This window comes from Nostoc sp., assembly GCF_036919615.1.
Classification (GTDB): Bacteria; Cyanobacteriota; Cyanobacteriia; order Cyanobacteriales; family Nostocaceae; genus Nostoc.
On record NZ_JBALCN010000088.1, the window covers coordinates 1 to 210,928 of the forward strand.

187 protein-coding genes, 1 other RNA gene and 6 pseudogenes are annotated in these 210,928 nt (G+C 42.1%); 81 read left to right on the forward strand and 113 right to left on the reverse strand.

Annotation, left to right across the window (positions count from 1 at the left end; all coding sequences use genetic code 11):
- Window positions 1–138: 138 nt before the first annotated feature.
- Window positions 139–936, forward strand: a complete 798-nt coding sequence (locus V7K48_RS24135) for a hypothetical protein (protein ID WP_335076091.1) — start codon at window positions 139–141, stop codon at window positions 934–936.
- 243 nt (window positions 937–1,179) lie between these two features.
- On the opposite strand, the gene V7K48_RS24140 is transcribed toward V7K48_RS24135, so the two are convergent.
- From V7K48_RS24140 to V7K48_RS24160, 5 genes are all read right to left on the reverse strand, one after another.
- Window positions 1,180–3,594: a single-stranded-DNA-specific exonuclease RecJ gene (locus V7K48_RS24140; protein ID WP_335076093.1), complete on the reverse strand. Its 2,415-nt coding sequence runs from the start codon at window positions 3,592–3,594 to the stop codon at window positions 1,180–1,182.
- A 277-nt stretch (window positions 3,595–3,871) separates the two neighbouring features.
- The gene (locus V7K48_RS24145) at window positions 3,872–4,513 is read right to left on the reverse strand and encodes a GNAT family N-acetyltransferase (protein WP_100899687.1); all 642 of its coding nucleotides are present in this window, start codon (window positions 4,511–4,513) and stop codon (window positions 3,872–3,874) included.
- Between the two features lie 53 nt (window positions 4,514–4,566).
- Window positions 4,567–5,379 (reverse strand): PD-(D/E)XK nuclease family protein, encoded by an 813-nt coding sequence (locus tag V7K48_RS24150; RefSeq protein ID WP_335076096.1) that lies wholly within the window; start codon window positions 5,377–5,379, stop codon window positions 4,567–4,569.
- 133 nt (window positions 5,380–5,512) lie between these two features.
- Complete coding sequence (locus V7K48_RS24155) at window positions 5,513–5,707, reverse strand: hypothetical protein (RefSeq protein WP_335076098.1); 195 nt, start codon at window positions 5,705–5,707, stop codon at window positions 5,513–5,515.
- A gap of 115 nt (window positions 5,708–5,822) precedes the next feature.
- Entirely contained in the window at window positions 5,823–6,062 is a 240-nt protein-coding gene (locus tag V7K48_RS24160) for a hypothetical protein (protein ID WP_335076100.1), read from the reverse strand.
- 599 nt (window positions 6,063–6,661) lie between these two features.
- On the opposite strand from V7K48_RS24160, the gene V7K48_RS24165 reads away from it, so the two are divergent.
- Window positions 6,662–10,231: an NB-ARC domain-containing protein gene (locus tag V7K48_RS24165; protein WP_335076103.1), complete on the forward strand. Its 3,570-nt coding sequence runs from the start codon at window positions 6,662–6,664 to the stop codon at window positions 10,229–10,231.
- A 63-nt stretch (window positions 10,232–10,294) separates the two neighbouring features.
- Here V7K48_RS24165 and V7K48_RS24170 read toward each other — a convergent pair whose 3' ends face one another.
- Window positions 10,295–10,498: a hypothetical protein gene (locus V7K48_RS24170; RefSeq protein ID WP_334975088.1), complete on the reverse strand. Its 204-nt coding sequence runs from the start codon at window positions 10,496–10,498 to the stop codon at window positions 10,295–10,297.
- Between the two features lie 10 nt (window positions 10,499–10,508).
- Window positions 10,509–11,072, reverse strand: a complete 564-nt coding sequence (gene def, locus V7K48_RS24175) for a peptide deformylase (protein ID WP_335076105.1) — start codon at window positions 11,070–11,072, stop codon at window positions 10,509–10,511.
- 461 nt (window positions 11,073–11,533) lie between these two features.
- Here def and V7K48_RS24180 point away from each other — a divergent pair, with 461 nt between their 5' ends.
- Both V7K48_RS24180 and V7K48_RS24185 read left to right on the forward strand, forming a co-directional pair.
- The gene (locus V7K48_RS24180) at window positions 11,534–12,436 is read left to right on the forward strand and encodes a cell division protein FtsX (protein ID WP_335076106.1); all 903 of its coding nucleotides are present in this window, start codon (window positions 11,534–11,536) and stop codon (window positions 12,434–12,436) included.
- Between the two features lie 46 nt (window positions 12,437–12,482).
- A complete protein-coding gene (locus V7K48_RS24185) occupies window positions 12,483–13,292 on the forward strand; it encodes a DUF3598 family protein (RefSeq protein ID WP_335076108.1) in 810 nt (269 codons plus the stop codon).
- Between the two features lie 64 nt (window positions 13,293–13,356).
- Here the strand turns inward: V7K48_RS24185 and V7K48_RS24190 are convergent, their stop codons facing one another.
- Window positions 13,357–13,575 carry a type II toxin-antitoxin system HicB family antitoxin gene (locus V7K48_RS24190; RefSeq protein ID WP_335076110.1) on the reverse strand — a complete coding sequence of 73 codons (219 nt, stop codon included), beginning with the start codon at window positions 13,573–13,575 and terminating at the stop codon, window positions 13,357–13,359.
- Window positions 13,572–13,724: a hypothetical protein gene (locus V7K48_RS24195; protein WP_335076112.1), complete on the reverse strand. Its 153-nt coding sequence runs from the start codon at window positions 13,722–13,724 to the stop codon at window positions 13,572–13,574. The genes V7K48_RS24190 and V7K48_RS24195 overlap by 4 nt, the downstream gene beginning before the upstream one ends.
- Window positions 13,725–13,908: 184 nt before the next feature.
- Here V7K48_RS24195 and V7K48_RS24200 point away from each other — a divergent pair, with 184 nt between their 5' ends.
- The gene (locus tag V7K48_RS24200; protein ID WP_335076114.1) at window positions 13,909–14,460 is read left to right on the forward strand and encodes a Uma2 family endonuclease; all 552 of its coding nucleotides are present in this window, start codon (window positions 13,909–13,911) and stop codon (window positions 14,458–14,460) included.
- An 81-nt stretch (window positions 14,461–14,541) separates the two neighbouring features.
- On the opposite strand, the gene V7K48_RS24205 is transcribed toward V7K48_RS24200, so the two are convergent.
- The 4 genes from V7K48_RS24205 to aat all read right to left on the reverse strand — a co-directional run bounded on the left by V7K48_RS24205 (window position 14,542) and on the right by aat (window position 17,355).
- Entirely contained in the window at window positions 14,542–14,880 is a 339-nt protein-coding gene (locus V7K48_RS24205) for a DUF5615 family PIN-like protein (protein ID WP_335076116.1), read from the reverse strand.
- Window positions 14,877–15,101 carry a DUF433 domain-containing protein gene (locus tag V7K48_RS24210; RefSeq protein ID WP_335076118.1) on the reverse strand — a complete coding sequence of 75 codons (225 nt, stop codon included), beginning with the start codon at window positions 15,099–15,101 and terminating at the stop codon, window positions 14,877–14,879. The genes V7K48_RS24205 and V7K48_RS24210 overlap by 4 nt, the downstream gene beginning before the upstream one ends.
- A gap of 438 nt (window positions 15,102–15,539) precedes the next feature.
- On the reverse strand, window positions 15,540–16,709 hold the full coding sequence (locus V7K48_RS24215) for a toll/interleukin-1 receptor domain-containing protein (RefSeq protein WP_335076120.1): 1,170 nt from the start codon (window positions 16,707–16,709) through the stop codon (window positions 15,540–15,542).
- Window positions 16,710–16,779: 70 nt separating this feature from the next.
- Window positions 16,780–17,355 carry a leucyl/phenylalanyl-tRNA--protein transferase gene (aat, locus tag V7K48_RS24220; protein WP_335076122.1) on the reverse strand — a complete coding sequence of 192 codons (576 nt, stop codon included), beginning with the start codon at window positions 17,353–17,355 and terminating at the stop codon, window positions 16,780–16,782.
- A 108-nt stretch (window positions 17,356–17,463) separates the two neighbouring features.
- Here aat and V7K48_RS24225 point away from each other — a divergent pair, with 108 nt between their 5' ends.
- Both V7K48_RS24225 and V7K48_RS24230 read left to right on the forward strand, forming a co-directional pair.
- Complete coding sequence (locus V7K48_RS24225) at window positions 17,464–17,793, forward strand: hypothetical protein (protein WP_335076124.1); 330 nt, start codon at window positions 17,464–17,466, stop codon at window positions 17,791–17,793.
- A gap of 16 nt (window positions 17,794–17,809) precedes the next feature.
- Window positions 17,810–17,947: a hypothetical protein gene (locus tag V7K48_RS24230; protein WP_335076126.1), complete on the forward strand. Its 138-nt coding sequence runs from the start codon at window positions 17,810–17,812 to the stop codon at window positions 17,945–17,947.
- Between the two features lie 5 nt (window positions 17,948–17,952).
- Here V7K48_RS24230 and rpsN read toward each other — a convergent pair whose 3' ends face one another.
- The 5 genes from rpsN to V7K48_RS24255 all read right to left on the reverse strand — a co-directional run bounded on the left by rpsN (window position 17,953) and on the right by V7K48_RS24255 (window position 22,485).
- Window positions 17,953–18,255, reverse strand: a complete 303-nt coding sequence (gene rpsN / locus V7K48_RS24235; RefSeq protein ID WP_335025020.1) for a 30S ribosomal protein S14 — start codon at window positions 18,253–18,255, stop codon at window positions 17,953–17,955.
- A 76-nt stretch (window positions 18,256–18,331) separates the two neighbouring features.
- A complete protein-coding gene (gene nth, locus V7K48_RS24240) occupies window positions 18,332–19,003 on the reverse strand; it encodes an endonuclease III (RefSeq protein WP_335076128.1) in 672 nt (223 codons plus the stop codon).
- A gap of 34 nt (window positions 19,004–19,037) precedes the next feature.
- A complete protein-coding gene (gene rseP, locus V7K48_RS24245; RefSeq protein ID WP_335076130.1) occupies window positions 19,038–20,138 on the reverse strand; it encodes an RIP metalloprotease RseP in 1,101 nt (366 codons plus the stop codon).
- 103 nt (window positions 20,139–20,241) lie between these two features.
- Window positions 20,242–21,522 carry a serine--tRNA ligase gene (serS, locus tag V7K48_RS24250; RefSeq protein WP_335076132.1) on the reverse strand — a complete coding sequence of 427 codons (1,281 nt, stop codon included), beginning with the start codon at window positions 21,520–21,522 and terminating at the stop codon, window positions 20,242–20,244.
- A 384-nt stretch (window positions 21,523–21,906) separates the two neighbouring features.
- Window positions 21,907–22,485, reverse strand: coding sequence for a DUF3611 family protein (locus V7K48_RS24255; RefSeq protein ID WP_335076408.1), 579 nt, complete (start codon window positions 22,483–22,485; stop codon window positions 21,907–21,909).
- Between the two features lie 737 nt (window positions 22,486–23,222).
- Here V7K48_RS24255 and V7K48_RS24260 point away from each other — a divergent pair.
- Together V7K48_RS24260 and V7K48_RS24265 are read left to right on the forward strand one after the other, a co-directional pair.
- Window positions 23,223–23,570, forward strand: coding sequence for a PadR family transcriptional regulator (locus tag V7K48_RS24260; RefSeq protein ID WP_335076134.1), 348 nt, complete (start codon window positions 23,223–23,225; stop codon window positions 23,568–23,570).
- 52 nt (window positions 23,571–23,622) lie between these two features.
- The gene (locus V7K48_RS24265; RefSeq protein WP_335076136.1) at window positions 23,623–24,153 is read left to right on the forward strand and encodes a cofactor assembly of complex C subunit B; all 531 of its coding nucleotides are present in this window, start codon (window positions 23,623–23,625) and stop codon (window positions 24,151–24,153) included.
- 452 nt (window positions 24,154–24,605) lie between these two features.
- Here V7K48_RS24265 and V7K48_RS24270 read toward each other — a convergent pair whose 3' ends face one another.
- Window positions 24,606–24,923, reverse strand: a complete 318-nt coding sequence (locus tag V7K48_RS24270; RefSeq protein ID WP_041566316.1) for a DUF3155 domain-containing protein — start codon at window positions 24,921–24,923, stop codon at window positions 24,606–24,608.
- Between the two features lie 284 nt (window positions 24,924–25,207).
- Between V7K48_RS24270 and V7K48_RS24275 the strand changes: the two genes are divergently transcribed.
- Window positions 25,208–26,557 (forward strand): GAF domain-containing sensor histidine kinase, encoded by a 1,350-nt coding sequence (locus V7K48_RS24275; protein WP_335076139.1) that lies wholly within the window; start codon window positions 25,208–25,210, stop codon window positions 26,555–26,557.
- A gap of 117 nt (window positions 26,558–26,674) precedes the next feature.
- Here the strand turns inward: V7K48_RS24275 and V7K48_RS24280 are convergent, their stop codons facing one another.
- From V7K48_RS24280 to V7K48_RS24330, 11 genes and pseudogenes are all read right to left on the reverse strand, one after another.
- Window positions 26,675–27,919: an S-layer homology domain-containing protein gene (locus tag V7K48_RS24280; protein ID WP_335076141.1), complete on the reverse strand. Its 1,245-nt coding sequence runs from the start codon at window positions 27,917–27,919 to the stop codon at window positions 26,675–26,677.
- Window positions 27,920–28,511: 592 nt separating this feature from the next.
- A pseudogene (locus tag V7K48_RS24285) lies at window positions 28,512–29,144 on the reverse strand (S-layer homology domain-containing protein); the annotation flags it as partial.
- Window positions 29,145–29,858: 714 nt separating this feature from the next.
- A pseudogene (locus V7K48_RS24290) lies at window positions 29,859–30,392 on the reverse strand (right-handed parallel beta-helix repeat-containing protein); the annotation flags it as partial.
- A gap of 421 nt (window positions 30,393–30,813) precedes the next feature.
- The gene (locus V7K48_RS24295; protein WP_335076143.1) at window positions 30,814–31,521 is read right to left on the reverse strand and encodes a conjugal transfer protein TrbI; all 708 of its coding nucleotides are present in this window, start codon (window positions 31,519–31,521) and stop codon (window positions 30,814–30,816) included.
- 447 nt (window positions 31,522–31,968) lie between these two features.
- A complete protein-coding gene (locus V7K48_RS24300) occupies window positions 31,969–34,239 on the reverse strand; it encodes an NACHT domain-containing NTPase (protein WP_335076145.1) in 2,271 nt (756 codons plus the stop codon).
- Between the two features lie 781 nt (window positions 34,240–35,020).
- Entirely contained in the window at window positions 35,021–35,758 is a 738-nt protein-coding gene (locus V7K48_RS24305) for a choice-of-anchor K domain-containing protein (protein WP_335076147.1), read from the reverse strand.
- Between the two features lie 654 nt (window positions 35,759–36,412).
- Window positions 36,413–38,626, reverse strand: a complete 2,214-nt coding sequence (locus V7K48_RS24310) for a tetratricopeptide repeat protein (protein WP_335076149.1) — start codon at window positions 38,624–38,626, stop codon at window positions 36,413–36,415.
- 563 nt (window positions 38,627–39,189) lie between these two features.
- Window positions 39,190–39,369 (reverse strand): photosystem II assembly protein Psb34, encoded by a 180-nt coding sequence (psb34, locus tag V7K48_RS24315; protein ID WP_334975131.1) that lies wholly within the window; start codon window positions 39,367–39,369, stop codon window positions 39,190–39,192.
- 137 nt (window positions 39,370–39,506) lie between these two features.
- Entirely contained in the window at window positions 39,507–41,507 is a 2,001-nt protein-coding gene (gene thiO / locus V7K48_RS24320; protein ID WP_335076151.1) for a glycine oxidase ThiO, read from the reverse strand.
- 119 nt (window positions 41,508–41,626) lie between these two features.
- Complete coding sequence (locus tag V7K48_RS24325) at window positions 41,627–42,025, reverse strand: hypothetical protein (RefSeq protein ID WP_335076153.1); 399 nt, start codon at window positions 42,023–42,025, stop codon at window positions 41,627–41,629.
- A 32-nt stretch (window positions 42,026–42,057) separates the two neighbouring features.
- A pseudogene (locus tag V7K48_RS24330) lies at window positions 42,058–42,382 on the reverse strand (2Fe-2S iron-sulfur cluster-binding protein).
- 75 nt (window positions 42,383–42,457) lie between these two features.
- On the opposite strand from V7K48_RS24330, the gene cimA reads away from it, so the two are divergent.
- Window positions 42,458–44,113 carry a citramalate synthase gene (gene cimA, locus V7K48_RS24335; RefSeq protein ID WP_335076155.1) on the forward strand — a complete coding sequence of 552 codons (1,656 nt, stop codon included), beginning with the start codon at window positions 42,458–42,460 and terminating at the stop codon, window positions 44,111–44,113.
- A 64-nt stretch (window positions 44,114–44,177) separates the two neighbouring features.
- Here the strand turns inward: cimA and V7K48_RS24340 are convergent, their stop codons facing one another.
- Both V7K48_RS24340 and V7K48_RS24345 read right to left on the reverse strand, forming a co-directional pair.
- Window positions 44,178–44,489, reverse strand: a complete 312-nt coding sequence (locus tag V7K48_RS24340; protein WP_335076157.1) for a hypothetical protein — start codon at window positions 44,487–44,489, stop codon at window positions 44,178–44,180.
- Between the two features lie 117 nt (window positions 44,490–44,606).
- Window positions 44,607–44,840, reverse strand: coding sequence for a hypothetical protein (locus V7K48_RS24345; RefSeq protein ID WP_292824491.1), 234 nt, complete (start codon window positions 44,838–44,840; stop codon window positions 44,607–44,609).
- 160 nt (window positions 44,841–45,000) lie between these two features.
- Between V7K48_RS24345 and V7K48_RS24350 the strand changes: the two genes are divergently transcribed.
- Complete coding sequence (locus tag V7K48_RS24350) at window positions 45,001–47,166, forward strand: NAD(P)/FAD-dependent oxidoreductase (RefSeq protein WP_335076159.1); 2,166 nt, start codon at window positions 45,001–45,003, stop codon at window positions 47,164–47,166.
- A gap of 151 nt (window positions 47,167–47,317) precedes the next feature.
- Here the strand turns inward: V7K48_RS24350 and V7K48_RS24355 are convergent, their stop codons facing one another.
- Complete coding sequence (locus V7K48_RS24355) at window positions 47,318–48,859, reverse strand: hypothetical protein (protein WP_335076161.1); 1,542 nt, start codon at window positions 48,857–48,859, stop codon at window positions 47,318–47,320.
- A gap of 1,009 nt (window positions 48,860–49,868) precedes the next feature.
- On the opposite strand from V7K48_RS24355, the gene V7K48_RS24360 reads away from it, so the two are divergent.
- The 4 genes from V7K48_RS24360 (at window position 49,869) to V7K48_RS24375 (ending at window position 54,788) form a co-directional block, all read left to right on the forward strand.
- On the forward strand, window positions 49,869–51,323 hold the full coding sequence (locus V7K48_RS24360; RefSeq protein ID WP_335076164.1) for an aminotransferase class V-fold PLP-dependent enzyme: 1,455 nt from the start codon (window positions 49,869–49,871) through the stop codon (window positions 51,321–51,323).
- A 156-nt stretch (window positions 51,324–51,479) separates the two neighbouring features.
- Window positions 51,480–52,766, forward strand: a complete 1,287-nt coding sequence (locus tag V7K48_RS24365) for a sulfite oxidase (protein WP_335076166.1) — start codon at window positions 51,480–51,482, stop codon at window positions 52,764–52,766.
- 37 nt (window positions 52,767–52,803) lie between these two features.
- The gene (locus V7K48_RS24370) at window positions 52,804–53,595 is read left to right on the forward strand and encodes a sulfite exporter TauE/SafE family protein (protein ID WP_335076168.1); all 792 of its coding nucleotides are present in this window, start codon (window positions 52,804–52,806) and stop codon (window positions 53,593–53,595) included.
- A 200-nt stretch (window positions 53,596–53,795) separates the two neighbouring features.
- Window positions 53,796–54,788, forward strand: coding sequence for an RNA ligase family protein (locus V7K48_RS24375; protein ID WP_335076170.1), 993 nt, complete (start codon window positions 53,796–53,798; stop codon window positions 54,786–54,788).
- 66 nt (window positions 54,789–54,854) lie between these two features.
- Here the strand turns inward: V7K48_RS24375 and V7K48_RS24380 are convergent, their stop codons facing one another.
- From V7K48_RS24380 to V7K48_RS24420, 9 genes are all read right to left on the reverse strand, one after another.
- The gene (locus tag V7K48_RS24380; RefSeq protein ID WP_335076172.1) at window positions 54,855–56,354 is read right to left on the reverse strand and encodes an Ig-like domain-containing protein; all 1,500 of its coding nucleotides are present in this window, start codon (window positions 56,352–56,354) and stop codon (window positions 54,855–54,857) included.
- A 32-nt stretch (window positions 56,355–56,386) separates the two neighbouring features.
- Entirely contained in the window at window positions 56,387–57,160 is a 774-nt protein-coding gene (locus tag V7K48_RS24385; protein ID WP_335076174.1) for a TIGR03943 family putative permease subunit, read from the reverse strand.
- Window positions 57,161–57,216: 56 nt separating this feature from the next.
- A complete protein-coding gene (locus V7K48_RS24390) occupies window positions 57,217–58,272 on the reverse strand; it encodes a permease (protein ID WP_335076176.1) in 1,056 nt (351 codons plus the stop codon).
- A gap of 242 nt (window positions 58,273–58,514) precedes the next feature.
- A complete protein-coding gene (locus V7K48_RS24395) occupies window positions 58,515–58,685 on the reverse strand; it encodes a hypothetical protein (RefSeq protein ID WP_335076178.1) in 171 nt (56 codons plus the stop codon).
- 248 nt (window positions 58,686–58,933) lie between these two features.
- Window positions 58,934–59,347, reverse strand: a complete 414-nt coding sequence (locus tag V7K48_RS24400) for a type II toxin-antitoxin system VapC family toxin (protein ID WP_335076180.1) — start codon at window positions 59,345–59,347, stop codon at window positions 58,934–58,936.
- Window positions 59,347–59,571 carry a DUF2281 domain-containing protein gene (locus tag V7K48_RS24405; RefSeq protein ID WP_335076410.1) on the reverse strand — a complete coding sequence of 75 codons (225 nt, stop codon included), beginning with the start codon at window positions 59,569–59,571 and terminating at the stop codon, window positions 59,347–59,349. The genes V7K48_RS24400 and V7K48_RS24405 overlap by 1 nt, the downstream gene beginning before the upstream one ends.
- 72 nt (window positions 59,572–59,643) lie before the next feature.
- The gene (locus V7K48_RS24410; protein ID WP_335076182.1) at window positions 59,644–60,711 is read right to left on the reverse strand and encodes a WD40 repeat domain-containing protein; all 1,068 of its coding nucleotides are present in this window, start codon (window positions 60,709–60,711) and stop codon (window positions 59,644–59,646) included.
- 75 nt (window positions 60,712–60,786) lie between these two features.
- Window positions 60,787–61,080, reverse strand: coding sequence for a hypothetical protein (locus V7K48_RS24415; protein ID WP_335076184.1), 294 nt, complete (start codon window positions 61,078–61,080; stop codon window positions 60,787–60,789).
- A gap of 365 nt (window positions 61,081–61,445) precedes the next feature.
- On the reverse strand, window positions 61,446–61,616 hold the full coding sequence (locus V7K48_RS24420; protein WP_334975163.1) for a chlorophyll a/b-binding protein: 171 nt from the start codon (window positions 61,614–61,616) through the stop codon (window positions 61,446–61,448).
- 417 nt (window positions 61,617–62,033) lie between these two features.
- On the opposite strand from V7K48_RS24420, the gene ald reads away from it, so the two are divergent.
- On the forward strand, window positions 62,034–63,125 hold the full coding sequence (gene ald / locus V7K48_RS24425; RefSeq protein ID WP_335076186.1) for an alanine dehydrogenase: 1,092 nt from the start codon (window positions 62,034–62,036) through the stop codon (window positions 63,123–63,125).
- Here the strand turns inward: ald and V7K48_RS24430 are convergent.
- The 3 genes from V7K48_RS24430 to V7K48_RS24440 form a co-directional block, all read right to left on the reverse strand.
- The gene (locus V7K48_RS24430) at window positions 63,122–63,256 is read right to left on the reverse strand and encodes a hypothetical protein (protein ID WP_335076188.1); all 135 of its coding nucleotides are present in this window, start codon (window positions 63,254–63,256) and stop codon (window positions 63,122–63,124) included. The two genes, ald and V7K48_RS24430, sit on opposite strands and share 4 nt — an antisense overlap.
- A 486-nt stretch (window positions 63,257–63,742) precedes the next feature.
- Complete coding sequence (locus V7K48_RS24435; RefSeq protein WP_335076190.1) at window positions 63,743–64,540, reverse strand: peptidylprolyl isomerase; 798 nt, start codon at window positions 64,538–64,540, stop codon at window positions 63,743–63,745.
- Window positions 64,541–65,121: 581 nt separating this feature from the next.
- Complete coding sequence (locus tag V7K48_RS24440; RefSeq protein ID WP_335076192.1) at window positions 65,122–65,496, reverse strand: cytochrome c; 375 nt, start codon at window positions 65,494–65,496, stop codon at window positions 65,122–65,124.
- A 210-nt stretch (window positions 65,497–65,706) separates the two neighbouring features.
- Between V7K48_RS24440 and petG the strand changes: the two genes are divergently transcribed.
- The gene (gene petG, locus V7K48_RS24445) at window positions 65,707–65,820 is read left to right on the forward strand and encodes a cytochrome b6-f complex subunit V (protein ID WP_300414119.1); all 114 of its coding nucleotides are present in this window, start codon (window positions 65,707–65,709) and stop codon (window positions 65,818–65,820) included.
- A gap of 84 nt (window positions 65,821–65,904) precedes the next feature.
- On the opposite strand, the gene rsmD is transcribed toward petG, so the two are convergent.
- Both rsmD and hisH read right to left on the reverse strand, forming a co-directional pair.
- Window positions 65,905–66,450, reverse strand: coding sequence for a 16S rRNA (guanine(966)-N(2))-methyltransferase RsmD (rsmD, locus tag V7K48_RS24450; RefSeq protein WP_335076194.1), 546 nt, complete (start codon window positions 66,448–66,450; stop codon window positions 65,905–65,907).
- Window positions 66,451–66,543: 93 nt separating this feature from the next.
- Window positions 66,544–67,179: an imidazole glycerol phosphate synthase subunit HisH gene (gene hisH, locus V7K48_RS24455; RefSeq protein WP_335076196.1), complete on the reverse strand. Its 636-nt coding sequence runs from the start codon at window positions 67,177–67,179 to the stop codon at window positions 66,544–66,546.
- A 778-nt stretch (window positions 67,180–67,957) separates the two neighbouring features.
- Here hisH and V7K48_RS24465 point away from each other — a divergent pair.
- On the forward strand, window positions 67,958–69,325 hold the full coding sequence (locus V7K48_RS24465; protein WP_335076412.1) for a DUF3370 domain-containing protein: 1,368 nt from the start codon (window positions 67,958–67,960) through the stop codon (window positions 69,323–69,325).
- A gap of 265 nt (window positions 69,326–69,590) precedes the next feature.
- Here V7K48_RS24465 and V7K48_RS24470 read toward each other — a convergent pair whose 3' ends face one another.
- Entirely contained in the window at window positions 69,591–69,836 is a 246-nt protein-coding gene (locus V7K48_RS24470; RefSeq protein WP_335076198.1) for a hypothetical protein, read from the reverse strand.
- Window positions 69,837–70,415: 579 nt separating this feature from the next.
- Between V7K48_RS24470 and V7K48_RS24475 the strand changes: the two genes are divergently transcribed.
- The 4 genes from V7K48_RS24475 to V7K48_RS24490 all read left to right on the forward strand — a co-directional run bounded on the left by V7K48_RS24475 (window position 70,416) and on the right by V7K48_RS24490 (window position 72,177).
- Window positions 70,416–70,850, forward strand: a complete 435-nt coding sequence (locus V7K48_RS24475) for a response regulator (RefSeq protein ID WP_335076200.1) — start codon at window positions 70,416–70,418, stop codon at window positions 70,848–70,850.
- 102 nt (window positions 70,851–70,952) lie between these two features.
- A complete protein-coding gene (locus V7K48_RS24480) occupies window positions 70,953–71,390 on the forward strand; it encodes a response regulator (RefSeq protein WP_334975179.1) in 438 nt (145 codons plus the stop codon).
- A gap of 272 nt (window positions 71,391–71,662) precedes the next feature.
- Window positions 71,663–71,866: an AMP-binding protein gene (locus V7K48_RS24485; RefSeq protein WP_335076201.1), complete on the forward strand. Its 204-nt coding sequence runs from the start codon at window positions 71,663–71,665 to the stop codon at window positions 71,864–71,866.
- A 44-nt stretch (window positions 71,867–71,910) separates the two neighbouring features.
- Entirely contained in the window at window positions 71,911–72,177 is a 267-nt protein-coding gene (locus tag V7K48_RS24490) for an AMP-binding protein (RefSeq protein WP_335076414.1), read from the forward strand.
- Window positions 72,178–72,360: 183 nt separating this feature from the next.
- On the opposite strand, the gene V7K48_RS24495 is transcribed toward V7K48_RS24490, so the two are convergent.
- On the reverse strand, window positions 72,361–73,317 hold the full coding sequence (locus tag V7K48_RS24495; protein ID WP_335076203.1) for a putative 2-dehydropantoate 2-reductase: 957 nt from the start codon (window positions 73,315–73,317) through the stop codon (window positions 72,361–72,363).
- A 213-nt stretch (window positions 73,318–73,530) separates the two neighbouring features.
- A complete protein-coding gene (locus V7K48_RS24500) occupies window positions 73,531–74,856 on the reverse strand; it encodes a hypothetical protein (protein ID WP_335076205.1) in 1,326 nt (441 codons plus the stop codon).
- 154 nt (window positions 74,857–75,010) lie between these two features.
- Here V7K48_RS24500 and V7K48_RS24505 point away from each other — a divergent pair, with 154 nt between their 5' ends.
- A complete protein-coding gene (locus V7K48_RS24505) occupies window positions 75,011–75,583 on the forward strand; it encodes a Uma2 family endonuclease (protein WP_335076207.1) in 573 nt (190 codons plus the stop codon).
- Between the two features lie 425 nt (window positions 75,584–76,008).
- Here the strand turns inward: V7K48_RS24505 and V7K48_RS24510 are convergent, their stop codons facing one another.
- The 5 genes from V7K48_RS24510 to rpsT form a co-directional block, all read right to left on the reverse strand.
- A complete protein-coding gene (locus V7K48_RS24510; protein WP_335076209.1) occupies window positions 76,009–80,076 on the reverse strand; it encodes a DNA-directed RNA polymerase subunit beta'' in 4,068 nt (1,355 codons plus the stop codon).
- Between the two features lie 165 nt (window positions 80,077–80,241).
- The gene (locus tag V7K48_RS24515) at window positions 80,242–82,119 is read right to left on the reverse strand and encodes a DNA-directed RNA polymerase subunit gamma (protein WP_334975190.1); all 1,878 of its coding nucleotides are present in this window, start codon (window positions 82,117–82,119) and stop codon (window positions 80,242–80,244) included.
- 97 nt (window positions 82,120–82,216) lie between these two features.
- Window positions 82,217–85,516: a DNA-directed RNA polymerase subunit beta gene (rpoB, locus tag V7K48_RS24520; protein ID WP_334976333.1), complete on the reverse strand. Its 3,300-nt coding sequence runs from the start codon at window positions 85,514–85,516 to the stop codon at window positions 82,217–82,219.
- A 749-nt stretch (window positions 85,517–86,265) separates the two neighbouring features.
- On the reverse strand, window positions 86,266–87,051 hold the full coding sequence (locus V7K48_RS24525; RefSeq protein ID WP_335076416.1) for a TatD family hydrolase: 786 nt from the start codon (window positions 87,049–87,051) through the stop codon (window positions 86,266–86,268).
- Between the two features lie 516 nt (window positions 87,052–87,567).
- A complete protein-coding gene (rpsT, locus tag V7K48_RS24530) occupies window positions 87,568–87,867 on the reverse strand; it encodes a 30S ribosomal protein S20 (protein ID WP_335076211.1) in 300 nt (99 codons plus the stop codon).
- A gap of 858 nt (window positions 87,868–88,725) precedes the next feature.
- On the opposite strand from rpsT, the gene hisD reads away from it, so the two are divergent.
- Window positions 88,726–90,027, forward strand: coding sequence for a histidinol dehydrogenase (gene hisD / locus V7K48_RS24535; RefSeq protein WP_335076213.1), 1,302 nt, complete (start codon window positions 88,726–88,728; stop codon window positions 90,025–90,027).
- A gap of 111 nt (window positions 90,028–90,138) precedes the next feature.
- On the opposite strand, the gene V7K48_RS24540 is transcribed toward hisD, so the two are convergent.
- Complete coding sequence (locus V7K48_RS24540; RefSeq protein WP_335076215.1) at window positions 90,139–90,285, reverse strand: hypothetical protein; 147 nt, start codon at window positions 90,283–90,285, stop codon at window positions 90,139–90,141.
- 518 nt (window positions 90,286–90,803) lie between these two features.
- On the opposite strand from V7K48_RS24540, the gene V7K48_RS24545 reads away from it, so the two are divergent.
- Window positions 90,804–91,229 carry a universal stress protein gene (locus tag V7K48_RS24545; RefSeq protein ID WP_335076217.1) on the forward strand — a complete coding sequence of 142 codons (426 nt, stop codon included), beginning with the start codon at window positions 90,804–90,806 and terminating at the stop codon, window positions 91,227–91,229.
- 834 nt (window positions 91,230–92,063) lie between these two features.
- Here V7K48_RS24545 and V7K48_RS24550 read toward each other — a convergent pair.
- Both V7K48_RS24550 and V7K48_RS24555 read right to left on the reverse strand, forming a co-directional pair.
- A complete protein-coding gene (locus tag V7K48_RS24550; RefSeq protein WP_335076219.1) occupies window positions 92,064–92,312 on the reverse strand; it encodes a hypothetical protein in 249 nt (82 codons plus the stop codon).
- A 941-nt stretch (window positions 92,313–93,253) separates the two neighbouring features.
- The gene (locus V7K48_RS24555) at window positions 93,254–93,640 is read right to left on the reverse strand and encodes a hypothetical protein (protein WP_335076221.1); all 387 of its coding nucleotides are present in this window, start codon (window positions 93,638–93,640) and stop codon (window positions 93,254–93,256) included.
- Between the two features lie 140 nt (window positions 93,641–93,780).
- On the opposite strand from V7K48_RS24555, the gene hslO reads away from it, so the two are divergent.
- Both hslO and V7K48_RS24565 read left to right on the forward strand, forming a co-directional pair.
- On the forward strand, window positions 93,781–94,686 hold the full coding sequence (gene hslO, locus V7K48_RS24560; RefSeq protein ID WP_335076223.1) for an Hsp33 family molecular chaperone HslO: 906 nt from the start codon (window positions 93,781–93,783) through the stop codon (window positions 94,684–94,686).
- A gap of 154 nt (window positions 94,687–94,840) precedes the next feature.
- The gene (locus V7K48_RS24565; protein ID WP_335076225.1) at window positions 94,841–96,961 is read left to right on the forward strand and encodes a chromosome segregation ATPase; all 2,121 of its coding nucleotides are present in this window, start codon (window positions 94,841–94,843) and stop codon (window positions 96,959–96,961) included.
- 424 nt (window positions 96,962–97,385) lie between these two features.
- Here the strand turns inward: V7K48_RS24565 and V7K48_RS24570 are convergent, their stop codons facing one another.
- From V7K48_RS24570 to V7K48_RS24620, 11 genes are all read right to left on the reverse strand, one after another.
- Window positions 97,386–98,912: a hypothetical protein gene (locus tag V7K48_RS24570; RefSeq protein ID WP_335076227.1), complete on the reverse strand. Its 1,527-nt coding sequence runs from the start codon at window positions 98,910–98,912 to the stop codon at window positions 97,386–97,388.
- 321 nt (window positions 98,913–99,233) lie between these two features.
- The gene (locus V7K48_RS24575; protein WP_335076229.1) at window positions 99,234–100,112 is read right to left on the reverse strand and encodes an NAD(P)-dependent oxidoreductase; all 879 of its coding nucleotides are present in this window, start codon (window positions 100,110–100,112) and stop codon (window positions 99,234–99,236) included.
- Window positions 100,113–100,474: 362 nt separating this feature from the next.
- On the reverse strand, window positions 100,475–101,662 hold the full coding sequence (locus tag V7K48_RS24580) for a class I SAM-dependent methyltransferase (RefSeq protein WP_335076231.1): 1,188 nt from the start codon (window positions 101,660–101,662) through the stop codon (window positions 100,475–100,477).
- Window positions 101,663–101,895: 233 nt separating this feature from the next.
- Window positions 101,896–103,635 (reverse strand): Dyp-type peroxidase, encoded by a 1,740-nt coding sequence (locus V7K48_RS24585; RefSeq protein WP_335076233.1) that lies wholly within the window; start codon window positions 103,633–103,635, stop codon window positions 101,896–101,898.
- Between the two features lie 790 nt (window positions 103,636–104,425).
- Window positions 104,426–104,815: a VOC family protein gene (locus tag V7K48_RS24590; RefSeq protein ID WP_335076236.1), complete on the reverse strand. Its 390-nt coding sequence runs from the start codon at window positions 104,813–104,815 to the stop codon at window positions 104,426–104,428.
- 166 nt (window positions 104,816–104,981) lie between these two features.
- Window positions 104,982–105,140, reverse strand: coding sequence for a GAF domain-containing protein (locus tag V7K48_RS24595; RefSeq protein ID WP_335076238.1), 159 nt, complete (start codon window positions 105,138–105,140; stop codon window positions 104,982–104,984).
- Window positions 105,141–105,295: 155 nt separating this feature from the next.
- Window positions 105,296–106,570, reverse strand: a complete 1,275-nt coding sequence (locus V7K48_RS24600; protein ID WP_335076240.1) for an Eco57I restriction-modification methylase domain-containing protein — start codon at window positions 106,568–106,570, stop codon at window positions 105,296–105,298.
- A 60-nt stretch (window positions 106,571–106,630) separates the two neighbouring features.
- Window positions 106,631–108,787, reverse strand: coding sequence for an Eco57I restriction-modification methylase domain-containing protein (locus V7K48_RS24605; RefSeq protein ID WP_335076242.1), 2,157 nt, complete (start codon window positions 108,785–108,787; stop codon window positions 106,631–106,633).
- Between the two features lie 842 nt (window positions 108,788–109,629).
- Complete coding sequence (locus V7K48_RS24610; RefSeq protein ID WP_335076244.1) at window positions 109,630–110,190, reverse strand: Uma2 family endonuclease; 561 nt, start codon at window positions 110,188–110,190, stop codon at window positions 109,630–109,632.
- Window positions 110,191–110,484: 294 nt separating this feature from the next.
- The gene (locus V7K48_RS24615; protein WP_335076246.1) at window positions 110,485–113,913 is read right to left on the reverse strand and encodes a helicase-related protein; all 3,429 of its coding nucleotides are present in this window, start codon (window positions 113,911–113,913) and stop codon (window positions 110,485–110,487) included.
- Between the two features lie 220 nt (window positions 113,914–114,133).
- On the reverse strand, window positions 114,134–115,318 hold the full coding sequence (locus V7K48_RS24620; protein WP_335076248.1) for an NAD(P)H-quinone oxidoreductase subunit H: 1,185 nt from the start codon (window positions 115,316–115,318) through the stop codon (window positions 114,134–114,136).
- Between the two features lie 253 nt (window positions 115,319–115,571).
- Between V7K48_RS24620 and rsmH the strand changes: the two genes are divergently transcribed.
- On the forward strand, window positions 115,572–116,459 hold the full coding sequence (gene rsmH, locus V7K48_RS24625) for a 16S rRNA (cytosine(1402)-N(4))-methyltransferase RsmH (RefSeq protein WP_335076250.1): 888 nt from the start codon (window positions 115,572–115,574) through the stop codon (window positions 116,457–116,459).
- Window positions 116,460–116,578: 119 nt separating this feature from the next.
- On the opposite strand, the gene V7K48_RS35145 is transcribed toward rsmH, so the two are convergent.
- The 3 genes from V7K48_RS35145 to V7K48_RS24635 form a co-directional block, all read right to left on the reverse strand.
- A complete protein-coding gene (locus V7K48_RS35145) occupies window positions 116,579–116,701 on the reverse strand; it encodes a DUF6887 family protein (RefSeq protein WP_442949467.1) in 123 nt (40 codons plus the stop codon).
- 95 nt (window positions 116,702–116,796) lie between these two features.
- Complete coding sequence (locus tag V7K48_RS24630; RefSeq protein WP_335076252.1) at window positions 116,797–117,384, reverse strand: hypothetical protein; 588 nt, start codon at window positions 117,382–117,384, stop codon at window positions 116,797–116,799.
- Window positions 117,269–117,622, reverse strand: a complete 354-nt coding sequence (locus V7K48_RS24635; protein ID WP_335076254.1) for a PadR family transcriptional regulator — start codon at window positions 117,620–117,622, stop codon at window positions 117,269–117,271. Before V7K48_RS24635 ends, V7K48_RS24630 begins: the two co-directional genes overlap by 116 nt.
- 651 nt (window positions 117,623–118,273) lie before the next feature.
- On the opposite strand from V7K48_RS24635, the gene V7K48_RS24645 reads away from it, so the two are divergent.
- Window positions 118,274–118,480 carry a glycogen debranching protein gene (locus tag V7K48_RS24645; RefSeq protein ID WP_335076256.1) on the forward strand — a complete coding sequence of 69 codons (207 nt, stop codon included), beginning with the start codon at window positions 118,274–118,276 and terminating at the stop codon, window positions 118,478–118,480.
- Window positions 118,481–118,956: 476 nt separating this feature from the next.
- On the forward strand, window positions 118,957–119,514 hold the full coding sequence (locus tag V7K48_RS24650) for a methylmalonic aciduria and homocystinuria type D protein (protein WP_335076258.1): 558 nt from the start codon (window positions 118,957–118,959) through the stop codon (window positions 119,512–119,514).
- Between the two features lie 74 nt (window positions 119,515–119,588).
- Here V7K48_RS24650 and V7K48_RS24655 read toward each other — a convergent pair whose 3' ends face one another.
- Together V7K48_RS24655 and V7K48_RS24660 are read right to left on the reverse strand one after the other, a co-directional pair.
- A complete protein-coding gene (locus V7K48_RS24655) occupies window positions 119,589–120,812 on the reverse strand; it encodes a leucine-rich repeat domain-containing protein (protein ID WP_335076260.1) in 1,224 nt (407 codons plus the stop codon).
- 90 nt (window positions 120,813–120,902) lie between these two features.
- Window positions 120,903–121,919, reverse strand: coding sequence for a potassium channel family protein (locus V7K48_RS24660; RefSeq protein ID WP_335076262.1), 1,017 nt, complete (start codon window positions 121,917–121,919; stop codon window positions 120,903–120,905).
- A 537-nt stretch (window positions 121,920–122,456) separates the two neighbouring features.
- Here V7K48_RS24660 and V7K48_RS24665 point away from each other — a divergent pair.
- The 4 genes from V7K48_RS24665 to V7K48_RS24680 all read left to right on the forward strand — a co-directional run bounded on the left by V7K48_RS24665 (window position 122,457) and on the right by V7K48_RS24680 (window position 126,353).
- Complete coding sequence (locus V7K48_RS24665) at window positions 122,457–124,244, forward strand: ABC transporter substrate-binding protein (protein ID WP_442949468.1); 1,788 nt, start codon at window positions 122,457–122,459, stop codon at window positions 124,242–124,244.
- Window positions 124,245–124,651: 407 nt separating this feature from the next.
- A complete protein-coding gene (locus tag V7K48_RS24670; RefSeq protein ID WP_335076266.1) occupies window positions 124,652–124,780 on the forward strand; it encodes a hypothetical protein in 129 nt (42 codons plus the stop codon).
- A gap of 45 nt (window positions 124,781–124,825) precedes the next feature.
- Entirely contained in the window at window positions 124,826–124,969 is a 144-nt protein-coding gene (locus tag V7K48_RS24675) for a hypothetical protein (RefSeq protein ID WP_335076268.1), read from the forward strand.
- A gap of 103 nt (window positions 124,970–125,072) precedes the next feature.
- On the forward strand, window positions 125,073–126,353 hold the full coding sequence (locus V7K48_RS24680) for an aspartate aminotransferase family protein (RefSeq protein ID WP_335076270.1): 1,281 nt from the start codon (window positions 125,073–125,075) through the stop codon (window positions 126,351–126,353).
- Between the two features lie 64 nt (window positions 126,354–126,417).
- Here the strand turns inward: V7K48_RS24680 and V7K48_RS24685 are convergent, their stop codons facing one another.
- The 6 genes from V7K48_RS24685 to thrB form a co-directional block, all read right to left on the reverse strand.
- Window positions 126,418–127,026, reverse strand: a complete 609-nt coding sequence (locus V7K48_RS24685; protein WP_335076272.1) for a DUF4129 domain-containing protein — start codon at window positions 127,024–127,026, stop codon at window positions 126,418–126,420.
- Window positions 127,027–127,248: 222 nt separating this feature from the next.
- Window positions 127,249–127,737 carry a DUF2243 domain-containing protein gene (locus tag V7K48_RS24690; protein WP_335076418.1) on the reverse strand — a complete coding sequence of 163 codons (489 nt, stop codon included), beginning with the start codon at window positions 127,735–127,737 and terminating at the stop codon, window positions 127,249–127,251.
- Window positions 127,738–127,831: 94 nt separating this feature from the next.
- Window positions 127,832–128,227 carry a pentapeptide repeat-containing protein gene (locus V7K48_RS24695; protein WP_335076274.1) on the reverse strand — a complete coding sequence of 132 codons (396 nt, stop codon included), beginning with the start codon at window positions 128,225–128,227 and terminating at the stop codon, window positions 127,832–127,834.
- A 70-nt stretch (window positions 128,228–128,297) separates the two neighbouring features.
- Entirely contained in the window at window positions 128,298–128,735 is a 438-nt protein-coding gene (locus V7K48_RS24700) for an RrF2 family transcriptional regulator (protein ID WP_335076276.1), read from the reverse strand.
- 380 nt (window positions 128,736–129,115) lie between these two features.
- The gene (locus V7K48_RS24705) at window positions 129,116–129,625 is read right to left on the reverse strand and encodes a hypothetical protein (protein ID WP_335076278.1); all 510 of its coding nucleotides are present in this window, start codon (window positions 129,623–129,625) and stop codon (window positions 129,116–129,118) included.
- 42 nt (window positions 129,626–129,667) lie between these two features.
- Window positions 129,668–130,582 carry a homoserine kinase gene (gene thrB, locus V7K48_RS24710; protein WP_335076280.1) on the reverse strand — a complete coding sequence of 305 codons (915 nt, stop codon included), beginning with the start codon at window positions 130,580–130,582 and terminating at the stop codon, window positions 129,668–129,670.
- A 188-nt stretch (window positions 130,583–130,770) separates the two neighbouring features.
- Between thrB and V7K48_RS24715 the strand changes: the two genes are divergently transcribed.
- Together V7K48_RS24715 and V7K48_RS24720 are read left to right on the forward strand one after the other, a co-directional pair.
- Complete coding sequence (locus V7K48_RS24715; RefSeq protein WP_335076282.1) at window positions 130,771–131,142, forward strand: hypothetical protein; 372 nt, start codon at window positions 130,771–130,773, stop codon at window positions 131,140–131,142.
- 60 nt (window positions 131,143–131,202) lie between these two features.
- Complete coding sequence (locus tag V7K48_RS24720; RefSeq protein WP_335076284.1) at window positions 131,203–131,442, forward strand: hypothetical protein; 240 nt, start codon at window positions 131,203–131,205, stop codon at window positions 131,440–131,442.
- 112 nt (window positions 131,443–131,554) lie between these two features.
- On the opposite strand, the gene V7K48_RS24725 is transcribed toward V7K48_RS24720, so the two are convergent.
- Both V7K48_RS24725 and V7K48_RS24730 read right to left on the reverse strand, forming a co-directional pair.
- Window positions 131,555–133,243: an NAD(P)H-quinone oxidoreductase subunit 4 gene (locus V7K48_RS24725; protein WP_335076286.1), complete on the reverse strand. Its 1,689-nt coding sequence runs from the start codon at window positions 133,241–133,243 to the stop codon at window positions 131,555–131,557.
- 126 nt (window positions 133,244–133,369) lie between these two features.
- Window positions 133,370–134,089: a response regulator transcription factor gene (locus V7K48_RS24730; protein WP_335076288.1), complete on the reverse strand. Its 720-nt coding sequence runs from the start codon at window positions 134,087–134,089 to the stop codon at window positions 133,370–133,372.
- Window positions 134,090–134,667: 578 nt separating this feature from the next.
- On the opposite strand from V7K48_RS24730, the gene V7K48_RS24735 reads away from it, so the two are divergent.
- Window positions 134,668–135,762, forward strand: coding sequence for a hybrid sensor histidine kinase/response regulator (locus V7K48_RS24735; RefSeq protein WP_335076290.1), 1,095 nt, complete (start codon window positions 134,668–134,670; stop codon window positions 135,760–135,762).
- Between the two features lie 27 nt (window positions 135,763–135,789).
- Here V7K48_RS24735 and psb35 read toward each other — a convergent pair.
- Window positions 135,790–135,879 (reverse strand): annotated as a pseudogene (gene psb35 / locus V7K48_RS35150) (photosystem II assembly protein Psb35); the annotation flags it as partial.
- A 1,081-nt stretch (window positions 135,880–136,960) separates the two neighbouring features.
- Between psb35 and V7K48_RS24740 the strand changes: the two are divergent.
- The 5 genes from V7K48_RS24740 to V7K48_RS24760 all read left to right on the forward strand — a co-directional run bounded on the left by V7K48_RS24740 (window position 136,961) and on the right by V7K48_RS24760 (window position 141,975).
- Window positions 136,961–137,281, forward strand: coding sequence for an RNA recognition motif domain-containing protein (locus V7K48_RS24740; RefSeq protein ID WP_273762368.1), 321 nt, complete (start codon window positions 136,961–136,963; stop codon window positions 137,279–137,281).
- Window positions 137,282–137,396: 115 nt separating this feature from the next.
- Entirely contained in the window at window positions 137,397–137,585 is a 189-nt protein-coding gene (gene rpsU / locus V7K48_RS24745) for a 30S ribosomal protein S21 (RefSeq protein WP_012407716.1), read from the forward strand.
- Between the two features lie 142 nt (window positions 137,586–137,727).
- Window positions 137,728–139,488 carry a serine/threonine protein kinase gene (locus tag V7K48_RS24750; RefSeq protein WP_335076292.1) on the forward strand — a complete coding sequence of 587 codons (1,761 nt, stop codon included), beginning with the start codon at window positions 137,728–137,730 and terminating at the stop codon, window positions 139,486–139,488.
- Window positions 139,489–139,948: 460 nt separating this feature from the next.
- Window positions 139,949–140,512 carry a pentapeptide repeat-containing protein gene (locus V7K48_RS24755; RefSeq protein ID WP_335076294.1) on the forward strand — a complete coding sequence of 188 codons (564 nt, stop codon included), beginning with the start codon at window positions 139,949–139,951 and terminating at the stop codon, window positions 140,510–140,512.
- A 278-nt stretch (window positions 140,513–140,790) separates the two neighbouring features.
- Window positions 140,791–141,975, forward strand: a complete 1,185-nt coding sequence (locus V7K48_RS24760) for a M20 family metallopeptidase (protein ID WP_335076296.1) — start codon at window positions 140,791–140,793, stop codon at window positions 141,973–141,975.
- A gap of 81 nt (window positions 141,976–142,056) precedes the next feature.
- Here V7K48_RS24760 and V7K48_RS24765 read toward each other — a convergent pair whose 3' ends face one another.
- From V7K48_RS24765 to V7K48_RS24785, 5 genes are all read right to left on the reverse strand, one after another.
- Window positions 142,057–143,109, reverse strand: coding sequence for a hemerythrin domain-containing protein (locus V7K48_RS24765; protein WP_335076298.1), 1,053 nt, complete (start codon window positions 143,107–143,109; stop codon window positions 142,057–142,059).
- 437 nt (window positions 143,110–143,546) lie between these two features.
- Entirely contained in the window at window positions 143,547–143,780 is a 234-nt protein-coding gene (locus V7K48_RS24770) for a hypothetical protein (RefSeq protein WP_335076300.1), read from the reverse strand.
- A 46-nt stretch (window positions 143,781–143,826) separates the two neighbouring features.
- A complete protein-coding gene (locus tag V7K48_RS24775; protein WP_335076302.1) occupies window positions 143,827–144,165 on the reverse strand; it encodes a Panacea domain-containing protein in 339 nt (112 codons plus the stop codon).
- 15 nt (window positions 144,166–144,180) lie between these two features.
- On the reverse strand, window positions 144,181–144,426 hold the full coding sequence (locus V7K48_RS24780) for a Panacea domain-containing protein (protein WP_335076304.1): 246 nt from the start codon (window positions 144,424–144,426) through the stop codon (window positions 144,181–144,183).
- A gap of 190 nt (window positions 144,427–144,616) precedes the next feature.
- On the reverse strand, window positions 144,617–144,820 hold the full coding sequence (locus tag V7K48_RS24785; protein ID WP_335076306.1) for a hypothetical protein: 204 nt from the start codon (window positions 144,818–144,820) through the stop codon (window positions 144,617–144,619).
- Between the two features lie 142 nt (window positions 144,821–144,962).
- On the opposite strand from V7K48_RS24785, the gene typA reads away from it, so the two are divergent.
- The 3 genes from typA (at window position 144,963) to V7K48_RS24800 (ending at window position 148,887) form a co-directional block, all read left to right on the forward strand.
- Window positions 144,963–146,753 carry a translational GTPase TypA gene (gene typA / locus V7K48_RS24790; RefSeq protein ID WP_298909155.1) on the forward strand — a complete coding sequence of 597 codons (1,791 nt, stop codon included), beginning with the start codon at window positions 144,963–144,965 and terminating at the stop codon, window positions 146,751–146,753.
- Between the two features lie 338 nt (window positions 146,754–147,091).
- The gene (locus tag V7K48_RS24795) at window positions 147,092–148,117 is read left to right on the forward strand and encodes a hypothetical protein (protein WP_335076309.1); all 1,026 of its coding nucleotides are present in this window, start codon (window positions 147,092–147,094) and stop codon (window positions 148,115–148,117) included.
- Complete coding sequence (locus V7K48_RS24800; protein ID WP_335076311.1) at window positions 148,114–148,887, forward strand: hypothetical protein; 774 nt, start codon at window positions 148,114–148,116, stop codon at window positions 148,885–148,887. The genes V7K48_RS24795 and V7K48_RS24800 overlap by 4 nt, the downstream gene beginning before the upstream one ends.
- A 225-nt stretch (window positions 148,888–149,112) precedes the next feature.
- Here V7K48_RS24800 and V7K48_RS24805 read toward each other — a convergent pair whose 3' ends face one another.
- Genes V7K48_RS24805 through V7K48_RS24815 form a run of 3 tightly spaced genes read right to left on the reverse strand, consistent with a single transcriptional unit; the run spans window position 149,113 to window position 149,942 of the window.
- Entirely contained in the window at window positions 149,113–149,448 is a 336-nt protein-coding gene (locus V7K48_RS24805; protein WP_335076313.1) for a DUF5615 family PIN-like protein, read from the reverse strand.
- Window positions 149,441–149,773, reverse strand: a complete 333-nt coding sequence (locus tag V7K48_RS24810) for a DUF433 domain-containing protein (protein WP_335076315.1) — start codon at window positions 149,771–149,773, stop codon at window positions 149,441–149,443. The genes V7K48_RS24805 and V7K48_RS24810 overlap by 8 nt, the downstream gene beginning before the upstream one ends.
- Before the next feature lie 34 nt (window positions 149,774–149,807).
- Entirely contained in the window at window positions 149,808–149,942 is a 135-nt protein-coding gene (locus tag V7K48_RS24815; RefSeq protein WP_335076318.1) for a hypothetical protein, read from the reverse strand.
- A gap of 361 nt (window positions 149,943–150,303) precedes the next feature.
- Here V7K48_RS24815 and V7K48_RS24820 point away from each other — a divergent pair, with 361 nt between their 5' ends.
- The 3 genes from V7K48_RS24820 to V7K48_RS24830 all read left to right on the forward strand — a co-directional run bounded on the left by V7K48_RS24820 (window position 150,304) and on the right by V7K48_RS24830 (window position 152,571).
- The gene (locus V7K48_RS24820; RefSeq protein WP_335076320.1) at window positions 150,304–151,467 is read left to right on the forward strand and encodes a DUF58 domain-containing protein; all 1,164 of its coding nucleotides are present in this window, start codon (window positions 150,304–150,306) and stop codon (window positions 151,465–151,467) included.
- A 349-nt stretch (window positions 151,468–151,816) separates the two neighbouring features.
- Complete coding sequence (locus tag V7K48_RS24825; RefSeq protein WP_334691180.1) at window positions 151,817–152,182, forward strand: ferredoxin thioredoxin reductase catalytic beta subunit; 366 nt, start codon at window positions 151,817–151,819, stop codon at window positions 152,180–152,182.
- On the forward strand, window positions 152,179–152,571 hold the full coding sequence (locus V7K48_RS24830) for a DUF309 domain-containing protein (RefSeq protein ID WP_335076322.1): 393 nt from the start codon (window positions 152,179–152,181) through the stop codon (window positions 152,569–152,571). Before V7K48_RS24825 ends, V7K48_RS24830 begins: the two co-directional genes overlap by 4 nt.
- Window positions 152,572–152,959: 388 nt before the next feature.
- Here the strand turns inward: V7K48_RS24830 and V7K48_RS24835 are convergent, their stop codons facing one another.
- On the reverse strand, window positions 152,960–153,136 hold the full coding sequence (locus tag V7K48_RS24835; RefSeq protein ID WP_335076324.1) for a hypothetical protein: 177 nt from the start codon (window positions 153,134–153,136) through the stop codon (window positions 152,960–152,962).
- 164 nt (window positions 153,137–153,300) lie between these two features.
- Between V7K48_RS24835 and V7K48_RS24840 the strand changes: the two genes are divergently transcribed.
- From V7K48_RS24840 to V7K48_RS24850, 3 genes are all read left to right on the forward strand, one after another.
- A complete protein-coding gene (locus V7K48_RS24840) occupies window positions 153,301–153,798 on the forward strand; it encodes an LptA/OstA family protein (RefSeq protein WP_335076326.1) in 498 nt (165 codons plus the stop codon).
- 28 nt (window positions 153,799–153,826) lie between these two features.
- A complete protein-coding gene (lptB, locus tag V7K48_RS24845) occupies window positions 153,827–154,555 on the forward strand; it encodes an LPS export ABC transporter ATP-binding protein (RefSeq protein WP_335076328.1) in 729 nt (242 codons plus the stop codon).
- Window positions 154,556–154,966: 411 nt separating this feature from the next.
- A complete protein-coding gene (locus V7K48_RS24850) occupies window positions 154,967–156,082 on the forward strand; it encodes an LptF/LptG family permease (RefSeq protein ID WP_335076330.1) in 1,116 nt (371 codons plus the stop codon).
- Window positions 156,083–156,336: 254 nt separating this feature from the next.
- Here V7K48_RS24850 and V7K48_RS24855 read toward each other — a convergent pair whose 3' ends face one another.
- Window positions 156,337–156,957: a CP12 domain-containing protein gene (locus tag V7K48_RS24855; protein WP_335076420.1), complete on the reverse strand. Its 621-nt coding sequence runs from the start codon at window positions 156,955–156,957 to the stop codon at window positions 156,337–156,339.
- A 427-nt stretch (window positions 156,958–157,384) separates the two neighbouring features.
- On the opposite strand from V7K48_RS24855, the gene V7K48_RS24860 reads away from it, so the two are divergent.
- Window positions 157,385–158,632, forward strand: a complete 1,248-nt coding sequence (locus V7K48_RS24860; RefSeq protein WP_335076332.1) for a hypothetical protein — start codon at window positions 157,385–157,387, stop codon at window positions 158,630–158,632.
- Window positions 158,633–158,666: 34 nt separating this feature from the next.
- Here the strand turns inward: V7K48_RS24860 and V7K48_RS24865 are convergent, their stop codons facing one another.
- The 3 genes from V7K48_RS24865 to V7K48_RS24875 form a co-directional block, all read right to left on the reverse strand.
- Window positions 158,667–159,347, reverse strand: coding sequence for an S-layer homology domain-containing protein (locus V7K48_RS24865; RefSeq protein WP_335076334.1), 681 nt, complete (start codon window positions 159,345–159,347; stop codon window positions 158,667–158,669).
- A gap of 289 nt (window positions 159,348–159,636) precedes the next feature.
- The gene (locus V7K48_RS24870) at window positions 159,637–161,103 is read right to left on the reverse strand and encodes an N-6 DNA methylase (RefSeq protein ID WP_335076336.1); all 1,467 of its coding nucleotides are present in this window, start codon (window positions 161,101–161,103) and stop codon (window positions 159,637–159,639) included.
- Window positions 161,100–161,690, reverse strand: a complete 591-nt coding sequence (locus V7K48_RS24875) for a restriction endonuclease subunit S (protein WP_335076338.1) — start codon at window positions 161,688–161,690, stop codon at window positions 161,100–161,102. Before V7K48_RS24875 ends, V7K48_RS24870 begins: the two co-directional genes overlap by 4 nt.
- Before the next feature lie 255 nt (window positions 161,691–161,945).
- Here V7K48_RS24875 and V7K48_RS24880 point away from each other — a divergent pair, with 255 nt between their 5' ends.
- The 4 genes from V7K48_RS24880 to V7K48_RS24895 all read left to right on the forward strand — a co-directional run bounded on the left by V7K48_RS24880 (window position 161,946) and on the right by V7K48_RS24895 (window position 165,268).
- Window positions 161,946–162,338 (forward strand): hypothetical protein, encoded by a 393-nt coding sequence (locus V7K48_RS24880; protein ID WP_335076340.1) that lies wholly within the window; start codon window positions 161,946–161,948, stop codon window positions 162,336–162,338.
- Window positions 162,339–162,639: 301 nt separating this feature from the next.
- Window positions 162,640–163,347 carry a ribose-5-phosphate isomerase RpiA gene (gene rpiA, locus V7K48_RS24885; RefSeq protein ID WP_335076342.1) on the forward strand — a complete coding sequence of 236 codons (708 nt, stop codon included), beginning with the start codon at window positions 162,640–162,642 and terminating at the stop codon, window positions 163,345–163,347.
- Window positions 163,348–164,294: 947 nt separating this feature from the next.
- Window positions 164,295–164,921: a DUF1003 domain-containing protein gene (locus tag V7K48_RS24890; protein WP_335076344.1), complete on the forward strand. Its 627-nt coding sequence runs from the start codon at window positions 164,295–164,297 to the stop codon at window positions 164,919–164,921.
- A gap of 131 nt (window positions 164,922–165,052) precedes the next feature.
- On the forward strand, window positions 165,053–165,268 hold the full coding sequence (locus V7K48_RS24895; protein WP_335076346.1) for a hypothetical protein: 216 nt from the start codon (window positions 165,053–165,055) through the stop codon (window positions 165,266–165,268).
- Between the two features lies 1 nt (window position 165,269).
- Here the strand turns inward: V7K48_RS24895 and V7K48_RS24900 are convergent, their stop codons facing one another.
- Window positions 165,270–166,472, reverse strand: a complete 1,203-nt coding sequence (locus V7K48_RS24900) for an FtsW/RodA/SpoVE family cell cycle protein (RefSeq protein WP_335076348.1) — start codon at window positions 166,470–166,472, stop codon at window positions 165,270–165,272.
- 405 nt (window positions 166,473–166,877) lie between these two features.
- Here V7K48_RS24900 and V7K48_RS24905 point away from each other — a divergent pair, with 405 nt between their 5' ends.
- Both V7K48_RS24905 and V7K48_RS24910 read left to right on the forward strand, forming a co-directional pair.
- Entirely contained in the window at window positions 166,878–167,588 is a 711-nt protein-coding gene (locus tag V7K48_RS24905) for a hypothetical protein (protein ID WP_335076350.1), read from the forward strand.
- Window positions 167,589–167,896: 308 nt separating this feature from the next.
- The gene (locus V7K48_RS24910; RefSeq protein ID WP_335076352.1) at window positions 167,897–170,284 is read left to right on the forward strand and encodes a putative bifunctional diguanylate cyclase/phosphodiesterase; all 2,388 of its coding nucleotides are present in this window, start codon (window positions 167,897–167,899) and stop codon (window positions 170,282–170,284) included.
- A gap of 198 nt (window positions 170,285–170,482) precedes the next feature.
- Here the strand turns inward: V7K48_RS24910 and V7K48_RS24915 are convergent, their stop codons facing one another.
- The 4 genes and pseudogenes from V7K48_RS24915 to V7K48_RS24930 all read right to left on the reverse strand — a co-directional run.
- Window positions 170,483–170,689 (reverse strand): phycobilisome linker polypeptide, encoded by a 207-nt coding sequence (locus V7K48_RS24915; RefSeq protein ID WP_335076354.1) that lies wholly within the window; start codon window positions 170,687–170,689, stop codon window positions 170,483–170,485.
- A gap of 223 nt (window positions 170,690–170,912) precedes the next feature.
- Window positions 170,913–171,401: an allophycocyanin subunit beta gene (apcB, locus tag V7K48_RS24920; RefSeq protein WP_334691195.1), complete on the reverse strand. Its 489-nt coding sequence runs from the start codon at window positions 171,399–171,401 to the stop codon at window positions 170,913–170,915.
- A 65-nt stretch (window positions 171,402–171,466) separates the two neighbouring features.
- Window positions 171,467–171,952 (reverse strand): allophycocyanin subunit alpha, encoded by a 486-nt coding sequence (gene apcA, locus V7K48_RS24925; protein ID WP_334813416.1) that lies wholly within the window; start codon window positions 171,950–171,952, stop codon window positions 171,467–171,469.
- A 376-nt stretch (window positions 171,953–172,328) separates the two neighbouring features.
- Window positions 172,329–175,631, reverse strand: a pseudogene (locus tag V7K48_RS24930) (phycobilisome rod-core linker polypeptide); the annotation flags it as partial.
- Between the two features lie 598 nt (window positions 175,632–176,229).
- Here V7K48_RS24930 and V7K48_RS24935 point away from each other — a divergent pair.
- A complete protein-coding gene (locus V7K48_RS24935; protein ID WP_335076356.1) occupies window positions 176,230–176,697 on the forward strand; it encodes a hypothetical protein in 468 nt (155 codons plus the stop codon).
- Here the strand turns inward: V7K48_RS24935 and V7K48_RS24940 are convergent, their stop codons facing one another.
- Entirely contained in the window at window positions 176,698–177,291 is a 594-nt protein-coding gene (locus V7K48_RS24940) for a 2-phosphosulfolactate phosphatase (protein WP_335076358.1), read from the reverse strand.
- Between the two features lie 30 nt (window positions 177,292–177,321).
- Here V7K48_RS24940 and tnpC point away from each other — a divergent pair, with 30 nt between their 5' ends.
- Window positions 177,322–178,794: an IS66 family transposase gene (gene tnpC / locus V7K48_RS24945; protein WP_335076360.1), complete on the forward strand. Its 1,473-nt coding sequence runs from the start codon at window positions 177,322–177,324 to the stop codon at window positions 178,792–178,794.
- A gap of 10 nt (window positions 178,795–178,804) precedes the next feature.
- Here the strand turns inward: tnpC and V7K48_RS24950 are convergent, their stop codons facing one another.
- From V7K48_RS24950 to V7K48_RS24975, 6 genes are all read right to left on the reverse strand, one after another.
- Window positions 178,805–179,083 (reverse strand): hypothetical protein, encoded by a 279-nt coding sequence (locus V7K48_RS24950; RefSeq protein ID WP_335076362.1) that lies wholly within the window; start codon window positions 179,081–179,083, stop codon window positions 178,805–178,807.
- 11 nt (window positions 179,084–179,094) lie between these two features.
- On the reverse strand, window positions 179,095–179,610 hold the full coding sequence (locus V7K48_RS24955) for a hypothetical protein (RefSeq protein ID WP_335076364.1): 516 nt from the start codon (window positions 179,608–179,610) through the stop codon (window positions 179,095–179,097).
- Window positions 179,607–180,701, reverse strand: coding sequence for a hypothetical protein (locus V7K48_RS24960; RefSeq protein WP_335076366.1), 1,095 nt, complete (start codon window positions 180,699–180,701; stop codon window positions 179,607–179,609). Before V7K48_RS24960 ends, V7K48_RS24955 begins: the two co-directional genes overlap by 4 nt.
- Window positions 180,702–180,854: 153 nt before the next feature.
- Window positions 180,855–181,202, reverse strand: coding sequence for a hypothetical protein (locus V7K48_RS24965; RefSeq protein ID WP_335076368.1), 348 nt, complete (start codon window positions 181,200–181,202; stop codon window positions 180,855–180,857).
- A 34-nt stretch (window positions 181,203–181,236) separates the two neighbouring features.
- The gene (locus V7K48_RS24970) at window positions 181,237–181,785 is read right to left on the reverse strand and encodes a hypothetical protein (RefSeq protein WP_335076370.1); all 549 of its coding nucleotides are present in this window, start codon (window positions 181,783–181,785) and stop codon (window positions 181,237–181,239) included.
- A 12-nt stretch (window positions 181,786–181,797) separates the two neighbouring features.
- Window positions 181,798–182,271: a hypothetical protein gene (locus tag V7K48_RS24975; RefSeq protein WP_335076372.1), complete on the reverse strand. Its 474-nt coding sequence runs from the start codon at window positions 182,269–182,271 to the stop codon at window positions 181,798–181,800.
- A 132-nt stretch (window positions 182,272–182,403) separates the two neighbouring features.
- On the opposite strand from V7K48_RS24975, the gene V7K48_RS24980 reads away from it, so the two are divergent.
- From V7K48_RS24980 to ssrA, 12 genes are all read left to right on the forward strand, one after another.
- Window positions 182,404–183,585 (forward strand): class I SAM-dependent methyltransferase, encoded by a 1,182-nt coding sequence (locus V7K48_RS24980; protein ID WP_335076374.1) that lies wholly within the window; start codon window positions 182,404–182,406, stop codon window positions 183,583–183,585.
- Between the two features lie 551 nt (window positions 183,586–184,136).
- Window positions 184,137–184,577: an ATP synthase subunit I gene (locus V7K48_RS24985; RefSeq protein WP_334979845.1), complete on the forward strand. Its 441-nt coding sequence runs from the start codon at window positions 184,137–184,139 to the stop codon at window positions 184,575–184,577.
- Between the two features lie 60 nt (window positions 184,578–184,637).
- Entirely contained in the window at window positions 184,638–185,399 is a 762-nt protein-coding gene (gene atpB, locus V7K48_RS24990; RefSeq protein WP_335076376.1) for a F0F1 ATP synthase subunit A, read from the forward strand.
- A gap of 150 nt (window positions 185,400–185,549) precedes the next feature.
- On the forward strand, window positions 185,550–185,795 hold the full coding sequence (atpE, locus tag V7K48_RS24995) for an ATP synthase F0 subunit C (RefSeq protein ID WP_012411162.1): 246 nt from the start codon (window positions 185,550–185,552) through the stop codon (window positions 185,793–185,795).
- A gap of 306 nt (window positions 185,796–186,101) precedes the next feature.
- Window positions 186,102–186,533 (forward strand): F0F1 ATP synthase subunit B', encoded by a 432-nt coding sequence (locus V7K48_RS25000; RefSeq protein ID WP_334979843.1) that lies wholly within the window; start codon window positions 186,102–186,104, stop codon window positions 186,531–186,533.
- A gap of 163 nt (window positions 186,534–186,696) precedes the next feature.
- Window positions 186,697–187,269, forward strand: coding sequence for a F0F1 ATP synthase subunit B (locus tag V7K48_RS25005; protein WP_335076378.1), 573 nt, complete (start codon window positions 186,697–186,699; stop codon window positions 187,267–187,269).
- Window positions 187,266–187,820 carry an ATP synthase F1 subunit delta gene (gene atpH / locus V7K48_RS25010; RefSeq protein WP_334979839.1) on the forward strand — a complete coding sequence of 185 codons (555 nt, stop codon included), beginning with the start codon at window positions 187,266–187,268 and terminating at the stop codon, window positions 187,818–187,820. The genes V7K48_RS25005 and atpH overlap by 4 nt, the downstream gene beginning before the upstream one ends.
- Before the next feature lie 156 nt (window positions 187,821–187,976).
- On the forward strand, window positions 187,977–189,497 hold the full coding sequence (gene atpA / locus V7K48_RS25015; RefSeq protein ID WP_335076380.1) for a F0F1 ATP synthase subunit alpha: 1,521 nt from the start codon (window positions 187,977–187,979) through the stop codon (window positions 189,495–189,497).
- Window positions 189,498–189,619: 122 nt separating this feature from the next.
- Window positions 189,620–190,567, forward strand: a complete 948-nt coding sequence (locus V7K48_RS25020) for a F0F1 ATP synthase subunit gamma (protein WP_335076382.1) — start codon at window positions 189,620–189,622, stop codon at window positions 190,565–190,567.
- A gap of 225 nt (window positions 190,568–190,792) precedes the next feature.
- Window positions 190,793–191,005, forward strand: a complete 213-nt coding sequence (locus tag V7K48_RS25025) for a class I SAM-dependent methyltransferase (protein ID WP_335076422.1) — start codon at window positions 190,793–190,795, stop codon at window positions 191,003–191,005.
- Window positions 190,996–191,424 (forward strand): hypothetical protein, encoded by a 429-nt coding sequence (locus V7K48_RS25030; RefSeq protein ID WP_335076384.1) that lies wholly within the window; start codon window positions 190,996–190,998, stop codon window positions 191,422–191,424. Before V7K48_RS25025 ends, V7K48_RS25030 begins: the two co-directional genes overlap by 10 nt.
- 65 nt (window positions 191,425–191,489) lie before the next feature.
- Window positions 191,490–191,879, forward strand: a transfer-messenger RNA (tmRNA) gene (ssrA, locus tag V7K48_RS25035).
- Window positions 191,880–191,948: 69 nt separating this feature from the next.
- Here ssrA and V7K48_RS25040 read toward each other — a convergent pair.
- Entirely contained in the window at window positions 191,949–192,404 is a 456-nt protein-coding gene (locus V7K48_RS25040; protein ID WP_335076386.1) for a helix-turn-helix domain-containing protein, read from the reverse strand.
- A gap of 1,170 nt (window positions 192,405–193,574) precedes the next feature.
- Here V7K48_RS25040 and V7K48_RS25045 point away from each other — a divergent pair.
- Together V7K48_RS25045 and V7K48_RS25050 are read left to right on the forward strand one after the other, a co-directional pair.
- Window positions 193,575–195,293, forward strand: coding sequence for a diflavin flavoprotein (locus V7K48_RS25045; protein WP_335076388.1), 1,719 nt, complete (start codon window positions 193,575–193,577; stop codon window positions 195,291–195,293).
- 121 nt (window positions 195,294–195,414) lie between these two features.
- Entirely contained in the window at window positions 195,415–197,127 is a 1,713-nt protein-coding gene (locus V7K48_RS25050; RefSeq protein WP_335076390.1) for a diflavin flavoprotein, read from the forward strand.
- Between the two features lie 995 nt (window positions 197,128–198,122).
- Here V7K48_RS25050 and V7K48_RS25055 read toward each other — a convergent pair.
- Window positions 198,123–198,476 (reverse strand): STAS domain-containing protein, encoded by a 354-nt coding sequence (locus V7K48_RS25055; RefSeq protein WP_335076392.1) that lies wholly within the window; start codon window positions 198,474–198,476, stop codon window positions 198,123–198,125.
- 487 nt (window positions 198,477–198,963) lie between these two features.
- Here V7K48_RS25055 and V7K48_RS25060 point away from each other — a divergent pair, with 487 nt between their 5' ends.
- A complete protein-coding gene (locus tag V7K48_RS25060) occupies window positions 198,964–199,596 on the forward strand; it encodes a DedA family protein (protein WP_335076394.1) in 633 nt (210 codons plus the stop codon).
- 180 nt (window positions 199,597–199,776) lie between these two features.
- Here the strand turns inward: V7K48_RS25060 and V7K48_RS25065 are convergent, their stop codons facing one another.
- The 3 genes and pseudogenes from V7K48_RS25065 to V7K48_RS25075 form a co-directional block, all read right to left on the reverse strand.
- Window positions 199,777–200,979, reverse strand: a complete 1,203-nt coding sequence (locus V7K48_RS25065; protein ID WP_335076396.1) for an argininosuccinate synthase — start codon at window positions 200,977–200,979, stop codon at window positions 199,777–199,779.
- Between the two features lie 262 nt (window positions 200,980–201,241).
- A complete protein-coding gene (locus tag V7K48_RS25070; protein ID WP_335076398.1) occupies window positions 201,242–202,708 on the reverse strand; it encodes an APC family permease in 1,467 nt (488 codons plus the stop codon).
- A 746-nt stretch (window positions 202,709–203,454) separates the two neighbouring features.
- Window positions 203,455–205,772, reverse strand: a pseudogene (locus V7K48_RS25075) (PhoX family protein).
- 481 nt (window positions 205,773–206,253) lie between these two features.
- Between V7K48_RS25075 and V7K48_RS25080 the strand changes: the two are divergent.
- From V7K48_RS25080 to V7K48_RS25100, 5 genes are all read left to right on the forward strand, one after another.
- Entirely contained in the window at window positions 206,254–207,216 is a 963-nt protein-coding gene (locus V7K48_RS25080) for a glycosyltransferase family 2 protein (protein ID WP_335076400.1), read from the forward strand.
- A 177-nt stretch (window positions 207,217–207,393) separates the two neighbouring features.
- Window positions 207,394–208,149 carry a toll/interleukin-1 receptor domain-containing protein gene (locus V7K48_RS25085; protein WP_335076402.1) on the forward strand — a complete coding sequence of 252 codons (756 nt, stop codon included), beginning with the start codon at window positions 207,394–207,396 and terminating at the stop codon, window positions 208,147–208,149.
- Between the two features lie 45 nt (window positions 208,150–208,194).
- Window positions 208,195–209,190: a hypothetical protein gene (locus tag V7K48_RS25090; protein ID WP_335076404.1), complete on the forward strand. Its 996-nt coding sequence runs from the start codon at window positions 208,195–208,197 to the stop codon at window positions 209,188–209,190.
- Window positions 209,175–210,116, forward strand: a complete 942-nt coding sequence (locus V7K48_RS25095) for an AAA family ATPase (RefSeq protein WP_335076406.1) — start codon at window positions 209,175–209,177, stop codon at window positions 210,114–210,116. Before V7K48_RS25090 ends, V7K48_RS25095 begins: the two co-directional genes overlap by 16 nt.
- Window positions 210,113–210,928, forward strand: an 816-nt coding sequence (locus V7K48_RS25100) for a WD40 repeat domain-containing protein (protein ID WP_442949469.1), incomplete at its 3' end; no start/stop codon positions are given. The genes V7K48_RS25095 and V7K48_RS25100, both read left to right, overlap by 4 nt.

Consider the following 210,928-nt stretch of genomic DNA (forward strand, 5'->3'; position numbering starts at 1 on the left):
AAAACGCTCTAAATTGGTTTAATCATTGTGGTCTATTTTTTGAGCCTATTCGATAGTTATTTTTGTGGTTTTTTTGATCGCAAACTGCTGTAATATATAATTATACGGCATTCCAGACTTATTTAATCCTGTTAAATGATGTCAAATACTCCTTTTCCTCAATATCCTGTTGCTCGCTTGAATAGAGAGGATATCATTGCATACTTAACCCCATATTTGGAAAAAGGATGGGAGATATATCAGGGAAACCAAGAGAACCAGTTCATTGTTCGTCTTTTAGACAACCTAAAGCTTTTCATTGAGCTTCGAGAGGGCAAATGGCGTGTTTCTACGGGTTTGGATGTTGATAAATCTCTGGCAATTTGGGCTTATCCCGATAACCTGGGTGAGCTAGATAGTGCAATAAGAACGGCAGTATCAATAGGTTCTGGAGGAAGTCCCAGTGGAACACGAATTGAATGGTCTTCGGCACCAACGGCTGTAAGACTTAATGAGCAAGAACCCGCCTCAAATCTCGCTAAGTTAGTTGCTCTTATTGGTAGCTCTAGCATTGAAGCAATATTTGACGCATACCTTGACAATAGAGGTTTAGAAACAATTCTAAACATGGCGACTCTAGGTATAAACATCTCAACAAATATTCGTCTATTAACATCAACAAAAATGGTGCAACTCTCCAGTGGAATGCCCCGTATGACAACTTCATACGTCCGAAATTGGCTAAATCAATTGGGTTGTAATGGTGCTAAAATTCGTCATAATCCATACACAGGACATCAACGACGCTTCATGCTCTTGAGTAGAAGCCAGAGTCTAATTGTAGGACCATCCTTAAATAATTTGTCAGTAAACGAAGCTTCACATCTGGAACCTGACACGGCTGATATATATTTTTTTAATAGTGAGTGGCAATCTGCACAGGAATTAAGTGTATAAATTTCCAAAATGCTATAGCTCTCGTGAGTACCGTATAACACTTAGATGTTAGTGTCCACCAATTGAGCAATTGTGATAATTGGGTTAATTGATAAGGATTATACGTAAGCCGTTGTTTTTTGTCCGATTGTTGTCGCAACGCCTTATCTAGTCCCAAAATTGAGATTCCTTTGGACAATCTCCGTGCGATCGCATTCCTCTCAAGGTGCTTTTCACTCAGAGTCTGATAACCCGCAACTTGGGTTAATAATTGTCGGATCTGGCGATCGCAACAATAGTAGATAAAGGTACTTCAGCAAAATACTGTCGCTGAAATTGTTCTTCCCGCACAGCAGCTAAAAATCGTGCAACTGCTGCCTCAGCAAAGTTTTCTGCACTATCGCTTGGATGCCAGGTGATTTGCAAATAACGGTCTTGTAGTTTGACTGTGAATCCTAAATATTTTAAAGCTTTGATTCCTACAAGTAAGGTTTGGTCGCTGATGCCAATTTTCTCTAAAAGTTGGACGCGGGTAACTAGCTGATTTGTGCGACTGAGATATTTGGCAATTCCGACAAGAGTCAGCCAAATTTGATTTGGTGGTTGGAGGTTGGGTTTTGACCAAGCGATCGCTAGTTGTTGCTGATTGTCAAGCATAGATGCAGAGCGGCTTGTCGTTAGACATCGCCGCAACCATGCGCGTAAATCATCCCAATTCGTAGGACAATCTTCAATAATCAGTGCTAAATCCTGAGTCCTAACTCCTGAGTGTTCCTGATTCCGTAAGTCTAAGATGAGTGGTGAATGCTGAGTGTTGAGTGCTGAGTTAACACAGGGACGCACGGCAATTAATCTAATTTCATAACGTTTTTTGAAAGTGTTGTAATCTAGTTCTGCTATGCAATCACACCTTCCTACAGGCAATTCATCTTTGTAGTGTCCCCACCATATACCAGGAAAAGCACTTCTGCTGGAATCATCCCGAATGTCAAACTCGGCTTTAATATACTGTACCTTTTTCCCTTGCCAATCCTGCTGATTGCGATGCCAAGAATTTTCAAAATAGCAGTTTTGAATTAGCAATTTCGGAACAGGATTACCCATTCCACAAGGTTCTAGTAGTTTCAGTTCCAAAAATAACTCTTTCCCCAAGTCTGCTACTGTTACCGTCAAGTCTGCTTGCACAGTTGGCGTTAGGGTTGTAGTACCTAAAGATTGCCGCAACTGCTGATTAATCGCCGCTGTAAATAAAGGAATGTTCTCCACTAACAAACTCAAACCTGCTGCAAAGGGATGTCCCCCAAAGCGATGTAACAAATGTGCTTGGTCTTTCACCAGTTGGTATAAATCGACAGAATTCACTGAACGAGCAGAACCACGAGCTAATGTGAGTGCTGGGTGCTGAATTCTAAGTTCTGAGTTAGAAGATAAAAGAGTGATTTCTCCCCCTGCTTCCCCTGCTTCCCCTGCTCCTTCGGTACTTAATAAAATAGTCGGGCGACCTGTTTCTTGTGCTACCTGTCCGGCAACTAAACCCAATACACCCGCAGGCCATTGGGTATCTTCGAGGACTATGACGCTGGTGGTTGATAAGTCTAATTGAGTAAGCTTTTGCGCTACTTGCGCTTGCACATCTTTTTGTAAAGATTTGCGGCGGGCATTTGCGAGTTCTGTAACTTCGGCTAGTTCGTTACAACGTTTGGCATCGCGACTAGTTAATAATTCAACGCAAAAACTGGCATCACCTTGAATGCGGCTGACAGCGTTAATTCTTGGGCCCAAACCAAAGGAAATATCTGTGGGGCGATCGCCACTTTTTTGGCACAATTCTAATAATCGCCCCACCCCCGGACGCCGACGCGCTGTAGCTGGCTGTTGAAAATCTGCTTGCAGTCGTTGAATTCCCAACTGTGCTAAGTAGCGACAATCTCCACTTAATTGCACTAAGTCGGCAATTAATCCTACTGCTACTAAATCTAATAAATCCTCTAATGGATGTTTTGCAACATTGGGCAGGGTTTGATATAGTGCTTCCACCAACTTATAAGCTACCGCCACCCCAGAAAGATGAAACAGCTGATGTTCTCTTGGCAAATAGCGGGGATTGATAATTGCTGCAACGGGTAGGCGTTCGGCGGGTAAGGTGTGATGGTCTGTAACTATTACATCTATATCTAGCTGTCTGGCGTAAGTAATTTCATCAATGTTTGTGCTACCTGTGTCACAAGTAACTATTAATTTACAACCTTGCTTTGCTAAGTTATCAATCCCTTGCTCATTAAGTCCGTGGGATTCTTTCAGGCGATTGGGAATGTAGTAAATTAACTGGGTATTTTGTTGGAAAAACTGCCCCAATCCATCCCAAAGTACAGATGTGGCGGTAATACCATCAGCATCGAAGTCTCCCCAAATGGCAATTTTTTCTTTGGCGTTATATGCTTGTTGCAACCGGGCGATCGCTAAATGCATTTCTTGCCCAAACTCAAAGGGACTTGCTGGTTGATAAGCTTTATGGTTGATAAAAGCTGTTAATTGTTGATCATCTTTAATTCCCCGTTGCCACAACAATTTCGCTGCATATATTCCACTTGATGCGGGTGTATGTTGTTTCACCGCTTGGATGAACCACTCCGTGGGTTGTTCGGTTGCTGCTATAGACCACTGCTGTTGTTCTGGCATATAAACTTAAGTTAGGAGTTAAGAGTTAGGAGTGGAAGTTAAAAATTGGAAACTAAAAAGTTAGAGGCTATTTATAAATAAAATATTAAGTAGGGTGTGTTACAGCAAAAGGTGACTATAGATATAGATATATACGGATCAGTTTAAGCTTGATCCTCCCTAACCCTCCTTAAAAAGGAGGGAATTAGAGCATTTTATAAATGGTCTCTTAAGAATTTTAACTCCATACTGTACAGACGCGATTAATCGCGTCTCTACGCCTAACTCCTAACTTTTCTCAAATTGGAGATTGATCCTCAGTCGTTTGAGATTCATTGACTAGAGGATTGAGGACTACTTCATTGGCGACGCTATCGGGTTTCCGGGCACGAATGGCAGGACGTGATCGCTTGTAACCTGCTCTTTCAGCTTTTTGGTGTTCGTAATCAATTAATCTGCCATAATATTCGTGCTTGCTTAAATTCATCGACAAGAAAATATGCTGGCGAATATTACCAAAACCTTTGCGGTTAAAAAACTTTAATGCTGAAGTATTGGTGGGGTCAGTGTCTACCAGCATAAACCGCGCCCCATCTTCAATCATCCGGGCGACGACTTTATCAACCAACTTGTCTGCTACTCCTCGACGCTGATACTTCGGACTAACTCCTAGCCATAAAATGTATCCGTAAGTCCAGGATGCTTTGGTGATGATGGTTCCCAAAATGAATCCTGCTAATTCTCCGTCTGTTTCGGCCACAAGACAATATTCGGGATCGGTGTTGTAAAGTCCAATCACCTCCCATTCGTCCCAGGTGCGGTATAAATAAGGATATAAATCGCTGGTAAATAACCCTTCTCCCAAGTGGTAAATGGGAGCAATGTCATCAATTCCTAATTCGCGGACATAAATTGCTTCAGTTTCGTCAAAACTTGACATAAATTTAGAAGTTGTGATTTATTTATACTCCTATTGGATTTTACAAACATCCTCTAATGTATAGGGTTGAGTGAGACTTCTTGAATGCTGTCAAAATTTGGCAATGAGTCTTTCACTGCTTCTTCAGTAACTTGTGTGCGATCGCACCGTTTGGCAAACAGACAATAATCACAGGTTTTGCTACCATCCACCACTTGAGGAAACTGCTGGTTATTTTGGTAATTCTCCAGCCAATTAGTTAACTGGCTTAACAGTTGATTAAGTTTCTTTGCTGTTTGTGTGTGTTGAGCAGTATTGTAATTAAACTTAATATTTTGTGGTTTGCCCTCAGATTGGACAAACCAGTAAGTCATTGAAATATTTTTTGGCAAATAGTCGCTAGTTTCTGCCAATACATACAGATAAAGCCGTGTTTGCCAGTTGGATTCTAACTTGCGTTTATTGGGTGGTTTAGGATAAGTTTTCCAGTCGAGAATTTGTGCTTGTTGGTTATCTGCAATCAATAAATCATAGACAACTGTTAGCAAATAGTCCTGAACTTGCAGAGTGCGGAAGTGTTCACTTTCACGGAAGGTTTGATTATCAGATGCAGCTGTTAAAATTTCTGGGGCTGCATCAGCAAAAGCTAGCATCCAGCTTTGCAGTTTAGCATCTGCTTGCAGGAAACTATCAATTGGCAAACCCATTTCTCTCTGCTGCATTAGCAAGTGAAAACGACTACCCAAAGTTTGCCGTTCTTCTTGTTCGGGATTTGAGGGCGAATTGAGTTGTTCTAGGTAGGTATGTTGAAATTTACGCGGACAAGCTTCTAGTAAGTTCAGTTGTCCTTGAGACAGTCGCAGTAGTTGAGTAGGAGTTGACAGCATTCTTCTATTTTAGAAGTAAATTATAATCTGTAACTCACCTTTTGCAGGCTATCTGTGAAAAACAGGTATTTTTTACTGCCTTCACAGATAGTTCTTATGTCTGCTATTTCAACTCGTCCTTATCTATATCATCCTAGTCATTGGAATGTTTAATTTTTCCGTGGGACTTGATTGAGCCAAAGCTGTAGGCCATAGCTATTTTAACTATGTCAAAATATGCTGGGTGATTAGCTTTGTTAACGATTGCCAAAGAGATTGACCCTGCCACTAAGATGACTAAAAGCGGCGAAAGTATTTCTCCCCCAGAGCCGTTGCTGTTGTTTGACATGATATAATCTCCTAGTGAAAAGTATTGGGCTAACTTGCACTTAACCCAAGAAAGTTGATTAAACTTCACTACGAACCTAAAATTGCCATCTTGTTGCTGATAATTGAGTGAGGAATCAACTCCAAGACTCAACAATCATGGCGATCGCAAATAGACAAAATAGAGATACTGCTATCCTCACAAACCATATCCATAGACTTGTGGATAACAGCATCCCAACTATTGAGACAGCGCCAAAAACGTGAGACAAAACAAGAGCGATCGCCAAACCAAGCAGAGTTAGCAGAAAATACTTGAGTCCCTGACAAAACCACTTGAATAGTAGATTTTCATCATCTTTGAGATTAATTTTCATAGTTTTTGTCCTGTTTTGAGAGTGAAATCTAAGCAGCAGCTACGGCTACCTCGACTGTCCTAAAAAAGGAGCCAATATTTGCGTTGCTTTTAGCTAGTCAAGGCACGCAGCAGTCCTATTAAACCTGAACCAAGTTTGAACACCAACAACAGTGGCTTTGGTATTTACAAATGGTGAAAGTAAACTTTTAAATGAATTGCAAAGATAATTTTGAAATTGAAGTTAGGTGCTCAATGGCTCGTGATGATGCAGAACGCACACCACGCGCATCAACCCCTAAAATGCAATACTTACAGACAACAGACTTTGAATGCTTACCTTTTCAAAATCGATTAAAGGTTCTAGCGTTTGCCTTTACCTCCTACTCACTAAGTTTGGGTAATTCAACCGCAAACTTACTAAGTTATCTGAGTTGCCTGTGTTAAACTCACTATAAGGTAACTTAGTTACCTAGTCAAGTAAAACTGAGAAAATTATTTAAAAAGTACTGACTCAACAATGTATTTTCATTATCAGACAGTAGTTCAAGCGTCACTCTGAGCAGATTAAATTCTCACCTAGTGAGCTAACATTGGAGTGTAGTTTGTCTTGGTGTGAGTATGAGTGAGATTCCTGAAGACTTTCTTTTGACTTTAGCCCAGGAACGGAGTGTGTCTAGCAGTGAGCTAGAGGTGTTATTATATGCCGTTCAAGATCAATCGCCAAATGCGATCGCCAAAGAATTGGGTATCAGTGCCGAAGCGGTACGCAAAAGATTAAGCGAGGTTTATAAGAAATTCCAAGTCAGCGGCAGTGGTCCGGGCAAGCTCACTAAGTTACTACAAGTTATCAGAAGTGAATATCAAACATCTTCACAGATTATGGAACGGATTGCCAGTAAGCGCCAAGATTGGGGCGAAGCTCCTAGTATCTGTGGTATCTTCTACGGACGGGGAGCAGAACTGTCTAAGCTCAAGGAGTGGATTGTTGATGATAACTGCCGATTAGTAGCATTATTAGGCATGGGAGGAATTGGCAAAACTGCTTTGTCTGTGAAACTAGCAAAGAAAGTTCAGGAGAATTTTGAGTACCTGATTTGGCGGAGTCTCCGCAATGCTCCACCGATAAAAGAACTCTTGGCGAATCTGATCAAAGCTTTATCTGATGAGCAAGAAATGGAGTTACCAGAAACCGTAGACGGTAGAGTAACGTTGCTAATTAATTATTTAAGAGAACACCGGAGTCTTTTGGTACTGGATAACGCAGAGACAATTATGCAAGGAGGCGATGGCAAAAACATTGTGTTGCGCGCCGGACATTACAAAGAAGGATATGAGGGTTATGGCGAGTTGCTCAGACGAATAGGAGAAGAACCTCATATTAGTTGTTTGGTGCTAACTTCTCGTGAAAAGCCGAAAGAATTTGCACCTTTAGAGGGCGAAGCCTCACCAGTTAGAACGCTATCACTAATAGGCTTAGGACAAATCGAAGGGCAAGAAATTCTCAAGGATAAAGGTTTGTCTGGCTCAGAGCAGGAATGGGCAACACTGGTTAAGAAATATTCAGGTAATCCTTTAGCATTAAAGCTAGTTTCTGAGTCAATTCGGGAGTTATTTGGTGGTGATATTGCTGCCTTTCTTAACGAAGGAGAGATAATTTTTGGTGACACTCGTAGTTTATTACACCAGCAGTTTGAGCGCACCTCAAAGCTAGAAAAAGAACTCATGTACTGGCTGGCAATTAAGCGAGAATTAGTTTCTCTAGAAGAGTTGTTGGAAGGAATTGTGCGTCCATTACCAAAGAGGGAATTGCTGGAGGCTTTGGAATTTTTACGACGACGTTCTCTCATTGAAACAGGTGGAGACGCAACTAATTACGTCCCAACTTTTACACTCCAATCTGTAGTCATGGAATATATGACAGACCTACTGATTGAAGCAGTTTCTCAAGAAGTTTCCACTGGTGAGATTGTAATCTTCATGAGTCATGCACTCATGGAAGCGACAGCAAAAGATTATGTGAGGAATACTCAAATAAACCTCATACTCAGACCAGTTATAGATAGGTTTAAAAGTATATTTATTCGTGTCAAATATCTTGAAGAGCAGCTAAAAAAAATCTTATTTCGTTTACAGAAACAATCACCATCAGCAGTAGGATACTCAGCTGGTAATATTTTGAACCTACTTTATCACCTCAAGGTTGATTTAACTGGCTATGACTTTTCCTATCTGGTAATTTGGCAAGCTTACTTACAGGGTGTGAATTTACATCGTGTCAATTTTGCTAATTCCGATTTAGCCAAGTCTGTCTTCACCGCAACTTTTGGTAGTATTTTTACCGCAGCATTTAGCCCAGATGGCGCTATTTTAGCTACAGGTGATGCGAGTGGTCGAATTAATTTATGGCAAGTTACAGATGGTGAACTACTCTCTACCTGCAAAGGACATACCAATTGGGTAAGATCCGTGGCTTTTAGTCCTCAAGGTAATATCTTAGCAAGTGGTAGTGACGACCAAACTGTGAGAGTTTGGAATATCAACACTGGTGAATGCTTGAAAACCTTGGATGGGCACACGGATTGGGTCCGATCAGTTGCTTTTAATCCTCAAGGTACAATCTTAGCAAGTGGCAGCAATGACCAAACTGTTAAAGTCTGGGATGTCCTCAGTGGTGATTGCTTAAGCACCTTGCAAGGACATAGCGGCCGGATACGGTCAGTAGATTTGAGTGTAAATGGTTATACGTTAGCGAGTGGTAGTGAAGACGAGACAGTGAGAGTTTGGGATATTCGTAGCGGTGAGTGCGTCAACATCTTGCGTGAACACAGTAGTAGAGTCGGGTCTGTAGCTTTTAGTCTTGATGGTTACACCTTAGCGATTGGCTGTGACGACCCAATCATCAAACTGTGCAATGTTCATGACGGTAAATACTTCAAAACCTTGCATGGACATAGTAGTCGGATACGAACAGTGGCTTTTAGTCCAGATGATCGCACCTTGGCGAGTGGTAGTGAAGACGAAACAGTAAGACTTTGGGATGTCAACACTGGTTTGTGCATCAGAACTTTACAAGGACACACAGATTGGATACGGTCAGTAGCTTTTCATCCCCAAGGTACAACCCTAGCGACTGGCAGTGATGACCAAACATTGAGATTATGGGATGTTCGTGATGGTAAGTGTTTCAAAACTGTACAAGGCTATAGTGGACGGGTGCGGTCAGTGACTTTCAGTACCGATGGTCATACCTTAGCTAGTGGCAGCGAAGATCATAAGGTGAGAATCTGGGATATCCGTGACGGTAAATGTCTCCAAACCTTTCAGGAACATAGCAGTGGGGTATGGTCAGTAGCTTTCAGTCCAGATGGTCACACCTTGGCGAGTGGTAGTGAAGACCAAACGATAAGACTTTGGGATATCCGTAATAGCAAATGTCTTAAAGTCTTTCAGGGACACACCGATTGGGTAAGGTCAGTAACATTCTGTCCTAAAGGTAAGACTTTGGCAACTGGTAGTGATGACCAAACGGTACGACTGTGGAATGTTCGTGACGGGAAGTGCTTGAAAATATTAGAGGGACACACCAATTGGATACGGTTAGTAGCTTTCAGTCCAGATGGTAGCACCTTAGCAAGTGGCAGTGATGACCAAACAGTGAGGCTGTGGAACGTTCGTGATGGTAGGTGTCTGAAAATATTACATGGGCATAGCGGTAGAGTCCGGTCGGTTGTTTTTCATCCCAATGGTAAAACCTTGGCGAGTGGCGATGACCAGACCATAAGATTATGGGATGTTCAGACAGATGAATGCCTCCAAACCTTTCAAGGGCATACCGATTCAATCAGGTCAGTCACTTTCAGTCCAGATGGTAGTATCTTGGCAAGTGGCAGTGATGACCAAACAGTGCGACTGTGGAACGTTCGTGATGGTAGGTGTCTGAAAATATTACATGGGCATAGCGGTAGAGTCTGGTGTGTGGTTTTCCATCCTGATGGTCAAGTTTTAGCAAGTGGCGGTGAAGATGAGACGATTAAACTTTGGCATGTTAAAAATGGTGAGTGCCTCAAAACTTTGAGCGCTGAGAGACCCTACGAAGGAATGAATATCACTGGGGTGACAGGGTTAACCACAGCGCAGTTGTTGACGTTAAAAGCTTTAGGAGCAGTGGAAGATACAGAGCAAAAATAAAAGGTAAAAGAATGAATTTTGCCTTTTTCCTTCATCCTTTTACCTTTTTTATGTACCTGATGCTTATTTCATGTTAGCCCTTGCGTCCTTCACTGCGGCAAAGAAAAATAATCCTGTGAGTGGAATGCTCAATGCCAGGATAATCGCCGTGACTTGGACACCCAAATCTGGTTGTCCGTAACTGAGTTCAAAAATCGAGCCGACGGCTGCGATCGCACTTACACAAGAACCACCCAGAAATAAACCGCTTTTTGGAGTTAAATACACTACTAGCCCCCTATACTATTGGTTTCACCGCTTGATACGAGAAGCCATTCTTAGATAGCTCCTGGACTAAAGTCAAGGAGTTTTCCACACGGTCTACAAATACCACGCCGTTAAGGTGATCCATCTCGTGCTGAATGCAGCGTCCCAGGAGGTCATTAGCCTTTAATGTCCGGGGACGTCCGTACTCGTCTTTATAAGCAATTTCTACGACTTCGGGGCGCTTCACGTCTAGGTATACATTGGGAATACTCAAGCATCCTTCTTGAGCAACAGAGATATCGCGGCTTACTTGTTTAATAGTGGGGTTAATTAACACTAAGGGTGAATTAGCTGCGTTCTCTGGTTCCAGATCGATGACAATTAGTTGTTTGTGAATTCCCACTTGGGGTGCAGCCAAACCAATGCCATCTTTGCTGTACATGGTTTGCAGCATTTCGCGCACCAGTTGGCGGAGTTCGTCATCTACTTTAGGAACTCGCTTTGCAGCTTGACGCAGCACGCGATTGCCTAAATAATGAAGCTCCAAAGGTGGATTTTTTAACTTTTTTTTCTCTACAGCAATTTCAGAGGGCATGAGTCTCGATGGCTAGATGGTGAAAATTCCTACTACTTTAATTCTATCAAGCTCGTCATGTCGCTTCGTTACTGAATTCAAAATTCACGCCTTAACAATCCTCATAAATAAATTTAGTTGCCCAATCCCTTTTTTTTTTTCAGTCACTAGTACATCACAGCGGAAATAGAGCAACCATTTAAAATCCCTAAAAAGCCCATTCCATAATACTTTTGACTTCTGTGCAGTGGTACTAGTCAGTTGTGCTCACTACTGATGATGTTTTTGGCGCTTGACCCACCCAAAGTTTGCACTGTCGAGTATAAATGGTGGTGTGATCTCACGCACAGAAGCCAGTGCGTTGCGAACTTTCCCAAAGTTGTAGCAGCGGGCGTGGTGCAGAGCTAATTTCCAATAAACTGCTGTGATTACGTTCTTTGATTTTGAATGCGTGAATTTTGAATTACTTATTGGGGTGATGTGTGTTTAAATCTCTCACGAAACTTGACTACCTGCTCAAAGAAACTTTCCTCAGTTTATTGCGGGGAGGTTGGATGAATTGGGCAGCTGTAAGTACTGTTACAGTCTTACTGTTTTTATTTGGCTTGAGTTTGCAAACCTCTTGGCAAGTCGAAAAACTCCTCTACCAGTTCGGTAGCCAGTTAGAAGTATCAGTTTTTCTCAAACCGGATACGCAAGTCGAAAGCATTCAGCCACTAGTAGCAAAAATGCCAGAGGTAGCGGTGATGCAAACCATTACCAAAGAGGAAGCTTGGACTAAGTTAGTTAAGGAAATGAGAATTTCTGATATTGAGGGTGCTACCCAGCAGCTAGGTGAGAATCCTCTGGTTGACGAGATGAAGGTAAAAGCCCGTAATTCTCAAGTTGTACCAACTTTGGCAACGCAGTTGGCTAAGTTGCCAGGAGTTGAGGCGGTGCAGTATGTCGATGAAGCAGTCAAACGTATTGCCCAGTTGCACCAAGGTCTGAACTGGATTACTTTAACAATTACGATTATTCTGACTTTAACAGCGATCGCAGTGACTACCACGACAATTCGCCTGATTGTCATGGCGCGACGCCAGGAAATTGAAATTATGCAATTAGTGGGAGCAACCAGAGCTTGGATTTACCTCCCGTTTATTTTACAAGGAATTACCTTTGGTTTAGTTGGTGGTGCGATCGCTTGGAGTTTCATTTCTGTGATTCAACAGTTTCTCGGTAAGTTGCTAGTCAATCAACCTGAATTTATCCAAGTTATCACCAACGGAGTACAACTCACTCCAGCCCAAATTTTATTATTGCCCCTAATTCTCTTGAGTTTCGGTGCAGCTGTAGGATTAATGGGGAGTTTATTTGCTGTCCGACGTTTTGCTAAAGGATAGTCATTGGGCACTGGGTATAGGGGAAATAACAAAGGACGAAATCGCTATGAAATCGCAATGGGAATGTTTTTTGCAGAATCTCGGTGTTTGGGAAGGTTCATTTACGAATTTTTCTCCCCAAGGCACACTTCTGAACGATACTCCTAGCCGTCTTTCCCTAGAAGGTTTGAACAATAACCAGACAGTGCGCTTAACTCTGTGCCGTTCGGGACGAGATGATTTAGTCAAAGAATATAGTTCTCTGGGGCAGAGTGTGCTGTTTTTTGAAAAAGGTTCATTTTCGGAAGGTTTAATTCAGCTAGGGCCATTTTCCGAATTTGGGGCAGAACTTGCTTTTGTTCATGAAAATCGGTGCTTGCGTCTGGTGCAACTGTTTGATAAGACTGGTCAGTTAAATGAACTAGTTCTAATTCGAGAACATCTAGCTGGAACCCCAGCAGCAGAACGTCCACCCTTGCAAATAGATGACTTGTGGGGAGAATGGCAAGGCCAAGCAGTGACAATATATCGAGATTTGCGATCGCCTGATATTTACTCTACAACTCTGAAAATACAACTTGAGGATACTGGGCGATTAATTCAAAGTACCTCTTTTGGCGATCGTACAATTACCTCAACTGCTACGATCAAAGGTTCTATCGTTCTCTTTGACCAAGATCCCCAAAAGCAGGTACAAGTATTATTGTTACCTGATGGTGCTTCTGCAACTTCACCACTCAAGGTGCAGTTACGTCAACCCTTATTCTTAGAAGCGGGTTGGTTAATCCAGCCAAACCGACGCCAGAGGATGATTCGCAGCTATAACGAGAAAGGCGAATGGGTTAGTCTGACATTAGTTACTGAAGAAAAAGTGTAAGGGATTTGTTAGCCTGCGATCGCTTATCCCCGGTAATTTCGACCAACCGGTATTGGAATGGTAATCAGGCAATTTGAAGCGTGCTGGGTTCAGGGATAGATTCATCTTCTGCTTGCCAAGCTGACAAATACATTTCAATCACTTCTTCGCCATTATGAATAGCTTCTTCACGAGTTTTGCCGTGAGTGCAAGGCATGATAACACGATCAGCAAACTCTGGGATCGTGACTAGGAAAAGCTGATCTTCATCAGACCATTGAACAATCATGGTGTATCGACTCATGAATCCTCGTCCTCCCTTAATTCTTCGAGTTCAGTTAATAACTTTGCTAACTGCTTTTCTAAGTAAACTGGCACATCATTTTCATCCTTGCCTGAAATTGTCAGTGTTTTTATTGAGCAAAGGATGTCGCCAACGTCGCCAACGCTCATGACTACCTTTGCCACGCTTAGACAAATTAAACGAACCCTTCACGCCCAATCTGAGCTTTTAACTCTCGAATTTTCCGGGGCATCGATTTTGTCTATTTCTCTACCCTATTTTCTTAACTGATTGATCCATCTGTAGAATAACAAATAGCAGTAGTACAACTTACCCCTAGTAAGGAAACCTTAAATGGTACAGACCCCTGCTAAACCCCTGACTCTAAGTGAATTTCTGGATCTGCCAGAGACAGAACCTGCTAGTGAATACATTGATGGACGTATCATCCAAAAACCGATGCCGCAAGGAGAACACAGTGCAATTCAGACTGAGTTAGCACCTGCAATTAACTTGGTCGTCAAACCCAAACAGATTGCGCGGGCTTTCTGTGAGCTGCGCTGTAGCTTTGGCGATCGCTCAATTGTACCTGACATTTCTGTGTTTATGTGGGACAGAATTCCTCGCAAAGAAAATGGTGGGGTTGCTAACGTCTTCTCAATTGCCCCAGATTGGACAATTGAAATTTTGTCTCCTGATCAAAGTCAAACTAAAGTTACCAAGAATATTCTGCATTGCCTGAAGTATGGAACTCAGATGGGATGGCTGATTGATCCTGAAGAACAATCTGTGTTTGTCTACTTGCCAGATCAACCAACCACTTTTTACGAAGAACTAGGAACACAGCTGCCAGTGCCAGAATTTGTTAAAGATTTCACCCTTACAGTAGAAGGTTTATTTAGCTGATTGCGGGAGTGACTGTTTTTGAATGTGGAAGAAAATATTGGGTTGATGCTAGGAAACCTAATCTACGGCGAACCTGTACCCTTAATTCCCTCTAATTTCGACTAACGCTTCGCCAGATTGCAAAAGCTCTAATGCTTCTGGCAATATTGAATTCAGAATCTCTTTCAATCGGTCATTTGACGTATTGCCACACGTCAACCAGATAACTTGTGGCGGTGTTCCAAAACGATCAACTAAGTCAGCAAAGTCGCTATCTTTGGTTATGAAGATGACTCCTATAGCCCTCGCTGCCTCGAAAATCTCAGTATCTTCGGCATCTCTCAACCCAACATCACGCAAAGCTAATGCCGTTATGCCGAATGTAATGGTGATCCAAGTTGCAATTGCAGGTGACAGATGTGCATCTATCCAGATCGTCATGCGACCAAAACGGGATGATTGAGCTTGCGTGAAGCGTACACAAGCGCTGCTTTAAGATCATCCGCTTCCAAATCAGGCATTTCTTCTAGGATTTGTTCGGCAGTCAGTCCTGCTGCAAACAAGTCGAGTACATCTGATACCCGAATTCTCATGCCTCGGATACAGGGACGACCACCACACTGTTTGGGATTAACTGTAATTCTTCCAAGTAAGTCTAACATAAGGTTTCACTCGGAGATAGTCTTTAACCCAGTATATGTAAAGTAGGCCCTCCTTACATCACTTCTGACAAATTAACGTGATCCTTCTCCACATTGTAAGTATCAATAAAAAAATGGAGCGATAGTACTTCTATCATGAAAAGTGTTTAAGATTGTGAGTGCAAAAAGATGTTGTGTTTTATAGTGTCAAACTAACCTACAAGATTAGCGATCGCACTTTTGCAATACAACCAGGAAGTGCAGAAACCTCTGCCCAGAAGCTTCGTTCCTCTGCTGGATGAATGACTACTATGATTTTCATGTGTTTATCGAATTCGTCACGAGCCTATATTAGCAGCTATATCTGCTTGTTCTCAAGTTGTGATCGCCACAATCATCGACTGACACTGGTAACCTCACAGAATAAACAGCCAGACAGCCCTATATAATTCTCTATAATTAGCCTGCATCTAGGACAGAATCACTAGGTTGACCTGATAGTTTTTCTCGAAAGGATACTCGGATTTCGTCAAGGATTTGCTCATACTCCCATTTATAGTTTTGGTTTCGCTCAATTTGCTCAGTAATTTCCTCTAAATGAATAGAACCTTCACGCAAAAACTTCTTAAAATCCTCTTTGGAACGAATTTCGATCAAACGTCGCTTTCCTAATCTAAAATTTTCAAATTTCTGTAAGATTGAAAACAACTGTGTACGATCTAATTCTTCAAAGAAAATTTCATTTTCATGCGTTACTTGTTTAGTTACTTTTAGTTGTTCAGCAAAATTAATAAGGGTATCCTCACTCACTCTGTCCCATAGGTCATTTCCTATCAATCGCAAACCTTGTAGGCTTTTCCAAGTATTGCAATAAGCCTCAAATTGGGATCTAGTATAATCTTGCCTTGGGCTTTGAAAGCCAATCTGCTGACCGAAAAAGGCAAGCTGATCGACAATATTAGCCTGATTGCTAACAAATTGTTGGTCTGTAATTCTGCCACTTGTACTTAACGTCTTCGCAGTTAAGCCATTTGAGTTTGAAGAAACCGCCTTGTGAGTTGGATCTGAATCTGATAACTTGTGCTCAACTGCCTCAAATAATGCCTCAAAATTTGACTGGCTATGAATATCTGGAGTTAATGTATTCATATTTTGAAGCATATCACTGATGAGATCAAATGTTGCTCTGAACTCTGTATATTGAGTTACTGCCTGTTGAAAGCTAGCCAAATTAGCATATGAAGGCAACATTCTGAGTTTGGAGTCTAGTTTGTTAATTTCACTATCCCAATGAATCATATAATCTACTCGATCAACAGGATCATAAATCTTGGCATCTGGGAAGATAATTGGGAAAATGCGATCGTAAAATTGACCGTTTTTTGAGACTTCTACGAGTTCAAGCATACAGTTGGGTGACTTCAAATATTTATCGCTGATTACCGCAATTACACATTTACCGGAACCAATACGCTTCATAAATTCTTTGATCAGCCCTTTGTAACCTAAGTCGCGTTTATCACGGACAATAGTAATGCCCTTTCCCTGAAATGTTTGATCCAATCGATTGACAAATTCCTCACTATCACCGCCCCAAGCATAAGAAAGAAAAACTTCTTTAGATTTCACTCGCATATCTGCTAAAAGGTGTATTGCTTTTGATTCAGTTATATCAAGTTAAAAGTTTTGTATCTACCTTTTATACTAAATAACAACGACGTTGCAATGCTTGTTTAAGTAAAGTTTGATATTCTTCATCCTCAACCCGATAAGCACCAAACCTCTCCAAATGAGGATTCATCATTTGGCCATCAAAAAACACAAATTTCCTCTGACGCAATCTTTCCACCAACTTTACCATCGCTACCTTCGAGCCTTCAGGAATGCGGTAAAACATCGACTCTCCAATGAAAGCACCGCCAATGACAATCCCTAAAATTCCCCCAGCTAATTCATCACCCTGCCAAGTTTCAAAACTATAAGCATAACCCTTCTGGTAAAGTAGCCAGTAAATCTTCTGCAATTCCGGTGAAATCCAAGTTGTTTCGCGGTTAGCACACCCAGCCACCACAGCTTGGAAGTCCCGATTAATAGCCAGACTAAAACGCTCTTGATTGAGAACACGCTGCAAAGACTTAGGGTAGCGAAACCGCTCATCCAAGGGAATGAAAGTCCGATCGCGACTTCCGTACCAACTCAGGCGATCGCGCTCGTCAGCCATGAGAAAATAGCCTTGTGCATAGCCTTCAACAATAGCAGCGAGATCATATTGCATAAATAAATATAAAAAAACACTCTTAGAAACGCAATTTGATGCTAATTAGTCATTCTTTGCGTTACTCTGCGTTTCCCTCCGCGTCCCTCTGCGTTTAAGATAAAAAAGATGACTCAACCAATTCCACCCATCACCCTACCATCACCTGAAAACCCCCTACTCGAAGGTGAATGGTTACGAGAGCGCTTACAACGGTGGCTAGATACAGAATTTATCCCCGAAGCAGTCAACCAAAATATTGCCCAACGAGCCGCACAGATTTTTGTGCGTCAACGGATGGAAGGAGAAAACGACCTTGGTTCTCTGGTAATTGCCATTGTCACAGAGATGCAGTCGTATGATTTTTCCAATAGCTTCTATGGAGAGTTTGCGATCGCCAACGCCGTTAGCGATCTACTCTTAGAAAGTCTGGGAATTGATAAGTGTTGTGGTCAATAGAGGTTAGGAGTTAGGTTTGTCTCAATTCATAACTCATAAACGCCACTTGCTACAACAGGGGGAACCCCCCTTCGGGTTCACCAGTCGCCTACGGCGGGAAACCCGCCTACAGCGCTGGGTTCACCGCAACGCAGTGGCTCCTGATCACTCATAACTTTTCTACCAACTAGACTTAACAACTCCAGGCAAAAGACCTTCATGCGCCCATTCCCGCAGCACGTTCCGAGACAACCCAAAATCGCGGTAAACACCTCTAGAACGACCAGTCAACCAGCAACGGTTGCGGTGGCGGGTGGGCGCACTATTGCGGGGTAGCTGTTGAATCTTCCGGTGGATTTCTAGCTTATCCAGAGGAGATTCTGCACTTCTAAACTCATCCAGAAGAGCTTCCCGCTTGTCAGCATACTTTTCTATCAACTTGGTGCGTTTTTTCTCGCGCTCAATCAAGCTCTTTTTTGCCATACATTTTTTAATTTATTTAAAGACAGCATTTTCCATTCTACAGTCTCTCTATCAATTCTGGGGTTACTCGTGTCACTTACCCTATAACCACTGGCTTATTTGCAGCAGGGCACAAATCGGCAAGCTCACAAGCGACGCAGACGGGAGAGCGGGCTTTACAAATAGCACGACCATGATAAATCAGCCGAATTGACCAATTTTCCCAATCAGCCTGCGGCAATAAACCCATTAAATCTTGCTCAATCCGAACAGGGTCTTTTGCTTGAGTTAAACCCAAACGTTCGCTAAGGCGCTTGACGTGAGTATCTACCGTCACCCCAGCATTAATGCCATAAGCATGAGCCAAGACTACATTTGCTGTCTTCCGCGCCACACCTGGAAGCTTTAACAACTGTTCCATTTGGTTGGGGACAACAGAGTTAAACTCAGTGACAATCATCCGACAGGCGGCTTGAATATTCTTGGCTTTATTGTGATAAAACCCAGTTGAACGCACCAAGCTTTCTAATTCTACCAAGTCCGCGATCGCTAAACTAGCAGCATCAGGGAACTGACTAAATAAAGCTGGTGTAACCTTATTCACCCGCTCATCAGTACATTGAGCAGATAGAATCGTTGCCACCAACAGTTGCACTGGTGTTGAATAGTTTAAAGAGCAAGTAGCATCTGGATAAAGACGCTTCAGACGAGCTAAAATTTCTAGCGATCGTTGCCTTAAAGGTGAAAGTTTCTCTTTCCTACTCCTCACTCCCTACTCCCTACTCCCTATTTTCAGTTAACGCTCACTGGAACAATCTTTGCACCCATTGCAATTCGCTAGTTAATTGGGTGGTTTCTTTAACTATCAGAAAAATTCCTAACCCTAAGAGTAATACCAAACCGGTTTGCATGACACCTTCTTGAATACGGGCAGGCACAGGCTTACCACGCAAACCTTCAATCAGCAGAAAAGCGAGTTGTCCGCCATCCAAAGCTGGTAAAGGCAAAATGTTGATCACAGCCAAATTAATGCTGATAATTGCGGCAAAAGACAACAGGTTTGCACTATTATCAGCAGCTAATTTTGCACCTATTTTGACAATATTAACTGGCCCAGAAACTTGTCCAGCAGTTTGTTGAAAATTGGTAATCAACTGCCCAAAACCGCTGAGTGTTCCAACAAATAATTGTTGAAACCTGTTAGCAGCAATGCCGAAAATTTCAAAAGGACTATTAGGACGGCGATAAACTGCTGTAGCATTTGGACTAAGTGCCACACCAACTACACCTTTGCCATCGGCTCCCAGTTTTGGGGTTAATTTCAGAGATTGTTGTTGGTTTTCACGCTGAATTTTCAGTTCAATTTGCTGATTAGGATGAGTTTGAATTTCTTTTGTCAGCAAAGCCGTTGACTTTTCAGAAGCAGGGAGTTCCTGACCATTCACAGCCAGAATAATATCTCCTTCCCGAATTCCTGCTTGATAGGCAACAGATTCTTGATTAACAGGCTGTACAAGGACACCAGCTTGAAAGTTTAATTCCTTGGGAATCCCGACAATACCTAATTGCAGAGCCAAGACTAAGTAGGCAAATATTAAATTTGCGATTACTCCGGCACTGATGACGATCGCCCGGTCTAAAATTGGACGATTACGCAGTAGATTCGGGTCATTGGGTGGAATATCGCTATCGGGATCATCATCGGGAAAGCCGACAAAGCCGCCCAAGGGAAAGGCACGGACAGCATATTCGGTTTGTGAACCTTGGTACTTAAAAAGAACTGGGCCAAAACCCAAAGAAAAACGGTTAACCAGAATGCCTTGAGAACGTGCTGCAACAAAATGTCCCAACTCGTGTACCAAGATCAGAACAGCCAAGACTGCGATCGCTGCTAAAACTGACATAGAGTAAATTAGTGAAGATATTAAGCCATAGTTATCTCCATTCTAATTGGGCATTGAGTATTGGGCATTGGGCATTATTAAAAGACAAAAGACTAATGACTAATTACAAAACTTCACGTCCCAAATAAGGTTGCAGCGCTTCTGGTATCCTCACCGTCCCATCAGGTTGTTGATAATTCTCCAAAATTGCTGCCATAGTCCTTCCCACCGCCAAACCCGAACCATTGAGAGTATGTACGAATTGAGTACCTTTCTTCCCCGCCTCTTTGAAGCGAATATCAGCTCGTCGCGCCTGGAAATCTATAGTATTGGAACAGCTAGAAATTTCGCGGTATTTGCCAGAAGAGGGCAACCAAACCTCTAAATCATAAGTTTTGGTAGAAGCAAATCCCAAATCTCCAGTACTTAAATTTACGACTCGGTAAGGCAACTGCAACGCTTGTAAAATTGCTTCTGCATTCCCCACCAATTTCTCCAGTTCATCAAAAGACGCACTGGGTTCGACAAATTTCACCATTTCCACCTTGTTAAATTGATGCAGGCGAATTAATCCCCGCATATCGCGCCCATAACTACCAGCTTCGCGGCGAAAACAGGGAGTAAAAGCACAGTGGTAGATAGGCAAGTCTTCAGCAGCGAGAATTTCACCCCGATAGAGATTTGTAACTGGAACCTCTGCCGTGGGAATCAGCCACAAGTCGTCATCAGCGCATTTAAAGCTTTCTTCAGCAAACTTGGGTAACTGACCGGTCGCCGTCAAGGACTCAGTATTAACTAACAGCGGCGGACTGACTTCCACATACCCAGCTTGAGTATGCAGAGTCAGCATAAATTGAATTAATGCCCTCTCCAATGCCGCACCAGCGCCTATCAATGTCACAAAGCGACTTTGGGCCACTTTTACAGCTCGCTCAACATTCAGAATACCTAGCTTTTCGCCTATTTCCCAGTGAGGGAGAATATTCGGGTTTTGGGGAATGTACTTATCACCCCAGCGGCGCACTTCTACGTTATCTTCCTCATTCTTACCAAGGGGTGTAGAGTCGCTTGGTAAGTTGGGAAGTGCCAACACAAGTTGGGCAATTTCAGCTTTGAGGTCTTTTTCCTGGGGTTCCAATTGGCTCAACGTAGCTTTGACAGAGTTACCTTCATCGCGCAAAACTTGAATTTCTGGGTCTTGAGGATTGATCCCAGATTTAATCTTTTGCCCGACAATTTTACCGATTTCGTTGCTACGAGCTTGGAGTTGACTGCGCGTCCCCTCTAATTCCCGTTGTTGCCGATCTAACTGTAATATCGGTTCAATATCGTATTTGCCACTACGACTATTCAATCGTTCTTGAACTAATTGCGGATTTTCCCGTATTTGCTTAATATCCAGCACAGATTTTCTTAGTTTTTAGCTTAGAATCTTCCTGTAAATACAGTTAACACATAAGCATCCAGCATATAGTAATTTTGGTTTGCTGTGACTGAAAAAACAAAGTTTTTTCAAAAAATCAGTCTTAATCTATTATCAAAATTTTACCCTAGCATCACTGCCAGGGCTACGAAAGCAGATAATACATTTCACGAATCATGATCTGGTATCTTGAGTCACTGTCGTTTCAGTAACCTGAGCTAGACTCCGAGAGTTACCATTACTGTTAAGCTGTTCTACATTTATGTTGCAATTTGTTACGGAAAAGTAGGATAGAATTATGCAATTAACTTGTTAAATAAAAAAGATAAAAGAAAATTATTTACTCTCCCTGACTCTGCGCTTAGATTAAGGTTTGTTGATGCGATTGAGCAACCAAAGTGACGCCACAAGCCCAGCAAAGTGCGCTGAAACAGTGTTGGTATTTGCCTGTACTACAAGCATATCTAGACCACTAATAATCCGGGTGGGATCAAAAAATTGGGTAGTTATAGCTTGGGGAGATATAGATCTTCCTACCAGCGTCCCAACAATTGCTTGCGCCCCCAAAAGAGTCACCAGCGTTCCCCCTAAATTCACCCATAGTCCTAAGCGTAATACTTGCACAGTCTCACTTTTGCGAGGGCGGTTGCTGGGATTGGAGGATTCCAATTGCTTACCAATTCTAGTGTAACGGTAAGCTAAATAAATGCCTCCACCCAAAACAACCAGTCCACAAACTGCTAAAAATACGCCAAAGCCAGTCCCAGGATTATTACTAGGGCTGCCAGTTCTTTGATTAAAGAAGGCGAACAGCAGCACAATTATGCTAGAAACAACGCCTAGTACTAGCTGAATCCAGAAGCTAATCCAACCTGTAAGGCGAAAAGTTTGGGCAATTGCTCTAAGAGTTGAGGAAGATGATGGGGCATCGGGAGTTTGTGACATACTGATCACCAATGTGCTGGGCGCTTTCAAAGGACACAAAGACATAATAGAGTTGTCTGAGCAGCGGCTGACGCCGAACAGAACTTCTCCAAAAGGAGACGCTACGCGTAGCTGGCTTTTGAGTAGGGGTACGGGGGACATAGAAAGCCTTGTTGAGAAGTATCGCACTTTGCGTCTCTCCCTTTCTTAGTCTTTGCGTCTTCTTTGATAAATTTACTATCACACTTGCCAAATAGGACAAGAGATTTTCAAGTCGAGGAAATCAGAAATGGTTACTGCTTAGGTGTTTCCACAGCCGTAGCAGCTTTAACCCAGACACATGCCTTCTTCTTAAGCTCTTAGAATCTGCATTGGGAAAATCACTGTAAAACAAAGTGTTTCTAAAGTTTTACAGACAAAATTGTATTTTACCTGTAAAATTTCTTCGATGGCATTTTATTGCTTAAGCAGTTCTAACTAGCTCGGCATCACTTAACACCAAGATAGTGACTTCGCCACTGTCTGTTCGCTCCTCACCACACCGTATCGAGCTTGGGTAGGGGTACATTATTTTGTGTCCCTAAAACTCGCAAACTCGTCCCACAACTTCACAGGCGTGGGTAATTATTTGGTGTTTACGCTTTGGAAATTTAATCTAAGTAGCTTTATATACATTACTCCTTTAGCGGTAGCACTATATACTGACTACAAGGATTGTAGACCTTAACCTAAGGCATTTTTTTAGCCATTCACTAACCATGAAACTTGAGGATATATATCAATTCTTTGAGAATCCTCCGCCAACTTACCTTTGTCAGGAACTAGCAGTTTGTTACATACTGGCTGTTTTGTTACAAGGTGAATCCTACGGAACCGAATTGATTGAGCAATTAGAAACTGACTATTCCACCTATAGGCTTTCGGATACCGTACTTTATAGTGCAATCAAATTTCTGGAAGACCAAAAGGCAATCACTGGATATTGGAAGAAACTCGAAGGACGGGGACGCCCCAGGCGGATGTACCAAGTTTCTCCAGAATGGCAAGTTCAAGGACAGGATTTAGCTTTTCTTTGGCAAGACTACATTAACCGGAGGAGAAAGTAACAAATAATTGATAATGAATAAGTCTCTTGGAGTCAAACACTAACAATTAGTTATGGATACTGCTATTCTGCCATCTACGTTCCTGCTAACCTTGTTGTTATCGGTTGGGCTGTTTTTCTTTATTCGTGCCTCGACTAAAGACCGCACAGAAACAGCAAAATTGGTATCTGAGCAAGAAGAAGCTGCTTTAATGTCTCAATTAAAAGAGTATTTTTGCTCGCGGTCTTACCGAGTGGCAGCGGTAGACCGAGAACAAAACCAGGTGACTTTTGAAGGTAATGTTCGCCCCAGCTGGTTCTTAGCTATATTTCTAACTTTACTAGCAGCTACTGGTATTGTTTGTCTATCACTAGTCGTGTCCCTGCTTTTTCCTAGCCTCAGCACCCTTGTTCTGGCTATGGTACTGCTGTCGCCTTTAAGTGGTCTATTTTATTGGAAAAAATCTGGAAGACTTGAGAAGGTGTCGCTCAAAGTAGAAACAACTCAGAGCGAACAAACCTCCTTAAGTAAGATCACTGTAGTCGCCCATCGAGATGAACTCAGTGAGTTACAGAGGACTCTACAGCTCAAGCCTGGTGAATAATTGTTGGTTTTTGTGACCATCTTTTAACTATGATATGCAGACTTCTCACCTGACCTACTCTTTAGGCAATGGACATTAGGAAGGAGGAAATCAAGACTTCTGCTTTGTCAGTTTTCCCCACGACACAAGTCGTGGGGAAAAAATTTAAATTTATTAACTTAAATTTGTTGACAGAGCTTGATTAACCATTTACGGCATAAGAGCACAACTTCACTAGCGCTTTTGGACGCGCTTGGCTTTATACCCACTCCCTTCTGCATCATCAAAATAGTATCAACCCATGCAATAAGAGCGTGGTTTGAGACAAGTTTATTTTCCAACTACCTGGACTAGCCTTAAAAACCAAATCAACTCCAAACTAAAAAAAAATTAAATTTTGCATAAACTTAGCAATTTTGCCAGTTAATGATAGTTAGGAGCCACATTCAATGCGTAAGATGACCATTTCTGGTTCAACGACTAGCTAAAGCAAGAGGTTCTTGACCTGGGGAAGGTTCTAACACCCTCAAGCTGGGAAATAAGAAATGGTTTTCTTCTACGTATTGAGCACCAAACAGCCCCTTTTCTGCCCAGAAATAACGGTCTGTGGTGTGTTCATTTCGCTTTACGAGTAGCAACGCCGGTGGCAAAATACCTTCAGCTTGAATGAATCTTCTCGCTGCTGTCACAGGTTTTTCTTCGCCACTTTCGATGCTATATTGAGGCACATGTTCCAGAATCCGCCGTCCTTCCTGACGACGACGACTTTTCCTTTTGCGTCTCCTTGCCAATTTATTGTCCTCCTCTTTCAAGCTATAGATTGTAGTGATAGCTACAAAATCCGTCGTCATTATATAAGTTCTAGTTCAAAATATCAATAGTTTTTTACCTTTTAATGCAAGAAAATTAATATCTTTGGAGATAAATGAAACAAAAGCAGCTAAAAATATAATCCCTTAGTACAAACCATGACTAAGAAGATTTTAGTTAAGCTTTATAAAATGAGTGAGGTAAAAACTAAGTATCCTCTCTTAATCATGCCTTAAAATCTGTAATCTTGAGCAAGAGCTAAAAAATGTTAATGTCTGCCAGTTCCGATTTTCTGGCTCTGTGTCGAGAGCAAATAGCGCTACTAACCCAAGGGCTGGGAGCAACTTTAAGTATTGTGTACCTAACACAAGAATTGGTAGAGACTCCTTCAGGTGAGGCCAAACTGATTCCTGTGGTGATTTACCCGGAAACAGCATTATTAGCGCCAGGGGAGGAGATTGCTGAAGCGACAGTACACAAGCAACTTCAAGTTGGAAATGTGTTTGTATTACCCAATCATCAGAGAAGGTTATTGACAGCAGGGGCAGAATCTTCAACCTCTTCACGGGAGTCTGAGATCCCAGATGCGTCTCAACCCCATCTAAAAGAGGAATACCTACTTAGTGGGAACCAAATTGTTTTACCTCTGATTTATGAGGGTGTGATGATGGGGTTACTGGTGACAGGCAGGGAAGACCGCGCATGGAATGAACACGAGGAAAGTCAGATTCAACGGATAGCCCAAACACTGGCGATCGCTTGTATTCTAGATCAGCGGCGAGCATGGTTTGAGCAACAGTTGCGTGAGCAACAAATTCTCCAAGAAAAACAGCGGGATTTGCTGGATAACTTGTTGCATCAGTTTCGTAACCCATTAACGGCGTTGCGGACTTTTGGCAAACTGCTATTGAAGCGATTACGACCAGCAGACCCTAACCGAGATGTGGCAAATAGTATTGTGCGGGAAAGCGATCGCCTCCAAGAATTGCTGCAACAATTTGATCAAGTAATTGATTTGACAGAGGCAGATTTAGCACCACTACATCTAGCAGAAAATGAAGTATTTGTAGAAGCAACTATCCAAAAATCTGCTAAACCACCGTTATTATTGCCGGGAACGGGAGATAAAGCAGTTGACTGCTCGCTAGCAGATATATTAGAACCATTATTAATATCAGTTAAAGCAATTGCTCAAGAGCGAAAGCTAAAATTAATAACTGAAATTCAACAGAATTCACCCTTAGTACGTGCTAACGTCAAAGCATTACGAGAGGTATTAACTAACATCCTCGATAATGCATTAAAATACACTCCTAATGGTGGCAAAATTTTGATTCAGGCTGGGCAAGAAAAAGCTAATTTTCAAGGAATTGTGATTAGTGACAATGGGCCGGGCATTCCAACCCAGGATTTAGAGCATCTTGGAGAACGGCATTATCGGGGTGTACAAGCGCAAACAGAAATCCCCGGTACAGGTTTGGGGTTAGCGATCGCTAAACAATTAATAGAGCAAATGCAGGGCGAAATCGAGGTTTTCAGTCCTGCAATCAACTCTAAGCTAACTTCACCCGATGCGCCGGGGACTACGTTTATTATTTGGTTGCCGGAAGTTTAAAACTAAAAGTTAGGAGTTGGGAGTGAGGAGTTAGGAATTAGGAGTTTTCAATTAAAAACTCGCTTCAATTCACCACTCATCGCTCATAACTTATTATTCATCACTCATAACTCCTGACTATCTAAGTGAAACCAGCAAATTCTGATTGATCGTCATTTGTAAATCGGTATTTGGATCAATGGCGATTAAGTCAACACTCTTCTTACCAAAGAACAGACCAACCAACGCACCGATACCAGCACCACCCAAGACTTCTTCTGTGGCAATGGCGCGATCGCCAGTGACAGCAGATATCGCAGTTGCTGCACCTGCGCCCAATACAGTATTCTTGATAATTGAACCAGTACTAATGCCCTTTTTGACGGTTTCAGTTTTGGTAATCACTTCAGAAGTAGCGTTAAGCTGATACTCTTGACCACTGGCCAAAACTAGTTTCTCGGCAACGAATTGAGAACCGCCTGTAGCAGGTTTGAGTTGACCAATAACCTGACTACCAGCAGGAATCACTACAGATCCGTCTTGCGTAACCACGTTTTGGGATACTGTCAATGTCAAAGGTGCTGTTTCATCCTTTGTAACCAGAATTTTTTGTGCCTTGTCATATTTCACAGCAATAGCAGTCCCTTGGGGAATTGTGACTGATCCAGGCGTTGGGGTAGTAGACCCGATAGCCGCCACGACATAGGGCGAGTTAATTGCTGAGGCTTGATTTGAACTAACCAATGCTTGGTAAATAAAAGCTGCTACCTGGGCGCGAGTGGCCGTTGTGGTTGGATTCAGGAACTTCACATTCGGATAGTTCACCACAATTTTCTTCTCAGTTGCTGCTGCGATCGGGCTACGGGCATAGCTAGCGATGCTAGAGGCATCGTTGAAGTATTGCAGAGTGCTTTCGGTATTGCCGATGGGACTATATGCCAGACCGTTAGCGAGGGAAACCAAAACCTGCTCGCGGGGAATAGCTTGGTTAGGCTCAAAGCGATTTCCAGGATAACCTGATAAGAAACCAATGGTATAAGCTTGCTCAATAGCACTAGATGCCCAATAGTTGCTGGGCACATCAGTAAAATTGATTGCCTGCCGTTGCTGTGCTTTTTGGAAAGCTTTGTTGACCATAGCCGCAAATTGAGCGCGTGTCACCGGTTCTTCAGGGCGGAAGCTACCATCAGGAAATCCGGCAATTACACCTCGCTGTGACAATTGCTGAATAAATTGTGCTGCCCAATAGTTAGATGAAACATCAGAAAAAGTAGTTTGAGCTAAAGATGGTGAAGCTGTAATCAAAGGCGCTACAGTACCGACTGTGATGCTCAAAGCCATGAGTGCAGCTGTTCGAGATTGCCAACGATTTAAAGTAAGCATTATTTTTACTCCAGTATAATTAGTGTTTTTACTGTTAACTAATTAGACATTTGGTGAAGTTTTAGGTTCCCAATTATTTCTGTTCTTTGTAAAAACAATTACCTTTGATATATAGTGAGCAGCAAAAAATATCTGTCAAAAGAAGTAGGTAAGTAGGTGAGAATAAAACAAAGTAGGTTAAGTAATGTAAAAAATATTAAGATTGTTTTGTAGTAGGGGCTTCAGCCCTCAAATCAGGACTTTAGTATTTTCTACAAGACGCTGTTTGCATAGCTTGTTTCCCCAAAGGGGTACACTACAAACCTTTAATTATTTACGCCGATCTACTTAGGTAGTAGAATTGATCTAATCACCGTATTATCTTTTAGTACAATTAAAGAAATAAGTAAGTCGGCAAGAAAATTTCAATGTATTAAACATGGATACTGAGTCAGACGATACAGAGATAGAATAGTTGCTGTTAAATAGATTTTTTAGGGTTAAAAATGAAGGCGATCGCCCACTAGAGTTAAAGTGGCGATCGCCGATCAGGGGTGATTAAAGTCACAACTTGAATTGAGTTACGACATAGGGCGAGTTAATTGCTGGGGCTTGAGACTACATAGGGCGAGTTAATTGCTGAGGCTTGATTAGAGCTAACCAATGCTTGGTAGATAAAAGCTGCTACCTGGGCGCGAGTAGCAGTTGCGGTTGGATTCAGGGACTTCACATTTGGATAGTTCACCACAATTTGCTTTTTAGTTGCTGCTGCGATCGGGCTACGGGCATAGCTAGCGATGTTAGAGGCATCATTGAAGTATTGCAGAGTGCTTTCGGTATTGCCGCCAGGACTATATTCCAGACCGTTAGCGAGGGAAACCAAAACCTGCTGGCGGGGAATAGCTTGGTTAGGCTCAAAGTGATTTCCAGGATAACCTGATAAGAAACCAATGGTATAAGCTTGCTGAATGGCACTGGATGCCCAATAGTTGCTGGGCACATCAGTAAAATTGATTGCCCGCCGTTGCTGTGCTTTTTGGAAAGCTTTATCGACCATAGCCGCAAATTGAGCACGTGTCACAGGTTCTTCAGGGCGGAAGCTACCATCAGGAAATCCAGCAATTACACCTAGTTGAGATAATTGTTGAATAAATTGTGCCGCCCAATAGTTAGATGAAACATCAGAAAAAGTAGCTTGAGCCAAAGATAGCGGAGAGCATCCCACTTGGATGAGTTTGCTTTGCAAACGATAAGTCACTTGCCCACAAACAAAACCTGCGGACTTAGACTCTACATAAGTCCGTGTGGGCGGATTTTGTTTATCTAACCGCGATTTCCAATCACCGGATACTTTTTTTAGAGTGGGATGCTTACTTAAAAACTCTGAGTTTGCAATAATATCGTCAGTACCCTTAACACTTATCTTAGAACTATTGATGTAGATATTATGATCATAAATAACATTTTTATTTCTATTGTTACTGTTAATATCTTTGTCAGGAAAAGCATAGAGAATGTTTTTAGAAATTCTGACATCAGATGACAGGTTAGCAAATATTTGTCCGTCGTTAATTTCTGGACTCTGATTATTTAAAACAGCTGTGTTATTTACAATATCAACATGGTCACTTGCAAATGTATGAATGCCTGATCCACCATTATTAAATGTCAGATTATTTTTAACTAAAGTACGTCCTGTATATGCACTCAATTTTGAGTTACTCTGATCATTTCTTGAACTATCGATAATAATGCCATTACCGTCTGTAATCTTTCCGACTGCAATCCAGGGAATGTACATGCGATTGTTGTAGGTCTTGTTGTTGGTCACAAACATTTTGTATCCCCGGTTAGTGTCTGAATTCCAATTATTCAACATTGAAATACCACTAGCACCATAAACGCTGTACCAGGCATTATTAAACACCACGTTATTATCTACTGTCACATAGTCAGATTGCAGCACTGAAATACCTGCTCCTCCACAGTCATGCACTTTGTTGTTCAGAATACGGATATGATGAACATGACCATTGGTTCGTCCATCAACGTTGATACAGTTTCCACTCGTCAGGGGGTTTTGTTTGTTAGTCTTCTCACTCATTGCATAATCAAGGGTTATATTGGCATTGTTTCCTATAACCTCCAGCCCGTTGATCTCGATATATGAAGCTCCACTTGAAATCAGGATACCGTTCCATGTATTATGCTGAATTTTTGGGAAATGCCCAGGATATGCTTTATACCTAATCGATGCATTTGCAGTTCCAGAACGTTTAATGCTTACTACACTCACATCTTTGGGCGAATTTGTATATACTCCGTTCATAATCAATACTGTATCGCCAGGGTTGGTAAGGTCTGCTGCCTTTTGAATTGTCCTAAAGGCGGATGAAGTAGAGATTCCGCTATTTTTGTCGTTTCCAGTACCACTAACATAGTATATTTTCGGTTTTGAATTCGCGCTGATTAGCTTGCGGCTGGATAGACTCATTTCCTTGTTAGTGGATACCTGATGAACGTTTTCAGCTAAAGATACTTTTATCCTTTCTCCCTGAGCCAAAAGACTTAATATTACAGGAATTGCAAGATATGTGCTTAAACCGAAACCTTTAATTACCACAAGAAAATGCTCCTTTATCGCCACTACTTAATAAAAATATCAGGATATTCCGTAATTTGGAATACTCTTTTGAATAGAGAATACAGTGGAGCCGATTTTCTTAGCTCTTCCCATAGCGCAATTAAATAAGTATTCCAATAAATATCGATACTGATTAAGACGATATAGAGGTAGAAGAGTTGCTGTTAAATATAATTTTCTCCTGTTAAAAATGAAGGCGATCGCCCACTATAGTTAAAGTGGCGATCACCTATCAGGGGTGATTAAAGTCACGACTTGAATTGAGTTAAATTTAGTAGCGGGATTGTGGTACTAAATTCAAGTTAGAATTCAGTGTGAGTCTTAAATCTTGTGCAGGTCTGAGGACAAAAGCATTTCCTTGTTTTTTCCGCAACAGTACACTCGCACCCGCACCCGCAGCCGCACCGAGAACAGGTTTTAAATCGTCAATTCTGCGGTTCCCAGTAACTAGTGAACCTAAAACACCAGCACCCCCACCAATAGCTGCGTCAGTTAAAACCTGATTCGTGCTGGGTCCCCGTGAAACTCTTTCAGTTGTAGTATATGTTCGAGAACTTGCATTAATCGACTGACGCTGACCATTGGAAAATTCTAATTCTTGAGCTATAAACTGCACGCCTTTTCCTTGGTTATCATTTGTATCTCTTGTATCTCTTGAATAATTATCTAAGTCAACAGGTTCTAGCCGTCCATGTACTTTGGTACCAGCCGGAATTAAGACATTTCTATTTCTGTCGAGAATATTATTAGCTATTCTCAAAGTTAGAGATTTACTTTCCCCAGGAGCAATAGTAATTGTCTCTTTTTCGTAGGTAACAGGAAAAGTAGCTCCAGAAGCAATGGTAACGTTTCCATATTGCCCAGTTCTATATTGTGCATTAGCAGGAGCAAAGCCCAATAGGGGGCTAATGACGCTTGTTGTAACTGCTATTGCCATAAGTGCAGCAGTTCCAGATTTCCATTGATGTAGGCGAGTCATAAGAGGGTTGTCCTTTGTGTATGTGATGTATGTAATGACGGTGATTCACTGAGTTTGTTTCTGACTGTTTTTAAACCTGTCTATAGGCGTATTCCGAAGATAAAAGTACTTATTATGATCAGGAGTCTGTGCGATCGCGACGTCGAATAGCCCATCGTAGACATCGCTCCTCAGAATTTGTATCCTGCTAATGTGCGTCACTAAAATCACAGGCTAGACATTCATAGGACGCAAAATGAGTATCATTTTGTTCCCAAATGCTGCTTTATTCCTTATGTCCACATATCTAAGCCATTGAATAGAGGCGAATGTGGCTAACTGCGAACTCTTACTTTTATTCTAGATTGATTTGCTAGGACTTGGAAAATATTTTCGTTTTCTTAACGAATGATTTACCTGTGGGACTGAGAGATCAACTATCTGCTATATGTGTATTTAAGATTGCTGCTAACGCTGTTTAATCTCTGCGATCGGTAATAGTAATGTATCTTCTATTTGCTGTCGAACTTCACGGCTAACATAACAATCACTATTTAGGCAATCTACCAATAATTTATTGGCATCATAATACTGCTGAAGCAATTCCTTTTGCTCGTTACTGAACTGCCAATCATGACCAATATTACGATATTTAATCATTACTTCTCTTAATTCTTTACACCAAGCCTTTCCATTAGCTAACCACCATTTCTGAGATTCTTCCGAGTCTTGTCTGCTTGGTAGTTGATCTCGAAGTTTTTGCAGCAAATTCTTGAGTTCTGGGTCGAGGGATCGGGATCGGGAGAGGTCAAGGGATCGGGGGAGGTCGAGAGATTGGGAGAGGTCGAGGGATTGGGAGAGGTAAAGGTCGAGGGAGAGGTCGAGGGATTGGGAGAGGTAAAGGTCGAGGGAGCGGTCGAGCGAGAGGGAGAGGTCGAGGGATTGGAAGAGGGAGCGGGAGAGGGAGCGGTCGAGCGAGAGGGAGCGGGAGAGGGAGCGGGAGAGGGAGAGGTAATAGGCTCTAAGTGCAGCTGGTTTGTAAGAAACCTTAACAGAAAGAGATTTTTCTTTTACCCACAGAAGAAACTTTTGCAACCTATGATCATCAGCCACTATAAAATCAATTTTTTCTTTGATCAACAGCAATAACCGATCTGCATTTGGCGACATTACAACCGCAAGTAAAAAGACTTCCCGCCAGCGTTTCTCAATGATGTGGCTAACAATATTTTGCAACGCTTCCTCTGATGATTGTCTCACAACCACAAATTCTCTAGCTGTGAAATACTCATGAAATGTGAGGTGAGAAAATGAGTAAATACCTTTTGCCCTTGCTACAACTAGTCCATGATGATGCTCAATTGAACGCAAAACTTGCTCACTGTCAAGTTGCAATGCTTCTTCGTCAGTATTAGCATCGGTTAAATTGCGGATGTATTCTGTAATGTATTGTTCTGCTACTTTCTGTTTGAAGAAATATTCACTTCCCTCAAAGGTAGTCAAGGCTATTTTGCTGAGTAAATCTTCTTTGCGTTGGACTGATAGCTTTTTGTAAATCTGATCGCGTTGAATTCCCCGCTTGGCATCCCATTTTTTCAATAACGCATCTAGTCCTTCTTTATATAACTCAGAACGATTTGCAGGAAAATCCCCTGACTCTTCAAATGCTAAACAAAGCAACGTCAGCAGTAGTGGACTAGCGGCAAGTTCTTTGATGCGTTTATTTTCTTTGAGACGTTTGATAAAAGTTTCTAATTTTACTGCTTTATCCTTAAACCATTTATTGGTAAACTTTAAAATCTGTTCATCGTCAAAATCAGCAACTTCCACCTCTGTAAACTTCTCAAAGGTATACTCCTTTGCTGCAATCCGGCAAGTCATGACAAACTTATTTTTTAATAAACGATCAGAAAACTCACGAATTTCCTTTAATACACGGTTAGTATCCTCTTCTTTAACTTCATCCAACCCATCGAGTAAAACTAATGCCTTGCCATAGATTAGTACATCTCGAATAGAAGAAATAGGATTTATCGCCTCTTCAGTGATGTGTTGCAATAATCCAGGTTTGTTTGCAGCTTCGGCAAAGTTTTTGAGGGTGACAAAAATAGGTACATGTTCAGCCTGAAACTCACCTGCAATACACTGAATCGCTAAATACTTTAGAAACGTCGTTTTACCTGCACCTGGCTTACCCAATATCATCAACTTGGGATATTCTTCTACAGCCTTTAGTCCTGGTAATCGTTTTTCAGTAATTCTGTTAAGTCCAAAGAGGTCAAAATCCTGACTGCTACAGTGTTGTAATAATTCATCAATTCCTAACCGCCGCTGTCCAGTGATTTTCTCCAATATATTGACGCTGGTGTAAATGTCATTCAACCCAACGGGCTGAGTCATATCTAGCACTCGCATTGTGCCGCAGCGTTCTTGAATGAGGGGTTTTATCTTTTCGCGCACTTTTTGGACGATCGCATCAATATCAATGCTGTTATCTTGATTTATCTCTGGTTCACTAGCTGGTTCAGCAATTATTTCTTCCCACTCTAGATCTAGTCTGTCGCAAATCTGGACAAAAAGATTGCGATCAACAGGTTTACCTGTAAAGAATTTTCCGATTGGCTGGCGAGTTACTTCTAACTCTTCAGCTAATGCCTTTTGAGTTAAAGAACAGCGGATCAAAGCTCTTTTTGCTTTTTGGATATCTTCTGGAGAACAGGAAAGCGATCGCCCGGACATAAGCTAGCCACTACACTTTTGCTGATTCTAACTGCCAATTTGGCAATTCATCCTCATCGCATACACAAGTTATTCATATCTCAAGCCTGTATTTAAGCCTACAACAACCACCCGCCTGTAAAGCTAGGGATGTAGTGATTCAAAGGATTTGGGAGTAGATCAATGTTATCCAAGAAATTTCCTCTCAGGGATGAAGTATTAGCTACTGTAATGCTGATTACGGTGATTGGTTCTCTAACTCTTGCAGTTATCGACGAGAAGAGTCGCCCTCAATTTCTAGATTTAACAAAATTCGCTATCTATAGATACATATATTGAACTGTTGATACCTCGGTCAAGGTCAAATGATGTCTAGGACGGGCTACGCCTACGCAACTAGCCAAACTCGAATTATATCTTGGCGATTAGAAGTCGCACAACCATAAAAACGAAACCCGCCAGTGCGGGTTTTAATTTTCAAGGGATTTTACGAGTCACCTTGAAAGGGTTAGTCCGATAAATTTTTGATGCGATCGCAGCAATTCTTATGCTGAGTTAAAATTTATTCAATTGCCATCAACAAGTATGAAATATGGAGGTATGTAGCGGTTCTCAATTGCGTGGGATACTGGAGCCAGTTGTGTAGACGGGTTAACAGACTTGAGTGAACTGGCGTACTGTTCGTAAGACTTCCTGCAGGGTACAAAAACCGCTATAAACCTCATATTGGAGTTGGAAAATTCTCTAGTGTAATTACATCCTTAAGGGCGAACAGCAACAGCTATTTTAACCGCCAAAGCTTTTAGTATTTCTTCTCCAAGAATTTTTTCCGAGACATCAGGTATATCCCTATTAAGGATACACCTGCGACTGTTGCAGGTTCGGGTATGGTTTTGATTTTGCCATAAATAGCTGTTCTAATTGTAGCTCCTTCAAGGCCCTTAATACTTAGCTGGCGAACATCTGGATTAAAGCCAGTTAGCTCAAGCGTGTATTTATTTCCTTCAAAAGTGAAACTACGATTACTCAAATTTCTGTCTATAAATACAAGGTCTGCATTCTTTTCAGCATCTGTTCCTTCGTTAGGTGTATTTACTAGACGCAAGTTGAAGTCAAAAACTTGGTTGATTCCAACGGCCGGGCTGAAGGATACATTCAGATTGAAAGGTATAAATTCAACGCTTGTACCTTCAACTACCGTTCCATTAAAATAAGTTAAATCACCTATTTTAAATGCAGAATTAATGTCAGTTGAAAAGGAATTCCCATTAAAGGTAAGTTTATTTGAGCCTGTTATTGTACACCCACTAGGAGTATTTGGAATTGGACATACATTAGGATCACCCCAAGTAAATGTGTTGCTTCCCACACCCGTATATAGGGGATTGGTATCTATACTTCCTGGAGTAGGTTCTCCCCATGTAGCATTAGAGTCACCAGAAAAAGTTAGAGCATCTGCTTGACTAGAGAAACCAAATACTGTGGTCGCACTCACAAAAAAACTAGAGATCGCAGTAACGAAAACAAAACTTAATTTCATAAACTTAGGTTTTAACTATCATTTGGGAACTTTATCAAGTAGGTTTACAGTCTACCGTAGTAAGTTTCCAGTCTACCGTAGTAAATTTACGGAAAATATGCAAATATCAAGTTGCGATTTTTATGAAGTATTTATTTACTTAGCGATATTTTATTGAAAAATTTATATTTATTAAGCTTACTTTATGGATTGTTAAAATGTTTTACTATTTTGTAATTAGTAAAACTGTTTGCGACGCCGATAGCGAGTCTTCAAGCGTCATAGCCCATTATAAACATCGCTATCTTACTTACTTCCCTCATGATTGTCAAGTTGATATCAAGCTACTTTTTTTGACACTCTCCACCCGATTAGGACGAATGTTAATACTGCATAGGTTTTGAATATTCGTAGGTTGAGTTAAGTCTTTACGAAACCCAACAAATCTAGCAAGATGTTGGGGTTCGTGACTCAACCTAACCTACATATTTTTATTTTTTGGGCAAAACCTACGCACTATTAGAATGAATGTGATTCGTTGGTTGAATTCAAAGATAATCACAAGGGATTAAAAAAGGGTGGAATCCCAACTGAACCTTGACAACCATGAGGGTGATTCAATTTATTTGAGAAGTCCCTAATCAGGTTCATCTTCAAAAGCTTTTGGCTTATGCTTTATAACTTTGACAAAATCTCTGGCAACAACTGACTAGGAACTTTAGATAAAGCCAGATTTTGTCCTTGTATCCCTAATTCGTTATGAAAAGCACGAATAGTTTTCACTACATAAGTGAAGGTTGTTTGATAAGCCTCTGGTTGTTTACTTAATCCGTTTAAGGCTTGCAAATGGTTGTTTAATGCTACTTCTAAGTGTTGAGAACGTGTTACTTTGTCGTCATTAAAAGACTTATCTATTACTAGCTGATAATGGGCCAGTCCCAGGTTATTGTGAGAGGCAAGCAAATCAAAACTTAAAGAAGTACCGCTAAGTGAGTAAGCCAAGGCTATGGCCTCTTCATAAGCGCTGATGCATAGTTGCAAATACTTTTGTCGTGCCTCTTTAGTTGTCTGAGATAGGTTTGCTAGATGCCAATAGGCACTACCCAGATTATTTTGTGTAGCGGCGCAGGCGCTGGGAACATTAGCTGGAGTGCGATACTTGAGAGCTTCGCTGTAGACATCTATTGCTAGCTGGAGATTTTGGGTAGGTTGTTCGTATTGTGCCAGATTCCAACAGGCAGTACCGATGTTGTTTTGAATCATGCCATACTTGAGCGGTTCCTCTTCGGGGTTGTAGTGTACAAGTGCTTCGTTGTAAGCTGCGATCGCTTTCTTTAAATGCACAATCGGTTGATTGTATTGCCCTAGATGCCAGTAAGCAGTACCCAAATTGTTCTGGCAAGCCGCATACTTTAATGAGTCCATGTCGGCTGTACGGTAGCTGAGTGCTTCACTGTAAGCTAATATTGCTTGCTGCCAATTTTCAGATGGGTGAGCAAAACGAGCTAAATCACCATAAGCTGTCCCCAAATTATTTTGCACACGAGCGTAAGTTTCCGGATGTGTCTGGGGTGAGATCATCTTTAACGCCAACTGATAAAATTCTATTGCCTGCTCTATATAAGTTTGTCCCTCCTCAGAATTGGGTGGTGTGCGGTATAGCATCCAATAGAGTGTACCCAAATCATTCAACATATCTGGGAGTTGCGGTGAGGCTTCGTCATAGCTAATTGCCTCTTGATAGGCAATAATCCCCACCATCAGATTTTCTAGGGTTGACTCTCCTTGCTCAATGCGAAGGCGGTATAAGATGCCCAAGCGATGATAAGCTTCTGCCAGTACCTCCCCTGGAACTTGCTTTTCGTGTAATTTTTCAATCTCCAACAAAATCTGCTGCGGTTGTAAGTAATCCTCTGTATCTTGAGTAATATTTGTGTTGATTGTTGCTATTACTAGCTCCGTTAACTCGCTGCTAATATAAGATAAAGACGACAGCGATTGATTATTATTCCCACTACCACACCTATTAGTAGATTCCTGCTGTTGTGGCACAGTCTTCAATAAATTCGCTGTTGACGGCGAAACTTCCTGGGTTTTGTGTACGCCATTCTCTTGTGTTTCTGCCGGAAAATCGGAATTATTCTGAAAGTTTAACTCGGTGGCTGCGGTTGGGAGTTCTGCTTGGGTAACTGATTCATTTAGAATCGACTGCTCAATATTCCCTAAATCCCAACTTCTAGAACGTGAAAAACGTTTTGGATAGCCCGAATTCTGAGTTGCTGGTGTGGGTTCTCCGGCAAACACAAATACGCCAGTCCGGCAACGCCAAAATTGTGGTGCTGATTGCTTGATAGAAGATAACCAAGGACGCGGTATCCACAGCAGCAAGTTAGATTCTGGAAATCGGCTGGATTCTTGTGTAGAGAAATATTGTTCGCTTAAGCGGAGATAGTGCAAAAATAGCCGTTGTGTTGCTACTGCTTGCTTGGTTAGCTGCTCCACGCCTACAATCTGAAATGCTGGTATTGGAAAAGGTCTTCCTGGGGTATCTTTTGATGCCCCAATGATTGGCGGTGGATAATTTGCCAACCATTGATTGATTTGAACTATGGGATTGGGATCGTTTAAATTCAAACGTAACGTAACTAATCGCGGATAAGCTGGAGTACTATTTTGCTGGGCATTTGATGGCTGATATAGCACTTGTCCAACAGGATAAGCCAATGTAGAATGCAGACGGGCCGCTACTTGATTTCTTAAGTGTAAATCATCACATACTGCTAAAAAAAGTTGTCGTCGTAAGCCAAGACTGAGGGCAAGTTTCAGGCGGTGGTATACTTGCCGATTCCAAGCAAAATTATCGTTGTGTGCAGTATCATTCACGCTCATGGCGGCTAAATAGCCAGAACACAGTATATATCACCGAATTTACGATGTTCAAATTTTGGAAAATGGAATTGAAGATTTAAAATCCAAAAATTAATGTATGTTTGAGACTTGCGAATTTAAACGCGAGAATAATTCTTTTTTCCATTATCCTTGCATTAATTGACTTTTCAAGTGACTTGATTGCTATGCTTCAATTCTTTAATCTCAAATCGTTCGACTGAGCGTAGCCGTACTCCTTCTCTACGTTCGCGCAGCGTGTCGCAGACAGACGCTCCGCGAACGGAGAAGCAAGCTACACCTAGCGTTCCGCAGGAAAGTCCAAAATCCAAAATTGCTTGATCTTTATAGGCGCATCCAAGTGGGTTAAACTCATAATGAAAATGATTTTTAAGTGGGTTGTTATCCGACTGAAGATAAACTGAGTCTTCAGGTCTAGAAGAAAACAGTATATAATTATACTTTAATTGCTAACTCAATTTTAACAAAAAAGAAAAAAGCAGGCCCCTCTTCAAATCGGAACCTGAAAAACTATAAAGATGAAATTTTGGTAAAATGTTTTATGCTTAACTGATCTGGGAAACAAAGAAGGCGACTGTAATCAAACCGCCAACCAAAGTTGTAGCGGCAATTCCTAATAAGATATAAGTTCGCTTTTGCCCTTCTGTGGCAGGTTCTGCTTGATAAATCTTTGGTTCCCGGGCAAAATTATTCAGAAGGCCGCCTTCTTCATTTGTATAGGGCATGAATTAATTCCTTTATCTTTATTGTTCATTTAATGTTACATAAATGCTATATCTGCTCTCAAACTGCTAGACAAATCGTTACATTGCGTATTGGGGACCAGGTATAAAATATTTAAAATTCCCCTAGTCCCCAATTCCTAGCTAGTAATCGTCCCAGTCAGAGGAGAACTAGGACTGGCGTAATCTTTGATGGGCATCCTGCCAGCAAGGTATGCTAGACGGCCGGCGACTGTTGCTAAATTCATGGCACGAGCCATTGCTGCTGGGTTTGGAGAAAGAGCGATCGCACTATTAATCAATAAGGCATCTGCTCCCAATTCCATTGCCTGGGCAGCTTCTGAGGGTGAACCAATACCAGCATCTACGACCACTGGCACACCTGCATTCTCGATAATGATTTGGATATTGGCAGTTGTTTTCAGCCCTTGTCCAGATCCAATTGGTGATGCCAAAGGCATTACTGTAGCACAGCCTACATCTTCTAAGCGCTTGGCTAACATTGGGTCAGCGTTGATATAAGGCAATACTGCAAAGCCTTCTTTAACTAATTGTTCTGCTGCTTGCAGCGTCCCAATTGGGTCTGGGAGTAAATACTTAAGGTCAGGTATTACTTCTAACTTGACAAAGTTGTTATCTTCCTGTCCTAACAATTTCGCCATTTCTCGCCCCAAACGCGCCACCCGAATCGCCTCTTCAGCAGTTTGACAACCTGCGGTATTGGGCAACATCCAAATTTTCGTCCAATCTAAGGCTTCAGCTAAACCTTCGTGTCCGGGAGCTTTGGTTTGTACCCGTCGGACTGCCACGGTGACAATATGGCAATCGCTAGCGACAACACTTTGCTGCATTTCCTCAATGCTGCGATACTTACCAGTTCCCGTCATCAAGCGGGATTGGAAGGTTTTGCCAGCAATAATTAGTGGGGAGTCTTGAGTCGGGAGTGGTGCGTGCTGTGGAGATATGGCAGGGTGATGCCCGTTGGAGAAATTCGCAGAGTGAGTCAACATTGGGGTAGAGGTAGATGGCTTGGATTGGAAGCGTGAATAGTGAAAATCAGCAAGTAGGGGGTCAGACTTTTGTTCCAAGATTAAATCGGCAATCAATGCGGCTGTTACAGGCGCAAGTAGAATCCCGTTGCGGTAATGACCAGTAGCAAGGGTTAAATTTTGACAGTGGCTGGTACCAAGGATAGGCAACTCATCAGGGGTGGCTGGGCGAAATCCCCACCAGAATTCTTGGATGGGATAATGCTTTAATTGGGGATACAGCCGGATGGCAGCTTGTAATAATTTTTGAATACCGTCTGGGGTGTTATCAGGGATAAAGCCAACGTCTTCGCTTGTTGCCCCAATAATCAGCCGATCGCGCCTCGGTACGATGTAAATATCCTGCCCAAATAAAACTCGCTTTAAAGGTAATTCTGGCACAAATTCCGGTATCCGCACACTCAGCATTTGTCCTTTTCTGGGTAGCACAGGTAGTGGTAACAATTCATTTGACCAAGCACCTGAAGCTAAAACATAGTGCGCGGCGCGAATTACTCCAGCATTGGTTTGCACGCCAACCACTTGTCCCTGCTGCTGTAAAAATGCTTCTACTGTAATGCCGTCTTTGAGCTCAACACCAACAGACTCAGCCGCCGTCCACAATACGTGAGCTAGAGCCTTATTATCAACTTGTGCGTCTTCAGGATACCACCAGCCACCAACTACCTCTGCTCCCAATCCTGACTGATATTGATGAATTACCTGTTTGTCTAACCAGTAAGCGGGGGATGAGGGGGATGGGAGAGAATTTTCTTCTCTTACTCTGGGATCTTTCCCTACTCCCTGCCCCCCTGCCTCCTCAAAGACGGGTGCGAGGATACCGCAGGGCCAGTAGCTGGTATTTAAGCCAGTCAGTTCTTCTAGTTTGCGTGTCCAGTCGGGATATAAAGCACGCGATCGCCAACATAAGGAATGCATTGCCCCATTTGGGATGTTTTCCGCGTCTGGTGCCAACATTCCAGCGGCAGCGTGGGTAGCGGCAGCCTGGAAGTCACGACAAAGCACGGTGACACTTGCCCCGCGCAGTTTTAGTTCAATGGCGATCGCTAAACCAATAACGCCGCCACCAATAATTACAGTCTCACTAGTCATTGGTCATTAGTCATTAGTCATTTATCATTAGCCATTTATCATTAGTACATAACTAATAACTCATAACTAATAACTCATAACTTATAACTTATAACTCGTAACTAAAGACGGATCTATCGTTACCACAAGGCGCGAATTGGTTCGTTGCCTTGATTTGTATTGCTGGATGGCGTGTCTGTTCCGGAATTATCTGTATTGCTGTCTGTTGTATTGTCAGCAGGTGATGTTGAATTATCACCAGGATTCTGGGCAACGTTACTCCTGTTGTCAGGTCTTGGGGCTACAACACCGCGCCTGGTTTGGTTTGTTTGAGTTGTTTCATTTCCTTCAGTTGCAGTTTCATCATTCTTGCTGCCAGCACTGCTATTAACATTGATATTAGCTGGCAGGACTTTTGCTGCTTTGCCACCAGGATTGTTAGCGCTTTGTACGCCCATCGGAAAGTTGATGCCTAGTAATGTACCAAGCAGAATGGCCAAACCTCCAGCCATTAAAATTAAGGGTGTCCATCTACCCATCTTGTCTTAACTCCTTTTTAACCTTTTGGTGTTCACACTATTCGAGAACCTTGTCCCCAAAATCCATCAAACTTTGTCACTTTCACATCGCCTAAAACCTGAGTTTGACTGTTTCTTACGCAAGTCTGTTGTAGGAGAATGGGGAGGAAGCGAACGCCGTGCTCGATCACGCCAATTCGCTGCTGAGACTTCGCCCTCTACCTTAACCGCGCAGGTTCCACAACTGCCAATGCCCCGACAGTTTATTACCTTAGCACCGTCATTGTAGAGGTGAATACTATTTTGCCGCAAAATTTTTCGGAGATTGCTTCCCTGCTCACACTCAATTGTTTTACCTTCAGCTAGTACCTTAGGCATTTTTAAATTGCCAAACTGGCTTTTTGTTGTATATTGACACATTGCCTCGAAAGTTGTCTCGTCAGTCCCAGTTTTATGACCACAAATTCCTCACCTCAACTTTGGCTCTATGACACTACATTACGGGATGGCACTCAGCGCGAGGGGCTATCAGTATCGATAGAAGATAAGTTACGCATTGCCAAGAGACTCGATCAACTGGGAATTCCCTTCATTGAAGGTGGTTGGCCTGGTGCTAATCCCAAAGATGTACAATTTTTTTGGCAACTCCAAGAAGATCCGCTAAAACAAGCTGAAATTGTAGCTTTTTGTTCGACTCGACGCCCTAACTCCACTGCCGCAACCGAACCGATGCTACAGGATATTTTGGCTGCGGGAACTCGCTGGGTAACGATTTTTGGCAAGTCTTGGGATTTACATGTCACAACCAGCCTGAAGACGACATTAGAAGAAAATTTGGCGATGATTCGGGACACAATTGAGTACCTCCGTTCTCAAGGGCGTCGCATTATCTACGATGCTGAACATTGGTTTGATGGTTACAAGCACAATCCAGATTATGCTTTACAGACATTAAAGGCTGCGATCGCATCTGGTGCTGAATGGCTAGTCCTCTGTGATACCAATGGCGGTACTTTACCCCACGAAATTAGCCAAATTGTTCAAGATGTGGTCAGGGTGACTGGGGACTGGGGACTGGGAACTAGGAAAGAATCTTCCCAATCCCCAATTCCTCAAATTGGAATTCACACTCATAATGATTCAGAAATGGCGGTTGCTAACGCAATAGCTGCCGTGATGGCAGGGGCAAAAATGGTACAGGGGACAATTAACGGTTACGGTGAACGTTGCGGCAATGCTAACCTCTGTTCGTTAATTCCCAATTTACAACTGAAGGCGGGTTACAGTTGTATCACAGAAGACCAGCTCACACAACTTACAGAAGCTAGTCGTTTTGTGAGTGAGGTGGTGAACCTCGCGCCAGACGAACACGCTCCCTTTGTGGGACGTTCGGCTTTTGCCCACAAGGGGGGTATTCATGTATCAGCGGTGGAACGTAATCCCCTGACTTACGAACACATTCAACCGGAACAAGTCGGAAATCGTCGTCGCATTGTGATTTCCGAACAGTCAGGACTGAGCAATGTTTTAGCCAAAGCCCGCAGTTTTGGGATTGAACTCGATCAGCAAAAGGCAGAGGCCAGGGAAATTCTCCAGCGCCTCAAAGATTTGGAGAGTGAAGGATTTCAATTTGAAGCAGCAGAGGCAAGTTTTGTACTGTTGATGCACGAAGCTTTGGGAGGTCGCCAGAAGTTTTTTGAAGTCAAAGGTTTTCAAGTCCACTGTGACTTGATTGAGGGGAAAGAAACTAGCAATGCCCTAGCTACAGTCAAAATCGCTGTTGACGGGAAAAATATTTTGGAGGCAGCCGAAGGTAACGGGCCCGTGGCAGCTTTGGATGCAGCTTTACGTAAAGCTTTGATGAACTTTTATCCCCAAATAGCAACCTTTGATTTGACAGATTACAAAGTGCGGATTCTCAACGGACATGCAGGCACTGCGGCGAAAACCCGTGTGTTGGTAGAATCAGGCAATGGTCGTCAACGCTGGACGACGGTGGGGGTTTCCACCAACATTTTGGAGGCTTCCTATCAAGCGGTAGTGGAGGGATTGGAATACGGTTTGTTGCTGCACTCCCAAGCAGAAGCGACGTTGAAAGCCCCTAGTTGACAAAAACCGCATGTAGTGTATTAGGATTTTACGCTTTTTGCTCAGAAGGAGAGGCGATCGCACTTCAGAACGATTCTATTACTGGTATCGGCAAGGGTAGTAATGCAAATATAGAACCATCAAAGCGGCTATCAAGGGTTGGTTGCAGCCAGGTAGTCAAGTGCGATCGCATAATCCCTGAACTGTCTTTTCGGCATCTCTCCTTCTCCCAAAGAAAGAGGCTAGTCCTAAGGGAAAAGTCATAGTTCCTCTTCAAGCTCCCGCCAAATTTCTTGTAAAATTCATTAGCAAGGTAAAACGCTGATATGGTTAATTTAGTGGCTTCTGTGCCATGAATGCCAAAATAGCAACCCAATTGCCAATCCCATACTGACAATAATTGTTACTCATATACCTAAAATGCGTAGGCGTAGCCCGCCGTAGGCATTGCCAATATTTAGGTACAAACCTAGAAATCTAATGCTGTGACAAAAACTTCATCCTATGCAAGGTTTTAGGAGAACTTTTCCCAGGATTGGGCAACTAATTGGCTCAACCAGCGACGTTGTTGCTGATCCAGCAGTGGATCGTCTGCTAGCAACTGAGCGGTTAATTCTTCCAAAGATTGACCTTGAGCGCGGACAATTTTAATTACTCCAGCGATCGCACTAGCAACTAGTTCTTCATCAATCGGTTTTTGTCGCAGGGCAACAATTTCCTGGGGACTGTCTGGAATGGGATAATTCATGGCGTGGGTTTACAGAAATACAAAATGAACAATAACTTTGACAAACTCTTAAAATTTCTTCACTGAATCTTTACGAAACTAATAGGGCGGAGTTTATCTTACTTTGTGCCTTCATAAAATCTGTCTTAGTGAGTAGATTGCTCGGAGATGTCAGCAAAAGATGAGAGAAATCCTTTATTTAGAAGTTCCAACTCCAGATATAGCAACTGTGCGTAGCTGGTTACAAACAGATTTTGAACCCGGAAATGGAGAAAAAGTGCTTACCTCGGAAGGCTTTCGCCTCAAAATCCCCATCGCAACTACAACTGCTACCGGGGCTATTTCCGAAAACTTGCCTGCGGAACTTTCGGTATTTGTCTGGCCGGTGCAACGAACTACCTATCTAAAAGTGTTTCGTTGGGCAGAACAGCCTTTTCCCAAAGAGGGGCAAATTCTGCAACGCCTAACCAAAGAAATCAGAAGCCGTTTTGGGCATCATTACCCAGAACCGCCAGCGATTGATTTATCACAGCAATCGATTTTTGCAGCGCTAGCCTCTGTTTACCCCCTCACCGTCAAGTATTTTCAGAAAATGCCTAACGGTGAATATGACCTAACGCGTGCCTATTGGTGGGAACAACGATGGCGCGAAGGGGTACGTAATCCGCAGCAGCCCCGGCAGGTCGTGTTTTCCCACTTAGGAACAAGAGTAGAAAGAGGTGAGGGAGTAGGGGGAGATCAGGGAGATAGAAAAATAATATCTGCCTTATCCCCCTCATCCTCCTCATCCCCTACTTACGACCTGATTTATATCGGTGGCGCACTAGGCGCGATTCATGCAGCACTGATGGCAAAACTCGGATATAAAGTCTTGCTGGTGGAACGAATGCCCTTTGGGCGGATGAACCGAGAATGGAATATTTCCCGCGATGAGATTCAAAGCTTAGTTAACCTGGGTTTAGTCACCCCCGCTGAGTTAGAAACGATCATTGCCAGGGAATACAAAGACGGATTCAATAAGTTTTTTGATGCCAATAATCCATCCAAGCTACAATCGCCCGTCCTCCACACACCCACAGTCCTAAATTTAGGCTTAGATTCCGAAAAATGGCTCCAAATGTGTGGGCAAAAACTGCAAGCGGCAGGCGGTGATATCTGGGATGAAACAGAGTTTATCCGTGCAGATATTGATATATCACAAGTACTTCTGAAAGTCAAGCATTTACCCAGTCAGATTGAGAAGCAAGTAAGTGGACGACTATTAATAGATGCAATGGGAACTGCATCCCCCATCGCTTGGCAATTAAATGGTGGTCGGGCTTTTGATAGTGTATGTCCGACAGTGGGAGCGGCAATTGAGAGCGGATTTGAGCCAGGGGTGTGGGATTCCCAATATGGGGACGTTCTTTATAGTCATGGGGATATTTCGCGAGGAAGGCAGTTAATTTGGGAATTGTTTCCTGGAGCAGATGAAGAACTGACGATTTATTTATTTCATTACCATGAAGTGAATGCTGAAAATCCCGGTTCCTTGCTGGAGATGTACGAGGACTTTTTCACGATTTTGCCAGAGTATCGCAGGTGCGATATGGACAAGTTGGTGTGGAAGAAGCCGACATTTGGGTATATACCGGGGCATTTTAGTGTCGGAAGTAGCGATCGCACAGTTGCCTTTGATCGATTGATTGCGATCGGTGATGCCGCATCACTCCAATCTCCCCTTGTTTTCACCGGTTTTGGTTCCTTAGTTCGCAACTTAGAGCGCTTAACAACGCTGTTGGATACTGCTCTCAAACATGACTTGTTGAGTTTGGGACACTTGAACCGAATTCGCGCCTACCAAAGCAACGTTTCAGTGACTTGGCTATTTTCCAAAGGGATGATGGTGCCCACAGGGAAATTTTTACCACCGCAACGGATTAACTCCATGCTCAATACCTTTTTTGGGCTGTTAGTAGACGAACCTCTAGAGGTGGCAGATAATTTCATTAAAGATCGGTGTGATTGGTTAACCTTTAACCGCCTAGCACTGAAAGCAGCTAGAAAAAATCCTGCCTTACTTTTATGGATTTGGGAACTTGCTGGGCCAAGGGATTTGCTCAGATGGCTTGGTAGTTATTTTAACTTTGGTCGTCATGCGCTGGTTAGTGCTTTGCTGAGTCCGTGGTTTTCGCGTTTCTTGAGTCGGATAGGTTTTTGGCTGGAACCCCGGAATCCGGGATTGTGGCTGTGGCTGTTAGCGATTAATTATGCGATCGCCACAGGCAAACCGCGATCGCGCGCTCAAGTAGCAAAAATTAGCCCAGAAGCCATAATTCAGAAATCAGAAGCAAGGATTCTGAATTAGTTATTCGCCAAACAGGGCATTAATGATTAAATATTAATCATCAATCACTTTACTCCTAACCCTGCCAATTTTAGATTTTGAATTTTGGATTGAAAGAAAAATCTAAAATCTAAAATCTAAAATCTAAAATCTAAAATCGAATGACTTCTAACTATTGACTCTTAGGACGAAAATTCGGCAGTTCCACAGATGCCAATGACTTACGCCCCTTGGGTGGACGCTGGGGATAAAGCACCGGTGAGGGTGAATTGGCATCATTGGTGTTATCAGCTGATGATTGTGGGGACAAATCAGTTGCCGACAATTCTAACTGCGTCAATTGTGAAACTTCTGACCAGTAGTCTTCAGTTTCTCCAAGAGGTGTTTCGGTCTGAGCTGGAGTGGAGGAAACTAGTAAGTTATTGGCTGGTGAAATTACAGAATCTGTCGTCCAAGAAGTGGAGGTAGTTGCAGGAGGATTAATTTCTGCCTCCAACTGCTCCTCCTGTGGATTTTCTAATTCTTCATCGTTTTCTAGGATTGTTGCTAAAGTCTCCCAGATGGGCGCATCACTTACATCCATTTTCGCAGGAGGCGGCGGTGATCCAGATGCAGGCTGGGAGGTGAAAAACATTTGGATTAAACTATCTAATTGCTGATCTAAATTTGATGAACCCGAAGTTGAAACAGCTTCCGGTGTATCTGAGGAATCCTCAATTTTTGGAGAGGGGACAGGTTCTGCTGGTGTTGGGGTATTTTGCTTAACTGACCAGTTCCAAGAAGAAGATGGCGGCGGAGTCGATTCATTTTTTTGGAATGGGATTGGTGCTGACGGTTCGCCCCAAGAATTATCTACATTCTCAGTCAAGGATTCTGGTTCTGCTGACCAAGGTTGAATTGGTTGGGCGTTAGGAAACAAAGACCGAGCTTTTCTAGAAAATCTTCCTTGTCCGCTAGTTATGTCTTTAGGATGTTTTGCAGTATCTTCTAAGGAGTCATAGCTAGGAACCGATGTATCTAAACATTTTTCCAGAGCTGCTTTAAATTGCAACGTCTGGCGTTGTTGTCGCATCAGTCTAGTACGTAACTCCCGACAAACAGTTTCTGATTGCAATAACTGCTGAGACTGTTCGTTGTTGTTAGTATGTAGCAACGTACATTCTCGCTCTAATTGGGCAAGGCGTTGTTGGCTAATTTGTAGCTGTGCTTTATAAGTGTCAGTGAAAATTTCCTGGTGTTGAACAGTTTGTACAGCAGTTTCTAATTGTTGAAATAGGGACTTTATCTGTTCTTGAGCCGCAGCCAATTCCTGAGTATGTTGGTTAAGCATCGACTCAGTAACGCTGGAACGCGTTTTCTGCCACTGCAAAACCTTTTCTGACTCAGCTAGGTTGTCTTTTAGCTGCTCCACTTGTTCATACAACTTATTGTTAGCTGCACGCAATTCTTCGTTCAATGCCAGTAGGTTCTGAAATTCCGAGTCAATAAGTGCTTGCTTGCCGCTTTCAGGCTCTGCAACCCAGTCCTGCTGCGTAATATTTTTTGAAAATTGTGTATCTTCAGCTGGCATGAGGAGTGGCAGTTGTTTAACTGCCATATTGTCATTAGGCACAACTGAGTAAAAGGGACAACTCGCCTGTTCCGATAGTGGCGAATTAGCAGAATTTAGGGATTCCATCACAGCCCCCTTGTTTGAGGTGTCAGCTTCATTCATCACTCTTGACCCACCTGCTTAAAAATATTTAGCAGTGCTGGCATTAGCATTGCTTATCAACTGTGTCTAATCAGGGTTTGCTCTAGAAGCTAAGTTTAACTCTCTCCAAGCACCAGCAATTAATCATCAATTGGTGTTCCCCATTTTGTATCTAGACTGATGCCGTTATAACACTATGATGCTCTTCCCCGTCAAGAAGAGGCGGAAGGGGAACTCAGGCCGCCTTTGGGGATAGGCAAGAGAGAGGAGAAACCCGATACTTAAAAACTAAACTGTATTGGCTGATGAAGTTTTTCTACATAAAAAAATTGACCTATTATATACTTTATTGTCTATAATCGCATCTGTCTAAAAATGTAAGTAAGTAATGTCTCCTTCAATACATTTTCTACCGACTTATTTATTACTTAGGATAGATGTAAGTACAAGTATCTACTATTGAATGATAATTCTCTAATCCTGAGCGATCGCTATTTAATGTCAGCAAACAACTAAGAGCTTCTGCCAGAACTACAATGTTAGTAAATTTTGCAAATTACGAATAAATACGTATATTTTTATCTTGAAGAAGCAACAAATTTGCTAAGTAAAATAATAAAACTTTCTTAAAGAGTAATCTCTACTTAGTACGAGCTTTTTTCTTAGTAAATACAGTCCAGTAAGTAATTCCAGGCTTAGTTAATCAGAAGCTCCTTTGATTAACTTGCCTTGAATGCGTGAAGTTTATTTAATGACCGCAAAAAAATTGTTTAAAGTATACTTGACTACTTATCAGTATTTTTTACACTGTATATTAAAATACTAAAAAATATTTTATTTAAGTATTAATACTGCTATACTTTTAATTATTTTATTAAAGAATAATAGATATAGCCGAGTTTACTACTAGGAAGAAAGTAATTATAAAGACCATGATTACTGGCAATTGATCAGATTATGGCGCGAAATAAAGCCCTGTGGCAGTTAGGCTTGTCCAAAAAATCCAAATTTAAAATAGGGGTGCTTAAAAATGACTGACGTACTTGCAATGGGTGCAAAAATCAAGCAAGAAGCTGCTCAATTACAGCTGTTTACAGAAAATTGTGACAGCTTTTGGGATAAAGAAATTAGACCTGTATTTACAGATGAGTCTCTATCTTTCAAGGTGAGAACTCTTAACGGAAACTATATCAAGTACGTCAATTTGGATAATGGAGCTACAACCACTCCCTTTGCAAGCCTCAAGCAGCATGTGGACAAGATGCTTGACACTTATGGCAGTGTGCATCGAGGTTCTGGGCAAAAGTCGATCATCACTACACGAGAATATGACGTCAGCCGGAACATCATTCGGGACTTTGTGAGGTCATCTTCAGACAACTATGTAATCTTTGCGAAAAATACGACAGAAGCAATTAATGGAGCTGCCACCCTTTGGGCAAAAAAACCTGGGAAAATCTTAGTTTCTGATATCGAGCATTCATCAAACCTGCTGCCTTGGGTTACTAGAGACAAAGTTGTGCAGTACAGAACCCAGCCGGATGGAAGTGTAAGTGTTGCAGAAATTGAAGATATCTTCAAAGCACACCAAAATCTCCCCAAAGCCGAGCAAATTAAGTTAGTCACTATTACAGGTGCTTCGACAATAACAGGTTATAGACCCCCGATTTACGAAATTGCAGCTTTAGCACATCGGTATGGTGCAAAGATATTTGCCGACGTGTGTCAGCTAATTCAGCATGAACGAGTAGATATGGGTGCAGATGATCACCCATGTCATTTAGATTTTGTGGCTTTCTCAGGACACAAGATGTATGCCCCTTATGGAACTGGGGTTTTGCTGGGGCCGAAGGAATTTTTTGATAGTTCCTACCCTTATCAAATTGGGGGTGGAAACCTGCCTTATATCACCAGAAATCTAGAGATCAAGCGTTTTTATACAGAACGGGCCCATGACCCTGGAACGCCAAATGCAATGGGTGCGATCGCCATTGCCAAGGCGATTGAAATTATCGAAGCACTAGGGCGCTCGCGCATTGCTGAGTATGAACACTCGCTAGTTGAATTCACATTTACACGGCTAGGGCTGATTCCTGGGGTCAAATTACATATTCCAGGAGATAATTTAGCCCATGTTATTCCCTTTGATATTGATGGGTTTGATGGACGCTTAGTAGCAGAAATTCTGGCACAAGAATACGGCATTGGGGTTCGGGCTGGGGCTTTCTGCACTTATGAATACATTCGCAAACTAAAAAATGTTTCAGACGAGCAAGACTGCGAAATTGCCAAAGAAGTAGACAGGGGAATTACGCGCAACATTCCTAGTATTATCCGAGCCAGCTTTGCTGTATATAATACATTAGAAGATTGCGATCGCTTTATAGATGCGATCGCCCAAATAGCTAGAAACGGATTTACTCACTATTTGCCCAATTACACACAAAATGAGATCACTGGTGTTTGGACAGTCATAGAGAGCTAGTTTTTTCAGACATGGGGCATTGGGATTAAGGGAGATGTGACAGGTGATAGGGAATAATCTGTACCCTGTTCCCTTCTTCTTTACCCATTCCCCAGATGCTTCATCTCTGTATCTTAATTACGAATTACGAATTACAAATTACAAGGGGGTAATAGCTTGAGCGATGAAAACCTCTTTGACCAGGAGGATTATCTACATGCACGGGTTGATCAGTACATCTGGCAAAAAAGTACAGATGCTGGTATTTCGCGCCAGCGCTTTCTAAAGATACTAGCCACTATGGTTGGTGCAACAGCGATTGGAGGGTTAGCTAAACCTGCGCCTGCTCACAGTCAGGCAGCGATTAAAACTAAGGGCAGTAAAATACTTAAGCCATTACCACCAGGGTATATCTCTCATAGCAAAGGCACATTAGAGATGAACTGGGAAGCAATGTATGGGCGTGGTTATTTAGTACCAAATGATTGGTTCTATGTTCATAACCGTAGTACACCTCCCCTGTTTGATCCATCTACATGGCGTTTGCAAATTCATGGAACTGGGATTTCTACACCTTGCGAGTTCACTTATGATGAAATCGTCGCTATGCCGTCTATTTCAGTCACTTGTGCCATTGAGTGTGCTGCTAATGGTCGGCGCTTCTTTGAAGAGGCTTACAATACTCCACTCCCTGGAACCCGGTGGAGGCTTGGGGCTATTGGTGTGGCTGAGTGGACTGGTGTACCACTTGGCATGTTATTAGAGCGAGCTGGACTGAAATCCACAGCAAAAGACGTGCTCGTTGAAGGCGCAGATGTGGATTCGCTGGACTCAAAGGGGACGAATAAATCCAAGTTTAATAATGTAGTTCCGATTGCCAAGGCATTGGCAGATAACTCGCTCCTTGTCTATGCAATGAATGGAGAACCATTACCTCCAGATCACGGTCAGCCATGCCGTGCCTTATTCCCTGGTTGGGGAGGAAACGCCAACGTTAAATGGATTGAGCGGATTGAAGTTTCCGAAACACCGATATATACCCAGTGGGTGACGGAGCAGATGGTGCTGGTTGGTGCAGACTACCCAGCGATCGCACCCTATAAAGGTAAGCTGATTACCTATCAAAATGTTAAGAGCGCCTTTGAGTTAGCTTGGCCAGCGACGCTTTCTGCTAGAACCCACTTACTACGTGGACGTTCTTGGTCTGGGAAAGGAAAGATTGTCCGTGTGGAAATCAGCCTGGATGGGGGCAAAACTTGGCAATTTGCACGATTGAGAGAACCAAATTTTCCATTTGCATGGACACGGTGGGACATTGAATGGAACCCAGTTCCTGGGGAATATTTTCTCCAAGCTCGTGCTACTGACAATTTAGGTAATACACAACCGAGTACAGTTCCGTGGAATGATTCTGGATTGCTCTACGGAGGCGTTGTTAGTCATCCAGTGACAGTACAAGGTTAATCATAACCAAATCAGTTCTCTAGAAAAAGACCTATTTATGATTGATTTTAGTTGGTTGATTTTAGTGATTGGGGGTCTAATAGCTGGAGTCATAGCTGGACTTTTAGGAATAGGTGGCGGTATTATCACAATTCCTCTTTTAGTCACATTAGGTTATACTCCCGTTCAGGCGATCGCTACTAGTAGCCTTGCGATTGTGATTACTTCAATTTCTGGAAGTTTGCAGAATTGGTGGATGGGCTACTTTGACTTTAAACGAGTAATTTATTTAGGAATTCCAGCTTTTCTAACTACTGGAATAGGTGTATATTTCGCCAATAAAATTCCCTCCTATATAATACTCTTTACATTTGGCATCATACTACTTGCTAATATCTATTTGATTGAGCTTCGCAAGCAACTAGCCTTCAATGAAATAGAGAATACAGCACCATTATTTAACCCATTAGTTTCTAAAATTGGCACTGGTGGAGCAGCAGGAATTTTAGCAGGTTTATTTGGCTTAGGTGGCGGTACGATTATGGTACCACTGCAAATGTTGCTACTAGGAGAAGAAATTAAAGTCGCAATTCAAACTAGTTTGGGTGTGATTGTGATCACTGCTTTAGCTGCTTGTACAGGGCATACACTAGAGGGAAATATTCTATTTGTTCAAGGTATAGTTTTGGGATGCGGCGGTCTTTTAGGCGTTCAAATGAGTACTCGCACATTGCCAAAACTACCAGATTATACTGTGAGTTTAGTACTTCGGATTTTCTTAGGAATACTATCAATTTATATTTTTTGGGAAGCTTGGATAAATTATCAACAAATAATTACTAATTCGTAATATAGCGTTTCCTAATCAAATGAGGTACATCTTAGCCCCCTCCTCACTTGCTCTTAGTGGGTTGGGGGTGGGGTTCTTGTACCTCACAAAGGCCGATAACCGCTATATCATGTCTGCTTGATTACTTATAACTGTGTGCCCATACTATGTACTAAAAATAGATTTTTTCTAAAATCTATTTTTTTTTAAAGAGGTGATCTATGAGTATTTTTAAAGTTGAAGTTGTCAAAATAAACAGCATTATTTCTCATCCCAATGCTGATAGGCTAGATATTGCCTCTATTGAAGATATGGGGTATCAAGTAATTATAGCTAAAGGTAACTTTCACCCTGGAGATTTAGCTTTTTATTTTCCTATTGATAGTATTATTCCAGAAAACTTTTTAGATAAGTTTGGTATTCGTAACTACTACTCGAAAAAACTGCGTGCTGCCAAACTTCGCGGAATTTTTTCTGAGGGTTTGCTTATTCCCGTTGGTAATAACTTTATAGGAAATGTCGGAGACGACTACACGGAGTATTTTGGTGTAACAAAGTACGAATATCCAATTCCCCAAGGGATGAGCGGGGAAGTAGAAGGTTTTATTGGATATTACAAATTCCCCAGTCCAGAAAACCTGAAACGTTATAAAAACATCCTAATTGAAGGTGAAGAAGTTGTTGTAACAGAGAAGTTGCACGGAACTAACTTCACTGTCTTAGTTGATGCTGATGGCACAACTAAAATTGGCAGCCATAATTACTTCTGGAAAAACAGCGAAGTAAACAAAACATTAGTTTATATTCGTGCTTACAACGAAAACGAAGCTTTCCAGAAACTTCCGCCAGCAACTCAGATTTTTGGGGAAATCTACGGCGTACAAGATATCAAATATGGCTTAAATAATGGCAATATTGGAATTGCTATATTTGCTGTGCGTCGCAGCAGTTATTTTCTCAATTACAGCGATTTTGTGGCTTTTTGTGAGGAATTTGCTTTGCCGAGAGTACCTGTGCTTTATATCGGTGCTTACACTTGGGAAGCGGTGTCTCAGTTCAATAATGCCAATAGTGTACTCAGTCCTAATTGCATCATGGAAGGCGTTATTGTGCAACCGGTCATTGAGAAAACGCATCCAGAAATAGGTAGAGTAGTCTTAAAGTTGATTAGCGATCGCTATCTGCTCCGTAAGGATGGAACTGAACTCCATTAGGTTTAACTCGAGTTTTGGTGGCGACACCTTAACTTACCTTCCAAAATCGACTTAGGAATTATTCTCTCAAGGTAGCCACCGGGGATGAAATCCGGCTAAGGGGAGTTTTTCTGGTCTAATTTCAACAGTCGCAGCATCAGCGATGGGTAACAGAGGCATTAACCACAAGCTACTGGTAGCGATCGTATCTCCATCATCAGTTTTCAAAGTGTTTGTGGGTGATGATGCTGTCGGGTTTGTCTGCGGTACTACTTGGTCAAATAACAAGCCCAAACCGTCGGCAGATAAACTCATTTGCACATTCCGTTGAGCAGGAGGCAGTACTAGCAGTGGTTTCTGTTGCCCGGTTTTCAGATCAATTGCCACCACATAAGGCTGTTCTATGTATTGTTCCTTGGATACTAGCTGTGTCAGCAAGCAGTAGAGGGTGGGTGAGGCGATATCAAATTGGCAGATGAGAATTGAGCCTGTTGTTTTTAATAGTTGTTTCTGCACACCTTGGTTTGTCACTAAAAACAAATCTCGCGTGTAATCTGTATTAAACTTTACCATCGCAGCTTGAGAGCCATCTTTGGAGAAAGCCTGTACCAAACCAAACTGTGGCAGAAAATCTAAGGGTTTACTGGCATCACCTTGCAGTGGTAAGATCGCTGCTCCTTGTCCTTGGGCAACTGCAACGGCTTTACTATCTGGTGTGATCATAAAGTCTCCCCCAGGTTGACTTTTTAGGCGTTTCGGGGTGGGTTTTTCTCCTGAACCGTCACTGGTTGCTGGCATAAACCATAGCCCAAAGTCGCCGGGATTAGTTTTGTTTCCGCGCTGGATCACAATAGTTTGCCCATCAGGTGATAAGTCAAATTTCAGGTTTTGATAATCTTTACTATCTAAAACTAGGTCAACTTTGCCTCCTGGTTCTGCTTCTTGTCCAGATTTACCAGAAACGCCTGTTGTCACTGTGTATAGTTGATCTGAGAGTAAGTCTTGGTTCTTGGTGGTGCGAGCCGAAAATAAAATTTTCTCCCCATCAGGAAACGACTCAAAGTCCATTACTATCAGGTCTTTGGGGGTAAGTACCCTTTTTTGCTCTTGGGTCAAGTTGTAAAGAACTAACTGTCCCTGTTCTTCTTGATCGGTTCCGATGTAAAGGATGACGCGATCGCGTGTGCGAAAACTCCCTGCAAAAGGCTGGATTATCCGATTTTTGCCTTCTTGTTCCGCAAACTTATCTTTAGCTCCCTGTAACTGCACTTTATAATTTGTGCCATAGGGTGCTGGTGTCACCAGTGTATAAACCATCCGCCGCCCTGCCCAACTGAATTTACCTGCTAGAGGTGGCTCAATTTTCAAGTTATCCTCTACGCTTTTTATTTCCATTGGGCGGCTGAAGGTGAGGGTGAAGGAGTTATCTTCTGCTCCAATTTGTTGATTTTGCCAGGTAAATTCTCGGACACGAGCAGTCACCACATCACCTTGCAATATGATTAACCCAATCAGCACACTCAGCAGTAACATCAGTGCGATCGCTATCCGATCCAGTGGTTGGATAAATGCTTTAGATTTAATCATTTGTCGTTAAGCATTGGGCATTGGAGAAATAACTAATAACTATAAGGATTCTCCGGTTGAGGAATCTTTTTGAGAGAGGTAGCGGCAATAGTAAGTTGGCGTTTACCTGACAAATTTTCCGTCACCATTTGTCCTTCGACTTCTAGCCAGATATCAGGCGAATAAGCTTCTTGATTGTTTGGGAGTTTGACAGGTAATCCCACAGGGTAAGCATCTGCTGCACAACAAGTTAAGACAAATCGGGCTAAGAACAAATATTCTTTTCCTAGATCGGGCGGGTGGATGACAAATCCCTGCACCTTGACTTTTTGCCCTGCATACGTATCTGGTTCTGGATAAACATTGACGGTGCGTACCCAGTCTACAAGCGATCGCTCTTCTGGACGAACAGTAGCGCGAAAGGCTTGGGGTTTAACACGTGTGCTTCCCAATAAATCAGACGTCACACCCCTTTGGAGTGCTTTGTCACTAGCAAAAACTTGCGGTGTAATGAGAAAACCTAGAATCGCTGTAGTCAACAACAAAGCACTGCCCCAACCAGGGGGAAATAAACTAATATGCTGGGTGTTTGGCGTCATCTCACGGCGATGCCGCAGCCAAAGTTCCTGCATCTTTAAAAAACCAATAATGATCAAGCTGATACCAGTCACAACCACAAACCAAATGTAATTTGGGTGAATCAACAGGTTCAGCTTGTTAGTTAGCCAATATCTCAACATCAAAATGCCCCAAGCTGTAATTGCTAGAGCATCCAGCCAAGGGAGTAACAGATTTGGGATTTTAGATTTGGGATTTTTGTTATTCATTAGGCATGATGCATTAACAAAGGACAAATGACTAATTGGACATAATGACTCATTTTTTAAAGGACGTGCAAGTTAAGGAAAAGAGTGAACACAAATGTTAATTGTGCTGCTAAGGCAAATAAGTAAAAAACTGTTTTTGGTTTAAAAATGGATAACATCAAACCAATGCCTTTGATGTCAATCATCGGCCCAAACACCAGAAATGCCAACAATGAACCGCTGCTAAAAGTTGAGGCAAAAGATAGGGCAAAGAAAGAATCGACTGTAGAACAAATTGACACCACTACTGCCAATATCAGCATGACCACAATTGAGGTAATGGGGCCAGCACCCAAACTGAGAATTAATTCACGGGGAGCTAGGACTTGAATAGAAGCAGCGATCGCACTTCCGACAACCATGATTCCGCCCAATTCCCGGAATTCTTGGATGCTATTATCCACAACTAGGCGCAGTTTATCTGCAAGGGGTTTATTAGTATTAGAAATTGGAGTAGTCGCCTGTGCCAAATTAGAATCTATCCGCAGAGGTATACCTGCTTTTCCTCCTAAGATATAAGTCCCAGATTGTAAGATATTCGGTACTGTTGCTTCCTGTTGTACTTCGTAACGCTTACCACGGCGTTTGGTTTCAGGCTGTGCGGGTGGATTAAACTTCATATAACGAGCGATCGCAGGTTGGACTATGGGATTTAAGTCCTTTTGAAAACTGAAAACATAGCCGATAATTGTGGCGATTGCTAACGAAAATACGACTCGTAAGACCACTATTTCTGGCTGATCTCGAAATGCTGTCCAAGTTGACCAAATTACAACTGGGTTAATTGTTGGTGCTGCTAGCAAAAAGCCAATTGCGACTGGTGTGGGTACTCCTTGAATTAGGAACCGCCGCGCTACCGGTATATTCCCACACTCACACACCGGAAATAAAAAGCCGATCATGCTGCCAACTAAAGCACCCAGCAGCGGATTTTTGGGCATTCTTTCTACTAATTTGCGCTCATCAACAAAAAACAGCAGCAAACTGGAGAATAAAACCCCAAGAAGCAAAAAAGGCATCGCCTCGACTAGCAGACTTAGAAATAGCGTAAAACCATTGTTCAGTTGATTCATGGGCGTCGCAGTCAAAAGCGGTTTTGAGTTTTAGGGTTCTGCCTAGTCATTCATTCTATCGAAATGGGGATCAAAAGCAGTTCGGGAAAATTAAACATATTTAAGTAGCAAGTTGTCTGACGTTTCAAATAGCGCTTAAGCGCTGGAAACCTTTGATTCAGCCGAGATAGTCATTTTTAGCTGGTGCATTTACTGATGATGACTATTTCTAAGATTGTCTGAGTTCAGAAATTGTTCCGATTCTAAAGGGCAAGTAGCTGCATAGATGATTTTAAATTACCTATGTTTATACTTACAGTAATTTGCTGGATTGCTATATTAGCTCGGCTGTATTTCATCAAGTATTCACAGTTATTCAACATTTGGAGTAGGCGTAGCCCGTCGTAGACATCACTCTTGGTTGCTACCATCATTGATTTTGGCTAGTTCTGGCAAAATTTCATCTAAGCTTTGGTTGATTTTTTACTATAAAAACTCTAAAAATGCAAGACCAAAGTTTAGCAAACACGGTAAATGCTTGCAATACCTTGTCCTGATAATTCTTTTGTCTAAAAATCGTCATTAGGCTAGAAACCTGGACGGTAGTCACTACAACACAGAGGTCGCGCGGTGAGCCAGCACGGTTTTGGAAAAATTCCATGAGCGACTAGCGTCGAGTTTTTTAATTTATTACCAAATAGTTTGAATAGTTGTTAATGTCTGAAGAAAGCAAATTACGGGTAACTAGGGAAAGACCTAAACAAAAAGCAGTAGCTGCGATGATCCTATCTGGCATGTTAGGAACAGTTGCTCTGTCAATTTGTCTCGTTGCGCCCGAAATATTACGATCTAAAAGTGCTAATACAATACCCACATTAGAGTCATCCAGAGCATTTAAAATTCGTGTTAATACCTCTTCTGTAAAGCGTCTCTTCTCAACCAAATAAGCAATTTCAAACACTGAAATAGCTGAAATATAAATAGGATTACCATCGTTGACTGCTTGTTCTAAAGCTGTTAAGACAGTTTTTGATAGTCTTTCTAGGTCAAAAATATACCAAATTAAAGCGTGTGTATCAGCAACTACTGATGTCATCAGACAATATCTCTGGGAAAATTAACCCACATTTCTTGACGAGCTTCAGTAATGTCTTCTTCAGTAATATCCATTGCTAAATCAGCACATAACCCTCTGACGCTACGTAAGGGAGTTTTAGGAGTATTTTTTTGATATAAAAATTCTGCAAAATTCAATAACTCTTGCTGCTTATCTATAGGTAGCTGGCGCAATTTCTCCAAGACTGCTTGCTCAATATTTATATACTCATCACCTTGTCTACACGTCATTCACAACCCCAACTTATTTAAGAAGTCGGGTTCTGGTGTTCGCTGTTAATTACGTTTTCGTGGAGTTCCCCAAATCTTGACTTGTTGATCAAATCCACCACTGGCAAGAATTTTACCATTTGGACTAAAAGCGATCGCACTTACCCAATCTGTATTTCCATTCAGTGTATTTATTAACTCACCTGTAGTTAAATTCCACAATTTAATCCCATCTCTGCCGGCACTAGCAAGGGTTTGTCCATCAGGATTAATAGCGATCGCATTTACCCAGTTATTATGTCCTGTAAGGGTGCGGACTAATTCTCCAGTATTAATATTCCACAGTTTTACTGTGCGATCGTGGCTAGCAGTAACTAATGTTTCCCCATCTGGTGTAAAGACGACAGCGCTAACAGCATTAGAATGAGCTACAAATTCACTGATTAATTTACCAGTGCTCAAATTCCACAGCTTGATTACACCCTTATTGTCACCACTAGCCAAGGTCTGTCCATCAGGACTAATGGATAGGGTATAAATCGAATTATCAAAACTTACTAGAGTCCCTAGAGGGCGTTGCTGTAGCAAATCCCATAGACGAATCCCATCCAAAGCTCCACTGATTAGAACTTTGCTATCAGGAGACACCGCTAAAGATAATACGTTACTGGTATGTCCGACAAAAGAGCGGCTAAATTTTAAATTTTTCAGGCTCCAGAGGTTAATCGTATTGTCATCACTACAGCTAGCAAGGGTTTGCCCATCTGGCGAAATCACTAAAGATTCTACAGCTGTTTGGTGTGCCCTGCTAATATTCCCCAACTTTTTGCCGTTTGCTGGATTCCACAAGCGAATTACACCCTCGTTTTCTCCACCTCCACTCACAAGAATTCTGCTATCTGGACTGAAAGCGAGGGATTTAACGGTTCCCTTATGTCCTCTGAGTGTGTAAAGTAGTTGGGCATTAGCAAAGCTACTGGTAGCTTGGAAGTTTGGCGTTACTTCAACGGCAGCATGAGCTTGATGAATATAAAACCCTTCCCAGATAGTCACTGGAAGGGCAACAGCTGTCACAAATGCCAGGATAATAGACGGATGCAGAAAATTACCCCCATCTCTTCCCTCACTACTCACACTTTTTCCTCACTTTTATAGATACGGTTACCCAAATCAATTTTGCAGAGTTATTAAGTAATAACTCTGCACTTCTTAAAGAGGCGGTTTTTTCTTAGAAACACTTAACATTGGCAAAGGCGGACTAGAAGAACGAGAGGGCAAATAATGTTGCACTACAGGCTCTTCTGGTAAAGAACGACGCTGCTGGAGACGCCACAACTTAAAGGCTAGCGCTATCCCTGTCGTTCCCAAACCAAAAGCGAACAACGACCAGCTATCATTCAATCCGCCAATTAGGGCATCCATAACGCCCATCGTAATCAATATACTGATTAGTGGCTCTTTTCGGTAGGTTAACTTTAAAAAACGAGGTAATACAGCATTCATCACAGCTTGGTTGGTTCCAGTTCACCTTTCGTGTATCTTTACCAAGAATACCTCACCCGTAATTTGCCTTTCTCATCTAAGGCAGAAACTAATTATGATTTTCTTTAGTAGGGGAGGAAATGTACTCATTAATCGCCTTGCATGTAGTAGTTGCAAGTCTATGATATTTCAATCACTAAATAGGTATTTTAATTCCTCTCTTACTTACATTCTAAGGCAATAATTTACGAATAAGTCTAATTAAACTATCTAGGGCGAAGTACTTCGCTATCAATTATTAAAGTCAAAACCAACTGGTTGTTCCAGCTGGTTGAAACTCTTTTAACTACTAGCTTACAACTTCTACCTTGTGCTTGTTGTTGGCACTACTTCAGACCCAGCCATGATAGCACCCCTTGATTGGTGACATATTCAATCACCAGCATCATAGCGAAGCCAATCATTGCAGCTCGACCATTTAAGCGTTCAGCATATTCATTAAAGCCAAACTTAGGCTCCTCTAGTCTAGGTGTAATTGTTGGTTGTGTTTGTGTCATTTTTCAGAAACCTTTTTTTCAGCAAACGGGAATTGATATAAGACTTCCAGCAGAAGTTGCGGATCAGGGGTAAAGGTTAAAGGCATTGACTAGTTATTTTACCCTTAACCTTTACCCTACATTTGGCAACTCATGAACTGATTGCAGTGCTTGAATGTCAAGATGACTTGAGAAATTCGGCAAAAGCCTCCTAGTAAGGAGCTATACAATCGCTCTTTTAATAAATTGTTACTATTCTTTATATATTGTATAAATACTGGGGTAATAGTCAAGGGTAAGAGTTTGGGGCCACTCAGATTAAATTGAGAAACTTAGGACAAAGATTAGCTATCTCTAATACAGCTATCTCCTAGATGAAAATAGCAAGCTTGAGATTAGCAGGCTACAGTTAAACAAAAAAATTATCAGAGGCGGTATATGGAAATCGGCGTTCCCAAGGAAAATAAGGATCAAGAGTTTCGGGTAGGGTTAAGTCCTTCTAGTGTGCGGGTGCTGCGAGAAAATGGTCATAGCATCTTCGTCGAGACACAAGCAGGTACTGGTGCTGGATTCTCAGATGACGACTACAGAAGTGCTGGAGCCGAGATTGTCCCCACATCAGAAACGGCTTGGAATCGAGAATTGGTTGTTAAAGTCAAAGAGCCGCTGACTTCTGAGTATAAATTTTTGCAGAAAGGGCAGATATTATTTACTTATTTACATTTAGCAGCCGATCGCAAATTGACAGAGCATTTAATTGATTGTGGCACAAGTGCTATCGCCTACGAAACTGTAGAACAACCTGGTGCTAACAGACTTCCTTTGCTTACCCCCATGAGCATTATTGCCGGTCGGCTAGCAGTACAATTTGGGGCGAGATTCCTAGAACGTCAGCAAGGTGGCAGAGGAGTGCTTTTGGGGGGTGTACCTGGAGTTAAACCAGGCAAAGTAGTAATTTTAGGTGGCGGCGTTGTCGGCACAGAAGCAGCTAAAATCGCTGTAGGCGTGGGTGCTAGCGTACAGATTTTAGATGTGAGTGTCGAGCGCTTGTCTTACCTAGAAACCCTATTTGGCTCTAGAGTCGAATTGCTTTATAGCAACTCAGCCCATATTGAAGCCGCAGTCAAAGAAGCGGATTTGCTTATCGGTGCAGTTTTAGTACTGGGACGTAGGGCACCAATACTAGTATCCCGCGAATTGGTCAAACAAATGCATCCTGGTTCTGTAATAGTTGATGTAGCCGTTGACCAAGGCGGTTGCATAGAAACATTACATCCTACATCCCACACAAATCCGGTATATCTTGAAGAAGGTGTGGTGCATTATGGCGTTCCCAATATGCCAGGAGCAGTACCTTGGACAGCAACTCAGGCATTAAACAACAGTACATTGCCTTATGTTGTCCAGTTGGCGAATTTGGGAATTTTGGCACTGGAAGTTAACCTAGCATTAGCTAAGGGTGTGAATGTGCAGAATCATCGCTTAGTGCATCCTGCTGTGCAACTGGTATTCCCTGATTTGGTAAATTAAGGTATGCAAGTGCCAGGCGATCGCTTTTTTTGATAGAGATAGCGATCGGCAATTAGACTAATTTTCTTGCCAAATGCGCGGATGGGTAGGTGTACAAAATCAGAATGGGCAAAAAATGGTTGCATCTCCATCTATATAAGATTTTAGAGGCTATGGTACTTTTAAACCATCCGCGCACCTTATGGGGACTGGTTTTCAGTGATTTGTATTTTGCGCTATGACTATTCCCTATGTTATGATTCACTCATTCGCGCAACTCAACCTTGAAAACCAAATACAACACGGCTTTCAGACGCCAGCGATTGCAATTAACTAAAATCCCTATTAGGGATTAAAACTGAAAAACACATAAGACTGTCATACTATTATCATTAGATTATTACAATTAACCAAAATCCCTATTAAGGATTAAAAGGGGAAAAAGGTAAGGCAGGTAAAGATGGCGATAAATTGCAATTCTTCGCTTACCTTCAGAATCTAGGTTTAATAATTAATGAGGTGGGATTCCGCCTACAATATGAACAACATCAAAAGCGATCGCTCGTCCAGCCTGGAAAACTAACAGAGCGATCGCTAACTTCAGTTCTAAAGTCAAGCATGGAAGGTGACTCTCATGCTTAGGTTAAAGGTTTATCGCCCTCTCCCTGTCGTTTTGTACCCTCCTCCCCTTGTGGTGCAGACATAATTTGGTTTTGCTGTTCTCGTAGCCAAGCTTCAAAGAGTTCATTCAGCAGGCGCACTTTCATAAACTCATCCAGTTGTGCTGAAATAAATTTTTCCAGCCGCAAAATCACGAACCAGTCAGCGATGCGGGTAGGGGGTAATATTTGACCTGGTTGACTGCTAGAGAGCATTTGCACCATTACCGGATGTAGTGCATTCAGTTCAATTGGACCTACTAAACCGCCAGTTTGGGCTTCTGGTCCAAGTGAATATTCCCGTGCCAAGTCAGCAAAAGAGTTTTCTTTTGCCTGAATCCGGAAGTAAAGTTCTTGGGCAATTCCCACATCTTGGGTTCGCAGCAGGGAATAAATTGCTTTATCTAGTTTTGCCTTAGACTGAAAAAAGTAAGATTCCAGTTTATTACCCCAAGTGGCTTGCTTGAATTTTTCAATTTTCAGCTTCCGAGTGGTAATAACTTCTAATTGTTCTGGAGTCAGCCCTTGATGTGCCATCCAAGCCTGGATGTCTTGTTCATTTTTTAACTGTTTTTCAGCATAAAACTGCTGTTTAGCTTGGGCTACTTCCTCAGGTGTAGACTCTATTGCTACCTTTGCGGAGCGTGAGTTTTGCTCTATTGCTTCATCAATGAGCAATTCGCGCTGCAACTGTGGCAGCATTTGATAACTTGCCAGTAAAGAAATCAGTTCACTAGCTGTGATTGTACGATTACCGATTTGGATCGCTTCAGTCATTAGCTTTCGGCCATCTCAAGAATATCTAGTTTGTAAAAGAAACTAAACCGTAACCGATTCACTGGGAGCTTTTGTCTTAATTTTACTGAGTTAGGTACGCTAACTTCACTTTTGCAATAATTAAATAGTGACTTGCTAGCATACTTTAAAATATACAGTTTATATGAGTTTTTATCAAAGATTCTACGTAAATACGACCAGATGTGAATGAAGATAAGGACAAATGACTAATGACAGTTCTCGCCACTGCAACTTAGAAAACGAAGTTATCAGACTGAGCTAGGGTAGGGTGTTTTGAGATAACCATCTCCTAACAAAGGTGTTTTTAGTTAAGCAAAAATACTCATTTGAAGCCAATACGCTTGGGTTAAGGGTTATTGGTCTAAATAATCGGTCTCTTGAAGACGCGATAATCGTGTCTCTAAATCAGGGTTTTGGGCTTATCTGAACTGTATTGCACTTCAAGCATAACTACTCATGCAGAATCTGGGTTAATTATCAGAGATAGAAAAAGGCAGCATTGGATGTGCTGTCTTTTTCTATGAGGTATCTATGTATCCCGCAACCAAAAACTCTAACGTCTACAACGACTCTAAATAGTTCAAAAGATCCGCCATTTCTTTGGCACTAGGTTGGAATTTTGGCATTGGCGGTGTTTTGCCACTGATTACTTGGTGAATCAGCCCATACCGAGACTTATGCTTTGAAACAGCTTGCAAACTTGGTCCCACTCGCCCGTCTGCTTCCAAGCCATGACAACCAGCACAGTTAATTTGAAAAATCGCGTGTCCTTGAACTGGATCTCCTGTTAGGGATAAAACACTCTTGACGTATGGATCGGAGGCTTGAACCAACTGAACACCCAAAAAGCCCAAAGGGACTGCTAGCAGTATAGCCAGCGTCAATAAAACGATTCGCTGAATCAAAATTTCAGGTTTGCTAATCTGGTTATCCAAAAGGTTTGTTGTGAAAGTCTAGGTGTGCTAAAAAGTTTTCATTTCCTACACATAGCTTAAAAGTTCTTGATTGTGTCTGCAAGCACAGAAGACTATTTTCTTGTGGGCAGTTGCTCTCTAAAAAGGCTGTAGGGCGCAGGATTCATACTAAATTTGGTAAAATCAAAAATAGGCAACGAATATTTAATAATTACAAAGAGGAGATTTACAGTGGTTGAACCCCTGCTATCAGGTATTGTCCTTGGTCTAGTTTTCGTCACCCTCGCCGGACTGTTTTACGCTGCCTATAAGCAATATAAGCGCTTCAATGAGTTAGGGGGATGAGGAATTTTGAGTGCTGAGTGCTGAGGCAGGAGGCAGGAGTCAGAGTTATTTCTCTCCCTGCTTCCCCTGATCCAAAAGCTACTCTCATTCCAAAATTGTGTAAAAAGTAAGTGATGTGTTGCCGTAAACTTTCTCGCGGCAAATTTCCCAAGCGGGAATCTCTAGCGGTGTCCAACCTTGTGAGGCGTGTTCAACTGCGATTTCGCCGCTAGGATCTAAAAGTTGATAGTGAGCGATCGCTTTTAATACTGGCTCATATAATCCACTTGCATAAGGTGGATCAAAGTAAATTCTATCAAATTGCTTACCTGATAAAATCTTTAACTGCTGGGTAATATCTCCCCGCAATATCTGAAGTTCTTGCTCGGCATTAGCTACCTGCTGCCAATTTTGTTGGATGGTGGCACAGGCTTGGCTCGATTGTTCAATTCCCACTACTAGGCTGGCTCCTCTACACAAAGCCTCTGCGCCCATTGAACCAGTACCGGCGCACAAATCTAGCCAGCGACAACCTGTAATTTCTCCCTGCCAAATATTAAAGACTGCCTCCCTTACCCGCGCACTGGTGGGTCTAGTTGCTTTTCCTGGTAAAGTTTTTAGCTGGCGATTACCGTAAATTCTCAGGCTCATGATCGATTAGTCGTTAGTCATTAGTGATTAGCCATTTTCATTTATTAACAAATCAAAAGGACAAACAACGAAGGACAAATCACAAAAATAGTATTAGGCAGGAATTTTTTCGCGGACTTGAGCAACAAAATTAGACAGGATTTGCAATCCGATATTAGAAGATTTTTCGGGGTGAAATTGAACTGCCATCAGGTTTTCATAGGCGATCGCAGCTGTTACGGTTTGAGTACAGTGGGTGACAGTTGCTGCACGGATTAGCGGGTCTATTGGGTCAACATAGTAGGAATGGACAAAATATACCCAAGGAGCGGCTGGTAAATGCTCCCATAAAATGCTTTTTGGCTGAGTCATTTCCAGCTGATTCCAACCCATGTGAGGAATAGTGATGTCAGGTTCAGGACGAAACCGCCGCACTTTTCCTTTGATAATTCCCAGTCCTGGTTGGATACCTTCTGCACTTGATTCAAAGAGAATTTGCAATCCTAAACAAATTCCTAAAAAAGGTTTACCAGATGCGATCGCTTCTTTTATAGGTTGTTCCAAACCACGCGCTCGCAGGTGTTGCACTGCTGGATCAAATGCTCCCACTCCTGGTAGGACTATTGCATCTGCCTGCTCTAATTCCTTTGGAGAATAAGTAACATTAGGAGTTGCCCCAGCTTTTTCCAAGCCTTTACAGACTGAGTGCAAATTTCCCATCTCATAGTCTACGACCGCAATAACTGGCATTTACCTGCTCCTTGTAAATTTATTATGGAGGGTTTTTCTATTCTAAATAATATTTGTTACGAAGAAAAGAATTCTATTAATTTATTTTGATATTTGTCTAAAGGATCAACAGTCAAATTTTTCTGATGATTTATTATTAGAAGTTACCAAACTTGAGTTGCTCCCCCATGACTTAACTTTTTTGCACCAGTTACCCGTAGATGTGCAACTTGCCAGTGATCAGGTAATTGCAAAAATCAATGCAATCCAACCTGATTAGATCATCTGTTGTGGCATGGCTGCAAGCCGTACACAATTAAGTGTGGAAGCAGGTGCTAGCTAGAAAGAAATTGTTTTGCAGACAAAAGTTGATTTAGAGGAATTAGTGGTATAAGCAGCAGCAATTGAGATTAGCCAGACTGCTGTAAATTTGTCTGCGAACGCGAGTGCGTCCGCACCAGAGGGTCTTTACTACTCAGTGTTGGACTACTTAAGCGACAACCAACTCACAGCACGTTGGATCTTTGTCCCAATACGGTTCGGTTAAGCTGCACAGTTTTTAAAGATCCCCCTTAGTCCCCCTTAAAAAGGGGGAAATAGAGCCATTTTGAGTAAGCCAATTTATCGGGGGGTTGGGGGGGATCGAGTCTTATCCGAACTGTATTGATCTTTGTCCACGTTCCGATTCTCAATCAAAAAAATTTGATGAGGATTCTTGGAGATTTCGTATTAATTATTAACAAACTGGCACTTTCGTAAAGTTGTTAGTGTCTGTATGGTGGAAGAAATATCTAAGTATATGTTGCCATTGTTACTAATTTTTCCAATTGCCCAATTAACTCCTGCCATACCACCACCTGAAGAAGTGGTACAACCGCAAGAAGTGCGACCCTTACCAGGTAAGTTGGATACAGTCCCAACGTTTAATAGCAATAGTCCAGAATTGGTTTTGAAAGAAGGAATTTTACTTTCGACTTTTCCACCAGATGGTAAAAAAGTGCCAACGGCGCATTTGAATTTTCCCTTTCGGGGGCGATTTGATATTTTTGCCCACCATATTACTAAGGCAGAACCACCAGAAAATTTACGTTCTCTTTATTTGGGAATAATTCTGCATAATCCTGGTTCTCAAACAGTGAAGGTAAATATTTGGCAGGCGGCGAGTTATTTAAGTCAACCGGATGCACCATTTATTCAGTTACCATCTTTTAGTCAAAATCTTTTAGGTATAGTTTTTGCTGGGCCAGGCGATCGCGTCATGTCTGATGTGCTTAGAGGAAAACGACAAGAGATTTTCCCTGCCCAAATTGAAATTCCACCAGCGCAAAGTCGAATGTTACTAAATTTACCAATTCCTGTGCAAGGATTGACACCTCCCCTAAATGGTCGATCTACATTGATCCGACTGTGGAGTAATGGGACTGTTTATGCAGCTAGCCTGGCGATGTTTGCGCGGGTAAATCCCGATGGCAGTGAGCGATCGCCTACCTTAGAAGAGTGGCAAAATTTATTAGATAATGGTGATTTGGCGGGCCCACGGGATAAACCCCCCACTCCCCTTGAGGAAACTGGTAAGCCTATAGTTTATGGGCGTGTAGCCGGAGTCGCTGGTGGTTCTCAATGGAGAGCCTTATTAGTAGATAATCCTAAAAAAAGCTATCTAACTATTCCCCAGCCTGGTCAAGTGTTTTCCTACGCTCTAAGTACCCTGCATGGTGGTACGTTAGGAACTGGTCAAATTCAAAGTGCTACTATGCTGGTGCGTTATCCTGACACCGCGTATCGCGCTCATGGCAACTACGGAGTTCAATATAGTCTCAAGTTGCCGCTATACAATAATACTCAGAGTCCTCAAACTGTTATTGTATCCATGCAAACGCCACTCAAAGAGGATCAGTTAGGAAAACCGGGGTTGCGCTTTTTGAGTACACCAGCGCGTCAAGTATTCTTTAGAGGAACGGTGCGGGTACATTACAAAGATGACCAAGGTCAGCCGCAAACTCAGTTTGTGCATTTAGTGCAAAAAAGAGGTCAACCAGGGGAGGCGTTAGTTTTATTAAATATGAAGGCAGGCGATCGCTCTTTAGTAGAAGTAGACTTTCTCTATCCCCCAGATGCTACACCACCGCAAGTATTAACAGTCTCAACCCAAGCTGAACCTCGGTAATGAGTCAGCCCCTTTGGAGAAGTCAAAAGTCAAAAGTCAAAAGTCAAAAGTCAAAATTAATAATCCCCATAAATAAATTTAGGGGCTTGTATCATGAGTCTTTTTCGGTAATATCAAGTTCCGATAATTAGTTATGATTCCTATAGTCATTCCACCCCACCCCGCCAAAGCTACGCTTTGTCTTTTCTCCCCTTGTTAAGCTAGGGTGTACACACAAGTATGACCAGCATAGGTTTCAACTCTTCTACTAGTTTCGTAGGGTGTGTTATGGACACACCGAAATAACAAATGAGTCCGCCGAAATAACTTTTGCGTTGGCGTAGCCCGCCGCAGGCGTCACCGAAATAACAAATGAGTCCGCCGAAATAACAAATGAGTTCGCCGAAATAACTTTTGCGTTGGCGTAGCCCGCCGCAGGCATTGCCGAAATAACAAATGAGTCTGCCGAAATAACAAATGAGTGCGCTGAAATAATAAATGAGTCCGCCGAAATAACAAATGAGTCCGCCATGATTGTAACAATTTAGCTTTGTCACGCCAGCGTAACGCACTGCAAATCTTTGGTAGATGAAGTTTTTCTGACTTGTGTGTACACTGTAGCCTTGCTAAGGTGAGGGGATTAAGGGGTGAGGTTTTCCAAGTTTAATAAGTAATCAAGCGAACATGATATAAGAGCTTTTCTCCAATTACCTATTACTAAAAAATATTAGTCAACTTTGTAAATAATACGAAAAACACCATCACCAAAACCTAAAAATATTAGAGGAAATATTAAGAAATTTAAATATATAAAAGTTATTTTAAGTTTTTTGTCATTTGACAATAACGAGAAATCAGGTCAGACAAACACTTATAATTACGATTGTAAAGCCCTGGACTTTAACTATTACCGAAGACAGCACTTTACTTGTAAAAACCATACGTATATTCTTCTGGATTCTTACGCCATCTGTTCAAGCAGCTAAACTCTGAGAATTGCTTTGCATAATGTTAAGTAATATTATGTAAATCTTATTTTTCTATGAAAAATGCACTAATTATTAAATTTTCATTAGATACTGTGACATTCACTTAGAGTGAGGCTCCTGGTATGCCCATTCCTAACACTTCTACACTGGACGGATTGCGAGTACTAGTGGTCGATGATGACCTCGATTCCTGTGTCTGGATTACTTGTTTGCTTGAGTTTTATGGGATTGAAGTTCATTCAACTTTCACGGTACATCAAGCGTTAACAGTGTTTGTCGAATTTCGCCCAGATTTAGTACTTAGTGATATTGTCATGCCCGATGAAGATGGTTATTCGTTGCTACGTCAGATCCGGCAAATCGAAGATAGACTTGACAAATCAACTCCCGTGATCGCAGTCACGGCACTCGAAGAGTTAGAAACGAGATTTCTGGAGTCAGAAGCAAGGTTTGACCAATGGTTATTAAAGCCTGTGGACATAGATGAGTTAGTCGGGGCGATCGCTTACTTAACAGGGCGGTCAATGTTAATCGGTGAATTAACTTCTTTATATTGATAAAGCTTTTCACCCTAAGTTTGTGTATTTAGGGTGAATACTTATTCCGCTCCATGCGTTGCAATAGAAACAGCAGACTATCGCAGGCAATAAAAGGACGGTATGGCAACAGATCAAAAAATCAATCAAGAAACTGAGTTCAATCCGCTCCAGCACCTTATTGGAATCATGATCTTACTGGTAGAGGATGAGCCAGATATTGCAGATTTGCTCATCTTCATTTTGGAAGCAGCAGGTGCAGAGGTGATGGCTTTAACCGATGCAGAAGCAGCCCTTGCTTTGGTCGAATCGCTTCATCCTGATATTCTGCTGTGCAATGTGAAGTTGCCCGATCATGATGGAAATTGGTTAATTGAGCAAATTCGAGTGCATTCTTGCCCATCCCTAAGACAGTTGCCTGCGATCGCTATCACTTCTTATACACGAGAGGTCTCAAGTCATAAGGCTTTGAATGCTGGCTTTAATCGATTTCTAGTCAAGCTTGAGAGTCCAGAGGAAATCGTAGATGAGATTGTTCACCTGCTATCTAGCGATCTTTAGATATAAATACTCGGTCTTCATCCATTCGTGAGAGGTTAAGACAAGATTACCTTTGTCAATTAGTAACTCTACTTAAAATATGTTGATAAATGGGATATTAAATTAATGTAAGTTCGACGGGTTGAAAAAGGTAGAAAAAATATCTCAAAGTAAAAACCTGCAAAAACACTGCTGAGTAAAGCTAACTTTTCTCTATCTAAGGAAACCCTCTAATTTTTCGCAGTACAGAACCGAATATCTCCATCCCTGAACAGTCCTTAACGGAAATTGTCTTGCAACGAGCGATAGAATTCGCTGACAAACCAGCGATGATTGACGGGCTAACTGGTCGAACGATAACTTATAGAGAACTAGCAGATTTAATTAGCATAGCTGCTGGTTTTGCTGCGAGGGGTTTTTCTAAGGGGGATGTAGTTGCTATTTATAGTCCTAACTGTCTGGAATATCCAATCGCATTTGGGGCGATCGCTAGTTAAGTGGAGTTAGCAGTACGGCGAATCCATCTTATACCGCTAGCGAACTGGCATATCAATTAAATGATGCTGGTGCTAAATATTTGCTGACAGTACCGGAACTACTAGAACGCGCCTTAGAGTCCGCTAGTCAGTCAAAAGTTGAATCAGTACTTGTGTTTGGTCATGCTGAGGGTGCAATCCCATTTTCTGCACTTTTAGAAGATTGTGACTCAGTACCAAAAGTACAAATTAATCCCAAAGAAGACGCGGTTGCTTTGCCCTATTCTAGCAGCACAACTGGTTTGCCTAAAGGTGTCACACTGACACACTAGAATTTAGCAGCCAATGTCTACCAACTTTCAAACCGCGAACTGATAAGTTCAGCAGACACAATTATTGGCATTCTCCCATTTTTTCATAGCTACGGACTGCAAACGATACTTTCGTAGGAGGCAAGCCTCACGCTAGATGGTTAAGCCTGTTCTATCAAATTTGGTGAAAAATAGCAGAAGGAATTAAGCGTTTTCCCGATCTTCCACTCTTATTTTCTCATCCAAAAACTTTAGCTGCTGGTATATACAGCTAATCTGCGGTAAATCCACACCTGCTGCTTGCGCTTTCCGTAATGGGTTGCCAAAAATTGCTTCTACTTCCAAAGGCCGCCTTTGGTCATAGTCAATTTTCATGCTGGTACGATAAGGCTTCATCTTCACAGTGTAATCCAGCATTGTTTGAATGAAGCTATCAGGAATGATGCGTCCGCAACTAAAGGAACCTGCTGCAACTTCATACATCAACTGTTCAACTAATTTGCGGGTGTGAACATAGGACATTAATTCATCTGTTCTAGCGTTGAGAATTACAGACAGTCCATTATAGGGAATATTCCACACCAATTTTTTCCATCGCCCTAGTAATAAGTCATCAGCTAATTCCATTGAGATACCAGCACTCTTCAAGTCATTGGCAATTTGCTGCATCTGATCTGTAATCCCAGTAGGATCATAGCCAGAAGCATATCCTCCTAGTGTAATTTGTCCATAGTCGAGGTGGCGGATATGTCCTGCTTCGACTTTATTGGAACAAAGAAAACACAACCCACCAATAATGCTGACATTGCCAACTATTTTGGCAACTTCTTCTTCTACCGCCAGTCCATTTTGCAATACCAACACTACCCCATCATCCCTGATTAGTGGCGGTAACATCTGCGGCAATAAATGGTTTTGTGTCGTCTTTAGTGCTACCACCACCACATCGCATTGTGGCATTTTTTCTACATCATTGTAGGCATTGACTTGAGTCAGGGTGAAATCACCATCTTTTGACTCAATAACCAAACCAGATTTACTGACATATTCATAATCACTCTTCAGCAAAAAGTGGACATCTAAACCAGCTTTTTGCAGTTTGGCACCATAAAAGCCACCTAATGCACCAGTTCCTAGAATGGCGTAACTACGCTCGGACATTTTGCTAACAATGAAATTTTTCTATGATGATCATAAGGCAAATGCGCCGCACACATACAGCCAAAAACTCTTAGTGTGGTATTAGGTAGTGAACCACGCTCGGAAAAGTTTCTTTCCCCAGCTAAGAGCCGCAGCAAGAACTGCGGTCTAAATGATAAGTCTTTAGCCGGACATGATATGACTAGGGTGAGATGTTGGATATATTTGTTAACTTTATTGAAAACCCTTTGCTGGCTTTTTTTGCCCCTTACCCTTGGGCTTAGATTTATTAACTTCTCCTAAAGCTTCTTGAAATAAGTTGTGTAGATGTATAGGAACGCTAGCAATTTCTGGTAACTCTGGCTCAATAGGTTTGTTGAATTCTTGCAAAAGTGCGTCCAAGTCACTTTCAAGGTGAAATGGACGTTGCAGATATTTCTGCAACACATTTTCTAATTGAGTTGGATACTGTTGCGCTAATCGATCCCAGATAAAAGCGTTAATACTTTTATCTTCGAGATAGTAGCGAATTAATTTTTCAGCCCCTTGAACACTTAGCCAATCCTCTGCTGATAAAATTGCTTGTATTTTACTATATGTTGGTAAAAACATTTGTCCCCAACGAGGATGAGAAAGAGCCGTTACCTGTTCTGCTTTCTTGAGTTCGGCAGGTAAATCAACTTTTGGCATAACCATTTTGCTATTGCCGTTTTTGCTATTAAACATCTGAGAAACTGCATTTGAGTCAGCACCAAATTCTTCTGCTGCTGCTTTGATTTCTTCATCTGTAATGCCAGCAGTTTCTGCCATTTCAGCCAATGACTTGGATGTATCAATTCCTGCTGCTGCAAAGCGTTGCTCAGTGATTAATTCTTGAAATTCAGCTATTTTTTTATTAAGCTGATATCCTGGTAATGTAATTTCATCAGTGCCAAAAAAGTCCACAAATTGCTGATGATATTGTGCTACTGACTGCCAAGCTTCCTCTAGCAAGTCTGGGGCATCGCTGTAAAGATTACTTTTATAGTTTTCTTTAAAATTACCAATTGCTACAGCAAGTTTTGGTTTACCCAATTTACCCATTATTGTATAGGACCCAGAAAACATCCAGTAGCTATCGGTAACAGGCGAAATGCGAGTTAGCAAGATTTCTCCAACTTTCAACCGAGAAATTGCCTGTAGCGTTTGGACATTATTTGGCTTGACAATGTAGCGTTTATCTGTCAGCCAGTTCGTTAACTCAAAACCATCAGGTAGGATGTTAGTGATGGCAAATAAGCCGATAAAACTATGATGCCAGCTGTTGATCAGGTTGCGATCGCTCTGGTCTAAATTTGGATGGCTTTCGATAAACAACTCTAATGGTGACTTATCACCGACTTTCCCGGCTGTCAGAAAGCTATCGATAGTTAAGTCCTGCTGGGTACTATCCCCACTTCCACGGCGCAACTGTTCTGCTGCATAAGTTTCCAGTGCTTGTGCAAGTTCACCTTCAGCATCAAGGACAAAATCAACTAAGGCTTGTTTTAATTGGTGCGATCGTTCTAATATGACATCCACAAGTTAATCTCTCGGTGCAACAGATGTAAATTATAGCTTTTGAGAGAATTGCAGCATCTAGCTATTGCTAGATATATGAAGATGCACACTTAGCGGATTTAGGCGTCAAGCTTCTCCTAAACTAGATACAAGGCATCACACAAGGTTATTGCAGATGGTTGCAACTCCAAATTCTAGCTATATTTCTCCAGAAGACTATTTTAAAGGAGAAGAAACCAGTCCTATCAAGCATGAATATAGACAAGGACAGGTTTACGCAATGGCAGGAGCAAGTAATGCTCATGTGATTATTTCTCTTAATATTGCTTCAATGTTGAGAAATCATTTGCGCGGGAGTAATTGTCAGGCTTATATCTCAGACACCAAAGCACATATTGAGTCGATTAATATCTATTACTACCCCGATGTGATCGTAAGTTGTGACCAACGAGATAAAGCTTTTAACAACTTTCTGCGTTACCCCTGTTTAATTGTAGAAGTGCTATCTTCGACAACAGAAGCTTTTGATCGAGGTGATAAATTTGCTGACTACCGACAGATGGAGTCACTTCAGGAATATGTACTTGTGAGTCAAACTCGGTTAAATGTTGAGTGTTTTCGCCGCAACTCAGAGAGACAATGGGTACTTTATCCCTATGGACAAGAAGATATCATTCATTTGGCAAGTGTAGATTTTCGGTGTGCTGTTGCAGATGTCTATGAAGATGTTACTTTTGAATTGCCATAATTGACTGAGTGAAATTGAAGCGATTTGAACAAGCTACACTTTAACAATTTAAAATTCAAAAAGAAAATATATATGCTTCTTAACTTATTTGATAATTTAGTAACTTCGCTATAGAAACGCTATTTACGCTGCTGATTAAATAAGTTTGTTGTTAGGCACTGAAATGCTTACTATGTAACAGATAAAGTGAGTTTGACAGACCGTTAGTACTGCAATGAGTAAGTTAAAAGTATTATGGAATAAGCTCTTTAGGACTTTTCAATGGTCTGCTTATTTACACCGTGCTGTACTAGGTTGAAAGCCCGAAACTAGAATCTTAAGGATTTAAAAATGCGTTTTTAGAGAGCAAAATAAAAAGGCAAAAGAAGATTTTCTTTTGCCTTTTCATTTTTTACCTTTTAATAAAGACGCAAAATTTCAAGTCTCTACTCCTCGTCAAAATCATCTTCCTCGTCTTCTTCTTCTTCCTCGAAATCGTCGTCGTCTGCTACTTCATCGGCGATTAATTCATCTTCATCATCTAGAATTGACCTTTCTGCACGTCTGCTACCAAAACCAGATTCCCCAAGAGTCGGAGAATCTAAATTATAGGTACGAGCTGTGCGGTCATCTAAGACCATATCCAGGGGGTCATCAACTTCATCCAAGACACTACTGCTAATCTCAGCAGTATAATCATCGATCGCACCGGGTTCATCATAGGTATTGTACCCGGTACCAGCCGGAATCAATCGCCCGATAATCACGTTTTCCTTTAATCCGCGCAGCCAGTCGGATTTGCCTTCGATAGCTGCTTCGGTAAGGACTCGTGTTGTTTCTTGGAAGGATGCGGCGGAAATAAAGCTGTCGGTGTTCAACGATGCTTTGGTGATACCCAACAATACTGGGGTATATTGTGCTCTAGCACCGCCTGTAATTGCCATAGCTTCGTTTACTTGCTCAACTTGGCGGAGTTCCACCAATTCACCAGGAAGCATGGTGGTGTCACCACCATCATCAATCCGGACTTTGTTGGTCATCTGGCGAACAATTACTTCAATGTGCTTATCTGAAATATCAATCCCCTGAGATTGATACACCATTTGCACTTCATTCACCAAGAATGTCTGTACCTTCTGCAAAGCATAGCTAGCACAAGCATAAACTCCGTCTTCGGAACCCAGGCTAAAGAAGATTTCCAAAATTTCGTGGGGGTTGGATGGGCCATCGGTCAACGGCTGTCCTGCTAAGACAGTCGCTCCATCTGGCACAATCAAATTTTGTCCTGGGCCTAAAGGATAATCTGTAACCACACCATTTGATTCTACGACCTTGATGGCGATCGCTTCATCACCATCGCCATAAACTACCTTAACTTCACCCGCCCGGCGACATAAAATGCACGCTTCTTTTGGTTTGCGAGCTTCAAGCAGTTCTTCAATCCGGGGCAAACCTTGAATGATATCTCCGGTTTTGGCGCGTTCAAACACCAACAACACCAAGTTATCACCCCGTTGTACCAAATCCCCATCTTCTATCTGCAACACAGCACCAGGGCTGACTCGATAAGGGCGACCGACACGGGTAGTAATAGCGTAGTTCTGAGTTTGGAGTGAGGAGTTAGAAGTTTCAGAATTAACTCCTAACTCTTCACTCTTAACTCCTAACTTTTTAACGTCTACTACTTGTCCTGATTCTTGGGCAAAAACTCCAGGAGCAACTTCTGTACCTTCTACTAACAAGTCACCCACCTTTACTTTAGGCTGAGTACTAGTATTGACCGTAAGCATGTCAGTGTGACGCAACACCAAACAGCGACGCACGTTTTCGGTCCCTTTTTGAACGCCCCGGACTATCCCCCCTTCTTTACCCAAGATTTGGGTCCGTGCAACCACAGAGCCGGGAGCGATGCTTAACCCATCTTGTACCTCAAGTGTGGTCTGGGTGCTACCTTGGGTGGCATCGGCGGTAATGTCTCGACGAATTACCAAGGACTCCAAAATCACCAACTGCAAGCGTTGAACTTCTGAGTCTTCGGCATCCTGTACCAATTCAATATCTGCTGCTAAAGGCGAAGCATTGTGGTCTTGTTCTCCTTCTTGCTCAATTTCCAGTACTAGCTGGGTTCGCAGCAGTTCCACACCTTCAACGGACTTGACGCGTTCCGAATCTTTGTAAGGTAGTCGTTGCACAGCCCGCAACTGAATTGAGCGCCCAGTTTGTTGACTTACCGATGTAGTTGATGGCACATCAGGATTATCCGGTACGGCAAACTCGACTACCGGACGACTCAACAGGGCAGGCCCTTCTGGTGTCTCCACATACTGGATATAACGTAATTCCGTGGCCACACTGCCTTGAAACTCCTCACCTGGTTGGATGAAGGTGTTATCTCGCCCGATAACTGATTCTGGATCGTCCACCATCAGCAGTTCGCCTGGCTTCACCACAACTTCCCGCAGAATGTCGTTTTTCTGGGTGACTTCTACCACACCGCTGTTTTGGCAGAAAATATCTTTCACTACTTCGGTGCCAGCTTCCACAAACTGACCGTCTTCTACCAACAGCAAGGAGATATCTTTATTGACTTCGTGGCTTTCTTCGGGAATCCACAAAAGGGTACCGCCCTGCACGACTTCATAACCGAGCTTGGCTTTGCCTTTTTTCTGGACTTCTACACCCGCGAATTTCAGGAATCCACCAGTGGTCGTGCGATAACGGTCATCAATTAACTCGGCCACTACTTGACCATTTTGCACTTTTGTGCCTGGTGTAGCTCGGAGGTTAAATACCTGGTTGTTGCCAGTGGAGACTAAGTAGTTATTGCGGCCTTGGGAACTTTGGACTGTTACCGTTGCCTGGTCTAATACCACAGAAGCGGTGATAATCTCAATTTCCCTGGTACTTTTACCTGGAGTTGCTTCGGGCAAGCGCACCACACCACCGTGCAAAGTGGTTAACTTGGTTTCTGCTAAGACTCCATTTGAGGCGATCGCATCACCATTTTTGACAATCAATTCTGCGCCAGGCGGCAAGTTATAAACTTCCCCAGACAAAATCCAAATCAAACCACCGCGTGCGGCTGTGGTTGTAGTATTGCCCTGACGGTCAGTTTTTTGTTCTGGAACTACTTCGGCAAATTGCACTTCCCCTGCCAAGTCAGAGGCGACATCTTTAACTGCTTTTTCTGTATTAGTCCGAGTTGTGCGTCCACCGAGGGCAACCTCTGCCAACAACTGACCTTGTTTTACCTTGTTTCCATCAAATACATATAGTGTTGAACCTTGAGTCAGATGAACCTCTTGGTTGTCTGGGGTAACATCACCTACTTTTGTTGGCTCCAAAAGCAGGATGCCATTAGCCTCAACATACAGGGCATCTTCCCCGTGGCGGGTACGATATGTTCTGGTTTTCAGTTTGCGGGGAAGCTTGACAGTCCCATCAATTTTAGAACGAACTTGTTGCGCCACTTCCCCTGTAAACACACCACCTGTGTGGAATGTCCGCATGGTTAACTGAGTACCAGGTTCACCGATACTTTGGGCGGCAATAATCCCCACAGCTTCACCCAAGTCCACCATCTTGGCGTGGGCTAAACTCCAGCCGTAGCAGTGTTGACACACTGAACGTGCGGCTTCACAAGTTAGGGGCGATCGCACCACAACTTCTCCCACCCCAGATTTTTCAATTTTCTTCGCCAAGTCCTCAGAAATTGGGGAATTGCGTGGTGCAATCACTTCTTTTGTCACTGGATGCACCACATCTTCGCCAATTACCCGTCCCATCAAGCGGGTTGCTAGAGGAATCAAGGTTTTGGCACCTTCTGTCATTGGTCCAATGGTAAGACCTCTGGTGGTGCCGCAGTCAAATTCCCGAATAATTACATCCTGCGATACATCTACCAACCGCCGGGTGAGATAACCAGAGTCAGCCGTTCGTAAGGCAGTATCCACCAATCCTTTTCTGGCACCGTAAGACGAAATGATGTATTCCGTCACAGTTAATCCTTCACGGAAATTGGTTTTGATGGGCAAATCGATAATTTCCCCTTGAGGATCTGCCATCAGTCCCCGCATCCCCACCAATTGCCGGACTTGGGAGATGTTACCCCGGGCCCCAGAGAATGCCATCATGTATACGGAGTTCAGGGGATCAGTCTTCTTGAAGTGGACGACTACTTCATCTTTCAAGGCTTCACTGGTACCATTCCAGGTATCAATTACCTTTTGAAAGCGTTCTACTTCAGTGATTTCTCCCCGTTGGTAACGAGTTTCAGTGGCGCGAATTTCTTCTTCGGCTGCTTCTAAGAGCAATCGCTTAGTTGGTGGCACCATCAAGTCATCTACACTGATGGAAACCCCTGCTTTGGTAGCGTAGCGAAATCCCAAATCTTTGAGCTTGTCCGCCATCACTGCGGTTCGCGCCGTACCATAATTCGTAAAGGCCCAAGAAATTAATTTTTGCAGTTGACTTTTGTTAACTACGCGATTGCGAAAAATCATTTTTTCAGTCATTGATCATTAGTCCTGAGTCTTGAATCAATAGTTAGGAGCCATTCAATTTTGGATTTTAGATTTTAGATTTTAGATTTCTCCTTCAATCCAAAATCTAAAATTGGCAGAGTTAAGAGTTGGGAGTTATTAATTCAAAACTCATCACTCATCACTCATAACTCATCACTAACTAGCAAGTGCTTCCTGAATGGCATTATTGTAAATAACACGACCAGGAGTTGTGTATATATACTGTGAAACTACATTGCCTTTAGCGTCTTGTCTGACTCGGCGGAACTTATAGAGTAATGTCCGGCTACCATCCTCGTTTTCTGTCACTTTCACGGGTTCTGTATCCGGTTGGTCTGATTCTATTTCACCGTCAAACCGCACATAGATATAAGAGTGCAAGTCAATTTGCTCTTGTTGAAAAGCCATAATTACATCCTCTAGCGAAGAAAAGTACTTTCCTGCACCTTTTGTCGCACCGGGATTTTCTGCTGTTAAGTAATACGCTCCCAACACCATATCTTGGCTGGGCGTGATGATCGGTTTACCCGTGGCTGGTGACAAAATATTGTTAGAAGCCAACATCAGCAACCGCGCTTCAGCCTGACTTTCTAACGACAGCGGGACGTGTACCGCCATTTGGTCGCCGTCAAAGTCGGCGTTAAATGCCGGACACACCAGAGGATGCAGTTGAATCGCTCTACCTTCTACCAAAATCGGTTCAAAAGACTGAATACCCAAACGGTGCAACGTTGGTGCCCGATTTAGCATCACAGGGTGTCCTTCAATCACCTCTTCCAGCACATCCCAAACACTGGGGTCATTGCGGGATATCAGCTTTTTCGCAGCTTTGATATTATTTACCATACCGCTACGAATGAGGCGGTTAATCACAAATGGTTGAAATAGCTCAATCGCCATTTCTCTAGGCAAACCGCACTGGTGAATTTTCAGCTTTGGCCCAACAACAATAACAGAACGTCCAGAGTAATCAACCCGTTTACCTAACAAGTTTTGTCGGAAACGTCCTTGCTTACCCTCAATAATGTCGGACAAAGATTTCAGAGGTCGGTTATTTGCCCCTACCACAGTGCGTCCCCGACGACCATTGTCAATCAAAGCATCAACCGCTTCTTGCAGCATCCGCTTTTCGTTCCGCACAATAATCTCTGGTGCCAAAATTTCTTGCAAGCGTGCCAAACGATTGTTGCGGTTAATTACCCGCCGATACAAATCATTTAAATCGCTGGTTGCAAACCGGCCGCCATCTAGCTGCACCATTGGGCGCAAGTCTGGGGGAATCACGGGAATAACTGCCATTACCATCCACTCTGGTTTGGAACCAGTAGCGATGAAGTTGTCAATTACCCGCAGTCGCTTAATTAGCTTGGCTCTCTTTTGTCCCTTGGCGTTGCCAATTTCTTCGCGTAGGCTTTCGGCTTCTTGCTCTAAATTGATATCGGCAAGCAAACGCAACAGTGCTTCAGCACCAATACCTACCTCTACGCCTTGCAGTTGAGAATCTTCGCTATAAATTTGGTCTTCTATTTCCAACCACTGGTCTTCACTCAGTAGCTGTTTGTAAGTTAAAGTTTCGGCATTACCTGGACTCAGGACAACATAAGAGTTGAAATAAACAATCTGCTCGACATCCCGTAAGGGCATATCCAACAGGATGGAAATGTAGCTAGGAATGCCTTTGAGATACCAGACGTGAGCTACTGGTGCAGCGAGTTTAATATAGCCCATGCGGTGGCGACGCACGCGTGACTCGGTGACTTCTACTCCACAGCGCTCACAGACAATACCTCTGTGACGAACTCTTTTATACTTGCCACAATGGCATTCCCAATCTTTCGCGGGGCCAAAGATGCGCTCACAAAATAAGCCATCCATCTCTGGCTTGAGAGTTCGGTAGTTAATCGTTTCTGGCTTGGTAACTTCACCGACTACCTGACCATTGGGCAATGTTCTCTCGCCCCACTGGCGAATGCGTTCAGGGGAAGCCAAGCCGATTTTTACGTAGTCAAACTGATTAGTTTGGGCAGGTCTCATACTTAAGTGCTGAGTTATGAGTTATGAGTGTTGAGTATATTTAGTTTTAAGTTAGGAGTTAGGAGTTAGGAATTGTTAACTCCTCGCTCCTCACTATCTATTCGTCATCTTCCAGCGATTCGCGGGAAAGAGATTCGTATGTTGGTCGAGGAGGTGTGCGACGGGCTGATTGGTCTGCCATCAAATCGACTTCCACATCTAGGGAACTGCCATCTGCTTGGGTTTCTACCTTGTGTACGGCAATGTCTAACCCTAATGATTGCAACTCGCGCATTAGCACCTTAAAGGACTCTGGGGTTCCAGGTCGGGGAATTGCCTTACCTTTAACGATCGCATTTAACGCTTCATTCCGTCCTTGCATATCGTCAGATTTAACTGTGAGCAATTCCTGTAAGGTATAAGCTGCACCAAAGGCTTCCAATGCCCACACTTCCATTTCTCCAAACCGCTGACCACCTTGTTGGGCTTTACCACCCAAGGGTTGCTGAGTCACCAGTGAGTATGGGCCTGTGGAACGAGCGTGGATCTTATCATCCACCAAATGCACCAGCTTCAGCATGTAAGCCACACCGATAGTGATTGCTCGGTCAAAGGGTTCGCCTGTACGACCGTCATACACCATGATTTTGCCTGGATTATCTGGGTTATATACCCAGTCTTTGCCTGTTTCGTCTCGTGCTTCTTGCAATTTGCCATGCACAATTCGGCGGGATGACTCTTCACCGTACATTTCGTCAAAGGGAGTAATCTTAAATCGCACTCCCAAGGTCTGACCAGCCCAACCCAAGAGGCACTCAAATACTTGTCCGACGTTCATCCGACTGGGTACACCCAAGGGGTTAAGTACAATGTCCACTGGTGAACCATCGGGCAAATAAGGCATATCTTCCGCTGGTAATATCCGAGAAATAATCCCTTTATTCCCGTGGCGTCCTGCCATTTTGTCACCAACTTGGATTTTGCGTTTTTGGGCAACATATACTCGGACTACCATATTGGCTCCTGGTGGCAGTTCATCACCTTGTTCACGAGTAAACAAGCGCACATCAACTACGCGACCTTTTTCACCGTTTGGTACTCGCAGAGAATTGTCCCGCACATCCCGGGCTTTTTCACCGAAAATAGCCCGCAACAGTTTTTCTTCTGGTGGTTGGTCAGATTCACCTTTTGGTGTGACTTTTCCTACCAAGATATCACCAGCTTCTACCCATGCTCCAATGCGAATGATTCCCTGTTCATCCAACTGACGCAAGGCATCTTCGCCGACGTTGGGAATTTCTCTAGTGATTTCTTCTGGCCCCAGTTTCGTCTGTCTAGCTTCAATTTCATATTTTTCAATGTGAATTGAGGTGTAGACATCATCCTGCACCAGTCTTTCAGAAATTAATATTGCATCTTCGTAGTTGTAGCCTTCCCAAGGCATATAGGCAACTACAATATTTTGTCCTAGCGCCAATTCACCGCCTTCAGTGGAGGAGCCATCAGCCAGCACCTGACCAGCAACAACACGTTCACCAATACGGACGAGAGGTTTCTGATTTAAACAGGTATCTTGGTTTGAGCGTTGGTACTTGGAAAGGGTGTACTTAATTTCTGGAGTGCTAGGTTTAGGACGAACGCGAATTTCTGTGGCATCCACATAGGTGACATCGCCATCGGTGCGCGATACAACTACCATCCCAGAGTCTCTTGCTCCTTGTGCTTCCAAACCTGTACCCACCAGAGGACGCTCTGGCTTCAGCAGGGGTACTGCTTGCCGTTGCATGTTTGACCCCATCAGCGCTCGGTTAGCGTCATCATGCTCCAAGAAGGGAATCATGCTGGTCGCTACTGACACAATCTGTACTGGAGATACTGCTACGTAGTCCACCTGTTCTGGTGTTGTGGTGGAGAACTCTTGGCGATAACGGACTGGCACTTGTGGCCCAATAATGTGCCCGGTTTCATCTACAGGAATATCTCCCGGAGCAACCCGCAGGTCGTCTTCTTCATCAGCTGTCATGTAGGCTGGAGGCAGATCAAATCTGACTCGCCCATTTTCCACAGGTCTAAATGGCGTTTCTAAGAAGCCGTACAGGTTCACCCGCGCATGGGTTGCTAAGGAGCCAATCAATCCGGCGTTGGGGCCTTCTGGTGTCTCAATCGGGCAAATACGTCCATAGTGACTAGGATGAATATCCCGCACAGCAAACCCAGCCCGTTCGCGGGTTAAACCGCCAGGGCCAAGGGCACTCAGACGGCGTTTGTGGGTCAATTCTGCCAGAGGATTGGTTTGATCCATGAACTGACTTAACTGGCTGGAACCAAAGAATTCTTTAATTGCTGCTACCAATGGTTTGGGGTTCACCAAGGAAGCGGGAGTTAGCACTTCGGCATCCGATACGGTCATCCGTTCCCGAATTATTCTTTCTAGGCGATTTAAGCCCACCCGCACTTGGTTTTGCAGCAATTCACCGACGCTTCTCACCCGCCGATTTCCTAAGTGGTCAATGTCATCGATATTACCAATATCATATTCTAGGTTAATCAGGTAATCCACGGCTGCCAAAATATCCCCAGCAGTCAGCACGCGCATTGTGTCGGGAACAGAAAGGCGCAATTTCTTGTTGAGCTTGTACCGTCCAACACGACCAAGGTCATAACGTTTCGGGTCAAAGAAACGAGAGTCTAAGAGCTGTTGTCCACCTAAGACTGTGGGTGGTTCACCAGGACGCAGTTTGCGATATAACTCCATCAGGGCTTCTTCTTCAGAGAATTGCCCTTCTTTTTCGATGGTTTTTTGGAAATATTCTGGATGGCGTAAGGCGTCAAAGATTTCGTTGTCTGATAACCCTAAAGCTTTTAGGAGTACCTGCGCTGAGAGTTTGCGGGTTTTGTCAATGCGTACCCACACCAAATCGTTACGGTCTGTTTCAAATTTCAGCCATGCTCCCCGGTTGGGAATTAAGCTAGCTGAATAAGTGCGTCGCCCGTTTTTGTCTATTTCTGATTTGTAATAAACCCCTGGCGATCGCACTATTTGATTGACAATTACCCGCTCGGCTCCGTTAATAATAAACGTGCCGCGATCGGTCATCAAAGGCAAATCCCCAATAAATACCTCTTGCTCTTTGATTTCCCCGGTTTCTTTGTTAATCAAGCGTGTGGGAACATACATTTGAACGGCATAGGTACTGTCCCGGCGTTTGGCTTCTTCGACGCTGTACTTTGGCTCCTTGAGTTTATAGTTATGACCCAAAAAGTGTAGTTCTAGTTTGCCCGTATAATCTGTGATCGGACTAAAGGAGTTAAGTTCTTCTATCAGCCCTTCTTCCAAAAACCAGCGAAAGCTTGACCGCTGGATTTCAATCAAGTCGGGCAACAGAAAGGCGGGTTCCATATACGTTTCTTTAGTCATGCCTTTTCCTTTGTCAACCTGGTAAAATTTTCCCGTGGACACTGCTGTTTGACGCTTCCCACTGCTAGCCAGTGTCCTTAGCTGTCTGGGAACTTTTTCTTACACACTTGTTATTTACAGGTGTGGGCAAACGCAGCGATTAAAGCTGGAATGAGCAATTTGGACTAGGGGATAATCGCCCCTAATCGGGTACTCAGACGCCAAAAACCCACTATAGTCTTGATTTAAGAAGAATATACAGTTGAGATATTCCTGAGTTTTATCTACTTTCTTCATTTCCCCTCCAAAAAGCGCGTTAATTTGCTGACGCAGCTCTAGACGGTGTGTTTTAAATCCACCCGCCTATTTATACTCTCAGTGATATCCTAGATATCCTAAGACTGAGGGAATGATCCGTACCTTGTCGGCTTTTAATCAGAATCACTTCGTTTTGCTCGATTGTACTCACAAGGCAATTTCGTTTAACGATTTTGTATAGGTTAAATACACACCAAGCCGATGTTGTGCAAAAGTCTAGCTCAATTTGGGTTGGCACGTTTAGTCATGTGTGGAGAGCATCCGCTTGTAGAGATTTGGAGGATGGCCAAGCCGATAACATTACGGAAAATTAGGCTCAGAAATTTTAGGTTCCTTCCTTTATCATTATGGCGCAAGCAAAATGTTTTTGAGGGAATAATATTAACATATTTTTGTCCCCCTAGAGGTTTATTTTTTTTAGCACAACTGAATAAAAGAGATTAAAGCCCACTTTATATTGACAGACCGAATAATTCACAGGCATTCTGAGTGGTTTGATGGGCGATCGCTTCTACCGTTTCCTGACGTAATTTAGCTACTTGCTCGGCGACATAAAGCACGTAGGCAGGCTCGTTACGCCTCTGGCCGCGTTTAGGAACTGGAGCCAGAAATGGGCAGTCTGTTTCAATCAGTAGGCGATCGCTACTCACCATCGCTGCGGAGGATTGGATCGCTTTGGCGTTTTTGAACGTCACCGTCCCACTAAAGCTGATGTAGAAGCCTAAATCGAGAAACCATTGAGTTTCTTCTGGCGTTCCTCCCCAGCAATGCATGACACCGCGCACTCTTTCTCCTTTGAATTTTCGCCATTTTTGCAACACTTCTCTAGTTTGGACAGCAGCATCGCGGCAGTGGATAATCACTGGTAAGTTAAGTTCCGATGCGATCGCTAACTGCGATTCAAACACCATAAGCTGATGCTCATAGTTATCAGCTTTGTAAAAATCCAGCCCCATTTCCCCAATTGCTACCACATGAGAGTCAGAACTCGCCAAAGTTTTGATTTTTTCGGCTGTCTCGCTATTCCATTTATCAGCATCTAAAGGATGTAATCCCACGGCAAAGCTGATTTCAGGAAACTCTTGTACTATGGATTGAATACTGGAAAACTCCTCAGGGTGAACACAGGAATGTACTAAATGCACTACACCTGCTTCTTGCCATCGCGATCGCACTGTTGCTAAATCCGGCTGGAAACTATCAAAGTTGAGATGGACGTGCGTATCTATTAGTTGCATTTTTTTGTCCTTTGTCATTTGTCATAAATTGTTAGCGCTGATCACAACTAATGACAAATGACCCTCCGGGTAGAATCCTTCTGTTGTCAAAGAAGCTACGCGAGCACCTATGCTTTGCGATTCCCAGCTGATCAAGAGAGAAATCACGCCTGCCACTTGTTTGAATTTGGCAGAGCCTACGCCAGTCGCTCATGGGGAGCAACTACGGTGAGTCCAGCACTGCGGGAGGGTTTCCCTCCGTAGGTGACTGGCGAACCCGTAAGGGTGGACGGGTTAAGAGGCATAGAGCAAGTGGTATGGAAACCCTCAACATTGCACTGGCTTCTCAGATGCTTTCTACGAGATGCTACACGTAGCTTGCTTCAACCTAGATGTACGCATACTCTTTGCCACAGTCTCTCCAAGAGTTGAGGCTGCGCTATGCGCTGAAGCGTTTTACACCACTTGCTACAACTTTGCGAAACTTCATAGCACAGTGGCTCCTTGAGTTACAAGAGCGCACTGGCTTACCAATGACTATTCAGCTGCTGTTTGAGTTAAAGGTTTTAGTTTATGAGCTAATCTCGACTTTTTCCTTGCTCCATTGTTGGGGTGAAGGACACCCCGTTTGATCGCTTTATCGATTTTGCCGTAAGCCTCGGATAACCGAGCCTGTGCTTCTTGTTTTAATTCTGGGGTAGGATTAGCCGCATAGACAGCTATAGCATTAAAGTATTTCTTCATCAGCGTCTTGACTGCTGATTTGTAAGCTTTATTACGCAGTCGGTTACGTTCTGCGATTTCGGCACGCTTGAGAGCAGACTTTGTATTCGCCACAGTCAATTCCAAAAATACTATTTATATGTACACACACTACTAGACTTACTAATATAGCATCTAAATTGCCAATGTTATAATTTCCGAAAAAAATTCTCCCATTGGGGATTAGGTACCGGAGATTGGGGAAAAATTTAGTCCCTAGTAGATTACGGCGTAAATAAACATACCATACCCTCCGGGAAGCCGCTCTGCGTCTACAAAATGGCGCAAGAGCAAGGAATACAACTCTTTTGACTTTTGACTTTTGCCTTGCGGTACTAGTCTTTGCTGCCTAATCTCCAGTTCTTAATTTGGTTTGCCGTCAATTTGGCAAATGCGTTAAAATAAGGTACATCAAATAAAATAGTAACCCTAACTCATCACCTGGTTAAGCAATGTGATTGCCAATATAATAATCTGTCCCTAAAACGGATATATTGTCAAAGGCAAGGAACTGTAAACAGCTAAATTTCAGGGGTTCCAAAGTATAAAACCGATATATCGTGTCTGTACACATGTTAACTACTAAAAGTTAGGAAAATAAGTACAAATTATACTCAGACCCTATCCCCTGTAAATCCGGGGGGCTGGATGTGTAAACACACAACCTGCACCAGAGCAAGGAGTCAGGGTAAGGGCATAAGGGTAGTGGAAAATGGCACGCCCACTTCCTGCCGCTAGCCTGCCGAGGCTTTGTCGGACTGAGCAATTAAGTCGCCTTCTCAAGTAAATTATCTGCTGGCAGCCTTGAGAGTATCAAAAAAATCCAGGTTAAGCTAGAGAAGAGAATTAGAGTCAGCTTCCACACCCCAGTTGGTCAAGAGCAATACTAAATCTCAGGTGGGAATATTATAATTTTGGCATTGTCCTTACTCCATGCTGCGAATCATTACTCAGCAGGCAGACGTCAGAGCAGAACTACAACGGATCTGCGATCGCACCCATGACGAACAGGTACTTCACAAAGAAGCAACGGTGCGGGAAGTTTTGCAAGCAGTGAAGCGCCAAGGCGACAAAGCTGTATTGCATTACACAGCCGAATTTGACAAACAAACCCTGAAAGCAGAAGAACTCCGAGTTACAGGCTCAGAACTAGATGCAGCCTATCAGCAGGTGTCAAAGGAGTTGCTTGATGCAGTTCGGCTAGCTTGCCGCAATATTGAAGCGTTTCATCGTCAGCGAGTACCGAAAAGCTGGGTACACTTTGGTTACGATGAAGTAGTACTGGGCAAACGCTACACACCCGTAGACCGAGCCGGGTTGTATGTGCCTGGCGGCCGTGCCGCCTATCCCAGTACAGTGCTGATGAATGCAATTCCGGCTCATGTTGCTGCTGTACCCCACGTGGTGATGGTAACACCACCAGGCCCAGGGGGTGCGATTAACCCAGCAGTCTTGGTAGCTGCCCAAGAAGCAGGGGTGCAAGAAATTTATCGTATTGGAGGCGCACAAGCGATCGCCGCTTTAGCCTATGGCACAGAAACGATTCCGAAAGTGAATGTAATTACTGGGCCTGGTAACATTTATGTCACCCTAGCGAAAAAACTTGTTTACGGCACTGTCGGCATTGATTCTTTGGCAGGCCCCAGCGAAGTGCTGGTGATTGCCGATGAAACTGCAAATCCGGTGCATGTCGCTGCTGACTTGCTGGCCCAAGCGGAACACGATCCAATGGCGGCAGCAATTTTGCTGACGACAGATGCTGCTTTGGCGAAAAACGTGCAATTAGCCTTGGAAAGACAGCTAGTGGATCACCCACGGCGAATAGACACAGAAAAAGCGATCGCTCATTATGGGTTGATTGTCCTTGTGGAATCGCTCCAAGCAGCAGCAGAACTCTCAAATGAATTTGCCCCCGAACACCTGGAATTAGAAATCAAAGACCCTTGGGCGCTCTTACCACAGATTCGCCACGCTGGGGCAATCTTTTTGGGTTACTCAACACCTGAAGCTGTAGGAGACTATTTGGCAGGCCCTAACCATACCTTGCCAACTTCTGGTGCTGCCCGCTATGCTTCGGCATTAGGGGTTGAAACTTTCCTCAAACACTCCAGTATTATTCAATACTCCCAAACTGCACTGCAAAATGTCGCTAGTGCCATTGATGTGCTAGCAACAGCAGAGGGCTTACCTTCCCATGCTGATTCAGTCCGACGCCGAATTCAGCAAGAAGAGTGATTTGGAATGCTTAATTTTTTGCCGTACTGTTGGCAAAAGTCACTCTATAGCTTCAGACTAAAAATTTGGATGGCGATACCTACGGTAAGCTACGCTAACGCACACCATTTGCTATCCTGCCTTCAGCCGCCCTTTAAGCGTCCACAAGTTGGGCATTGCCGACGGCACAGTTGCTTCAAAAGTCGGGGATTGATTGCCGGATGGCAGTTCCTTGGGTAGGGTTTCTTTATCTAAGGAACTGGTGAAAAACTTCTCCACACCAGTTGCTAAAACCCACCAGCGTGAAAGTCGTGTAAAACGAACCTATGGCGCAGCCTCGAATATAGGATTTATAATTTGATTTTTGAAATGTAGGCTGTGTTAGACGAAAGTACGGCATCGTCTGAACGTACCCTACATAATATTTAGATTTATCTCAAAAATCAAATCGGATTGCTATATACAGCGTATTGCAGGTAAATGAAGTACACGGGTAGGGGCGCAACATGTTGTGCCCCTACGATGATCTGTACCTCACCTTGGCGTAGCCTAAGAAGAGAAGTTGCAATCTGCTGTATAAACTAACGCGATGTGCGATTTAATATTCTGATCTCTCTCCTAAAAGGCTTTGATTTTTGCTCCCCAAGGCCAGTAGGGAAGGGGTTGGGGATTAGGTTTGAGAGAAAGTCGCACATGGCGTAAACTAAATAGTCAGATGGAAAATTAATTTAGTGTAGCTGCCAACAAATTTTGCTAGATACTTATATAAGGGGTCTACTCTTTAGGAGACGAGAGCAGTGCTAAAGAATATTTTGGTAGCTCTAGACGGTTCGGAAGTTGCAGAACGAGTAATTCAGACTTTAGATGATTTGGCGTTGTTAAAAGATGCAAAAATTATTCTCTGTCATGTGTTTCCCACCCCAGAGTCAGAGATGGAACTACCTGCTGATTGTCCTCAGCCAGAGTCCCCAACATTTTCTTATTTTCATATTGAAAAACAGCTGCGATCATATCAGGAAAAGTTATCAGTCACTTGTGAGTTAGAACTGGTAACTGGTGATCCTGCTGATGAAATTATTCGCCTTGCCAATATTTACAAAACTGACTTGATTCTAATTGGTAGCCGGGGGTTGATGGGGATGAAGCGAATTGTCCAAGGTTCTGTTAGCAGTCAAGTTGTGGAAGAGGCTAATTGTTCAGTGTTAGTCGTCAAACCAAAATAAAAATTTGCAACGGGAAGCAATGACTATAACTACCCCAAAACTAGCCTTTGAGGAATATCTGAAATATGATGATCGCACTGATACCTGCTATGAATTTGACAAAACCCAAAAAAATAAGAGGTTTTATTCCTGCGTGGTTAAAAATTTGACCTTTTACAAAGCTGTTTTCACTTAAGATAACGAGAGCAAACGCCTACCAAAATGCTTGTATTCCATATCTCATATTAATTCTGTATGAAGATGCACAGAATAATCCGCCTGAAATCCTTGCTAGATAAAGGGACTATTCTATGTAGGCTCACATAGAATTGGTATCAACAGAGAAAATATCAGGAATTATGGTATGTTCACCTTACTTACTCCAAACGAATAGACAGACTTGCTTATTCGTTTGGAGTAAGTTCCTTAAAAAGAGTTTCGTTATCGTTCACAAATTACTAGATTGTGATGAATCTGGTTGATTTATCAAATAGCAATGCTTACTTCCCTACTCAAGGTAAGCAGCATCTTTAGCTAAAAGTACCATTTAAGTTTATCAACAGTTGCCTACTAGCAACCGTTGATAGACTTTGTTAAGTTTCTCGAAGAAAAATATGTGGGTGACAATAAACGTATGCTAAGATAACTGCTATCAAGCAAATAGCTAATAACTTGCCAGGATGTAAGTAGATTAGCAATTAAGACAGGCGCAAAAGTAACTTAACCTGCTCGAACAGGATAGTTTATTTAAGAGCCTTTAGCCGAGTAAAGACGCTGTTAATAGTGTCTTTACTTACATTTATTGTTTCCCTTCTACTAAACTTCATAAGTTTGGCTATTGCACTGACAGGATAGTTAAACAGCTGGCACACCAACAGCACTAGATCCACCATTACCACCAGTAATAGTGCCTCCATTAACAATAACAGTCCCAGAGCCGCTATTTATAATGCCAGCGCCGCCAGCGCCGCCAGCACCGCCAATAAATTTAAGTATTAACTTAAGGAGAAAGAATTTACTAGCTTCCTTATTGTGCTTTTTCTGGCCTCCAGAGAGATTGCCCTCTTCGTTGGCAGTTAGTGTGGTGAACAATGTGCTTTCCATAATCTTAGTTCTGGGTTGATTGTGGTGATTAAAGTCACGTCACTCCAAATTAATAGATATAAACGTGAAAGAGTATATTTAGTAACTTGTTTGTGCTGTTAGAAGTATTATACGGCTCTTGCCAGTCAGATCAAATAATTATTCTTTGAAGAAAGAAAAATATATTGTACCTATTTTTCTTCAACAAAGATATTACATAGTTAATATTTATACAAATTTCATTAAAAATAACTTTTTATCTATCAAAAAATCGCAGGTGTCAATCTATATATAGATATAAATATGGCGCTCTAAAAGCTTAATTTCGTTTTTCAAAAAATATAATGAAGCTTGTTACGTATTAATACTGATAAATTCATGAAAATACCGAGAATTCAAGATTTAGTCAATCTCAACAAACAACATTTTTTATACGAGTTGTACTTAAATAAATTTCTCAAACTCAAAACGGAATTTTTCATTTTTGAATAAGTATTTTTATGTAAAAAATGTTTTTTTACAATTATTTTATACAGCACTCGTCTAAATTAGTATAATTTATTTTAATATAAAACCTTTAATTTTGCTTAATTGTTGATTAAGTTAATTATACAAATTTTTCTTCTTAGTCCGGAGAATAGACTTGCCAAAACGGAGCTCAATAGATTTACACATCTTCGCCCGGATGCTCCCTTTATTGTGATTGCAGATGCTCCGTTTCCTCCTGCTCCTCCAAGTGCTCCGTTTTTTCCGGGTCTCCGTTGGTATCCCCTCAATACTTCGGGGTATATACATTTTGACTTTTCAAACAACTGAAAATCAATGCGGAAAATAGAGAAACGCTAGACTAAACGGAAAGCAAGTCGGGCTTTATCCCCTCCTTAAAAGACAGGGCTTCTCGCCCTTCGGTATTGTTTTGATAGAGACAAGGGAGATTTTCCTTGTCTCTACCTTCAGTCGAATCAACGTCTTTGAGTTACCAAAAACTGACGCAAGCTCAACAAACTCAAGGTTTGACCCAAATTCAAGGGCAAAATTGAAATTCCTTCCAAGCGAGACTGCACCCAACCTTCTCCCCAGTACCATTCGTGGAACCCGTCAATGCCTCCGCTGAGTACTAAGCGGAGACAGTTGGATTTTACAACATCTACTTGATGATGAATCGAGACTGGCCCAGTCCAGGTCGTAAACTGGAATCCTGGAAGCAGTTCTTCTGGCATTCCTGGCGCAAAGCGTTGCCCTAAGAGCCATTTTTCTAGTTGTACCGGATGCAGCAGACTGTCACGAATTGCATCTGTTGAGGCTTCGATTTCGATCCGCAGTTGGCTTTGTTGAAAATTACCCAGCATTTTTCTAGAATTACCTAAAGGTGAGACATCGCTATTTCTAATATTGCAAATACAATCACTGATTATTACGGCATCACTTTTCTACCAGCCGAGAACTTAGAATAGAAAAAGTGAACTTGTTAAGAAATGTAAGGTTATTCATGGCGGATCAGTTAATTCGTGCAACAGCAGCCGAAGGTGGAATTCGTGCCATAGGTGTGATCACCACACGTTTAACAGAAGAAGCACGGGGGCGCCACAAGCTTTCTTATGTGGCAACGGCAGCACTAGGTCGGACTATGGCAGCAGGCTTGTTAATGGCTTCTAGCATGAAGCGAACTGGGTCGAGGGTCAATGTCCGGGTGAAGGGTGATGGGCCTTTAGGTGGCATATTGGTAGATGCAGGCTTAGATGGTACGGTACGCGGATATGTAGGAAATCCATCTGTGGAATTGCCTCCCAATGCCAAAGGTAAACTAGACGTTGGTGGTGCAGTGGGTGGCGGCTACCTCTACGTTGTGCGGGATATCGGTTATGGTTATCCTTACTCTAGTACGGTAGAATTAGTTTCTGGCGAAATTGGCGATGATGTGGCTCATTATTTAGTAAATTCCGAACAAACACCTTCAGCTTTAGTTTTAGGTGTGTTTGTGGGAGCAGGTGGAGTGACGGCTGCTGGAGGATTACTAGTACAAGTATTGCCTAAAGCTGCCAGAGACGAAGCCCTAGTAGAAACTTTGGAATCACGGGTAGCTGGTCTAGCAGGATTTACGCCATTGTTGCAAGCTGGGAAGACTTTGACTGAAATCTTTGGCGACTTGTTGGGAGACATGGGGCTGGCAATCTTTCCCGAACGGCAAATGCTGCGCTTCCACTGTGGTTGTTCTTTTGATCGCGTTTTGGGGGCACTGAAGATTTTAGGAGAAGCCGAACTGCAAGATATGATTATTAAAGATGATGGTGCTGAGGCAACTTGCGAATTTTGTGGCAACGTTTACCAGGCAAGTAGTGATCAGTTAGCTCAACTAATTGCCGATTTGCAAGCTGAATCTTCCGTTTCAGGATAAAGTATAAAATAACACTGATTTTTGAGATTGAGAATGGTACTCTGTGGAGAGAGATAATCAAAAAAGTAGCTTTTTAATCATGAGAAAGTTACTATGTCAACAATGGAATTATCGACCTAAAGCAGAGCGCTATTCAATTATTTTGGTGTGAGAGATGACAGAGCGGGATATTCCAGACAGTTGGTCAAGAGCCAGTGGAAGAGAGCCAGATCAAAACACAAGATTATCCCGAACAGAAGAATTCGGTGAAACTCAGCCATTTGATGTCCCAGCTACTGGTTCTGCCTCCAAGTCAGTGAAGCGGCGAAAAAAAAACGATACCGTACTACAGGGAAGCAAGCTACGCAAAGCATCTCGTAGAGAAGGATTACCTATAAATAGTCATTTAGAAGAAACTGCCCAACTCAGTAGAAGTCCTGGAAAATGGCCGCGCTGGATGAAAAGCTGGATATTGTGGCTAACACTGCTAATGTTGATTCCTGGCAGTGTTGGATTATTGGCAATGGCAATGCTGCTAAAGTTGCCCTCTGCCCCTAATTGCCCATCGATTTTCTGGCCCCTAGCTAGTGCTTCTGTGCGGCTACACTGCGCTCAGTTAGCGGCTTCTAAGCAGACAGTGAACGACCTATTGCAAGCGATCGCTCTGGTAAAGCAACTACCACAAAATCACCCGTTGCATGGAGAAATTGATCGTTTCATAGAAGAATGGTCGCGGGATATTTTGAAGCTAGCTGATCAAAGTTTCCAAACAGGGAATTTAGATGAAGCGATCGCTACTGCTCAGAAAATACCCCAAGACGTGGCGGCTTATAAATTAGTTGATGAGCAAGTTAGCAAATGGCAGTCAATTTGGTCAAAGGCAGAAGCCACATACAACGGTGCGATCGCCGAAGTTCGGGAACGGCGCTGGCAATCAGCATTCATGTTATCCGCCAAAATGCTGCGCGTAGACAATCAATACTGGGCGGGTACTAAATACGACCAATTGAATCGTCTAATTGCCACAGCGCGGGAAGATAGCGATAAGTTAGGAAAAGCCGAAAGTTTAGCAAGTAGCAAAGTAGTCGATAATTTACTAGAAGCTATTAAGCTAGCCGAGTCAATTGGACAGGAAAGTTACATTTACCAAAAAGCTCAGGAAGCGATTCCCACATTTGGACGCAAAATGCTGGAACTGGCACAGGCAAAACTAGACAAGCGGGATGCTGATGAAGCACTGAATATTGCCAGACAAATTCCAGAAAGTGCGAAACTACAGGGCGAAACAGATGACTTTATGGCCATAGCTGACGCCAAAAGGAGTGCTTGGATCGGTAATGTTTCTGGTTTAGAAGCAGCGATCGCTCAAGCGCAACAAATTGATCCTTCCAGACCAGCGTATAACGAAGCACAAGAACTGATTGCTCGTTGGCAGTTGGAAATTGAAGATGTTGCCCATTTGGAAAAAGCGAGAATATTGGCTAGCCAAGGAACAGTCCCTAATTTAACAGCAGCGATCGCTCAAGTGCAGCTGATCCCTACTAGTAACCCCAGAGCCACAGAAGCTAGGCAAGAGATCGGTCGCTGGAGTGCCCAAGTTGAGACCATTGAAGACCAACCTTACTTAGAACGCGCCGAACAGATAGCAATATTCGACGATATTAACTCTTTGCAAGCTGCGATCGCCCAAGCCAGCGAAATTCGTAGAGGTCGTGCATTATATCCAGAAGCACGGAAAAAAATTCGTACTTGGGTAGGAAAGATTCAGCGAATTCAAGACCAACCCTACTTGGATCAAGCACAAGAACTGGCTCAGAGTGGAAATCTCATCGGTGCCATTAGCACGGCTCAACAAATTGCATCCTCGGGAAGGGCGCTTTCTGGAGAAGCACAAGCTGCGATCAATGACTGGGAAGGGCAAATCCGCACCACAGAAAACTGGAAAAAAGCCCAAGAAGTGGGTGCGGCTGGCACGCCAGAAGCCTTAGTTGAGGCAATACGACTGGCGGATCGGGTTTCAAGCAATAGCATCTTACGTATGGATGCGAATCTGGCTATTGACCAGTGGAGTAAGCAATTGTTAGAAATAGCACGCTCTCAAGGTCAGTCTGATATTGCCAAAGGGATTGAGATTGCTAAATCGATTCCACGCACTAGTGCTGCTTACAGTGCGGCGCAAGAGCAAATTAGGACTTGGCAGGAATTTCTTAATCCTCAACCGAAGCCTCAACTGGAGCCTCAGCCTCAGCTTGAATCTCCACAATTGCTACCATCAACGACTACTAATGGGCAGTGATTATCTAGAGCGATCTTCAAGTCAATAGACCATAGTGTGGCTACTTACTAAGCATCTCAATATTGCCGATAGTCGGCATAATTACTAATCTTTATTCTCAGGTAAGACTTGGCAAGTTTTTAAGTTTCAAAAATTTTCTTCTTCTAATGCTTCTTTCATCTAATTTCGGAGGCAATTATGATTTTATCAGGACTTACGCAAAAATTGCCAAAAAGCTTAATTTATCGAACCGCCAACGCGCAGCATTTCCAAGAGTTGACGCCAAGGACACCTCGCGCAGCGTCTCGTAGAGAAGAATTCGTAGAGTGTGCGTAAGTCCTATTTATGAGACATTCCCATAGGCCGCAAAATCTCGACTTTTCAAAGCGAGGATGTAGCGCCAACGGCGAATTTTATCAGGCAATGTAGGATTAAGCTTCTTAGCTTAACCAAATCTTCTTGTCATAGCTGGGTTTCTGGCGAGTGGATTTCTGCCGAACAGCTTGATGATGGTTTGAGCAAATTCTCTATTATCGTAAAACTCATGCATCAAAGTAATAGGTTGGGAATAAAGTTGATCGCTGGAAAAGATCGACTTCCAATCTAGTTCGGTGCTATTAGCAACTCCAACTTCTTTCATCTTTTTGAGAAATTCATAAGCAATTAGCCCTTGACCGATGGCAGACGGATGAATGCCATCCAAACTAAATAGTCCACCTTGTCGTAGTCGTCCAGTAGTGTCTGCGTGATAGTATTTAGTGTTGACTTGGGGATAGACAAACTTGAAGTATTCTGGGAATTCATACTGCACCTGTCCAGCATTTCGCTTGAAGGCGATTTGTTGTAAGGCATTGGCAAGATCAACAATGTGATAGCGTGGTTGCGGATACTGATTGTTCTTACTATCGACCAGTTTTCTGATTACTTTGTTGTATGTGCGAATACAGTCATCAATGTAGAGGGTATCTTGTAGCGTCAGATATAGGGTTCCGGTTTCTCTAACTGTATCTTCTTCAAAGGGAAAATAAGTGTAGTATTTGTAGTAAACTGAAGGTTTCTCTTCTCCCGGCACATCAATTTCAGTAGTTGAACCTACGCCTTTTGCCAATGGCGCAATAGTTACAAGCGGTATTGTTCCAATGAAGACATTCCAATCAGGGTTGCTGTTACTTTGCATGATTGTATCAACCCGATCAAGCAATTGTTGATATTCAGCCTCGAAATCCTTAGGATGCCACAGATTCCATTTTTCTCTGACCTCACGGAATGATTCGGGCTTTTGACTTGGGTTTATGAGAATCTGATCTAGGTCATTGGGAGTTTGATTAATTTCTAAACTGATTACAGTTCCAAGCGCATTGTTTGCTCCTAACCAGAGAATTAAATTCTCAACTCCCTCTGGAGCATTTGTATGATGGTGCTTCAACCAATCAAGTTGGCTATAGTTGTCATAAATAGGATTTAAAGACGGGTTGAGAACTTTAAGTGCAGTTCGATAGAAGGCAGCATTGGGCAGAGCCAAAAAACCAGGCTTACCCTCTCCTTTGTCGTTACTAAGTTTAATTTGATACTTGCAAACATTAGGTGTGATCATCCAAGAATCAGCAATATCAAAGCCCTGAATTGCTACATTGTGAAAGAAGTCAATTCCTCCTGGATAACGCTCCTCAGCACTACCTCCTAGCCGTTCATAGTAATCTTCAGCTTCATCAAGTACACCCTCAAGAGTTGGCAATATGGTCAGCCAATCTAAAGCGTTGATATCTGAGCCATATTTTTTTTCCAAACGCCGTAAAATCTTCTCAATATTGGCTGGTAATCCGCCCATTAACCATTCCGGATACAGATATTCAGCACCAACTTTTAGCCCCATTGACTTAGCAATCAAAGTTGAAAAACAAAGGTCTGTCCGGGCGGCTGCCAAAGACATAAAGCCTTGAGAAATACTATCACCAATTGTAAAGAGTTTCATTTACTGCCTTTATAGTTATAGTTTTTTGCGTGGAAGTACCAAGGCGGAAATCCTGATTTTTAAACTATATGATACTAACCTATCACCCACAATCCATCTTAATTTCTTTAATTTCAGTGAATTTTAACGCACAGGAGCTATTAATCTGCAATTTATTGCAGGGCGAGAAAGCAACGCTCTTACCGAGGTTTTAGGGATGGGGGGTTTAACCCATCGTATTGAGCAACAGGATCAATATATTCAGAACTTCCCAATCGTAAGTTCACACTTGGTGAAATGCAAAATCCTACTGCCTTCAGGCCTAGGATGAGCTTAAACTCTTTATTCGCCGATCGCTTCTCCCCATTCCTTAATTACAGAAAATAGTGATGAGTAATCATCATCAGCAAACGACATTTTCACGGCTGTTTGCAAGATTTGCCGTACACCTTTAATACTGCTGAGATCCAAACTCTGAGATTTCGCTTCAGAGATAAACAATTCTGTATCTTTGAGCAAGTGTTTTGTGGGGAAATTCGGATCAGCATAATTGCTATCCAACATCCGTTGTAGCTTTGTGTCAAAAGTAGGTGCGTAGAGTGAACTGTCGCGCAATATTTGCATAAACACATCCACATCGACACCCTGACGCTGGACAAAAGCTAGACTCAGAGCAAAGCTAGTTGTTAGGGAAGCTATTAATTGATTTAGTGCCAATTTGAGCGCCGCCGCAGATCCCACAGGGCCTATAAGTAAAGGTTCTGTCCCAAAATTTTGGAGTAACTTTAAATGGCGTTGATATTGTTCTGCCTCTGCCCCTACCATAACACTCAACTTGCCAGCTTTTGCTTCCGGGATACTCCCTAATACGGGTGCTTCTAAATATTCACCACCACCCGCAACAACTGCATCTCTAATTTCCTGGCTTTCTGTGGGAGTAATTGTTCCCATTTGGATGATAGTGCGCCCTTCCAGAGTTTGCCAAGCAGTGTCAGAAAGCAACACATTATAAATCGCTGGGGCATTAGTAAGCATGAGGATTATGCACTCAGCAGCACGAATGGCGTGGCGGGGATGTGTGACAATTTCAGCCCCAGATGCTTGTAGTGGCGCTAATTTTTCTGGGGTGCGATTGTAGGCAACTAGCTGTATATCTGCGGCTAATAACCTTTGAGCCATTGGTAGTCCCATCAGTCCAGTTCCCAGAAATGCCACCTTCATTTTTCACGTTCCTTTAATACAGCGTCACAGCCCATCGTGGACATCGCCTTTGCATTGTTTGATTCAAATTAGTTGGGAAGTAGTTACATGAGAATTAAGATACAATCCCAAATCCCAGTTTCCTACTCCCCACTCCCTATTTCCTAACTCTGGCAATCAACCACCAGCGGCAAAAGTCACCATAATTATCACTGAAAGTAAAATACCAGGGGTAAGTAGTGTTGCTAACATTAGCAGGTCATGAGTGGACATAATTATTACTTTGAGAGTGTGTTTAACTTTACAGTAATCACTGTTATGCTAGTCTAAATCAGACTGACAATGCATTCTTAAATAGAGTTTTAACTTTTCTTTCTTTACATTTACTCAGGCAGCGTCAATCCTTTTAGTGGTTGAGAAATTTCTGTCTTGTCTAGACCTTTGCTCTGAACTAAGACTCCAAAGCCGCCCAGTCCTGTGGGATCTATAAGCTGGTGTAGTGCGTCCCGCCGCTGTAGTAACTGTGAGAGGGGTTGCTGTTGATCAGAAAGGGTAGCAATGCGATCGCCTAACCCCAACGTCATCAAAAATAATCCTTGTTGGATAAAACCAACATTTTTTAAATTACACTTCTCACCCCAGCGTTCCAAAGCCGTAAAGTCAACATGGGCAGTGATATCTTGTCGCCCAATATTAATATAAGGGTTGTCATGGAAACGGTGATGATAATAGCACTGTAGCGTTCCTTGCGATCGCCTGGGATTGTAGTAACGACTGGCGGGGTAGCCATAATCAATTGTTAACACATAGCCGCGCTGCAAGCGGTCTGCTACTATACTCAACCAGTCTAAAGCAGCTAAATTAATTTCACTGCGGTAGCCATCTGGATATCCACTTTGGGTAAAGTCGATTTCCACTAAGTCTAAATATTCAGCCAGTTGGGGCGTTGAAGGTTCTCCTGTGACTTCTACAAATGATGGGCATGAGGCATTGGTTTGTTTCTCATTCTTGTCTGTTGTCACATAAATTTCTCGCAGTTCTCCTGTCTCCAGGATGAATTGATGCACGGGGAAGGCATCTACTAACTCATTAGAAAAAAAGCAGCCAGCGATCGCATTAGATGGTATCTCCTCTAAATTGCACCAACGCACGGGTAAATCTTGCAAGCGTTGCTGCTGTTCTTGTCTTAAAGTTGGCGACTTTTCAACAATGATGTACTCCAGTGCAGTAAAAAAATCTGGGTAGCGTAGCTGATGATATTCAAGGATATACAATGCCAGCAGTCCTTGACCTGCTCCCATTTCTACCAGAGAAAAGGGTACAGGTTGCCCTAAAATTTCCCACATTTGGAAAAATTGTTCTGCTAGTAACTCACCAAAGTCAGCACAGAGGTTACCAGAGGTGAAAAAATCACCACCTTTAAAGCCAATTTTGACTGCATCGCTGGAATAGTAGCCGTATTCGGGATGGTATAATACCATATCCATGAATTGGGCAAAAGTAATTCGCTGCTGAGGACTGGTAGTAATGTGATTTGCGATCGCTGCACACAATGCTGGATTTGAATCCATAAAATTTAAGGTTTGAGATTAGGGTGTTGAGAAAATAAATGAATTATGAATGATGCAAAACAAAATTCATAATTCATAATTTCCCTAACGGTCTACAAACCCCATAATATCGACCACTGTGGCATAAGCGCTGGCATTCATTGACAGACAAAACTTGGGAAGTTTGCAGTTCCATGTCATCGCCGCTCAATGCAACGCCACAAAATGGTTCAGCATCTATCTACCTTATATCCTTACTTTATTAGTACTTCTTTCAAAGCAGAAATCGATGGTGCAAAGAAGTAGCCGCCACCAGTAGGAATCACCCAATCTTCAGGTGCAGTCAACTCCTTATTTACAGGTTGACCTTGGTCATCCTCAAGGTGGATAAAGAACTTGCGTGTGCGATCGCCATTTGGTTTGTTATTTTCACTTTGACCAATAATTGGATCGTGACCAAGGGGTAGTTTGCCGTCAACCTTGTGATTGGTAGCAGCCGGTTCACTGAAGGTTGGATTGTTAGCCCAGAATCTGGTTACAAACTCAAACTGGTCTTCAATCGAGGTCTGATAAGCCAAAAAGTGGAGACCACGATCAACAAAGTTCGGATCTTGTAGCGGATTGTTTGGCGTCGAAGGAGACACTGGGCCATAAGGAATGCCGCGACGGAGCAAGCGGTGTGTTTGAGTGGTTACTTCACTGCGGTCAATCTCTTTGGGCCCTGGGCCTCCACCTCCTGGTGTTTTGTCGTTGCGTGGATAAGTCTTGCGCGTGTGGGCAATAAACGGGCAGCGCAGACCTGTTGCATCGGCAGAAGGTGGAACTACGTCATTTTTAAAGAATTTTCCATCGGGTGGATCGTCACCGTTAAATTCAAAATCATTGTTGGCATTGTCATCATTACCTAAACTTGGGGCATCTTTTTCGGGCGTGCGGACAGTGGGAGCGCCACTAGGCCAGCGACCAATCAGCTTTGCGCTCACCTTTTGAGGGTCGGTGTCTAGGTTAGCAGCAGTATTGTTCAAAAATTTGTGAAACTTGTACACATCTTGACGCAATCGCCGGAATACAAGGTAAGAGCCATCATTAGCCCAGTGTAGTCCTGCTGAAACAACCTTACCTTTGCTATCTTCCAACTTCAGAGCATCATTGTTCTGCTCCTCATAGCCAAAAACAAACTCTCCTGGCCACAGAAGATCCTGTCCTGGTTTGCCCTGGTTTGGATTCTCTGGGTTCTGCCTGGGGGTGAGAAGTTCTTTGGGATTCTCAGAAACCCTGCCACGAATACCAGGTTGTGATACTCCATCCAGGTTGCCGAAATGCTCATGTCCAGACAGGGGTGGGGGTAAGTCGGCTCCCTCTTCAAAGAAAGTAATTCTGGCTCCGCTGCTTTTTGCGTTGCCTTTCCCGTCTGTAAATGCCACAACGCTTTCTAAGATCCGCGAAACTTCTTCCAGCAAGTCCGTGCGATCGTCGCTGGCAATGATGAAAAGCACATCAACTTTGCCATTATTCGGTCCACCCACAACCCAGCCAATAGGCTTGCCATCCTTGTCCACCGGGTCGTTCAGATCAACAGCCCGTGCTGCTAGCCCAGCTTTAAAGGATGCATCTGTAAATGAGTCAGCATCTTTGGTTAGTTTCTTCAGTCCCTCAAAAGAGAAAGCTATATTCACCCAGGTTGCCTTAACAGTGCCTTCGCGGCCTTGTCGTTGTTTGCTGGACTTGAATAGGCGGTTGAAGGCAATCACTTCTGAGGCGGTGGCAATGAAGTTGATCTGTGACTCAAGCCACTGCTTGAAAGCATTTGGATTTTCAATTTCAAGGAACAAGAGCGCCTGGTAGTCTTTATTGAACCCACCTAGAATATTGCCTTGAATGTTATTGACATTGAGAATAGGCTCATCAGGCGCTGGGACGGCGGAGAATGCCTTTGTCTGTTGACCTTCTAACGGCTCAGGAGCAGGTGCTTCACGAATTATTTGTTGTGTCATAATCAAAGTCCTGTTTATAAGAAAGCCTATTGGCTATTCCAGAATGGAAAGATGAAATCAGGTATCCCTGATGGGAACCTGTATTAACTTATCGGAGGCAGGTAAAAGAATTATGCAGCAAGTCTACCTATACTTCATGGTTAGGAAGATTGCGTTGCATAAATAAATTATACATATTTTAAATCTGGTCACAAATGGTAGGCGCGGTATCCAGCAAGGGTTTTGTATATCTGCCCAGCCCTGTGACAAGCAAAATTAAAGAAAAATAATTTGAATTTAATAAGTAAGTTTAACAATATAGTAGTTTGTAATTGCCAGCATTCGGCTCTCAGTTGTATAAATTAAATTTTGATAAAAGCTTTAGTCTTAGGACTTACGCAAAAAACCTCTCAAACTCTTATTCCTCCATGTACTCTGTGTCTCTGTGGTAGCCTGCGGCAAGCCCCTTCTCTACGAGACACTACGCGAATGCGTCTACGTTCTTCCATGACCCGTGCGTAAGTCCTGAGTCTGTAAGAAAATCAGGGGTTATTTATCAAGTAAAAATAAAATTCCTGTAGGTTGTGTTAGACGCATATTTAAATATGATTTGTCACAAAAATCATAATTAAAGCGCCTAACACACCGCTACAAAACACAGTGCGTTAGGTTAAAGCCGTAACACACCCTAACTTTTGATTTACTTTATAAATAGTTTCTTAGGTATTGATTTTCGCCCAAGTGATCGCGATGTCTACGACGGGCTACGCCAACGTCAGCCCAATTAATCGCGTCCAAGGAAATTTGTTACCTAGCCACTCACCAAAGATACAAGTACGCCATTGGGATCGCGGACACGAGCAATAGTTTGTCCCCCAGACTGGGTTTTAGGAGCATCTAATGTTTTTGCGCCTGCCCCGATTGCTCTCATATAGGCGCTGCCAACATCAGGTGTGATAAATGATATCTGAATTAATGGCGGTGGTTGTGTGGCATCGTTGGGATGGAAGCCGCCAGGAAATAACTTCTGTGCCTCGCTACTGGAGGAGAAAGCTAGTGTAGTGTTTCCGGTTTCAATTTCAGCCCAGATAGATTGCCCCTTATCCTGGAGAGTGCGACGAACTAGACCAAAGGCTTTTTCGTAAAACTCAACGGTTTTAACTACATCGTCTACCCAGATGAGCGTGTAACCAAATTTCACAGTTTTTTCTCCTTCTTAGAAAAATCAGTGCTGGCGAGGATCTTTGCTACTTCACTGTATTCGATTTGAATACACAGTAGCTTAATCCAAAATGTTACGAACTGTTGCTATTTGTGCCCCTATTTGCATTATTTCCATATCTGATGACGACCTAATAATCAGGCCCTTAACAGTGATGCGCTACTAGCAATCCCCATAGTTCTCTAAATATCAAAATTGGTACAACAAAGTTGGTGCGAATCTGCAAATTGCGGAGAAAATCTTGATGATAAAGCTGGATTGGCTTTAATTCAATATTAGCGATCGCTTTTACCCGTTCTGCCAATCAGCTAATATGGTTAAAAACCTTCATGCTTGGCCATTAGTATTCAAAAAGGCAGCAATGGTTTTTACGATTTCATGTTCCATTGCTTTATCTTGTTTGTTTTACTGCAAATTTCCAGGTGCAGTAGATATCAATTTGAGTTTATCACTCTCGCCTTACTGAATTAATGCTAATTTTTCTGAGTCTGCAAACATTGGGGCAAAGATACGGTAAGCTGATAATGCTGCTTCTTTAAGGGTTGCATTAACAATCGGAAATGTCGTGAGGATGTAGCTAAATTCATCTTCGGTTAAGCCGTAAAGGTGTGCTACCATTCCATCGAGTTCGGCACGGAGTGTGGCGCGTTCCGTTTCGTCGGTAACGCCTTGTTGATGGGAACCTAGACCAACTTCTTGCGCGAGTTCGTCAAACTCTGGTGTGGTGCAGATGAGTTTGGCGGCGCGTTGTACAATATCGTTGAAGTAGCGATCGTTTTTTGTTAGTCGTGGGATAGGTAGTTGGTAGACAATAAACATTGAAATTGATGTGGTGACTCGTTGTCGAGCCATAAAGTCAAATACAAAAGAGTTTAATAATCCACAAGTATATAAAAGTTCCTGATAATTAATAAGACTAATATTATTCAAATTACTTAAAAATAACTTATGATTAGCAAAAACGTTTGGAGGAAGTAAAGTAGTAATCACTGTACGAATATCAGTATTTCTAGCTATTTCTCGAAAAGCAAGTCTATATTTTTGATAATTTAATCTTTGCCCAGTATCTCCTTGTTTTTTAGATAATGCTTTCCGGGCTTCTGCTTCATCTATCCAATAGTGAGGTTTACCCCATTGATGCGTGAATTGATGAATCATTTTGCCTTCAAATAATGGTAGCCTCCCAGCATCTTGGTTTATATAGAATAAATTGCTATCATTTGTCATGTGAAATTCGTTGCATAATACTAAGTTCCACTTATTTTCAATCTTTTCACCCAGTAAGGGAAACTTACCCATTTTCTCAGCTATACGGATATCTACCCCATTCTTAAACTCCATCACAGATAGTGAGTCAGGCGAAAGTTGACGCACCATATCCACGCTAATCTGCAAGCTATCCTCACTAGGAAACATTTGAAGTTCTTGTAGATCCAAACGCATAAAAGCAGATGGAAATTCTGTTGTTGTACTATCTTTTTCAAAGGTAAGGACAACAAACTTAAAACGGCTATCAACCTCTTCAAAAATTATTTTACGATTCTCAAGACAGAATAAACCAGTCACTTTAGTTTGACTAAACAACATCTCTCGCAGTTGCTTAGTTCCCAAATCAGTGTAAATCCCACTAGGAATTACAATTCCGCATTCACCGCCTGAACGCAAAAGATTAAAACATTGTTCTGTAAACAGCTTATACAGATTAATATCTGTACCTGCTTTTTTACCATTCACTACAGAAATTTGATTTTTATACTGTTCAGATGAGCGATAATAAGCGCTGACATAAGGATATTAACTTTGATATTCTAACCAAGTACTTGCAATTATTGGATTTTGTAATAGTTTAGTCTGCTCTTTCTCAAAATCCTTGATATCCATCTTGTTCTTCGTCACAAGTTCATTATGCTGTGCAAAGAACTCTTTAGCTTGTGGCTTAAATATTTCCCAAGGTGGATTAGTGATAATTGCATCAAAACCGCCACGTTCTAAAACTTTGTCAAAATGATAACCCCAGTGAAACGGCTTCAAGGCTGCAATATCTTCAACCTTCAATACACGCTTCTGTGATTTTCCAGTTAACTGAACTTCCTCGTATTTTATGCCCAGCTTTTGACTAAACTCATCCAATAATAAAAGATTTAACTTTTTTTGTGATTCTTTATTAAGGTTGTCAATAGATTTACGTAAGTTCAACAACCTTGCATCTTGATGTGTTCCCAGTTCTCCACCAGGAAGTTTTTCATCACCAGGAATAAAAGCGTGTTTTTTATAAAGTTCAATAGATTTATTCTTTTCTTCTAAAATAGCCTTGTAATTATCTGCTGTGAGACGCTGTAATAAATTACCTTGTTTAGTATTTCCTACAGTATCAAAAGCGGTGTCATCTACCTTAATCAGTCCAATCAACGAATTTCCCGCCATAATATTAAAATCAATATTAGGCAATGGCTCTAATTCTTCAACATTATGAGCAGAAGAAACCAACGCTAAGAAAAGACGCAGTTTAGCAATTTCCGTTGCTTCCTCCATGATATCTATACCATAGAGGTTATCCCTAATAATGCGCTTTCTGATAAAATATTCTATGGAAAGATGCTCAGTTTTTTCAGTTTTTAACCAGTCCTTTAATTTTTGATCTCCCTGTAATTCAATTGTCCCAATAACAGCAGCATATATAAAAATCAACGTTTTCATCGCTGCCACAAGAAAAGCACCCGAACCGCAAGCTGGGTCAAGAATTGATAAATTAGGAAGAATATCTTCCATTAGTAGACGACAAACGTTTGTATCTAGTTTGATGAGAAGTTCGTTGATATCCTCAAATGGCTTATACTTATCAGATAGCGCATCATTTACGCGGTCTACAATTAACTTGTGGATAGTTCTGTCACAGAGATATTCTGTAATCTGTGGTCTTGTATAATAGGCTCCAAAAGCTTTTTGATTAATGTATTTTTCAAAAATATAACCCAAAACATCAGGGTTAATTTCATCATCTTTACCTTCCGGCGTATCATCAAGATTCCAAGAATAACGCCCAAATAAATCTAGAACTTGCTCAAACGCCTCGTCAACTATAGAAATCTCATATTTATCTTCAATGTGATGCTTGAGAAATAGTCCACCATTCAAGTATTTAACTTTTCCTACCAATTCTTGTACTGATGAATCGCGTTCAAACTCAGGTTTTGCAAAGCTTTCAAAAAATAAAGCCTTGAGAAACTCATCATAAAAATGATTTTCAGCTTTTTGTTTGCTTTGTTCTAGCTTATTTTGAAGATAATTTAAATCTTTGTTATCAATAAAATCCTTACGCTGGAGAAAATAAACAAACATCAGGCGATTGAGAATTACCGATGTGTACCAACGTCTATCTGTCTCATTATCAATTCCTTTAACAAACAGTAAAAACTTCTGGTGTTGCTCTTGAAATTCCTTGTAAAACTTTTTAGTTACTGGCTCAACATCAAACCCGTGTTTTAGTTTATAGGCAATTTCGACAACAGTCGGTTCCCCATGTTCTAATTCAGTAATATCAATAACTAAAGAACCAAGCTTACTTAAAAATAAGTCTCCTGGTTGACCTTTCACATATAAATGGTCACGGACGTAGCTTTTACTTCCTTCTCGTTTAACCCAATACCAAAGACTACGTGTGCGTTCTTGGGTAATAAAAATTAGGAGATTTTCATTTATTAATTTAGTAATTTCTTGATGAATAGCAACTCTAACTTTAGCCTCTGGTATTTTCCCATCTGTTGCGGTGATTTCAAAGATTGCAACTCCGGAAAGTTCAGTAATTCTCTGGTATTGATACGTTTTATTCTCAATCTTTAAAGTTACAGGTTTTTGTCTTGTAGGTTTAGACCAACCTAATTCTTCTATAAATAAATCACTGAATTGGAAATTAGAGAGTAAATCGCGTGTTCGTTGAAAATTAAGTGGCATAATTTACCATACTTAAAGAGTAAAAAAAAGCATGGTAAACTTGCCACTCAGAAAATAAATCTGTGGCTCTAAAAATTAAGTCCGTCAGCGCAGACTTTAAGAAACCCTATTTATACGAGTTAAATTTTTAACCATGCTTTTGATCCTTTATAAATCCTTTATCTTTCTTTGTGCTTGGGAGATTATACCGAAAATTTTTTGAGTTATTTGAGCGTCGGCTTTGTTTGTGCAACCGTGATTTTTAATTGTCAGGTATATTTGCTGATTACTTTATCAAAATACCTAATTGCTTTATAAAAATGCCTGTTTACTTTCTCAAAATACTGAAATGCTTTCTCAAAATGACCTTTGACTTACTCAAAATGCCATTTGACTTACTCATTCTGGTGTTTTCCGCAAGCAAAATGACGTTTGACTTATTCAAACTCCAGTTTGCTTACTCATTTTGGTGTTTTCCGCAAGCAAAATGACGTTTGACTTATTTAAACTCCAGTTTGCTTATTCATTTTGGTGTTTTCCGCAAGCAAAATGACGTTTGACTTATTCAAACCCCAGTTTACTTACTAATTTCGGTGTTTTCCGCAAGCGAAGGTCATTCGCGGTTCAGTTAAAACTAAAAACCTTAACCTGCGTAAATTGGATTGAGAGACGAAACCCAACATTTTGTGGAGTTTGTTGAGTTTTGCAAAACCTCAACCCGACCTACGAATATGCTTAACTAATTTAATGTTCAGTATGCGTTATCCATAACCCTTGTAAAAACTTAGCAGCGCTATGTCTCTAGATTCATTTTTGGAGATGTCTATTGTAGGATGCGTTACGCTACGCGATAACACACCTTACTATTTAACCTTTAACCAACTAAATATATCTGCTGGCGTAATTTGCCAATCTGCTAATACATTAAGAACAGTCAATTTATCATTATTATATTTTACTTCTGGCAATTTATTAGGTTGAAATACCATCACTGATTTATCATTAGAGTCAATAAACCAGCCTAATTTTGTACCATGATTAATACAAAAAATAATTTTATCAATTACACGGTTAGGAAATTGATCAGGTGATAGAATTTCAATTATCCAATCTGGAGAGATTTCAAATTTATTGACAATTTCCCCATTTTCATCAACAAGAAGCCGTGACCACTCAAATACAGCAATATCTGGAACTAAAGAACGTCCCCCAAATGTGCAGCGTAATTCAGTTAATGCTAAAGCTTTTTGCTCAGATTCACTTACCTGATTAATCTCGGTTGATAAACGAGTTTGGATTCTGCTATGTTTTCCCTGCGGCATTGGTTTTTGGTAGATTTTTTCATTAATATATTCACTAGCTGGTTTAGTTTCTGGTAATTGCAGAAACTCTGTTAAAGAAAGATTAGATGATAATACAACCATAAAAATTACTCCTAAAACAATTCCATTATATCTTGAAAGCAAATAGGCATAATTAAATATATAGCGGTTCTAAGTTGAGTCTAATACAGACTTAACCCCCAGCCCCTTCCCTACAAGGGAAGGGGAGTAAGATTCAAACCTTTCTGCTTTTAGGAGAGAGGTTTGGAGAAAGGTTAGAGTGTATTGCATACAAACGAAAGACGCTATACAATCTTAATTCGTAGTAAGTGATTCATCGCTAAAAACAAAGATTATCAGGACTAAAGTCCTTACTACAAACTTTAAAAGATACTTTTACGAACCTTGAAATAATCCTAAAGAACAAATAATTTGAGGTTCTCGCTTCTCCAGTTCTTCTGTGACAATACACAAACGGTCATCCATCCGTAGCGCCACTACTAATTCAGCCAACTGCTGATTATTAATGCCGCTTCTCAGTTGGCGGTTCAGAGTATCAATGGCTGACTGTTGCAAAGGATAACGGTAAATCTCATCAATTGCTTTTAAAAGTTCTTCACTGACAAACAGTGTTCCCTTCATCTGTTGAACATAACTCTTCAGTCGTTCATAGGTGCGGAATCTTGCACCTGATGGTCGCCCCAATTGACCGCCGGCATTTTTCTCTTCTTCAGCAATCAATTCGGCACCCTTTTTTACTAACTCGTGATGCTGTTTGTCTCTAGATATTGCTGGGGTAGATTCTTCACACGCCGCCACCCGAAGAACTGCTAATTGTGATTGAGTAACGCTATTTCCATCGCGGTCAACATAAATTAAAGAATCATTTCCCTCAGTGGTTTTCATATAAAGCAATACCCCCTCCGGTTGCACAGGTTGCGGAGTATGGGTGCGGGTAGAATAAACCACATTTTGCATTTCTTCAATCGTTTTTTTCAAGCCCGGATTACCATCAGTGGCTTTTTTCCAAATTTGAAATGCTTCTGAGGTCAAGTCAACTTCTGTATCTTCTTCACCATCTAAAACTCCAGATTTTTCGTTGTAGAGGTCGAGAATTACTCGTGCATCATCATCTTCAAAAAATGCTTCATCAGTTCCTACCACTTCAGCATTTTCTTGCAGTCGTTTGCGGAGTCGTCCCCGTAAATTAATAATCCGTTCTACTCCCTCGGCTGGTAAAAAAGAATAACAGAGAATTTGGTCAGCATTTTGTCCAATACGGTCTACTCGTCCGGCGCGTTGAATTAAGCGAATAATTGCCCAAGGTAAATCCCAATTGACGATAATTGCACAGTCTTGCAAATTATGACCTTCACTCAAAACATCGGTAGCTATTAAAACCCGCAACTCATTTGATGATGAAATTTGCTCCCGTTTTCCATTACTTACAGGGCTAAATCTTCCTGTCATTACTGTAGGGTCTTTAGATTGACCTGTCACCCCTGCCACATTAGTAATATGACTCGACTGCAAATTGTCTGCAAGGTAGCGGACTGTATCGGCAAACTGGGTGAAAATTAGTACTTTATCCTGGGGGTGAGTTATTGTTAACAGTTTAATTAAAGCAGCAAGTTTTTCATCCTTTTGAGGATTCCACTCGCCACACTGTTGCAGGACATTAATCAGTGCTTTGACATCTTCTAATAAATCCCGTTTCAGTTTTTTAATATCAAAAAGTGTAGAACGCAACCACTTAAATCGTCGTTGATATCGAGTTATATATTCTTGGTAAATTGACTCTGCTCTTTGACGAAAAACTTTTTCTGTTTTAGATACCTTCTCTTCTGCATTATAAAAATGAGTTACTTCTTCTCTTTCTACTTGCAGCGAAGTAGTAGAATCATCTTCTTCAATTTCTGTATCAAACAAGGCTGCTGCTACAGAATCGGCATCTTCATCATTATTGCTTGTATCTAATAACTCAGCATCCTGAGTTCCAATCGGAATATCAAGCCCTTGCTCTAGAGCATATAAATAAATGAAGTTCCGTAAAATGTGACGTTCAATTGATTGAATGAAAACAACGCCACTACTTTCTAAACGTTTAAACAAATTAGTGCGAGAAAAACCCATTAACCTCCTACCACCACGAAATAAACTATTAATAAAGCGTTGTTCAGTATCTGTGGGCGGCTGTATGGATTTAGCAATAACATAATTTCCTAGCCCATAACGAGGTAAATTCAGTTGATTGATTATTTCTACTACCGATTCAGAGTAAAGACGAGAATAAAAGTCAGTGTCCGTACCTTCTAGAGGAAACTTGAGACTCCGAGGTATACGCTGGGGAAAATAAGAATGTCTGCCATCAGAAAATTCTAAATATTTACGCCCTGTTTCATCTGTGTAGGCATAATTATCTTTAATAAAAGAGCGAGTGCGTCGCACCATGTAGCGCTTCATCAATTCTCGCCAGTCATCAGGATGTTCGCTTTTCTCAAAGGCAGCTAAAGAACGTACAGAACATTGATGCTTTCTAATAAACTCTAATTCTCCTACCGAACTGCCACCAAGTTCATTAATTAAAGCTTCTGGTCTTAATCCCAAATCTTCGTCTTCTGGCACAAATAGCCGCAGTTGGGCAGAAAGGTCAAGATAACTCTTATTATAAGGAGTAGCTGATAATAAAATACATTTACTTTCGTTAGCTGCAATATATTCTGTAATTGCTCGATAACGTTTACCTTCGCGGTTACGTAAGTTATGACTTTCATCAATTAACACAACTCGGTAACGGCGGAGTTTTGGTAATTTATTTTGTACTTGACTAATTGGCATAACTTCGGCAAGTAACCGATAGTTATTTACATATTCTTGCCACATTTGCACCAAGTTTTTTGGGCAAATAATCAGTGTTTCTAAAAAACAATCTTCTTGTAATATCTTGGCAAGGGCGGTTCCAACTAAAGTTTTGCCCAAACCAACCACATCGCCCACTAACACGCCGCCACGCCTAGTTACATGACGTGCTGCTAGTTGCACAGCGGCTTTTTGAAAGTCAAATAAGTTATTAAATTCGCGCGGGATACGAAATTCTGAAAGTCCGGCGATCGCTTCATGGGATAAGTGGTAAGCTATCTTTAAATAGATGTAGTAAGGTGAGATTAACTCTTGCCTCGCCCAACTCTGATCAATAATTTCTGCTAGTTCTTGGGAAATATCTACACAACCGTAATCTTGCCAGCGATCGCTAAACCACTTTTGCAGCTTATTGCAAGCATCGTGATCTAAAATATCAACATTTAACTCCCCTTGTTTCGCCAGTCCTGGAAGGGTTAAATTACTACTACCCAAGAATCCCACTGTGGGAGTGTTGGGGTCATTCCGATGCACAAGATATAACTTGGCGTGGAGAGGATGACGCAGAAACAGTTTAATAATTAGTTTCTGAGTTTTTAGCTGATGACTTAACCGCCGCAACCCCGCTTCATCCTGATTAGTTGGCGCACCGATAGTCAACTGCTTGCGAAATTCTGATGCCATGCGTTTTTTAAACCGCATGATGGTACTGTTGTCAATCCGTCCATCACCACTAACAAGGGTAAATGCCGCATGAACTTCATCACTGGGCAAGCTTTGCATCCCAATTAGCAAACGGCAACAAGCCTTTTCACTACCAATATACTGTTCAATCAAATCATCAATTCTTCGCCAACCTCTGAGGTTGAAGTAGCCAACGCAAAAATCTGCCCGATAAGAGACTTTGAGAGTTTCTCGCAAAATCAGTAGCAGTTGTAAATCAATGTTGTCAAAAATCCGGGGCATTACTCAAAAATCTATAAATATTTCGTACCTATGTTATATGAGTAAAAAATTTTTCCAGCCAGATTAGTGAAGAGTGCAAGACAAGAGACGTGATAAATCGCCGTCTGTACAATAATCAGTCCCTCGTAGAGACGGCGATTTATTGCGTCTTCAAAAATTATAAAAAAAAGAGCAGTTGCATAATACAACTGCTCTAAAAATCTACTTAAATAGATATTTTCTACCTATCTACAGACCCCATGATTACGTCAACACTGCCGAGAATCACCACGATATCTGCAACCTTCATTCCGCGCAATAAATGTGGGACAATTTGGAGGTTGTTGAAATCTGCGGCGCGAATCTTCCACCGTAAGGGGAAGACGTTATCATCGCCAACCAAATAAATTCCCAATTCACCTTTGCCACTTTCTACACGAGAGTAGATTTCACCCTTGGGAATCTTAAAAGTAGGAGAAACTTTTTTGCCGATGAATTGATAATCAAATGCGTCCCACTCTGATTTTTTACCTGCGGCTAAACGCTTGGCTTCCAGATTTTCGTAAGGGCCGCCAGGAAGTCCTTTAATTGCTTGGCGAATAATCTTCACAGATTCGCGCATTTCCCGCATCCGCACCACGTAACGGGCAAAGCAATCACCGGCGGTTTCCCACTGCACGTCCCAGTCAAAGTCATCGTAGCATTCGTAATGGTCAACTTTCCGCAAATCCCATTTCACGCCAGATGCGCGTAACATTGGACCAGAAAGTCCCCAGTTAATTGCTTCTTCACGGGTGACAGTACCAATACCCTCAACACGTCGCCGGAAGATGGGGTTATCGGTTACTAAGCGTTCGTACTCGTCAACTTTGGGTACTAAGTGGTCACAGAATTCCAAACACTTATCTACCCAACCATAGGGCAAATCGGCTGCTACTCCACCAATGCGGAAGTAGTTGTTATTTACCATCCGATAACCTGTAGCGGCTTCCCACAAATCATAAATCATCTCCCGTTCTCGGAACTGGTAGAAGAAGGGAGTTTGAGCGCCCACGTCAGCGAGGAAGGGGCCAAACCACAGCAAGTGGTTAGCGATGCGGTTCAACTCCAGCATGATGACGCGGATGTAGCTAGCACGTTTGGGGACAGCGACACCTGCAAGCTTTTCTGGGGCGTTGACAGTGACGGCTTCGTTGAACATTCCCGCAGCGTAGTCCCACCGACTAACGTAAGGGACGTACATTACATTAGTGCGGTTCTCAGCAATTTTTTCCATTCCCCGGTGCAGGTAGCCGATGACCGGTTCACAGTCAACGACATCCTCGCCATCCAGAGTCATGATTAGCCGCAGAACCCCGTGCATTGAGGGGTGGTGTGGCCCCATGTTTAGCACCATCGGTTCAGTGCGGGTTTCTAGTCTGGTCATAGATTTCGTGTTCTCCTGTTGTGTTCGTGTAGCGTGCTGAAGGCAAAATTTTGAATTGAACCGCCAAAATGCCAACCAGGCCTGATTAATCTAGTCTGCCAAGCCAAAATTAAGCTTGCAGGAGCAATACTTTTAGGAAAACTACCTTTAGGGCGTCTAGATGTATTGCCCATACAGAGATATGTTGGAGAGGGAGTGACAGAGGAGGGATTTTACTTGATGTTTCATTTTGTTGCACTTCTTCAATTATTATATGGAAGCTCGATATCAGGGACTTGAGGTGCAAGATTTTTCTCACATTCCCGTTTTGGGTCGGGAGGTAATTGAAGGTTTGGCGATGCATCCGGGTGGGCATTATTTAGATGTGACGGTAGGCGGTGGTGGTCACAGTCGCCTGATCTTAGAAGCTGCGGCGGATGTGCGAATAACGGCAGTTGACCAGGATGAGGAGGCTTTAGCAGCGGCTAGGAAAGAATTGGCAGAGTTTGGCGATCGCATACAATTTATTTATAACAATTTTGCAAACTACGAGTTTACCCCTAACACTTTCGATGGTATCTTAGCCGATTTGGGGGTGAGTTCTTACCATTTAGATCAGCCGGAACGGGGTTTCAGCTTTCGCCAAGCTGCGAATTTGGATATGCGAATGGATCGAGGGCGATCGCTAACTGCTGCTGATGTGATCAATAATTGGGATGAAGCGGAATTAGCAGATATTTTCTTTAAGTACGGTGAAGAGAGATTATCGCGGCGCATTGCTAGACGCATTGTCGAACGGCGGCCGTTGCACACGACTGTTGAATTGGCTGAAGCGATCGCTTCTTCTGTTCCTCCAAAATACCGTTATGGGAGAATTCATCCCGCTACCCGTGTTTTTCAAGCTCTGCGAATTGTCGTCAACGATGAGTTAAAATCCCTAGAAACCTTTTTGGATAAAGCACCAAATGCGCTTGTCCCTGGTGGCAGAATTGCGATTATCAGTTTTCACAGTCTGGAAGACCGCCCGGTGAAGCATGGTTTAAGAAATTCACCTCTGTTAAAGGTCTTGACAAAAAAGCCGATTATTGCACAAGAAGAGGAAATTCAGAGGAATCCGCGATCGCGATCGGCCAAACTGAGGATAGCCCAAAAGCTGCTGTAACTGCAATGAATGCAGCCTTAAACTGCTCCATCTCGTGGCTCAGAACTGCTGCGAATATGCTCAATGAACTTAGGATAATTTTCTAAATCCTGTTCTGACTGTAACAGTGGCATTTCAATTCAATGACCTTCAACATGCAGCTTATCCACATAAGCGTAGAAGGCTTCCTGATCTTCCCGATGAGTAAGAACGTAATTATGTAACTCTTTCTGACTCATTGCATGAAAATTAGGCTTGCTCATCCTATGTATCTCTATTTACCGTTAGGGTATATCTGATAAAAGGGAAATGGTGTTGTGGTACATTACTCTACCCATCCTTGAGAATGCATTTTCCTCTACTCGCTCTTGACTTTACCTAGTGAAAAGAAATCTGACAGCCTGATTTTTAAAGCAGAAATTACCAGGATGACAGTTTTCCAAACATTATTAAGGTTAACCAGCAAACGAGGATAGTCTTTGTGTAGCATCTCCCAATTCACTTCATACAAATCCCCTAGCCATTCTTCACGTCGTTCTGGGGGGAAGAGGTAAGCAATTGGGGAAGCTATCCACCTACTAGCCCAAGTTTCAGCAGGATCAGATTTTTTATACTTACGTAATCTTTTCTTTAATTTGGAGAGCTTCTCTAAATTTTCTACTGAGTCTTCTAAATCGTTCAGCACTTTCTGAACTATCAACTCTTCCACAACTTTGATAACTTCCTCTGATTTTAAAGATGTTATGGCCTCCAAGTGTTGTGTCTTGAGTTGAATTTCTTTTATAGTAAATTCCCAATCGTTATTTTCAATTTCTGTACCTGCTGTTCCACTAACTGGGCTGCCAAGTAAGTAGGTTAGAGCGGAAAGATTGGACGGCTTCGAGAGTCGCAACGCCGCTACCTGTAAGTTTGTAATAGCGCCGTCTTGCTCCACCTCGTTCTTCACGCCCTTCATCTCCCCAGCGGGATTCGACAAGCCCTTTCTTTTCCAGAGAATGGAGAACGGGGTAAAGGGTGCCAATCCCCATTTTAGTATTACCGCCGCTAGCCTCTTCCATAGCCTGCGGAATTTGCAGACCATAGAGTTCTTTGTTGTAGAGTGCAAGCAATACGATTTCTTCTCGTGGTGAAACTTGGGCATTGGTTGAACCTTTATTAAATATTTGGGTATGTTTGTGTATCATGTTGTAGCAAATCTCCTAGATATATTTAGACATTTCTCGTTGTTACGACCCCTGTTATGGGGCAACAAGCCTACTCGCTGTTACGACTCCTGTAACGGGGCAGCGGGACTTTTATCTTAAATTAAGTATATCTTATAAATTTGATAATTGCTGTCAAACATCTATGCAGCTTGGGCAAGCCGTACTTGCTGCCAACACTTTAAAACTTGCAGAGCAATTCCTTTTGAGAAATGATATCAACTCCGCTCAAACAACGATCTGTTAACCTAGCGCTGTTGAAAAGTTAAAACAGAGTAGATGGAAATTAGCAATCTGTTTACAGCAGGTGGCGTGGTCATCTGACCTCTGCTGGGGTTCTCCTTGTTAGCGGTGGCGCTGATTCTCAAACGTATCAGCTTTTAGGCAAGGATAAATAATCGCCAAAACAAGCTGGTGCAAGAGGTGTTACAGCTTTATCACCTTAATAATGTAGTTGGTGCTTTAGATAAATTGCAGAAAAATGATGAAGCGGAAGTGGGTAATTGTAAATTAGTAATCAGTAATTGGGATTAGTTTACTAGTTGTTACCGATTTTGCTCATGATTTTCGACTTTAATAGTATTCTAAAATGACGAATAGCCTTTTTCGCTAAAGTTTTTAAGGGAATACTCTATGACTATTTGGGTAAATGAGCAAATTGATCCGTCTGGAATGATTCATGCCTGTATTGCTACTTATAATGAATCTCAAGCCAAAGATTGTCATGATTCCTTTGAGAATAATTTGACCGAGACGCAAAAGGCAGCAGGTTGGGTAGCGCAATTGCGGACAGTCGATTCTTGGGATGAAGTGCCAGTGAATTCTTTAAAACTTAATTAATTGGGTGCTATGAAAAGTAGGCTGTATAGCTTAACCATTTCCAAGCAAACACGATTACCTTTGTTTTTTCTGCTTGCCTTTGGCGAAAGTCCGAGGCGCTTTACCTCACCAGATGGCTGTTTAGTCCTGCTTTACTGACAGTTTGACCATTTTGGTTTGAGATGCAAATCGTCTGAGATGGAGGTCATTTTTTGAGATTTTGATCGAACATATTTCAAGAGTGTAGGCGTAGCCCGCCATAGGCATCGCTTGTCTACCACACGCTGCACCTATGCCAATACCTACAGCGATCGCAGCAAATCCCATTAGAACAGGTTAATGAAGGATAAAATTCGGATTAAAATTATCAAATTATTAACAACTGCTTTCAAAAAAAGTAATATATTAGAGAAAATTGATAATTTTTTGGAACTTTTAAGAGTTATCATCTATACCGTAGATTAAATTAAAAAACTTGCCAAAACCGAATCAATTTAGTGAACTATCCCAGAGTTTACACTTCGGAGCAAGCCTGTCCCATTAATTTAGTTGACGAAAGGGGACAAGCGGTTCAAATTTCAATTCACGCTCCCAGTCAATATATCTGTGCCAATTGCGAACGGATATTACCAGATTGGAAACAGCAGCCATTTTTACGAGTAGTGATTGTCTTACAGCAATCGCGTTATCAACTAGTCGAAAAGACAGCAGAAGTAGAGACAGAAAAAGAACGCCTACGAGAAAAGTTTATGAGATTTGGCTGCGATTTGGCATTTAAACTGCGCGATTGCGGCTATTTAACAGACCTAATCGACCCTCGTACAGGCTATCCTTTACTGTCTCATCCTGGAGCAATTCCCCACGACGACACAGCAGCAGTCAAAGCTTTACTCAACTATCCAGTCATTAAAAATAGCTGCCGTGTGCTAGTGCATCCCGACTGGGGTGCAGCAGTTTATCCTAGCATCTTGATATCAGAAGCTCCCCCAATTGCGATCGAATGGGTTACAAAAGGTATAGCAGCCATGCATGGGTGGAAAGAAATTGATTATTAATTGGGCGTTGGATCGCTCTCCTTTCTATTTGCGTTATTCTTTCAGAATTAATCTGACGGTTGTCAGTTTTGAAGCTAATCAAATTTACAAGTAGATTCTGGTTTTACAGGACATATTTTGGAAGCGATCGGGTTATTTTTAATATTAAGAATATCCAGTTTTTTCAGAGCAGATAAAAGCTTGATATTGCTGACTTCATTTGAGTAGAGGTAGAGAGAAGTCAAATTAGTTAGAGAAGACAAAGGCTTGATATCGCTGATTTTATTTGAGTAGAGGTAGAGAGAAGTCAAATTAGTCAGAGAAGACAAAGGCTTGATATCGCCGATTTTATTTGAGCCGAGGGAGAGATAAGTCAAATTATTTAGATTGAATAAAGGCTTGATATCGCTGATTTTATTTAAGTCGAGGTAGAGAGCAGTCAAATTAGCCAGAGCAGACAAATACTTAATATCGCTGATTTCATTTGAGCTAAGGTCGAGAAAATTCAAATTAGTCAGAGAAGACAAAGGCTTGATATCACTGATTTTATTTGAGTTGAGCAAGAGTTGAGTCAAATTAGTCAGATTGGACAAAGGCTTGATATCCCTGATTTCATTTGCAAAAAGGTCGAGTTCAGTCAAATTAGTCAAATTGAAAAAAGGCTCGATATCCTTGATTTCATTTGATTTCAGGTAAAGAGAAGTCAAATTAGTCAGATTGGACAAAGGCTTGATATCCCTGATTTTATTTGAGTTAAGGTCGAGAATAGTCAAATTAGTTAGAGTGGACAAAGGCTTAATATCGCTGATTTTATTTGCGGCGAGGTTGAAAATAGTCAAATTAGTCAGATTAGACAAAGGCTTGATATCCGTGATTTCATTTGCGTATAAGGAGAATTTAGTCAAATTAGTTAGAGTGGACAAAGGCTTGATATCACTAATTTTATTTGCGGCGATGGAGAGACAAGTCAAATTAGTCAGATTGGACAAAGGCTTGATATCGCTGATTTTATTGAAATTGAGGGAGAGATAAATCAAATTAGTTAGAGTGGATAAGGGCTTGATATCACTGATTTCATTTAAGTCGAGGTTGAGAAAAGTCAAATTAGTCAGCTTTTGGTTAGCCTGCTTGCAATTTTGAGTATGGGCTTTTTCTAACAGTACCTCAATAGTATGTTTTGTCTCTGGAGGTAAAGTTGATTTCTGCTTACACCAATCTGTAAAGCTTTTGAGAGTTGCCAGAGGAGCAGCAATGGTCTGTGTGGTGTAAAATTCCAAAGTAAAAGTAAATATTGTTGCGATGCTTGATGTAAATTTCATTGCATAATATTATACTATTTAATTATGCAATTATACTAAACAAAAATTATCCAAAATTGGTATAAAAAATTAATTTAAATAAAAATAAAATCAGCTATTTTTCGGTTTACGCAATTTCTGAGAACCAATTGGGCCGAGAATTTGGTTAAGGTCACGCAACTGTTCAGCTGTACCCATCCCAATTAGCCGATCGCCCGGCATTAAAACCGTATCGCCAGTGGGGCCACCGATTAAAGTCCCATCAAGGCGGCGAATTGCCAGAACTAATGCCCCAGATTGCGATCGCAATCTCGCCTTTTGTAAAGTTTGACCGACAAAAGGACAAAAAGCTGGGTCGAGTAAAAATTCTTCCATATACAATTGACGGTCTGCACCTGTCAAAATACCGTCTACAAAGTCCAATACTTGGGGTCTGAGAGCCGCAGCAGCCATGCGCTTGCCCCCAGTAATATAGGGGGATATCACTTCATCTGCACCACCGCGTTGTAACTTCTGCAAAGCTTCTTCTGTACTTGCGCGGGCGATCGCTCGAATTCCCGTATTCAGTGTTTTTGCTGATAAAACAACATATAAATTTTCGGCATCTGAAGGAAGTGCTGCAACGATACAAGTCGCTCTTTCAATACCAACTTTTAGGAGTGTATCATCTAATGTAGCGTCACCTTGGTATGCCGTGTAACCTTCCATCTGCGCCCTTTGTATAGATTCCATCTCCGAATCAATCACCACAAAAAGTACACCTTCTGCCTGAAATTCCTTGGCAATTTGACGACCAGTCCGACTAAATCCACAGATGATGTAATGTTCTGATAGAGATTCCATTAACCGCCTCTGCTGCTGTAGCCGAATTCCTTCTTGAAAGTAGCCTTGAATGATCGCTTCTGTAAATCTATTGACAATGTAACCGATATTCACTACACCCAACAAAATCAGGGCAATTGTAAACAATCGTCCTCGGCTACCCATTGGGTGGATCTCTCCATATCCCACAGTCGCTAAAGTGATGACTGTCATGTAAGCCGCGTCTTCCCATGACCAGCCCTCCACTAACCAGTACCACAAAGTGCCAATGACGAAAACACCGCCGAGAGCGATCGCCCCAGCCATTAACTCTTTTTGGATACGTTGATATTTTTGCTCAAGTGTTGAAAATGACGTAAAAATAATATTTTTAGCCTACTTTTTTGAGTTTTCTACTAACTTTATACCATTCGTCCTCTTTAGTACATTTAAACTACAAGTTATCTAAACTAATAGTCCAAACTCAGTACTCCTAAGACTTAAAAATATTCATCTTTAACTTTACATGAGGCTCTAATGTCCAGAAGCATATTTTGGAGAGAGTGTTGGTATTGCTTCTTCCATTAATTTATTAATTTTACTGATCATACAAGTCTAAGGGAATTATCAAAAAAACTGTATTAAAAAATACGGTTTTTTTGGTAACAATCAGCTATCAAAGGTCACCAGAGCGATAGCGCGGAGCACGCACCGTAGGTGATATCTCTACAAGACGCTTTGCGTAGTAAGATCCCCGTAGGGGTACGCTAACGCAGAATTTTTCGGGCTACTGGCATTGTTCTAGTACTGATGAATCACCATACTGTACTGTGTAGATAGTAGCTGCAAGGTAGATAACTGGAGATGATTGCTGCTGTTGTTCGACCTCTGAATTTGGTAATTGGTTTGCTGCTATGTTGTTGTTTCTTGCTTACAAGCTGTCACCCGACACAGATGAAAAGCAAAGCATCTCAGGTAGCTCAATTAGTTCTAGTTTCGCTAAATGACCCGACTACTTTTAACTTTGCGATTAATGATTCTCCATACAGTGTTTTTTCTTTAATTTACAAGGGATTGATCGATGAGAATGTTATAACTACTAAGTTGGAGCCGGCACTGGCAGAATCTTGGTCAATATCTGCTGATCAAAAGCGAATTATTTTTACCTTAAAAACAGGGTTGAAATGGTCAGATGGTGAACCTCTCACAGCAGATGATGTAGTCTTTACCTATCGAGACATTTATCTGAATAAAAAAATTCCCACTTTATATAGAGATTTTTTGCGTATTGGCAACACAGAAACTTTCCCGTCAGTGCAGAAACTAGATGATCTGCGAGTTGAGTTTACTTTTGTGGAACCTTTTGCCCCTTTTTTGAGATACGCTGAAAAACTAGCAATTTTGCCAGCTCATGCCTTGCGTGCTTCTGTACTATCCAATGATGCCAATGGTAATCCTCAGTTTCTCTCAATGTGGGGAACCAATACCGATCCGCAAAAAATCATCTGCAATGGGCCTTACCAAATAGAAAGCTATACTCCTGCTGAACGGGTAATTTTACGACGCAACCCCTATTACTGGCGCAAAGATGTTCAAAGAAATCCTCAGCCTTATATTCAACGAATTGTCTGGCAAATTATTTCTTCTACAGAAAATCAGTTAGTGAGATTTCGCTCAGGGGAACTGGATACTTTGAATGTGACACCAGCAGTATTTGGGTTACTCAAGAAAGAGGAAAAGCGAGGAAAATTCATTATTTACAATGGTGGGCCGACTGAGGGTTTTAGCCTTATGGGTTTTAATCTCAACCGAGCTATTAATTCCAAAGGTAAGCCTTTTATAGACCCGATCAAATCTCGGTGGTTTAATAACTTAGTTTTTAGGCAAGCAGTTGCCTATGCCATTGATCGCAACCGAATTAAAACTAATATCTATCGCGGTTTAGGTGAAATACAACATTCGCCAATTGCTGTTCAAAGTCCCTATTACTTGTCCCCAGCAGCAGGGTTAAAAGTTTATGATTATAATCCCCAGAGAGCTAGGCAGATGTTGTTAGAGGCTGGTTTTAAGTACAACTCCCAAAAAGAACTGTTAGACCAAGATGGAAATCGGGTACAATTCAATCTTTTAGTGAAATCAGAAGAGCAATCAAGAATCGATGCCGCAGTTCAAATCCAACAAGACCTCAGTCAAATTGGTATCAAAGCAGATATGCAGGTAGTCAGTTTTAACATAGTATTGCAAAAGCTACTCTCTCGTCGAGATTGGGATTGTTATGTCGGTGCGTTTGGTGTTCCCGGTGCAGATGTTGAACCTAATCTTCTATCTTTATTTTGGACTAGTCAAGGCTCATTTCATCAGTTTAACCAAGGTGCTCTACCAGGAAAACCCCCATTGCAAGGATGGGTAGTTTCTGAATGGGAGAAAGAAATTGACAGTCTTTTCCGCGCCGGATTTAAAGAACTAGATCAGAGCAAGCGTAAGGCGATTTATGACAGATTTCAGCAAATCGTTGCAGAACAGTTGCCCATATTCTGCCTTGTGAATCCAATCTCGTTTGAGGCGGTGCGTGAACGTGTCAATCCCATCAAGTTTTCTGCCTTGGGGCAAACTTTTTGGAATATTGATGAACTGAAAATCACAGAAAAATAATTCCAATCACAGATTTAAGGCATCATAACTAATATCATGTCCGCTTGATTACTTATTAAACCTGAAGAACCCCAAAGAGTCAAAGCGTAGCTTTGTCTCCTTTAAGAGCAGGCTCTTAGGGGATTAAGGAGAGCCAGCGCTGACTAAAAGTCTCCCCAAGTGAAGCATCTGACGTGTGGGGTACAACGACTGTGGGAATCATAACTAATTACCCAGACTTGATATAATTCATCATTCGTATAGATCACCCTCAATAACTTCCAACTCTCTTAGTACAGTTTTCCGAAAAGCGTAGCGTTTTTAATGCATCCCGACGCATTAACATTGTATCGGCATGTATTGGCATTGTAAGGGGATGCATTAACAATGCCGCCGACGCATTGGCATTGCAAGGGGACGCATTAACAATGCATCCCGATACATTGGCATTGCAAGGGATTGCCAAATTTAATTTGCTACGAATTAATGAAATGCTATACTTAGCTCCGTTGGAGTTTTCCCGCACACAGCAAGGGGAATTTCCTCATGTGTCTTAGCGCCATCAAAACCGCAGACTAGCGACGAGTCAGGCTTGAACATCAGTGAAAAAACCCCTGGACTGGACTCTACCCAAAACTTGCGATGCCTACGACGGGCTGCACCTACGCAAACTACCTATTACTCAAGTGTTGAGTACAAAGTTTTTTTTCACCACCGCCAAGCGTTTGAGGTTATATAAGCGTTAGCCTAAAAGGAAGTACAAGTTGTACTAAATAAAAAGTATTTTTTAGGGATTTCTAGGAAACTAGTAAATAACTATATAATGAAAAACTTTCAGGAGGAGCGGTAGTGAGCCTACAAACTCTCGTTGACCAAGCCACCATCCCCCCAGATTCAGGGTCAGCATCCAGTCCCTTTGATGCAGATAGCTTTAATGAAGCTGTCATGTCTACCTACGCCCGGTTTCCTTTAGCCCTAGAACGGGGCGCTGGATGCCGGGTTTGGGATACACAGGGGCGAGAATATCTGGACTTTGTAGCTGGAATTGCCACTTGTACTTTAGGACACGCCCACCCAGCTATGGTAGAAGCGGTGACACGCCAAATCCAGAAGCTGCACCATGTCTCTAATTTGTACTACATTCCTGAGCAAGGTGAATTGGCAAAATGGATTGTTGATCATTCCTGTGCCGATCGCGTATTTTTCTGCAACTCTGGAGCTGAAGCTAACGAAGCCGCAATTAAACTGGCGCGCAAATATGCCCATACAGTATTAGACATTGAAAAACCGATTATTCTAACCGCCAATGCCAGTTTCCACGGACGGACTTTGGCGATGATTACCGCTACCGGACAACCGAAGTATCAAAAGTACTTTGATCCCTTGGTTCCTGGGTTCCACTACGTAAATTACAACGATATTAACGCTGTGGAAGTGGCAATTAGCGAGTTGGATGAAGGCGATTATCGGGTAGCAGCAATTCTGATTGAGCCATTGCAGGGAGAAGGCGGTGTGCGTCCAGGAGATGTTGCCTATTTCAAAAAGCTCCGGCAGATTTGCGACGAAACTGGCATTTTATTGATTTTTGATGAAGTGCAAGTTGGTATGGGGCGTAGTGGCAAATTATGGAGTTATGAACATCTCGGCGTTGAACCGGATATCTTCACCAGTGCCAAAGGCTTAGGTGGCGGTATCCCCATCGGCGCAATGATGAGCAAGAAATTCTGCGATGTTTTTCAACCAGGGGAACACGCCAGTACTTTTGGCGGAAATCCTTTTGTGTGTGGTGTAGCACTCAGTGTTTGCCAGACATTAGAGCGGGAAAATATTTTGCAGAATGTCCAAGACAGGGGTGAACAATTGCGATCTGGATTGAGGGCGATCGCAGCAAAATATCCTCAGCAGGTTGGCGAAGTTCGGGGATGGGGTTTAATCAACGGTTTGGAGTTGCAAGCCGACATTGGGTTAACCGCAGCCGATGTCGTCAATGCTGCCATCAACGAGGGTGTATTGCTCGTACCAGCCGGGCCAAAAGTAGTCCGGTTTGTGCCACCGCTGATTGTCACAGAGGCGGAAGTAAACACTGCCTTGGAAGCTGTAGAAAAGGCGATGTCTAACGACAAGCCGTAGAACGTCTACGCGATTCTCACCAAATAGAATATTGTTTGAGACGTTGCAATGCAACGTCTCAAATTCATTCTGGGGAAATTTCCCGATAAGCTTGCCGACACTGTTCATAATTGTCAGGCAAAATCTCAGCATTACCAAAACATAATTGCTCGTGAGTGGTAATTAAAGTTTCATAAGGCTGTATGGGAGTCACAGATGATCGCAGCAATTGCAGATATTCTCCATCTGTACGGCTGAGTTTGTGGGGTGCGATGGTGTTTTGATGCAACTGCTGCAACATCGCTAAATAAACACAACGGCAAGCCTCACGGTAGTTCCCCTGATGATAAAATTCTTGCGATCGCTCTAACAAAAGGGCTATGGATGACTCACTAGAGCGATTTTTTCCGCGAAAATCAGTGAGATTGCCACTTCTATTCAGCCAAGAATATACATAAGGACTGAATTCTCTCCATAATCGCCAACCCACCCAAGCTATCAATAAGGCTATTACCAGCCAAAACAGGAATTTCAGCAACTGGCCTAGCCAAGGACTAATCGACCATCCAGTAGGCAATTCGGGCATTGCCTGTTGAAAGCGGTAAAACTGGTATTCCCACCATTCTCCCGCTTGTTGTTGGAATTGAGACAACTGCCAACTCCAACTAGTTTTTTCAAAAGTATCTGTAGGCATAGGTAGGGAGTGGAGAGTGGGGGGAGCAGAGGAGGCAGGGAAGTAAGAATTTTAGATTTTAGATTTTGGATTAAAGAATTGAAATTTAATCTAAAAGACGCTCTCTACGAGACGCGCAAGGGACGCAGACTCTCGTAGAGAAGCCATGCCGCAGGCTTTACGCTACGCTCTCCTCAATTCTATTATCCAAAATTGAATTGCCCAATGCCCCATGCCCCATGACTATTGACTCTTGACTACTGACTCTTTTTTTATCACTATCGAGCCGATAACAATAAGTAGCGCACCGAATGCAAGAAATCCTAGATCCCAAATTAACTGATTTGGGCCTGGTTTCACATGATGGATACCGAGAATTTGGTGGTCAATTAAACCTTCAACAAAGTCAAACAACCCAGTTCCAATCAGTATTGACCCAATAAAGGTTTGTGATGACCAAGGAACATCATCACGCCCTCCTGCACGCCATAGCAATATAAGTCCTACCACGGTGAATACCCAATCCAAGGCATGAAATAATCCATCCCATACCATGTTCAAATCTATATTCGCCGTGTTTGTCAGAGGTCGAATGCTACTGAGCATATGATGCCACTGGAGGAGTTGATGCAGCAAAATTCCATCCAGAAATCCTCCAAGACCCACACCAAGACAAATACCAGCACTAATTAGCGGTGCGCGTCGGTAGAAGGTTTCACTTTTTGCCTCCATTGTCAACCTCATAGATAGGCTTTCTTACCAAAATACAACATCTTTTGGAAGAAAAATCTTCTATCTTCAGGCAAGTACGATCATTCAACTTAAATTAATAATTTACAAATTTAATCTGCATACCCGCTTTCACTGGGTCGAAATCATCAGGAAAATGGGTGCTGTGATCGTAATCTGCTTTTTTCAGGTTCGCTCCTTTGAGTTCAGCTTGGCGCAGATTCGCTGACATCAATAATGCTCCCCTAAGATCAGTATCCTTGAGATTAGCTTGACTTAGATCAGCAAAGCTCAGGTCAGCTCCTTTCAAATTAGCGCTACTCAGGTTAGCCTCACTCAAGTCAGCATAGCTGAGGTCAGATCCTTTTAAGTTAATGCCTTGCAAATCAGCATTACCCAGTTCTGCTTTACTAAAGTCCCGTTTTCCTGTTGCATAACTCTCCACAAGAGTAGCAGCATGATTTATAGGTTGTTGAGAATTGGCTTCAGGCATATAACAGCCTCACAGGTTATCTCATTATAACTTTCATACTAAAGATAAAAATTCTCCCACTTCATCCTTCCTAAATGTAATACATCAGTTCCTTGTGCTTGCGGATTGATCTTCGCTCACAAAGGTCTTGGAGTGTATATTTTTCCAACACAGAGTTAGCAGCCTGGCGTGCTTCCTGCCAGACTTCCTGAATTAGCTCACCTTCTACCGTATTGGGAGTCGGCTCACAATTAGAGACAACAATATCTGACCCTTCCATGCAGCTAAAAGCATCAAACACTGTAATTTTACTAGGGTCTCGTGCCAAAACATAGCCACCTTTGGCTCCGCGTATACTCTTAATTAAACCTCCACGCCTTAATGTTGCCAAGAGCTGTTCCAAATAGCGGTTCGGTATGTCTTGCAATGCTGCTATCTCTCGAATTTGCAGGGCATCACCGTTAGGGTAGCAGGTTGCCAACTCTAACAGGGCTAGAAGTGCGTATTCTGATTTGTTAGAGATTACCACAGGTGTAATATTTTAAACTCATATTTAAACATACAAAGTCTTTGATTTCGTTTCCCTAAGCTACTGCTAAGAAAAACTTTACAATCAACTTATTGTTGACCGACTAACTCCACTTTAAAGACCTTCTAGGATAGAAGCAATTACTTTTATTTTTAAATTTGATAAATAAAAATGATTGATTTGCCAACGAGACGCAATTCTTGGGGAGGCTCCGCCAACGCGTTCGCATAGCATTCCGTTGGTGCAGCGTCTCGTAGAGAAGGAAAAGCGCTTTTCTCTACGAGACGCTGCGCCTTGGCGGTTCAATAGTTTTCACAGCTGATTTAGGATTGCTATATGCAAATTAGATGTGTTTTAGCTTAACGTTTTAGCCCCAAGCATTAAACAATCCGGTTGACAATTGTCCACACTTCCCCATCAGAGCGGACATAGGGAACGGAGATTGTCTTGAACCCAGTAATGAAGGGCTTGTAATAAATCTGCCAATACATTGGACTGAGTTGATTGGCACAAGCCTTCAGAAATCGGACTTCTGCCGCCAATTCACCTGCTAGTTGATTAATGCGTTGAGCATGAACCTGAGCGACTTCTTTAGCTTCTTCTAGCTGCTGCTGTTGGGTAAGTTGTTTTGATTCAACTTGCCAACGCACTAACTTACCTTGTTTTTGTTTTATCTGGACTTCTAGGGCTGCGATCGCCGCATCTATGCCTTGGAGTTCAACTGATAATTGAGCATTTTCCCTGGCTTGACGGCGGTACGCTTCAACCATTGCCTGGGGTGAATCATTCTCGGCAGAGATTACATTATTAATAGTGAGTGCAGCGCGTTCTTCTAGGAGAATCTGAATTTGAGAGTTAAGCGCCGCCATTTCATCCTGAATTTGCTCCATAAATCGAGTTTTAAGTGCTGAGTAAAATAGTCATCTGATTTTTTAAAAGCTTTTTGCGCCTTGGGTATCGAGAGAAAGCGATCGCACCTCGGCTGTAATTCCTTCTTCTTGCCAAGCAGCTAACATCGCCGCCTCCACAGCCTCTGAGTCTAACTTATCCGCCAAAGCTAACAGTGTCGGCCCCGCACCACTAATCACCATACCATAAGCACCAGCACTAACAGCTGCGATGTTGACAGCATCGTAACCAGGAATCAAAGGTTTGCGATAGGGCTGATGCAACTTATCTTGCAAAGCTGTCTTTAACCATTGTCTGTTACCAGTTTCCAAGCCGCGCAACAATAACCCCAAATGTGCCGTATTGAAAATCGCATCCGCACGACTCACCTGAGTTGGGAGAACGCCCCGCGCTTTTGAAGTGGAAAGTTCAAAATTAGGAATAGCCACAACTAGTACAACATCTTGATGCCAGGGAACATCACAAATTTCCCAAGCTGCGCCACTGGTAGCAGCCAGACGACATCCTCCCAACAAAGCTGGAACTACATTATCAGGATGTCCTTCCATTGCGATCGCTAACTCCATCACCTGCGACTGACTCATAGTAGCACCCTCAAGTTGATTAGCAGCAACCAACCCACCAACAATTGCTGTCGCCGAACTACCCAAACCCCTTGCCAATGGGACACCTAACTTAATCTCTATTTTCACAGTTGGCGGTGTCTGCTCTATATGTTGATAGAACTTGACAAACGCTTGGTAGAGGAGATTGCTCTGATCAGTTTGGACTCGTTCAGCTTCCGTACCAGTGACATGAATAGTTAGCCCACCCTCTTCTAGGCGAGTGAACTTGAACTCGTTGTACAGCTTTAAAGCTGCACCGATGCAATCAAAACCAGGCCCCAAATTCGCAGTTGTGGCGGGAACGGTAACAGTTATAGCAGAAACAACAGACATTGGCAAAACTCACTAATCATCAACCAGCATCCCATGTAAAGGGTTGATTTGTTTATTAATGATGTGGTAGTTTGCATACCCATCTGAGTGTTTACATTTTATTAATATATTTTTTTACCTAATGATTGAAAAATAATGTTATTACTCGATTATATATTATTGACTATTTATATTAACTAATTTAATAAATGGAATATTTAAAGCGCTTTCTTGAGTATGCTCCTGAGGCGTATAATGCTATTCGTGATGCTGACGATGTAGCAGAGATTGCACATAACACCGGATGGGCGGAGTTTCGCATTCAACGGATCAAAAAACATTTATTTTATGATGAACACCAGTTGGATTACGATCTCGGATTTAACCGCTTTAGTCCTGATCCAGATATAGCAGATGCCTGGATTAGGTTACAGGGAGGTAATTTTAACTCTGAAGATTTGAGATTACTAGAACATGAATACTTTGAGTTGAGGTTTGAAGGCATTTTCCATACTGACTACCGTACAGATCATGACGCTACTGAATGCTCTGGTCGTTTCTGGAGTCCCTCAGTAACATGAGCAGAACTCAAATACGTTAAAACTAAAGTATCCAACTTTTAAAGACCACATTAATCTATTATGGCTTTTTATGTATTGATTCTAAAAGAAAAGGAGGATGAGACCGGCGTTACTTACCGCTTTGGCCTACATGAAGATCGTCTCGGTTCTTTATGGATAGATAAATTGAGTGGAGAAATTAAGGAACTTCAAGAAACCCCAGAGCAAAACTCGCAGGCATTTTTTCAACGAGCAGCAGTAAAGGTTTGGCAACATTGGAAAAAAGGATCTTTTCCAGAAAAAACATCTTGGGCATCCTGAGAATAATAGAGCATTGATAGCCTACCCATAGTGAGCGGCTATCAATGCTCTATTATTCCTCAGAAATATATTTAGCTTTGGCTCTTTTTCACAAGTCTATTGGTCAAAAAGCTTACTTCAAAGTTCCCAAAACGGGCGCTATCTCAACCTCTGAAATTTGCGGAACCAAGAATCCATTAGCATAAATCTGGGGATTTGTTTGCGAGACTATGGCATAAGACTGGCGAAGATTAGCATTGACTGCAACAGTCTTCACGTCGTACATCTGCATCGCCATCTTGGGATAGAAACCAATACCAATAATCATCAGTAGAAAACAGGCAGCGATAAATACCTCACGCGGTCTAGCATCGTCGTAGACTGCATCCTCTGGCACGAGGCAGTCTGTACCAAAACAAACTGTTCCGTCATCTTCTTGATTTTCCGAGCCTGCATTATTAATGTCGCAGATGAGTGCTGCACCTTGACCATAAAATACCTCTCGCAGCATGGAAAGTAGATAAATAGGTGTGAGGATGACTCCAACTGCGGCGAGAAAAACCGTGACGGTGCAGAAAGTTGAGCTGTAAACATCACTGCTTGTCAGACCAACAAATACCGAGAGTTCGCCAGCAAAGCCGCTCATACCGGGAAGTGCCAGGGATGCCATTGCTCCGATTGTAAACAGGGCAAAGACTTTGGGCATGGCTTGACCAATACCGCCCATATCTTTCATCACCATTGTATGGCTGCGATCGTAAGTAACGCCTGCTAAGAAGAACAGCACCGATGCAATCAAACCATGTGAAATCATTTGCAACATCGCGCCGTTGATTCCCAAATCAGTGAAGGACGCAATCCCAAGTAGTACAAACCCCATGTGAGAAATCGACGAATAAGCCAAACGCCGCTTCATATTGGTCTGAGCAAAGGAATTTAATGCACCATAGATAATGTTGACAACACCCAGAATGGCTAAAACGGGCGCAAAGTAAATGTGTGCATCGGGGAGTAGTTCAAGATTCAGGCGAATTAGTCCATATCCGCCCATCTTCAGCAATACACCAGCCAGAATCATTGACACAGGAGAGGATGCTTCGCTGTGAGCATCAGGCAACCAAGTATGCATCGGGAAAACAGCAAGCTTGACACCAAATGCAATCAGCAACCCTGCATAAAGTAGCAGTTGTAGACCAAGGGGATATTCCTTCTTGGCGAGGGCGGTTATGTCAAATGTCATGTTACCGCCGCCGTATAGCCCCATTGCCAGGGCTGCCACCAAAATAAATATAGAAGCCGCTGCGGTATACAACAAAAATTTCGTAGCCGCATAACGACGCCTTTGCCCACCCCAAATGCAGACTAGTAGGTAGACGGGAATCAGCTCTACTTCCCACATAATGAAAAATAGCAGCAAGTCTTTGGCAACAAACACCCCAACCTGTGCGGAATACAGCACCAGCATCAAAAAATAGAAGAGGCGGGGTCGGTGTGAAACTTGCCAGGCCGAAAAAATCGAGAGTGTGGTGACAAATCCTGCTAGAAGCACAAGTGGTACTGAAAGTCCATCGACTGATACCGCCCAGTTCAAACCTAACTGAGGTACCCAGGCATAATTCTCCACGAGTTGAAAACTAGCACTGCTGGCATCGTAATGCTTCCAAAAGGCGTAGCACATCAAGGCAAAGTCTGTCATACCTACACCCAGTGCATACCACCGCACGCGCTTGCCATCTTTATCAGGCAGCACAGGGATGAGCAAGGCAGCAACGAGTGGCAGCAAGACAATCGCGGTAAGCCAGGGAAATTGATCCGCTATCATGTATATGAGAAAAAATACTTATTTGTTTGTCAATTATGTCATTTTACTAACCTGTGTAACAATTTCTTCATAAATCTTTGTCCCAAGTAACTGATTTGACCGAAAAACGATTACCAATAAGTACACTCACGGTATTAATCCAGCCCGCAAAGCACGGACAGCAGCCTGTGTACGGTCAGCAACACAGAGTTTATTGAGAATACCTCGAACATGAGTTTTTACAGTACCGACTGTTAGATAGAGCCTTTTAGCAATTTCTGCATTGTCACACCCAGCGACAATCAACTCTAAAACATCCATCTCCCGATGAGTTAAAGGATAACTGACTATACTTTTCTCAACATCTGGGTCAATACCTTCAATCAAGACTCTTTTTCCAGATGCCCCTCTGCTACCATCGGGAAAATCTTGACGTATTTGCTGTAGTATAAGATCTGCGATCGCTGGATCGATCCATGAACTACCTGCATAGGTTGTTTGCACAGCCTCCACTAGTTTCTCAGTTTCGATATCCTTCATGCAATAAGAATCTGCACCTGCTGCAAAAGCTGCTAAAACTGCCTGTTCACTATTCTGCATTGTTAAAATTAGCAGCTTTGTTGTATAATCTTCATTCTCTGCTTGATATTGCCTAAATGTCCGTGTTAGCTCAATACCATCCATATCAGGCAAACCAATGTCAATAGTAGCAACATCAGGCTTAAGACTTTTCAGAAGGTTGATGCCGTCGGCTGCATTGGCTGCTTCACCAACAATGTTTAACTCTGGCTGGGTTTGCAACGCAGCCCGTAAACCGATTCTCGTAAGGTTGTGATCTTCAATCACGAGGATCTTGATTTCACTCATAGTTGCTTAACTTTACTGTTATTTATCTAAAGTACAGATTAAAATAATCTCGTTCTTGTATTCGGGATCTTATACAAAAAACAATGTATTTGGTATTGTTGCTTGAACTTCATCCACCATTAGACATAAATAACTTGATATTATAAGTTTTTCTAAAGCAATTTCGATATGACAAGATAATTCAATCAAAAAATATTTTTATACATTCACCTGAGGATAGATGTTTTATGGTAAAAATCTTTCATTCAAAATCCGCTAGCAAGCAAGAGTGGGTGACTATTAAATAGTTGCCCTCGTAGTGGCTAAGATGATCTACACAAAATGGACTAGACTACCTCACCCTAGCACCCAAATATAGATATTGGTTGGATAATCAGACGGCTAAGATACTTGATAAACAATGTTATTTAATTAAGATACTTTTGAAAAATCTAAGTGTAATTACTTATAAAACTTAAGATATTTAATTCAGTAAACTTTAAAGGAAAATGTGACTCATTAATACTCTTAGCGTTGGTAAAGTAAGCTATTACTAGATTTGCTAGGGATAGCCAAGCACTTCTTTTTTTTATTTAGCCATGTCTTTAACTAAAACTGTCAAAAAAGATAAAATTCTCGTTGTCGATGATGTTTTTGACAATTTACTGGTCTTAGAAGCAGTCCTAGAAGATAAAAACTATGAGATTGACTTGGTGGAAGATAGCAAAATTGCTCTGGCTATGGTTGAGCAGTCACCGCCAGATTTAATTCTCTTAGATGTGATGATGCCGGAGATAGATGGTTATGAATTTACTCGACGCATCCGACGGAATCAGGCGTTGCCATTTATCCCCATTCTGCTGCTCACGGCTCACTATGAGTCTAGCGTTGTTGAAGGACTCGATGCTGGTGCAGATGACTTCATTCGTAAACCATTCGATCCTGATGAACTACATGCACGAGTGCGATCGCTCCTGCGTCTCAAGCATAGTATAGACGAACGAGATCAGATGGCTAACCTCCGGGCAGATTTTGTCTCCCGTTTTACTCATGATTTACGTATACCACTGGTAGCCTCCAACCGCGTCTTAAAATTATTGTTGTCAGGCAGGTTTTGTGAAGTTTCGCCACAATTGCAAGAAATAATTGATACCATGATTGGCAGTAATCAAGACCTGCTAGAAATGGTAAATACCTTGCTAGAAGTTTATCGTCATGAAGCGGGCTGTAAAACCTTAAAGATATTTCCCTGTAATATTCAGGAATTAGTTAGTGAAGTTACCCAAGAATTAACTCCCTTAGCTGAAGAAAAAGGATTAGCTGTAAACATTGATATAGGTGAAACTGCAAGCACCGTCATGGGCGATCGCGTCGAACTGCGGCGAGTTTTGACAAATATCATCGGCAATGCCATCAAATTTACAGACAAAGGTTCTGTAGATATTCACTGCTATCTCACTCCGGTAGCCGTGACTATTGATATCCAAGATACAGGGCCGGGAATTTCTAAACAAGACCAGGCAATATTATTCGAGCGATTTCGCCAAGGTAAACACCAGCGTTCTGGTAGTGGTTTGGGACTATATCTATCTCGCTGTATTATCGAAGCACATCAAGGTACAATCGATGTCATATCTGAACCAGGGCAGGGTAGTAAATTTACTATACATCTACCTGTAGCTGCTGAAAAATAAAAGTAGGGATAGGTAGACAAAAAATTATTAGTGATCAATTTCTGGAACAATATCGGGACGCTCTTTATCTTCCCAACCTACAGTACTTTTGGAATTGTACCAGGCAATTGATCCTATGAAAAAATCAGTGATAGCTTGAGAAAATATTTTGGAGCCGGTATTGTCAAAATGCCTAAAAATATCAGGTAAAACACAGATTTAACAAGGGAGAAGGTTCGGTAAATAGGGATTAAATTTAATTTACGCTTTCAATCATGATCAGGTAGTGCATTCTTTTCAACACGCTGCCAAACTCGATCTGCATTTGGCGATCGCAGCTGAATTGGAAACAGCTAGGAAAAGTGATAATAAGTAACTTGACATAGCCAAAATGTAAAAGAATTCTAAATCATCGTTGGTACAGCGTCCTTGATTCAGAGAAGTTCAGCCCTTGGCATTGGCGGAAACCGCCCTTGCCTACAAGGCGCTACTATGGTACAAACACAAGTCTAAAAAAGCTCGATTGACCATTGTTCTCTGGTTCCCATACAGAGCCTGTAAACGAGGAAAGCCTCATCAAGCAAGGTTTTTAGAATTTGTATGTACACCGTAGTTCTCCCTTTGCTAGAGGCTAGTACCGCAAGGCGGAAGTCACTCATTCACTCATTGAAAAATATTATGGAATGGGCTTTTTAGGGATTTTAAATGGTTGCTCTATTTACGCCGTGGCGTACTAGTGCCAAGGGAGAAGACTCGCTCCCACAGTTGCTCAAGAGCGGGTTTTCCAAAGAAGTACAAGTCGGCACAGCTTTTATTTGTTGCCTGACTTTGACTTTCATATTAAAATTTTGGAGTAATGCTTCATGGTTAATGCAGTCAAACGTTCAATTCGGATATTAAAGATGCGCCCCTGTATGCCTGATTTCCTATATCACCCTACAGAATTTATCTTCTTGCATTTCCAACCCTTCTTTGCGGTGGGCTGTACTTAGGGTAGGTGGAGGCGGACGATCTCGCTTAGGTGCGATCGCATCACTGGTAAACTATCTGTTAACTATCTACTGGATGCAGAGAGTTGGCTCCTATGTCATCCTAAGATTAGGAGAGTTAATTCAGCGATGTCTTTGATTTTAGTATTGAAAGGCTTTTTCCTTTTAGTATTTACAGGCTTCTCAGAGAAATTAAAATCTCTACACAGTGATGATTTTGGAGAGAATCGATGTCAATTTATGTAGGTAACCTCTCTTATGACGTTACACAAGAGGATTTAAGCGGTATTTTTGCAGAATACGGTACTGTAAAGCGAGTTCAAGTACCTACTGACCGTGAAACAGGTCGTCCGCGAGGCTTTGCTTTTGTGGAAATGGGAACTGAAGCTGAAGAAACAGCTGCCATTGAAGCTCTCGATGGTGCTGAGTGGATGGGTCGTGATCTGAAAGTGAATAAGGCTAAACCCAAGGAAGATAGAGGTGATCGAGGTTCGTTTGGTGGTAACCGAGGAGGATACGGCGGTGGCGGCGGCGGACGCTCCCGCTATTAACCTTGGAAACAAAAAAATTTACCCAGAGTCTTAAGGTCAGACAAGGAGTCTGTCTTTTTTTTGCAATGTTACTGCCTGCATAGCTATTGATGAAGTCAACTTAGTAGGAGAAATAATGACCCAAGTAATTGTAGGTGACAATGAACACATTGAGTCAGCCTTACGACGATTTAAGCGAGAAGTTTCCAAGGCTGGAATTTTTCCAGACATGAGAAAGCATCGTCATTTTGAAACGCCCCTAGAAAAACGCAAGCGCAAAGAAGTTGCCAAGCACAGGCAGAGTAAGAGAAGTTTTCGTAATTAAGGACTGACATAGATATAAACGAATGCCCTCATAGATTTTATGAGGGTTTTCTTTATGGAAATCAGCACGAGTAATCAAAAAGTCAGAATGGTATTTTCTCAATCAACGCTAAAATCAAGTCAGCCTTTGTATTGTAGCGGTTGTGTCCCACATCACTCAGAGTGCGGTTCACTGCATAAATCCTGATTGTCAACGTCCTTATCCTCAGCCTTGGGGAAACAAATTTTGCAACAGCTGTGGCGCACCGCTAGAGTTGTTAGACCGCTATGTTCCACTTTACCCGTTGGGATCGGGAGGATTTGCTCAAATTTACACGGTTTGGGATGAAAAAACTCAAACAGAGAAAGTGTTGAAGGTGTTGGTAGAAGATTCACCAAAGGCATTGGAATTATTTACTCAAGAGGCGGCGGTTTTATCTAGCTTGCAGCATCCGGGTGTCCCCACAGTTGATGCCGATGGGTATTTTCACGTAAAACTGTTCAATCCCAAACCGCACCAACTGCCTTGTCTGGTAATGGAAAAAATCAATGGGCGGACTTTAGAGGAGATATTAAAAAAGTTTCCCCAAGGGTGTCCAGAGGATTTGGTTTTAAACTGGTTTGCCCAAGCTGTACAGATTTTACAGGAATTACACAAACGCCAGATTATTCACCGGGATATTAAACCTTCTAATTTAATGTTGGGCACCTCTTTGCCAACTGTAACCCCGCCTCAAGGGGAAACAGAGGGCGATCGCGTTGTACTAATTGATTTTGGAGGGGCAAAACAATTTAGCGCCTCTAAGCTGCGTTCTCAGTCTAGTTCCACCCGATTATTTTCTTCTGGCTATAGTCCACCGGAACAAGTGACTGGAGGTATTGTCGGGCCAAGTGCCGATTTTTATGCCCTTGGTCGAACAATAATTGAACTATTAACAGGCAAATACCCGCGAGAGTTGGAAGATCAGCAAACTGGGAAATTGCATTGGCGAACTGCGGTAAATGTCAACCCGCAACTAGCTTCTTTGCTGGATGAAATGGTGCAGGAGGATGTGCGATCGCGTCCCGCAAATGCAACTATGATTCAAAAACGGTTGGCGAAGATTTCTCAACCATTACCATTGCCAGGATTATTTGCCCAACAGCGAGACAACGTTAAGCAAGCCTCAAGGCAAGCGTTCCACAAATTTACACTGCTAACACAAGCTGTTGAACAGGCTTTAGCTAACTTTAGCCAAGCTGTAACTAAAACCGTTATTTTCATTGCTAAGGCGATCATCAAAATTTTCCAAGCTTGTTTGGCGACGATTTGGGCGATGATCCTGAGTAGTATCGGTGCTTGTTTTGGTACGATCGCTGGTTTTATTTTGGCCTATCACACAAGCTTGGGTCGTCAGGTTGTGGAATTGATTTTGAGTCAGCTAAACGAATTAGTGCCAAATACTCAACCCATCTTTGGGGCAGATATTTTGGTGTTCGTGGCAGCAGGCTGGGGAACCGCTTGGGGATTGACAGTATCCGGGTGTTTTCGTCAACGGCGGCGCTTTTTAGTGGCGTCTCTGATGGGCATGATTAGCTATGGCTTCGGCTGGATGATTTTGCAATTAATCACACCAAAAGACAGCGGCGAGGGCTTAATGGCAGTGATTTTAGTGGCAGTTTGCCTACTCACCTTGAGTTTAGGTCTTCGCAGCCATCACATAGTGTATGCTGTGTTCGCTGCCTTTGGCAGTGCGATCGCCTATGCATTTTTGATTCTTTTGAAGTTAGCACCTCCGATCTTCCAATTTTCTAGTCAACCAGCCTGGTCAGAATTACAGTTACCTCTGATTTTTTTTGGTTCTGTGGGCTTTTTTACCAGCTTTTGGTTAGGAGTTAGTTACTACCTAATTGTCCCTGGATTGCGCCTTTTAGGGTGGCGGTGAAGAAGGCAGGGAGCAAAGAGCAGGGGGCAGAGGGGCAGGCGAGGATGAGGGAGATGAGCGAAATGAGAAAGAAATAATCAATGCCCAATACTGCGACTTACCTCGACTTCTCTACGAGATGCTGCGCGTAGCTTGCTTCCCCGGAGGGGTACGCTCGGTACAAGTCGCTCAGTACAAGTGCCCCATGCCCAATACCTAAAAACAAGATCCCCCTAGTCGTGTTTTTCATCGAGCTAGGGGGATCACATAAGTGGTAGTCTATAAAAGGTTCGGTATACTTGCTTACGATTCGATTCTATAATCTATCTTTCAGTTTGAGTGGTCTTAGCATTAGAATTTATACTATTTTCACAGCTTCTTAATCAATGCTTCATCCGTCTTGTTCTTTAGGGAAGCATATTATTAAGTATGACAGCACGCAATGTGCGTAAATTGTCATTTTTGTAAATATCTGTAAAATATGAAACTTAAGATTGTTGCTACCGTCGCCCTGTTAGCTTGTTTTGGGTTTGCAGAGCAAGTCCTTGCATCAAATCAGCTAGACTTGGATCAGTTGAAGGCAACAAGTGCCTGTCCCCGGTGTAATTTGAGTGGTGCTGACCTAACTCAACTCAATTTAACTGGAGCAAATTTGCGAGGGGCTGACTTGAGCAGTGCTACATTATCTCAAGCTGATCTTACGAATGCCGATCTCACTGGTGCAAATTTAGAAGGTGCGATTCTGAATTCAGCGAATCTCAGTGGTGCTTCCTTAACAGGAGCAAATTTGAAATCAGCATCTCTGGAAAATGCCGATCTGTCTTATGCCGGTTTCATCAGCGCCAATTTGGAAGCAACAAACTTAAAAAATGCCAAATTGCAATTTACCAATTTTCGGGGAGCTAACTTCCGACTAACAACTCTGGCCAATGGTGTCGTCACCTCCGACAAACCCTATGGCTGGTCGTTAGAGCGTCAAAATCCCAGAGAATGTAACGAGTTCAAACCCGAAAATACTCGAGGCACAACCTGTTATTCAAAATAACCAGTTTTGAATTGGGGCACTTGTACTGAGCTTGTCCTGAGCGTACCCCTCTGGGGAAGCAAGCTAGCAAGAGCGTCTGGTAGAGAAGTCGAGGTAAGCCGTAAAGCCTGCGGCATAGCTACGCTTAGGGTGCAGCTTCTCCAAAAGTTGTATTCGGCATTAGTTATTCTTCCTCTGCTCCCCTGCCTCTGGCTTGACCTATCCTTGTATGGCAAAGAGCATTTTGTTTGTTAACATTTCTTTATCATGGGAAAAAAGCCTATAGATTAATTAAATCGATGCTCACCCGTATTAAAGACTTAGCAGCAAAATTAGCGCCTCGCTTAATTGAAATTCGCCGCCACATTCACTCTCACCCAGAACTCAGCGGTCAGGAGTACCAAACAGCAGCCTTCGTAGCTGGTGTTTTGTCTTCCAGTGGTCTGCACGTACAAGAGGGAGTTGGCAAAACGGGCGTCATTGGAGAACTGCAAGGCACTAACCAAAATGACCGTTTATTGGCAATTCGCACAGATATGGATGCCTTGCCAATTCAAGAGGGCACCAATTTGGAATATGCTTCTCGCGCAGAAGGTGTTATGCACGCTTGTGGTCACGATGTCCACACCACCGTCGGGTTAGGAACAGCGATGGTGCTGTCTCAAGTGGGAGAGGAGTTGGGTGGTAAAGTGCGGTTTTTATTTCAGCCAGCCGAGGAAATTGCTCAAGGGGCAAACTGGATGATGAAAGATGGGGCGATGGAAAACGTCTCGGCTGTATTAGGGGTTCATGTTTTCCCTTCTATACCCGCAGGATCTATTGGCGTGCGTTACGGAGCATTGACAGCCGCCTCTGATAATTTAGAGATTCTGATTATGGGAGAATCTGGGCACGGGGCGCGTCCTCATGAGGCGATTGATGCAATTTGGATTGCTTGCCAAGTGATTACTGCACTGCAACAAGCCATCAGCCGAACACAAAATGCCTTGCGTCCTTTAGTATTGAGCATAGGGAAGATTAATGGTGGCAAAGCGCCGAATGTAATTGCGGATAAAGTGCAGTTATTAGGAACTGTGCGATCGCTCCATCCTGAAACTCGTGCCGATCTCCCGAACTGGATTGAAAACATTGTATCTAATATTTGCCATACTTACGGAGCAAAGTATGAAATCAACTATTGCCAGGGCGTACCCAGCGTCCAAAATGATTACACCCTGACGCAATTGTTGCAATCAGCCGCAGAAGAAGCTTGGAGTAGTGATCGCGTCCAAGTATTACCCGAACCCTCCCTTGGTTCTGAAGATTTTTCTATGTATTTGGAACACGCCCCCGGTTCGATGTTTCGCTTGGGTGTAGGCTACAAAGAAAGAATCATTAACCACCCATTACACCATCCCGAATTTGAAGTTGATGAATCTGCCATTGTTACCGGGGTTGTGACTATGGCCTATACGGCTTATAAATATTGTCAGCAGAATTCTTAAACAAAAACTCCCAGCAGTTCAGCGCTGGGAGTTTTTGTTTAATTAACCTTTTTTTGCGGATATAAAAAGCTCGAAAGCGTCCTACAGATTCGCTTCATTTACAACACCTAGCTTTTGTTGAATTCGGGTCTTAGCAGCTTTGAATTCAGTAGCCAGTTGCTTGCTTTGTTCAGTGCTCAAGTTGTTGCGGATGGCAGCAAACATTGTGCTTTCTTCTTGACGAATATGATCGCCAACAACTTCCATAAGCTGTCTAACTTGATCTTTGAATTCAGATGAAGATGGGCTGATAGCCTTAATTTGATCTAACACCCGCTTCATCTGTGCTTGTTCGTCATACAATTCTTGGGTGTTATCTTGGCCGTAGAAAGGACGTACTTTTGGATATACGACTTCCTCTTCAGCTTCGGCGTGAGCAGTTAGATCCTTATAAATTTGACCAAAGTACTCTTGGATCTTCTGTGGATTGTCGCTTTGCAGGAGTTCGGTAAATAGAGTATTTACCTTGCCATGATCGAGGCGGATAACATCTTGGATATTTATATCCTTTTTGTCGCTGCTTTGGGTAACAGCACTACCTACCACACCACTTACTGCGGCCAAAGCGTCTTGAACACGGGCCCAAATTCCTTGATCTGCATCTTGTCCAGTGAGTTCGCGGACACCGAGAATTTCTAAAATACCTTTGAGTTGTTCTTGGTGAGCGCGGTTCTCAAAATTAACGGTATTCAAAGGTGCGATCGCTAGTAAAACATCAGCACCAACTTTTTGAGCAGCCTTGTGAATTATCAAGCCAGTAGTTACTAGTTGATGTTTCAGCAATTCATGCTGAGATACTTTGTCATACAGGCTTAACTCAGAACTTTTGAACAATTCTCTCGATTTTTCAATGAATTCTCTCACAATATTTCTTGGTTCAGCCTGAATGCCATACTGACCAATTATGGTTTCCAAAACGCCAAGATTTTTTTCATCATCATTGATAAAATTTCGGATGCGATCAGCAATTTCGGCATCGAGTCCTTCTTTCAAAAAGAGTTGCTCTTTTTCGATGACCAATTGTTGGAGTGCTTTCAGGTCTGCCAATTTCAGAGCAATAGCATTGCGTTTCGTATCATCTAAAGTAGCTACCATCCGTGTTCTCCTTGGCAGTGTTCATAATTCTTAACTGATATAACTTTGACATAGAGGTTAGGGATATTCCCTCTTTCTTTTGAGCGATCGCTCTCATAACTATGGGTAGAAAAACAATACTTTTAGTTACAAATTATGTGATTATACTTTTAGATAGATAACATTTAAATCTGGATTATATCCCCAGGCGGATAACATTTTAATGCTAGTTTTATAGAACCGTATATTTTAAGTAGGTAGGTATAATTAAGCATAAAATAAAATCATAGTTCGTACTGAGTGATTCATCACTTAAAACAACAATTATCAGGACTAAAGTTTTTACTACAAACTTTAATTTATTTACATTTAGCTACTAAAATCAAAAAAATCAAATATTATTAATAATCTAAGATTTCCTGAAGAACCTTCTTTAAATTTACCTCAGTAGGGCGTTTTTAAAATTGTTCATGGCTATAAATCCACACAAGCTTGATTACACAATCAGTTGTATTGACTAAATACATTAATCTAAGTTGTCCCGAAGCGCCTTTGGATACCTTAAACTCTAGCTCGTGAAATGACCATCCTTCAGCTAATTCAATCTTTATAGGTAAAGGTTCGTTACGAGAATTGATGGGATATTGATCCTCAATTAAATCTTCCAAAACTTCTGTGACACACTCAACCAAATCTGACCTGTAAGCTTTTGCGAGTTTTTTGAAATGACGGTTGAAATTATCGAATTTTTAAATCGAGAAGGGAGTTGAGCCAGTCACGCACTTCTCCTTTCCGAATACGAGTTGATGATTCCGAAGTACAATCGTCCTTTAAAATTTCCTGCATTACAAATTGATAGGCAGGATGGTCACGCTCTATTTGGTCTAGTTTCTGATGTCCTAATGCTTTCAAGTCTTCAAGAAGAATTGGCTTAGTTGAGCTAGCTTCAGGTAGCAAACCTTTACGCGCTTTTTTCCAAGGAAACTCCAAGTGGGTTATACCACTAAGTTGATAAGCATGGTAGCCACCAAAATATTCCCATACTTCTTCTAGAAGCTGTCTCTTATCCTCAGGCATCTCTAACAGTAATTCTTAACTAGGAATAGGTAATTGTTTAGCTTCAAATTCACTGTAAAATCTGTAAGCCGGAGGACAAACAGGGCCATAGCGCCATGCTTGTATTTCTTCTTCAAACAATCGCCCATCATACATCGCCAAATGTAAGCTTTGCGCGTAATACAGAAGCTTTTGAACCTTCATATTGGTTATTTCTGCTTCTATACTGTCTTCGTAAGCTCTGATGATGAAGTAGCGAGCCACATTTAGACAATCAATCATAATCAGACTCGCAAATTAAGACTGGTTAACCATCTTAGCTATTTTTAACAGTAACTTACACTTACTATTTTAGTTGAAATTTCTTAAATTAGTACATTTTTACTATTAAAAATCAATCTGCTAGTCCACTACATCAACCTTTACGGTTAATTCTCCCGCTGTTTCCCCTACTTGTCTTCATCCTTTATTTCTAGTTTGGTCGAGACAGCACAAAAAGGGGATGAAATTTAATCATTCGCAGGTTGGGTAGAACGTAAACAGCCAAAGGATACCTTCCCGTTCGCGTAGCGTCTCCGACAGGAGAAGGGTAGTGAAACCCAACATCAAGTTTCAATATTTCCGAACCGCTTTTACGGTGACGTGTACTCAGGCGATCGCAACGCAGCCTTGACAAACCTCACCGCAATTGTGACGATTACGCTAGAATTGTTAAAGGTTCTTCACAGAGTTTTGCTAATCATACCTAATTCTGTTAAAAAATCCTAGCATTCAAATGTAAATCTCAAAACCCCCTCTAAAGTTCACCAAAAGTTTCTATGACGCTCCCAATTCGCAACGTCGCCATTATCGCCCACGTTGACCACGGTAAAACTACCCTGGTTGACGCACTCCTCAAACAATCCGGCATTTTCCGCGAAGGCGAAGACGTTCCGGATTGCGTTATGGACTCCAACGCCCTAGAACGGGAACGGGGTATTACTATCCTCTCCAAAAATACGGCGGTTCGCTACAAAGAAACACTAATTAATATTGTTGATACTCCTGGACACGCTGACTTTGGTGGCGAAGTTGAACGGGTACTCGGCATGGTTGACGGATGTCTTCTAATTGTCGATGCCAACGAAGGCCCGATGCCCCAAACACGCTTTGTCCTGAAAAAAGCTTTAGAAAAGGGTCTGCGCCCCATCGTTGTGATCAACAAAATCGACCGTGGTCAAGCTGACCCCCACGTTGCTGTCGATAAAGTATTGGATCTGTTCTTGGAATTAGGGGCAGATGAAGACCAGTGTGATTTTACCTATCTGTTTGCCTCCGGTATGGCAGGTTTTGCCAAAGAAAGCTTGGAAGCAGAATCGGTAGATATGCAACCTCTTTTTAACGCGATTCTGCAACACGTTCCCTCACCAGTGGGCGACAGCACTAAGCCTCTGCAATTGCAAGTCACAACCCTAGATTATTCTGAATATTTGGGACGGATTGTTATTGGCAGAATTCACAACGGTACTATCCGCTCAGGACAACAAGCAGCTTTAGTAACAGAAGATGGTACCATTGTCAAAGGTAAAATTAGCAAACTAATGGGCTTTGAAGGGCTGAAGCGCGTAGACCTGGAAGAAGCAACCGCAGGTTATATTGTCGCGGTGGCTGGTTTCGCTGATGCTTATATTGGGGAAACGATTACAGACCCCAATGAACCGCAAGCTTTACCACTAATTAAAGTGGATGAACCAACCTTGCAAATGACCTTCTGTGTGAATGATTCGCCCTTTGCTGGTCAAGAAGGCAAGTTGGTGACATCAAGACAAGTGCGCGATCGCCTATTCCGCGAGCTTGAAACCAACGTTGCTTTGCGTGTTGAAGAAACCGATTCTCCCGATAAATTCCTCGTTTCCGGTCGTGGAGAACTCCACTTGGGTATCTTAATTGAAACTATGCGCCGGGAAGGCTTCGAGTTTCAGGTATCTCAGCCACAGGTAATTTACCGCGAAGTTAACGGACAACCTTGCGAACCTTATGAACTCTTGGTGTTAGACATTCCTGTTGATGGTGTGGGTAGCTGTATTGAACGCCTGGGACAACGCAAAGGCGAAATGCAAGATATGCAACCAGGTAATGGCGATCGCACCCAACTAGAGTTTGTCATTCCCGCCCGTGGATTGATTGGTTTCCGGGGTGAATTCATGCGGATGACTCGCGGTGAAGGCATCATGAACCACAGCTTTTTAGACTACCGTCAATTGAGTGGTGATATTGAAGCCCGGAACAAAGGCGTTTTAATCTCATTTGAAGAGGGTGTTTCTACCTTCTACGCCATGAGAAACGCCGAAGATAGAGGAGCATTCTTTATTACTCCTGGCACAAGGGTTTACAGAGGCATGATTGTGGGAGAACACAATCGTCCCCAAGATTTGGAACTGAATATCTGTAAGACCAAGCAGTTAACCAATCACCGTGCTGCTGGTAGCGATGAATTAGTGCAACTGCAAGCACCGATAGACATGAGCCTAGAGCGTGCTTTGGAATATATTGGCTCCGATGAATTGGTGGAAGTTACACCCCAATCGATTCGTCTGCGGAAGATGTCGAAGAAGTTGGCGAAACGGTAAGTAAAGCAATAACTCGACTTTAATTGATTTAAAAAGCCCGTATGAGCGGGCTTTTTTATTTTGTTATTTGGAAGGATATTGCTTACATCTGTGATCGTTGTAAGAAAAGTATCTCTCAGCTATACTAGCAATTCAAGTATTTAGAGAAACATTAGGAAGAGCAAACTGTGCCAAACTGCCGATATTGCGATAATCCAATTGATGAGGCATATAACTTTTGCGTTAGCTGTGAACGGCAAGTAAAGTGTATAAATTGTAACGGTTATTTGCTTAGAGGTAAAAGCAAGTGCCTCAAGTGCGGCACTTTAATTGACGATTTTCAGCCTAATCCTACTCCTATGAATAATTTTTCTCTAGAAGAGGAACAGTCAGACAACAATTACTCAAGGAAGCTAAATCTGTCTTTCACTGACACTGCAATTGATAAAGTTGCATCTGTTTTAGGTGGTTATGTTCCTTTAACTCCTGTTAAGGTTCCGAAGCGTACCTCATTTCCTGAACAGCAACCAATATTACCTCCTTTTCAGGTAGTGGAAGAAGAAATTGCTCATAACCAAGACGAATATAGCCAAGAAAAGACGATTGATAATATTGTTCAAAGTTTCTCAGAAGCCAACTCCCCTTTAAGCTACTTTGATAAAGATGCACAAGGTTTTCTAGTTTCAAAGACTCCTGATTACAAAGGTAAAAATAAAAAGCTTCAACAACAGAGATTTAGCCTATTTTATGTTTGGGCTTATAACCTACTCTTTCACGAAACAGTTCCAAAAGAGCATCTAAATCAAGCTGCCAAAGTCAATGGTATTTACGATAAAAACTATGGAAATTACCTGAATGATCTTGCAAACCGCTCTTTCGTAAAGTCAGATGGAACTTTTAAACTGAATCCTGGTGGACAGGCTGAAGTCAATAAATTAATTGCAGAAATGCAAGACTCAGATTTAAAAGGTATTGAGTATTGGAATTCAACTCGAAAAAATTCAAGTAAAGGTTCTCGTAAGACAAAAGATGACAGTCAAAGAATTGCTCAGTGGATTGAAATGCAATCAAGGTTTGATGGCTTTAATATTAAAACGTTAAGCACTGCTGTTAATTATGCTCTTCTTGCTTTATATGATATTACCAAAGAATTGAAGACTGAGGATTCGGTGAAACCAGGATTGGCATACGAATACCTGGTTAAGAAATATAAAACGGTTTCGGTCAATCAAAGCAATTTTACAAAAGCTTTGGCTAACATGAAAGATTATAGTAAATATTTCAGCCGAACCTCTGAAGGTTTATATTATCTTACACCTGATGCTGAAAGCGTTGTAGAAGCGTGGCTTAGTCAGAGCAGTGTTCACAATCAACAGGAAACATGAGTGTTCAAAGATCCCAAATTGAATCAGCTTTATCTACAAATTTACCAAAAGATGTAATTATTGCCTTGCTTGATGAATATCAAAATATCAAGCAACAGTTTTTTCTAGGAAAATTTCAGCCTGCCGAATTAAATGCTGCACGTTTTAGTGAGTGTATTCTACGTTTAATTGAGTTTTTAGACATAGGTAACTATACAGCATTTGGAAAGCAGTTAGATACTAAAAAGATAATAACCCGTATTACTAACAACACAAGCTTACCTGAAGGTATTCGCTTTTTTATTCCTCAGCTTACAAGGGTGCTTCTTGATATTAGAAATAAGAGAAATGTAGCTCATGTTGGTGGTGAAGTTAATTCCAACTACTCTGATTCTTTATTTGTATCCCATTCCGCAGACTGGATTTTAATTGAACTAATACGCAACTATCATATCAACAGCATTGATGAAGCAAGAAAAATTGTTGAAAGTATCAATGAGACTAAATTACCTGTAATAGTAGAAGTTGGCAGCTTTATAAGAGTACAAAATACAAAGCTTAAAACTGAGCAAAAAACTTTACTAATTTTATATTACAAACAGCCAAATAAAGTCAGTGATTTAGATTTACTTAAGTGGATTCGATATACAAATACCAGCAGATACCGAACGGAAATCCTCAAAGCATTAGATGACCAAGCTCTCATCCATTATGAAAAGGGTTTTTGTATACTTCTCCCTAAAGGCATTGCTTATGTTGAAAAGAACATTAGTCCAGAACTTATTGTGTAAATATATTACAGTCTGCTGCGGCTATTAGTGAATACTCCGTTAATATGATTTCACTGTAATAATGATACAAATACGTTGGTAAGGGCATGGCATTGCCATGCCCCTACAAGAAATCTATCTGTATCAGGGTTTTCGTGAATTGGTATAAGAGGTTATCGGTGCGAAGCGATCGCCAATTAGCAGTAGAGATTTACAGTGCGATCGCCTCTTGGTGCTGCTTTCATTTCACACAAACTCGACACGTCCCACTATCTCTTCAAGTGTCATCACCTCATAAATCAAAACCAAGGTTTGAATGATTTCACCAATTGAACGAGTTCCTTTCTTGCAATAAGTAATACCAGGATGATCAAGCCTAGAACTTGCAATAATCAAAAAATCTGCATCTTGGGTGAACAGTACTCGCTGTGTTTCCTGAATAAACCTTAACTGGATTTCATCGCTTTGAGTACGTAATTCCACATCATTGGTTGTTGTGACATCAATTCCATAACGGCGCAAACCAAGAGTGATTACAGGATCGACATTTTCATCCAGATGAAAGCTAATTCGTTCACTCATTCCTCAACTGTCTGAGTTTCTCTTGCAAACGCGAGGGATTATTTCGCTTTAGCACCTCAACCAATTCATCCTCTTCTGCTGTACGGCAATCAATCTCGTCTCGGTGATCAAAGTAATAAGCCATTGCTGCATAAACAGATGCCAGTGACAAATCATACTTACCAGCAATCTCTACCAAGGAATATCCTAGCTTTAAATGCATCATCGCCACATCCTCTACAGCAATGCGGGTATCAGCAATCCGGGGCTTCCCACTCCGCACATCAGAAGAGATTTCAATATGCTCCCGACTGATTAACTGCATCAATGAATCTTCCACCTCCATTCCATATCTTAATAATACATAGCAGTCCTGGCTCTTACAGAGTTAAAGATGGAACCAGATCAAAATGCCCATTTGAGCAACCTGTGCGACGCCGATAGCGTTCGCGCAGCGTCTCGTAGAGAAGCGTTAGCGAGTCTTGTCTGCGACACGCTACGCGAACGAGCGTCATAGCCCGTCGTAGACATCGCCCATCAATTCCATCACTGCCCAACCCAAGAGCGATCGCCTATTGCCACATTCTCATAAAATGGGATGTCTACGATGGTCACTGACTTGTACTGAGCGTATCCAAAGTTTTATATTATACCCGTGCTCTTAAGCAAGCTAGCAAGAGCGTCTCGTAGAGAAGCGCGGGCTATTCAGCGTCGCAATTGAGCTAATCATGAAGGTGCGATCGCTTATTTTCAAAGCCAATGTCATCACTTCATAAATAAAAACCAAGGTTTCAATTTACACCAATAGTTAAATTATTCTATTGCAAACCCCTGATCCACTGTGAATTTCGGGTGGTGTTGAGTTAAAAAAGAAACATGAAAATCATCAAACCCATCACCAATTGGTTAGAAACTCGCGCTTGTACCCCTACATACGGTGGTTGGGTGCTAGCAGCAACCGCTATTTGTTTTTTTGGCGCAGGGATCAATACGATGGCTGGTTGGCTGTACGCCATTAGCGGCATCAGTTTTGCCCTTTTGGGTGTAGCAGCCATCTTACCACCGCGATCGCTCACAGGTCTATCTATCACCCGCCGTCCCATGCAACCTGTGTCAGCAGGTGACGATCTAACGGTGGAATTAGAAATCTGCAATCAGACACAGCAGCCTGTAAGCTTATTGCAAGTCGAGGATATATTACCCTTTGTCTTAGGGAAACCAATACAAAAGGCAATCGAAACAATTCCTAGCCAAGGTAGTTACCGTTGGGTATATTACCACCCTACCCAGCGCCGGGGCGTTTATCGCTGGCATACAGTCGAACTAGCTTCTGGTGCGCCTTTGGGATTGTTCTGGTGTCGCCGTCAGCGTGACTGTGCTGCAATGGCGATCGTCTATCCCGCAGTGTTACCCTTGGCTACCTGCCCCCTAGTAGACGAAATGGGACAAGAAGAGAGCAAAAGAGGCGATTCTCGTGGTAGACCCTTGCAGACAGCCACAACGGGGCTGGTGCGATCGCTCCGTCCCTACCGCATCGGAGATCCCACCCGTCTGATTCACTGGCGGACTAGCGCCCGCTATGGCGAATTAAGGGTGCGGGAGTTAGAAATGGTCACAGGTGGACAAGAAATAGTTATTGCCCTTGACAGCGCTAGCAATTGGGAAGAAGAAAACTTTGAACAAGCAGTAATTGCCGCAGCATCGCTGTACTTTTACGCACAGCAACAGCAATTACAGGTGCAACTATGGACAGCATCAACAAGTTTAATTAAAGGCGAGCGTTTTGTTTTAGAAACCTTAGCAGCAACCACAGCCCTAGAAGATGCCAGTTCAGTAGTTCCTAAAAGCTACCCTTTAATTTGGCTGACTCAAAACCCCCTGAGCCTTGCTACTCTTCCTCAAGGTAGTCGCTGGGTTTTGTGGTCAACTATTTCATTACCACCAGAACAAGAGATAATTAATTGGGAACACCCTGGTATAATTTTGCAAAGCGATCGCCCACTGCAACCCCAACTGCAAAAAACATTACATTCGTATTAATCAATACCTTAGTCAAAAAACCATACCAGAGAAGGGCTATATGAATAAAGCCTACCTCTACTTGGCGTCTTCCCTTAGACGCGTCATATCGTCGTTTATTGGTGAAAATAAATTAACCTGTTGACTTTTAAATTCTGCCTTCAGATGCAACTTGAATTCTAATTAGCTTAGAAGTTAAGCTTCTGTGATTTCCTAAATTTTGTCTGATCCCAGCACACCAGACATATCAGCCTTTGAGCAAAGGTAAAACAATTTGAGCAGGTAAGGTTGGGGAAACACACCCAGTAATCCCCACATGAGGCTGAGGTACAATGCAAAGAAATATTTAAATTATGAGTCGCCGATCCCCATGATCTCATCAGAAGCTAACACAAAATCCAGCGATAAAAGCCTAGAGGCAATGCGGCATTTTTCCGAACAATACGCCAAGCGGACTGGAACATACTTCTGTTCTGAACCTTCTGTTACCGCAGTTGTGATTGAGGGACTAGCCAAACATAAAGACGAACTAGGTGCGCCTTTATGTCCCTGTCGTCATTACGAAGATAAAGAGGCTGAAGTTCACGCCACATATTGGAACTGTCCCTGTGTGCCAATGAGAGAACGCAAAGAGTGCCATTGCATGTTGTTCCTCACCACTGACAACGAGTTTGCTGGAGAAAAACAAGAAATCTCTCTTGAAACAATTAAAGAAGTACGAGACAGTATGGGATGAGCGAAACCATACCCCAAGAGTTTTGGCAAGGCGTAGAACAGTTCAATTCTGGTCAGTTCTATGCCTGTCATGATACTTTAGAGGCTCTGTGGATTGAAGCCAGCGAACCAGAAAAAACCTTTTATCAAGGCATTCTCCAGATTGCTGTGGCACTGTATCATTTGGAGAATCGTAACTGGCGAGGTGCAGTAATTCTACTTGGAGAAGGTAGCAATCGCCTACGCCGTTACCCATCTACTTACGGCGGCGTTGACGTAGATGAGCTATTGAGTCAGAGCGCAGGGTTGTTGACGACATTACAACAAATAGGGCAAGACTTAATTACATCTGGCGACTTGGGTGAAAATCAAGTCTTATCTTTGCCTAAAATTGTGCTAACTACTGATTAGTAAAGTTTAAGCAAGTGAAGCCAGACAAGGAAGATTGAGGAGAAAAATTGCTTCCTTGTCTTTCTTTTGTTCCTTATCCCTCTGATCCCCTTTGTGCTTTTTCTCATTTAAAGATTACTGAATTGGTGTTCTATGACGGTTTGCAATCGAGTAGAGTGCAGATCCTCGTAGAGGCACAACAATATTCATTGGTGTCAACTGAACGTGAAAACTAGTAAGCGAGAATGCTTTGAGACATTACCTTGTTCCCGTTTTTGTACGATAAGTCTCTGACTGGGAACGAGGTTTTAAAGCGGTTTTGGCTAAAGTTGACACGCATGAACAATATTGTGTCCCTACCTGTGTACCTCATTCAAGTGAAAATCGCCATAATAACGGTTAGTAGGTGCTAAAAGTCACGGGAATAATCAGCAGAATACCTAATTTTTTGAATAACTGCATTTTGAGCTTGGATGTTTGAGCGTAGATTTCGGCATTCCAAGTTTTGAGCATGGAGTTCTGAGTTTTGAGTTTCGAGTTCTAAGCTAGTAGTTCGGAGTTCCAAATCGAGTTCCAATATATTCACCTGTAGTGCATTTCATAGCAATTACCTGAAACCTTAAGGTTAGAGGTAGCGTCACTATTTCAGCCAGTAATTATCGGAAATCACTCCAGATTGGATATTTCATCTCTGGATAAAGTACTTGAGATAATTAGAATACAAGCTGAAATCCTGAATCCCAAATTTCTATGATGCCCTGCTCTCAATTGCCAATATCACAGATGCGTCGCTTTGGATTAGCTTTAATGCTGCCAGTTGCACTCTTGGGCGCTTTTGTCTTCCCTACCCAACTGCAAACCGCTACTGCACAAACATCTGGAGGAAATCGTCCCCTCACTATCCGCGCTGATGTGCAAGAATATGACGCTAAAAATCAAGTAATCACCGCTCGCGGTAACGTGCAAATGTTGTATCCTGCTCGCCAGATTCAGGCAACATCTGCCCAAGCACAGTACTTTAGTAAAGAACGCCGAATTGATTTCAGTGGCAACGTCTATATTTTGCAACAGGGCGGTAACAGTATCCGGGCGGAGAAGGTAACCTATTTAATTGACCAAGGGCGATTTGTTGCCTTACCCCAATCTAACCGTCAGGTAGAGTCCATCTACATGGTGCAGGAATCAGATAATGATGGACAAACTGCGAAACCTGCCCCACAGACACCAGCATTTAAGCGTTCTAATTAGTATCTACCATCAAGAAAGGGCGCGAACAATGAAAATTGTTTTAGAGAATATTCACAAATCTTACGGCAAGCGAGTAATTGTCAATCGTGTCAATCTTTCTGTTGCTCAGGGCGAAGTTGTTGGTTTACTAGGCCCCAATGGGGCTGGTAAAACGACGACCTTTTACATTGCCACAGGTTTAGAAAAACCCAATCAAGGAAAAGTCTGGCTAGGTAATCTGGACGTTACGGGAATGCCAATGCACAAAAGGGCACGACTGGGTATTGGCTATCTAGCACAAGAACCCAGTGTTTTCCGCCAACTTTCGGTAGAGGATAATATTCTGTTAGTGCTAGAGCAAACTAATGTGCCACGATGGGAGTGGTCAAGGCGACTCAAAACTTTACTGCGGGAGTTTCGGTTGGAAAAATTAGCCAATAGCAAAGGAATTCTACTTTCTGGGGGTGAGCGACGGCGGACGGAATTAGCAAGGTCTTTAGCTGCTGGACAAGAAGGGCCAAAATTTTTACTTTTGGATGAACCGTTTGCGGGAGTTGATCCGATCGCAGTTTCAGAAATTCAGCAAATTGTCGCACAACTGCGCGATCGCGGTATGGGAATCTTAATTACAGATCATAATGTCCGTGAAACCCTCGCCATCACAGATCGTGCCTACATCATGCGTGAGGGACAAATCCTCGCTTTTGGTGCTGCTGACGAACTCTACAGCAACCCCCTCGTGCGGCAATATTATTTAGGAGATAATTTTCAAGTCTAAATTAACAATTATTTAGTTAATATTTTCAAAGGATATTTTTATTGTTTATTCTTAAGCATAAATTTCTTAATTAATTTCATTTTGCTTTCTCAGTTATTGAGAATTTAATTTTGCTCCTAAATATATACTTTAGCTTGACTAGGGTTGCCACTTTTTAACTTTTAAGAAGATGTTTATCAAATCTAATTATTACTCACCTGGGCGACTAGAAGTTGCGCCTATACAGACAAAACCTGCCTCCGCAGGTTAGTAAACCCTTGATTTTGTATTAGTCCACGTAGATGGACGAAAGCTTGTGTAGTAGCAAATTATATTCGGCTAATACTTTTAAAACATCCTTTAAAGTTGCTTATGATATCAAAGAAGCTCACGTCTTTCTACAGCCTCCATTCGCTGCTGCCTTTTACGATCATGGATCGCTATCTTGCCAGTGAATTGTTAGCGCCGTTTTTCTTTGGTGTCGGAGCTTTTTCATCACTTGGTGTCACCATTGATGCTGTATTTGATCTCATCAGAAAAATTGTAGAATCTGGGCTACCTATAGACATTGCGATTCAAGTTTTTTTGTTAAAATTTCCCAACTTTATCGTTTTAGCCTTCCCCATGTCTACGTTGCTGGCTACTTTGATGACCTACAGTCGTCTTTCTAGCGAGAGTGAACTAATTGCCCTGCGTGGTTGTGGGGTCAGCGTCTATCGTATGGTGCTAACTGCTGTGATGTTGAGTCTTGTGGTTACAGGAATGACATTTGTGTTTAACGAACAAATTGCACCAGCAGCAAATTACCAAGCGGCAATGACTCTGGATAAAGCCCTGAAATCAGACAAGCCAATTTTGAAACAGCAAAATATTTTCTATCCTGAATACCAAGATGCTGCCGAGCCAGATGGCTCTAAGAATCGGATTTTGACACGCTTGTTTTACGCCGACCAGTTTGATGGTAAGCGGATGAAAGGTTTGACGATTATAGACCGCTCAACAAAAGGTCTAAATCAAATTGTGGTATCAGAATCTGCCCAGTGGAATGCTTCTCAAAATGTCTGGGATTTTTACAACGGCACGATCTATTTTGTTGCTGCCGATCGCTCTTATCGCAACATTGTCAGATTTGAACACCAACAACTGCAACTACCGCGCACACCATTAAGTCTGGCAGAAAAAAGCCGGGACTATGGTGAGATGAATATTTCTGAAGCACTAGAGCAACTACAAGTGGAACTTCTCGGTGGCGATCGCCAAAAAATTCGTAAACTCGAAGTGCGGATTCAACAAAAAATCTCCTTACCTTTTGTATGCGTAGTTTTTGGCTTGGTAGGTGCAGCTATGGGAAGCATACCTCAGCGAACTGGAAGAGGCACCAGCTTTGGGATTAGTGTCGTAGTAATTTTTTCATACTACTTAATTTTCTTTATTAGTGGTGCGATCGCGCAAGCAGGTGTCCTCTCTCCCTTTATGGGGGCTTGGTTGCCCAACTTTCTTTTTTTGGGAATAGGTCTATTCTTATTGATCCGAGTTGCCAAACGGTAAATTGAGGAAGTGCTACCATCAACACACAAGTCATCCAATTTTACCCAAAACAAAAACCTCACCCCGTCCTAACTTTAATTCCTCTCTTTACCAAGGAGACGGACAGGTGAAAGCGTAGCAGAACCAGGGTGAGGTTTTCTTAAGCTATTCGATAAACTGTAAATTGCGTCCAGAAAGACTTGTGTGTACACCGTAACCGAGTCAGAGAGAGGTTTGGAGAAAGGTCAAATTCCAGCCATCGAACTCACGTTCAATTACGGATGATAATTTCGACATTCCGGTGCAGCTGGATTTTCCTTACAGTATTCTTCAAAAGAAACTTTGGCTGATACCATACCCTCAGCTTTCTGATAAGCTGCTTCTGCCTGGAGTTCTTCTACCTCATCCCAGGCAGATGCACAGGCTTTAGAATAAGCACCTTGTCCGGTGCAAATAGACCGAGCCTGCTCAATGGCTTTTTGAATTCTCTCCTCCAGCTGTAGCGCTTTTGGCACTTCCACAAAGTCGCTTTTGGTCAAAATGTCGGTAATTGAGATGATACCCAACAGCTTGCCTTGAATCACAGGTGCTCGATGAATACCAGTGTTAGCAAATAACCGCGCTACGTATTCCACACCCAAATCAGGATTGACCACAATGCAGGGCTTGCTCATAATTTCATAAACCCGTACTTGCTTTGGGTCTTTACCGTAGGCTGTTACCTTATAGACAATATCCGTTTCTGTGACAATGCCATAAGCATCATTGTCATAACGACGATCCACAACCAGTGCCCGCAAGGTTTTTTCCTTCATTACCCCCACAGCTTCAGCAACAGTTGCCGAACCGCGAATGGTAACTACATCTTTGGTCATGATATCTTCAGCTTTCATCATTGCTGTAGTCTCCTGGTTAATAGTACGGTGCAGCAGTGCGCCCTCAGAGGCGTATCGAAGCATTAGAGTGCACAGTTATGCTAACTAGAAAGTAAAAAAGTTGAACTTTTGTCCAGCTACAACAATAAATTAGACCAGTTGTCAACTCCTGATGTTATCCAATGTGACCGATACCCAAAAACTAACCATAAATTGCCATAACTTTCTAGAAAATCTTCTCAAAGGACTCCAGCCGCTAAAAAGTAAATTTTTGACCACTACATGTCTATTGGTAATGACTAATAACTAATGGAGAAGTTAGGATGAAATCACCATTCAAACTTAAATTGAGATATTTCTAGTTGAGGAAAGTAAAAGCATTGAACAGCAACGCCTTCAGCTTTCCTCAAGTTTTCCCGATTTCGAGTAAATTTCAATTACCAATCCCATGCCACATCGTCATTATCCTCCCGCCTACTTACGCTATCTCAAAGCCAGGTTATGGAATCTAGGGCGACCTGGTTTTTGGGTAACTGCAATTTTTTTATCTGTAGTAGGGCTAGTAACCTGGGAATACTGGTCAAACCCAGATATTTTTGTTTATAAGCAAAAAAACGAAGTCACTTCACAAAAGCCTGCTGATTCCTCCTTATCAGAAGAAAACAGAGCTATTGCAGCGGATATTGATAACTTGCCAGTTTTATTTAATGATTTTGAGCAAGGAACTGTCTCATTAACGGCAAATACCCCTAAGGAAAACACTAAAGGAAAAAAGAGCAAAGGCTCGTTAGAAGATGTAATTAACAAGCAAAAGTCTGCTAGTGATACCAAATTAAATCCTGGTTTAGGCGTTAATGGCGACACCTCCCCAGCCGTGAAAAATCCCTTTGTTGTACAAACAGAAAATTTATTGCGAACTGGAACGGTTAATAGTAATAACCCATTTCTTGGTCTCAACACCTTAAATGCGGCGTCTGAACCAACAGAGGGGGAACAAACATCCTCTAGCCTGGGTATTGGATTAACTAATCAAACCAACAAAAATCAAAATTCTCTCTCTCTCAGCTCTCTGCAAGGGGCGCTCAACCAATCGACAAACCAGAAATTGTCTAGCTTCAATGGTAATGCAACTCAGACAAATGCCTTGGGCCGAGTCTCTGACCCAGGAGCAACGCTAACGCCACCGAGCAACAGCTTACCCAGTCAGAATTCTCTACCAAGTACTGGATTAACTGCTGGGACAGGCTACACGTCAAGGGGTACAAACTTACCGCAAAATTCCGACAGTAATTTAAATAACGGTCAGGTATTGCCTAGTAATGGGTTAACTACTGGTACAGGTTATACATCAACGGGTACGACGCAAAATCCCTACAATAATTTAAATAGTGGTCAGGTAGTGCCGAATGTAGCACCAGTGACGCCCCCTGTCACTTCTGCCACGCCAAATAATATTGCACCTTACTCTAGCCATCAGAGCGTTGTCACCCCCACAAACCCTGTAGGATCTGGTAATTATGGCTTGCAGCAGCCGACGCAACTACCACAGTCTACTTATGGGAATTATGGGTTGCAGCAGCCGACGCAACCACCACAATCTAATTATGGGAATTATGTGTTGCAGCAACCAACACAGTCTAATTCCTTATATCTTCACCAGATTCGAGACAAGTATAGAAGTCCGGGTCAAAACTGATTTTAAGCACGTCACTTAACTGAATAAAATTCAGCTAAGGTGATTGTGGACTATTTGGAATAATCGGAACTTCTGGTGTTTCGGGGTGTTGCTGTTGTCGTTGCAAATATTTACTCAATACATAAGCCATATCCCCACGGGTCATGGGTTTTAATGGGGAAATATTGCCTTGAGCATCTGTGTTCAGAAATCCCTCAGTAACTACTGTAGCGATCGCTTTCCTAGCCCAAGCTGGGATAGACTTTTCGTCTGGATATGAAGCAAGAGTCTCATTAACAGCATCATCAGGAAACTGAAATACACCATAAGCCTGGGCGAAAATAGCCAGAGCTTCTGCCCTTGTCACCTTTTGGTTAGGGAAAAATTCATTGCCCCGATAGCCTTTCATAATGTCAGTTTTTAAGACTGTCTGTATATCATTAAATGCCCAATGAGAACGAGTCACATCTGGAATAGCCAAATTTTCTTTACTAACAGCTTGTCTTTTATTTAGCCGAAATGCTTTGACCATAATCGACGCTAATTCTGCCCGACTCACTAACCTTTCTGGATAAAACTTGCCATCGGGAAAGTTTGTCATCCATTTGACAGCAGTTACCTGTTGAATGGAATCAGACGGGATTGCAGAAGTGGGTTCTGGCACTGAAGCCTGAGCAATTGCTGGCAAGCTTTGTAGTAGTGCTACTAAAGATAGAGTAATTGAAAGCTGACGCATTATGATAACCACTTTTAGCTGCTAAATGAATTTAAAAAACCACGTTACTGAGGTTAACGCAAAATTTGGTGTTTTTAATAACCTCTAACTCAGTTAGTGACGAATTTAGGTTGGTCAATGTTGCATATCTGCTAGTTGTGGGTTATGTATTTAGACTGCCACAGTATCAAGTCAAGCGTGAGGCTGACTTGAAAAAGTTTTGAGTAGTGTGTGCAGTTAGCCCTTTCAAGGTGAGTGCAAGTATGGTGACCTTATTTTTCAAGCTAATTTATTTTGCGATCGCCTCTACTCAGTCACTTAATTCTATTCCTAATTCCCGCAAGTATTTATTCATACTCATCTCGGCTTCAGTACGTTGAGCCTCTAATTCGCGCAGCTTGATAATCTCCGCCTCAATATCAATTTTGTCCTTTTCATCTTTGGGGGTTAGAACATAGCGGTTGATATTGAGAATATATTTATTAGCAGCTAGTTCTTCCACAGCCACGACTTTAGCATATCCCTCTTCATCTTCAAAGGCTTGGTAAGCTGTAATGATATGAGTGATATCTTCTTCACGCAGATAATTTTGATTACGGCTCTTTTGATATTCATTACTCGCATCAATGAACAAAACTTTATTTCTACGGTTTTCTTGTTTATCCCGATTAAAAATTAAAATAGCCATAGGCATACCAATACGATAAAGTAGGTTGGGTGCAAGACCAATTACTGCTTCAATTAAGTCAGATCCAATAATCCTTGTGCGAATCTCACTTTCTGCGCCTCCACGAAATAAAACTCCCAGTGGAACTAATACCCCAGCCTTGCCAGTGTTTTTAAGTGTGGCTAGTATGTGCTGAATAAAAGCAAACTCACTACTGCCTCTAGGGGGAATTCCATAGCGAAAGCGGCCATAAACATCCCTTTTAGCTAGCTCATAACCCCAGTTACTCACCCTAAACGGGGGATTAGAAATTACCCTGTCAAAAAGCATTAATTTATCGTTTTCAACTAGTTGTGGTTCATCGATAGTATCTCCCAAGCGGATGTCAAAATAAAAAATATCGTGTAAAAGTAAATTAATTTTGGCAAGGCTAAAAGTATTCTGGTCTATATCTTGTCCATAAAGCAGTAAATCATTTTGCTGACTTCCCAAATATTTAATTTGCTTAATACATTCAATTAACATACCTCCCAATCCACAAAAAGGATCACAAATACTCATTCCTGGTTCTAGTTCAAGCAGACGCACTAATAGTTGTGCTACCTTCTGCGGAGTATGGAATCCTACATATTCTATTCCAAGATTATCTCCAAACTTTTCTATTAGGGATTCACAAACCCTTCCCAATAAGTCTGTTTCCGCAAAATAGCTATTCTGGAGTTTGATATACGATAAATGTAAAATTAACTCACTTAGTACTTTATCTTGCTCTCTCAAACTAATTCGACTGCTTATATTTTGAAAGTCATAACTAATAAAAATCCCTTGTAGTTCTTTTAGGTTTATGTTGTAGGTTTCAAGAGACATACCAGCTTCATTAAATACATTGCCAAGATTTACAGTTATTTGCTGCAAATAATTCCACTGCGAAATAGCAGGTATAAAAAAGCGTTTATCTGATTTATATACTTGTTCCTCAGATAAATCAGATAAACGCTTGATAAGCAAAATTCTGAAAAAACAGTTAATACAATCACTAGGACTAAAAACATTTTGTAAAATAACAGCAGCAGACCAAAGTCTGTCTTCTAAATTTTTTAACGTAATCATTGCTGTCCTTCCAAAGTTTGAAAAAGAGTAAATTGTGATAAATTATTTCGTGTGTCTAAAATTTCCAAGGTAATGCGGTTAGCTCTTTCAGTAGCTAAAAAAAGTTTAGCTAACTTATTTTGAGTCTCCAGATTAGGTAATGGAATCTTGAGACTGCGTAATTGAGAAATTGGAATCAACTGAATGGTAGAAGATTGCAAGTACAAAGTGGCTAGTTGCTGTTCTAGCCATTTTGAACGCATCAGAACTGCCAAATACACAGGATCAATTTGTTCTACTATGGGGCGGGGGCGGATAACAACCACGTTATTGCTCGCCAAGCTACCTTCTAATTTATCTGTAACTACTGATGCTTTCAGGAGCGTACCTCGGTTGGAAATTACTACATCACCAGTTTTTATTCGATACCGCTCAAGGTTAGATAAGCGTAACTGAACCACACTAGGGTTACGTTCAATGTATAGGTACTCAAGATCAGACAAGCTAACAACGCGCTCTGGTCTACCGTTATCGTCTGCATAACGGCTAAGTGTAATTCCTTGGAATATTTCCCCTATTTCCTGAAGAGGCAGAACTAAATGAGACATAAATCTGCTAAGATATCTATTAATAAGCAGTAAGTTACTTATCGCAATTGAAGTAATACGCTTACTGTTTGACAGTCTATCATAGAGCTTGCTAGAATATCCGCAACCAGATTGTAAAACCATGAAAAAACGCTAGCTGGAGTACCAGTCCAGCAGCGTTGTCTTATTTCAAACGTTTGTAATTTGGTTGTCCATCCATTAACGGTCAGGCGCACTGCCTGTTGACCGTCAATCTAGTTTCAGGAAAAAACTTTTATGATCTCTCCACCGAATAATCCTAACTCAGATAAGCCTCAGCCTCAACTAGACCCGTTAGCATTTTTATCTATGGTGATTAACCGAGAAGACGGGTGCGAGTTTCTCAACAAATCCGTCGAATTTCTCCAGTTCAGCCGCTATATCCAGCAAGACCAGGCTGAGGCTCTACGCCAAAAAAAGGCTGAGGCTGAGGCACACCAAAAGATTGAAACTGAGGCTAAGGCTTGTAAAATCCTTATGGCAATAACCATAGAACACGCCAAGAGTCAGGGACTTGACCCTTATAAAGACTTGGACAAACTCCAAAGCAAAAGCTATAACCAGCTTTGTGCTTACGTTAAGCAGCGTTTTCCAGAACTGAGTAATCGTATCCCGGTGTATCCCGCTTAATGTCTCATAATTTTCACTATGGAACACCAAAATGTCTTACAAATGACACCTTGGTGTTCCATTTCTACTAGCAAAAATTATTCACAAGCTTTTGAGTGTAAAAACTGTAGTCTGATTAAAGATAGAAATTTCAATGCATCTTTAAACTTGAAAAAGTATCTTTCTTTCGCTTGGCTCAACCGAAAATACCTGTCGAGAAAGTGTCGCTGACGGTCTTTTATGAAGCTGAAAGTAAACAGAAAAATGTATGTAACTTAGGTTATGTTCATTTTATATAAGTTTTATGGAGCAGATTTTGGGAATGACAGCAACAGATCCCGTAACGTTGATGAAGCAAGAAGTTGGCAAAGCCGCCGCCACCCTGGTAAAGTCGGGTTCCATTGTGGGGTTGGGTACGGGGTCAACTACAGCATATACAATTCAGTTTTTGGGCGATCGCCTCAAGTCTGGTGAACTCAAAGATATCATTGGTATACCCACCTCGTTTCAGTCAGAAGTGCTGGCGAAGCAGTACGGCGTCCCTCTTGCCACCTTGGATGCTATTGACCACATTGATATTGCCATTGATGGAGCAGATGAAGTCGATCCGCAGAAGAATTTGATTAAAGGCGGTGGTGCAGCACATACCCGCGAAAAAGTCGTAGACTACCTGGCAGAACAGTTTATTGTCGTAGTAGATAGTGGTAAGTTAGTAGACCGCTTAGGTTCTACTTTCGCTGTGCCCGTGGAAGTGATTCCAATGGCAATTACTCCTGTGACCAATGCCATCAAAAAACTTGGTGGCAAACCAGAACTCCGCATGGGTGTAAAAAAAGCTGGCCCAGTGATCACTGATCAAGGCAATTTTGTTTTAGATGTCAGATTTGACTCTATTGAAGATCCAGTCAGCCTAGAAAAGACATTGAATAACATTCCCGGCGTCCTGGAAAATGGTATCTTTGTTAACTGTGTCGATTTAGTTTTAATTGGTGAAGTCAAAGATGGTCAGCCATTAGTGCGGCAACTGTAAAAGTTCTAGATTTTGGATTTTGCGGAAAGTCTGAGCGGAGGTTTCCGACGCTCTCTACGAGACGCTGCGCGAATGCGGACTCGCTAAACTGCGCTATCTGCTCAGAACTTTCCAAGACAGATTTCAGAGACATCTAAAATCCAAAATTAAGCAATAGATCCAGTTGATCAAAACACCAATCTAACTATCAATATACGAGTGAACTCAATGCAGCGTGATTTCAGTCCATGTCTCAAACTTGAAGCGAATTCCCCTCTGAGTTAGGACTTACGCAAAAAACCTCTTAAACTCTTAATCCTCCGTGTACTCTGTGTCTCTGTGGTTCGTTCTTCCATGACCCGTGCGTAAGTCCTGTGAGTGACAGAAACCAACAAAACTCATCAACTGCTGCTGGATTGCCGCTGTATACTATTTTTAGTAATGCAAGTAGAACTTTATCCTTATCTTCTTTCGCTACAGTAACCCAAAATTTCTAGTCTTCATCGCCCTAATGTGTGTAGTTTACCACCGTAGGCATCGCTGCTTTGCCCACGTCTTACCCAATAATTATTAAATTGCCCTTTTTGTCTAACTCTGCGTTAATGAATTGTGAAGTTTCTCCCCATTCTTTAAAAAGCCTAATTTTAGCTGGGGTAGTTTGGGAGTCGTCTTTCGTCATAATTTTCTGTCTCGATTGAATCTATTGTACGTGTTATTTTCATAAGACAAATGTGGGCAGTATCTACCAATACGCTTTGGAGCAGATAATCTACATACCGATAACTTCTGTAGAAGTTTTCTGTTGTAATTGATTAAGTTTCTGCCACAAAGAAGGGTGCTTACTTCTTGGCACAAAAATGCAATAGCTTTGGCACAGTGATTTCAAACTTTGAGTTTATAATACAAACCGACTTCTTGCATCTTGAGTTTAATCAAGCAAAGTATGCTAGTTGATCTAATTTTTCAAGATGCTATTAACAAGAGGACATCAAATTATGCAGCCAAGTGGGATGAACGAAGAGGAGAAAGAATACTTAGACGATGAAGAACACAACCCGTTATTATCTAAAGTCATAGAACGGAACATTCGGACTATCATCCGTCTTCGGGTCAAGGCTGCTAATAAGCGAAACTTGCAAGACCGAATTGCCGACGTTATTACCTCTTTTTCTGGGCATATAGTTTTTGTTTATGTTCATATCGTCTGGTTTGGTGGTTGGATTATTGTGAACACTGGCAAATTAGGTGTGCATCCTTTTGATCCATTTCCATATGGATTGTTGACAATGATTGTATCTCTGGAAGCAATTTTTCTCTCAACATTTGTGTTGATCAGCCAGAACCAACTGAGTGAAGAAAGTGAGTATCGCACCAACTTAAATTTACAAATTGGACTACTAACGGAGCATGAAGTTACACGAGTATTACAAATGCTCGATGCTATTCAAGATCAAATGGGCATTGAAAATGATCAAGATAGTGACCTTGCAGACTTAGAAATGGAAACCAAGCCTGAAGATGTTCTAAGTGAAATTGAACGGCTCCAACAGATGGCGCTTAAAAGGAAAAAATTCAGAAATCGTAACCAAAGATAATGACTGCGATGGCGTACCCGCCCTTTCCGGTGGCGATACCTTCTCTACGAGAGGCTCCCCGTAGCTTGCTTCCCGAAGGGTACGCTAACGCAGAACTCTTCTATATGGCAAACGCATTGTGATCAGATTGAATGTCAGTCAAATTCGAGCGATCGCCACTCGCCACAATTTCCGGGATTTGTCGGTACTATCAACCTGATGGTGAAGATTTTTTCACCGCAATTAGCACAACAGTGCAGACTTGTGCTGCACCTGAAAATCTAGCCAGACAACAGACCGACACATTTAAGTCTAGAATTGCCTGTACAAGAGTTCCAAGTTTATCCCCAAAATTTTATAGATATTAGCTCAATTCCTATTTTTGTGAAAAGCTCGACGTCTGCGCCCATTTTCAAACAGGGGTTTTCGCAACGGTACTACCTCAGCTTCATTACTTTCGCGTGCTACCCGAATCAACAACGCAGCAGCTATTAAGCTGGCAATCATGGAATTACCACCATAACTAAACATGGGCAAAGGTAAGCCAGTAGTTGGTAGAGAACCTGTAGCAACACCGATGTGGAGCAATGATTGTCCTACCATCAAAATCGTCACACCGATCGCTACCAATCGATGCACTATATTTTTCGCCTTCAGCGCCACGATTAATCCGAGAGTGGCGAATGTAGCTAAAAGCGCTAATAACACCATACTGCCAACAAAGCCAAACTCTTCAGCGAACACCGCAAAAATAAAATCGGTGTCTTGAATTGGTAAATAAAATAGCTTTTGTTGAGAAAGCCCAAATCCAGAACCCCAAGTTCTACCAGAACCTACGGCTAGTAGACTTTGCACCAACTGGTAGCCATCTCCTGTAGCATCAGCCCACGGATTGAGGAATGACATTACCCGCTTACGCTGATATTCTTTAATACTAATACTGAGTATTGCCAACATCACTCCGCCAATTGCTGTTCCTCCCAGGTACTTGTAAGGTAACCCAGCTGCTAGGGCAATTAGCCAAATTGTCATGCCGCAAAGTGCTGTTGTACTCAAGTTAGGTTGGGCAAGAATTCCTAAAAGTACCAGACCGAAAATACCCAACCAAGCCAAGCGAACCCGCCAACTAATTCGTTCCCACTGACCAAAAAGTCGCGCACTTTGCAGCACCAAAAAGGGTTTAATTAATTCTGAAGGTTGAATCGGAACTGGCCCGATCGAAATCCAACGCGCTGCGTCAAAAGCCTTTTTTCCCAATCCTGGAATTAGTGTAATGAAAATTAAGGCCAAAAACAACAACAAAAACCAATGGGATAGTCCCAAAATTTTCTGCAACGGGAAATTAACAATAATATTGAATCCGATTAAGGAAACTAAGACCCAAAGCAGTTGACGTTTAAAGTAGTACAATCCATCATTATGACGGGCATCTGCGACGGGATAGGATGCTGAAAATAGCATGATCAAGCCGACGAACAGCCAAATCAACGTTAACCAGCGCAACAACCGCGCTTCTAATGCCCAGTTAGAGACTGAACTATCAAAAATTGGAATCAGGCGGCGTAGATTCACGATCAGTACAGGTAAAAAGTTAGAAGTTAGGAGTTAGTAATAAAACTCATAAATCATAACTTATAACTCTTAAGTAGCTTTGATAACGATACATTTGATAATGGTCAACTTGAATACACTCAGCTAGCAACTGTTAATCTAATTCCTAGTCGCCTTGACTGGGGTGGTTCTAGCGATCGCTAATTTATACAAAGGATATTTTTCTCAGACTACTACCAAATTTGACAACACAATACTTCTTGCTTTCCTTGATTTGACTTTTGACAAACTGAAAAATTTTTAATTTGTCACGCATCCAGAAAATTTCTCATAAAAAGCCTAGATAAAGTTTCAGTAATATTACGGTAGTGGCTTAACTTTGTCAGGGCTATTGTTGATTGAACTATTTAAAAAGCTTGCGTGAATATGACGAATTACAGCCAAACCCCGACAAACACAATTGTGCGTAAAGCTACTCGTCCAGCATTAGTAGGTGAGTTTCACATTCATATAGATGCTCAGACGCTTTCAACTCCTTTTGAAAAATTTCTGATCGAGACTCAGAACTTTTGGAATTCCGACTTCTCAGGTCATCCCGAAGGACTTGCTCATCGTCCTCCAAAAAAGCACTTGACACTAAAAACTAAATATGCGTCAAAAGTTAGAGAAACTTTTGCTGGTATTGTCAGCTACTTACAGGATAATTCTGAAGCTATAGAAGGGTACATTGAGGCGGAATATATTCCTGTTGATGTAGAAATTGAGGAAAAATCTTTCAATCCAGAAATCCAAATTCCTTTTAAGCTTAAGTTGGCATCTTTAGCACCTGGAACATTTCGTCAAGATGAGCTGCACATTACTTTATCACGGGAGCAGTCAGACCCAAGATTAATTAATTCCTTGCGAGATATGGGATTCTACTCAGTCTATATGGAAAAATTATTTGGGGAAGTAGAAATCTTTACTGCCCAAGGAACACGCAAAATAATTCGTCAGCTTTTGCCAGAGGTTATTACATATCTAACAGCAGTGGGGGGTGCCGTACAGTGCAGCGTCAAAGAAGAAAGAATTATTCGCTGGTGGATGAGTTCACCAGAACTTCTACTGCCTTCTGTTATCAACACTGTTGAGAGTTAATTAGCTCTGTTTCATCACTGTAGTGGTAGTAAGTAATATTTAGAGTAGCTCTTATAAAATCCCAGCTAATCTAAAACCTTTGTTGCAATAAACTTTTAGACTCTTCCGAAGGGCTTGATAGAACACCTAACCGTAGTACCGCTACGTAGAATTCAAAATTAAGAAAGCTTACCAAATAAGGTTTTCACTCATTTTAAATGGTTGGTTTATTTGCGCCCTGCTGTAGGGGTTAGAGTACAAGAATGAAGGCTACTTTCTTTGATTTATATAACTGTAGCAGAATTCTCTACTCTAAAAGCTAAAATCTTGTGAAGAGTCAACCCAATCTCATCTGTCGATTTATCCCATTAGAAACTCGTTCAAACAGGATATTAGACATCCTGCGTCGTTTGAGTTTGAGAAATAAAATTATTGGCGGCTATGTTGTAGCTCTAAGCATTGCTGTAGGAGGAACGATCGCTGGATTGACTCTTGGCAATCACTACCAGCAACAAGCGAGTACCAGTCAAGACAATGCTAATCAACAAGGTCAGCTATTGAGTGACTTGCAACTAGCCATGCTTTGGACTCTACCTACCAAAGAGTTTGTACCTTTACTCAAAAAGCCGAAAGAGTTTGAGCAACACAAGTTGGAATTATCTGAGCGAGTAGAAAAAATTAAGCAGCTGATCAACGAACTCCAGCGATCACCACAAACCACAGCTACAAAAAACTTGGATCGTTTGTTGTTCAAAGATTATCAGGTGGTGGAAAAATTCTACCAACAGCTTGAAGTCGTGCTCAACCAGGTGAAGCCGCAGATGTTACAGCCACAATCAAGTGATGCAGCTAAGAAACTAATTACAGACTTTACAGGTGGCCCCGAATTTGCTGCAATTGCTAGCTCTGCTTACGATCTCACAACTTTTATTAAAAGCGCTGGAGAGGAAGAGAATAAAGCAATGTACGCCTTGACAGAAGCAGAAGACTTGCGAAACCAGATTATTCCTATCAGTATGGTACTCTCAGTCTTGTTCGCTGCTGTCTTAGCTTTCTCTACCAGTCGAGCAATCGCTCGGCCGATTGAAGCTGTAACTCAGGTTGCTCAACTTGTTAGTTCTTCATCAGATTTTACTTTGCGAGTTCCGGTCACCACATCAGATGAAATCGGTCTATTGTCAATATCCTTCAATAACCTCATTCAAACGATCGCAACTTACATTCAAAAACTTTCACAAAAGAATCAGAAACTAGAGCAAGCAGAAGAGGCGTTACGAATAGCTCATGATCAGCTAGAAACTCGTGTCAGAGAACGAACAGCAGAACTAGCGAAAATAAATCAGGAATTGCTAATTGAAGTTACAGAGCGTAAGCGAGCAGAATCACAACTGCTACATTTGGCATTTCACGATGCATTAACGGGGTTGCCAAACCGCACTTTCTTTATGAATAGCCTCAGAAATGCGATCGATTATTCAAAGCGGCATTCAGATTATTTATTTGCCGTGCTGTTTCTAGACTTAGATCGCTTCAAATTTATCAACGACAGCTTGGGACACACATTTGGTGACCAAGTACTGCTGACTATTGCTCAAAAATTAAAGGAATGCTTGCGCTCTATAGATGTAGCTGCAAGAGTGGGAGGAGACGAGTTCACAATCCTGTTGGGAGGAATTCAGGATGTCAACCACGTAGTACGCATGACTGAACAGATACAAGAAAAACTGGCAATTCCCGTAGTTTTAGATGGGCAAGAAGTGTTTACCACAGTCAGTATTGGTATTGCCTTGAGCATGACAGATTATAACCAACCAGAAGACCTTCTGCGTAACGCCGACATTGCAATGTACCGAGCTAAGGCACAAGACAAGGTGCGCTACCAGATGTTTAATACTGATATGCATATTCAGGTAATGGCACACTTGCAGTTGGAGACGGCTTTGCGACGAGCTATTGAACGTCAAGAGTTTCGGATTCATTATCAACCAATTGTGTCACTCACTACCGGGAGGATAACTGGTTTTGAAGCACTGGTGCGGTGGCAGCATCCAGAACGGGGTATTATTTTTCCAGAAGATTTTCTGCCAACTGCTCAAGAAACTGGGCTGAGTATTTTAATTGATGAGTGGGTGATGCGTGAAGCTTGCCGCCAGACACAGCAGTGGCAAGACCGATTCCCTCCAAAATCAGGGAAGTTGGGTGAGCAAGCCTTGACCATTAGCGTCAATCTTTGTAGTTCTTGGTTCAGTCAACAAAAGCCACTGCTGCACATCAATCAAGTCTTACAGGAGACTAGTTTAGATATACAGAGTTTGAAATTGGAGATCACAGAAAGCGTAATTATGGAAAACGGCGAGAATGTCACCACTACGTTAAATCTACTAAGAAATTTAGGAATTAAGTTGGCAATTGATGACTTTGGTACAGGCTATTCTTCATTAGGTCGCCTTCATCACTTTCCGATTCATGAGTTGAAGATTGACCGCTCCTTCGTTAGTGGAAGGAGTGTTGGTGAAGGAAATTTAGATATTGTTGAGACAATTGTCACCCTGTCTAAAAAAATAGGTGTAACTGTCACAGCAGAAGGCTTGGAAACAGCAGAACAATTAGCACTCCTGAGAGCAATGAAATGTGAATATGGCCAGGGAAATTTTTTCTCGAAGCCCTTGGACAGTTTAACAGCAGAGGCTTTAATCGTGGCTAATCGTCAGTGGTGATTATGGCAATTTTTTACCATAACTCAATGACTTAATCTGATTAATTACTTGGCTTTTAAGAGATATGATGATACAAGGATTGTTAGCAGAATCACCAGTGAGCGATCGCATTTTCTAACTTTCAAAAATCTAAGCAACAAAAAAGAGGTCTTTGCTGACCTCTTACCAATTCTCTAAAATAACCTTCTATTTACAGAATTACGACAAGCCAGCATTAACGCCTTGTTTACCAGTTACCAATTGTACCTTGATGATTTTGCCGCCAGCTTTTTGAATACGCTGCTGTTCGCGGAACCAATTCTCATAGGGAACTAGCTTAGTGAAGTAAGTATTTTGCAGTTCGCGTTGGGTACGAACTCGACTTTGGCTGGGAACTAGAGCAGTAATTTTAAACAAACGGGCCATCTTTTGAAAATCTCCTGTATAATTTGTGAAAACTTTTTTTATCTCAAAATCTTGAGTGCAAATCTTTTAATTATTCAAAGGCTGGAAATCAAACATCAATACTAGACCACCAACACTCATCACTGATAATTTACCAAGATAAGCAATATAACGTTCTAGCACTCACGATTGATTTCCAGACCTTAATAAAGCCGCACCTAAATTCTTAAGCGCAAACTAGTTCTTAGCTTAAGCCAGAAGAGATATAGTCTAAGTAAACACCCATTTCCTTACCAGCGTCAGAACCAACCAAGCTAGCGGTTACTTCCTTGATTGCTTGGATAGCTTGCACGGTAGCACCAACGGGAACTCCTAAAGAGTTGTAGGTTTCCTTTAAGCCATTTAGTACACGCTCATCCAAAATGGAAGGATCGCCAGCTAACATAGCGTAGGTAGCATAGCGGAGGTAGTAGTCCAAATCACGGATGCAAGCAGCATAACGGCGGGTGGTGTACATGTTGCCGCCGGGACGAGTGATATCAGAGTACAGCAAAGATTTTGCTACAGCTTCTTTGACGATCGCAGCAGCGTTGGCGCTGATGGTGCTAGCAGCACGTACCCGCAGTTCGCCAGTGGAGAAATAGCTTTTTAGCTTCTCTAAAGCAGAAGAGTCTAGGTACTTACCTTGAACGTCTGCGGAGTTTATGACAGCGGTAATTGCGTCTTGAGCCATGTTGTTAATTCCTTATTTCCAACCGTATTGCAATACTTCTGTTTGAGTAGGTAAACAGCTTCACCCTACAGTAGGGCGCCAACTAGGTAGTCGAAGTAATTACCAGCTTCAGCAGCGTCTTCACCAGACAGCAGGCTAGCAGAGACATTCTTCAACCCACGGATACCTTCAGCAACACCATCGATAGGAGTTCCCAAGGACTTGTACAGTTCACGGGCGCCGATAACGCCAATTTCTTCGATGGGGGTAACATCACCAGCAACGATACCGTAGGTAACGAGGCGGAGGTAGTAATCTAGGTCACGCAGACAAGTAGCAGTCAATTCTTGACCGTAGGCGTTACCACCTGGAGACACAACATCAGGACGCTTTTGGAACAGTTGATCGCCAGCTTGCTTAACCAGCCGTTCACGATTTTCTGTCAAAATTTGAGCAATCCGCACACGGCGCTCACCACTTGCAACAAAGGATTTGATCCGATCCAATTCGCCAGGGCTGAGATAGCGGGCTTCTGCATCAGCATTCACGATGGCTTTCGTGACGATACTCATTAATGGATTCCTCCAATACGAATGAAACCAGGATTTGATTAAACTGGTGCGACTTTAAATTTGGTTCACTGAGTTTGTTTTATCGTCCTTTTAGACACAACAGTTTAATAACTGCTACGGCTAATAAATTACGAGTTTGCTTGAGTCAACATAAGTACACAAGCTTTTAAACTCAGTTACCTTCCGCAAAACATTTTCCGGCATTCTGTTGAGCATTTATGACTGCTCTTAACACTTTGTAATATTGCTTTTCAGAATTTACTCTTTTAGCTGCAATCTCAGAGCAGTATTACGAAAGGTTACGAAGGCGATAGGGGACAGGGAACAGGCAATAATCTGTACCCTATTCCCTACTCCCTACTCCCTAATCAACCGCTACACTGCCGAGGTAGTTACCTGTTGGCAGAGATGGGAAGCGGTTGTAAGGCACAACATCTTCACCGAAGTAGCGGCTATATTCTGGGCTTTCGACTATTGCTTCTACAGCAGCCGACAAACCACTATCAGCTAGCAGCTTGTTATACTGGCGAATTTCTTCCTGAGTTGTGGGTGTACGCCCCAACAGGTGACGGAAGAGGAACTCAATTACCTTGGCATGAGGATAAGGTATGTGGAAGCGCTGGCGATAAATTTGGGAACTGGCTAGTTCACGCACAAACTCCCGGACGGAAATTTCACCATTTTGGAGTTTGCTGTCTAGGTCGGTACGGCGGAAATTATCAGGCACTTCACCGCTAACATCCAACACTTGACAGTAAATGGCGTTGATTGCCTGTTGCCTTTCGGCTTGGTTGGTGCTTTCCGTTAGATGGTAAATGCGTGCATGTTTACGCAGACCCAGTTCCACAGATTGTCCGCTACCATCGTTGTAGGAACGACCCAGTTCAGCAAATGAGGGCTTGCTCTGGTTTATACCATTTGTTTGCGCTGCTATATCTGCACTCGCCTGTATCGAAAGCGGTGTATCATTACTAACTCCAATACGGGCTTGTACTGGCTTAAAACTTGGTACAACTACGTCATCATTTTGCTTAGTAAGCTGGTTGTACAGCTTCTCGGTATTCGGGAAGTTTGCCGCAGGTAGGGTTGGGAAGCGACGGTAAGGCACCGTATCTTCACCAAATACCTGGTTATATTCCACACTATCTACTAGGGCACCGATAAAAGCACGAATACCTTGAGTAGCCAAAATCTGGTTATACTTGCGGATTTCTGCTTGGTCTAGTGGCGCACGTCCCAAGAAGTGTTTGGTTCCCAACTCAATCACTTTGGTGTTGGGGTAGGGTGTGTAGAACTCTTTCAGGTAGAGGTTAGAGTAACCCAAACCTTCAATAAATTCCTTCACACTAATTTCGCCGTTCCCCAGCTTGCTTTCCCATTTTGTAAATTCGTTTTTGGCGATATAGGGTGCAATATCCCGCTCAAATATCTGACGATACGCAGCGCTAATCAAAGTTTTCACTGCAACTTTGTCACTGGTATTTGCCACCAGCTTGAAGATTTTGGTTTGTTCGCGCTGCTTACTAACGCCTTGATTAATCCGGAACTGAATATCTGGTTCTGAACGCTTTTCTGTGACTGTACCCAGTGTCACAAAGCTTGGCGTTACTTCCTTCTGAATTTTCGCAGCAACATCATCACGAATGCTACCAACGCGCAATTGTCGCCCTGCTACACCACCAGGAGTCAGATACCGTTCGTAAGGAATTGTATCTTCACCAAATGCTTCGCTGTATTCTACGCTGTTAATAATGGCGTCAACCACCGCGTAAAAGCCTTGTTTAGCAGCGATGTCAAAGTACTTGTTGATTTCTTGACGACCATAGGTCGGACGACCCAACAAGCGGCGGTGAATATACTCAATCGCTTTACAAACATATAGCGATGACCAGTACAGATTACGGAATACATCCGACTTAGCCAGAGCACGGATAAACTCCCGTACAGAGATGTCGCCGTTTTCCAGCTTGATTTCCAATACCTTCGGGCGCTGACCTTCGTAGACATCCCGACCGAAAACTTGCAGGTAAGCAGCTCTAATCACTGCTTGCGTGGAGCTTTCGGAGAATCTGACGCTAGAATTTTTGGCAGCCTTTCTACCAACAGTACCAGGCAGTTGATCTAATTTGAACACCTTAGGCCCAAGGGTACCAGGAGCTTCACCCCGCGCCTTGGGATTGCTATTTTGGTTATTAATCCCTGCCCCTTGGTGAATCAGAATGCGCTTGGTATCCTTGCCAAAAGGAGCTGGACTGGTGCTGGGGTTGCGAGTTTCTTTCGGGAAAATCGCCCCAAACTGAATTTCCAAGGGGTCATTCCCAGAACCGTAGGGATGTTGATCTGGTAGCGGTTGTTCGTAAGCAGCAAATGTGGTAATGAACTGAGGTATCTTGCGGAAAGGCGCACTGTAGTTAAACAGGTCTTGCTGCGGTCCCCAGTTGCGACATTCTTGTGCTTCTTGACCCAGACCCCGGAGGTAAGGTACTGTTTCTTCGCCAAAATAGTCGCTGTATTCAGCAGAATCTACTAAAGCATCTACCAAAGCTGGTAGACCACCGTTAGAAATAATCGAGAAGTATTTTTGTACTTCTTCGCGGCTACTTGGGCCCCGTCCCAGAATGTGACGGAAAGCTAGTTCGATGACTCGGCTGTTAATAAAAGGCTGGTAAAACTGTTTTTGGTAAAGGGGAGATTTAGCTAGACGACGGACAAACCCCTTCATGGAGATGTCGCCATTTTTTACCTTGGATTCTAGGTCAGATATCGACAAGCTGTAAGCACGGGTAATGTCGCGCTCAAAGATTTGCCGATATGCAGCTTTGATTACCTCATTTTTTTCACTAGCTGACAACCCAGTTTTCATCACAAACTTGGGACGCCGTTCTGCCGCATTAAAGTAAATTTGCGGTAGTTCCAACCCTTGCTGGTCACTAGAGGGGCGTTGGCGCAGTTTATTTGAAGGTGTGGCTGCTTTGAATTCTGTTAGCAAAACATCCATGTACTGAGACACAATCTCTGTAGCCTCAGTATCATTGCGGAAAAAGGAAAGTGACCCGGCTTTGATTTCCTGCAAAGCTACTAGCGTTGCTTCACCAGAGCAGGCATTTTCAATTATTTCCCGCAAACCCCGTGTATTCACCGCTATGATGTTGGGGTCGCCAGCAACGATCGCATAAGTAGCGTAACGCAAGAACCAGGATAAATCCCGCAAGCTCTTGGCCATGTTGCTCGGACCATAACGGGCAATGTTAATTGGTCTGAAACCTGGAGGTGTCGGTCCACTGGGGGATGAGTTAAAGATTGAGCGTAAATTTTCTAGGAACCCACCACGACTTTCAACGTAGGTTACGGTTCCCAGTTGCATCCCTTGTTGAACATTAGCACCAGCACTAACAGGTACTATTTCTATCTCTCTAGGCTTTTCTAAAAAAGCCATTGGCGAACCACCGACAAAAATCCGGTTGGCAGCGCGAGATACGATAATCTCGGCATTTTCCGTAAGCGTCTGGGAAATTTCTAGACGCTTTGCACCAGATGCAAAATAGCTTGCCAGTTCATTTAGTTCACCACTTCCCAAAAAGCGGTCTTGCTGCTCGGCTTGGGTAATTGTCGCTACAGCTAGGGTTTGATATAGTTGCGGACGCGCAACTGAGCTTCCACCACTCGCCTTAACACTCATCGGATTTGTAAAACTCCCATCATAATCGTTTATGTGTTAAGTCTGGGTCGCTTTGAGGCTTGACACATTGGTGTGTCTGTGCTTTATGAACTTGAGAGTACTGCCTGCAAAACTGCCAGTAAATTAACCCAGTTAGCTTTTAGATTAGAACGTTTTGCGTTCTCAAGGCTGGTTTATTAAGAAGTGTGTAGAACCTGTATCTTGAATGTATCTAGAGAATGGATACTCTTGTTTGCCTGAGATATAAATCTAAGTTTTGTAACTAAGTAGTAGGGTGTGCAGTCCCACAAATATCAAAATCGAGGTTTTTGGTATCGGTAGACTATGCCCAGCCTCCGATTATTGCAACTGGTGCAAAATTTCTGTTGAAACCAAATTCCCTTTAGCAACGTCAGTGGACAGTAGTCATTTGCAAATATTAAGTTATTTTTGCTACTAATGACTTTAGCTTCATAAATAACGCCATTCTGGAAATAATTATCAAAGTGTGGTGGTTTTAGTTTTAGCTATTAGTATTTTTTAACAGGAAAATACTATACTCAAAAGTTCTAAATTTAACTATTTATTCAATACTACCCTATGTGCGATCGCAGTTATTTTGGCTGTCACTCCAGCAAATGCGCTTCCAGAACAAAATATCAACACCGTTGTTAAGTGGGCAAAGACCAGACCTCAACTACCAACTCTGAGATACAACAGCGAAGCCCACGGCTACGAAGGTACAAATGGAAAATTATACTTTTATACTGATGTCACTTCTCAAAATGGGACAGTGACTAAAGAAGGAATAACTGTGAGTGATGACTCAAGCCTCAAATTCACCACAAAAAATGCCAATGCAGTGAAATTGTTACAAAATATTTATAATTCCAATATTGCCAATGACTTCCAGAAGTCTCGGTATGTCACCAAAGTTGGACGTGACCAGTTTTATCGCGGGCAAAAGTTTGCTTACATCGCTGCTGAGGTACAGGGTGGGTCATCATTTCAGATAATTCCCTTGAATAAGTTGCAGGGATTTATAGATAATGTCAAATATTGCCAAACCAATCAGTGCGACATTTGATTAAGTGTGTAGTTTAGAATTTACATAAGCATTATCAGCAAACAAAGGCACGCAATCACTAACGTTGTAGGCGGCAGACATTTCAACATCTGACTCAAAGCCTTTTTCAATCAACTCTTTACCAGAACTGCATTTTTTCAAGTATCTCAGTAAATCCTCTTGGAAAGCTTGAAATGTTGCCACAGCTACTTCAGCTTCTGGTGATAAACTGCCATGTAAATAACTAAGAATTGCGCCAGCACCAATTAAATCTTCAAATGCAGGTCGTAGGCTACCATCCTCTTTCCACCTCTCACCAGCAGGAATCACAGCAATTTTATTATCGCCATACTTTTGAGCAAACTGCGCTACAGCTTGGCAATTTCGCAAGCAACCAGCCAAAGTTGGTGTATTCCCTGTATGTAAAGTTAAAAAAGAACCATTAGGTAAAGGTAAAACTAGTTTAGTTCCAGCAGGAATTTGAGCCACCGATTTTGGCGAAAGAGAATATCCAGTAGTAGTCCAACGTTGTCTATGACTTGCCAACTCTGCTCGTACTGACTTGGCATAATCTATAACTGATTCGTAAGGATTCAGGTGGTAAGGGATTGACAAAAGGGATCTAAAGGATAGAGTATCGCAATAATGAACAAAAACCTGCCAGTAGAACAAGATAGAGACAAGCTAAACCAGTTGCCGAAGGATGAACTGGTAGAAATCATCATCAGGCAGGCGATCATGATTGAGCAATTACACAAAACAATCGAAGAACTAAAACTTGAAATAGAGAAACTACGTGTCAGTAGAGACTTAGATAGCAAAACCTCATCAAAACCGCCATCAGGTGACCTACTCAAAAAATCCGAAACGCACAACCAAGAAAAACCAGCTTTAGGAGAAAAACCGAAACGTCAACCAGGGGGGCAGCCAGGACATACAGGAAAAACCCGAAAGGGATTTGGTCGAGTAGACAGATATGAAATATTGCGACCAGACCAATGTTCATGCTGTGGTCGAACCGAATTTAGAGATTACCCAGTCCGAGTAGAAACACAGCAAGTAGCACAGCTAGTGGAACGCCCGATTGAAATTGTCGAGTATCAACGTCACAGTTGCCAATGTCAACATTGTGGGGCAATAAAGAGTGCTAACTGGCCAGTAGAGATAATACCAGGGCAAGATTTAGGACTATCCCTGCAAGCATTTCTAGCATGGATGGGAAATTACGGACATCTACCCTATGAAAAACAGCAAGAAATGTTGTGGGAACTGGGGCAAATTGAAATTGGGCTAGGAACGTTAGTCACAACCAATGAACGAGTACAAACAGCGATTGAACCGAGCATTAGCGAGTTAAGTAATTGGGTAAAACAGACACAACCTAACATTCATGTAGACGAAACACCTTGGTCAGTTAAAGGATTTAAAGAATGGTTGTGGGTAGTTGCCAATTCCGAGTTCTGTCTGTTTACTGCGGCTGATACTCGTTATAGAAATGAATTAGAAACAATTTTAGGGACTGAGTATAAAGGGGTACTTAGCAGCGATGATTTCAGCGTTTACAATGGCTATCAAGCTGTTGCTCAACAGAAATGTTTGGCTCATCTACGTCGTCACTTCAAAAAATTAATTCAACTTCCCGGTCTTCACAACAAAGCTATTGGTGAAGCATTTGTTGATTTAATTGATGAAGCTTTTAGCAATTATGCGCGATGGTTTGAAACTCTTGACTGCGCCAGTTACAACGATTGGGTCAATCAATTCAAACCTAAATTACAACAAACGCTCAATCACTGGATTAACTTGGCTGGGGCTACAGCAGGAAACCTTTTACGCTCTTTGCGCGATAAAGCCTCTCAATGGTGGTATTTCCTGAATAACCCTGAAGTTCCTCCGGATAACAACTTAGCTGAACGATCGCTGCGTTTGGCTGTGACAAAACGTAAGGTCAGTGGTGGTTCCCGTTCGATGCAGCGGTTTCAACATACTGCCAATTTGTTGACGGTGGTGCAGACTTGTCGCCGTCAAGATAAATCTGTAATTGTCTTTTTTGCACAAGCACTACTGGCTGACTCTATTAATTCTCAATCTCGCCCTTCTTTACTTCCGCAATTTTAGACCTGAATCCTTACACTGATTCATCTCTCATCGCATAGGGAAAAATTATAGCGCCATTGTTGGTGGCAATTTCTACGCAGGTAGAAAAAGAGAGAACGTCAACTATCACAACCACATCACTGATAGGAGCAAGTTGAGCAACTCCTTGTGGGCCCCATTCACAGCGTAAATTAAACTCTGATTGGTTGTAAATCATTTTACTTTGATATTCATTAATTTCTTGTAAGATGGTGTCTTGTCCATTCCACAATGAATATATTAACCAAGGATGATTTAAATGCAATTTCAAGATGTGTGTATTTATTTAGCCACATCTAATATTTCTTTAAGTGTAAAGTAAATATAGTAAAATACTGGGATTCTATTAATTTCTATAATACCGTATTTTCGAGGCAGGCAATTTTTTACGTCTTTAGAAGACAGTTTATATCCATAGCCACCGTAATTTGGAGGAAGATTTGCTAGTTTAATCGGAGTGCATCTTTCATCAAAAGTGATGCTCCATTTAATTTTTAATTCTAATTTACCATCAGAGCCTCGTTCTAAGTCATGGAATAAGTTTTCATAAAAATAGCTGATTTTTACTTTGTTGAAATCTTTAAAATCTTCTTCTGTAATAAGTTTTGAATACGATAATTGAGTTCGGATGACACCACCAGAATATATTTTTTGGAAAAATTCATCTACTTGCATAAATATATAATTCTCTATAGCCTTCTTTTGCCCATTGTTAGCAAATGAAATAAACGGAACGTAAGCGCTCTCAAACTCTCCATCTCCTGAACGAGTTCCAATTATATTTTGCTCAAAATTCATAAATTATCTTCTAGATAAATAGTTTGTATTAAAGAGAAGTTTGCCCTAAAGACTGTTATACCTTTAAAGTTTAGCTCTGGTTCTAATTCTCCCAATGGCTCAGATGGTACTACGTCATAATAATAGGGAATAAAAAACTCATTTGCAGAAATATTATGTGTTTTCTGTAGAGCATATTCATATGTAAGTTGCTTAACTAGATCATCTCTATATTTTTTGGCTGACTTTGGAGGCAGTAGTTTATTCTTGTAAAACTCCAGTGGTACATTTTTATAATCAATTATTTTTATAGTTTTACCCTCCTTAAAGTTATAGTCTACTGTTGTAGCCTTAGCTTCTAAAACTAAATCAGGACGGATAAAACGACGTAGTATTTTAATTTTACTTGGTTTCTCAATCTCATTGTGTCTAGAGGATAAATTGACGATTCTATCATTTAAATCAAATTCAATACAAAACAGTTCGTCCCATTCAAATTTTTCTGCTTTTTCTGCAACTTTCCCTGAATTCTTGGAAATTCTCAAGGTTTTGCAGTAAACCCATTGATTCCAGTATGTAGTTCCACCATTAACTTTGCAGTTTCCGACTCGATTTTGATCTTCTCCTTCTCTTTTTGAGTTCTGATAGCCTTTCAAAGGTATATCCGTATCCGCATAGCAAATTTCCTCGCAGTGTTCTTTAAAGAAATAGGTGTTACACATATCCTCCCAAATCAGGGAAAACCCATGCACTCCCCAGAATTCACCATCACCTTGCTCAGGATTTATCTCACCGTAGAGGAATGTTTCAATAGCTTCGTAAATTCCCCAATAGTCAGCATCCTTGTAGTAAGTATTTTTATCTATGTTATCTAGCGCTTCTTTGAGAATACTAATAGTCTCTTCAAAGGTATCTTTGCCAAAAATAGATTGGTTACTAGTGAGATAATCCTCCTTAAAGCGTTGGGCAAGAAAGCGGATATCTTGACTGCGTGCTTTAATGTTATCTGGCACATCGCTATTTAACTGCTCTATAATCTCATCTAGAATATAGCAATACAGATTTACAAGGTCAGTGCTTTCATAGCGTACCGTCGAACGTGGCAGATCCATCGCCTCAACATAGATTACATCATTATTTAGATTGTCTTTTAAATAAATAGCGCGATCTAGATACTTGTAAATTTGATAATATTCGATGTCTTCACTACGTCTAACTTTCTTTTGAACTGAGTTTATCGCAAGTTCATCGTAGGCTTCCAGAACTCACTCAATCATTTTAATCTTACTGTAAAGTATACAAACATCTCCTTCCTCTGTTTGCATCTTGACTCCACCAGATGAAAGAGTCGTCTGATCCTGCTGTTGTTGAAAATCAGGTTTATTTATGTTGAATCGTTTGTTGTCTAAATTATCGGCCTCAAACTTCCGAAAGGTGCGATACATTTTGAAAAATAGATTTCGTACTGCGTCGAAGTCACCCTCTGGGAAATTATCAAAGCCATTGGGCAGACAAAACTCGAAGCTATCTTCCAATTTAGACTTAGACTTACGAATACCAATGAAAAAATCGTTAGTATTTTTGATTATATTAAGGCTGGAAAAGTCAAACATGGAACGTTAAACATAGAGGTTAGTGTTTCAAATTTCAATTGTGACACCCAAGTCCAAGATTATCTTTTGTTACCTTCAGCAGTTCCACGAGTGGCTTTTGATCACAATTAAAAACACTGTCCCACAAAAAGAACATTAGTTTATTCTGTATTTGTTCAGCAGTTACAGGCTGTTTGATGAAATAATAGCCGATTTGCTTGTCTTCGATTCCTCGAATCGACGCATGATGGCTTTTAATAAAGTTATTTAGGTTTTTAATAAGCTTTTTCCATTCATTTTCATCTAAGATTCCTCCTTTTCCATACGTCGCCGTATTAGGCTTACTCTCATCCCAGTTCACAAATTCCCAATCCCAACGACGTTTGAATGCACTGTCCATGAAATAAATGGAGTTATCAGAAGTATTCATGGTAGCCAGGATAGAAAGATTAGGCGGAATTCTAATAATCCTATTTACTAAATCAAACCTTAAAAATTCAATTTTCTTTTGTAATGTCTCTAATTTAGCAACTCCATCGTAAGGTTGTAATTTGTACTCATTGATATTTTCTCTTTCATCGTAACCAAACTTTGTTCCTATCAATTCTAATAACTTTCAAAATTCGATATCGGTTAGATTAATTCCATAACTTGACCAACCATCTTCATTTCTATCTAAAAGTTGAAAAGCAGTACCAAATATAGCTGAGGAATTACCTCTATTAATTTCATCAATAACAAGAGCAACATTTTCTGGTTGATTAAGTTGTTTACCCTCTTTATCATAGGCTTCCTTAATATTTTTATAAGATCGAGATAGTGCTTTTAAAAAATGTCCTTCATAATAGTTGTATTCTACTTTCCCTGATCTCATCGTGATTGGTACTAATTTACCCATAAAATCCCCATAGGTATATTCTGGGTGAAAAACTGTTTTGATAATGTTTTCCGGATGAGTAGATTCATCTATACTTAAGTAGTTAAGGATAATCTCGGAAACAATTCTGTGACTTTTGCCAGTTCCCAGACTTCCAAAGAGAATCTTATGAATGGGTTTATTCATTAATGCTGACATTTGATAAGCAACCATTTGTTAACACTGGATGTAAAATTTATACAACAAACCAGTTTAACTCAACTTCTTGTAAACGGGTGGTAAAACTTCTTGGCTATGAGTAACAAATATTCGATAAACTCAGAATTCCCCCAAGATTTACTTAACATGTCCGATTCCCAAACTGTTAGCGCTGCTGTTGCCAAACTCTACAATACCTACCCCTTTCCGCCGGAAGCCCTGTTGGATGAACCACCTCCAGGCTACAATTGGCGCTGGAATTGGCTAGCCGCTCATAATTTCTGCACAGGTCAAAAACCCCAAAAGCAAGATATTCGGATTTTAGATGCAGGTTGCGGTACTGGTGTGGGTACAGAGTACTTGGTTCACCTCAATCCCCAAGCTTCTGTTGTGGGAATTGACCTCAGTACTGGCGCTTTAGCTGTGGCCAAAGAACGTTGTCAGCGTTCAGGGGCTAACCGCGTTGAATTTCATCACCTCAGCTTGTTTGACGTGGAACAGTTACCGGGTGAGTTTGATTTAATTAACTGTGTTGGCGTTTTGCATCATACCCCCGATCCCATTCGGGGTATTCAAGCTTTAGCGAAGAAGTTAGCCCCAGGCGGCTTGATGCACATTTTTGTGTATGGAGAGTTGGGGCGCTGGGAAATTCAACTCATGCAAAAAGCGATCGCACTTCTTCAAGGTGACAAAAAAGGCGACTATCGCGATGGTGTCCAAGTCGGACGAAAAATATTCGCTTCTCTACCAGAAAATAACCGAATTGTCAAATACGATAAGCAGCGTTGGTCACTAGAAAACAACAAGGATGAATACTTTGCCGATATGTACGTTCATCCCCAGGAAATTGACTATAACATTCAGACGCTGTTTGAATTAATTGATGCTTCCAGATTGGAGTTTATTGGTTTCTCGAATCCGAGTTTCTGGAATTTGGAGAGACTTTTAGGCAAAGCACCAGAGTTAGTAGAACGGGCAAAAGAGTTGAGCGCTCGCCAGCTTTACCGCCTGATAGAATTACTAGACCCAGAAGTAACTCATTATGAGTTTTTCCTGGGTCGTCCTCCCTTAATCAAGGCCGACTGGTCAGACGATAACGCCCTATTGGCAGCGATTCCCGAACTTAATCCTTGTATTGAAGGATTTCCCAGTCAATGTTTCTTTAATTACGATTACCAGATTGTTAATTTATCAGTTGCAGAGTTTGAGTTTATGCAAAGATGTAATGCTAATTCAACAGTTGCAGAGATTTTAGCAGGTGTGCAACTGGGATTGGATGGGGTAAGAACGCTTGGACAGCAGCAGCTGATTTTGTTGACACCTGCTTAATTGTATTGTATTTTCATACTGACACTTTAAATTCATGAATTTATACTCGTGGTGAACAGCGATCGCCGTTCACCACTTTTGGCAGAATCAATGTAGATTAGGAAAGTGCCTAACAAACGGGGTATTGTACATCTCAAAAGTTGGAGTTTTATGGAATTCAGCAGTGGTGCGATGTTTAATGACAAGCCGCGACTCTACGATTTCTGATTTGCGGTAAGCCCATCCACTCTTCAAGCACCAGTTGATTTTATTGACGCTGACTTAATTCAAACATCAAGATGCTATGTAACGACATTAGAGGATAATAATCCCCCAAAAAAGCTGGAATTGTCAGAAATTTGGAATTTCTAGGCAGCGATTTTTGATTATTCACCCCCTCACTCCCTCACATCATCAGCCGCTCTCTCACTTCTGGGAGCGCAATTTTACTGAATGTCTAACGTTGACAAGAAGTTAATTGTTTTTTCCTAAAGTATTGTTACCGGATCGTGATATGATTCATCTGACTGAATGTGCAGTCATCATGTTTAGCTGTACTGGTTTCAAGTCTTGTGAGCTTGTCAGACGAATCAATTGCGCCCACTCCGACAACGCAACAAGATGCTAAAACTGTTTCTAAAGATACAGAAACAGATAACTCCATGCAAGAGTTCTATCAACTCTTCCAGCGGTTGTTGGTAATCACGCTTGTCTTGACGGGGGTTATTTTTATCTCTGTGTGGATTTTTTATTCCTTGAACATTGCTCTTAATTATTTAATTGGGGCGTGTACAGGTGTGGTTTACTTAAAAATGCTGGCTAGAGACGTTGAGCAGCTCGGTAGTGAAAAAACCAGTTTGAGCAAAACTCGTTTTGCTCTATTTATGGGAGTGATCGTCGTGGCAACTCAATGGCGTGAGCTACAGATTCTGCCCATATTTTTGGGATTTCTAACTTACAAAGCCACGCTCCTCGTCTATATGGTGCAAATTGCGTTCATTCCTGATTCTTAAAAAGTCAGGCTCACAAAGATAGTAATCCCATCCTCGCTCGTTGGGGAAAATGCTTGAAGAATGCAAATGCTTAGTGTCTTAAACGCCCTTAATTCTTTTCCCCTCGCCGAATTAGAAGTAGGTCATCATTTCTACTGGCAGTTGGGCAATCTTAAAATTCATGGGCAAGTTTTTCTCACCTCATGGTTTGTGATTAGCATTTTAGTAGTGGCTTCAATCGCTGCTACTCGCAACGCACAAAGAATTCCCAAGGGCATCCAAAATTTGATGGAATATGCTCTAGAATTTATCCGAGATTTGGCAAAAAACCAACTTGGTGAGAAAGAGTACCGCCCTTGGGTGCCATTTATTGGCACATTGTTCTTGTTTATTTTCGTATCGAACTGGTCAGGTGCTTTAATTCCCTGGAAGCTCATCAAGCTACCTTCAGGCGAATTGGCAGCTCCTACCAATGACATCAATACCACTGTTGCATTGGCACTGCTGACCTCTTTAGCGTACTTTTACGCAGGTTTTAGCAAACGGGGTTTGGGCTACTTTAAGAAATATATAGAGCCAACACCTATTTTATTGCCGATCGCAATTCTTGAAGATTTCACCAAGCCCCTCTCCCTAAGCTTCCGTCTATTTGGCAATATATTGGCGGATGAATTGGTAGTAGCGGTGCTGGTTCTGCTAGTTCCTCTATTTGTACCTCTACCCGTAATGGCGTTAGGTTTGTTTACCAGTGCCATTCAAGCCCTGGTTTTTGCTACCCTAGCTGGAGCATACATTCATGAGGCCATGGAGGGACATGGTGGAGAAGAGCATGAGGAGCATTAAACTTCTCAGTTGATAGCACAGTTCCAAGAGCATGTTCGCTCAAAACATCGCAAAGCGCGATTGGTAAGAACTCGGTGCAGCGTGAAAAACACGTTTCTAATCGTTAACGTAATGTTTGTTAGTTTTGTAATCAAAGCAAGGAAAATCAACATGGATCCATTAGTGCAGGCTGCTTCAGTTCTCGCTGCTGCTTTAGCGATTGGTTTAGCTGCAATTGGCCCTGGTATTGGTCAAGGAAATGCTGCTGGACAAGCTGTAGAAGGTATTGCCCGTCAACCAGAAGCAGAAGGAAAAATTCGCGGTACTCTGCTATTAACCTTGGCTTTCATGGAATCCTTGACTATCTATGGTCTAGTCATTGCCCTGGTATTGCTATTTGCTAATCCCTTCGGCTAATACCTTAAAGTTTTGTGAGTGTGGAGACGTGAACCATCACGCCTCTGCAATCAAAATGTTTTGGGTATCTTAATAGTTCTAATGTTTGAGTTTACTACCAATTTTGGATTTTGGATTTTGGGTTATCAAGAGTTTTCGGTACATGCCCCTGAGCGATGCCTGCTCTAAAATCTAAAAGACGCTACGCTATCGTCAATCTCAAATCCAAAATTACTTGACCCTTGTTGGCTATGGGTCTCTAAAATATCAAAGGTTGGATGATGTTGCTAGCCATGAAAACTGCTACTCCAGCCAAAGAGGAGAGAAATGTTTGATTTCGATGCTACCTTGCCCTTCATGGCATTGCAATTCCTGCTATTGGCAGCTTTGTTGAATGTAATTTTCTATAAGCCACTGACCAAGGTACTAGATGATCGCGATAATTATATCCGAACTAATACCCTTGACGCGCGGGAACGCTTGGCGAAAGCTGAACGTTTAGCCACCGAATATGAGCAGCAGCTCGCAGAAGCTCGCAGACAATCGCAAGCTACCGTAGAAGCAGCTCAGGTGGAAGCTAAGAAAATTACTGCTCAAAAAATCGCTGAGGCGCAACAAGAAGCTCAGTCTCAACGAGAACAAGCTTCTGTTGAAATAGAGCAACAAAAGCAGGAAGCTATGCGTACCTTAGATCAACGAGTTGATGCCCTAAGCAGGCAGATTCTAGAAAAACTATTGGGACCAACTCCAGTTAGATAAACTAACTTTTCCTGGTTCTGTGAAAGCATACGCGCAACTGGGCGCTAGTCCCAGAGCGCTTAATTAAGTGTCAAAAAAAGGCACTTTTTTCCCTTCGAGGAAAGATACTTTATTTCCCTAAAGGAAAATACAACGTATTAGCAAGCGAGCAGCGCACTTGTAGATGAGTATCATGGGGACATTCTTATTACTTGCCGCAGAAGCGAACGCTGTTCACTCTGAATTGGCAGAAGGCGCAGCCGAAGGTGGTTTCGGTCTAAACCTAGACATTTTTGAAACCAATCTGATCAATCTAGCGATTCTGGTTGGCATACTATTCTACTTCGGACGTAAAGTTTTAAGCAATATCCTGAACGAGCGACAATCCAATATTGCCACTACAATTCAGGAAGCAGAAGGGCGCTTAAAAGAGGCACAGAAGGCGCTATCGCAAGCGCAAGAGCAGTTGACCCAAGCTCAGGCAGAGGCCCAACGCATCCGCAAATCTGCTGAAGAAAACGCCATCAAGGCTAAAGAAGCCCTGTTAGCGAAAGCAGTGCAAGACGTAGAACGCTTGAAACAAACAGCAGCAGAGGATTTAAACACCGAAACAGAGCGAGCGATCGCCCAACTGCGGCAACGAGTTGCTACACTAGCATTGCAAAAAGTCGAATCGCAACTCAAAGGCGGAATTGCTGGCGATGCTCAACAAAGTTTAATTGATCGCAGCATCGCACAACTGGGAGGCAATGTATGACAAGTCAGGTAGCGGCAGCCGAAGTAGCCCAACCTTACGCACAGGCACTTTTGTCAATAGCGCAATCGAAAAATTTGACAGAAGAGTTCGGGGAAGATGCGCGTACTTTCCTGGGCCTGCTTAGAGGAGACAAACAGCTACACAACTTCTTCAGCAACCCGTTTATTCAGTCTGAGAATAAAAAAGCTCTGATCAAACAAATACTCGGTGAAGGCGCTAACCCCTACTTACGCAATTTTTTGCTGATACTGGTAGATAAACGCCGTATTGCATTCTTGGAATCAATTTTTCAACAGTATCTGACGCTGTTGCGGCAGCTGAATCAAACCGTATTAGCGGAAGTAGTTTCAGCCGTTCCCCTCACAGAAGCTCAACAGCAGGCAATCATCCAAAAGGTGATCGCCATCACGAATGCTCGCCAGGTAGAACTAGAAACCAAGGTAGACAGCGAGTTAATTGGTGGTGTGATCATTAAAGTAGGCTCGCAGGTAATTGACGCCAGTATCCGGGGTCAGTTGCGCCGCCTTTCATTGCGCTTAACCAGTAGTTAGTAAGTTAGGAGTTAGGAGTTAGAAGTTAGGAGTTAAGTAAATAGTAATTTATTTTGACTTTTAACTTGCAATTTTTGCATTTTTAACTCATCACTCCTAACTCTTAACTCCTAACTAAATTAATTTTTCCGTATCGAAAGCAAAAAAGATAGACACATGAGTATATCAATTAGACCTGACGAAATTAGCAGCATAATCCAACAACAAATCGAGCAATATGACCAAGAAGTCAAAGTTGCTAATGTTGGTACCGTCCTGCAAGTAGGTGACGGTATTGCCCGGATTTATGGTCTGGAAAAGGCTATGGCTGGGGAACTTTTAGAATTTGAAGACGGTACAGTAGGCATCGCCCAGAATTTGGAAGAAGACAACGTAGGCGCGGTGCTTATGGGTGAAGGTCTGGAAATTCAAGAAGGTAGCTCTGTAACTGCCACTGGTAGAATTGCCCAAGTACCCGTTGGAGATGCCTTAATTGGACGAGTCGTAGACGGCTTGGGTCGCCCCATCGATGGTAAGGGAGACATCAAGTCCTCAGAAAGCCGTTTGATTGAATCTCCAGCACCAGGTATCATCGCTCGTCGATCTGTACACGAACCCATGCAAACGGGTATTACAGCTATTGACTCAATGATTCCCATCGGTCGTGGTCAGCGGGAATTGATTATTGGTGACCGTCAAACTGGCAAAACTGCGATCGCGATTGACACGATCATCAACCAAAAAGAAGAAGATGTAGTTTGTGTCTACGTTGCGATCGGTCAAAAGGCTTCCACAGTTGCTAACGTGGTGCAGACATTGCAAGAAAAAGGCGCGATGGATTACACCGTCGTTGTCTTTGCTAGCGCCAGTGACCCAGCAACCCTGCAATACCTAGCTCCTTACACAGGCGCAACTATTGCTGAGTACTTTATGTACAAAGGCAAAGCTACCCTGGTAATTTACGATGATCTATCCAAGCAAGCCCAAGCTTATCGGCAAATGTCCCTACTGTTGCGTCGTCCCCCCGGACGCGAAGCCTACCCTGGAGATGTATTCTACATTCACTCTCGTTTGTTAGAAAGAGCCGCAAAGTTAAGTGACGAATTAGGTAAAGGCAGTATGACCGCCCTACCAATTATCGAAACCCAAGCTGGTGACGTTTCGGCATACATCCCCACTAACGTAATTTCCATTACCGATGGTCAGATATTCCTGTCTTCTGACTTGTTTAACGCTGGTATCCGTCCTGCTGTAAACCCTGGTATTTCTGTATCCCGCGTGGGTTCTGCGGCTCAAACTAAGGCAATGAAAAAAGTTGCCGGTAAGATTAAATTGGAACTAGCCCAATTTGACGACCTGCAAGCCTTCGCTCAATTTGCTTCCGACTTAGATAAAGCCACTCAAGACCAGTTGGCACGGGGTCAGCGGTTGCGCGAACTACTCAAGCAGCCACAAAATTCGCCACTTTCGGTATACGAGCAAGTGGCAATTTTGTATGCTGGTATTAATGGGTATTTAGATGATGTGCCTGTAGAAAAAGTCACTAGCTTTACCCAAGGTCTGCGTGAGTACTTAAAGACTGGGAAAACTCAGTATGCACAAGGAGTACAAGCCTCCAAAGCACTAGGTGACGCAGAAGAAACTGCCTTGAAGGAAGCACTCACCGAATACAAGAAGACCTTCAAAGCAGCAGCGTAATTAAAGTTAGGAGTGAAGAGTTAAGAGTTAAAAGTTAATGAAACACTCTTAGCTCTTAACTCCTAACCGGAGGCGAAGCATCTCCGGCTTTGCTCCTAACTCCTAACTCCTAACTCAAGAATATGGCCAACCTAAAAGCAATACGCGATCGCATTCAGTCGGTCAAAAACACCAAAAAAATCACAGAAGCCATGCGCCTAGTTGCGGCAGCTAGAGTGCGTCGGGCGCAAGAACAAGTACTAGCGACTCGCCCCTTTGCCGATCGCTTGGCACAAGTATTATATGGTTTGCAAAGCCGTCTGCGCTTTGAAGAAGCAAACCTACCACTACTGAAAAAACGCCAAGTTAAGTCAGTCGGACTGTTGGTCATCTCTGGCGATCGCGGTCTATGCGGCGGCTACAATAGTAACGTCATTCGTCGTGCAGAAAACCGCGCCAAGGAAATTAAGGCAGAAGGTTTAGACTATACATTTGTGATCGTCGGACGCAAAGCTACGCAGTACTTTCAACGCCGTGATCAGCCCATTGATGCTACTTACAGCGGCTTAGAGCAAATTCCCACCGCTGCAGAAGCCAATCAGATTGCCGATCAACTACTTTCCTTGTTCCTTTCAGAAAAAGTAGACCGCATCGAGTTAATCTATACCAGATTCCTTTCCTTGGTTAGCTCCCGTCCTGTAGTGCAAACCTTACTGCCCCTCGATCCGCAAGGTCTAGAAGTAGCCGATGATGAAATCTTCCGCTTGACAACCCGTGGCGGTAAATTTGAAGTAGAACGGGAGAAAGTGACTAAGCAAGTCCGCCCGTTGGCTCCTGACATGATTTTCGAGCAAGATCCAGTGCAGATTCTCGATTCTTTGTTGCCCCTGTATCTAAGTAACCAGCTATTGCGGGCGCTGCAAGAATCTGCGGCTAGTGAACTAGCAGCGCGGATGACAGCCATGAGTAATGCTAGCGAGAATGCCGGTGAACTGATTAACAACCTGACGCTGTCTTACAACAAAGCCCGACAAGCGGCAATTACTCAAGAACTCCTTGAGGTTGTTGGTGGTGCTGAAGCACTAACTTAGGGTATAGCTAATTGTTAGTTACGATAATAGCTAATTGCTAATTATTTTAAGGTTGGCAATTGGCTATTTTTCGTATTTGGGACTTTTAACTAAATGACATTGACGGTATATGGGCCATTATCTACTGAGGTTTATGAAATAACCAAGCCCATTGATCGAGATTACCCAGATGTTTAATACTACATCAAACACCTTTCGTCAATTGGTGGTAGAATTTTGGAGGCGATGGTTGGGACGGGACGACTACTTATTCCACTGCTAGAAGCTAGTATTAATGTTGAGGGTATTGATAGTTTACCAGATATGCTGGCTGCTTGTCGAAAGCACTGTGCTGATAGGAATTTAAATTCGGTTCTGCATCAAGGTTGTGTAGAAAATCTTGACATTCCTGGTAAATCAGTGCAATCGCAGTTTCCTTCGGCTCATTTATGCTGCTAGAAAAGCGAACTGCTGCTGTGTCTGCTCTACAAGCTTTTGCTCGACATCTAGAACCACAAGGGCGAATCTTTATTGATTTAGAGTTGCCTATCGAAGATTTTAAAACAGAAAACATTGTTAAACAGCTACCACTAATTGACTGCCCTGATGGATCAATAATCCTCTTGCAATCCACATCTCGGATAGACTGGCTCAATCAACTTAACACAACTGTAATTCGTTACCAGAAGTGGAAAGACAGCAAACTCGTTGCCACAGAGCTACAAAATTTGTCCCTACATTGGTTTGGACGCGACGAATTTATTATGTGTTTACGGGAAAACGGCTACAAAGACATCAGCCTGTGTGCCAATTACACTGATAGTCTAAAACTAACTTCATATAAAGATACCTTGTGTTTCTCAGCAGTACTGGCATAAACCAAAAATTTTTGTTAGCAACACATTTCAAGAATTACGTATTATAATTGAAGTAGGAAGCGCATGGGTCCGTCACGGTTTCGACAGGTTGGCGAACGCTGCTCTGTGATTCAGGTCGAGAGTGAGTCTCCTCTCGGAAATCAAAGGCTCAAACAAAAAGTAAATGCGAATAACATCGTTAACTTTGCTCGTAAGGATGCTCTAGTAGCAGCCTAAACACCTCTTATAGGTTCGAGCGTCTTTAGTTTGACTCCGTTAAGGACTGAAGACCAAACCCCAACGGATGCTCTAGTAAGCGTTCTCTGGTTGGCTTGCTGGCTAAGATTAAATCAGAGCATCCTACGTTCGGGATAATGAACGATTCCCGCCTTGAGGATCAGAAAGGCTAAACCTGTGAATGAGCGGGGGGTCAATACCCAATTTGGACAGCAGTTCGACTCTGCTCGGATCCACTAAGAATAAGTAACAAATCCACCAAACAGTTTAATGTTTAGGTGGATTTTGTTTTATTACTTGTCAATCAGCTAATTATTCTGTTCTTGGGGTTGTTTGTGTGCGCTTCCAAACCTCCTTCCCCTTTTTTTAAGTACCCGTCGTAATCGATCGGCACTCAAGTTTACTTGACGCTCAGATGCCAGTTTTTTTGCTAATTGTTTAGAGTTATAAGTTTGTGACTCTTGAGCTAAACAATTTTCTAGATAAACCAAATCTGATTCTGAATATCGGGGTTTTCCCCCTCGACCAGGAGCATCCCACAGACCTGCTAAACCCATCTTTTCCCAACGATGAAGGGTTTGACGGACTGTTGAAATCGCCCAGCTTAAGCCTTTAGCAATATGCTCATTTTTTAAGCCGCGAGCATTCAGCAGTAAAACTTGAGCACGATCCTTTGTACGTTGAGGAACATCTTTGGCTTTTCTTAACTCTTCTAAAGTCAGCTTTTCATCTTCAGTTAGAAAGACTTTTAATCGGCATCCCATAAACAATAACCTTTTACACAGTCAATTTTTGCCATTTTTGTGTCTATTCACGCCTATACACTTAATTACTTGCGTATTTAGTAACACATTCTAAAAGCTGAACTACAAGTATTAAGGATGCCTGCGTCTAGAAGGCTGCTACGCGAAAAGTATTGGCTTGAGAACACTATCAAAGTTTGCAATTTATTATCGACAATGAATTTTCAAAAAAAGTTAGGTACATCAGAAATGACACCATTAGCCTGTATAGGCAAATTTATTCGATAGCAGAAGCTGTAGCTTGTAGCTATGACAATAAGAATTTGTTGGCGTTGTCCTGATTAATATCGAAAGTCGATTATAAAGGACTGTATCATTAAATTTCTGAGATTATTCGTATAGTTACGGAGATTTACCGAAACTTTAAAAATTATTTTTCCGCTAGTTTCCATTTGGATGAGCATAAAAAGATATACAGACCTAGTTCCTTTTTATTCAACTCGTCTCTGGAAATTTGCCTTGATTATCTCCAAAAAAATATCTATTTTCTCAACTTTACAGAAAGTTTATATTTGACGTAACCAGATTCTTGGTTGAGACAAAAATATATTCAATACCCATTGGAAAAAACAGTGTTAACAGCTTATTTGATACAGATTAAAAACGTAGAAAAAATTTATCTTACCTTTCCTACTTTTCCCACTTTTCCTACTTTTATACTTAGTTATAAGAGAGGATACTAAAAAAAACTAACATTTTATGATTGACATCTAAATCTATTCTCTTAAGACATTTATGTTGCGATCACCCAACATTCTGCACCACAATTACAAAGTCACTTTGTAAATTCTGGTATGTCTTTAGCATTCATAATTCTGAAAAATAAAGGTTAGTATAATAGTCATGGATGTGTGATATTTTTTTAAGTTGTTATTGTCAAATTAATATGATGAACATAATATTTTTAATTAGGATAAAATTAGAAAAATAGCAAAATTAAATCTTCAGTAAAATATTAAGAACAAATTAATATTTAGGATATTTATGAAGTCATATTTTTTGCTAATAAACAGCAATAATTGATACAAGTTAAATTTTCCATAAACTGATATTCATTACAACTAAAAAAAAGAATAATAGGGACAATGGGGGCAGAAGAAAAACCTGTTAATTTGCGCTCGGAGACGAATAATGGTAGCGATCGCAGAGAACGTTCAACATCGGCTAACTATACAAACTGTAGAAATTGCCCCTAACACAACGGCGATTCGCTCTCTTGATTGGGATCGCGATCGCTTCGATATCGAATTTGGACTGCAAAACGGTACAACTTACAATTCATATCTAATTAGGGGTGAACAAACAGTTTTGATTGATACTTCTCACCAGAAGTTTCGTGAGCTGTATTTAGAGACTCTAAAAGGTCTTGTTAACCCCAAAACAATTGATTACATAATTGTCAGCCACACAGAGCCAGACCATAGCGGCTTGGTGGAAGATGTCCTTCAGTTAGCTCCTAGAGCCACCGTTTTAGCCTCAAAAGTTGCGCTTCAGTTTCTGGAAGGGTTAGTCCACGATCCTTTTTCCAAGCGGGTTGTGAAAACTGGCGATCGCGTAGATATCGGCAAAGGACACGAAATCGAATTCGTGAGTGCGCCTAACCTGCACTGGCCGGATACAATCTTTAGCTTTGACCGCAAAACCCAAACCCTTTACACCTGTGATGCTTTTGGGATGCACTTTTGTGATGATCGCACCTTCGACGAAGATTTAGAAGCGATCGAAGCTGACTTTAGATTTTACTACGACTGCTTGATGGGCCCTAACGCTCGTTCTTTGGTGAATGCCATGAAGCGGATGAGCGAATTAGGGAAGATTAATATTATCGCCAACGGTCATGGTCCGTTATTATACCACCATCTAGATGTTCTGACCGGGTGCTACGAAAATTGGAGCCAAAAACAAGCTAAAGCAGAAACAACAGTTGGCATGTTTTTTGTCTCAGATTACGGGTATAGTGAGCGCATTGGTCATGCAATTGCCGAAGGTATACTGAAAACTGGGGTTGGGATAGAAGTCCTGGATCTGAGTACTGCCCAGAGCCAAGAAATCCAAGAACTAGCTGGGAGAGCAGTTAGCATCATTATTGGTATGCCCCCGACTACAAGCGCCGCCGCTCAAGCTAGTATTAGTTCGCTGCTAGCTGTCGCCAAGAATAAGCAAATGGTTGGGCTGTTTGAATGTTATGGTGGGGATGATGAACCTATTGATACACTCCGTAGAAAATTTCTTGACTCTGGCATCAAAGAAGCTTTCCCAGCTATTCGGATTAAAGACGCTCCCACCGCATCAACATTCCAGTTGTGTGAAGAAGCGGGTAAAGACTTAGGACAATTGCTGGTGCGCGATCGCAACATCAAGCAAATCAAGTCCCTCGATGTCGACATGGAAAAGGCGCTGGGTCGGATTAGTAGTGGACTGTATATAGTCACGACTAAAAAAGAAAATGTGTCAAGTGCAATGCTAGCGTCCTGGGTAACGCAAGCGAGTTTGCAACCCTTAGGATTGACAATTGCTGTTGCCAAAGACCGCGCCATTGATTCCTTAATGCAAGTAGGCGATCGCTTCGTCCTCAACGTTTTGGAAGAAGGCAATTATCAAGAATTGAAAAAGCACTTTCTCAAGCGCTTGCATCCTGGTGCTGACCGATTTGCTGGAGTGAAAACTCAAACCGCGAAAAACGGTTCTCCAATTCTAACTGATGCTCTGGCATATATGGAATGTGAAATACAGAGCAGCATGGAATGCAGCGACCATTGGATTTTATACTGCACCGTCCAAGAAGGTCGTGTTTCCAAAAACGATGGACTGACAGCCATTCGTCATCGCAAAGTAGGTAATTACTACTAAGAAAGAGGGAAGAAATAACAGGTGACAGGGGATAGAAAAGAAAACTATCCCCTGTTTCCGATGATTTATACCCTATGCCGTGTGCCCTATATCCTAATATCCCCAACTTTATCCAATAGCTATGACCAATTCCAAGCCACGCGACGTACAAGTTCTACCAATTGCTACAAATACTAAAGCTCTCAGAGCACGTAGTTGGTCACGTCTGCGGTTTGAAATTGAATATGCACTTGAAAGAGGTAGTACCTCCAATTGCTATTTAATTGAAGCTGATAAAACCGCACTTATTGATCCACCCCCAGAAAGCTTCACCGAAATTTATTTAGAGGCATTGCGGCAGACTTTAGATTTACGACGTTTGGATTATATAATCCTGGGTCATTTTAATCCCAACCGAGTTGCAACCCTCAAAGCAATTTTAGAACTGGCACCACAGGTAACCTTTGTCTGTTCTCTTCCCGGTGCGAACAATTTGCGTGCTGCTTTCCTAGACCATGATTTAAAAGTCTTGGTGATGCGGGGGAAAGAAACTCTGGATTTGGGCAAAGGTCATGTTTTAAAATTCTTCCCTATTCCCAGTCCACGTTGGCCAGAAGGACTTTGTACCTACGACCAGCAAACCCAAATTCTTTACACAGATAAGTTATTTGCAACTCATCTCTGTGCTGATGAAGTGTTTGATGATAACTGGGAAGCGCTCAAAGAAGACCAGCGTTACTACTTTAACTGCCTGATGGCTCCCCAAGCTCGTCATGTGCAATTAGCCTTGGAGAAAATATCAGATTTGCAGGTGAGAATGTATGCTGTGGGTCACGGACCTTTAGTACGCACCAGTTTAATTGAACTTACCAAAGCTTATGGAGAATGGAGTCGTGCTCACAACGAGCGCGAGATTTCCGTTGCTCTACTTTATGCTTCAGCTTACGGGAATACGGCGACTTTAGCACAAGCGATCGCTCTGGGACTGACCAAAGGTGGAGTCGCAGTCAAATCGATTAACTGCGAGTTTGCCACTCCTGATGAAATTCGGACTAACTTAGCACAATCAGACGGTTTTATCATTGGTTCTCCCACCATCGGTGGTCATGCACCAACTCCCATTCATACTGCTTTAGGGATTGTGTTATCAAGCGGTGACAACAGCAAACTCGCTGGGGTATTTGGTTCTTATGGCTGGAGTGGCGAAGCATTTGACTTAATAGAAGGTAAACTCCGGGATGCAGGATATCGCTTTGGCTTTGATACCCTGAAGGTCAAGTTTAAACCTGATGATGTCACTCTCAAGTTCTGTGAAGAACTAGGCACAGACTTTGCCCAAGCATTGAAAAAGGCTAAAAAGGTACGCTTACCACAACAAGCTGCTACTCCAGTGGAACAGGCTGTTGGTCGGATTGTTGGTTCCGTCTGCGTGGTTACAGCGAAACTTGGAGAAGTATCTACCGCAATGTTAGGCGCTTGGGTTTCTCAAGCCACCTTCAACCCACCCGGACTCACCGTTGCTATTGCCAAAGACCGAGCGATCGAATCTTTGATGTATCCAGGTGGTAAGTTTGCCTTAAATATCCTACCTGAAGGCAATCATCAAGATTACATGAAACATTTCCGTAAATCTTTCGCGCCTGGGGAAGATCGATTTGCCAACTTTAGTACAGCAGTTGCAGATAATGGCTGTACCGTCCTTACCGATGCATTGGCATATTTGGAATGCTCAGTCAAGCAACGTCTAGAATGTGGCGATCACTGGGTTGTGTATGCAACTGTAGATGAAGGTAAATTACTCAAGCCTGATGCTGTTACTGCCATCAACCATCGTAAAACTGGCACTCATTATTAAATAGTGAGACATTTAACGATATCGCGGAAGTCCCCACCTCTCTACGAGACGCTGCACGAACAACTCCTAGTCAGGTGGGGATTATGAGCGGGTGATGAGGGTAAATCAGGACTTACGCCCAGGTAACGGAAAATCGTAGAGGCATTCGCGTAGCGTCTGTCTGCGACACGCTGCGCGAACGTAGAGAAGCGCTTGCCGCAGGCTACCACAGAGTCCGCAGAGAAGCTAGTGCGCCCTTGCGGTTAAGAGACTTGTACTCCTACAGAGAAGCAAGCTACGCGCAGCGTCTCCCCGCAGGAGTTGCAACTGCCGTCAAGTGGCTTTCCCGTTGGGCACTCATAAAGAAAAACAAAGAAAACGGTTTGAGAGCTACTAAATTTATTTATGGGGATTATCTTTTTACTTTTTAATGAGTTAAATGTGATCTTGATCTTGTAACTTGATTTAACGTTTGTACTTTTGATTGAGTCTGAGTCGCGGTAGTGCCTAGCGCTACCGTCAACTTGTTGTGCGCCTAGGCTAGCAAGAACCGCAGGCATCGCCTGAATTAGCGGTTACCAAGCACCAGAATTAAATAACCTGCAACTTGGGTTACTACTTTACTGGCTTAGATAGATTGGCTGACAACAAGCAGATTCATTCATCTGCCATTGATATTACCTAGCTCAAAGCCATGAGTTTTCCTCAACCTTCTTCTTTACAGGACTTACGCACAGGTAACGGAAAATCGAACCACAGAGGACGCAGAGAAGCCAGTGCGTTGGGCGGGTTAAGAGACTTGTTCGCGCAGCGTCTCCGATAGGAGAAGCAACTGGCGCGACACGGAGGAATAAGAGTTTGAGAGGTTTTTTGCGTAAGTCCTACTCTAGACAAAATAGAAAATCAGCCTGCTAGCACCAGACTGTTATTTTTGACGATGTGAGGATATATTCAAGAATATGAAAAAATGCAAATATTGCTTGACTGTACCATCCATCTATAGGTAGATTTATTAGCTAGCCAGCTAACACCAGACTGTTATCTTTGACTGTAGTAAAAATATCTTCATAAGCGTGAAAAATTTCAAACACTGAATCTAGTTGGGTAAGTTCTAAAATTAACCGTACAGGAGCTTGCACGTTGCATAAAACCAAGCGGCAACCACTCTGACGTGCAGCTTTCAGCCCTTTCACTAAGGGAACTAACCCAGAACTGTCCATAAAATTAACTTCTGCTAGGTCGATAACCCAGAGTTGATCAGCTTGGGGCACGACTCCAGACATCTGTTCACTCAAAGTCTTACCGCCTTCCAAATCTATACTTCCTTGGGGTTTAAACAAAATCACTTGAAGTTCTTGTGTGAGAGTCATAAATTTAACAGGGTAGTTGGAACACTTGACAAAAAATTGAAAAAAGACATCAATACCTCTTTTCTTTCAACGGCAAAATAACTGTTTTACGCAGATATTTGGGCAATTGCAGTTGTGCAGTTGAGAGTAATTATTTCAGTATTCATGTCGTATAATTTGTGATAACTTTTATCAATATAGGCATAAGCGCTTAAGAATTTCGGTATCAACCGTATCTTTTACAAGATTTTCATAATTTAACTGGATATTTATAAATATTTTATAAATATTTTAATGTTTTTAGAAAAAATATGAATTTGTGCTACCTATTTCTAAAAATTGCATAGTTAATATTCAAAAATTAATAGTTACCATAGACTTGAAGCTATGGATTATTCAGAATTAAATTAATGACTTAATGACTTTATGTAGCGGTTTGATTGACACTCCGCGCAGAAACAAGCAAAGATATAATAAAAGTAAAAATTTGTAAAGACGGCGGTATGGGATGTCTTTAGAACTGATTTCACTAGAAAATATCCAAGAAGTCGCCCACAGATACGGGTATTGGGCAATTTTTTTGGGAATTTTGCTAGAAAATTTAGGCATTCCCCTTCCTGGTGAAACCGTAACCTTAGTAGGTGGGTTTCTAGCTGGCAGCGATGAACTAAATTTCTGGCTGGTTCTCGGTGATGCAATTATGGGTGCTGTAATTGGTGGCACTTGTGGCTATTGGATTGGTAGAGTTAGCGGTTGGCCTTTTCTAGTAAAAGTTGGTAGCATACTTCGGATTTCAGAAGTGCGGCTGCTGAATATTAAAGAGCAATTTAGTCAAAATTCTGCTAAAGCGGTATTTTTTGGACGTTTTTTGGCATTGTTACGAGTTTTTGCTGCACCACTAGCTGGTATAGCCGAAATGCCCTTTGGAAAATTCTTTTTATACAACTTGTTAGGAGCAGTTGCTTGGGCTAGTTTGATGGTGACATTAGCTTTCTTTGCTGGCAAAATTGTCTCTTTAGAACAATTGGTTGCTTGGGTGGGTCAATTTGCGATCGCAGCGTTACTGATCCTTGCTGCCTTAATTTTTGTCCCTCTGTGGCTAGAGTCTCGTCAAGTCAAGGAAATGAGTAGTGAAGACTGAGAGTGAGAAGTGAGGAGTGAGGAGTGAGGAGTGAGGAGTGAGAAATAAAGTGAAAAGTTATTTCTTTTAACTTTTACTTCTTGTATTTTGCATTTTTAACTCCTAACTCCTGTACAAACGCGATTAATCGCATCTCTACTTCTAACTCCTGTACAGACGCGATTAATCGCGTCTGTACTCCTAACTTTTATTTTGCTGCGACCAAATGCGAGTTGGTAGTCCCCAAACGTAGATAAAGCCTTCAGCGGCTTTGTGGTCAAATTGGTCTTCGGCTCCGTAAGTTGCTAAATCGGGAGTATAGAGGGAATTATTACTTGAACGCCCAACTATCGTAGAGTTGCCCTTGAACAACTTCACTCGCACAGTTCCAGAGACTCGTTCTTGTGTCTTGTGAATAAAGGCATCCAGTGCAACTTTGAGTGGACTGTACCACAAACCGTTGTAAACGATTTGGCTGTAAGTTTCTTCAATCCCACGTTTGTAATGGGTGACATCTGCTGTTAAAGTCAAGCTTTCTAAATCCCTATGTGCCTGAATTATGACTAACATCGCGGGTGATTCGTAGATTTCCCGCGATTTGATTCCCACCAGACGGTTTTCAATCATATCGATCCGTCCGATGCCGTGATTTCCTACCACCTGATTAAGTTGTTCAATTAGTTCAACTGGTTTTTTAGCTATGCCATTCAGGGTTGTGGGAATACCACCGTGGAAACCAATTTCGATGTACTCTGGCTCGTTGGGAGTGTCAGCGATCGCTTTGGTCATCTCATAAATTTCTTCTGGTGGCTCAAATGAGGGATCTTCGAGTAAACCAGCTTCAATGCTACGACCGAGCAAATTCTTGTCAATGCTGTAGGGAGAGGATTTTTTGACTGGTGAAGGGATACCAAACTTTTCACCATAGGCGATCGTTTCTTCACGGCTCATTCCCCATTCTCTGGCTGGTGCGAGAATCTTTAGGTTGGGGTTCAGGGCGGTGACAGAGACATCAAAGCGAACCTGATCGTTACCTTTGCCGGTACAACCGTGAGCGATCGCATCAGCACCATATTTTTCAGCGGTTTCTACTAATACCTTAGCGATCAGTGGACGGGCAAGGGCAGTTCCTAGAGGATAACGATTTTCATAAAGAGCGTTGGCTTGAATCGCTCCAAAGGCGTAATCTTTAACGAAGCTGTCTTTGACATCCGCCACTAGGGATTCACTTGCACCCGATTTCAGAGCTTTTTCTCGAATTGGCTCTAATTCATCTCCCTGACCTAAATCTGCTGCTAGGGTAATCACCTCTTCCACACCCCACTCCTTTTTGAGGTAGGGGATGCAAACTGAGGTATCTACTCCGCCAGAATATGCTAGGACAACCTTTTTGGCGCGACCCATTAATTTCTCCAATTAGGAAAACAAACAATGAGTCATTATTATATCTAAACTAATGCATGTATATTTTCTTGATGCAACAACCTATAGGCAGATTGTCAGCAAACTCAGACAGCACAATCTGTATAGGTTAATTTGTGGTTAACTCTAATCGAAGTTTGCAAATAGAGCGATCGCTTGTATATAAATAGGACTTACGCATTGACAAAAAGTTGATCATGCAGCTAATTCCCTACTTCCTATTAAGGGGCTGTACTACATTGTTCTAAATGAGGGTTTCAGCTTCATCAACGACAAATAGTCTACCTGCCCGACGAATAGCTTCGGGTTTGTGAATTTGCAGCAACCTTAACACTCCGATGCCCAGCAATAGCCAAATCAAGACGACAACTGGTGCTAAGTGAAGCGGTGCTGGTGGAGGGGGATAAAGGTTGCCAACTAGAACACTACTAATCGCGATGATCGAGAGCCAAGGTAGCAGAGTATAACGCAACCAACTAAAGCGATTCGTAGAGTTTCGCTCCAACTGAGTGCGGCGTTTTGTCGAGAAATATCGAAAACACGCCAAACTAGTCAATGCATAGATTGCTAGGGCAGCTAGCGTTATGACTGTTCCCAGAAAGGCAAACGCCTGAATCGGTGTCCACAGCATTCCCAACCCCAGCCCCACAAACGCAGAACTGCCACTCAACGCAAAAATGGCATTTGTCGGTGTGCGATAGGTGGGATGAATGTGCGCTAACCAACGGGGAAATAGTTCTTCGCGACTGATGGCATAGACAATCCGAGCAGCACCATTGAGAAAGGCAACGGCACAGCCATATCCTGCCATAATTCCGGCAAAATCAATCAATAAGGCGAACCCATTGCCCCAAATATGACGGGCGATCGTATCGAAGGGGGCAGCATCTTTGGCAAAGGCTGCCATGTTATGGATGCCATATCCCAGCGTTGCCACATATGACATTAGCACATAGAACACGCCGACTAAAACTAGGGTGATCACCGTCGCTTTCGGAATTGACTTTCGGGGGTTTTGAACTTCTTCACCCAACGTAGTTGCAGATTCAAACCCGACGAAACTGAGGATGGACAAAATCACACCGACAACCAGATTGCTGTGCTGTGGTAGCCCCGTCAGCGTGAAGGGTACTAGTGTCAGTTGTCCGGTTTTGCCAGCTTGGATAAACACGATAAGCGCAAGCAATAGACAAACGCCGAGTTCAAACATCAATAGCGTCAGATCCAATTGCAGCGAGAAGCGAATGCCGCGATAACACACTGCTCCCACGATCAAAGCGAACAAGCAGTACCATAATTTCCAGTTTAGGTGTACGCCAAACCAGTGCAGCAACAAATCTTGAAAATTCGCACTCATTACTAGAAAGACAAAGGCAATAGCTGCACCAAAGGAAATTAAACTCAACCAGCCAGCGAGAAAGCCCCAGCGCACTCCCAATCCTTGAGTCACAAAGGTATACAACGAGCCACTCGCGGGGAACTCGGCTGCAAGTATGCTGATTTGATCAGCAACTAGCAGAGCCACCCCAAAACCAATGATGTAGCACAACGGCATCGCTGCACCGACGAGTCCCGCTTGTGGAATGCTATTAAAAAAGATGGCTCCCACCGGAGACATCGCAGCGACTGCCATAACGACTGCATGGCGCAATTGCAGCGTATTGCGTTGCAGCTTTGGGGGTTCGCTCGAAGAATTTGTAGCAGGTGTCATATCCGAGGGTGGTTTATTTGCTGATACTGCTTATCATCCATCAATGGAAAAATGAGCGCAACTTATTGTCCGATCCCTGTGAGTATAGCGGTTCTCGCTTGAGTGCAGTACAGTTTTGACCTCTCTCCAAACCTCTCTCCTACGAGGAGAGAGGCTTTGAGTCTTACTTCCCTTCCCTTGTAGGGAAGGGGTTGGGGGTTAGGTCTATATTGGACTCAACTGCAAATCGCTATAGATGACACCAATTTCAAATAATTATTATTTTACTTCTCTGTCAATGCGTAAGTCCTAATATTTTTCAATAAGTCTTGACTACAGAGCTTTGAATATCAACATAAGCTGCTGCAAATAGGAAGCGAATTTGCGTAAAAGCGTATTTTAATGCAGGGAATGCATTGGGATTGCAAGGGGACGCATTAACATTGTATCGGGATGCATTGGCATTGCAGGGGGACGCATTAACAATGCGGCCGATGCCTTAACATTGTATCAAGATGCATTAACATTGTATTGAGATGCATTGGCATTGCAAGGTATTGCCAAATTTAATTTGCTACGAATTAATGAAATGCTGTAGTTAGTCAGTCTTTAAAGTTGTAACCAGCTTTCAACGAAACGATTTAGCTTGGTGATTATACAAATCATGCACACAGATAATTTATCTATGTGCATCTGTGATTGCAATTTTATATAGAATTCCAATGTAAAGAAGTTGTCATCTAATTTCTTTACACGCACAGAAAATGCTAAACAAAATTGCCAGTCCGATTCTGACGCTGGATAGCAATTACAGATGGACGAGGGACACCTGTAGGTTGACCATTGATGTTACTGGGCCAACTACTACCACGAGGTACAGTGCGAGTCTGATTGAATGTTGTACCATTCAAATCCAGTAATTCAATGCTACGACTCAAAATCGTGCCATCATTAATCGGACAATCTTCACCAGGATGCTGTACTGAAAGAATCAACGTATCTCCCACAAAAGTTGGCCCAGTCATTTCGCAACGCACTGGCCCATGGGCAAACGGCACTACATGTCCCGCATTTACACCACTGGTGGGGATAAAAAACAGCCAGTTATTACCAAAAACTCCTGTAAACTTGGAAACATCACCATTAATTTTGTGATCTATGGTGGTTGCAGTACCAGCTGCACCGATGTCAAAACCGTTGTGAGTGCCGGTAGACATATCCGTCACCCCCCAAACATTACCTTGATTGTCGAACACTTGGTTATCGACATTAGCAAAACCAGCACCATTAACCGATCCGGCTTCTCCACCTTGGGCAAATCTTTCCCAGCGGAAGCTTAAACCTGTACCATCGGCACTATCTTCAATAATCTTGTATAGTCCGCCTGACTGCTGTGTGGCATTGACATCGGTACTTACCTTAGCAACTTGGAAAATCCGCGAATCTGGATAACCGTCGCTTCCGGGCGCACCATCGGTATAAGAGATAAACACCTCTTTGGTGAAGGGATGTACTTCTAAATCTTCTGGACGGGCTGTAGGTGTTCCCCCGGCCAAGTTTGCTGCTAAGAAAGCATCACTGAGAACAGCGCCTTGGGTGGGATAGAAGTCAGATAGCTTCTTATTCTGATAATTAGGTAGTGCTGTCGCTTCGTTGGTGCGATCGCATTTAAAGATACCACCGGATTCAGTTTGACCTGCAACGCCATTGCGTTTTGGTAGTGGTAAAAATTTCACTTTTTCCTCCAACACGTTACCTTCTTGAGAAGAAATAACTGATGGTGGAATGGGATTGGTAGCAGTAGTTAAGAGTAACGGTATCCATCGACCTGTTTTGTCTGCGTTGTAATGGGCAACATACAAAGTACCACTTTCCCACAAGCAACTGTTAGCTTTACTAGTTGGTGAGGAAATAGTACCTTTACTGACAAATTTCCAGGTATGTCCACCTCGTCTGTCATCACCCATGTAGGCAACTAATTTTTTACCTGCTTCGGCGCGGATGGCGACATTTTCATGGCGGAAACGACCTAACGAAGTATGTTTGCGAGGGCGGAAATTCGGATTTACAAGGTCAATTTCGACAATCCAGCCGTATTTTTCCCCAACTAAACCAAAAGTCTTACCTATAGTATCCTTGGTGTAATCTGTCTGAGTACCATCAGGCTTAACTGTTTCTGTGACACTACTTTGGAAGTTTTCTTCAGCAGATAAAATCGTTCCCCAAGGAGTTGTACCACCAGAACAGTTGTAGGCAGTACCAATAATTTTGTTACCAAGTTTATCGGAACTAAGGTTAAATACTTCAGTTGCAGCTGGGCCAGTACTGGTTAAATAATTTTGATCACCTTGCTGGTGGCTGCGGCTTCCCCAAGAAGTAATATTTTTGTAGTTATCATTCCGTTGGCTATTAATTCCCAACCCAGAAAGACCATGAATGCGGCGATTTTTTGCATCATTGCTGACTACAGCAAAATGCTTCTTGGCGTTACGGCGAGAGACGCGAATGATTGAGCCGCCTTGGTTATATAAAAATTCCCCTTCAACTTCAATATTTTTAATGGAGGGTAAAGCCCACCCAATCACCTGCCTAAATGCGTCGGATGATGCTTTCACATCAGAGGGAGTTCCTGGTGCTAAGACAGAAAAAGGGAAACTGACGTATTCGTGATTAACCCATAAATAGCCGACATCGTTGGTTCTACCAATGGGAACAAAACCAGTGTAATCGCAGTTGTAGCCGAAATAATCATCCTTGTTGGGAAACACGCGATCGCCCCAACTTACAATTACATAACGTTCGTACTCCGGCGGCACTACCAGATCATCAATGACGTTGTAGCTACTTAATTTAACATCCGCAGATGCCTTTTCTACTTTTCCCTGACCGATTCCTGTTGGCAAGAAATTCTTTTGGTATTTATAAATTGGTAGAGGATGAGGTAAGCGCACTGGTGTAAAGCTTAGTAGCTTAGTTTTTGCTTCCGCAATGCTGGTAACACCATCCAGGATTTTATCTCCCAACACAGCAGCACCAGCACTGCCTGCAAAAATATTAAAAGTTGTCTCTGGCTAAATGTAGACATAAAAATTCCTCTATTTTAATCAGAAAAGTTTAGTACAAACAAGCTCTACTATTGACATAAAAGGCATTAGTATTTACGTAAAATTTCCTATATTTTGAATATTAGATAACTTGCTATAAAAAATAGATTATTTGCTATTAAAGTTACCTATATGCATGAAATTTTCTAAATTAGTCTTAAAATATAATCAATAAAAATTAACAACAGGTTATATCTTGATTAATTAGAATTTATCAACTGGTATTCTTTACGAAAAAAGAGTCTTGAAAAAAGTAATATGGCTTTAATCATAAATATCTGTAACTGTCAAAGCAAAATCATCCATATACAGATAATGTATATTTTCAGTATTTTGACATGGTAAATTTATATACTTATTCTTCAGTGCCCAGGAAATCTTGCATCATCGACAGATTTACCATTTCCGTAACCAGAATCAGATAAGGAACAGTGTCAGCGTCGCATCTGTCCTATCCTGGAGATGGGTAGTGTTGTGGGTGAGAGTGTGTTTTTCAGCGTTGTGATACCGACTTATAATCGCCAACCGATTTTAGAAAAGTGCCTCCGTGCATTGGAGGTGCAGGAGTTGAGTAAGCCAAGTGCAGTTTCTGGTTACGAGATTGTCTTAGTGGATGATGGTTCTACTGATGGCACATTGGATTGGTTGGCAGAACACAAAGAGGAGTTTCGCCATGTGCGATGGTTTCAGCAAGACCATGCTGGGCCAGCTGCGGCTCGGAATTTGGGGGTAGAACAGGCACTGGGAGATACAATTATCTTTATTGACAGCGATTTAGTAGTGCTGGATAATTTCTTGCAAGCTCACGCGGATGCGTTAGTGCAGGGACAGGAGAAATTAAGGAGCGATCGCTTTTTCACTTACGGTGCAGTTATTAATACTTGTAATTTCAACAATCCAACTGCTGAACCCTACAAAGTAACAGATTTTTCAGCAGCTTTTTTTGCTACTGGAAATGTAGCGATTCCCAAACATTGGCTAGAGAAAGCGGGACTTTTTGACACCAGCTTTCAACTTTATGGCTGGGAAGATTTAGAATTGGGTGTGAGGCTGAAAAAACTAAGTTTGACACTAATTAAATGTCCAGAAGCGGTTGGCTATCACTGGCATCCACCATTTAAATTAGAGCAAATTCCCCGATTGATTGACCAAGAGATTCAACGCGGACGTATGGGAGTTTTGTTTTATCAAAAGCATCCTACCTGGGAAGTGCGAATGATGATTCAAATGACTTGGCTGCATCGCTTACTTTGGGGAATTCTTTCGCTCAATGGTGCGTTAAATGAACGAACAATGGCTCCATTTTTGCAATGGTTAATTAATTTAGGTAAACCGCAATTGGCTTTAGAAATTGCCCGAATTTTTCTCAACTGGTACAACGTGAAGGGTGTCTATGAAGCCTATGCTCAAATGCAGAAAGCATAGTGATTTTGGACTTCATGTGGGCATAATTAAGGTCACAAAATATTTCTGTGATATTCAAACGAGACTGTAGATGCACCATAACCATAATCTGTAAGCGATCGCCTATTTTTTGAATTGACCCTTTAATCAGCTACCACAGTCAATTCACCTCGTCAAACTCACCTTAAAAAAGAAGTTATGTCCGTATCATCCACTGCGTCTATTGAAGTTTTCTTCTCTTACGCTCACGAAGATGAAAAGCTGCGTAATGAACTTGCCAAACAACTCAAGTTGTTAGAGAGACAAGGGATAATTTCAGCTTGGCATGACCGTCAGATTGTTGCTGGAAGTGAATGGGGAAGCGTAATTGATACCCATCTTGATTCGGCTCAAGTGATTTTGCTGCTTATCAGTCCAGATTTTCTTGCCTCAGACTATTGCTTCGATATCGAGGTGAAACGGGCGATGGAACGCCATCAAGCTGGAGAAGCCGTTGTCATTCCAGTCATTCTTCGTCCAGTAGATTACTGGCAAGAAGCTTCTTTTGGCAAGCTTCAGGCATTACCGACCAATGCTAAACCTGTGACGACTTGGGATAACCGCGATGAAGCATTTAGAATTGTCGCTCAAGGCATCCGAAAAGCTATTGAGGAACTGAGTGCCACTCCTGCCCAGTCAAATTCTACAACTGTATCAGCCACAGTTAAGACGCAAGAATCAACAGGATTGACACCTGGAGAACGTCGCCGTCTGGAAATGGAATGCAATGAAGTGCAAAATCAGTACGACTCTCTGATTGAAGAAATCCAGTTTCTCCAACAGTCTGAAAGAACAGACGATCTAAGTCCTAAAGAGCGTTTCCGGCTAAAAAAGCAGATAGAACAACTCAATGTAGAACGACAGCAACTAAGTGAGAAAATAACAAATGTGGAAAACAGACTTCAAAAACGGTAGTAATAACTTAGGCAACAAAAGGACAGCAATTGCTTAGAGAGAGAAATGACTGATGATAGAAATCTGCAACGTAGCTACAGTGAACTACAAAAAGACTACAATCTTCTGACAGAGGAGATACAGTTCTTACGTAATAGTGAGAGAACAGATGATCTAAGTCCTAGAGAGCGTTTCCGGCTGAAAAAGCAGATTGAGGAAGCTGAGGCAGAACGAGAACAAATTGGGCAGCAGCTTCAAAAACTGGAGAAAACCTTACCCTCCAATGGTGAGGAACTGTATCGTACCTTACTGAGGTTAGGCTACCGTTCGCAAGTTCGACTATTTCGTAGATTGATTGAGGTTGAGTCTGTTGCTGCTTTCTTAATTCATGGTTTACCAGATTATGGGCAACGCTGGTTATTAAATCGTTTAGTGATTCAGTATGTTCCCTATTTGCTAACTGGCAAGATTGTACCAGTCAATGTCAGTCGTAAAGTTCGCCGAAATGATGTGAGTGCATTATGGCGTGATGTCGCTGGTCGCGTTGGCTTAAGAGGAAAACAGTACACGCCCTCAGAAATTGCTGAACAAGTTTGTCAATGCTTACAGACCCAGAATCTTCTATTAGTCTTCCATGAGGTGGAAACCATGCCAGAGACTACTTTCTCTGAGCTAATCGACAACTTCTGGTTGCCATTGATCAGTAAAGTTCAAGAGCAATCATCTGAAGCCAGCAAATTTAAGTTATTAATGTTTTTGATTGACTATGGAGGTTATGTCGGAAGTTGGAAAGCCTTTGCTGAAAAAATGAATTCTAACGGGGAATCTCAAACTCTCCTTAGAACGCCGATAATTACTGAATTCTCTGATAATGATTTAATGGATTGGATGGAAGCAGAGTATAACAATCTGCCTCCTGTACTCACCGCTCAGGTTGATAATATGGTTCAAGAAATTTTAGCCAACAGCGACAATGGTATTCCTGAGCGTGTCCTGGAAACAATTTGTATACACTGCGGCTGCGATTGGTACGAGGAGTCAGAGAAATGGTTGAAACTATAATGAATCAAGGGCTGGAATATACTGGCAAAGTACAACCAAAACTAGGGGAAAAGGATAAATCTGGAAGACTGCTGTACCCCTATCTACCTAACGACGAGTTAATCGAAGTTATTAAGCTGATGATTCAGCTAGAACGTCCATTATTACTTAAAGGTGAGCCAGGATGTGGTAAAACAAGGCTTGCCTATGCGGTAGCCTATGAGTTAGGTTTGCCATTTGAAACTTGGTATATTAAGTCAACTAGTCGTGCTAAAGATGGTCTTTATACCTATGATACAGTCGGGCGTTTGCGTGATGCTCAACTCGCGGCTGGAAAAATGATTAAAGATGAAGATATTTATCGGATTAGCAATCCTACAACTTATGTGAAATTGGGACCAATTGGTCGAGCCTTTAAGAACGAAAAACGAACAGTAATCTTGATTGATGAAATTGATAAGGCAGATATTGATTTTCCCAATGACCTACTTTTAGAACTAGATGAGTCTCGATTTCAAGTAGAAGAAACAGGTGAGACATTACAAGCTAAAGTTAAACCGATTATTTTTATTACCAGTAATGATGAGAAAGATTTACCAGATGCTTTCTTGCGTCGTTGCTTATTTCACTATATAGAGTTTCCTAGTAATGAAAGATTAGTAGAAATTATCCAGCAATTTTTTCCGACCACTTCAGAAAGTTTAGCAAAAAAAGCGGTAGATCGTTTTGAACAACTTCGGGAGGAAATGAAGAAAGATAAAGGGAATTCAGGGAAAAAAGTTAGTACGAGTGAACTGATTGATTGGTTCAATATTCTTCATCATCATCATGAAGATGAAGCACTGCAAAAGTTGGAGGGCAAATTACCTTACCCTGGTGTATTGTTGAAAAGTTGGGACGATCATCGCCGTTACCTGGCTCGTATGGGGGGTAAGGGTGAGGCATGACAACCGATGAATTGCCCTTGATAGAACTGTTTACCAGGCTACGTCAGGCAGGTTTACCCTTGGGAATGAATGAGTATCAGCTTGTGTTACAGGCTTTGCAGTCTGGATTTGGTCTTCCTAATCGGGAGGCTTTGGCGCAACTGTGCTGTACTCTCTGGATCAAATCGGCGGAAGATAAGCTGCTGTTTAATTATCACTTTGAAGAGGTGATGGCTGAAGAGGTTACGCGAGTGATAGACGAAGATAAAGCTATCCTAGCAACGGTTAAATTGTCGCCTGTAAATCTTAAAGCAGAATTACCCAAATACCCTATCATTGCTCTGTGGCAAAACATTTCTCTTCCTACTCGCTTGGCATTAGGAGCAACACTCGTTATGGTGACTGGGATCGCTTTGTGGTCAGTCATACCCAAGAAAGAGTGTCCTTACTTTACCAGTCAACCCAAAGAATTTGTCGGAGAAGATAAAAAATATCACTATGAAATCAAAGTCTGCAAAACGAATCCAACTGATAAGGTGGAAATCAAAGCGATACAAAAGCATCCCCTGCTAAAGTTTCAGGATAGATACGATGGAACTGCTATTTTAACAGGCTCGAATCAAGCTATTGATTATTCCATTGTTAGTTTATGGGATATTCAAGGCAAACAGTTAACAAACTTTGGCAATCTCAACAATATTAGGGACATTAGCTTCAGCCCCGATGGGCAGCGTCTGCTCACGAAATTAGATGACGAGACGGCTCGTTTGTGGGACATTCAGGGCAAACAGTTAACAAACTTTGGCAATCTCAACAATATTAGGGGCATCAGC

What these genes read in the sequence shown, in the direction of transcription:
- V7K48_RS24135 (WP_335076091.1), top strand. Translation starts at nt 139, where the DNA reads ATGTCAAATACTCCTTTTCCTCAATATCCTGTTGCTCGCTTGAATAGA.
- V7K48_RS24140 (WP_335076093.1), bottom strand. Translation starts at nt 3,594, where the DNA reads ATGCCAGAACAACAGCAGTGGTCTATAGCAGCAACCGAACAACCCACG.
- V7K48_RS24145 (WP_100899687.1), bottom strand. Translation starts at nt 4,513, where the DNA reads ATGTCAAGTTTTGACGAAACTGAAGCAATTTATGTCCGCGAATTAGGA.
- V7K48_RS24150 (WP_335076096.1), bottom strand. Translation starts at nt 5,379, where the DNA reads ATGCTGTCAACTCCTACTCAACTACTGCGACTGTCTCAAGGACAACTG.
- V7K48_RS24155 (WP_335076098.1), bottom strand. Translation starts at nt 5,707, where the DNA reads ATGTCAAACAACAGCAACGGCTCTGGGGGAGAAATACTTTCGCCGCTT.
- V7K48_RS24160 (WP_335076100.1), bottom strand. Translation starts at nt 6,062, where the DNA reads ATGAAAATTAATCTCAAAGATGATGAAAATCTACTATTCAAGTGGTTT.
- V7K48_RS24165 (WP_335076103.1), top strand. Translation starts at nt 6,662, where the DNA reads ATGAGTGAGATTCCTGAAGACTTTCTTTTGACTTTAGCCCAGGAACGG.
- def (WP_335076105.1), bottom strand. Translation starts at nt 11,072, where the DNA reads ATGCCCTCTGAAATTGCTGTAGAGAAAAAAAAGTTAAAAAATCCACCT.
- V7K48_RS24185 (WP_335076108.1), top strand. Translation starts at nt 12,483, where the DNA reads ATGAAATCGCAATGGGAATGTTTTTTGCAGAATCTCGGTGTTTGGGAA.
- V7K48_RS24190 (WP_335076110.1), bottom strand. Translation starts at nt 13,575, where the DNA reads ATGAGTCGATACACCATGATTGTTCAATGGTCTGATGAAGATCAGCTT.
- V7K48_RS24195 (WP_335076112.1), bottom strand. Translation starts at nt 13,724, where the DNA reads ATGAGCGTTGGCGACGTTGGCGACATCCTTTGCTCAATAAAAACACTG.
- V7K48_RS24200 (WP_335076114.1), top strand. Translation starts at nt 13,909, where the DNA reads ATGGTACAGACCCCTGCTAAACCCCTGACTCTAAGTGAATTTCTGGAT.
- V7K48_RS24205 (WP_335076116.1), bottom strand. Translation starts at nt 14,880, where the DNA reads ATGACGATCTGGATAGATGCACATCTGTCACCTGCAATTGCAACTTGG.
- V7K48_RS24210 (WP_335076118.1), bottom strand. Translation starts at nt 15,101, where the DNA reads ATGTTAGACTTACTTGGAAGAATTACAGTTAATCCCAAACAGTGTGGT.
- aat (WP_335076122.1), bottom strand. Translation starts at nt 17,355, where the DNA reads ATGCAATATGATCTCGCTGCTATTGTTGAAGGCTATGCACAAGGCTAT.
- V7K48_RS24225 (WP_335076124.1), top strand. Translation starts at nt 17,464, where the DNA reads ATGACTCAACCAATTCCACCCATCACCCTACCATCACCTGAAAACCCC.
- rpsN (WP_335025020.1), bottom strand. Translation starts at nt 18,255, where the DNA reads ATGGCAAAAAAGAGCTTGATTGAGCGCGAGAAAAAACGCACCAAGTTG.
- rseP (WP_335076130.1), bottom strand. Translation starts at nt 20,138, where the DNA reads ATGTCAGTTTTAGCAGCGATCGCAGTCTTGGCTGTTCTGATCTTGGTA.
- V7K48_RS24255 (WP_335076408.1), bottom strand. Translation starts at nt 22,485, where the DNA reads ATGTCACAAACTCCCGATGCCCCATCATCTTCCTCAACTCTTAGAGCA.
- V7K48_RS24260 (WP_335076134.1), top strand. Translation starts at nt 23,223, where the DNA reads ATGAAACTTGAGGATATATATCAATTCTTTGAGAATCCTCCGCCAACT.
- V7K48_RS24265 (WP_335076136.1), top strand. Translation starts at nt 23,623, where the DNA reads ATGGATACTGCTATTCTGCCATCTACGTTCCTGCTAACCTTGTTGTTA.
- V7K48_RS24275 (WP_335076139.1), top strand. Translation starts at nt 25,208, where the DNA reads ATGTTAATGTCTGCCAGTTCCGATTTTCTGGCTCTGTGTCGAGAGCAA.
- V7K48_RS24280 (WP_335076141.1), bottom strand. Translation starts at nt 27,919, where the DNA reads ATGCTTACTTTAAATCGTTGGCAATCTCGAACAGCTGCACTCATGGCT.
- V7K48_RS24295 (WP_335076143.1), bottom strand. Translation starts at nt 31,521, where the DNA reads ATGACTCGCCTACATCAATGGAAATCTGGAACTGCTGCACTTATGGCA.
- V7K48_RS24300 (WP_335076145.1), bottom strand. Translation starts at nt 34,239, where the DNA reads ATGTCCGGGCGATCGCTTTCCTGTTCTCCAGAAGATATCCAAAAAGCA.
- V7K48_RS24305 (WP_335076147.1), bottom strand. Translation starts at nt 35,758, where the DNA reads ATGAAATTAAGTTTTGTTTTCGTTACTGCGATCTCTAGTTTTTTTGTG.
- V7K48_RS24310 (WP_335076149.1), bottom strand. Translation starts at nt 38,626, where the DNA reads ATGAGCGTGAATGATACTGCACACAACGATAATTTTGCTTGGAATCGG.
- psb34 (WP_334975131.1), bottom strand. Translation starts at nt 39,369, where the DNA reads ATGCCCTATACAAATGAAGAAGGCGGCCTTCTGAATAATTTTGCCCGG.
- thiO (WP_335076151.1), bottom strand. Translation starts at nt 41,507, where the DNA reads ATGACTAGTGAGACTGTAATTATTGGTGGCGGCGTTATTGGTTTAGCG.
- V7K48_RS24325 (WP_335076153.1), bottom strand. Translation starts at nt 42,025, where the DNA reads ATGGGTAGATGGACACCCTTAATTTTAATGGCTGGAGGTTTGGCCATT.
- cimA (WP_335076155.1), top strand. Translation starts at nt 42,458, where the DNA reads ATGACCACAAATTCCTCACCTCAACTTTGGCTCTATGACACTACATTA.
- V7K48_RS24345 (WP_292824491.1), bottom strand. Translation starts at nt 44,840, where the DNA reads ATGAATTATCCCATTCCAGACAGTCCCCAGGAAATTGTTGCCCTGCGA.
- V7K48_RS24350 (WP_335076159.1), top strand. Translation starts at nt 45,001, where the DNA reads ATGAGAGAAATCCTTTATTTAGAAGTTCCAACTCCAGATATAGCAACT.
- V7K48_RS24355 (WP_335076161.1), bottom strand. Translation starts at nt 48,859, where the DNA reads ATGAATGAAGCTGACACCTCAAACAAGGGGGCTGTGATGGAATCCCTA.
- V7K48_RS24360 (WP_335076164.1), top strand. Translation starts at nt 49,869, where the DNA reads ATGACTGACGTACTTGCAATGGGTGCAAAAATCAAGCAAGAAGCTGCT.
- V7K48_RS24370 (WP_335076168.1), top strand. Translation starts at nt 52,804, where the DNA reads ATGATTGATTTTAGTTGGTTGATTTTAGTGATTGGGGGTCTAATAGCT.
- V7K48_RS24375 (WP_335076170.1), top strand. Translation starts at nt 53,796, where the DNA reads ATGAGTATTTTTAAAGTTGAAGTTGTCAAAATAAACAGCATTATTTCT.
- V7K48_RS24380 (WP_335076172.1), bottom strand. Translation starts at nt 56,354, where the DNA reads ATGATTAAATCTAAAGCATTTATCCAACCACTGGATCGGATAGCGATC.
- V7K48_RS24385 (WP_335076174.1), bottom strand. Translation starts at nt 57,160, where the DNA reads ATGAATAACAAAAATCCCAAATCTAAAATCCCAAATCTGTTACTCCCT.
- V7K48_RS24390 (WP_335076176.1), bottom strand. Translation starts at nt 58,272, where the DNA reads ATGAATCAACTGAACAATGGTTTTACGCTATTTCTAAGTCTGCTAGTC.
- V7K48_RS24395 (WP_335076178.1), bottom strand. Translation starts at nt 58,685, where the DNA reads ATGATGGTAGCAACCAAGAGTGATGTCTACGACGGGCTACGCCTACTC.
- V7K48_RS24400 (WP_335076180.1), bottom strand. Translation starts at nt 59,347, where the DNA reads ATGACATCAGTAGTTGCTGATACACACGCTTTAATTTGGTATATTTTT.
- V7K48_RS24415 (WP_335076184.1), bottom strand. Translation starts at nt 61,080, where the DNA reads ATGAATGCTGTATTACCTCGTTTTTTAAAGTTAACCTACCGAAAAGAG.
- V7K48_RS24420 (WP_334975163.1), bottom strand. Translation starts at nt 61,616, where the DNA reads ATGACACAAACACAACCAACAATTACACCTAGACTAGAGGAGCCTAAG.
- ald (WP_335076186.1), top strand. Translation starts at nt 62,034, where the DNA reads ATGGAAATCGGCGTTCCCAAGGAAAATAAGGATCAAGAGTTTCGGGTA.
- V7K48_RS24430 (WP_335076188.1), bottom strand. Translation starts at nt 63,256, where the DNA reads ATGGAGATGCAACCATTTTTTGCCCATTCTGATTTTGTACACCTACCC.
- V7K48_RS24435 (WP_335076190.1), bottom strand. Translation starts at nt 64,540, where the DNA reads ATGACTGAAGCGATCCAAATCGGTAATCGTACAATCACAGCTAGTGAA.
- rsmD (WP_335076194.1), bottom strand. Translation starts at nt 66,450, where the DNA reads ATGAGCCTGAGAATTTACGGTAATCGCCAGCTAAAAACTTTACCAGGA.
- hisH (WP_335076196.1), bottom strand. Translation starts at nt 67,179, where the DNA reads ATGCCAGTTATTGCGGTCGTAGACTATGAGATGGGAAATTTGCACTCA.
- V7K48_RS24465 (WP_335076412.1), top strand. Translation starts at nt 67,958, where the DNA reads ATGTTGCCATTGTTACTAATTTTTCCAATTGCCCAATTAACTCCTGCC.
- V7K48_RS24470 (WP_335076198.1), bottom strand. Translation starts at nt 69,836, where the DNA reads ATGGCGGACTCATTTGTTATTTCGGCGGACTCATTTATTATTTCAGCG.
- V7K48_RS24475 (WP_335076200.1), top strand. Translation starts at nt 70,416, where the DNA reads ATGCCCATTCCTAACACTTCTACACTGGACGGATTGCGAGTACTAGTG.
- V7K48_RS24480 (WP_334975179.1), top strand. Translation starts at nt 70,953, where the DNA reads ATGGCAACAGATCAAAAAATCAATCAAGAAACTGAGTTCAATCCGCTC.
- V7K48_RS24495 (WP_335076203.1), bottom strand. Translation starts at nt 73,317, where the DNA reads ATGTCCGAGCGTAGTTACGCCATTCTAGGAACTGGTGCATTAGGTGGC.
- V7K48_RS24505 (WP_335076207.1), top strand. Translation starts at nt 75,011, where the DNA reads ATGGTTGCAACTCCAAATTCTAGCTATATTTCTCCAGAAGACTATTTT.
- V7K48_RS24510 (WP_335076209.1), bottom strand. Translation starts at nt 80,076, where the DNA reads ATGACTGAAAAAATGATTTTTCGCAATCGCGTAGTTAACAAAAGTCAA.
- V7K48_RS24515 (WP_334975190.1), bottom strand. Translation starts at nt 82,119, where the DNA reads ATGAGACCTGCCCAAACTAATCAGTTTGACTACGTAAAAATCGGCTTG.
- rpoB (WP_334976333.1), bottom strand. Translation starts at nt 85,516, where the DNA reads ATGACTAAAGAAACGTATATGGAACCCGCCTTTCTGTTGCCCGACTTG.
- V7K48_RS24525 (WP_335076416.1), bottom strand. Translation starts at nt 87,051, where the DNA reads ATGCAACTAATAGATACGCACGTCCATCTCAACTTTGATAGTTTCCAG.
- hisD (WP_335076213.1), top strand. Translation starts at nt 88,726, where the DNA reads ATGCTGCGAATCATTACTCAGCAGGCAGACGTCAGAGCAGAACTACAA.
- V7K48_RS24550 (WP_335076219.1), bottom strand. Translation starts at nt 92,312, where the DNA reads ATGGAAAGCACATTGTTCACCACACTAACTGCCAACGAAGAGGGCAAT.
- V7K48_RS24555 (WP_335076221.1), bottom strand. Translation starts at nt 93,640, where the DNA reads ATGCTGGGTAATTTTCAACAAAGCCAACTGCGGATCGAAATCGAAGCC.
- hslO (WP_335076223.1), top strand. Translation starts at nt 93,781, where the DNA reads ATGGCGGATCAGTTAATTCGTGCAACAGCAGCCGAAGGTGGAATTCGT.
- V7K48_RS24565 (WP_335076225.1), top strand. Translation starts at nt 94,841, where the DNA reads ATGACAGAGCGGGATATTCCAGACAGTTGGTCAAGAGCCAGTGGAAGA.
- V7K48_RS24570 (WP_335076227.1), bottom strand. Translation starts at nt 98,912, where the DNA reads ATGAAACTCTTTACAATTGGTGATAGTATTTCTCAAGGCTTTATGTCT.
- V7K48_RS24575 (WP_335076229.1), bottom strand. Translation starts at nt 100,112, where the DNA reads ATGAAGGTGGCATTTCTGGGAACTGGACTGATGGGACTACCAATGGCT.
- V7K48_RS24580 (WP_335076231.1), bottom strand. Translation starts at nt 101,662, where the DNA reads ATGGATTCAAATCCAGCATTGTGTGCAGCGATCGCAAATCACATTACT.
- V7K48_RS24585 (WP_335076233.1), bottom strand. Translation starts at nt 103,635, where the DNA reads ATGACACAACAAATAATTCGTGAAGCACCTGCTCCTGAGCCGTTAGAA.
- V7K48_RS24605 (WP_335076242.1), bottom strand. Translation starts at nt 108,787, where the DNA reads ATGCCACTTAATTTTCAACGAACACGCGATTTACTCTCTAATTTCCAA.
- V7K48_RS24610 (WP_335076244.1), bottom strand. Translation starts at nt 110,190, where the DNA reads ATGGTTGTATTATCATCTAATCTTTCTTTAACAGAGTTTCTGCAATTA.
- V7K48_RS24615 (WP_335076246.1), bottom strand. Translation starts at nt 113,913, where the DNA reads ATGCCCCGGATTTTTGACAACATTGATTTACAACTGCTACTGATTTTG.
- V7K48_RS24620 (WP_335076248.1), bottom strand. Translation starts at nt 115,318, where the DNA reads ATGACCAGACTAGAAACCCGCACTGAACCGATGGTGCTAAACATGGGG.
- rsmH (WP_335076250.1), top strand. Translation starts at nt 115,572, where the DNA reads ATGGAAGCTCGATATCAGGGACTTGAGGTGCAAGATTTTTCTCACATT.
- V7K48_RS35145 (WP_442949467.1), bottom strand. Translation starts at nt 116,701, where the DNA reads ATGAGCAAGCCTAATTTTCATGCAATGAGTCAGAAAGAGTTACATAAT.
- V7K48_RS24635 (WP_335076254.1), bottom strand. Translation starts at nt 117,622, where the DNA reads ATGATACACAAACATACCCAAATATTTAATAAAGGTTCAACCAATGCC.
- V7K48_RS24645 (WP_335076256.1), top strand. Translation starts at nt 118,274, where the DNA reads ATGACTATTTGGGTAAATGAGCAAATTGATCCGTCTGGAATGATTCAT.
- V7K48_RS24655 (WP_335076260.1), bottom strand. Translation starts at nt 120,812, where the DNA reads ATGAAATTTACATCAAGCATCGCAACAATATTTACTTTTACTTTGGAA.
- V7K48_RS24660 (WP_335076262.1), bottom strand. Translation starts at nt 121,919, where the DNA reads ATGGCTGGGGCGATCGCTCTCGGCGGTGTTTTCGTCATTGGCACTTTG.
- V7K48_RS24665 (WP_442949468.1), top strand. Translation starts at nt 122,457, where the DNA reads ATGATTGCTGCTGTTGTTCGACCTCTGAATTTGGTAATTGGTTTGCTG.
- V7K48_RS24670 (WP_335076266.1), top strand. Translation starts at nt 124,652, where the DNA reads ATGCATCCCGATACATTGGCATTGCAAGGGATTGCCAAATTTAATTTG.
- V7K48_RS24685 (WP_335076272.1), bottom strand. Translation starts at nt 127,026, where the DNA reads ATGCCTACAGATACTTTTGAAAAAACTAGTTGGAGTTGGCAGTTGTCT.
- V7K48_RS24690 (WP_335076418.1), bottom strand. Translation starts at nt 127,737, where the DNA reads ATGGAGGCAAAAAGTGAAACCTTCTACCGACGCGCACCGCTAATTAGT.
- V7K48_RS24695 (WP_335076274.1), bottom strand. Translation starts at nt 128,227, where the DNA reads ATGCCTGAAGCCAATTCTCAACAACCTATAAATCATGCTGCTACTCTT.
- V7K48_RS24705 (WP_335076278.1), bottom strand. Translation starts at nt 129,625, where the DNA reads ATGGAGCAAATTCAGGATGAAATGGCGGCGCTTAACTCTCAAATTCAG.
- thrB (WP_335076280.1), bottom strand. Translation starts at nt 130,582, where the DNA reads ATGTCTGTTGTTTCTGCTATAACTGTTACCGTTCCCGCCACAACTGCG.
- V7K48_RS24715 (WP_335076282.1), top strand. Translation starts at nt 130,771, where the DNA reads ATGGAATATTTAAAGCGCTTTCTTGAGTATGCTCCTGAGGCGTATAAT.
- V7K48_RS24720 (WP_335076284.1), top strand. Translation starts at nt 131,203, where the DNA reads ATGGCTTTTTATGTATTGATTCTAAAAGAAAAGGAGGATGAGACCGGC.
- V7K48_RS24725 (WP_335076286.1), bottom strand. Translation starts at nt 133,243, where the DNA reads ATGATAGCGGATCAATTTCCCTGGCTTACCGCGATTGTCTTGCTGCCA.
- V7K48_RS24730 (WP_335076288.1), bottom strand. Translation starts at nt 134,089, where the DNA reads ATGAGTGAAATCAAGATCCTCGTGATTGAAGATCACAACCTTACGAGA.
- V7K48_RS24735 (WP_335076290.1), top strand. Translation starts at nt 134,668, where the DNA reads ATGTCTTTAACTAAAACTGTCAAAAAAGATAAAATTCTCGTTGTCGAT.
- V7K48_RS24740 (WP_273762368.1), top strand. Translation starts at nt 136,961, where the DNA reads ATGTCAATTTATGTAGGTAACCTCTCTTATGACGTTACACAAGAGGAT.
- rpsU (WP_012407716.1), top strand. Translation starts at nt 137,397, where the DNA reads ATGACCCAAGTAATTGTAGGTGACAATGAACACATTGAGTCAGCCTTA.
- V7K48_RS24755 (WP_335076294.1), top strand. Translation starts at nt 139,949, where the DNA reads ATGAAACTTAAGATTGTTGCTACCGTCGCCCTGTTAGCTTGTTTTGGG.
- V7K48_RS24760 (WP_335076296.1), top strand. Translation starts at nt 140,791, where the DNA reads ATGCTCACCCGTATTAAAGACTTAGCAGCAAAATTAGCGCCTCGCTTA.
- V7K48_RS24765 (WP_335076298.1), bottom strand. Translation starts at nt 143,109, where the DNA reads ATGGTAGCTACTTTAGATGATACGAAACGCAATGCTATTGCTCTGAAA.
- V7K48_RS24775 (WP_335076302.1), bottom strand. Translation starts at nt 144,165, where the DNA reads ATGCCTGAGGATAAGAGACAGCTTCTAGAAGAAGTATGGGAATATTTT.
- V7K48_RS24780 (WP_335076304.1), bottom strand. Translation starts at nt 144,426, where the DNA reads ATGATTGATTGTCTAAATGTGGCTCGCTACTTCATCATCAGAGCTTAC.
- typA (WP_298909155.1), top strand. Translation starts at nt 144,963, where the DNA reads ATGACGCTCCCAATTCGCAACGTCGCCATTATCGCCCACGTTGACCAC.
- V7K48_RS24795 (WP_335076309.1), top strand. Translation starts at nt 147,092, where the DNA reads ATGAATAATTTTTCTCTAGAAGAGGAACAGTCAGACAACAATTACTCA.
- V7K48_RS24800 (WP_335076311.1), top strand. Translation starts at nt 148,114, where the DNA reads ATGAGTGTTCAAAGATCCCAAATTGAATCAGCTTTATCTACAAATTTA.
- V7K48_RS24805 (WP_335076313.1), bottom strand. Translation starts at nt 149,448, where the DNA reads ATGAGTGAACGAATTAGCTTTCATCTGGATGAAAATGTCGATCCTGTA.
- V7K48_RS24810 (WP_335076315.1), bottom strand. Translation starts at nt 149,773, where the DNA reads ATGGAGGTGGAAGATTCATTGATGCAGTTAATCAGTCGGGAGCATATT.
- V7K48_RS24815 (WP_335076318.1), bottom strand. Translation starts at nt 149,942, where the DNA reads ATGACGCTCGTTCGCGTAGCGTGTCGCAGACAAGACTCGCTAACGCTT.
- V7K48_RS24820 (WP_335076320.1), top strand. Translation starts at nt 150,304, where the DNA reads ATGAAAATCATCAAACCCATCACCAATTGGTTAGAAACTCGCGCTTGT.
- V7K48_RS24825 (WP_334691180.1), top strand. Translation starts at nt 151,817, where the DNA reads ATGATCTCATCAGAAGCTAACACAAAATCCAGCGATAAAAGCCTAGAG.
- V7K48_RS24830 (WP_335076322.1), top strand. Translation starts at nt 152,179, where the DNA reads ATGAGCGAAACCATACCCCAAGAGTTTTGGCAAGGCGTAGAACAGTTC.
- V7K48_RS24840 (WP_335076326.1), top strand. Translation starts at nt 153,301, where the DNA reads ATGATGCCCTGCTCTCAATTGCCAATATCACAGATGCGTCGCTTTGGA.
- lptB (WP_335076328.1), top strand. Translation starts at nt 153,827, where the DNA reads ATGAAAATTGTTTTAGAGAATATTCACAAATCTTACGGCAAGCGAGTA.
- V7K48_RS24850 (WP_335076330.1), top strand. Translation starts at nt 154,967, where the DNA reads ATGGATCGCTATCTTGCCAGTGAATTGTTAGCGCCGTTTTTCTTTGGT.
- V7K48_RS24855 (WP_335076420.1), bottom strand. Translation starts at nt 156,957, where the DNA reads ATGATGAAAGCTGAAGATATCATGACCAAAGATGTAGTTACCATTCGC.
- V7K48_RS24860 (WP_335076332.1), top strand. Translation starts at nt 157,385, where the DNA reads ATGCCACATCGTCATTATCCTCCCGCCTACTTACGCTATCTCAAAGCC.
- V7K48_RS24865 (WP_335076334.1), bottom strand. Translation starts at nt 159,347, where the DNA reads ATGCGTCAGCTTTCAATTACTCTATCTTTAGTAGCACTACTACAAAGC.
- V7K48_RS24870 (WP_335076336.1), bottom strand. Translation starts at nt 161,103, where the DNA reads ATGATTACGTTAAAAAATTTAGAAGACAGACTTTGGTCTGCTGCTGTT.
- V7K48_RS24875 (WP_335076338.1), bottom strand. Translation starts at nt 161,690, where the DNA reads ATGTCTCATTTAGTTCTGCCTCTTCAGGAAATAGGGGAAATATTCCAA.
- V7K48_RS24880 (WP_335076340.1), top strand. Translation starts at nt 161,946, where the DNA reads ATGATCTCTCCACCGAATAATCCTAACTCAGATAAGCCTCAGCCTCAA.
- rpiA (WP_335076342.1), top strand. Translation starts at nt 162,640, where the DNA reads ATGACAGCAACAGATCCCGTAACGTTGATGAAGCAAGAAGTTGGCAAA.
- V7K48_RS24890 (WP_335076344.1), top strand. Translation starts at nt 164,295, where the DNA reads ATGCTATTAACAAGAGGACATCAAATTATGCAGCCAAGTGGGATGAAC.
- V7K48_RS24895 (WP_335076346.1), top strand. Translation starts at nt 165,053, where the DNA reads ATGTCAGTCAAATTCGAGCGATCGCCACTCGCCACAATTTCCGGGATT.
- V7K48_RS24905 (WP_335076350.1), top strand. Translation starts at nt 166,878, where the DNA reads ATGACGAATTACAGCCAAACCCCGACAAACACAATTGTGCGTAAAGCT.
- V7K48_RS24915 (WP_335076354.1), bottom strand. Translation starts at nt 170,689, where the DNA reads ATGGCCCGTTTGTTTAAAATTACTGCTCTAGTTCCCAGCCAAAGTCGA.
- apcB (WP_334691195.1), bottom strand. Translation starts at nt 171,401, where the DNA reads ATGGCTCAAGACGCAATTACCGCTGTCATAAACTCCGCAGACGTTCAA.
- apcA (WP_334813416.1), bottom strand. Translation starts at nt 171,952, where the DNA reads ATGAGTATCGTCACGAAAGCCATCGTGAATGCTGATGCAGAAGCCCGC.
- tnpC (WP_335076360.1), top strand. Translation starts at nt 177,322, where the DNA reads ATGAACAAAAACCTGCCAGTAGAACAAGATAGAGACAAGCTAAACCAG.
- V7K48_RS24955 (WP_335076364.1), bottom strand. Translation starts at nt 179,610, where the DNA reads ATGAATTTTGAGCAAAATATAATTGGAACTCGTTCAGGAGATGGAGAG.
- V7K48_RS24960 (WP_335076366.1), bottom strand. Translation starts at nt 180,701, where the DNA reads ATGGATCTGCCACGTTCGACGGTACGCTATGAAAGCACTGACCTTGTA.
- V7K48_RS24965 (WP_335076368.1), bottom strand. Translation starts at nt 181,202, where the DNA reads ATGTTTGACTTTTCCAGCCTTAATATAATCAAAAATACTAACGATTTT.
- V7K48_RS24975 (WP_335076372.1), bottom strand. Translation starts at nt 182,271, where the DNA reads ATGGTTGCTTATCAAATGTCAGCATTAATGAATAAACCCATTCATAAG.
- V7K48_RS24980 (WP_335076374.1), top strand. Translation starts at nt 182,404, where the DNA reads ATGTCCGATTCCCAAACTGTTAGCGCTGCTGTTGCCAAACTCTACAAT.
- atpB (WP_335076376.1), top strand. Translation starts at nt 184,638, where the DNA reads ATGCAAATGCTTAGTGTCTTAAACGCCCTTAATTCTTTTCCCCTCGCC.
- atpE (WP_012411162.1), top strand. Translation starts at nt 185,550, where the DNA reads ATGGATCCATTAGTGCAGGCTGCTTCAGTTCTCGCTGCTGCTTTAGCG.
- V7K48_RS25000 (WP_334979843.1), top strand. Translation starts at nt 186,102, where the DNA reads ATGTTTGATTTCGATGCTACCTTGCCCTTCATGGCATTGCAATTCCTG.
- V7K48_RS25005 (WP_335076378.1), top strand. Translation starts at nt 186,697, where the DNA reads ATGAGTATCATGGGGACATTCTTATTACTTGCCGCAGAAGCGAACGCT.
- atpH (WP_334979839.1), top strand. Translation starts at nt 187,266, where the DNA reads ATGACAAGTCAGGTAGCGGCAGCCGAAGTAGCCCAACCTTACGCACAG.
- atpA (WP_335076380.1), top strand. Translation starts at nt 187,977, where the DNA reads ATGAGTATATCAATTAGACCTGACGAAATTAGCAGCATAATCCAACAA.
- V7K48_RS25020 (WP_335076382.1), top strand. Translation starts at nt 189,620, where the DNA reads ATGGCCAACCTAAAAGCAATACGCGATCGCATTCAGTCGGTCAAAAAC.
- V7K48_RS25025 (WP_335076422.1), top strand. Translation starts at nt 190,793, where the DNA reads ATGGTTGGGACGGGACGACTACTTATTCCACTGCTAGAAGCTAGTATT.
- V7K48_RS25030 (WP_335076384.1), top strand. Translation starts at nt 190,996, where the DNA reads ATGCTGCTAGAAAAGCGAACTGCTGCTGTGTCTGCTCTACAAGCTTTT.
- V7K48_RS25040 (WP_335076386.1), bottom strand. Translation starts at nt 192,404, where the DNA reads ATGGGATGCCGATTAAAAGTCTTTCTAACTGAAGATGAAAAGCTGACT.
- V7K48_RS25045 (WP_335076388.1), top strand. Translation starts at nt 193,575, where the DNA reads ATGGTAGCGATCGCAGAGAACGTTCAACATCGGCTAACTATACAAACT.
- V7K48_RS25050 (WP_335076390.1), top strand. Translation starts at nt 195,415, where the DNA reads ATGACCAATTCCAAGCCACGCGACGTACAAGTTCTACCAATTGCTACA.
- V7K48_RS25055 (WP_335076392.1), bottom strand. Translation starts at nt 198,476, where the DNA reads ATGACTCTCACACAAGAACTTCAAGTGATTTTGTTTAAACCCCAAGGA.
- V7K48_RS25060 (WP_335076394.1), top strand. Translation starts at nt 198,964, where the DNA reads ATGTCTTTAGAACTGATTTCACTAGAAAATATCCAAGAAGTCGCCCAC.
- V7K48_RS25065 (WP_335076396.1), bottom strand. Translation starts at nt 200,979, where the DNA reads ATGGGTCGCGCCAAAAAGGTTGTCCTAGCATATTCTGGCGGAGTAGAT.
- V7K48_RS25070 (WP_335076398.1), bottom strand. Translation starts at nt 202,708, where the DNA reads ATGACACCTGCTACAAATTCTTCGAGCGAACCCCCAAAGCTGCAACGC.
- V7K48_RS25080 (WP_335076400.1), top strand. Translation starts at nt 206,254, where the DNA reads ATGGGTAGTGTTGTGGGTGAGAGTGTGTTTTTCAGCGTTGTGATACCG.
- V7K48_RS25085 (WP_335076402.1), top strand. Translation starts at nt 207,394, where the DNA reads ATGTCCGTATCATCCACTGCGTCTATTGAAGTTTTCTTCTCTTACGCT.
- V7K48_RS25090 (WP_335076404.1), top strand. Translation starts at nt 208,195, where the DNA reads ATGACTGATGATAGAAATCTGCAACGTAGCTACAGTGAACTACAAAAA.
- V7K48_RS25095 (WP_335076406.1), top strand. Translation starts at nt 209,175, where the DNA reads ATGGTTGAAACTATAATGAATCAAGGGCTGGAATATACTGGCAAAGTA.